The sequence below is a fragment of the Desulfonema magnum genome (assembly GCF_017377395.1).
In the GTDB taxonomy this organism is placed as follows: domain Bacteria; phylum Desulfobacterota; class Desulfobacteria; order Desulfobacterales; family 4be13; genus Desulfonema_C; species Desulfonema_C magnum.
Window position 1 is genome coordinate 57,672 of the sequence record NZ_CP061800.1, and the last position, 230,686, is coordinate 288,357.

The 230,686-nt window shown below is 44.4% G+C and carries 179 protein-coding genes and 1 tRNA gene (2 of these 180 only partly in view); 85 read left to right on the top strand and 95 right to left on the bottom strand.

Translation table 11 applies throughout. From position 1 onward, the window contains the following. Positions 1-873 carry the 3' portion of a radical SAM protein gene (locus dnm_RS00240; protein ID WP_207680713.1) on the top strand. Its footprint begins 834 nt before the window's first position, so only the last 873 of its 1,707 coding nucleotides appear in the window; the start codon falls outside the window, past its left edge; it ends in the stop codon at positions 871-873. A gap of 352 nt (positions 874-1,225) precedes the next feature. Here the strand turns inward: dnm_RS00240 and dnm_RS00245 are convergent, their stop codons facing one another. The 17 genes from dnm_RS00245 to dnm_RS00325 all read right to left on the bottom strand — a co-directional run bounded on the left by dnm_RS00245 (position 1,226) and on the right by dnm_RS00325 (position 19,981). Further along, on the bottom strand, positions 1,226-2,227 hold the full coding sequence (locus dnm_RS00245) for an adenylate/guanylate cyclase domain-containing protein (RefSeq protein ID WP_207680714.1): 1,002 nt from the start codon (positions 2,225-2,227) through the stop codon (positions 1,226-1,228). 376 nt (positions 2,228-2,603) lie between these two features. Further along, entirely contained in the window at positions 2,604-2,888 is a 285-nt protein-coding gene (gene atpE, locus dnm_RS00250; RefSeq protein ID WP_207680715.1) for an ATP synthase F0 subunit C, read from the bottom strand. A gap of 119 nt (positions 2,889-3,007) precedes the next feature. Next, positions 3,008-3,697 (bottom strand): F0F1 ATP synthase subunit A, encoded by a 690-nt coding sequence (atpB, locus tag dnm_RS00255; protein WP_207680716.1) that lies wholly within the window; start codon positions 3,695-3,697, stop codon positions 3,008-3,010. Beyond that, positions 3,698-4,087: an ATP synthase subunit I gene (locus dnm_RS00260; protein WP_207680717.1), complete on the bottom strand. Its 390-nt coding sequence runs from the start codon at positions 4,085-4,087 to the stop codon at positions 3,698-3,700. Between the two features lie 17 nt (positions 4,088-4,104). Beyond that, complete coding sequence (locus tag dnm_RS00265) at positions 4,105-4,323, bottom strand: AtpZ/AtpI family protein (protein ID WP_207680718.1); 219 nt, start codon at positions 4,321-4,323, stop codon at positions 4,105-4,107. Between the two features lie 491 nt (positions 4,324-4,814). After that, positions 4,815-5,321, bottom strand: coding sequence for a hypothetical protein (locus dnm_RS00270; RefSeq protein WP_207680719.1), 507 nt, complete (start codon positions 5,319-5,321; stop codon positions 4,815-4,817). After that, complete coding sequence (locus dnm_RS00275; protein WP_207680720.1) at positions 5,321-6,580, bottom strand: AAA family ATPase; 1,260 nt, start codon at positions 6,578-6,580, stop codon at positions 5,321-5,323. The genes dnm_RS00270 and dnm_RS00275 overlap by 1 nt, the downstream gene beginning before the upstream one ends. Positions 6,581-6,890: 310 nt before the next feature. Next, positions 6,891-7,628: a substrate-binding periplasmic protein gene (locus dnm_RS00280; RefSeq protein ID WP_207680721.1), complete on the bottom strand. Its 738-nt coding sequence runs from the start codon at positions 7,626-7,628 to the stop codon at positions 6,891-6,893. Then, positions 7,625-9,043 (bottom strand): methyl-accepting chemotaxis protein, encoded by a 1,419-nt coding sequence (locus dnm_RS00285; protein WP_207680722.1) that lies wholly within the window; start codon positions 9,041-9,043, stop codon positions 7,625-7,627. Before dnm_RS00285 ends, dnm_RS00280 begins: the two co-directional genes overlap by 4 nt. Positions 9,044-9,921: 878 nt before the next feature. Then, positions 9,922-10,305, bottom strand: a complete 384-nt coding sequence (locus tag dnm_RS00290) for a hypothetical protein (RefSeq protein ID WP_207680723.1) — start codon at positions 10,303-10,305, stop codon at positions 9,922-9,924. Positions 10,306-10,310: 5 nt separating this feature from the next. Then, on the bottom strand, positions 10,311-10,583 hold the full coding sequence (locus tag dnm_RS00295; RefSeq protein ID WP_207680724.1) for a DUF4160 domain-containing protein: 273 nt from the start codon (positions 10,581-10,583) through the stop codon (positions 10,311-10,313). Between the two features lie 266 nt (positions 10,584-10,849). Then, the gene (asnS, locus tag dnm_RS00300) at positions 10,850-12,232 is read right to left on the bottom strand and encodes an asparagine--tRNA ligase (protein ID WP_207680725.1); all 1,383 of its coding nucleotides are present in this window, start codon (positions 12,230-12,232) and stop codon (positions 10,850-10,852) included. 273 nt (positions 12,233-12,505) lie between these two features. Then, a complete protein-coding gene (locus tag dnm_RS00305) occupies positions 12,506-12,925 on the bottom strand; it encodes a DUF1178 family protein (protein WP_207680726.1) in 420 nt (139 codons plus the stop codon). Next, positions 12,922-13,821 (bottom strand): LEA/WHy family protein, encoded by a 900-nt coding sequence (locus dnm_RS00310; protein ID WP_207680727.1) that lies wholly within the window; start codon positions 13,819-13,821, stop codon positions 12,922-12,924. Before dnm_RS00310 ends, dnm_RS00305 begins: the two co-directional genes overlap by 4 nt. A gap of 596 nt (positions 13,822-14,417) precedes the next feature. Beyond that, on the bottom strand, positions 14,418-15,419 hold the full coding sequence (locus dnm_RS00315) for a sensor histidine kinase (protein WP_207680728.1): 1,002 nt from the start codon (positions 15,417-15,419) through the stop codon (positions 14,418-14,420). Positions 15,420-15,833: 414 nt separating this feature from the next. Then, positions 15,834-17,717 carry an EAL domain-containing protein gene (locus tag dnm_RS00320; protein ID WP_207680729.1) on the bottom strand — a complete coding sequence of 628 codons (1,884 nt, stop codon included), beginning with the start codon at positions 17,715-17,717 and terminating at the stop codon, positions 15,834-15,836. Between the two features lie 719 nt (positions 17,718-18,436). Continuing rightward, positions 18,437-19,981: a hybrid sensor histidine kinase/response regulator gene (locus tag dnm_RS00325; protein ID WP_207680730.1), complete on the bottom strand. Its 1,545-nt coding sequence runs from the start codon at positions 19,979-19,981 to the stop codon at positions 18,437-18,439. Positions 19,982-20,426: 445 nt separating this feature from the next. Here dnm_RS00325 and dnm_RS00330 point away from each other — a divergent pair, with 445 nt between their 5' ends. The 15 genes from dnm_RS00330 to dnm_RS31495 all read left to right on the top strand — a co-directional run bounded on the left by dnm_RS00330 (position 20,427) and on the right by dnm_RS31495 (position 43,028). Next, entirely contained in the window at positions 20,427-22,700 is a 2,274-nt protein-coding gene (locus dnm_RS00330) for a PAS domain S-box protein (protein WP_207680731.1), read from the top strand. A gap of 526 nt (positions 22,701-23,226) precedes the next feature. Beyond that, the gene (locus dnm_RS00335; protein ID WP_207680732.1) at positions 23,227-24,945 is read left to right on the top strand and encodes a sigma-54 interaction domain-containing protein; all 1,719 of its coding nucleotides are present in this window, start codon (positions 23,227-23,229) and stop codon (positions 24,943-24,945) included. 622 nt (positions 24,946-25,567) lie between these two features. Beyond that, positions 25,568-26,725: an ATP-binding response regulator gene (locus tag dnm_RS00340; protein WP_207680733.1), complete on the top strand. Its 1,158-nt coding sequence runs from the start codon at positions 25,568-25,570 to the stop codon at positions 26,723-26,725. A gap of 298 nt (positions 26,726-27,023) precedes the next feature. Continuing rightward, the gene (locus dnm_RS00345) at positions 27,024-30,800 is read left to right on the top strand and encodes a fibronectin type III domain-containing protein (RefSeq protein ID WP_207680734.1); all 3,777 of its coding nucleotides are present in this window, start codon (positions 27,024-27,026) and stop codon (positions 30,798-30,800) included. Between the two features lie 65 nt (positions 30,801-30,865). After that, positions 30,866-31,432 carry a hypothetical protein gene (locus dnm_RS00350; RefSeq protein ID WP_207680735.1) on the top strand — a complete coding sequence of 189 codons (567 nt, stop codon included), beginning with the start codon at positions 30,866-30,868 and terminating at the stop codon, positions 31,430-31,432. 9 nt (positions 31,433-31,441) lie between these two features. Then, positions 31,442-31,948, top strand: a complete 507-nt coding sequence (locus dnm_RS00355; RefSeq protein ID WP_207680736.1) for a hypothetical protein — start codon at positions 31,442-31,444, stop codon at positions 31,946-31,948. Positions 31,949-32,013: 65 nt separating this feature from the next. Continuing rightward, positions 32,014-32,580: a hypothetical protein gene (locus tag dnm_RS00360; protein WP_207680737.1), complete on the top strand. Its 567-nt coding sequence runs from the start codon at positions 32,014-32,016 to the stop codon at positions 32,578-32,580. A 9-nt stretch (positions 32,581-32,589) separates the two neighbouring features. Next, positions 32,590-33,156, top strand: a complete 567-nt coding sequence (locus dnm_RS00365) for a hypothetical protein (RefSeq protein ID WP_207680738.1) — start codon at positions 32,590-32,592, stop codon at positions 33,154-33,156. A gap of 77 nt (positions 33,157-33,233) precedes the next feature. Beyond that, positions 33,234-34,274, top strand: coding sequence for a hypothetical protein (locus dnm_RS00370; protein WP_207680739.1), 1,041 nt, complete (start codon positions 33,234-33,236; stop codon positions 34,272-34,274). A gap of 16 nt (positions 34,275-34,290) precedes the next feature. Then, on the top strand, positions 34,291-34,608 hold the full coding sequence (locus tag dnm_RS00375; RefSeq protein ID WP_207680740.1) for a hypothetical protein: 318 nt from the start codon (positions 34,291-34,293) through the stop codon (positions 34,606-34,608). A gap of 248 nt (positions 34,609-34,856) precedes the next feature. Continuing rightward, entirely contained in the window at positions 34,857-35,288 is a 432-nt protein-coding gene (locus tag dnm_RS00380) for a hypothetical protein (protein WP_207680741.1), read from the top strand. A gap of 197 nt (positions 35,289-35,485) precedes the next feature. Continuing rightward, positions 35,486-36,961, top strand: a complete 1,476-nt coding sequence (locus dnm_RS00385; RefSeq protein ID WP_207679109.1) for an IS4 family transposase — start codon at positions 35,486-35,488, stop codon at positions 36,959-36,961. Between the two features lie 24 nt (positions 36,962-36,985). Beyond that, positions 36,986-41,086 (top strand): hypothetical protein, encoded by a 4,101-nt coding sequence (locus dnm_RS00390; protein WP_207680742.1) that lies wholly within the window; start codon positions 36,986-36,988, stop codon positions 41,084-41,086. Between the two features lie 107 nt (positions 41,087-41,193). After that, a complete protein-coding gene (locus tag dnm_RS00395) occupies positions 41,194-42,741 on the top strand; it encodes an ISKra4 family transposase (RefSeq protein ID WP_207679586.1) in 1,548 nt (515 codons plus the stop codon). Positions 42,742-42,791: 50 nt separating this feature from the next. Further along, on the top strand, positions 42,792-43,028 hold the full coding sequence (locus dnm_RS31495; RefSeq protein WP_353740355.1) for an FG-GAP repeat protein: 237 nt from the start codon (positions 42,792-42,794) through the stop codon (positions 43,026-43,028). Here dnm_RS31495 and dnm_RS00405 read toward each other — a convergent pair whose 3' ends face one another. Then, positions 43,029-44,504: an IS4 family transposase gene (locus dnm_RS00405; RefSeq protein ID WP_207679109.1), complete on the bottom strand. Its 1,476-nt coding sequence runs from the start codon at positions 44,502-44,504 to the stop codon at positions 43,029-43,031. Positions 44,505-44,665: 161 nt separating this feature from the next. Between dnm_RS00405 and dnm_RS00410 the strand changes: the two genes are divergently transcribed. Beyond that, entirely contained in the window at positions 44,666-47,794 is a 3,129-nt protein-coding gene (locus tag dnm_RS00410; RefSeq protein WP_276571920.1) for a CAP domain-containing protein, read from the top strand. A 22-nt stretch (positions 47,795-47,816) separates the two neighbouring features. Here dnm_RS00410 and dnm_RS00415 read toward each other — a convergent pair whose 3' ends face one another. Next, positions 47,817-48,770, bottom strand: a complete 954-nt coding sequence (locus tag dnm_RS00415) for a transposase (protein WP_207680744.1) — start codon at positions 48,768-48,770, stop codon at positions 47,817-47,819. A gap of 199 nt (positions 48,771-48,969) precedes the next feature. On the opposite strand from dnm_RS00415, the gene dnm_RS00420 reads away from it, so the two are divergent. The 16 genes from dnm_RS00420 (at position 48,970) to dnm_RS00495 (ending at position 63,169) form a co-directional block, all read left to right on the top strand. Continuing rightward, positions 48,970-49,509, top strand: a complete 540-nt coding sequence (locus dnm_RS00420; protein WP_207680745.1) for a hypothetical protein — start codon at positions 48,970-48,972, stop codon at positions 49,507-49,509. A 197-nt stretch (positions 49,510-49,706) separates the two neighbouring features. Next, the gene (locus dnm_RS00425; RefSeq protein ID WP_207679109.1) at positions 49,707-51,182 is read left to right on the top strand and encodes an IS4 family transposase; all 1,476 of its coding nucleotides are present in this window, start codon (positions 49,707-49,709) and stop codon (positions 51,180-51,182) included. A gap of 102 nt (positions 51,183-51,284) precedes the next feature. Further along, the gene (locus tag dnm_RS00430) at positions 51,285-52,403 is read left to right on the top strand and encodes an RHS repeat domain-containing protein (RefSeq protein ID WP_246556154.1); all 1,119 of its coding nucleotides are present in this window, start codon (positions 51,285-51,287) and stop codon (positions 52,401-52,403) included. Between the two features lie 80 nt (positions 52,404-52,483). Beyond that, positions 52,484-52,981, top strand: coding sequence for a hypothetical protein (locus dnm_RS00435; RefSeq protein WP_207680747.1), 498 nt, complete (start codon positions 52,484-52,486; stop codon positions 52,979-52,981). Positions 52,982-53,099: 118 nt separating this feature from the next. Beyond that, a complete protein-coding gene (locus tag dnm_RS00440; RefSeq protein ID WP_207680748.1) occupies positions 53,100-54,287 on the top strand; it encodes an RHS repeat domain-containing protein in 1,188 nt (395 codons plus the stop codon). Positions 54,288-54,367: 80 nt separating this feature from the next. Then, positions 54,368-54,817, top strand: coding sequence for a hypothetical protein (locus dnm_RS00445; protein ID WP_207680749.1), 450 nt, complete (start codon positions 54,368-54,370; stop codon positions 54,815-54,817). Between the two features lie 11 nt (positions 54,818-54,828). Then, on the top strand, positions 54,829-55,467 hold the full coding sequence (locus dnm_RS00450) for an RHS repeat domain-containing protein (RefSeq protein WP_207680750.1): 639 nt from the start codon (positions 54,829-54,831) through the stop codon (positions 55,465-55,467). Positions 55,468-55,585: 118 nt separating this feature from the next. Next, a complete protein-coding gene (locus tag dnm_RS00455) occupies positions 55,586-56,119 on the top strand; it encodes a tetratricopeptide repeat protein (RefSeq protein ID WP_207680751.1) in 534 nt (177 codons plus the stop codon). Positions 56,120-56,212: 93 nt separating this feature from the next. Next, positions 56,213-57,013 (top strand): RHS repeat domain-containing protein, encoded by an 801-nt coding sequence (locus dnm_RS00460; protein WP_207680752.1) that lies wholly within the window; start codon positions 56,213-56,215, stop codon positions 57,011-57,013. A gap of 155 nt (positions 57,014-57,168) precedes the next feature. Beyond that, positions 57,169-57,969, top strand: coding sequence for a DUF2310 family Zn-ribbon-containing protein (locus dnm_RS00465; RefSeq protein ID WP_207680753.1), 801 nt, complete (start codon positions 57,169-57,171; stop codon positions 57,967-57,969). A gap of 23 nt (positions 57,970-57,992) precedes the next feature. After that, positions 57,993-59,363, top strand: a complete 1,371-nt coding sequence (locus dnm_RS00470; RefSeq protein WP_207683552.1) for an RHS repeat-associated core domain-containing protein — start codon at positions 57,993-57,995, stop codon at positions 59,361-59,363. Between the two features lie 13 nt (positions 59,364-59,376). Continuing rightward, positions 59,377-59,805: a hypothetical protein gene (locus dnm_RS00475; RefSeq protein ID WP_207680754.1), complete on the top strand. Its 429-nt coding sequence runs from the start codon at positions 59,377-59,379 to the stop codon at positions 59,803-59,805. Between the two features lie 182 nt (positions 59,806-59,987). Continuing rightward, positions 59,988-60,236 (top strand): RHS repeat-associated core domain-containing protein, encoded by a 249-nt coding sequence (locus tag dnm_RS00480; RefSeq protein ID WP_207680755.1) that lies wholly within the window; start codon positions 59,988-59,990, stop codon positions 60,234-60,236. Further along, complete coding sequence (locus dnm_RS00485; RefSeq protein ID WP_207680756.1) at positions 60,209-60,409, top strand: hypothetical protein; 201 nt, start codon at positions 60,209-60,211, stop codon at positions 60,407-60,409. Before dnm_RS00480 ends, dnm_RS00485 begins: the two co-directional genes overlap by 28 nt. Positions 60,410-60,424: 15 nt before the next feature. Further along, on the top strand, positions 60,425-60,907 hold the full coding sequence (locus dnm_RS00490) for a hypothetical protein (RefSeq protein WP_207680757.1): 483 nt from the start codon (positions 60,425-60,427) through the stop codon (positions 60,905-60,907). 495 nt (positions 60,908-61,402) lie between these two features. Then, positions 61,403-63,169 (top strand): RHS repeat protein, encoded by a 1,767-nt coding sequence (locus tag dnm_RS00495; protein ID WP_207680758.1) that lies wholly within the window; start codon positions 61,403-61,405, stop codon positions 63,167-63,169. A gap of 373 nt (positions 63,170-63,542) precedes the next feature. Here the strand turns inward: dnm_RS00495 and dnm_RS00500 are convergent, their stop codons facing one another. Beyond that, complete coding sequence (locus dnm_RS00500; protein ID WP_207680759.1) at positions 63,543-63,938, bottom strand: winged helix-turn-helix domain-containing protein; 396 nt, start codon at positions 63,936-63,938, stop codon at positions 63,543-63,545. A 456-nt stretch (positions 63,939-64,394) separates the two neighbouring features. Between dnm_RS00500 and fdhF the strand changes: the two genes are divergently transcribed. Next, positions 64,395-67,157: a formate dehydrogenase subunit alpha gene (gene fdhF, locus dnm_RS00505; protein ID WP_207680760.1), complete on the top strand. Its 2,763-nt coding sequence runs from the start codon at positions 64,395-64,397 to the stop codon at positions 67,155-67,157. A gap of 1,128 nt (positions 67,158-68,285) precedes the next feature. Further along, complete coding sequence (locus tag dnm_RS00510) at positions 68,286-68,645, top strand: carboxymuconolactone decarboxylase family protein (protein WP_207680763.1); 360 nt, start codon at positions 68,286-68,288, stop codon at positions 68,643-68,645. A 274-nt stretch (positions 68,646-68,919) separates the two neighbouring features. Here the strand turns inward: dnm_RS00510 and hemL are convergent, their stop codons facing one another. Next, positions 68,920-70,212 (bottom strand): glutamate-1-semialdehyde 2,1-aminomutase, encoded by a 1,293-nt coding sequence (gene hemL, locus dnm_RS00515; protein WP_207680765.1) that lies wholly within the window; start codon positions 70,210-70,212, stop codon positions 68,920-68,922. 344 nt (positions 70,213-70,556) lie between these two features. Here hemL and dnm_RS00520 point away from each other — a divergent pair, with 344 nt between their 5' ends. Beyond that, positions 70,557-71,312 carry an RNA 2'-phosphotransferase gene (locus dnm_RS00520; RefSeq protein ID WP_207680770.1) on the top strand — a complete coding sequence of 252 codons (756 nt, stop codon included), beginning with the start codon at positions 70,557-70,559 and terminating at the stop codon, positions 71,310-71,312. Positions 71,313-71,515: 203 nt separating this feature from the next. Continuing rightward, positions 71,516-71,592, top strand: a tRNA-Lys gene (locus tag dnm_RS00525). A 187-nt stretch (positions 71,593-71,779) separates the two neighbouring features. Here the strand turns inward: dnm_RS00525 and dnm_RS00530 are convergent. Beyond that, positions 71,780-72,145, bottom strand: coding sequence for a helix-turn-helix domain-containing protein (locus tag dnm_RS00530; RefSeq protein ID WP_246556156.1), 366 nt, complete (start codon positions 72,143-72,145; stop codon positions 71,780-71,782). Further along, on the bottom strand, positions 72,108-72,404 hold the full coding sequence (locus dnm_RS00535; RefSeq protein WP_207680772.1) for a type II toxin-antitoxin system RelE family toxin: 297 nt from the start codon (positions 72,402-72,404) through the stop codon (positions 72,108-72,110). The genes dnm_RS00530 and dnm_RS00535 overlap by 38 nt, the downstream gene beginning before the upstream one ends. 659 nt (positions 72,405-73,063) lie before the next feature. Here dnm_RS00535 and dnm_RS00540 point away from each other — a divergent pair. From dnm_RS00540 to dnm_RS00550, 3 genes are all read left to right on the top strand, one after another. Continuing rightward, entirely contained in the window at positions 73,064-73,315 is a 252-nt protein-coding gene (locus dnm_RS00540) for a type II toxin-antitoxin system HicA family toxin (RefSeq protein WP_207680774.1), read from the top strand. Beyond that, positions 73,302-73,649, top strand: a complete 348-nt coding sequence (locus dnm_RS00545) for a type II toxin-antitoxin system HicB family antitoxin (protein ID WP_207680776.1) — start codon at positions 73,302-73,304, stop codon at positions 73,647-73,649. The genes dnm_RS00540 and dnm_RS00545 overlap by 14 nt, the downstream gene beginning before the upstream one ends. 130 nt (positions 73,650-73,779) lie before the next feature. Next, positions 73,780-73,959 (top strand): hypothetical protein, encoded by a 180-nt coding sequence (locus tag dnm_RS00550; RefSeq protein WP_207680777.1) that lies wholly within the window; start codon positions 73,780-73,782, stop codon positions 73,957-73,959. An 85-nt stretch (positions 73,960-74,044) separates the two neighbouring features. On the opposite strand, the gene dnm_RS00555 is transcribed toward dnm_RS00550, so the two are convergent. Further along, positions 74,045-74,383 carry a hypothetical protein gene (locus dnm_RS00555; protein ID WP_207680778.1) on the bottom strand — a complete coding sequence of 113 codons (339 nt, stop codon included), beginning with the start codon at positions 74,381-74,383 and terminating at the stop codon, positions 74,045-74,047. 277 nt (positions 74,384-74,660) lie between these two features. Here dnm_RS00555 and dnm_RS00560 point away from each other — a divergent pair, with 277 nt between their 5' ends. Then, positions 74,661-74,876, top strand: a complete 216-nt coding sequence (locus tag dnm_RS00560; RefSeq protein WP_207680779.1) for a hypothetical protein — start codon at positions 74,661-74,663, stop codon at positions 74,874-74,876. 38 nt (positions 74,877-74,914) lie between these two features. Here the strand turns inward: dnm_RS00560 and dnm_RS00565 are convergent, their stop codons facing one another. Next, entirely contained in the window at positions 74,915-75,811 is an 897-nt protein-coding gene (locus tag dnm_RS00565) for an exopolyphosphatase (protein ID WP_207680780.1), read from the bottom strand. Positions 75,812-76,522: 711 nt separating this feature from the next. Here dnm_RS00565 and dnm_RS00570 point away from each other — a divergent pair. Continuing rightward, the gene (locus dnm_RS00570; protein WP_207677902.1) at positions 76,523-77,623 is read left to right on the top strand and encodes a transposase; all 1,101 of its coding nucleotides are present in this window, start codon (positions 76,523-76,525) and stop codon (positions 77,621-77,623) included. 434 nt (positions 77,624-78,057) lie between these two features. On the opposite strand, the gene dnm_RS00575 is transcribed toward dnm_RS00570, so the two are convergent. Genes dnm_RS00575 through dnm_RS00585 form a run of 3 tightly spaced genes read right to left on the bottom strand, consistent with a single transcriptional unit; the run spans position 78,058 to position 80,889 of the window. After that, positions 78,058-78,909 carry a hypothetical protein gene (locus dnm_RS00575; protein ID WP_207680781.1) on the bottom strand — a complete coding sequence of 284 codons (852 nt, stop codon included), beginning with the start codon at positions 78,907-78,909 and terminating at the stop codon, positions 78,058-78,060. Further along, entirely contained in the window at positions 78,812-79,084 is a 273-nt protein-coding gene (locus dnm_RS00580) for a hypothetical protein (protein WP_207680782.1), read from the bottom strand. The genes dnm_RS00575 and dnm_RS00580 overlap by 98 nt, the downstream gene beginning before the upstream one ends. Next, complete coding sequence (locus dnm_RS00585; protein WP_207680783.1) at positions 79,081-80,889, bottom strand: tetratricopeptide repeat protein; 1,809 nt, start codon at positions 80,887-80,889, stop codon at positions 79,081-79,083. The genes dnm_RS00580 and dnm_RS00585 overlap by 4 nt, the downstream gene beginning before the upstream one ends. 111 nt (positions 80,890-81,000) lie before the next feature. Here dnm_RS00585 and dnm_RS00590 point away from each other — a divergent pair. Beyond that, positions 81,001-82,106, top strand: a protein-coding gene (locus dnm_RS00590; protein ID WP_435051585.1) for an IS630 family transposase whose coding sequence is annotated in 2 segments (ribosomal slippage) — positions 81,001-81,412 and positions 81,412-82,106 — 1,107 coding nt in all. Because the reading frame shifts where the segments join, the coding sequence is not laid out codon by codon here. Between the two features lie 469 nt (positions 82,107-82,575). On the opposite strand, the gene dnm_RS00595 is transcribed toward dnm_RS00590, so the two are convergent. From dnm_RS00595 to dnm_RS00620, 6 genes are all read right to left on the bottom strand, one after another. Further along, positions 82,576-84,543, bottom strand: coding sequence for a hypothetical protein (locus dnm_RS00595; protein ID WP_207680785.1), 1,968 nt, complete (start codon positions 84,541-84,543; stop codon positions 82,576-82,578). Between the two features lie 361 nt (positions 84,544-84,904). Next, the gene (locus dnm_RS00600) at positions 84,905-85,462 is read right to left on the bottom strand and encodes a hypothetical protein (RefSeq protein WP_207680786.1); all 558 of its coding nucleotides are present in this window, start codon (positions 85,460-85,462) and stop codon (positions 84,905-84,907) included. A gap of 11 nt (positions 85,463-85,473) precedes the next feature. Beyond that, on the bottom strand, positions 85,474-86,601 hold the full coding sequence (locus dnm_RS00605; RefSeq protein ID WP_207680787.1) for an AAA family ATPase: 1,128 nt from the start codon (positions 86,599-86,601) through the stop codon (positions 85,474-85,476). Between the two features lie 126 nt (positions 86,602-86,727). Then, positions 86,728-87,039, bottom strand: coding sequence for a HigA family addiction module antitoxin (locus dnm_RS00610; protein ID WP_207680788.1), 312 nt, complete (start codon positions 87,037-87,039; stop codon positions 86,728-86,730). A 62-nt stretch (positions 87,040-87,101) separates the two neighbouring features. After that, positions 87,102-87,410: a HigA family addiction module antitoxin gene (locus dnm_RS00615; RefSeq protein WP_207680789.1), complete on the bottom strand. Its 309-nt coding sequence runs from the start codon at positions 87,408-87,410 to the stop codon at positions 87,102-87,104. A gap of 13 nt (positions 87,411-87,423) precedes the next feature. After that, a complete protein-coding gene (locus dnm_RS00620; RefSeq protein WP_337833595.1) occupies positions 87,424-87,828 on the bottom strand; it encodes a type II toxin-antitoxin system RelE/ParE family toxin in 405 nt (134 codons plus the stop codon). Positions 87,829-87,868: 40 nt separating this feature from the next. Between dnm_RS00620 and dnm_RS00625 the strand changes: the two genes are divergently transcribed. Further along, positions 87,869-88,974 (top strand): IS630 family transposase gene (locus dnm_RS00625; RefSeq protein ID WP_207680790.1). Its coding sequence is split into 2 segments (ribosomal slippage): positions 87,869-88,289 and positions 88,289-88,974, totalling 1,107 coding nucleotides; the frame shifts between segments, so codons are not numbered across the junction. A gap of 253 nt (positions 88,975-89,227) precedes the next feature. Here the strand turns inward: dnm_RS00625 and dnm_RS00630 are convergent. The 4 genes from dnm_RS00630 to dnm_RS00645 all read right to left on the bottom strand — a co-directional run bounded on the left by dnm_RS00630 (position 89,228) and on the right by dnm_RS00645 (position 94,339). Further along, positions 89,228-89,620 carry a toxin-antitoxin system HicB family antitoxin gene (locus tag dnm_RS00630; protein ID WP_207680791.1) on the bottom strand — a complete coding sequence of 131 codons (393 nt, stop codon included), beginning with the start codon at positions 89,618-89,620 and terminating at the stop codon, positions 89,228-89,230. 162 nt (positions 89,621-89,782) lie between these two features. Beyond that, positions 89,783-91,243, bottom strand: a complete 1,461-nt coding sequence (locus tag dnm_RS00635) for a hypothetical protein (RefSeq protein WP_207680792.1) — start codon at positions 91,241-91,243, stop codon at positions 89,783-89,785. Continuing rightward, positions 91,240-93,075: a tetratricopeptide repeat protein gene (locus dnm_RS00640; protein ID WP_207680793.1), complete on the bottom strand. Its 1,836-nt coding sequence runs from the start codon at positions 93,073-93,075 to the stop codon at positions 91,240-91,242. Before dnm_RS00640 ends, dnm_RS00635 begins: the two co-directional genes overlap by 4 nt. Positions 93,076-93,097: 22 nt before the next feature. After that, positions 93,098-94,339 (bottom strand): B12-binding domain-containing radical SAM protein, encoded by a 1,242-nt coding sequence (locus dnm_RS00645; protein WP_207680794.1) that lies wholly within the window; start codon positions 94,337-94,339, stop codon positions 93,098-93,100. Between the two features lie 384 nt (positions 94,340-94,723). Between dnm_RS00645 and dnm_RS00650 the strand changes: the two genes are divergently transcribed. From dnm_RS00650 to dnm_RS31505, 3 genes are read left to right on the top strand one after another with little or no spacing between them, the layout of a single operon-like run. Continuing rightward, a complete protein-coding gene (locus tag dnm_RS00650; protein ID WP_207680795.1) occupies positions 94,724-94,951 on the top strand; it encodes a TA system antitoxin ParD family protein in 228 nt (75 codons plus the stop codon). Then, on the top strand, positions 94,948-95,130 hold the full coding sequence (locus dnm_RS00655; protein ID WP_207680796.1) for a type II toxin-antitoxin system RelE/ParE family toxin: 183 nt from the start codon (positions 94,948-94,950) through the stop codon (positions 95,128-95,130). The genes dnm_RS00650 and dnm_RS00655 overlap by 4 nt, the downstream gene beginning before the upstream one ends. A 29-nt stretch (positions 95,131-95,159) precedes the next feature. Then, positions 95,160-95,252 (top strand): hypothetical protein, encoded by a 93-nt coding sequence (locus dnm_RS31505; RefSeq protein WP_207680797.1) that lies wholly within the window; start codon positions 95,160-95,162, stop codon positions 95,250-95,252. A gap of 13 nt (positions 95,253-95,265) precedes the next feature. Here the strand turns inward: dnm_RS31505 and dnm_RS00665 are convergent, their stop codons facing one another. Continuing rightward, positions 95,266-95,526 carry a hypothetical protein gene (locus dnm_RS00665; RefSeq protein ID WP_207680798.1) on the bottom strand — a complete coding sequence of 87 codons (261 nt, stop codon included), beginning with the start codon at positions 95,524-95,526 and terminating at the stop codon, positions 95,266-95,268. A 498-nt stretch (positions 95,527-96,024) separates the two neighbouring features. Between dnm_RS00665 and dnm_RS00670 the strand changes: the two genes are divergently transcribed. Continuing rightward, entirely contained in the window at positions 96,025-97,242 is a 1,218-nt protein-coding gene (locus dnm_RS00670; protein WP_207680799.1) for a multidrug effflux MFS transporter, read from the top strand. 136 nt (positions 97,243-97,378) lie between these two features. On the opposite strand, the gene dnm_RS00675 is transcribed toward dnm_RS00670, so the two are convergent. The 18 genes from dnm_RS00675 to dnm_RS00760 form a co-directional block, all read right to left on the bottom strand. Then, on the bottom strand, positions 97,379-98,707 hold the full coding sequence (locus dnm_RS00675; RefSeq protein ID WP_207677992.1) for a hypothetical protein: 1,329 nt from the start codon (positions 98,705-98,707) through the stop codon (positions 97,379-97,381). A 285-nt stretch (positions 98,708-98,992) separates the two neighbouring features. Next, on the bottom strand, positions 98,993-100,810 hold the full coding sequence (locus dnm_RS00680; RefSeq protein WP_207680800.1) for an ATP-binding protein: 1,818 nt from the start codon (positions 100,808-100,810) through the stop codon (positions 98,993-98,995). Positions 100,811-101,042: 232 nt separating this feature from the next. After that, positions 101,043-102,863, bottom strand: a complete 1,821-nt coding sequence (locus tag dnm_RS00685) for a PDDEXK family nuclease (protein ID WP_207680801.1) — start codon at positions 102,861-102,863, stop codon at positions 101,043-101,045. Positions 102,864-103,026: 163 nt separating this feature from the next. After that, on the bottom strand, positions 103,027-104,520 hold the full coding sequence (locus dnm_RS00690; protein WP_207680802.1) for a sigma-54 interaction domain-containing protein: 1,494 nt from the start codon (positions 104,518-104,520) through the stop codon (positions 103,027-103,029). Between the two features lie 273 nt (positions 104,521-104,793). Next, entirely contained in the window at positions 104,794-107,952 is a 3,159-nt protein-coding gene (locus dnm_RS00695; RefSeq protein ID WP_207680803.1) for a type I restriction endonuclease subunit R, read from the bottom strand. A 1,552-nt stretch (positions 107,953-109,504) separates the two neighbouring features. Then, positions 109,505-110,695, bottom strand: coding sequence for a restriction endonuclease subunit S (locus dnm_RS00700; RefSeq protein ID WP_207680804.1), 1,191 nt, complete (start codon positions 110,693-110,695; stop codon positions 109,505-109,507). A gap of 54 nt (positions 110,696-110,749) precedes the next feature. Next, positions 110,750-112,063, bottom strand: a complete 1,314-nt coding sequence (locus dnm_RS00705; RefSeq protein ID WP_207680805.1) for an ATP-binding protein — start codon at positions 112,061-112,063, stop codon at positions 110,750-110,752. A 122-nt stretch (positions 112,064-112,185) separates the two neighbouring features. Continuing rightward, positions 112,186-114,315: a type I restriction-modification system subunit M gene (locus dnm_RS00710; RefSeq protein ID WP_207680806.1), complete on the bottom strand. Its 2,130-nt coding sequence runs from the start codon at positions 114,313-114,315 to the stop codon at positions 112,186-112,188. A 67-nt stretch (positions 114,316-114,382) separates the two neighbouring features. After that, entirely contained in the window at positions 114,383-115,543 is a 1,161-nt protein-coding gene (locus dnm_RS00715; RefSeq protein WP_207680807.1) for an AAA family ATPase, read from the bottom strand. Positions 115,544-115,691: 148 nt separating this feature from the next. Beyond that, entirely contained in the window at positions 115,692-115,877 is a 186-nt protein-coding gene (locus dnm_RS00720; protein WP_207680808.1) for a hypothetical protein, read from the bottom strand. Between the two features lie 51 nt (positions 115,878-115,928). Beyond that, a complete protein-coding gene (gene lpxB, locus dnm_RS00725) occupies positions 115,929-117,116 on the bottom strand; it encodes a lipid-A-disaccharide synthase (protein ID WP_207680809.1) in 1,188 nt (395 codons plus the stop codon). Positions 117,117-117,427: 311 nt separating this feature from the next. Further along, positions 117,428-119,299, bottom strand: coding sequence for a UDP-2,3-diacylglucosamine diphosphatase LpxI domain-containing protein (lpxI, locus tag dnm_RS31090; RefSeq protein ID WP_276571837.1), 1,872 nt, complete (start codon positions 119,297-119,299; stop codon positions 117,428-117,430). A gap of 63 nt (positions 119,300-119,362) precedes the next feature. Next, the gene (locus tag dnm_RS00735; RefSeq protein ID WP_246555998.1) at positions 119,363-120,604 is read right to left on the bottom strand and encodes an ISAzo13 family transposase; all 1,242 of its coding nucleotides are present in this window, start codon (positions 120,602-120,604) and stop codon (positions 119,363-119,365) included. 513 nt (positions 120,605-121,117) lie between these two features. After that, positions 121,118-121,888 (bottom strand): acyl-ACP--UDP-N-acetylglucosamine O-acyltransferase, encoded by a 771-nt coding sequence (gene lpxA, locus dnm_RS00740; protein ID WP_207680810.1) that lies wholly within the window; start codon positions 121,886-121,888, stop codon positions 121,118-121,120. Continuing rightward, positions 121,885-122,331 carry a 3-hydroxyacyl-ACP dehydratase FabZ gene (fabZ, locus tag dnm_RS00745; RefSeq protein ID WP_207680811.1) on the bottom strand — a complete coding sequence of 149 codons (447 nt, stop codon included), beginning with the start codon at positions 122,329-122,331 and terminating at the stop codon, positions 121,885-121,887. Before fabZ ends, lpxA begins: the two co-directional genes overlap by 4 nt. 640 nt (positions 122,332-122,971) lie before the next feature. Next, positions 122,972-123,619, bottom strand: coding sequence for a TIGR04211 family SH3 domain-containing protein (locus dnm_RS00750; protein WP_207680812.1), 648 nt, complete (start codon positions 123,617-123,619; stop codon positions 122,972-122,974). A gap of 745 nt (positions 123,620-124,364) precedes the next feature. After that, positions 124,365-124,697: a hypothetical protein gene (locus dnm_RS00755; protein ID WP_207680813.1), complete on the bottom strand. Its 333-nt coding sequence runs from the start codon at positions 124,695-124,697 to the stop codon at positions 124,365-124,367. A gap of 26 nt (positions 124,698-124,723) precedes the next feature. Continuing rightward, the gene (locus dnm_RS00760; RefSeq protein WP_207680814.1) at positions 124,724-125,056 is read right to left on the bottom strand and encodes a hypothetical protein; all 333 of its coding nucleotides are present in this window, start codon (positions 125,054-125,056) and stop codon (positions 124,724-124,726) included. A 551-nt stretch (positions 125,057-125,607) separates the two neighbouring features. On the opposite strand from dnm_RS00760, the gene dnm_RS00765 reads away from it, so the two are divergent. Next, a complete protein-coding gene (locus tag dnm_RS00765) occupies positions 125,608-126,603 on the top strand; it encodes a sulfite exporter TauE/SafE family protein (protein WP_207680815.1) in 996 nt (331 codons plus the stop codon). Positions 126,604-127,118: 515 nt separating this feature from the next. Here dnm_RS00765 and dnm_RS00770 read toward each other — a convergent pair. Then, entirely contained in the window at positions 127,119-128,021 is a 903-nt protein-coding gene (locus dnm_RS00770; RefSeq protein WP_246556157.1) for an ABC transporter substrate-binding protein, read from the bottom strand. Between the two features lie 602 nt (positions 128,022-128,623). Between dnm_RS00770 and dnm_RS00775 the strand changes: the two genes are divergently transcribed. The 3 genes from dnm_RS00775 to dnm_RS00785 all read left to right on the top strand — a co-directional run bounded on the left by dnm_RS00775 (position 128,624) and on the right by dnm_RS00785 (position 132,851). After that, the gene (locus tag dnm_RS00775; RefSeq protein ID WP_207680816.1) at positions 128,624-130,300 is read left to right on the top strand and encodes a HEAT repeat domain-containing protein; all 1,677 of its coding nucleotides are present in this window, start codon (positions 128,624-128,626) and stop codon (positions 130,298-130,300) included. Positions 130,301-130,614: 314 nt separating this feature from the next. Continuing rightward, the gene (locus dnm_RS00780) at positions 130,615-131,298 is read left to right on the top strand and encodes a hypothetical protein (RefSeq protein WP_207680817.1); all 684 of its coding nucleotides are present in this window, start codon (positions 130,615-130,617) and stop codon (positions 131,296-131,298) included. 17 nt (positions 131,299-131,315) lie between these two features. Beyond that, positions 131,316-132,851 carry an Hsp70 family protein gene (locus dnm_RS00785; protein ID WP_207680818.1) on the top strand — a complete coding sequence of 512 codons (1,536 nt, stop codon included), beginning with the start codon at positions 131,316-131,318 and terminating at the stop codon, positions 132,849-132,851. Between the two features lie 527 nt (positions 132,852-133,378). Here the strand turns inward: dnm_RS00785 and dnm_RS00790 are convergent. The 8 genes from dnm_RS00790 to dnm_RS00825 all read right to left on the bottom strand — a co-directional run bounded on the left by dnm_RS00790 (position 133,379) and on the right by dnm_RS00825 (position 141,200). Next, positions 133,379-133,801, bottom strand: coding sequence for a hypothetical protein (locus dnm_RS00790; protein WP_207680819.1), 423 nt, complete (start codon positions 133,799-133,801; stop codon positions 133,379-133,381). A 219-nt stretch (positions 133,802-134,020) separates the two neighbouring features. After that, positions 134,021-134,476 (bottom strand): hypothetical protein, encoded by a 456-nt coding sequence (locus dnm_RS00795; protein ID WP_207680820.1) that lies wholly within the window; start codon positions 134,474-134,476, stop codon positions 134,021-134,023. A gap of 104 nt (positions 134,477-134,580) precedes the next feature. Next, on the bottom strand, positions 134,581-135,207 hold the full coding sequence (locus dnm_RS00800; RefSeq protein WP_207680821.1) for a hypothetical protein: 627 nt from the start codon (positions 135,205-135,207) through the stop codon (positions 134,581-134,583). Positions 135,208-135,362: 155 nt separating this feature from the next. Then, a complete protein-coding gene (locus tag dnm_RS00805; protein ID WP_207680822.1) occupies positions 135,363-137,186 on the bottom strand; it encodes a transthyretin-like family protein in 1,824 nt (607 codons plus the stop codon). 252 nt (positions 137,187-137,438) lie between these two features. Next, entirely contained in the window at positions 137,439-137,813 is a 375-nt protein-coding gene (locus dnm_RS00810; RefSeq protein WP_207680823.1) for a hypothetical protein, read from the bottom strand. Positions 137,814-137,837: 24 nt separating this feature from the next. Continuing rightward, positions 137,838-138,311: a protease inhibitor I42 family protein gene (locus tag dnm_RS00815; protein WP_207680824.1), complete on the bottom strand. Its 474-nt coding sequence runs from the start codon at positions 138,309-138,311 to the stop codon at positions 137,838-137,840. Positions 138,312-138,583: 272 nt separating this feature from the next. Beyond that, entirely contained in the window at positions 138,584-139,507 is a 924-nt protein-coding gene (locus tag dnm_RS00820) for a C1 family peptidase (RefSeq protein ID WP_207680825.1), read from the bottom strand. A 670-nt stretch (positions 139,508-140,177) separates the two neighbouring features. After that, entirely contained in the window at positions 140,178-141,200 is a 1,023-nt protein-coding gene (locus dnm_RS00825; RefSeq protein WP_207680826.1) for a sigma-54 interaction domain-containing protein, read from the bottom strand. Positions 141,201-142,015: 815 nt separating this feature from the next. On the opposite strand from dnm_RS00825, the gene dnm_RS00830 reads away from it, so the two are divergent. From dnm_RS00830 to dnm_RS00845, 4 genes are all read left to right on the top strand, one after another. Continuing rightward, on the top strand, positions 142,016-142,261 hold the full coding sequence (locus dnm_RS00830; protein ID WP_207680827.1) for a hypothetical protein: 246 nt from the start codon (positions 142,016-142,018) through the stop codon (positions 142,259-142,261). A gap of 171 nt (positions 142,262-142,432) precedes the next feature. Continuing rightward, positions 142,433-143,590 (top strand): MFS transporter, encoded by a 1,158-nt coding sequence (locus dnm_RS00835; protein WP_207680828.1) that lies wholly within the window; start codon positions 142,433-142,435, stop codon positions 143,588-143,590. A gap of 523 nt (positions 143,591-144,113) precedes the next feature. Continuing rightward, positions 144,114-144,584: a PTS sugar transporter subunit IIA gene (locus tag dnm_RS00840; RefSeq protein WP_207680829.1), complete on the top strand. Its 471-nt coding sequence runs from the start codon at positions 144,114-144,116 to the stop codon at positions 144,582-144,584. A gap of 10 nt (positions 144,585-144,594) precedes the next feature. After that, positions 144,595-145,014, top strand: a complete 420-nt coding sequence (locus tag dnm_RS00845; protein ID WP_207680830.1) for a hypothetical protein — start codon at positions 144,595-144,597, stop codon at positions 145,012-145,014. A gap of 89 nt (positions 145,015-145,103) precedes the next feature. On the opposite strand, the gene dnm_RS00850 is transcribed toward dnm_RS00845, so the two are convergent. The 4 genes from dnm_RS00850 to dnm_RS00865 form a co-directional block, all read right to left on the bottom strand. Next, positions 145,104-146,477: a cation:proton antiporter gene (locus dnm_RS00850; RefSeq protein ID WP_207680831.1), complete on the bottom strand. Its 1,374-nt coding sequence runs from the start codon at positions 146,475-146,477 to the stop codon at positions 145,104-145,106. A 313-nt stretch (positions 146,478-146,790) separates the two neighbouring features. Then, positions 146,791-148,020, bottom strand: coding sequence for a cation:proton antiporter (locus dnm_RS00855; RefSeq protein WP_207680832.1), 1,230 nt, complete (start codon positions 148,018-148,020; stop codon positions 146,791-146,793). A 153-nt stretch (positions 148,021-148,173) separates the two neighbouring features. Beyond that, on the bottom strand, positions 148,174-149,814 hold the full coding sequence (locus tag dnm_RS00860) for a sensor histidine kinase (protein ID WP_207680833.1): 1,641 nt from the start codon (positions 149,812-149,814) through the stop codon (positions 148,174-148,176). After that, the gene (locus dnm_RS00865; RefSeq protein ID WP_207680834.1) at positions 149,811-151,613 is read right to left on the bottom strand and encodes a response regulator; all 1,803 of its coding nucleotides are present in this window, start codon (positions 151,611-151,613) and stop codon (positions 149,811-149,813) included. Before dnm_RS00865 ends, dnm_RS00860 begins: the two co-directional genes overlap by 4 nt. A 1,434-nt stretch (positions 151,614-153,047) precedes the next feature. On the opposite strand from dnm_RS00865, the gene dnm_RS00870 reads away from it, so the two are divergent. The 3 genes from dnm_RS00870 to dnm_RS00880 all read left to right on the top strand — a co-directional run bounded on the left by dnm_RS00870 (position 153,048) and on the right by dnm_RS00880 (position 160,937). After that, on the top strand, positions 153,048-154,673 hold the full coding sequence (locus tag dnm_RS00870; RefSeq protein ID WP_207680835.1) for an ABC transporter substrate-binding protein: 1,626 nt from the start codon (positions 153,048-153,050) through the stop codon (positions 154,671-154,673). Between the two features lie 300 nt (positions 154,674-154,973). Further along, a complete protein-coding gene (locus tag dnm_RS00875; RefSeq protein ID WP_207680836.1) occupies positions 154,974-157,457 on the top strand; it encodes a HAMP domain-containing sensor histidine kinase in 2,484 nt (827 codons plus the stop codon). Between the two features lie 552 nt (positions 157,458-158,009). Then, positions 158,010-160,937, top strand: a complete 2,928-nt coding sequence (locus dnm_RS00880) for a response regulator (RefSeq protein WP_207680837.1) — start codon at positions 158,010-158,012, stop codon at positions 160,935-160,937. Between the two features lie 47 nt (positions 160,938-160,984). Here dnm_RS00880 and dnm_RS00885 read toward each other — a convergent pair whose 3' ends face one another. Next, positions 160,985-161,197, bottom strand: coding sequence for a hypothetical protein (locus dnm_RS00885; RefSeq protein ID WP_207680838.1), 213 nt, complete (start codon positions 161,195-161,197; stop codon positions 160,985-160,987). Between the two features lie 83 nt (positions 161,198-161,280). Here dnm_RS00885 and dnm_RS00890 point away from each other — a divergent pair, with 83 nt between their 5' ends. Both dnm_RS00890 and dnm_RS00895 read left to right on the top strand, forming a co-directional pair. Next, positions 161,281-162,639 (top strand): sigma-54-dependent transcriptional regulator, encoded by a 1,359-nt coding sequence (locus dnm_RS00890; RefSeq protein ID WP_207680839.1) that lies wholly within the window; start codon positions 161,281-161,283, stop codon positions 162,637-162,639. Between the two features lie 504 nt (positions 162,640-163,143). Continuing rightward, the gene (locus tag dnm_RS00895) at positions 163,144-163,386 is read left to right on the top strand and encodes a hypothetical protein (protein ID WP_207680840.1); all 243 of its coding nucleotides are present in this window, start codon (positions 163,144-163,146) and stop codon (positions 163,384-163,386) included. 510 nt (positions 163,387-163,896) lie between these two features. Here dnm_RS00895 and dnm_RS00900 read toward each other — a convergent pair. The 7 genes from dnm_RS00900 to dnm_RS00930 form a co-directional block, all read right to left on the bottom strand. Beyond that, a complete protein-coding gene (locus dnm_RS00900; protein ID WP_207680841.1) occupies positions 163,897-165,726 on the bottom strand; it encodes a S8 family serine peptidase in 1,830 nt (609 codons plus the stop codon). Between the two features lie 1,002 nt (positions 165,727-166,728). Continuing rightward, positions 166,729-168,363: an ABC transporter substrate-binding protein gene (locus dnm_RS00905; protein WP_207680842.1), complete on the bottom strand. Its 1,635-nt coding sequence runs from the start codon at positions 168,361-168,363 to the stop codon at positions 166,729-166,731. A 223-nt stretch (positions 168,364-168,586) separates the two neighbouring features. After that, positions 168,587-171,583 carry a response regulator gene (locus tag dnm_RS00910; protein WP_207680843.1) on the bottom strand — a complete coding sequence of 999 codons (2,997 nt, stop codon included), beginning with the start codon at positions 171,581-171,583 and terminating at the stop codon, positions 168,587-168,589. A gap of 1,228 nt (positions 171,584-172,811) precedes the next feature. After that, complete coding sequence (locus dnm_RS00915) at positions 172,812-174,260, bottom strand: S8 family peptidase (RefSeq protein ID WP_207680844.1); 1,449 nt, start codon at positions 174,258-174,260, stop codon at positions 172,812-172,814. Between the two features lie 154 nt (positions 174,261-174,414). Beyond that, entirely contained in the window at positions 174,415-175,818 is a 1,404-nt protein-coding gene (locus dnm_RS00920) for a S8 family peptidase (RefSeq protein WP_207680845.1), read from the bottom strand. A 1,229-nt stretch (positions 175,819-177,047) separates the two neighbouring features. Then, the gene (locus tag dnm_RS00925) at positions 177,048-178,508 is read right to left on the bottom strand and encodes a S8 family serine peptidase (RefSeq protein ID WP_207680846.1); all 1,461 of its coding nucleotides are present in this window, start codon (positions 178,506-178,508) and stop codon (positions 177,048-177,050) included. A gap of 1,499 nt (positions 178,509-180,007) precedes the next feature. Then, positions 180,008-182,344, bottom strand: a complete 2,337-nt coding sequence (locus dnm_RS00930) for a methyl-accepting chemotaxis protein (protein ID WP_207680847.1) — start codon at positions 182,342-182,344, stop codon at positions 180,008-180,010. 428 nt (positions 182,345-182,772) lie between these two features. On the opposite strand from dnm_RS00930, the gene dnm_RS00935 reads away from it, so the two are divergent. Together dnm_RS00935 and dnm_RS00940 are read left to right on the top strand one after the other, a co-directional pair. After that, a complete protein-coding gene (locus dnm_RS00935; protein ID WP_207680848.1) occupies positions 182,773-183,519 on the top strand; it encodes an enoyl-CoA hydratase/isomerase family protein in 747 nt (248 codons plus the stop codon). Between the two features lie 277 nt (positions 183,520-183,796). Further along, positions 183,797-184,720, top strand: coding sequence for an MBL fold metallo-hydrolase (locus dnm_RS00940; RefSeq protein ID WP_207680849.1), 924 nt, complete (start codon positions 183,797-183,799; stop codon positions 184,718-184,720). A gap of 130 nt (positions 184,721-184,850) precedes the next feature. On the opposite strand, the gene dnm_RS00945 is transcribed toward dnm_RS00940, so the two are convergent. The 5 genes from dnm_RS00945 to dnm_RS00965 form a co-directional block, all read right to left on the bottom strand. Next, positions 184,851-185,894 (bottom strand): DUF4407 domain-containing protein, encoded by a 1,044-nt coding sequence (locus dnm_RS00945; protein WP_207680850.1) that lies wholly within the window; start codon positions 185,892-185,894, stop codon positions 184,851-184,853. A 911-nt stretch (positions 185,895-186,805) separates the two neighbouring features. After that, a complete protein-coding gene (locus dnm_RS00950) occupies positions 186,806-188,236 on the bottom strand; it encodes a DUF4340 domain-containing protein (RefSeq protein WP_207680851.1) in 1,431 nt (476 codons plus the stop codon). A gap of 57 nt (positions 188,237-188,293) precedes the next feature. Continuing rightward, positions 188,294-190,189 carry a GldG family protein gene (locus dnm_RS00955; RefSeq protein WP_207680852.1) on the bottom strand — a complete coding sequence of 632 codons (1,896 nt, stop codon included), beginning with the start codon at positions 190,187-190,189 and terminating at the stop codon, positions 188,294-188,296. Positions 190,190-190,269: 80 nt separating this feature from the next. Beyond that, the gene (locus dnm_RS00960) at positions 190,270-191,022 is read right to left on the bottom strand and encodes an ABC transporter permease (RefSeq protein WP_207680853.1); all 753 of its coding nucleotides are present in this window, start codon (positions 191,020-191,022) and stop codon (positions 190,270-190,272) included. A gap of 160 nt (positions 191,023-191,182) precedes the next feature. Next, positions 191,183-192,139, bottom strand: a complete 957-nt coding sequence (locus dnm_RS00965) for an ABC transporter ATP-binding protein (RefSeq protein WP_207680854.1) — start codon at positions 192,137-192,139, stop codon at positions 191,183-191,185. A gap of 352 nt (positions 192,140-192,491) precedes the next feature. Between dnm_RS00965 and resB the strand changes: the two genes are divergently transcribed. The 19 genes from resB (at position 192,492) to dnm_RS01060 (ending at position 213,659) form a co-directional block, all read left to right on the top strand. Further along, positions 192,492-193,892 (top strand): cytochrome c biogenesis protein ResB, encoded by a 1,401-nt coding sequence (resB, locus tag dnm_RS00970; protein ID WP_207680855.1) that lies wholly within the window; start codon positions 192,492-192,494, stop codon positions 193,890-193,892. Positions 193,893-194,166: 274 nt separating this feature from the next. After that, positions 194,167-194,439 (top strand): DUF4258 domain-containing protein, encoded by a 273-nt coding sequence (locus dnm_RS00975; RefSeq protein WP_207680857.1) that lies wholly within the window; start codon positions 194,167-194,169, stop codon positions 194,437-194,439. A 32-nt stretch (positions 194,440-194,471) separates the two neighbouring features. After that, the gene (locus dnm_RS00980) at positions 194,472-194,687 is read left to right on the top strand and encodes a YgiT-type zinc finger protein (protein ID WP_207680858.1); all 216 of its coding nucleotides are present in this window, start codon (positions 194,472-194,474) and stop codon (positions 194,685-194,687) included. A 23-nt stretch (positions 194,688-194,710) separates the two neighbouring features. Continuing rightward, complete coding sequence (locus dnm_RS00985; RefSeq protein ID WP_207680859.1) at positions 194,711-194,998, top strand: hypothetical protein; 288 nt, start codon at positions 194,711-194,713, stop codon at positions 194,996-194,998. A gap of 236 nt (positions 194,999-195,234) precedes the next feature. Continuing rightward, positions 195,235-198,387, top strand: coding sequence for an Eco57I restriction-modification methylase domain-containing protein (locus dnm_RS00990; RefSeq protein ID WP_207680860.1), 3,153 nt, complete (start codon positions 195,235-195,237; stop codon positions 198,385-198,387). Between the two features lie 139 nt (positions 198,388-198,526). Further along, the gene (locus tag dnm_RS00995) at positions 198,527-198,802 is read left to right on the top strand and encodes a hypothetical protein (protein WP_207680861.1); all 276 of its coding nucleotides are present in this window, start codon (positions 198,527-198,529) and stop codon (positions 198,800-198,802) included. A 1,055-nt stretch (positions 198,803-199,857) separates the two neighbouring features. Next, positions 199,858-200,730 (top strand): AMIN domain-containing protein, encoded by an 873-nt coding sequence (locus tag dnm_RS01000; protein ID WP_207680862.1) that lies wholly within the window; start codon positions 199,858-199,860, stop codon positions 200,728-200,730. Positions 200,731-200,961: 231 nt separating this feature from the next. Then, a complete protein-coding gene (locus dnm_RS01005; RefSeq protein ID WP_207680863.1) occupies positions 200,962-201,819 on the top strand; it encodes an AMIN domain-containing protein in 858 nt (285 codons plus the stop codon). Positions 201,820-201,887: 68 nt separating this feature from the next. Continuing rightward, entirely contained in the window at positions 201,888-202,820 is a 933-nt protein-coding gene (locus tag dnm_RS01010) for an Lcl C-terminal domain-containing protein (RefSeq protein ID WP_207680864.1), read from the top strand. A 66-nt stretch (positions 202,821-202,886) separates the two neighbouring features. After that, the gene (locus dnm_RS01015) at positions 202,887-203,729 is read left to right on the top strand and encodes an Lcl C-terminal domain-containing protein (protein ID WP_207680865.1); all 843 of its coding nucleotides are present in this window, start codon (positions 202,887-202,889) and stop codon (positions 203,727-203,729) included. Positions 203,730-203,829: 100 nt separating this feature from the next. Beyond that, on the top strand, positions 203,830-204,666 hold the full coding sequence (gene ccsB / locus dnm_RS01020) for a c-type cytochrome biogenesis protein CcsB (protein WP_207680866.1): 837 nt from the start codon (positions 203,830-203,832) through the stop codon (positions 204,664-204,666). A 121-nt stretch (positions 204,667-204,787) separates the two neighbouring features. Further along, on the top strand, positions 204,788-205,453 hold the full coding sequence (gene qrcA / locus dnm_RS01025) for a menaquinone reductase multiheme cytochrome c subunit QrcA (RefSeq protein ID WP_207680867.1): 666 nt from the start codon (positions 204,788-204,790) through the stop codon (positions 205,451-205,453). 33 nt (positions 205,454-205,486) lie between these two features. Further along, the gene (gene qrcB, locus dnm_RS01030) at positions 205,487-207,724 is read left to right on the top strand and encodes a menaquinone reductase molybdopterin-binding-like subunit QrcB (RefSeq protein WP_207680868.1); all 2,238 of its coding nucleotides are present in this window, start codon (positions 205,487-205,489) and stop codon (positions 207,722-207,724) included. 83 nt (positions 207,725-207,807) lie between these two features. Beyond that, positions 207,808-208,599, top strand: coding sequence for a menaquinone reductase iron-sulfur cluster-binding subunit QrcC (qrcC, locus tag dnm_RS01035; RefSeq protein WP_207680869.1), 792 nt, complete (start codon positions 207,808-207,810; stop codon positions 208,597-208,599). A gap of 85 nt (positions 208,600-208,684) precedes the next feature. Next, positions 208,685-209,926, top strand: a complete 1,242-nt coding sequence (qrcD, locus tag dnm_RS01040) for a menaquinone reductase integral membrane subunit QrcD (protein ID WP_207680870.1) — start codon at positions 208,685-208,687, stop codon at positions 209,924-209,926. Between the two features lie 109 nt (positions 209,927-210,035). Further along, entirely contained in the window at positions 210,036-210,197 is a 162-nt protein-coding gene (locus tag dnm_RS01045; protein ID WP_207680871.1) for a hypothetical protein, read from the top strand. A 352-nt stretch (positions 210,198-210,549) separates the two neighbouring features. After that, complete coding sequence (locus dnm_RS01050) at positions 210,550-211,272, top strand: esterase/lipase family protein (RefSeq protein WP_207680872.1); 723 nt, start codon at positions 210,550-210,552, stop codon at positions 211,270-211,272. Next, complete coding sequence (locus dnm_RS01055) at positions 211,269-211,811, top strand: type IV pilus modification PilV family protein (protein WP_207680873.1); 543 nt, start codon at positions 211,269-211,271, stop codon at positions 211,809-211,811. The genes dnm_RS01050 and dnm_RS01055 overlap by 4 nt, the downstream gene beginning before the upstream one ends. A gap of 504 nt (positions 211,812-212,315) precedes the next feature. Further along, positions 212,316-213,659, top strand: a complete 1,344-nt coding sequence (locus tag dnm_RS01060; RefSeq protein WP_207680874.1) for a methyl-accepting chemotaxis protein — start codon at positions 212,316-212,318, stop codon at positions 213,657-213,659. A gap of 429 nt (positions 213,660-214,088) precedes the next feature. On the opposite strand, the gene dnm_RS01065 is transcribed toward dnm_RS01060, so the two are convergent. The 12 genes from dnm_RS01065 to dnm_RS01120 form a co-directional block, all read right to left on the bottom strand. Further along, complete coding sequence (locus dnm_RS01065; RefSeq protein WP_207680875.1) at positions 214,089-214,853, bottom strand: glycosyltransferase family 2 protein; 765 nt, start codon at positions 214,851-214,853, stop codon at positions 214,089-214,091. A 183-nt stretch (positions 214,854-215,036) separates the two neighbouring features. Further along, on the bottom strand, positions 215,037-216,302 hold the full coding sequence (locus dnm_RS01070; RefSeq protein WP_207680876.1) for an O-antigen ligase family protein: 1,266 nt from the start codon (positions 216,300-216,302) through the stop codon (positions 215,037-215,039). Continuing rightward, positions 216,262-216,846: a YrbL family protein gene (locus dnm_RS01075; RefSeq protein ID WP_207680877.1), complete on the bottom strand. Its 585-nt coding sequence runs from the start codon at positions 216,844-216,846 to the stop codon at positions 216,262-216,264. The genes dnm_RS01070 and dnm_RS01075 overlap by 41 nt, the downstream gene beginning before the upstream one ends. 447 nt (positions 216,847-217,293) lie before the next feature. Beyond that, a complete protein-coding gene (locus tag dnm_RS01080; RefSeq protein ID WP_207680878.1) occupies positions 217,294-218,454 on the bottom strand; it encodes a glycosyltransferase family 4 protein in 1,161 nt (386 codons plus the stop codon). Between the two features lie 3 nt (positions 218,455-218,457). After that, positions 218,458-219,249, bottom strand: a complete 792-nt coding sequence (locus dnm_RS01085; protein WP_207680879.1) for a glycosyltransferase family 2 protein — start codon at positions 219,247-219,249, stop codon at positions 218,458-218,460. Between the two features lie 117 nt (positions 219,250-219,366). Then, the gene (locus dnm_RS01090) at positions 219,367-220,254 is read right to left on the bottom strand and encodes a lysophospholipid acyltransferase family protein (RefSeq protein ID WP_207680880.1); all 888 of its coding nucleotides are present in this window, start codon (positions 220,252-220,254) and stop codon (positions 219,367-219,369) included. Positions 220,255-220,716: 462 nt separating this feature from the next. Continuing rightward, positions 220,717-221,796, bottom strand: a complete 1,080-nt coding sequence (gene lptG, locus dnm_RS01095) for an LPS export ABC transporter permease LptG (RefSeq protein WP_207680881.1) — start codon at positions 221,794-221,796, stop codon at positions 220,717-220,719. A gap of 151 nt (positions 221,797-221,947) precedes the next feature. Next, on the bottom strand, positions 221,948-223,672 hold the full coding sequence (locus tag dnm_RS01100) for an ABC transporter ATP-binding protein (RefSeq protein WP_337833596.1): 1,725 nt from the start codon (positions 223,670-223,672) through the stop codon (positions 221,948-221,950). 66 nt (positions 223,673-223,738) lie between these two features. Beyond that, the gene (locus dnm_RS01105) at positions 223,739-224,428 is read right to left on the bottom strand and encodes a lysophospholipid acyltransferase family protein (protein WP_207680882.1); all 690 of its coding nucleotides are present in this window, start codon (positions 224,426-224,428) and stop codon (positions 223,739-223,741) included. A 42-nt stretch (positions 224,429-224,470) separates the two neighbouring features. Continuing rightward, complete coding sequence (locus tag dnm_RS01110) at positions 224,471-225,331, bottom strand: ORF6N domain-containing protein (protein WP_207680883.1); 861 nt, start codon at positions 225,329-225,331, stop codon at positions 224,471-224,473. A 376-nt stretch (positions 225,332-225,707) separates the two neighbouring features. Further along, positions 225,708-226,403, bottom strand: a complete 696-nt coding sequence (locus dnm_RS01115) for an ORF6N domain-containing protein (protein ID WP_207680884.1) — start codon at positions 226,401-226,403, stop codon at positions 225,708-225,710. Positions 226,404-227,107: 704 nt separating this feature from the next. After that, positions 227,108-227,263, bottom strand: a complete 156-nt coding sequence (locus tag dnm_RS01120) for a hypothetical protein (protein ID WP_207680885.1) — start codon at positions 227,261-227,263, stop codon at positions 227,108-227,110. A gap of 368 nt (positions 227,264-227,631) precedes the next feature. Here dnm_RS01120 and dnm_RS01125 point away from each other — a divergent pair, with 368 nt between their 5' ends. The 3 genes from dnm_RS01125 to dnm_RS01135 all read left to right on the top strand — a co-directional run. Beyond that, positions 227,632-228,822 (top strand): phosphoglycerate kinase, encoded by a 1,191-nt coding sequence (locus tag dnm_RS01125; protein ID WP_207680886.1) that lies wholly within the window; start codon positions 227,632-227,634, stop codon positions 228,820-228,822. A gap of 481 nt (positions 228,823-229,303) precedes the next feature. Next, positions 229,304-230,368 (top strand): hypothetical protein, encoded by a 1,065-nt coding sequence (locus dnm_RS01130; RefSeq protein WP_207680887.1) that lies wholly within the window; start codon positions 229,304-229,306, stop codon positions 230,366-230,368. Positions 230,369-230,650: 282 nt separating this feature from the next. Then, positions 230,651-230,686, top strand: partial view of a hypothetical protein gene (locus tag dnm_RS01135; RefSeq protein WP_207680888.1) — the start only. The gene runs 354 nt beyond the window's last position; 36 of the gene's 390 nt are visible here — the first part of the coding sequence; its start codon is at positions 230,651-230,653; its stop codon lies beyond the right edge, outside the window.

The window sequence follows — 230,686 nt, forward strand, 5'->3', positions numbered from 1 at the left end:
GGCATGGCCATGACAGACAGAATCGGCCTTGTGGGGGCAGCGGTTTCGGATCTTCCCGGACTGGAGGAGCTTTGCAGTTTCCAGGAAAATGCCAGGATTTCTTTCAGTTCGTTAAGGGCCGATGCCCTGACGCCTCAACTCGTATCCGCGTTGAAAAAAAGCCGTGTGAAAACAGCAACCATTGCTCCGGATGCCGGTTCCGAACGTATGCGCCGCGTGATTAACAAGGGGATGACCGAAGAGGATATACTGAATGCAGCGGACCTCCTTGTATCAAACGGTATTCCGAATCTGAAGCTCTATTTTATGACAGGGCTTCCCACGGAAACCATGGAAGATGTTGAGGCCATTGTCAGTTTGTGCAAGCAGATCAAACAGCGGTTTTTAGCATCCAGCAGGATAAACAAGCGAATCGGGGAAATAACCGTAAGTCTGAATGCCTTTGTTCCAAAACCGTTCACTCCTTTTCAATGGGCACCAATGGATGATGTGCGTACACTGAAAAAAAAAATAAAATGGGTAAAGAACGGGCTGAAACGGGTGGCAAATGTTCGCTTTCATGGGGATATCCCTCGCCAGGCCAAAATTCAGGCGCTGCTTTCACGCGGGGACCGTAATGTGGCTGATATTCTGTCCCTGGCTCACAAAAATAAACACAACTGGCCCAAAACAATAAAGGAATCTCCTCTGAATCTGGAGGATTATATCTACCGAACACGAGCGCCGGATGAATATCTTCCGTGGGATATTATTCATCATGGTATTAACAAATCTTTTCTGAAACGGGAATATGACAAAGCCATGGGAGGGGAAACGTCTTCCCCGTGCAGGATGGAATCTTCTTGTCATGTATGCGGCGTTTGTAAGGAATAAAAAAAAATTGAGAATTGAGAATTTTTCGATTTTCAATTTCTAACCTCTGTAATAAGAAACGCTCATGAAAAAGCCGGGTTTTTCCCCCGGTCATGAAAATATGTGGTGAAAACCAATACCGTTCGGCACGATTTTTGCATACATTTGTAACTAACTGAATTCATATATCCGGAAAACTGAAATCCCGAAATGTCCGCCGGGCGTTTTTCGGAAACAATTTCTCCAAAATGCGGAAATGCCGGGCATTTCCGTCCGGCTATGCAAAAATCATGCCGAACGATATTGGGTGAAAACAGACAAAAAACCCGGGTTTTCCAAATATATTTTCATGGTAAAAAATTTGTTTTTGCTTTCAGGGTCTGATGGTAAAATGTATTGCATCCGGGGAATCATAACTGACCTTTTGAGCAAGTCCGATAACCCCGTTTCCATGCAATGATTTTTTGGTGTTTTTGACCATGCCTTGTTTGCCGTTGAGAAGCAGGCAGGTGCCGTTCATGCTCTGGTCAGTGAGTACGAATTTTCCTTTGCAATACTTGATGTACGCATGGGACCGGGAAACCCGATGGCTGTCCACAACCAGGTCATTATCCGGATCTCGGCCCATGGTCACACATTGCCGATTCTGATCAATATCAAATTTATGGTGCAGAAATCGGAGTTCCAGACGGGGAGACAGCGTTTTTGAATCCGAAGCCACGCAAGGGACTTCCGATTCACGGGCCGGAGCTGGTTTCCATATCATCTCATGTATGCTGATTTTTCCGTTTTTATCTTTGATTTTAATATGTTCAATACATCGGAACATGGTCTCATATTCCGGCCCCAGCGCCTCTGCTGTCTGTTTTGTGATGATAATCTGTCGTTCTTTCGCGAATTCCGTCATATGGGCGGCTATGGTGACAGCATCCCCAAAAATTTCGTTTCGTCCGCTGACAACTGAACCGGAGTGAATTCCTATGCGAATATTCGGCGGGACAAGGTCAGAATTATCCCCGGCATACATTTTTTCAACTTCCATATGCATTGTTTTTCCGGCTTTCACCGCATTCTCAGCGATTGGAAAAGTACATATGATCTCATCCCCTTTAATTTTAATAACCCTTCCCTTATGAGACTCAGTTATTTTTGAAAGAAGAGAAAGACAGGCGGATATGATTTTCTGAGCGTTTTTATTACCCAGGGTTTTGAAAAGTTGGTCGCTTTGAGGAATATTGGCAAAAAGAATTGCAAGGGAGGAAATTTTTTTTACTTTTTTATCTGTCTTTTTGTTTGCTTTATAATTTTCCCATGTTGAGGAAAAATTTTCCTGGCTTTTGGAAAAATAGCTTGTCATTCGCTTTAAATATGACATGGAATTTTTCCTTTCTGTTTTTAATTTGTTAATATTATATTATAAACAATTTTATAGCACAGATTTTTTACCGTAAAAATACATTTTGAAAAGCCGGGTTTTTTATCTGAAAATATTTTTATGACCGGGGGCGAAAAACCCGGCTTTTTCATGAGCGTTTATATGGGAAGATATGTCCTGACAATTTTCAATTCTCAATTCCTAAATATCCTATCCTGATTTTCTATACAACAAAAAAAACAGGGCTGCTCCTTTTTAAAAGGAACAGCCCTGTCTTATTTTATTATAGGCATCTGAGAAAAAAGGATTTTTGGGGAATATTCATTCCCCAAAATATTTTCTCTTATAGCCTGTTGTTTCCTTAATGAAACCTGAATTAATGAGCGCCCAACAGACCGGCAATAGCAGCAGCCTGGGGATGAGCGTAGATAAGAATCAGTGACACAACCAGTGCATAAATACACAGTGATTCGATCATAGCAAGACCGATCAGCATGGTAACTGTAACCTTACCTGAAGACTCAGGATTTCTTGCGATACCTTCAACAGCGGCTTTCAGACCAATACCCTGTCCGAGACCACAACCAAAAGCTGCGATAGCAATCCCAAAACCTGCGGCAGTCACACAAGCGATAAAAAATTGTAATGCTTGTCCTTCCATACTCTGTTTATCCTCCTTTTAAAATTTTACTCCTCAGCTTCTTCCATTCTCCCATTAAAAAATTACACTTAATATCTTTATTCTTCATTTGTCAAGTGACAAATGAAAAAAATGACAAATTAATGTGCGTGTTCCATCGCACCGGTAAAGTACATGACTGAAAGCATAAAGAATACAAACGCCTGTATTACGCAGACCAGAATACCCAGCGCCATGATCGGAAGGGGAACAAAAAAGGCCCCTGCCAGAAAGAAAAGAATTCCGAGAACCAGCTCATGACCCATCATATTTCCGAAAAGACGGAAGGAGAGAGACAGGACACGCGCAAAATGACCGATAATTTCAATGGGCAATATGATCGGAATCATCCACCATACAGGCCCCAGAAAATGTTTTATGTATTTTGCGCCATGATACTTGATACCGATAACATGAGTAAAAACAAAAACCGTCAGCGCGCAGGAAAGCGTTGTATTCAGGTTGGCGCTTGGCGGAAAAAAGCCCGGTATCAGTCCCAGCAGATTACAAGTAAGCACGTAAATAAATACCGTGGCAGCAACAGGCAGAAGCCACCGTCCTTCTTCTCCCGTAATCGTAACCATAAATTCTTCCAGACCGGATATGAGAATTTCCGACACGTTTTGTCCTTTTGTCGGAATCATACTCAGTGCCTTGGCCGGAATGTAAAAAAGAATGATGAGCAGAATAATAACCACCCATGAATAAAGCACATGAGGATTGGAATGGGCCCAATGTCCCAGACCAATGGCCTCAAACAATTTGACAAAAAAGAGATACGGATGTTCCACTTAAATTGCCTCCTTCAAAAAAAAATTTTTTAATTCAACCAGTGTTGCAAGAATAATGCTTACCACCACAACAGAAAGGCCGACAAACAGACCTATGGGATTGACATAATGCTGTGATATAAGCACAAATATAATAATACCGCTTATCACGAAGCGGATATAATACTTAACAATGACCACGTTATGTGATGAGAGACGGGAAGGTGTGAGGGCTTTTTTAAGTGTCCGGTGTAACAGATGAAAATTGATGGTGACAATAAGTCCGCCAAATATAATTCCCCTGGCAAAATCCGGCGGGGCCATGATCAGGCCCGCAATGCCTGCAACCACAAGAAGTATCCAGTTTGTAAGCGTGACAAATTTTAAGAGCCGCTGTTGAATATTATTCATCGTAACAATTTTCCCTGCTACAATTTTCTGCTTTTTTTTATTGCAAGTCCGATGTTTCTGAATCCCGCGGCAATTCCGAGTATAAGAAATATGAGCGTAAACCACGGCGTTGTAGAAAACTTTTTATCAAGCCAGACCCCGATTCCAAGCCCGATAACGATTGAAAGCGATACCTGAAAACCGATGCTGCTGTAATATGCAAGGTCCTTTAAATAATGTATTTTTTCTTTATTCATAGAAGGGAATATCCCTCCCCGAACTGGGCAGGGCTAAAGTCATATCCATTTAAAAACACTCTCTCTAACATAGGATGATGAACAAGTCAATGTAAAAGTGAACTAAAGTGCCTGAAGTGCTTAAAGTGAACTAAAGTGACTAAAGTTAAAAAACTTTCTTGTTTTGTTGCAGCCGAAAGCCATGATCGTTGCTAAGTACCGGACATAAATTTTCAGGTATAAATCCGGCATCAGACCTGCGAGGTTTCCGGCATGTGTGCGGGACAGCGCAGAAACCCGGCTTTTTTCCCGGACCAAGTGTCTCTCCTGCCGGAAAAAGCCGGGTTTCTCAACCGTCCGTCATATCCGTCCTGCGACAGCCCGAAAACTTTTCCTTCGGGGGACACAATATGTATTTATTCAGTTTCAGTTTCCTGCCGGGCTTTTCTTTGTCAGGAAATAGCTATTGTGTCCCCCGAATTCATTCCGAATTCTCCGTGTATAGCCCCGGATCAGCCCCTTCTTCTTGGTATAATAGTTTTTTCAGCAGGTTGATAGACTTTCAAACCTTGATCACCAGTAAGAATTTCGACATTAAACCCTATTTCAGAATAATATTCAGCAACTTCTTTTATTGTTGCATCACCGATACCCAAACCCTGACTCGCAAGGTTTGGCCATTTGTCTGCAAGTTCTTTCAAACGCTTTTCATTCCATAACTCACTTTGATGTTCAAACGCTGCCCAGGGTTCGGTTTCAGTCGCGGCTTTTAATATTAAATCTGAAAGTTTTTTTGCTATATCATATCTGTTTCCGTGAGCTTGAGCGATATGATTGCCTGTCTCAATAATTGTTGCCAAAGGAAGCACAAATGTACTCTTATTTTTTAATTCTTCTTCTACTTTCTCATTAATCCGAGTGAAGTCCCATCTGTCGTTACTACCTCCGCAAGTACTTTTTCCAGGAACTTTTAACCAACAGCACAACACAGACGTATCAAAAATAATAACCTTTCTCATTATATCAATCTTTCTTTTCTCCGGAGTGCGGATTCCAAACGACCTTCGCCAGATAATTTGCCAACAGGCCCTCTTGCAAGTAATTTAGGAAGTTCATCAATATCTTCCAAAAGAGTTAACTGACTATGCCCTGTTGTGTTATCCCGATGGCTTATAACGATAAAAGGAATCATTTCTGATCCGAGATTATCAAGTAAGGCAGGGTTATGAGTTGTTACTAAAATATCAATATTACGTTCCTGAGCAATTTTTTTAAGAACTTTGATCAATAGTTTGGAACGAGACGGATGGAGGCCATTATCAATTTCTTCAACAATTAACAAGCTGCCGGTTGGTCTTGTTAAAAGAGCAGTTAATACAGCAAGGAAACGTAAAGTACCATCAGACATACCTCTTGCATCAATCGTTGTGCTGTTAGTTAATTCTGTCCATTTTTCCTCACAATATAGCATTGCATCGGTTTTAAATTTACCAACATATTCTGAATACACAGCCATGACATCTTTTTCAGGAAGATGTTTTACATAATTTGTTAACGTATTTTCAATATTTGTTTTTGACTCAGCAGGCAGTGCCGCGATAACTCCGGCAATATTTGAAGCGTCATTCTTTAATTTATCAGATAAAGGTGAATAATCTCTCATGTGAGAGGGAACAGGATCAAGGATAAAAATTTCCTGAAGTTTCCTGCTTACAGTTTCGATACCCTGGGCAACTTCTTTCCTTAATGTACCAGTTTGTAATAGTAATTGGCTTAACACACTGTTATTCCTGGTGCATGGTCTTTGTGTACCTCGTTTTTCATTATATAAATATGCAGTTACAGAGGAGACATCGGATTCAATTTCGCCTGTCCAAAATAATCTGATTATATAAGGATTTTTTTTCGTTCTCGGTCTGAATATTTTTCTTTCTAATCTTTCCTTTTTAATCAGGCAATTCTGATTAACTACTTCCGCTTCAAGTGTATAAACAAATTCCGTGCGTTCTCCGCCTTCGACAGTAATTTGTAAAGAAAATACATTTTGTCCTTTTCTGCATACCCATTCGATACCGCCTCGCAATCCTGTAACATTAGTGCCGCCTTGTAATGCAGAAGACAGAGATATGCCAGAAGTAATTCTTTGAAGAAACAGAAAGGCATCTAATGCATTAGATTTACCACTGGCATTTGTACCTATCAAAACAGTTAAAGGATCAATATATAGGTTTGCAAGTTTAAAACTTTTCCAATCTTGTAATTGAATCTCTTTTATCATAATCTTATCTTTATGGCACTGGTTTCGTTTAATGGGAAATTTTGTAAAAACATAGGCTTATGTAATTACACAAAAAAAACGTCAACCCACTGATTTTTTAAACAAATCCGACTAATTTTCCTAAAAAAATCCCATTGAACGGAATCAGTGCCTCTTTGTTTCATTAAATATAAAACTCTGTTTATTTGAATTTACAGATTAAAATAGAGGGAACGACAAGTTCGCCGGCGCAGGCTTTTTTGCGTCCGGTGCAGATATGGGTCAGCCGGTGGCTTCTCAAATCTGATTTTCCGATTCAGACTGTCAGAATTCAGCGATAATTGCTGAATATCTGATCCACCGTACCGTCAGCTTTCATTTCCTCAAATATTTTATTCAGTTTTGCAACGGTTTCTGTAGAAACAGATTTGTTCAATGCCAGATACATAAAAGATTCTTTAATCATAAAAACCTGTTCCAATACAGATAACCCTTCTTTTTTTGCCAAATAAGGCCCTAGCAGATTTACGGTCGCCCAGAGATCAATTTTTTCTCCGTCCAGTTTTCTGGCGTTCAGGTGTTCAGATATGGCATATTCAATTTTAAAACCCTTTTTTTCCAGAAAAATCGCAAATGCATCGCCTTTGCATCCGCCGATTTTATATTTCCGCGCATCATCCAGCGTACTGATTTTAATATTACGGTTCTTTTTCCCCATCAAAATCCAGCTAGTTGAAACCAAAGGGCCGACCCAGTTAAACAACTGTTCCCGCTCAGGTGTCCGAAAGGTTGAAAACACACCGTGTCCCGATTTTTGCAGAGCCATGTTATATGAACGGTTCCAAGCATAGATCCGAATCGTATATTCGATTCCTGCCCGTTTGAAAAGTTCTCTGACAATCTCTGTTGAAATCCCCGTTATAGGATCGTCAGCATTGCCGATGCTTTCCCCACTGACACGCATATTAAATGGCGGATAATCCTCAGTCAGAAGATGCAGCGTTTCTGACCATCCGATGCTCCATGAACAAAAAAACAGCACAATTCCCATACCCAAAATTTTTTTCATACGTTTCTCCCCTTCACATTTCTGTCAAATATCAACCCATTATTTTGACACTCATTTTTCCGCGTCAGAGACTGCCTCGCGGTTCCTTTGATAACGATGCTCAGTTCATCAACAATTCTCTTCATTTGTTCAGCCTGAGCATTCATTTCCTGAGAAAAACCTGCGGATTCCTGAGCATTGGCGGCATTCCGCTGTGTTACGCCATCCATATCAGATGATGCCTGACTGATCTGATTTATTCCTGAAACCTGTTCGCGCGAAGCCAATTCAATCTCTTTTATCAGTGAATCAGCTCTTGATATTGCGGCAACAAGTTTTGAAAAGGCTTCATCTGTGATGATGACCATATCGGATGAATCTCTGATTTTATTGACAGTGTCTTCAATCAGACCTGCTGTGTTCTTTGCTGATGTTGCTGTACGCATTGAAAGGTTTCTGACCTCATCCGCAACCACTGCAAATCCGGAACCAGCTTCTCCGGCTCTGGCAGCCTCAACCGCCGCATTCAGTGCCAGCAGATTGGTCTGAAAGGCTATTCCGTCTATGGTTTCAATAATTTTTGATGTGCTTCTGCTGGATTCGGAAATCTCTTCCATTGCTTTCATAAGTCCGGTTATTACACTGTTCAGTTTTTCAGTCTCATGGCTGACTTCTTTCATAAGTAAATTGGCATCGTTGGAATTATCTGCGTTCTGCTTGATCATTGAAGACATTTCCTCAGCAGATGAAGATATTTCTTCTATGGATGAAGCCTGTTTCGAAGCGTCCTGAGCCAAAGTCTGACTCGCGGCTGAGATTTCTTCTGAGGATGAAACAAACAGTTCGGCATTTGTCCTAAGCGTCTCAATAATTCGCTGGATCGGTCTGATGGCAATGATTTCAAGACAGACCGTTATGCTGGCAGCTAACAGTATAACGATGCAGAAAACAGCGGCCGCCTCTTTGAAAATCAGATTTTCAATCTTTGCCCCGATCATGTCTCTTAAATCTGAAATTTCTTTTTGCATCTGTTCTCTGCTTTGCCGGATTTCTGCATTAAGCAGAGACTCTGTATAATAAATTTGTACTTTGCCTAATTTTTCTTTTCCGTAAAAAGCTTCTGCCTGAAAGGATAATTTTTCGTTGATGCCGATGTTTTCAGGAACGGTTTTACCGGCTTGGATTTCAGGATTTTTCCATGCGGCAGCCAAGGGCCTGTTTTCAATGTCCGTAACGCTTACAGCTATGATCTGGGGAATTTTCAGATACGATTTTATCGCATCTTCAAGCCCTTCCCAGTCATAATTATAGATGAACATCCCGCACAGATTGCCCATTATTTCGGTATTGACACTGAAGTCTGCCTGAAACGCTTTTTTCCGCTTTTCCATCTGTGTGTCAGTAAGCTTCTCTGCCAGCTGTTTCTGTTCTCTCAAAAGAAACTCCGCCATTCCAAATTGAAAATTCAGCAATAGCAGTACGGTAAGGACTAAAAGAACGAAAATGACAAGCCCGTTAATCACGGAAGTCTTTGCCGAAATCCCGAATCTTCCTGTTGCAAAATATCTGTTCTTCAATTTTATCCTTTCGTCATTTTCACCAGCTTATAAAACATATTTTGACATCCTTCATTTACCAGTTTACACTTTGCTACAGAACAATCTTGCAAATTATTTTACAATTCAGAAAAAGTGCAAACTGATCTTCGGCTTTTATAAAAAACAATTTTATATTATACCATAAAATAATAATAAAATCAAGGTTTTTTCTTAAAACTTTTCTTTCAGCCGGAACTGAACAGTCTTAAAATTTTTCGGCATGTGCAGTTAAGCATAACTATTTGAAATCAAATGTAGCTGTAGGGTGGGTGGAGCGAAGCGCAACCCACCGTTTACTGAATTTCGGTGAGTTCCGCTTCGCTACACCCTCGGATTGGGAAACAGAACCGACTTTTGCCGGATTTGCCAATCGGGCGGGAGCGATTTCGTAAGTGAGAGAATGTCGTTGAAAGGAGCCCGAACCGGGGGCACGGCTTAACAAAAGAAAGAAATTCTTATAGCGGATCATCTGCTGAAAGCCGCCGGTTTTCATTGTGACTGTCGGGTCATTGGCTATTTATACCCGATGATCAAATTTTTGACCCGGTTCGAACAAAAAGTTTGTCATTCCGTTCGACTGAACTCATGCCGAAGCCTGCGAAAGCAGGAATCCGTTTTGGGCCGATGCAGTGCTTCCGGGAACTGTGGATTCCTGCTTTCGCAGGAATGACAGAAAACAACTTGGTGATTGAGGGTATAAAACTTTTATTCAGGCTCTATGCGGCTTTTTTCTGACGATTTTTGGCGGTTTTAATTTTTTTTCCATATTTTTCACAAAAAAAACGGATACATTCAGGTGCGATGTCAATTGTTTTTTCGTCATACAATCCTGTTTCCGGATTTAGCCAGATAAGCGTATAGTCACCTTTTACCCATTTGAATCTTTTTTTATCTCTGAGTGGTAAAAAAGCATCTCCTGGATTTTCCTTCACAATCAGCGGATAAAAATCCAGCTCATAGATTGATACATCCAGATTTTCCTCAAACCATAATCTCAGGATATAATCTTTTACATGTTCGGCTTTGAGAAGCCCTCGCTCAAATTTGTCTTTCCAATTTGATTCATCTTTGGCATATTCAGACCATTCTTTCCATTTCATGATATTTATCCCACAATTGATATAAGCTTATTATTCATGGCATGTTCCCATTGCTCAAGCAGTTCCTGCTCATGGACATCAACCCATGCTTCCACCATTTTTTTCAATTTCGGAGGCAGGTCCTTACCAGGTTTTATCCATCTTTTTGCTCTGATTTCATAACGGTAGCTTTTTACATCATTTTGATATTTGACATGAACATGTGGCGGTGCATGATCATTGTAATTCATCAGAACGATCAGTGTCCCTTTCTTAAAGGGATGCGATACAGGTGGCATAATTTATTATTCTCTAAAAATAAAATATCCGGAACGTAGGGTGACCGCACAAGGTGGGTTGCGCTTCGCTTCACCCACCCTACGTTTTTCATGGTTCGTTGTGGCTGGCAAGTCATGCCCGTTTATATGAAAGTGTCAGATGTTAAGTGTTAAGTGTCAGGAAAAACAGCAAGATTTTCATCATTCGTTGTGGCAGGCAGCTCATGGCCGTTTATATGAAAGATATGTGTGATCTGTAATTTAAAATGATGCTGTCAAATTGGTTTTCAGAATTCAATACTGTTCGGCGTTCTCGGAAAGGGGATGACATCCCTGATATTGCGGATGCCTGTCACCAGCATGATGAGCCGCTCAAATCCGAGGCCGAAACCGCTGTGCGGGACAGTTCCGAATTTTCGGGTGTCAAGATACCACCAGTAATTTTCCTGGGACAGTCCCATTTCATTCATCCGTGATTTAAGCACGTCAAGGCGTTCCTCACGCTGGCTCCCGCCAATGATTTCTCCGACACCCGGGACAAGAACATCCATTGCCGCGACGGTTTCGCCATCATCATTCACTCTCATATAAAACGGTTTGATGTCTTTGGGATAATCATAGACAATGACAGGTTTTTTAAAATGTTTTTCAGTAAGGTGGCGTTCATGTTCAGATTGCAGATCTTTCCCAAAATCAACAGGATAGTCAAATTTTTTCCCGGACCTGTTCAAAATTTTCACAGCCGCTTTGTACGGCAGACGGACATATTCTGATGATGCGATATTTTCCAAGGTCCGCATCAGGGTTTTATCCACAAATTTTGCAAAAAGCTCCAGGTCTTCGGGACATTCTTCCATAACATAACTGCTCAGATATTTTATGAAAGCTTCGGCAATCTCCATGTTTTCGGTAAGATCACAGAAAGCCATTTCCGGTTCCACCATCCAGAATTCTGCCGCATGTCTCCGGGTATTGGAATTCTCCGCTCTGAATGTGGGGCCGAATGTGTAAACATCCCCCAGGGACAGGGCAAACATTTCTGCGGATAACTGTCCGGAAACTGTCAGATTTGTCTCTTTGCCAAAAAAATCCTGTGCATAGTCGGGTTTTCCATCTTTTTTCGAGGGACTGTCCGGAGCCAATGTCGTGACCCTGAACATCTCTCCCGCGCCCTCGCAGTCAGACCCGGTGATAATGGGAGAATGCAGATATCTGAACCCTCTGTCTCTGAAAAATTTGTGTACAGCATAGGATAGTTCCGAGCGGATACGGAATGCAGCCCCGTATTTGTTTGTTCTGGGCCTTAAATGTGCGATGGTTCTTAAAAACTCATCCGTATGACGTTTTTTCTGCAAAGGATAGGTGTCCGGAGCAATGCTGATGATCTCTGCTTTTTCCGCCTGAATCTCCCATTTCTGTCCTTTTCCCCGAGATTCTATGAGCGTACCAGTCACAGCAATGGCAGAACCTGTGGTAAGTTTTTTAATATCTTCATAATGTTCCAAAGTATCGTCAGCAACAACCTGTATGTTTTTGAGACATGATCCGTCATTGATTTCAATAAACGAAAAGGTTTTTGAATCGCGTCGGGTTCTGACCCATCCTTTGAAAAAAAACTTATCCCCGGGAACATCTGATTTTAAAATTTCGATTATTTTTGTACGTTTCATTAGAAAATCTCCATGATCGTAACTCTCAGGATATACATTTTCTGATACAGACCGCCCGCGCTTCCGAAGTTTTATAAATGCACTCGTAAGTTAAGGCAACAGTTGTCTCAGGAATGCGAAAATCATCTTTCGCGCTGATTCCGAAAAAAAAATTTTCAGACCCGGGCAGTTTATAATTATGCTTATAATAAGGAAAAAGCCGTCTCCGGAGCGCGAAAATCATTTTTCACACTGACTCCGAAATTCAGGCAGATAAATCGAAAAATGCAAAAATCATACATCCGCATCCGCAGGAGGAGGCACAGGAACTTTGAAAAATTTTATTCCCTCTTCTTCTAAGGTTTTTTCTTCCTCTTCAGTGCTGTTTCCCTTTATATTCCTGGGCTTGGAGACACCGTAATGGATTTTAAGGGCTTCCTTGGCAAAATCACAACCCACATCTTCGAAATTTTTATCCACAAAATCTGCTATTTTATTATTTATATCAGTAAGTTCAGCCTGCTGATCAGAAACCTCTCTTGCTGTCCGGGACGATTTTATCGCAAACGCGGAAGGGATTTTGAAAACAGAGGTATCATTACAAACCGGGCAGGCAATCAGAGATTTTTCCTTTTGCTCCTCGTATGCCTGACTGTCTTCAAACCAACCTTCAAACGTATGACCGTTGCTGCATTGCAAATCAAATGCTATCATTTCATTTCTGTTCCTTCCTTAATAAAAGACACATTGCCAGTATGGTGAAACGGAAAGTTTTTCTTACCCATTTTAGGGACATAAAATTTCATTTTTCCTGATAATTCATATTCGGACGAAGCTTTTGTCAATACATTATCCAAAGACCAGTCCAGCTCTGAAAAAGTGACATTCATCGGAATTTTCACCAAGGATGAGCTGTTTTCAGCAATGGGAGAGACGGTCTTAAAGGAGCCTTTGGCAAATCTTGTTTCAGACAGATTTATGCTGTAATTCAATCCCTTTAACTGAATTGGAAACGGATTGGGGTTCTCTATGCTAAAAACAATTATCACTGTGGATGTTCCGGTCAAGGAAAAATTTGAAGTATCAACATATTTTATTGATATTTTCGGCAGCCCGGGGATGTCAATAAATCCCTTTGTCTGATACGGAATCGCAAAAGGGCCCGCACCAATGAATCCGGATAAATCATAAGCAATTTTATCGGATTGAATAAACTCTGTGACCGATTCGAACAACCCCGGGTAATTGAAAGTGACAGACAACCCCACCTGCTCCGAACCAACCGCTTTTAAGGGAATCCCTTTGTCAGCGACCCCTTTTATAAATTTTTTGTCGTTAATTTTGAAACTGTAACCAATACTTCTGATTTTTATGCTCATGGGATTGGGGTTACTGACCTTGAAACTGAACACTGGTGTTGATTCAAACAATGACATATTTTCCAGCGTCATACCCTCAAATGTGACAACAGGTTTGTCAAGAAGCTCCTGGTCCACGAGTGTGGCACATCCCCATATCATCATTATTTTTACAATTAAAACAACTAAAACTGTCTTTTTATGTGCGTTTGTCCTTTGAAAAAAATTTCCTGCACTCATTGTTTTTTTCATTATATTTTTTTCATTATACTAGAAAATGATAAAAAGTTGTGATAATAGCAGTCCGTGGTGATTTCTTTTTTTATAACAAAAAAATTCTCAGTTGCATAGTGGGAGAATCCCATAAAATAGCATTTCTTTGACTTTTTTTCATCTCGTCTGTACAAAATATTTTAAACTCAACAGGTTATCATGAATATGACACAGATGACAGCATTTTTGATTAGCATAACTGTCAGATCATATCAATCTTATTTTAAACAACGCATCAGGTCTGAATTTACAACAGGAACGTATTACATCTGAAAATTAAAGAATAAACATGATGTATAATAAGGTAAAGATGATTTTCCTTATTGGGGGATTTGGAGCAATGCGGATTGGAGACGTCGGTGGTGTGATTTTGTTCTTCCCACACTTCGGCGTGAGTGGGAACGCATGATGGCCGGAGGGTCAGTCCCCCCGGCTGAAAGCAAAAGCATCCTAAAGAAAGCTGCGAAACAGTCTCAGATCGCAAATGTTCATAAAAAAATTTGGGTTATCAGTCCTTTAGCAGGCTTTCGTTTTCAGCTCCGACATTACGATGCCGAGGCTTGTTTCGAAGCCTTCTAAGCAGCAAGCGGGTATTTTTTAGCAACAGTCTCCTGTGCCGCGGTTGTAAAAATCGTAAAAAAGAATGTCGAACCCTTGCCAGCCGAACTCTCAAGCCATATTTTCCCGCCCATCAGCTTGACCAGATGTGAGCATATTGCCAACCCCAGACCTGTTCCGCCGTATTTTTTCATAGTTGAAACATCAATCTGGGAAAAGGACTGAAACAGACATTCTCTTTTGTCAGACGGTATGCCAATACCTGTATCTTTAACGGAAAATTGAAGTTCAACCATCCCGTTATTCTCGGAAATTTTTTTTACGCCAACGGAAACTTCCCCTTGTTCGGTAAATTTCAGCGCGTTTTCAACAAGATTGAACAAAATCTGATTCAGGCGTATGACATCACTGTTAATAAAACGCGGCACTGATGGTTCAATCAGAAAGGTCAGCTCAATATTTTTTTCCGAAGCTTTCAGGACTAACAAATCATAAACATTCCTGAGGCAGGTCATCAGTTCAAAACGATTTGCCTCCAACGCCATCTTTCCTGACTCTATTTTGGAAAAATCCAAAATATCATTAACAATCCTCAGTAAATTTTCACCGCCCTCCCGTATAATATCAGCGAACCTGTACTGCTGGGCTGTGAGTTCTGTTTTCATGAGAAAATTGGTCATGCTGATTATCGCGCTCATGGGATTTTTGATTTCATGGCTCATAAAAGCTAAAAATTCGGATTTGGCTTTTGCAACCGCTTCGGCCGCTTCTTTGGCTTCTTTTAATTTTTTATTCGTTGTTCTGAGCTGACTGAGCTGTTTTTTCATTTCCTGACGTTCATCAGAAAAATACCAGAACTGATTTGACGGATAACCAGGCAAACACGCGAAGGTCCGAGTTGCCTGGTCTAATTCATCCTCCCGAGAAAAAAATATTTCTTCCCCTGATGGATTATACCTGACTTCTAATGACTTGATTTTACATTCTGATTGTTCTCGGAGAGAATCCGATAGCTGCATTTTTTTCTCCTTTCTCTATATAATGTTTCTCACTCCGGAGTGCCAAACTTGCAGTTTGGCACTCCGGACAGTCTTTACAGCGATACCTTCTACAAATATGATTTATTTATTAGTACGTTTATCAGGTTAAGCCTTTATTAAGATTTTATTAAAATTTTATTAAAAATAAAAATAGCCCGGCAATGAACAGCCGGGCTATTTTCAAATCGTTCTCAGGCGATTTCCGGAAAAGAACATATCAGCAGACTTTTTCAGTTTGTAGTTCCGCCTTCAGGCGGTGTCACATCGCCTGAAGGCGGAACTACAAACCGCTATGCTCATTCCTGTAAATCGCCTTACGAAGATTTAACGCTTTGGTAATATGGTTATTTTTTAATGTCGGCTATCACATTATTCTGATTTCCATACTTTTTTTCACGCCTGAACCTCCCTGTGCCCCAATTCAGGGATTATTCGGGATGAACAATTGTCGGGAATATCCTGAGAATATACTACATCCATTTCATAGATATAATCCAAGTCGTTATTGGTGTCATCAAGCTTGGTGATGCTCATCTTATCCGGACTTTTTTTGGCCTTTTTTTTCTTTGCTGCCATAATATTGCTGATTTCTTCCGTGGAATAAACACGGGAACGCAGGGCCGGCAATTCGAGAACCACCGCGCTGATAGTCATCAGGGGAAAGGCCTTTTCCCTCCCGTCCCGGTCTTTGGAAAGAATATACCCTCTTTCAATGGCCCCGGTATCATAAAAACTCTCCACATCGTTCCGAAACTGTCTCACCATTATCGAGACATCTGAAATCGCTTTTTTCAAAGAGATTCCGTGGATACCCATAAAAAAATCATCTCCGCCGATGTGTCCGGCAAAACGGTTGGCGTACTCTGTCCGGGTTCTCAGCAGTTCTGAAAACAGCAGGATCACCCGGTCTCCCTGACGAAATCCGTAAGAATCATTATAAGGTTTGAAATTATCAAAATCAAAATACACAAAAATATATTGATTTTTTGTATCATGCAGGGCTTCGGAAACATATTCGTGAATGAGTGTATTTCCCGGAAGTCTGGTCAGGGGATTCTGATCTCTGGCAATAGCGATGTTTTTTTCATTAAGGACTTTTAAAAGAGAATGCGCACTCAGAAAGCCTTTATATTTCATGCTTTCCGTGATGAGGATGCCTTTGAGATTTTCAGTATGGGAATAGATTTCGAGAATTTTTTCCACAGGTGTGTGTATATCCGCGATGGGAAACTTGCTGATGAATTTATTCAGATTTTTTCCAAAAGCCGGATTCTGAAGCAATGCATTGCCGTGAGGAGAAAAGGTATAATTTTTGAAGCTCTTTTCACTGATAACGCCTAGCGGCTCATTGTTGCGATTTAGGACAGGAAAAAAACTGTTGTCCTGTTGCTGCCTGAACTTTTTAAACACTTCAAAGATATCATAGTTATAAAACACAGGTTCAATATACTCCATCTCCGTAGTGATAAGCTTCTTGTCTTCTGAATTTTTATTCCGCTGATCACATTCGCTTAACAATCTGATATGGTCATACTGACTTTTAAGCACATGAATATCCGATTCAGGCGGCTGAATAAAATAGCCCTGAATCAGATCGCAGCCAATGATCCGGCATCCGTAGTATTCCTGTTTTGTTTCAACGCCCTCGGCAATAACCATGCTTCCCATGAGATGAGCGATGTTTACCATGCTTGAAACAAAAAGCCTTTTATTTGAATCCTTTTCCATGTCCTGAATGAAAAACCGGTCAATTTTGATAAAATCAGGCTCTGTATAATAAAGCATCTGAAAACCTGAAAAACCGGTTCCGCAGTCATCCACTGCGATTTTAAACCCCTGGGACCGATAGACATTGAGGATACTCACCGCAGTCTGAGCATCTTTCAGTTTGTGTTTCTCAGAAATTTCAAAACAGACAGCATCCAGCGGAAGACGGTGGCGTTTCAAAATATTTATTGTGCTGCCCGATTGATAATCTTCGGAATTCAAAACGCGATTATCCAGATTAAAAAACAACTTTGTCTGACATTCACAGTCCATCTTCGAAAATTTTGTGATGGCTTTTTCTCGTAGGACCAGATCCACCTGATGCAGAACATTGTCTTGATATGCCTGGTCAAAAAAAGCAGATATGGACTTAAAACCGGCTGCCTCGTAATTTCGCATTAATGCCTCACATCCGTAACATACGCCGGTATGAATGTTCACAATGGGCTGAAATGCAAAATCAATGTGCGAAAGACTGGAAACCCAGTCATTGCTTTCAAGTGGTTTCATTGTTATTTTAGGTGTTAGGTGTTAGGTGTCAGGTGTTAAGAAAAGCAAAACAAATCGCTGATTTTTGACCATCTGACCCCCCTAACATATTACTCGAAATTCAAGTTTTTTTCTGTCATTCCTGCAAAAGCAGGAATCCACACTCCCCGGAATCGCCGCATCTGCCAAAAACGGATTACTGCTTTCGCAGAAATGACAGGCTTTTTGTTCGAATCGGGTCAGAAAACTTGATCATAGAGTATTAAAAATTTTTTTTAGCCACATTTCAATTTGAAAGATTTCTAAAAATAAAAGCCAATGCAATCGCCAGTAAGTATCTGGTCATAAATTTTCGAATATAAGACCTCCGAAGTTTTTAAAACTTCGGAGGTCTCTGATAGTGAAAACTTTTGATCAGGTACTTACAAAACAGTTCCTCATCTTCATCTTTCCCCTGATTTTTTGTTAAAATTAACATTGCATTTAATATGGTTACCAAATGTTAGCTCATTATTAGGACAAAATGAGTATTCTGTTAGTTTTTTGGCGGTGTCCCAAATCCGGATATAACGTCATATCATCCTTAAAAAATGTAGGGTGGGTGGAGCGAAGCGCAACCCACCGCACAAGGTGGGTTGCGCTTCGCTCCACCCACCCTACGTTCCGGGTATTTTATTTTTGGGGAAATCCCTTATGCGAATTGAAGTTGTTCACAGCATGAGCGCGGTTTATTATGAACATTACATCTTGAAACAAAGCATAAACGTCGTGCCTTCTCCCGGCAGACTTTCCACCTTAACCATTCCATTATGCTGTTCCATTATGCCATAAAGGGTGGAGAGACCCAGACCCACACCGTATCCTTCTTTTTTAGTGGTGAAGAACGGCTCAAAAATATGGGAAAGGTCTTCCGGGGAAATTCCTGTTCCGGTATCTTTCACAGCCACAGTTACAAATTTTTCTTCCGGATCATAATCACTGGTGAGAGTAAGGGAACCGCCCTTTGGCATGGCATCCATCGCATTAAAAATGAGATTGATGACACATTGTTGCAACTGGTTAAAATCCCCTTTTATCCGGGGAATATCCGGTGCGACACGGTGAACAAGGCGGATATTATTGAGTTCGAGTTTATGCTGGCTCATAAGGACACACCGGTGCAACAGCTCGTCCACCTGTATATCTCCGAAAGCAGGGGAAGACTTGCGGGAAAAGGTCAGCAGGCTGGAGACAATCTGAGAACACCGGCTGGTTTCGTTGACAACAAGGTCCAGATATTGCCTGAATTTTTTTTGGCGATCTTCTTTCAGAGGACCTCTCTCGAGGATGCGGGACATGAGACGGCCATAATTGAGAATTCCGGCAAGAGGATTGTTAATTTCATGCACCACGCTGGCGGCCAGCTTTCCCAGAGACATCATTTTATCCTGATGAAGGATACGGGCCTGATCCTGCACTTCCCGTTCAAGTTTCCGGATTTCCCGAAGGTCCCTGAAAAAACAGACCAGTCCGTCCTCTTTTCCCTGATTAAAAATCACGGAGGCTGACAACTGAACAGGAATACACTGATCATCTTTTCCCCGGAGTGTGGTTTCAAAAAGAAAAAGCCGGTTCTTTCCGCCATATTTTTCACTGGCCAGTTCTGTTTTTAGTCGTTTTTCCTCTCCGGGAGGAAAGAACTGTCCCAGGACCATCTGGTTCAGAACCTGTGTTTGGGAATACCCGAGCAGGGCTTCCATACTCCGGTTGAAAGTAATAATTTTTTCCTGCCCGTTGCATCCGATGATACCATCCATGGAGCTTTCAATGAGATTTTGCTGAAAAGCAAAAGTTTCCATAAGTTCCCGGGTTGTTTTGGACAATCCCTCTTCCAGAAACGTCGTGTAATCCTGAAGCTGTCTGCGAGTGGTATGGCGATGCTTTGCCCGATCCAAAGCAACATTCAGGGCATCTTCATGAATAGGCTTGGAAATAAAGTCTGAAGCGTCCAGCTGAAGTGCGCGAATGGTGACATCCATTTCGCCAAATGCGGTGGCAACAATCACTTCAATATCCGGATACTGGCGTTTTATCGCCTCAAGAACCTGAAGACCATCCATGCCCGGCATACGGATGTCCGTAATAACAATCTGAGGGGATATCTTCCCGCACAGACACAGACCTTCGATACCGTCCGATGCGGTCCACACATGATATCCCGCGTCCGCAAGGGTAATACGCATGGTCTTTCGAATCCCCTCCTCATCATCAATAAAAACGATTTTCCAACCATTAGGCTGTGCCATGAAAAATCTCCCATAATTGATAAGGGCATTTCTCGTTCCCACGCAAACCATGGGAATGCCTCCGGGACGCTTTGTTTCCCAAACAGCAGACAGAAATCAGGACGCAATGCATTCCCACGCAAACCACGGGAACAAAATCGCCTGATCAGGACACAAAACGTCCGCACTGCATTCCCACGCAAACCACGGGAACGAAATCGCTTAATAATTCTTCCTCTGCTGATTATCAATCACCGATTATCAATTGTCAAATAATCCTTCCTATTTTTATGAAAATTTGGTAATGTAATGTTTATAAATCAAAAAATTCTGAAAAATATATCCGTCAGCATCTGGTTCGGACTAAAAGCACGCCCGTTGCCAGTCTGACGGAAATATCTTCAATCTGCCAATATGACAAATCAAATCATTCATTTTCAACCTGATATGTAACAAGGGGGGAAATATGTTGAAAAATCTGCGTCATAGTCTCGTGTTAAGGCTTATTTTTGCAGTGGGAGTGACCCTGCTTATCAGTATATCCACATGGGCCTACTTCAGTATCAGGTATCAGCAGAAAAAATTCATGCAGAGCATTGTGGAAGGAACGGACAGACTGACCAACACCATTAAGCTCGGCACACATTATGCCATGATGATCAACTCCAGGGATGAAATCAACCAGATCATCCGAAATATTGGCAGGCAGAAGGAAATTGAAAATATAAGAATTTATAACAAAGACGGACAGATAAAATTTTCAAACCGGGATTCGGACATTGAGCAGATAACCAATATTAAGGCAGAAGCCTGTTATATCTGTCACCGTTCGGAACCTGCTTTGTATGAATTAGAGCTGGCGCAAAGGACCCGCATATTCACTTCTCCCCGGGGATATCGGCTGTTGGGAGTTATCAGTCCCATTAATAACGAGCCAGGATGTTCGTCTGAGTGTCACTTCCATCCTAAAGACAAAAAAATCCTGGGAGCGCTTGATGTTGTTGTTTCACTGAAAGGAACAGATGCCGATATTCTGCGTTATGAAGAGGGGATCATCTCGCTGACGGTTTTTGTATTTCTTGTGACATCAGTCATTATTTTTATCATCGTGTTAAAATTCGTAAAGCAGCCCATCAAAAAGCTGATAGACGGAACCCATCTGATCGCGAAGGGAGCGTATTACAACAAGGTGGATGTTCACACAGAGGACGAAATCGGAGAACTGGCAATGGCCATCAATTCCATGGGCAAAGAAATTGGTGACAAACAGGCCAAACTGAACAGGCAGCGGGACGAATATCAGCAACTGTTTGAGAATGTCCCCTGTATCATAACGGTTCAGGACAGAAACTACAGACTTCTGGGATATAACCGGGAATTTTCAAATAAATTTAATCCCAAAAAAGGAGATATGTGCTTTCACGCATACAAGGGGCGTGATAAAAAATGTGAGAATTGTCCGGTTGAAAAAACATTTGAAGATGGTGAGTCCCATTACAGCGAAGAGGCGGGGGTGAACAAAGACGGAACACTGACGCATTGGATTGTCAGAACAGCACCCTTGAGAAACAATGAGGGCGAGATCGTCGCGGCCATGGAGATGTGTCTTGACATTACGCCCAGAAAGCAACTGGAAGAACAACTGGAAAAATCGGAAAAAAAATATCATGCCTTCTTCAGTAACATACCCAACCCTGTCTTTGTGCTGGACGCTGAGAACCTTCAAATCCTGGACTGTAACGAAAGCATCAGAGCGGTTTACGGATATGAAAAGAATGAGATCGTAAACACACATTTTACGGATTTGTTCATGGAGGACAAAAAGCATTACGCCCGCGAAATACTGACCAAAACCGTGATTGACCAGGTAAAGCATATGAACAAGGCTGGTAACATACTGTTTGTCAATATTCGTATCTCGCCTGCCGAATATGGAGAACAGAAGGTCTTTCTCGTTACTACCAGTGATATCACCAAACGCCTTGAAACCGAGCAGCAACTCATTCAGACCAGCAAAATGGCCACGCTGGGAGAAATGGCCACCGGTGTCGCGCACGAGCTGAATCAGCCGCTTTCGGTGATAAAGACCGCCAGCAGTTTTTTTATGAAAAAAATCAGGAAAAAAGAGACAATCAGGGAAGACATTCTTCTGACCATGTCTCAGGAAATAGACAGCCATGTGGACCGGGCCACAAAAATTATAAATCATATGCGGGAGTTTGGCAGAAAATCAGATATGTGTCTGGCGGAAGTTCAGGTGAACGGCGTCTTACAAAAGGCATTTGAAATCTTCAGCCAGCAATTGAAACTCAGAGGGATAGAGGTGGTCTGGGACCTTGAAGAAAATCTGCCCCGGATCATGGGAGACCCTGGCCGTCTGGAGCAGGTTTTTATCAATCTTATTATTAATGCAAGAGATGCTATTGAGGCGCGCTGGGAATTTAACCGCCAGGAGATGGCTGATCCGCAGGAAGAGGAAAGAAAAATTTTCCTCAGAACAAAGACTGAGGGAGATAAAGTTGTTATTGAAGTGGAAGATACCGGAAATGGGATTTCGCCCGAAATCAGAACCAAAATATTTGAGCCATTTTTTACAACCAAAGAAGTGGGAAAAGGCACGGGCCTCGGTCTTTCCATCAGTTACGGTATTATTAAGGACTGCGGCGGAACCATACGCACGCGTCGCAATAAAGGCAAAGGAGCCTTCTTTGTCATACAATTTTCCATTAGTGAAAAATAATCAGCTACGAGTTGTCAGCCGGCAGTCATCAGCTATAGATTTTAAGAAAATAAGTACCTGAGCACTCGATGTTCAAGTTTTTTTCTGTCATTCCTGCGAAAGCAGGAATCCGCTGCTTCCGGAAGCGTGGCCTCTGCCCAGAATGGATTCCTGCTTTCGCAGGAATGACAGGCTTTTTAGTCGAATCGGGTCAAAAAACTTGAACATCGAGTGAGCAAAAATTTTTCATACATCTTTTTTTCCGCGAAAGGGGAAGAAACCCGCACTTTTTCTTCATGGGCAGCGGGTCATTCCGGGAAAAAAACCGGGTTTCTTTTCCGCACAATTATCGAAAATTTATGGTTAGGTACTTATCAGTCACTCCGGAGTGCCAAACCGCAAATTTGACACTCCGGACGCCTCTGCCAAACTGCAAGTTTGGCACTCCGGATAACCTTTTTCTTAAAGCCCATACAAGCTGTCAGTAAAACAGCGAATGATTTTACCAACTGCCAACGGATAACCGTCAACTGTCAACTGATAATTTATGGATGATGTTTTTATAAAATACAGTCATATTGGTGAGATTTTTGATTATCTGTCACTGGGCGTTATCATTTTGTCTCCGGATCGCAAGATCACGTCCATGAACAGGACTGCCGAAGTGCTGACAGGGTATAAGGAATCAGAAGTTATCGGAATATATTGCTATAGGATATTTCTTGATTACCTGTGCGGCGGTTCCTGTAAATTTCTTGAAGCTGAAGAAACAGAGCGGAAAAATGTGGTTTCTGATATTTGGACCGCAGACCAGATCAATGAACATCTGACAATTACAAAAATAGAAGCTCCAATATACGGCGTAAATAAAGAACTTGTGGGCTGTATTGAAGTTTTCCAGGATTATTCGGCATTCAAAGACCTGATCAAACGGATACGGTATGATGATATCAGACTGAAAATCATACTGGATAATCTTGATATCGGAGTCCTTACGCTTGACCGCGGCAATCACATATCCTTTTTTAACACCACGGCTGAAAAAATTACCGGTTTCAGCCGGTCGGAAGTGCTTGGCAAACCTTGCCACACAGTTCTCGGAGAAGATTTTTGTAAAGATATTTTAGCCTTGCAACAATCAATGAACAAAGGAAATTTTCATTCAAGTATGGAAGGAAAAATTGTTGTGCGGGGGGGGCATGCCATTCCGGTTCGGGCAAACTATATCACGCTTAAAAACGAAGAAGGGGGCATTGTGGGCGGCCTGGCAACTATTTCCGATCTCTCCCTGAAATATCAGTTTGACCGGGCTTTTAAAGACCGATATACTTTTGGTGACATGGTGGGAAAAGCGCCTGTCATGCAAAGAATTTTCGAGATCATCCCGATTGTCGCTCCTACGGAATCAACCATACTGATAGAAGGGCCGACCGGAACAGGCAAAGACCTTCTCACCAAGGTTATTCATAACAGCAGCACGCGGCATAAGAAGCCTCTGGTAAAAGTGAATTGCGCGGCCTTGCCGGACAATCTTCTTGAATCGGAAATGTTCGGATATGTCAAAGGTGCGTTCACAGGCGCGAACAGGGACAAGCCGGGGCGATTCCAGGACGCGGACGGCGGAACAATCTTTCTTGATGAGATCGGTGATCTTCCTTTGTCATTGCAGGCAAAACTTCTTCGGGTCCTGGAAGACAGAGAGTTTTACCCCCTGGGAAGCAGAAAAACCACAAAAGTGGATGTCCGCATCATTTCAGCCACCAACCAGCGTCTTGAAAAACTGGTTCAGGAAAGGCGTTTTCGGGAGGACTTGTTTTATCGTCTCAACGTCATGCGTCTGGAACTTCCGGCTTTGAAAGAACGCAGAAGTGATATTCCGTTTCTGATTTCCCATATCCTTAACCGGCTTTGTGCGGCCAGAGACACACAGATAGATAAGATATCCGAAGCGGCCATGGAAGTGCTTTTGAATTACGATTATCCGGGAAACATCAGAGAATTGGAAAATATTCTTGAACATGCCCTGATCATCTGTCAGGGTTCCGTGATTGAACGAAAACATTTTCCCGTATCCCTTTTAAAAGCTGTTGACACCATTACTGAAGAAAGAAAGCCACTGGCTGAGAAACTCGGACACGAGGAAAAAGAGAAAATTCTTTCTATGTTGAAAAAATATGAATGGAAAAGAAGTCTGACCGCCCGGGCATTAAACATTAATCGCAGCACCTTATGGCGTAAGATGAAGAAATATGATATATTGTGCTAAGTGTTAGGTGTTAGGTGTTAGGTGGGGTGATGAAAATGTTTCCAAGACTCTGAAAAAGCTGATCCCGTTTTTGTTTCCCATATTTTTTAACTACCTGATTTTTAAGTCATAAAAAAATTCGGAATAAAAATGGGATCGCAATTATCCGCCCGCTTTGTGACATTTTCATCACCCCAGGTGTTAGGTGTCGGGTGTTAAGTGTTAGGTGTTAGGTGTCGGGTGTTAGGTGTTAGGTGTTAGGTGTTAGGAAAAATGACCGTCACTCTGCGGTCATAGCAAAACATGAAAGTTTGAGAACATCTGACACCTGACACTTAACATTTAACACCCGGGGTGATGAATCTGTTACCGATGCTCTTAAAAAGCTGATCCCGTTTTTGTTTCCACTATTTTATAAGTTGCTAATTTTTAAATCAAAAAATAGGCTGAACAAAAACGGGATCACAATTGGAAACTCTGTTTGCGACATTTTCATCAGCCCACCTATCACCTAATACCCGACACCTAACACCTAACACCTAACACCTAACACCTAACACCTAACACCTAACACCTGACACCCAAACATCTAACACCTAACACCTGACACTTTCAACTGAGGCATACTGAAATGACGAATGAAATGATAAATAACAAAATATTGCTGGTAGATGATGAAGAAGGCATCCGAAAGGTTCTGAGCATCGTTATTGCTGATATCGGATATGAGGTTCATACCGCGGAGAATGCTAAGGAAGCACTGGAGATTTTCAGAAAAGAATCCCCCTCCATTGTTCTTACAGATATAAAAATGCCGGGAATGGACGGCATAACGCTCTTGCGAAAGATAAAAAACGAAAATCCTGAGACAGAGGTCATCATGATCACGGGTCACGGAGATATGGAACTTGCTGTGAAAAGTCTCAAATATGAAGCCACGGATTTCATCACCAAGCCTATTGACGACACAATCCTCGAAGTTTCTTTGAAAAGAAGCTGCGAAAGAATTTTAACTCGCCAGAAATTAAAAGAATATACTGAAAGTCTCGAAGCCCTTGTACGAGAAAAAGCAGCGATCCAGGATCGTCTTTCCTCATTGGGACTGATGGTAAGTTCCATATCCCACGGGATAAAAGGCCTGCTGACCGGTCTGGACGGAGGCATATATCTGCTTGATTCAGGTCTCATAAAAAAAAAGGATGACCAGATTAACGAAGGGTTGGGAATTATAAAAGTTATGACAGAGCGTATCAAAAAAATGATTCTTGATATCCTCTTTTATGCAAAAGAAAGAAAATCTGAATGGGAGGAAACCGATGTGACTGACTTTGCCAACGAGGTCGCGGACGTTGTCGAAAAAAAGATGCAGGACCATCATATCGAATTTCTCCGTGACTTTGATTCTGAATCAGGTGTGTTTGAGGCTGATGTTTCTGCTCTCCGTTCAGCTCTGATCAATATTCTTGAGAATGCAACAGACGCGTGTGCCGAAGATAAATCAGAATCCTCGAAAAAAATTATTTTTTCAGCCAAAAAGGAAGGTAATTCTATTCGGTTCGGTATTCAGGATGACGGAATCGGTATGGATGAGGAAAAAAGAGAAAAAATATTTACGCTCTTCTTTTCATCAAAAAAAGAAAAAGGAACCGGACTCGGACTTTTCATAGCAAACAAAATCATCACGCGGCACGGGGGCACAATAAAGGTGGACTCCGCCCCGGGACAGGGAACCTTTTTTCACATAAAACTGCCGAAAAAAATTCCGCAGCAGCTAAAAATCCCTAGTTCGATGAAAAGTTAATTTCAGTCATTTGTGATTTGTGATTTGTCATCTGTCCGGAAGGTCATCGCTGTTTAAGCAAAAATATCACTCAGGCTTCCCAAGGCGGGCGAAACAAAGCCTGCCCCCCCCTGGAAAACTGATTTTATATCTGAAGAAATGAATCCCCGGTCCGTGAATTTCCTATCTCCTGAGGCCCCCGGTCTGACCATTTCTTCAGGTCTTAAGTACCTAACCATAAATTTTTTTCGACTTCAGCTCCGAGGGGACCGTCACCTTTGTTCCGAAAATCAGCTTTGACGATCCGGACCGCCGGGTGATGGGAGAAACCGGCACATGGCACGACATGAGCGGACTGACCCTCGGACCGGGGGAGACATCCGTCAGTGTTTTTGATTTGGACGCCTCCTCTCAGGGAACTTACGGACTTGTGAATGTGAACGTGAATTATCCCAATCATGAGGTCCTGATCTGCGACAAAATTGAACTGACATCCGGGGAGGCCGACACGGAGCCTCCCTCTGTCCCGGAAGGCCCGGGCGCTGAGATCATGCCCGGCCCGCAGGTCCGCCTGACCTGGAATCCCTCATCGGACAATGTCGCCACTGCCGGGTACCGGATTTACAGCGGGGACGGCACGGAGATCGGAACGGCTCCGGATGCCGTGTATGTGATTTATGATGTGACTCCGGGAACTTATGCTTACACGGTCACGGCTTATGACGTCCCGGGAAACGAGTCCGCGCATTCGGATCCGCTGACTGTGACTGTCGGATCCGGTTACGTTCTCCTGCTGGCGAATTTCGGGGGAGATGAGTCCGGGAACCGCTTCGGCATTGCCGGATGGGACACCGTCATAAAGGACTGTTACACGGATTACCGTGATATCGGTCCCGGGGGAACCACGGTCACCGTGGGAACAAACGGGTCCTATGACCATCAGGGCGTGACAGGGCCTGCGAGAGCGTTCGCACCGGGTGACAGGATCGCCGTGACCTGGCACAATAATTCGGATGAGACCGTCACCTTTGTTCCGAAAATCAGCTTCGACGATCCGGACCGCCGGATTTCAGGAGTGACCGGCACATGGCACGACATGAGCGGGCTCACGGCCGGACCCGGGGAGACAGGTGTCAGTGTCTCTGATTTTGACACTTCCTCTCAGGGAACTTACGGACTCGTGAACGTGAACGTGAATTATCCCAATCATGAGATGCTGATCTGTGACAAAATTGAACTGATGATCCCCGGACAGGGCACGGACACGGAGCCTCCGACTGTTCCGCAGAATCTCACTGCCGTGGAAATTCCGGTGGTTCTGGGATATCAGACAGGTCTTTCCTGGGATCCGTCCTCGGACAACACGGGCGCTGACCATTATGAGATTTTTCGTGACGGCGTGAACATTGCGGACAATGTCACGGAAACGGCCTATGACGACAGCGACGGGCTGACTTCGCAGACAACTTACACCTACACGGTGAGCGCCTGCGATGCCGCGGGAAACTGCTCGGGTCAGAGTGATCCCGCCCTCGTGACAACGGGCGGCAACACGGCCCCGTCCCTCACGCTCACCGAGCCGGACGGCACGGACGACACCGCGGGCGATACCTATGTTATAACCTGGAATGACGACGACCCCGATGACAACGCCCAGATTTCCCTGTATTATGACACGGACAGTGCCGGGGCCGACGGGACTCTTATTGTGAGCGGTCTCGGCGAGGACGCTGACGGCACAGGGGACGAATATGAATGGGACACGTCGGCCCTGTCCCCCGGGGATTATTATGTTTACGGCGTGATCAGCGACGGCGTGAACGATCCTGCCACGGTTTACGGCACAGGGCCGGTGACAATAACGGAAACTGTCCCGCCGCCGGAGATCGTCAACTTCACGGCGGACCCGGAAACAATAACTGCCGGTGAGAGCAGCACTCTGACATGGGAAGTCATCAATGCCGGCACTGTGAGCATTGATCAGGGGCTCGGCAGTGTCTTGTTGAATGGCTCTCGCTCCATATCGCCCCAGGAAACCACGATCTACACACTTACAGCCGGGGGGCCGGAAGGTGTAACCTTGAAACAAAGCATATCTGTTTTTGTTACAACGAATTATCCCTCCGCAGATACAGAAGTTAAGATCAGGCCTGATGCGATTTTTATTGACGAACCTGAATATGTTATGATCAAAGTGAGTATTCCTTATGATGCCGGCGGGGATATCCCCTCAGTATGTCTCAAACGTGTTGACGCCGAGGGAAACCTGCTTGCTTGCGAAGGCAGCCTTACAGATGACGGAAATGCGGATAACGGTGATGAAGTCGCAGGAGACGGTGTGTTTACAATCAGAAAACTTTTCTCCTCATCTGTCGGAGAAACAATACATTTACGAATTCTCATGACACAGGATTCGCAGACTGCCGCATCGGATATCTTTTCCCTGGATGTGTTTGCCCATCTCACCGATGCGGAATTCGATGCCATTCTGGCTTTGCAGGCTGATGCTGTGCGGAACTACAAAGAACTGACCGATTCTCTCGGAAAAGAGGCGGCCAGAGATACGGTTTTTGCACAGATCGAAAGCGACCCGATTGTCTTGCAGGCGGGAATGTCGGAAGGCGGCAACGGAATTTGGATGCTCTATAGGTGCGGTGTCCTCGGTGCCCTCAGATTAAATGTTTCAGATATACTTGAGGAAGAAGGTTCCTTATCTGCACCGGCTTCAAAAAAATCTGTGCGGCATCGGATGAGCAGAAAAGCCTTACGAGGTCAGACAGATGCCGAAGAGATCGGAAATAAAAAAGCTGTTGTTCTCGGGGCATTTAATTGGCAGCTTAACCAAAACCCCCTCACTTTGGGAGATCAGAGCCCTGAAATAAAGCAGTTTCTTGAAGACTCAGGCTGTCCCGGTTTTGAAACTCCGATAGACTATTTGTTGGATGGCGAAGTGACTGTGGATGTGATGAAGACACTGCATCACTATGGTGTTATAAGCATTAACACCCATGGCAATACTTATTATAAGGGACTATGGTCATTGTGGAGAGAGAAATGGGGATGGAACTCCGAGGAGAGTCAGGTGGTACTTTTCACCGGACAAGAGCCTACCAGTATCAACTTCTCGGCGTATGAAAGGGATTTGAAAAAAGGGAGAGTGGCGATTGGCAGAATCGACGAAACAGACAAGCCATACTATGCCATATTGCCTTCATTCATCCGATACTATGCAGAAGAGGGATATCCTGACAGCCTTGTTTTTGCAGGAGCATGCAGGTCACTGTACAATACCTCCATGGCCGATGCTTTTTTTGATAAGGGAGCAAAAGTTTACCTCGGCTATTATGAATACACAAATGCAGCTATAGCCAAAAAGTGCGGGATGACTTTTTTTGAAAAATTTATAGCAGATCCTGAAATAAAATATGCGGATCAGGCATTAATTTATGTTCAGGGTGCAGTGTCCTCTGTTATCCAAATCCGGCAACGAGCGAGGCTTGCACTCCCGAGCAGCGAATTGGAAAACGGAGGATTTGAGACGGGAGATTTGTGCGCATGGGAAGGCTCCGGTGACAGCCGGGTGTTAAGCCAGTTTGATTATATTGCTCCTGTGAGCGGCGATTTTTTCGGACTTGTTTCCACAGGACTCGGCTTCAGCACAACATCCGGCTCGGTTGCACAAAAATTCTGCCTGCCGCTGAATGCCCGGAATCTGGAATTCTATTGGAACTTCAGTTCCGAGGAATTTCTCGAATGGTGCGGTGATATCTATCAGGATTACTTCCGAGTTCATATCATTACAGATTCGGGGATATATCCTGTCTTTCAAAAAAATATTGACGACTTATGCGGCAGCGTGAGACCTGCGTTGTTGAAATTCGATAAGAGTTCGGATTCCTGCATATCTTCCGCGGGAAATGACTGCATTGTATGGACAACCGACTGGAAATTCGAATCTGCCGATCTGTCCGAAATCGTTGCCGGGGCAGATCAGGACATACCGGTGACAATACAATTTTCAGCAGGAGATGTCGGAGACAGCATCTTTGACTCGGCCATATTGCTGGATGATATCAGGATCACCACCGGTGACTGACTTTATTATCTTCGGAGGGAAAAATATCTGTTTCTCCCTCCGAATTTGGCACTAACGGGGAAATTATGAAAAAAAACTGTATCCGCAGGGTGTTATACCTCATATTTATTCTCATAATATTGACAAACCCGGGCTGCGGACTGCGAAGAATAGAGAAGCCCGAATCTGACAAAGTCCGCATTATTCTTTACCGAAAATGGTGGCCAAAGGTCATTGACAGTCATATCCCTTTTTTTTCGGAACTTTTCAAAGAATCCGAGATTCTCTTTAAAAGTGCTGATACCACTTATAAGCTTGTAATGACAGAGGAACGAATCACCGAAGTAAAAGGGCAAACTGTTCTGGCACTGATTTACCCGGAAGTTGATATCTCACCGAGATGGTCATTTGACACATATTTTACTCATCTGTACATACCTCTTGACACGAAATGGTATGACGGAACTGTCTTTTTTCGCGGAAGATATGACCATCCCCGCGGCAGCATAGTGCCTGATTACTCCCTGATATCAAGAGGACTGGGTGTTGTTATTAACACCCGGGGAACAGGCAGGATAAAAGAGATTCTTCGCAAGATGGGAATAGAGACGGAATATCCGGAGCCGGAGCCTTCCGAACGGGGAGGAAAGTAGGAGGAGATCATGCGCAGGGCAAATATATGTCTGATCCTGGGCATACTTGTGCCGGGGATATTAATGAACACTGCCTGCGGACTGCGAAGCATAGAGAAGCCCGAATTCTGCCTGCCGCTGAATGCCCGGAATCTGGAATTCTATTGGAACTTCAGTTCCGAGGAATTTCTCGAATGGTGCGGTGATATCTATCAGGATTACTTCCGAGTTCATATCATTACAGATTCGGGGATATATCCTGTCTTTCAAAAAGATATTGACGATTTATGCGGCAGTGTCAGACCTGCGCTGTTGAAATTCGATAAGAGTTCGGATTCCTGCATATCTTCCGCGGGAAATGACTGCATTGTATGGACAACCGACTGGAAATTCGAATCTGCCGATCTGTCCGAAATCGTTGCCGGGGCAGATCAGGACATACCGGTGACAATACAATTTTCAGCAGGAGATGTCGGAGACAGCATCTTTGACTCGGCCATATTGCTGGATGATATCAGGATCACCACCGGTGACTGACTTTATTATCTTCGGAGGGAAAAATATCTGTTTCTCCCTCCGAATTTGGCACTAACGGGGAAATTATGAAAAAAAACTGTATCCGCAGGGTGTTATACCTCATATTTATTCTCATAATATTGACAAACCCGGGCTGCGGACTGCGAAGAATAGAGAAGCCCGAATCTGACAAAGTCCGGATCATTCTTTACCGAAAATGGTGGCCAAAGACCATTGACAGTCGGAGTCCCTTTTTTTCCGAACTCTTACAGGAATCCGGAACTCTCTTTAAAACAGCGGATACTACATATTTGCTGGTAATGACTGAGGAACGAATCACCGAAGTAAAAGGGAAAACTGTTCTGGCAGTGATTTATCCGGAAGTTGACATCTCACCCGGATGGTCATTTGACACATATTTTACTCATCTGTACATACCTCTTGACACGAAATGGAAAGACGGAACTGTCTTTTTTCGCGGAAGATATGACTATCCCCCGGGCAGCATAACACCTGATTATCCCCTGATATCAAGGGGAATGGGTGTTGTTGTTAACTATCAGGGAACAGGCAGGATAAAAGGGATCCTTCGCAAGATGGGAATAAAAATGAAATATCCGGAGCCGGTGCCTTCCGAAAGAGGAGGAAAGTAGGAGGAGATTATGCACAGGGCAAATATATGTCTGATCCTGGTTATACTTGTGTCGGAAATATTAATGACCCCCGGTTGCTGCGGACTGCGAAGAACAGAGAAGCCCGAATCTGACAAGGTCAGGATCATTCTTTACCGGAAATGGTGGCCAAAGGTCATTGACAGTCAGATCCCTTTTTTTTCGGAACTTTTCAAAGAATCCGAGATTCTCTTTAAAAGTGCTGATACCACTTATAAGCTTATAATGACAGAGGAACGAATCACCGAAGTAAAAGGGCAAACTGTTCTGGCACTGATTTACCCGGAAGTTGATATCTCACCGAGATGGTCATTTGACACATATTTTACCCATCTGTACATACCTCTTGACACGAAATGGTATGACGGAACTGTTTTTTTTCGCGGAAGATATGACCATCCCCGTGGCAGCATAGTGCCTGATTACTCCCTGATATCAAGGGGACTGGGTGTTGTTATTAACACCCGGGGAACAGGCAGGATAAGAGATATTCTTCGCAAGATGGGAATAAAGATGAAATATCCGGAGCCGGAGCCTTCCAAACGGGGAGGAAAGTAATGACCCGGGTTTCTCAGAAATTTTTTCCGAACGCCCGGAAAATTATATAATTTAAATTTTTTAAGAAGGAGGTGCTTATGCAAAACCACAGGAACGGCATTATTTTTGTCAGAGCAGTAATTATCTTTATCTGCGTCATAAGCGGTTTCACAGCAAAGGCGGCGTGCGCCAGGGAAGTGGACCCGTCATCGGAAGATCGTCACTCAATAGCAATCAGCGCCCCTGCCACAGGAGTCTATGCGGTTATGCGGGATCCTTTATCCGTGGAGAATCCCTGCGAAGAGGGATTTGATCAGCTTGCATTCTGCGCTTCGTCTGTCGGCGAAGACATGGGAGGCGGAAAGCTGAGGCTTGTGATAAGGTACAGGATATCTCAGGGGAATCCTTTTGAGTCTCCTGTTCCCCCCACCTCCGATGAGTGTTACCATATCGTGGAAGAGATGGGAGAGAACTTTTTTATCCCCTCGGACTCACCTGCAACATTTGCAGCCGCTTTAAGCAAACCTGTCCCCCTTTGGGCCACGGACGTCTGCTTTTACCTGGTTTACAAAGGAAAGATCGGCTCCGAGGAGGATGCCGCGGCTGCGGGATTTAAGGACATATCGGAACCGACCCCTTTGTGGGTGTTCAACGCCATGGATAAGATATGCCTTTTCAGCCAGATTTACAAAGCAGGTTCGCCCGATGCCCTCAGTGCGGTTGACAATTCGGCAAACGGCGGCGACGAAAACGGAGAGGACAATGAATACGGTACTGATCCGATAGACATCTCAGAACTGACCTACTCATTTTCTCCGGCCGGTACCCCCCTTTTCACCTTGGCCGCGGGAGACCATTTCACGCCCTTTGCCCTTCTGACTGATTACGAGTTTGATGTCGGCTATGCCTATATGACCTCATCGGGATCCGAGTCCGGTGAAAGCAGACGGTCCGGCATAAAAAACCAATATGAGGCTTCGTCATCCCTTAATATGGACAGCCAGGGACAGGTGAGGAAGTTTCCAACTTTCGTAAAGTTCAGAGATGTTTTTATGTACGGAGGTTCCACGTTAATCCATATAATAAGGCCGTATCCCGAAGGCGGATCATCCTGTCCGCTTCCGGCTTATGATTACTGATGACAGGGAGGTGAACATGTACAGAATTCTTATTACGTTTTTTCTCACACTGGCCATATCCGGCTTCGCATACTGCCAGTCTTTCACAGTGAGAGAAGTGAGCGGAGACACGGAGGAGGCCGTGCTGTATGACGGCCATACCGGTGAGGAACTGACCGTGAGGGTCGGCCATGAGACCGAAGGATGGGTGATCACGGAGATAACTCCCGATCATGTGACAATAACGAAACCCGGAGAAGAGGGCGGTCCGACATTGGTGACTGAAATCCCTGTTAAGAGCGGGATGGCCACAGTGGAAACGATACCGGCACCCGGCGGAATGAATGCCGAATAACTCTCAGACTCCGAAAAAGTGCGGGGAAGTGACACCGCCCCGCTGAACGAAAACATTCACCGCACCGGCAGGCAGCGGCGGGACGAAATAAAAAGAGGAGGCATCCCGGGAACTTCCTCCCTGTTTGCGGGACGGGGTTTGCAACCCCGTCCGAAACATTCATCTGCGGAGATCCGTAAAACATTCCGGACGAGGTTGCAAACCCCGTCCCGCATTATCAAACCACATTAAAAAAGGAGATAAGAATCATGCAGAAGCGGAGAGGCAGGGTATTTTCCCTGAGGGGAACAATTTTTTTCACTGTGATTGCGGTGCTGTGTCTTTTCACAGCATATGCGGGAGCCGATCAGATTCTTCTGGCGGATTTCGGCGGGAACGGATCTGAAAACACTTTCGGCCTTGCCGGATGGGACACCGTCATAAAGGACTGTTACACGGATTACCGTGATATCGGTCCCGGGGGAACCACGGTCACCGCGGGATCGAACGGGTCCTATGACCATCAGGGCGTGACAGGGCCTGTGAGAGCGTTCGCACCGGGTGAGAGAATCGCCGTGACATGGCACAACAGCTCCGAGGGGACCGTCACCTTTGTTCCGAAAATCAGCTTTGACGATCCGGACCGCCGGATTTCAGGAGTGACCGGCACATGGCACGACATGAGCGGGCTGACCCCATAGGTGTAAAGTTAAGGAACTGCTGAATTGTAAAAATATCCTTTTATAACATATGGTTGTTGTTTAAATAAAATGCAAGAAATGCCGTGTCGCAAATTACTTTTTCATTGCATCTCTCAGCACATGCTGATATTCCGGACTGTGTGAAAAAAACAAAATATCCGACAATCTCATAAGATCATATTTGGGAGGACTGTGCAATGATAAATAAACAGATTAAAATTGATGTCAGAACAGTTAAAAAGTTTTTCAAAAAAGGAAAGATCAGAAAAATAGCTGAAAAAACCGGTTTCATAAAGAGAAAACGGAAATTGGACGCATTCGAATTTTTCATATCGCTGACTTTCGGTTCGCTGACAACGACCACAATAACTCTGGGTGCCATAGCGGAAAATCTGTCCGAATGTATTTCAAGGGCGGGAATAAATGACCGTTTTAATCAGTATGCCATTGATTTTCTGACAGAAGTTTTTTCATTTTTTTTCAGAACGGCGACTGAAAACGGACATAATATCAATATTGACGTATTAAATCAGTTCGGCAGAGTGAATATTATTGACAGTTCGTCATGGGAGCTGCCCCCGGGCCTGAAATCCGCATTTCCGGGATATAACATTGCGGGTTGCAAAGTTCAGTTAATGTATGATTACAAAACCGGAGTGATTCAGCTGTTTGATATAAAAAAACAAACGTGTAACGATCAGAGTTATTCGAAGACACTGGGCGATCAGATCAGCGCGGATGATCTGCTTATTTTCGATCTGGGATATTCAATTGCGGACATGCTGAAAATAACTGATGACAAAGAAGCCTTTTTCATATCCCGTTTTAATTATTCCGGAATCGGTCTGTATATAAAGAAAGGGGAAGAATATGAGAGAATCGGAATCTCGGAGATATTGAAAAAGCTGAACGGCAATGAGACAATATTTGAATTCGAATGTTATACGGGAAACAAAGAGAAAAAGATAAAGATACGCTTTTTCGCAGTCAGAGTTCCGGAAGAAGTTGCAAACAAAAAACGGAGAAAAATGTGTCAGAATGCCAAAAAGAAAGGAAGAACCCCCAAGAAAGAATCACTGCGACTGTGTGAGTGGAACTTTATGATGACAAATATTCCTGCTGAGAAAACGGAGGATGTGAGAACCATCCTTGCATTTTATCCGATCAGATGGTCTGTGGAATTATTTTTCAAACAGTTTAAATCGGTATTGAACATTCATAAAACAGAAGTAAGAAACAATGAGGACAGGCTCAGGTGCGAAGTATTGGGAAAAGCGATAGTTGTGATGTTCATATCCTACTGTTATTCGAATGCCAGATCAGAGGCATGGCGGATACTCGGCGAAGAGGTAAGTATTGACAAGACAGTGAAATATTTCAGAAGAAACATAGCCGGTCTGACAGTGCTGCTTTCGGATTCTGCTGACAAAGCGGCAAAACATGTCAGGAAAATGATAGCAAAAATAACTGACACATGCCGGAAAGAGAGGCAGAAAAGCAGAAAAAACTCCCTTGATGTACTTATCGACGGAGCAGTTCTTGAAAACTATAAATATGTAAAGGTAAACCTCTCGGAACTCGGGCAGCCGGGTAAAGGCATGCCTCTGTCTTTCCGTCTTTTCAATCTGATAAATGTGAATTTATTTTTTGAAATCATACCGTTAGCAGGTTAGTTAAGTATCCTTAACTTTACACCTATGGGGCTGACCCTCGGACCGGGGGAGACATCCGTCAGTGTCTTTGATTCGGACGCCTCCTCTCAGGGAACTTACGGACTTGTGAATGTGAACGTGAATTATTCCAATCATGAGGTCCTGATCTGCGACAGAATTGAACTGACATCCGGGGAGGCCGACACGGAGCCTCCCTCTGTCCCGGAAGGCCTGGCCGCTGAGATCATGCCCGGCCCGCAGGTCCGTCTGACCTGGAATCCCTCGTCGGACAACGTCGCCACGGCCGGGTACCGGATTTACAGCGGGGACGGCACGGAGATCGGAACGGCTCCGGATGCCGTGTATGTGATTTATGATGTGACTCCGGGAACTTATGTTTACACGGTCACGGCTTATGACGTCCCGGGAAACGAATCCGCGCATTCGGATCCGCTGACTGTGACTGTCGGATCCGGTTACGTTCTCCTGCTGGCGAATTTCGGGGGAGATGAGTCCGGGAACCGCTTCGGCATTGCCGGATGGGACACCGTCATAAAGGACTGTTACACGAATTACCGTGATATCGGTCCCGGGGGAACCACGGTCACCGTGGGAACAAACGGGTCCTATGACCATCAGGGCGTGACAGGGCCTGCGAGAGCGTTCGCACCGGGTGAGAGAATCGCCGTGACATGGCACAACAGCTCCGAGGGGACCGTCACCTTTGTTCCGAAAATCAGCTTTGACGATCCGGACCGCCGGGTGATGGGAGAAACCGGCACATGGCACGACATGAGCGGGCTGACCCTCGGACCGGGGGAGACATCCGTCAGTGTCTCTGATTTGGACGCCTCCTCTCAGGGAACTTACGGACTTGTGAATGTGAACGTGAATTATCCCAATCATGAGATGCTGATCTGTGACAAAATTGAACTGATGATCCCCGGACAGGGCACGGACACGGAGCCTCCGACTGTTCCGCAGAATCTCACTGCCGTGGAAATTCCGGTGGTTTTCGGATATCAGACAAGTCTCTCCTGGGACCCGTCCTCGGACAACATGGCTGTTGACCATTATGAGATTTTTCGTGACAGCGTGAACATTGCGGACAATGTCACGGAGACGGCTTATGATGACAGCGACGGTATCGTTCCGCAGACAGCTTACACCTATACGGTGAGCGCCTGCGATGCCGCGGGAAACTGCTCGGCACAGAGCGATCCCGCCGTGGTGACAACAGGCGGAAACACCGCTCCGTCTCTCACGCTCACCGAGCCGGACGGCACGGATGACACGGCAGGTGATACCTATATTATAAGGTGGACAGATGACGATCCTGATGACGACGCTCAGATTTCCCTGTATTATGACACGGACAGCTCCGGAGCCGACGGAACGCTCATTGCGGGCGGTCTGGGCGAGGACGCGGACGGCACAGGGGACGAATATGAATGGGACACCTCGGGCCTGTCCCCCGGGGATTATTATGTGTACGGCGTGATCAGCGACAGCGTGAATGCTCCTGTCACGGTTTACAGCGGCGGTACGGTGACAATAACGGAATCTGTCCCCCCGCCGGAGATCGTCACGTTCGCAGCGAGCCCGGAAACGATAACGGCCGGTGAGACCAGCGTCCTGACATGGGAGGTTGCCAATGCCGACACTGTGACCATTGATCAGGGGATCGGCAGCGCGGGCGTGAGCGGTTCGGTGACGTTGCAGCCTTCTGAGACAACGACCTATACGCTCACGGCTTCCGGCCCCGGAGGCACATCAACCCGAAGCATCATAATAACAGTAAGTTATCCTCTTCCTACTGTTACAACAGGTGCCGATCCTGTGACGATTCAGTCCGGCGAGTCGTCAGTACTGACATGGACTTCGACCGATGCGGAATCCTGTTCAATCACCCCTGATATCGGCAATGTTGATTTAAACGGTTCTGTCACAATATCGCCAACAGAAACAACAACATACACTGTCACTGCCACCGGCCCCGGCGGCACGGCTGCTGCCGATGCCGATGTCGAGGTGATTTTTCCTCTGTCCGTCACGGTTATTGAACCGGACGGTGCTAACGATATCGCTCACAGAAACTTTAGGATACAATGGACCGATGTCAGTCCGGATAGCGGGACTGTGTCAGTTTCTCTCTTCTATGATACGGATAACAGCGGTGAAGACGGAATATTGATTGTAAGAGGTCTGAGCATGGCTTCGACGGATTCCTATGGCGAATATGTCTGGAATACGGCAGAGATACCCGAAGGAGCATATTATGTGTATGCTGTGATTAACGACGGAGTGAGTGAGGCGACACACTACAGCGAGGGTATGCTGACAGTTGATCATACGACTTTTTCTAATGAAATCAAGCTCACAGCCAGTGATGCGGCAGAATCTGATTTTTTTGGAGGTTCCGTAGCCATCAGCGGAGACTATGCTGTTGTCGGAAGTCTGAATGACAGTTGCGATACATATATATTCAGGCGTGAAGGCACGGAATGGGTTGAACAGACCAAACTGGGCAAATCCGGAAATTCTGTAGCCATCAGCGGTGACTATGCTATCGTGGGGGACTCTGATTATCATTCCGGAGCATATTATTCAGGCGCTGCATATATATTCAGGCGTGAAGGCACAGAATGGGTTGAGCAGGCCAGACTTGTGGGCAATGACATCGAAATGTATGACTATTTCGGAACCTCCGTAGCCATCAGTGGTGACTACGCCATTGTAGGCGCTCCTGAAGGTTCCGGTAGTCTCACGACTGACGAAGGAGCAGCCTACATATTCAGGCGTGACGGTGACACATGGACCGAGGAAGCCAAGCTGTCCACCTATGAACAGACAGGTGAAAAATATTTCGGACGGTCTGTGGCTATCAGCGGAGACTATGCTGTTGTAAGTTCCCACCTTGATTTTCGTTGGGGTTGCCAGGGCGGTCCTCATGTTTACTCAGGCAAAGTATATATTTACAAGCGTGAGGGGACGGAATGGAGACGGAAGAATAGTCTCAGAACTTACTCGGGTTATAACCATCAAATCACAGATAACTTTGGCTGTTCCCTGGCTATAAGCGGTGACTGCCTTGTCGCAGGGGCAGGGGCAAGGGTTTCCGGCCGTTTCAGATATAAATACGACAATCCAGGTGCGGCTCACGTTTACAGGCATGACGGCTCGGACTGGATTAAGGAAGCCGTACTCACCGCCACTGATCCGAAAGGACGCGACCTTTTTGGAGACTCCGTCTCCCTGAACGGTGACCATATTGTTGTGGGATCGCCCGGCGGGGATGGCAATTCAGAGGAAGTCTGGATTTTTAAACACAACGGATCAGAGTGGTCTCCATATGCCAGATGCAAAGCCAGTGACGCTGAAAAATATGATGATTTCGGAATATCTGTGTCCGTCAGCGGCGGCTACTTCATTGTGGGAGCTTCCCGTGATGATGACTACGGAGGCAGCTCCGGTTCGGCTTATATCTATTCGATTGAGAATATTCTCGCCGCACCGGCGATCAATGTGCTCGAACCGGACGGAGATAATTTTGCAGACACACAGTTTCTAATAAAATGGACAGATATTAATCCTGATGATGATGCGGAAATTTCTCTGTACTATGATACAGACAACAGCGGTGCTGACGGAACCCTGATCGTCAGCGGGCTGAATGAGACCCCTGACGGTTCCGGGGACACATATCTGTGGAATACGGCAGAAATGCCGGAAGGAATGTATTATATCTATGCTGTGATTAATGACGGGATATATGATCCGGTCGTGAGTTACAGCGAGGGCATGGTGACAGTCAGCCATACATTTTCTTCCGAACTCAGACTTATCACGGGCGATCCCTCGGAAACGGATGATCTGGGATTTTCCGTAAGTATGGACGGCGACTGTGCCATTGTGGGAGTACCCTATGATGACAGCGGAGATGACATAGGCTCGGCCTGGATTTTCAGACGGGACGGTTTTGTCTGGACCAGGGAAGCCAGACTCACACCCGGCGACGGCGCCAAACATGACCTTTTCGGAACTTCCGTATCTGTAAGCGGCGATTATGCTGCCATAGGCTCACCTGATAATCATAAGGGTGCGGCTCTTTTAGGTCGAGTGGAAAATTCAATCATATATAAATGATACAAATTTTTATCCTTGATTTTTTATGTATTATTTGCTATGTATGAAAAGTGGACAGTCATATGAGGGAAATGCTGATAAATGGCAAACAGGAAAGAAAATCATAATTGTCGTCCTTGTCAACAACAGAAGTTGCCTTCGCCGCCTCGACAGAGAAATATCTGGAACTCATCGGCCATCTGGAGTTGCCTGAAAGTCATTCTATGACTCACAGTGATTTGGAAAATCTTTTGTCCGGCGAAGGCCGCGAACTGATGCGAAGACTCATGGAAGATCATCTGAGAATCCGGGCTTGCGGAGATGACGTATGGAAATCCGTGACCGGTTCCGATGGCATTGAACGAACTCATAAGATATTGCGGGAAAGGACAGTGATGACAGTGTTCGGGAAGGTGAGAATAAAACGCACAGGTTATTCGCGTCCCGGGAAGAGCAGTCTGTTTCCCCTGGATGCTGTCCTGAATCTTCCCGAAGGCATCCATTCTTACGGAATCAGAAAGGCACTTGCCCTGGAAGTCTCGAAAAGTTCTTTTTCGGAAGCGACAGATTCGATCAGACGGCAGACCGGAGTGAGAATGCATAAAAGACAGGCGGAACACCTGTCCCGGAAGGCGGTGCGGTGTTTTGACGAGTATTATGAGCAGACTTGCAGCCTCCTGCCCGGGGAGGCGGAAAAACTGCCTTTGCTGATTCTGACAACGGATGGCAAGGGAATAGTTGTCAGGAAGGAGGATCTGAGGGAGGAGACAAGGAAAAAGGCTGAAAATGCCCGAAGAAAGCTGAATAAGAGAATCTCCAAGGGAGAAAAGAAAAATCGTAAGCGCATGGCAACTGTCGCGTCAGTTTATCATATGGAGAGATTTGTACGCTCCCCCGAATCTGTGGCAGGAGAATTCGCACCGGAATCGGAATCGGAAAAAAAAGGAAGGCCCCGCCCCGTGGCAAAGAGGGTGTGGGCAAGTCTGGAGAAAAGTCGGGAGGATGTCATTCGTGAGATTTTCGAGGAGGCTCTGAGAAGAGACCCGTCAAACAGCAAAAAGTGGGTGTGTCTGGTTGATGGGGATCCTCATCAGTTGAAAAGTGTCAACAGGCAGATCGAAAAATTTTCGGTGAGCGCCGTGGTGATACTGGACATCATTCACGTCATCGAGTATTTGTGGAAAGCTGCGAGGGTTTTTCATGATGAGGCAAGCAGGACATCCGAAAAATGGGTCTCAGAACGTCTTCTGGGAATATTGCGGGGCAGAGCCAGTCTTGTTGCCGGGGGGATGAGAAGGTCCGCCACCCTTCTGAAGATAAGACGGAGTTCGAGAAAACCTGTCGATGTGTGCGCCGACTATCTTCTCAAAAATTCGCCGTATCTGCGTTACAATGAGTATCTCGGAGAGGGATTGCCGATTGCCACAGGTGTGATCGAAGGCGCCTGCCGGCATCTGATCAGGGACAGGATGGATATCACCGGAGCCCGGTGGAGTCTGGAAGGTGCGGAGGCGGTGCTGAAGCTTCGATCACTGAGATCAAGCGGTGATTTTGATGATTATTGGAAATTTTATGAGCTTCAGGAATTTGACAGAAACCATTATTCAAAGTATTCCGACCCGGCCATTCTGGACGAATTGTCATCAAAGGAATTTGTGGAAGGGAAGTCGACCTAAAAGAGCCGCACCCTAATCATAATAACGGCCATAGTACAGGTTCTGTCTATATCTTCAGGCGTGAGGGCACGGAGTGGACAGAGGAAGCCAAGCTTATCCCCGGCGATGTCGAAGTATCAAGCAGTTTCGGAAAGTCTGTATTTATCCATGATGGGTATGTGGTTGTAGGAGATTCGGGAAATTATTATCTCGGATATCAGACGGGCGCGGCATATGTGTTCAGACATGAGGGCACGGAATGGACCCGGCAGGCAAAACTCCATAGGTGTAAAGTTAAGGATACTTAACTAACCTGCTAACGGTATGATTTCAAAAAATAAATTCACATTTATCAGATTGAAAAGACGGAAAGACAGAGGCATGCCTTTACCCGGCTGCCCGAGTTCCGAGAGGTTTACCTTTACATATTTATAGTTTTCAAGAACTGCTCCGTCGATAAGTACATCAAGGGAGTTTTTTCTGCTTTTCTGCCTCTCTTTCCGGCATGTGTCAGTTATTTTTGCTATCATTTTCCTGACATGTTTTGCCGCTTTGTCAGCAGAATCCGAAAGCAGCACTGTCAGACCGGCTATGTTTCTTCTGAAATATTTCACTGTCTTGTCAATACTTACCTCTTCGCCGAGTATCCGCCATGCCTCTGATCTGGCATTCGAATAACAGTAGGATATGAACATCACAACTATCGCTTTTCCCAATACTTCGCACCTGAGCCTGTCCTCATTGTTTCTTACTTCTGTTTTATGAATGTTCAATACCGATTTAAACTGTTTGAAAAATAATTCCACAGACCATCTGATCGGATAAAATGCAAGGATGGTTCTCACATCCTCCGTTTTCTCAGCAGGAATATTTGTCATCATAAAGTTCCACTCACACAGTCGCAGTGATTCTTTCTTGGGGGTTCTTCCTTTCTTTTTGGCATTCTGACACATTTTTCTCCGTTTTTTGTTTGCAACTTCTTCCGGAACTCTGACTGCGAAAAAGCGTATCTTTATCTTTTTCTCTTTGTTTCCCGTATAACATTCGAATTCAAATATTGTCTCATTGCCGTTCAGCTTTTTCAATATCTCCGAGATTCCGATTCTCTCATATTCTTCCCCTTTCTTTATATACAGACCGATTCCGGAATAATTAAAACGGGATATGAAAAAGGCTTCTTTGTCATCAGTTATTTTCAGCATGTCCGCAATTGAATATCCCAGATCGAAAATAAGCAGATCATCCGCGCTGATCTGATCGCCCAGTGTCTTCGAATAACTCTGATCGTTACACGTTTGTTTTTTTATATCAAACAGCTGAATCACTCCGGTTTTGTAATCATACATTAACTGAACTTTGCAACCCGCAATGTTATATCCCGGAAATGCGGATTTCAGGCCCGGGGGCAGCTCCCATGACGAACTGTCAATAATATTCACTCTGCCGAACTGATTTAATACGTCAATATTGATATTATGTCCGTTTTCAGTCGCCGTTCTGAAAAAAAATGAAAAAACTTCTGTCAGAAAATCAATGGCATACTGATTAAAACGGTCATTTATTCCCGCCCTTGAAATACATTCGGACAGATTTTCCGCTATGGCACCCAGAGTTATTGTGGTCGTTGTCAGCGAACCGAAAGTCAGCGATATGAAAAATTCGAATGCGTCCAATTTCCGTTTTCTCTTTATGAAACCGGTTTTTTCAGCTATTTTTCTGATCTTTCCTTTTTTGAAAAACTTTTTAACTGTTCTGACATCAATTTTAATCTGTTTATTTATCATTGCACAGTCCTCCCAAATATGATCTTATGAGATTGTCGGATATTTTGTTTTTTTCACACAGTCCGGAATATCAGCATGTGCTGAGAGATGCAATGAAAAAGTAATTTGCGACACGGCATTTCTTGCATTTTATTTAAACAACAACCATATGTTATAAAAGGATATTTTTACAATTCAGCAGTTCCTTAACTTTACACCTATGGGCAAAACTCACTCCCGATGATCCGGAAAGTGGCAGGCGCTTCGGAATATCCGTATCCATGAACGGTGATTATGTCATTGTGGGCGATGATGACGGTGATGCCCCGGGGAGGATAACCGATTCAGGCTGTGCCTATATTTTCAGACATGAAGGTACGGAATGGCTCCAGCAGGCAAAACTTACCGCCAGTGATGCGGCAGCAAATGAGTCTTTCGGGATGTCCGTCTCCCTCAGCGATGAATACGCCATTGTGGGTTCCTCTTATGACGACGACGGAGGAACCTCTTCAGGCGCTGCATATATCTTCAGGCGTGAGGGCACGGAATGGAGTCAGCAGGTAAAACTCACTGCCGATGATCCGGAAGCATATGACTGTTTCGGAAGCTCCGTATTTCTTGATGGTGACTACGCTGTTGCAGGTGTTCCTTATGACGATGATGCCGGATCAGGTTCAGGTGCCGTATATATTTTTAAGCGTGAGGGCACGGAATGGAACCCGCAGACCAAGCTCACTGCCAGTGATGCGGAAGCATCTGCCTATTTCGGGAAATCTGTGGCCATAAGTGGCGGTTATGCTATTGTGGGCGCGTTTTATAAAGATTATAACAGCCATTCAGGTTCAGCCTATATTTATCCGCTTGCCACTGCAAGCATAACTGCCCAACCTGAAGTTATTCCTCCTGGCGGAACTTCGGTGCTGACATGGGACACAACCCATGCGGATTCCTGTGTGATCGAACCGGATATCGGCAATGCTGATCCGAACGGCTCTGTCGAAATTTCGATGACTGAAACGACGACTTATACCATCACGGCAACAGGCACCGCAGGCACCGGCACGGACAGCGTGACAGTTGCTGTCGCGTCAGCGCCCACAGTGAGCATCAGTGCGGAGCCTGAAATTATTCAGGAAGGTGATTCTGCGGTTCTGACATGGAGTTCCACCCATGCGGATTTGTGTGTGATCGAGCCGGATATAGGCAATGCTGTTCCGAACGGCTCTGCTGAGATTTCGCCGACTGAGACGACGACTTACACCATCACCGCCACAGGTCTCGCCGGTACTGTCAATAAACAGATTACAGTTATTGTGACAGCTCCGATGCCTGTGGTAACCATCAGCGCAGATCCGATAAATATTCAGCCCGGACAGACGAGCACGCTGTCATGGCATTCCCAAAACGCTGATACCTGTGTGATCACTCCGGATGTCGGTGATGCTGACCTGAACGGTTCTGTCACGGTATCACCGGGTGAGACCACGACTTATACAATTTCGGCCACAGGTCTGGGACTCACGGCCACAGCCCGGGTCAGAGTTTATGTCGGAGACGGAAACGAATACGCATATGGCGATCCCTCTCCCGCGGAACAGGCCCACTTGGAAGCTCTCAATCGTGCGCGTCTCGACCCGCACGCGGAAGCGGAGCGTCTGGGCATAGAGCTTTTCGAGGGAGTTCCGGAAGGAGAGATTACAGAAGAACCTTCACAGCCGCTGGCATTTAATGCCCGGCTGTACGAAGCTGCCTGTCTTCACTCACAGGATATGATTGACCGGCAATATTATGCGCATAACACACCTGAAGGGCAGACACCTTCTGACCGCATAGAAGCGGCCGGTTATCTTTACAGCACTAATGGTGAAAATATCGGATACCGAGCCTCTTCCGAGCCTTTGGATGAGACAGATGCGGTATTAAGGAAACATGACAGTCTTTTCATTGACGCAGGTGTCGAGGGCCGGGGGCATCGCGTAAATATCCTCAATAATGATTTTAAGGAAGTCGGTCTCTGTGCTGCTCATGGTTCTTACGGGGAATATCCTTATTGCCATATGTTTACCTGTGACTTCGGTGCGTCAGCGGAGAATTATGATTCCTTTCTCACGGGCGTTGTCTATGATGATCAGAACAATGACGGCGTCTATACCGCAGGCGAGGGAACAGAAAACATTGAAATTGTGATCGCCGAATCCGGGGCAGTGACCCGCACAGCTTCGGCAGGCGGATACGGAATTCCCCTGTCTCCGGGCGATTACACGGTAAAAGCCGTTCTGCCGGACGGACGTGAGGCCATACGCGAGATCAGCATTGCAAACCGGAATGTGAAACTTGATTTTCTGCTTGGTGATTTCGGGCTTCAGCCGTGTGCTGTGACGATTGCTGCTGATTTTCAGATTATCAGCAGCGGAGATTCCGCCACCCTGACATGGCAGTCCGAACATGCGTATTCTGTTTTCATAGACAATGGTGTCGGTTATGTGCCAATGAGCGGCTCTGTCACAGTATCACCTGCGGAGACCACGATCTATACCGTCATGGTCACAGGTGCCGCAGGCACTGCCACTTCTTATGTGACCATCTGTGTGGATGAACTTCCCCCGCCGCCTTCCGTGGAAGTCAGTCTCACACCGGAACTGCTCGGACAGGGCGGAACAGCCACTCTCTCCTGGACTTCGACCGATGCCGAGTTTGCCTATATTGACAACGGTGTGGGCGAGGTTCCGGCAGACGGCTCACTCGAACTTCAGCCGGATCACACAACAATTTATACGGTCACCGTTGTCGGTCCCGGGGGTCCTGCGAGTGCCGAGGCCGTGCTTATGGTGGCCGGCAGTCCCGAACCTCAGCCCGAAGGCTCCTTCGGCAGCCAATATGAGGACCTGGTTCCCACAAACGCCACGGTCGGGAGCTACGATGCAAAACGTTTTTCCATAATCACCGGGCTGGTTCATAATGCGGACGGCCTCCCCCTGGCGGATGTCTCTGTTATGATACTGGGCCATCCCGAATACGGAACAGCGTTTACCGGTGCGGACGGGCGGTTTTCCATTCCCGCTGAGGGCGGATCGGTGATGACCCTTGTTTACCGGAAACAGGGGCTGCTCACGTCCCAGCGTCAGGCCGAGGTGCCGTGGAACGACATTGCTGTTGCGGAGGCAATTCAGATGATTCCCGAGGATCCGGAATCCTCGGCAGTGATATTTGACGGAAACCCGGACACGGTGGCAACGCTCCGAAGCTCGCCTGTGAGCGACGCGTTCGGAACCCGTTCCTGCACCATGGTCTTCCGGGGAGACAACCCATAGGTGTAAAGTTAAGGATACTTAACTAACCTGCTAACGGTATGATTTCAAAAAATAAATTCACATTTATCAGATTGAAAAGACGGAAAGACAGAGGCATGCCTTTACCCGGCTGCCCGAGTTCCGAGAGGTTTACCTTTACATATTTATAGTTTTCAAGAACTGCTCCGTCGATAAGTGCGTCAAGGGAGTTTTTTCTGCTTTTCTGCCTCTCTTTCCGGCATGTGTCAGTTATTTTTGCTATCATTTTCCTGACATGTTTTGCCGCTTTGTCAGCAGAATCCGAAAGCAGCACTGTCAGACCGGCTATGTTTCTTCTGAAATATTTCACTGTCTTGTCAATACTTACCTCTTCGCCGAGTATCCGCCATGCCTCTGATCTGGCATTCGAATAACAGTAGGATATGAACATCACAACTATCGCTTTTCCCAATACTTCGCACCTGAGCCTGTCCTCATTGTTTCTTACTTCTGTTTTATGAATGTTCAATACCGATTTAAACTGTTTGAAAAATAATTCCACAGACCATCTGATCGGATAAAATGCAAGGATGGTTCTCACATCCTCCGTTTTCTCAGCAGGAATATTTGTCATCATAAAGTTCCACTCACACAGTCGCAGTGATTCTTTCTTGGGGGTTCTTCCTTTCTTTTTGGCATTCTGACACATTTTTCTCCGTTTTTTGTTTGCAACTTCTTCCGGAACTCTGACTGCGAAAAAGCGTATCTTTATCTTTTTCTCTTTGTTTCCCGTATAACATTCGAATTCAAATATTGTCTCATTGCCGTTCAGCTTTTTCAATATCTCCGAGATTCCGATTCTCTCATATTCTTCCCCTTTCTTTATATACAGACCGATTCCGGAATAATTAAAACGGGATATGAAAAAGGCTTCTTTGTCATCAGTTATTTTCAGCATGTCCGCAATTGAATATCCCAGATCGAAAATAAGCAGATCATCCGCGCTGATCTGATCCATAGGTGTAAAGTTAAGGAACTGCTGAATTGTAAAAATATCCTTTTATAACATATGGTTGTTGTTTAAATAAAATGCAAGAAATGCCGTGTCGCAAATTACTTTTTCATTGCATCTCTCAGCACATGCTGATATTCCGGACTGTGTGAAAAAAACAAAATATCCGACAATCTCATAAGATCATATTTGGGAGGACTGTGCAATGATAAATAAACAGATTAAAATTGATGTCAGAACAGTTAAAAAGTTTTTCAAAAAAGGAAAGATCAGAAAAATAGCTGAAAAAACCGGTTTCATAAAGAGAAAACGGAAATTGGACGCATTCGAATTTTTCATATCGCTGACTTTCGGTTCGCTGACAACGACCACAATAACTCTGGGTGCCATAGCGGAAAATCTGTCCGAATGTATTTCAAGGGCGGGAATAAATGACCGTTTTAATCAGTATGCCATTGATTTTCTGACAGAAGTTTTTTCATTTTTTTTCAGAACGGCGACTGAAAACGGACATAATATCAATATTGACGTATTAAATCAGTTCGGCAGAGTGAATATTATTGACAGTTCGTCATGGGAGCTGCCCCCGGGCCTGAAATCCGCATTTCCGGGATATAACATTGCGGGTTGCAAAGTTCAGTTAATGTATGATTACAAAACCGGAGTGATTCAGCTGTTTGATATAAAAAAACAAACGTGTAACGATCAGAGTTATTCGAAGACACTGGGCGATCAGATCACATAGGTGTAAAGTTAAGGAACTGCTGAATTGTAAAAATATCCTTTTATAACATATGGTTGTTGTTTAAATAAAATGCAAGAAATGCCGTGTCGCAAATTACTTTTTCATTGCATCTCTCAGCACATGCTGATATTCCGGACTGTGTGAAAAAAACAAAATATCCGACAATCTCATAAGATCATATTTGGGAGGACTGTGCAATGATAAATAAACAGATTAAAATTGATGTCAGAACAGTTAAAAAGTTTTTCAAAAAAGGAAAGATCAGAAAAATAGCTGAAAAAACCGGTTTCATAAAGAGAAAACGGAAATTGGACGCATTCGAATTTTTCATATCGCTGACTTTCGGTTCGCTGACAACGACCACAATAACTCTGGGTGCCATAGCGGAAAATCTGTCCGAATGTATTTCAAGGGCGGGAATAAATGACCGTTTTAATCAGTATGCCATTGATTTTCTGACAGAAGTTTTTTCATTTTTTTTCAGAACGGCGACTGAAAACGGACATAATATCAATATTGACGTATTAAATCAGTTCGGCAGAGTGAATATTATTGACAGTTCGTCATGGGAGCTGCCCCCGGGCCTGAAATCCGCATTTCCGGGATATAACATTGCGGGTTGCAAAGTTCAGTTAATGTATGATTACAAAACCGGAGTGATTCAGCTGTTTGATATAAAAAAACAAACGTGTAACGATCAGAGTTATTCGAAGACACTGGGCGATCAGATCAGCGCGGATGATCTGCTTATTTTCGATCTGGGATATTCAATTGCGGACATGCTGAAAATAACTGATGACAAAGAAGCCTTTTTCATATCCCGTTTTAATTATTCCGGAATCGGTCTGTATATAAAGAAAGGGGAAGAATATGAGAGAATCGGAATCTCGGAGATATTGAAAAAGCTGAACGGCAATGAGACAATATTTGAATTCGAATGTTATACGGGAAACAAAGAGAAAAAGATAAAGATACGCTTTTTCGCAGTCAGAGTTCCGGAAGAAGTTGCAAACAAAAAACGGAGAAAAATGTGTCAGAATGCCAAAAAGAAAGGAAGAACCCCCAAGAAAGAATCACTGCGACTGTGTGAGTGGAACTTTATGATGACAAATATTCCTGCTGAGAAAACGGAGGATGTGAGAACCATCCTTGCATTTTATCCGATCAGATGGTCTGTGGAATTATTTTTCAAACAGTTTAAATCGGTATTGAACATTCATAAAACAGAAGTAAGAAACAATGAGGACAGGCTCAGGTGCGAAGTATTGGGAAAAGCGATAGTTGTGATGTTCATATCCTACTGTTATTCGAATGCCAGATCAGAGGCATGGCGGATACTCGGCGAAGAGGTAAGTATTGACAAGACAGTGAAATATTTCAGAAGAAACATAGCCGGTCTGACAGTGCTGCTTTCGGATTCTGCTGACAAAGCGGCAAAACATGTCAGGAAAATGATAGCAAAAATAACTGACACATGCCGGAAAGAGAGGCAGAAAAGCAGAAAAAACTCCCTTGATGTACTTATCGACGGAGCAGTTCTTGAAAACTATAAATATGTAAAGGTAAACCTCTCGGAACTCGGGCAGCCGGGTAAAGGCATGCCTCTGTCTTTCCGTCTTTTCAATCTGATAAATGTGAATTTATTTTTTGAAATCATACCGTTAGCAGGTTAGTTAAGTATCCTTAACTTTACACCTATGACCCTCACCCGCCGTTTGGTCATAATAGGGTCAACTCTTTGTCTGACTAATTCGGGGAGACACAATACTTTTTATGTGCATAAAGGGATCGCATCTCGGACTCTGAGTTATGAGGACGAGGATCGAATTCTCACAGCCGGAGGCACGGAGTATGACTTCGATGCGGACGGTTTCCTTGAAACAAAGACCGTGAACCCCGGCGGGGCGGATGAGGAGGTCACGAGTTACAGTTATTCCTCACGGGGTGAGATGTTGCGGGCCGATCTGCCTGACGGAAGGTTTATTGAATATGTGCATGATCCCCTCGGCAGGCGCATTGCGAAGAAGGTGAACGGCATTCCCACGGAGAAGTATCTCTGGCAGGGGCTGACACGCCTGCTGGCTGTGTATGACGGCAATGACAACCTGCTCATGCGCTTCGAGTATGCGGATGGCAGAATGCCTGTCGCCATGACAGCAGGCGGTGCGACTTATTACCTTGCATACGATCAGGTCGGCACGCTGAAAGCCGTCTCAGATTCGTCAGGAAATGTGCTGCTGAAAAGAGAATACGACTCCTTCGGCAACATTCTCCATGAGGAAGGCACACCGCCCTTTGAAATCCCCTTCGGTTTTGCAGGCGGCCTGCATGACAAAGACACCGGCCTCGTCAGATTCGGCCACCGTGATTACGACCCGGAAATCGGAAGATGGACAGCCAAAGACCCGATAGGATTCGGAGGCGGAGACACCGATCTTTACGGGTATTGCCTGAGTGATTCGGTTAACCTGATTGATCCCGAAGGCATGTCACACTGGCTTATAAGACTGACGGAAAAATCATATAAAATAGTCAGAGAAATATCCAAGAAAAAAGCTGTGAAAGCGAGAAGGGACGGTCAGAATGTTCTGAGTAAAAACAAACAGTCAGCTCATGAAATCGAAGTCGCTGCCAGGAATGGGAATACCAAAGACATACTAAGACACAAGGGGCATGAACTGAGGGATGCGGACAGAAATATTCTGCGCGGAAATGACGGCAGTCCTTTAAAAGGAAGACCTCATTATCAGACGGACGGTATAAACGGACATAGCTTTTGGACGGGGATTATCGGAATCATAGGTTCACTGCTGGATCCTTTTGATGCCATTGCTGGCGAGCTGGCCAGGGATGAAGACTATCTCAATCCGCACTATGAAAACAATTGCAGATAAATGATTAAAAGAGGCAGGAGATTCCGGAGTGTTGACAAACCGGGACTTCCTGCCCTTCCATGTTTCAGGATATATGGAAAATGATATGTAATTCAAAGATCAACACGCCCGAAGTTAATAATTGGAGACAGTCAGGGCAGATATTTTTATGGCGATATAAAGAAAATCTGAGGAATTATCCGGGATGGAATCTGACGGCTGACAATAACGGAGGAAGATCATTATCAGATTTGTTGGACAGAATGGAAAAATCTATTTATCCGTGTCTGAGGACCATAAAAATCAGCAAACCGGATGACAAAATTCTCAAAATTCCTAATAACAAGGGTGGCAGAGCCGGATGGTATTCTCCTAATACTTTCAAATTAAGATATGTCAATGACAACGCGAAGAATTATTGGGATTTTGAAGAGAATGGGAAAAATTTATTACTCTCAGTAAATAAAAAAGAATTGTCAGAGCTGAAAAAAGGAATTCTCGGTATATTGAAAGGGTGCGGAGATTATTCCATAGGGCCTGATACGAAAGAAAGAAATAACAAAAACATACGACTATGGCTTTGGTGGTATGTCCGTTAATTATTCAGGGTGGAAAGAGGTAAGACTTTTTCCACTCCGACTTCAGTAATGTTTTTTCCCCCTTAAAAGAAATACTGATATGAGCCGAACGGAACTCGCACCTGTGAGATGAGAGGCGGTGCGGAAAAAAATCCCGGATTCTGATGATGAGGATCGGATTCTGACAGCCGGAGGCACGGAGTATGACTTCGATGCGGACGGTTTCCTCGAAAGGAAGACGGACGGCTCCGGGGTGACGGAGTATGCTTATTCCTCACGGGGCGAACTGCTGCGGGCCGATCTGCCTGACGGCAGGCGCATTGAATATATCCATGATCCCCTCGGCAGGCGCATTGCCAAAAGGGTGGACGGCACTGTCACCGAGAAATATCTCTGGCAGGGGCTGACACGGCTGCTGGCTGTGTATGACGGTAATAATAATCTGCTCATGCGCTTCGAGTATGCGGACAGCCGTATGCCCGTCGCCATGACAGCAGGCGGTGCGACTTATTACCTTGCATACGATCAGGTCGGCTCTCTGAAAGCTGTCTCCGATTCGTCGGGGAATGTGCTGCTGAAAAGAGAATACGACTCCTTCGGCAATATTCTCGATGAGGAAGGCACGCCGCCCTTTGGAATCCCCTTCGGTTTCGCAGGCGGTCTGTATGACAGAGACACCGGCCTCGTCAGATTCGGCTACCGTGATTACGACCCGGAAATCGGAAGATGGACAGCCAAAGACCCGATACTCTTCTCCGGCGGAAACACAGACCTCTACGGATATTGTATGAGCAATCCTGTGAATTTTATCGACCCGCCGGGGCTGGAGTCAGGCAGTCTTGTGGGGAACAGCTATGATTCTTATGCCAAACTTCACGGTTATAATATAAATCATCATCCGAAGGCAGAATTTGCTATTCCGCAGGGCACTCTCGGAATTGATCTTTCAGCGACCCTCGGAGGGGGCAAAGCCATGACGGCCGGATATACAGGTGTAATAGATTCAAATCTTAACATCGCACTGATTGAACATGCCGGGGGCGGCGGGCTGGGAGGAGCGGCAGCCGGAGTCGCTGCCCAGATCCAGGTGACAAATGCCCCTGACATATATGCCCTGACAGGTGAAAGCGTATCCACAGGCGGGTCATATGGGACAGGGGTGCAGGCAACCTCGGAATGGACAGTAATGCCGGGAGGCTACCATGGTGTGAACGCCGGTATCTCGGCAGGACCGGGAACATCCATAGAGTTGCATTCCGTTGCGGAACATTCCAGAATTATATGGGAAAGCAATCTTTTCGATATTGTCGGACAAGTTTGTCCCTGATATCAGAAAGCATACCTTGAAAATCCCGGTTTGGCATGTCATGACCGGGATTTTCAAATTTTTGAGGGATAAAATATCAGATGCGCACATACAAATCTAATTACAAATACAAGCTGACTGTTCTTATCGGGATAATGTCTTCCGTGTTCTGTGCGGGACTCGGGGGAATTTTTATTTTAAGCGGCTCTTCCGATTCCCGTCTGCTGATATTTCTGCCTGCTGTCGCAATATTTTACTTTATTATGTTCGCAGTTCCCAGAGAGATATCCATAGGAGAAAACGGGATCACCTTCAGAACTATGGCAGGAACCAGATATGCAGACTTTTCCCAGATCAGGGATATCAGATCATATTACAGCAGCAAGTCATTGCAGGGATACGGCGGAGACAGGGAAAAAGCTCACATGCTTTGCATAATTATTCTGAAAGAAAAGCCCCTCGCTCCGCTTTTCTTCGGTGACGGAATATGTGATTATAAAAAACTGCACTCAGATATTCTCCTTTCATTAAAAAACCAGATAAGGGGATAATCAAATTTGTATTGCTTATCAGAAAAAGGATGGTCGGCACACTGAAAGCTGTCTCGGACAGTTCCGGGAATGTGCTGCTGAAAAGAGAATACGACTCCTTCGGCAACATTCTCAGCGAGGTGAGTACGCTACCTTTTGAAATGCCGTTCGGCTTCGCAGGCGGTCTGCATGACAAAGATACCGGCCTCGTCAGATTCGGCCACCGTGATTACGATCCCGAAATCGGAAGATGGACTGCGAAAGACCCGATAGGATTTGCCGGCGGAGACACCGATCTTTACGGCTACTGCCTGAATGATCCGGTTAACAGCTTTGATCCTTGGGGATTGGCCGAAGATCAGCACGGAATGGGCCCTTTAAGTTCTAATGACGGACATGTTGAGGAAGCAGTTGACAAGGCCAGAAAAGAGGGTGTCGAAGCTGCTGAGGATTACTTGGACGATGTGATCAGGGATATGGAAGATGAGGCAGATAAGGCTTGTGGTAAAAAGAAAAAAAAGCTGCTGAAAAGACTGGAACATCTGAGAGGGGCTCTTAAAGTCCTCCCGAGATATTTCATTAAGTTCCCTATTATTATAATCATAGATCCGAATACCGGTATGCCGGTCGGCTGGTCGATTATCTTCGGAGGAAATCCTCCGGATGCCTGATGTTTTATTCTGTGCAGTTCGTGTAGTTCTGTAAGACTTTATCGGAAACAAGCCCTCAGAAGTAAGATCGGAGTCCGGAGCCTGTTTCCGATAAAGTCTCTCGTAAGGGAGGTTGTTTATGAAACTGTCTGATTATCCGTCTCTATCTGATTTATTCAGGAATAATGTATATAAAAAATATTTTGACGGGGGCGGAGATCCGAATAATGGTATTTTATTGGTGGATGCTTTTTTGGATAGCTGGCCATATTATCCGGAGGCTTTGGTATTCAAAGCGAGAATGCTTATTGTGAAAGGAGAAAATGAGAAAGCCTCGGAATTTCTGAAAGCAGCTCGGAAAATAGATGAATGGAGGATAAACTACCTATTTGACGAGGCTGAAATTTTATATAAAACGGGAAAAAAGCCAGATGCTGTCAGGTGCCTCCGGATTGCTACCGAGTCTTTATTAAAGGAGGGACAGAGAGGTGTTAAAAATTTTTTGTTAAGCTTAGATAATTGCGGAATCAGGTTAAGAGATATTGCCGAAAGAGCGATTCGAAAAGAAATGATTCGTTTTTTGTCGGATGAATCGGATTCGGTTGATTTGGATGAATTTTTATCTGTGTTGGAATCGGAATACAAAGATACAGATAAAAATGATACGGAGTAATATTTTTCCTGTTCTCAGACTCCTGTGTAGTATCGTAGGTTGGGTTGAGGAACGAAACCCAGCTTTCTAGCTGACGGCACGGTCATCGGATACATGCATGACCCGCTCGGCAGACGCATTCCGAAGAAGGTGAACGGCGCTCTCACTGAGAAGTATCTGTGGCAGGGGCTGACACGCCTGCTGGCGGTGTACAATGCCGACGACACGCTGAAAATGCGCTTCGAATATGCGGACGCACGGATGCCCGCCGCCATGACAAGCGGCGATGAGACGTATTATCTTGCGTATGATCAGGTCGGCACGCTGAAAGTTGTTGCTGACAGTTCCGGAACTGTGGTCAAAAAGATTGAATACGACACCTTCGGGAACATCATTTCAGACAGCGATCCGGCGTTTGCCGTGCCTTTCGGCTTCGCAGGCGGTCTGCATGACAAAGATACCGGCCTCGTAAGATTCGGCTACCGTGACTATGACCCGGAAACGGGAAAATGGACAGCGAAGGATCCGATATTCTTTGAGGGAGGAGATACCGATCTTTACGGATATTGCGTAAATGATCCGGTGAACTGGACGGATTCTGACGGCCTTTCCAAAACCAAGGGAATTAAACAGGGTAAAGATGAATATTATCAGAAATTCAAAGATACAAAAGGCGATCAGAACAAAATTCGTGAACTCGAAGAAGAAATTTGTAAAAAAAGGGAGGATGGCAAGATCAAAAATAAAAGATGGAACATACTAAAAGCACTGATAAAAATAGCTAAAGATGGGCGGCTGTTTAAAAATACCAATCTGTTACTGATGTTCGAATGGCAAATCAGATTATTGGAAAATCCCTGTCTGTTAAATAATCCGGATCTTCCGGTCGATGAATTCGGAGTTCCGAGTTCATAGGATCATAAGTCATCAGTTCCGCCTCGCAGCCGGATATTCCCGTTTCGGTATCGACTGTTCCGGAAAGATATGCTGAGGGCGGAACTGTAACTTCAGGGTGTTTCGCTTATATTTTTTATCAGAAATCATGTTAGTAAAAACAGGCGGACAGCATAATGAAAATAGCGGAAATAAGAATTCCCTTTGACAAAATGTACGATGAACAAAGGCAGTCTGAAACGGTTTCAGAATTTGTAAGAGGATTATCCGAACACGGATGTCTTGTAGGTGACTCCGTGCCGATTGCCCGAACCGAAGGTGATTTTCGTATTTACACGATTACGCCGGAGGCCGATGCTCTTTCTGCTGAAAATTTCGGTCAGCAGCTACAGTCCCTGCTATCTGCTTTCAAGGAGGCCGGTCTGGGGCCGCTGGATACGGTCGTCATCGGAGACGACCCCGGAACGATACAGTGCTGTAGTTGCGGCATACGGAGTTTCATAATTCTCTATACTTCATTCCTGGATGACGAACCGCCTTTAAGATGCGGGAATTGCTTCAAACCCGTACCTCTTTACAGGATTCCTGACAGTGACCCCGATCTCAGGGCGGAAATTTCAGACTGGGCTGATGATTACCGTTCGTGCGACCGTTTCTGGATATGCAGCGGTGTAGGCGAGAAATTCGGCTACGATCAGATTTCCAAATATGACAGCCCCCTTTCTCGTGAAGGCATGAAGCTTTCTGAAAGACTTACCAGTGTTTTCCGCCCCTCCTACTACTACCTTTATCGCTATAAAACACACAGTGAGAAGGCGGAGATGGCCCGGAAATGCCCGATTTGCGGCGGTGACTGGTATCTTGAAAGACGGCTGCATAATAAATTCGATTTCAAATGTGACAAATGTCGCCTGCTGTCAAATATCGCTTTTGATCTGAAGCCGGTCGCACGGAGCGAGAACGGGTATGACGACTGAACGGCTGACACTCCGAAAGTGGTCTGCTCACCGGTAAGGGGGATTTCAGCATTTACCGGAACGCCGGAAACGGCCTTCCCGAAGGCGTCTCCGGCGGTGCGCTGGACGTGACACGGACTTTCAGCGGCTACGGCGAGACGGATGCTGAAAGTTCGTCCGTGAACGGCACGGGGCTGTTCTCATGGTCGGCTGTGCGGGATGACAACGGCAGAATCACTCAGAAGACAGAGACATTCGGCGACGGCACGACGGCGACTTATGTGTATGATTACGACACAGTCGGGCGGCTGCTGACCGTCACGAAGGACGGAGCTGTTGCCGAAAGTTACCAGTACGACACCCGTCCTTACGGCATCCGCACATATCAGGAAGTGAACGATGTCACCAAATCGCTGAGTTACAACGACGAGGACAACCTCCTCACCGCAGGCGGCGTGTCTTATCAGCACGATGATGACGGCTTTCTCGTCAGCAGAACGCAGGAAACGGATGTCACGACGTATGATTATTCCCTCCGTGGCGAGCTTCTCAGTGTGACGCTTCCTGACAGCACGGTCATTGAATATGTGCATGGTCCGCTCGGCAGGCGCATTGCGAAGAAAGTGGGCGGCACTGTCACCGAGAAATATCTGTGGCAGGGGCTGACACGCCTGCTGGCTGTGTACAACACCGATGACACCCTGAAAATACGCTTTGAATATGCGGACGCCCGCATGCCCGTCGCCATGACAAAGGACGGCGTGACGTATTACCTCGCATATGATCAGGTCGGCTCGCTGAAAGCCGTCTCGGATTCGTCCGGGAATGTCATGCTGAAAAGAGAATGCGACTCCTTCGGCAATATACTCGATGAGGAAGGTACGCCGCCCTTTGAAATCCCCTTCGGTTTCGCCGGAGGTCTGCATGATTCTGATACAGGGCTTGTAAGATTCGGCCACAGAGACTACGACCCGGGCACAGGAAGATGGACAGCCAAAGACCCGATTCTCTTCGCAGGCGGGGATACCGATCTGTACGGCTATTGTCTGAATGATCCGGTGAATTGGAATGACCCGTCAGGACTTGAATTGTCATCCGGAGAGAATGCCGCTATTGCTATTGTCGGCGCAATCACTGCCACAGTGGCATCCGGTATCGGAACGCCGGCCGCGGGAGCTGTGGCAGGAGGGTTTGTCGGATTTTTCGGAACCTTAATTCTTGGCGGAGACATTCAAGATGCGATCAATAACCTTGCGGGAGGAGCTCTGACAGGTATGACAGGCGGTTTGTATGGCCAACTTATAGAAGTGGCGGGATGGGGCATGGGACGAAGGATATTATGGTCAGGCTGGGGATACGGGTTCGATCTGATTGTTTACGGATGTGATCCTGTCTGGCCGAAGCCCTGTCCGTAGGAGTGACAACACAATGAAAATAATGAAGATTCTGTTTGTTTTCATATTCTTCTGGGGGCTGGGAACAGCTGGCCTGTATGTTCTGATTCAGAGTCTTCTGTCCGGTGACGGAAGAGTTCTGGTGACCGAATTTCAGAATCCGCTGATAAAATATTCGCTGGTATTTACCGTTGTTGATTTTTCCATGCTGCTTTTTTCATTTCCTGTGTTAATATATAAAGGAATGATAGGTGACAATGCTGAAAAACATGTAAAAGCGGGAACAGATCTCGCCGTGTTATTATTGGCGGCACCCGGATTCATATTTGCTGTCATCGGAGGGTATTACGCGGGAGCAGACAGCAACCGTCTGTTTCTCCTGATCATATTTTATCTGTTTATGCTTATTTTGGATATTGTCACTTTTTTATCAGAACGCGGGAAGCGAAAATCAGGCAGGTAAAAGTACCGTCTCAGTAACAGGGCGCTGCCCTTATTCCTGACAGAGAAAAAGAGTTCCGGGGACCCCTGTTTAATTGCCGACAACGGAACCTCGGAACTCGGAAATTCGGACAGTAAAAGAAAGATAAGCAGGGTGTCCCTGTAAGCAAAGACCCGATTCTTTTCGCAGGCGGGGATACGGATTTGTACGGGTATTGTGTGAACGATCCGGTGAATTGGAATGATCCGTCCGGGCTTGAACTGTCGGCTGGTGAGTTGTGCATAGTCACCTGGTCCGGTTTCGCCGGTGCCACGGTGGGGGCAGCTGTCGGCGCAATGTTTGCCGGCGTGGGGGCTCCGGCAGGAGGAGCGGCAGGAGGATCTGTTACGTCATTTGCAGTGACGCTGATACTCGGCGGTGACAAATGGGATGCACAGCCAACAATGCAGTAATAGGTGGCCTGACAGGTGCCGCGGGCGGTCTGTGGGGTGAGATTGCGGCAACCGTGGGATGGGGTATGGCAATGCGGATAAAGTGGGCGGTCCTGGGATTTATGATCGATTTATCAGGAATGGGAGCGGATCCCCCGCTGTCCCGTCCCGACGAGCCCGAACCCTGTCCGTAATGAGGAGACACATAAATGGGAAAAATGGTGTTTGGTTTCATATTCTTCTGGGGGCTGGCGGGATGTGCTCTTTTTCTGGCAGTTCATACCGCCCTGAAGCCTGAGACGGGACTGATGACGGCATTCGAAAACCCGCTGATAAGGTATTCCCCGGAGCTTTCCATGATCGGCTGGGCCATTATAGGATTCTCTCTTCCTGTGATACACGGTCTCATTCCGATATATATGGAAAAGCGCGGCAGGAAGGTCGGGCCGTATGAGAGGGCCGGACTGCAGGTTGTCCTGATATTGCTGTCAGCGCCGGCTTTTGTGTTCTCATGTGTCGCAGGATACTGCATCCGGCCGGGCAGCAGGCATGTGTTTCTTCTGGGCTGCGTTTATCTGATCATGCTGTCTTCGGACATTGTCAGATTCCTGTCGGAACGGGAAAAGGCGAGATCGGAACGTGGAGGGGCGGGAGCGGACAGAGGCCCGGATTTGAAAAGGAGGCGTGACTGACATTCTGACAGAAAGAGGCGGCTGATTTTCTCAGCCGCCTTCTTTTTTTCGAAAAGAAAGTAAAGATAAGTAACATGTCCCCGGAATCCGGGGAGACGGCGTTCCCGTTGCCATTGTCTCACCGGACGGTCTGAGAACCCTGCTGACTGTGGATGCCGACAACCAGCTTACTGAGATCAGGTATCCCGGAAGCACGAAGTCTTTTGTTGTGTTTGACTATGATGAAAACAACGACGGCCTGCTCACGAAAAAGACGGAGCCGGAGGGGAACACGGCTTTCTCATAAAAATAAGTAAAAAATTTAAAGAGGTTATACAGGCAGGATATCCGAACAGGCATCTGAATTTGTAATATCCTGATAATCCGTAAAAATAATTATTCATAAAATGAACCTGATTTTTCAGACATCGGTTATCCGGCAGGCTTCTGTGATTTTTCAGGCGGAATCCGGAATTAGTAATTTTTTAACTTCCTGAAATTATATCTTATATTTTTATGATAAAGCCGTGGGAGGGGAACGGGTTTGTCCATGTGTTCGATGGGAACGGACGGGTTGAGCATACGGAGGATGAGGAAGGCGGACGCTGGGAATTTTCCAGGGTCACGGATGCGGCCGGCAATATCACTTATGAGACAAAGGCCCTTGCGGAAGGTGATGATGTTTATAATATCACGTCCTACGGGGACCGTACCGATTCCACAGGTAAGCACACCTCTGAGATCACAGGGCCGGCAGGCGGCATGACACAGTTCACACGCTCATCTGACAGTCTGGGGGTTGTGAAGGAACTGCCCTGCGGCACGGAACTCGGATTTGAATACGACGCCGATCCCCGGTGGCAGACCAAATATGTGAAAAAAATGACGGAGACGGCGCCTTCGGGATTGACAAAAACCACGGAAAGGAGTAAAAGTTACGAAGACACCGACTCGGACGGTATGCCGGATATCATCACCGAGACGGTCACGGTGAACGGGACAAAGACCACAACCCTGGTGCAGGATATCGCTCTGGCGAAAAAGACCGTCACGTCTCCGGAGGACAGGAGCGTGATCACCGAATACGACCGCGACACCCTGCTGACGACAAAGGTGAGCGTGACGGGTCTTAATGACACGACTTACGGGTACGACGCAAAGGGCCGTCCGGAGACGATTACGACCGGCACGAGACAGACCGTTCTGGCGTATGACGCCCGGGGAAATGTCGCCTCCGTCACAGATGCGGAAGGCAGCATTTTCACATATGATTATGACGATGCGGGACGGCTGACGGCGATTCACCGGCCCGATATCACGGACGTGGGAAATGAGACGGTCATCGCTTTCGGCTATGATGAAAACGGAAACATGACCGTGCTGACGAATCCCTCGGACACGGATCACGGGTTCGGTTTCAACAAGGTGAATCTCGGCAGTTCATACACAACACCTCTGAGCGGGGACTACACTTATGTGTATAACAAGGCACGGCGGCTCATACAGAAAAACTTTCCGTCGCCAGATGCATGGATCAGTTACAATTACGACCCGGCGAAGCTGGAAAGCATCGAAACCTCCGAAGGCGATGTCACTGATTTCACCTATTATTCCTGCGGATCAAAAGTGGACACGGTCAGCAGGGGCAATGAGGAAATCAAATATGTGTATGACGGAAGCCTCGTCAAATCGGAGATACTGAGCGGGACGCTGGGTCAGACGCTTTCGTATGATTACAACAACGACTTTGCCGTCCAAAGACTCACATATGCCGGTGCGGACTGCGATTATGTCTATGATGACGACGGTCTCCTCACCGGTGCGGGGGATTTCAGCATCACCCGGAATGCCGGGAACGGCCTTCCCGAAGATGTCTCCGGCGGTGTACTGAGTCTCACACGGACTTTCAGCGGTTACGGAGAGACGGACGCTGAAAGTTTCTCAGCGGACGGCACGGGGCTTTTCTCATGGTCGGTCATCAGGGATAAGAACGGCAGAATCACTGAGAAAACAGAGACGTTCCCTGACAGCACGACGGCAACTTATGACTATGATTACGATGCTGTCGGCCGTCTGCTGAGTGTCACGAAGGACGATGCCGTTGTCGAAAGTTACCAGTACGACACCCGTCCTTACGGCATCCGCACATATCAGGAAGTGAACGATGTCACCAGACCGCTGGCTTACAACGACGAGGACAACCTCCTCACCGCCGGAGATGTGACGTATCAGCATGATGCGGACGGCTTCCTTGTCAGCAGAACGCAGGAGACGGATCAGTGACAGATCCGGTTAATGGCCCGTCGTATAACTTTTCAGCTCCTCGAACTGATCCGGTCGGACATTTTTTTAATGATATGGTCACATATTATATTTGGGGAAATCCCCCTGATGATCCGTCTAATTTTATTGAAAGAATAACCGGAACGTATGATGGCCCGTGTCCATATGGAAATTAAAAGAATGTGACCCAACTAGTGCAAAAGGTTAAATTTTCGGATGCCCGCTCATTGGTTATTGTAGTCATTCTATCCACAGTTTGTGGAAGCGTGGCATCGGTCAAAAACGGATTCCTGCTTTTGCGGGAATGGCAGGCTTTTTGTTTGAATCAAGTCAGAAAACTTGATCATTTACGACTTATATGAACGAAATAACATTATTTTTTTTTCTGACTCAGGGTCTGAGGGTTCCTGAGACCCCGGGCAAAATTCTTTTCAAAAAGTTCGTCAGAATGGGTATTCACACGTTTATGAAGCTGTGAAAACTGATCCATCAGCATCTGTGCAAAAGGCGTGAGTCGTGACCCCCCGCCTGATGACCCTCCGATATTTCGGATCAGCAAAGGCTCTCCGAGCCGTTCCTCTGTGGCCCGGACCTTTCCCCATACAGCACGGTAGCTCATCTTCAGTTCCTTGGCTGCGGCCTGTATTGAGCCTGATTGTCGGATGGTCTCCAGAATTTTGAAGCGTCCCAGTCCGAACACCACATTTCCCTCGTCATCCTCGATCCATACTTTTGAACGAATATGGAATTTTTCTGAGTTATTATACATAATATATTTTTATTTATACTCGATAATCAGGTTTTTTTCTGTCATTCCGTTCGACCGAACTCGCTCGAACGGAATGACAAACGTTGTGTTCAAATCAGATCAAAAAATTTGACCATCGAGCCAGATGAAATTCTTATTTTAGCCATTATAAATCAGTATATTAGTTGAGAATCACAGAAATATGACAAAGTTAATATCATATTTCTGAGAATAAATACAAGAATGTTTCGTTATGTCAATATTGACATAACGATAAAAGCATGATACAAGCCAACCTCGTTATTATCCGACAAACTGAAGTCCGTTCGGCAAACAGCAAAGAAACCCTGAAGTTCGTAGTTCCGTGTTTAGGCCATTTTGCATCATATCCTGATTCCGTCTGGCCGCCTAAACGCGGAAGTACGAACTTATAAAATCAAATTTGACAAATTATTATAATATTCGGAGGTCTGAATCATGTCTGACAATATGTTTGTTCTCAATGGCCGGGAAGTGAGTTTTGACCCGGGCCAGACCATTCTGGAAGCCGCAGAAGCCTGTGGCGTGCAGATTCCCACGCTTTGCCATCTCAAGGGAACCACTCCCACCGGTGAATGCCGGATCTGCGTAGTGGAGGTTCAAGGGGCAGATATGCTTGTTACGTCCTGTAGCACGCCTGTTGAAGCCGGAATGCAGGTGAAAACCGAATCCCCGCGGGTGGTCACGGAACGAAAAAAAATTCTGGAACAGCTTCTCACATCCGGGAACCACAACTGTGCAATTTCCGGCTCAGATAACGGCAACTGGACTGAATTCCAGCTTCAGGTTCAGAAAAACGATGCTTCATCGGAACTGTGCCCGGTCTGGGGAGACTGCAAACTTCAGGAACTGGCCTATCAGTACCAGGTGAAGATCACACCATCTTCCCCGCAAAGAGACTACTACCCTTCGGAAATGGCCAATCCCATGATTATCCGGGATTTCTCACGCTGCATTCTCTGCGGACGATGCATAAAAGCCTGCAACGAAGTCCAGGTCAACCGTGCGATATCCATGGGATATGAGGGCGACAAGGCCAAGGTGGTCACCCCGGGAGATCATCCGCTGTCCGAGTCTGACTGCGTGTTCTGCGGAGAATGTGTCCAGGCATGCCCGGTGGGCGCACTGGTGGAGAAAAAAGCCCGTCATATCTGGCGTCCCTGGGAAACAGAGAAAATCCGAACCACCTGCCCGTACTGCGGCGTGGGATGTCAGCAACTGCTTCATGTGAAAGATGGAAAAATCGTAAAAGTGACCGGTGTGGAAGATGCCGAACCCAACCAGGGACGGCTATGCGTCAAAGGGCGCTTCGGATATGACTTCATTTATTCAAAAGACCGGCTGAAAACGCCGCTGATCAGGGAAAATAACGAATTCCGAGAAGCGTCCTGGGACGAAGCCCTTGACCTGGTGGCCCGGAAATTCAAAGAAATCATCCGAGAGAACGGCCCGGACGCGATCGCAGGTGTGAGCTGCGCCCGCAGTATTAACGAAGATTCGTATCAGATGCAAAAACTTTTCCGCGCGGTGATCGGGACCAACAATATTGATCACTGCGCGCGTACATGACATGCTCCCACAGTCGCCGGTCTGGCGGCAGCATTCGGTTCCGGAGCAATGACCAATTCTTTTAACGAATTCGCCAGGGCAAAAATGTTTCTGGTGATCGGTTCCAACATGACAGAGGCACATCCGGTGGCAGCCACGTTTGTGAAAAACGCGGTACTCAGGGGCGCACAGCTTATCGTGGCAGATCCGAGAAAACACCCCCTAGCGGATCATGCATCCCTTCATGTGCCCATCCGTGTAGGCAGCGATATTGCTTTTATCAACGCGCTGATGCACGTTCTGATCAAAGAAGATTTGTATGACAAAGCGTTCGTAAATTCCTGTACCGTTGATTTTGACAAACTAAAAGAAAAAGTGATGGAATATCCGCCCGAACGGGCAGCCGATATCTGCGGTGTCAGCCCGGACATGATCCGGGATGCGGCAAGACGTCTGGCATCGGTCAAACCGGTCATGCTGTGCTATACACTGGGCATCACCGAGCATACCTGCGGCAGAAACAACGTGCTTTCAACGGCCAACCTGCAAATGCTTCTGGGCAACATGGGTGTCGAGTGCGGCGGCGTGAATCCGTTGCGAGGCCAGAACAATGTGCAAGGTGCCTGTGACATGGGCGCACTGCCGAATGTGTTTCCGGGTTATCAGCCTGTGACCAGCGCGGATGCCCGGGCCAAATTCGAGGATGCCTGGGGGGTGGAAAATCTGCCTGACAAAAACGGTCTGATGATTCCTCAGATGATGGAAGGACTTGTGGATGGAAAAGTCAGGGCTTTCTATATTTTCGGGGAGAATCTGGCCAATACGGAACCCGATATCCGCAAGGTCGAGCATGAGCTGGCTTCCGCGGAATTCCTGGTGTGCCAGGATATTTTTCCGAACGAGACCACGCGCTTTGCGCACGTGGTTTTTCCTGCCGCGGCCTGGAGTGAAAATGACGGCACGTTTACCAACAGCGAGCGCCGGGTGAGCAGGGTCCGCACTGCGAGCAAAGCCCCGGGACAGGCTATGCCCAACTGGTGGATATTCAAACAGATTGCCAAACGTATGGGGCAGGACTGGGCTTCGGACAGCGCCCGGGAACTCTGGGATAATGAGATTTCCGTGCTTGCGCCCCAGCTGTGCGGCATCAAATACCGCCGTCTGGAAGGAGACGGGCTTCAGTGGCCCTGCCCGGATGAGGACCACCCGGGAACCTGCTTTCTGCACAAGGAAGGCCAGTTCACCTGCGGCCTGGGGGTGTTCACGCCTGTGGAATGGACACCGCCTGCGGAGGTTCCGGATGAGGAATATCCTTTTGTGCTGAGTACCGGGCGCCGTCTCGCACATTATCATACCCGGACACAGACCGGACGCTGCGAGGGGCTGAACGATATTCTGGGTGAAGAAACCGCGGATATTTCTCCCTTTGACGCGGCAGATATGAAAATCGGACACGGAGACATGATCCGGGTCAGTTCCCGGCGGGGCGAGGTGCAGGTCAAAGCAAATGTCACGGATCAGGTTCCCAAAGGCATGGTCTGGATGGCGTTTCATTTCCGGGATGCGTGTGCGAACTGGCTGACCAATCCCGCGTTTGATCCGGTGACGCTGACAGCAGAATACAAGGCATGTGCCGTGCGGATCGAAAAATAGTTTTATCTTGCCCGAGGCGTGTTCCGACTCCGGATATAAAGCATATAACCCGTTGAATTATATTTCATATATGGCTATATCTCCAGATTTCGTACACCGCCAAAAAATCTGCTGATTATATAGGGGAGGGCTGACCAAGCCCCGTAGGGGCGGCATATTTGTAGCAGCAGGTTTGCTGCCGGACGGGGTTTGCAACCCCGTCCGAAACGTTTGCAGGCGGCGATCCGAAAATATTCCGGACGGGGTTGCAAACCCCGTCCGGCAAAATCAGAGTTAATAAAAACAGTAGGTTGTAATCTTAGCCTGATGCATATGCTGACCAAGCCCCGTAGGGGCGGCATATTTGTAGCAGCAGGTTTGCTGCCGGACGGGGTTTGCAACCCCGTCCGAAACGTTTGCAGGCGGCGATCCGAAAATATTCCGGACGGGGTTGCAAACCCCGTCCGGCAAAATCAGAGTTAATAAAAACAGTAGGTTGTAATCTTAGCCTGATGCATATGCTGACCAAGCCCCGTAGGGGCGGCATATTTGTAGCAGCAGGTTTGCTGCCGGACGGGGTTTGCAACCCCGTCCGAAACGTTTGCAGGCGGCGATCCGAAAATATTCCGGACGGGGTTGCAAACCCCGTCCGGCAAAATATTCACACCAGCAGCGGACCCAAAATCTTTTCCGGAGTGCAAAAACAGAGCGAAGCGGTTTTTTGCATCTTTTTTTATTCACAGCAGCAGCGGACCCAAAATCTTTTCCGGAGTGCAAAAATTAAGCGAAGCGGTTTTTTGCATCTTTTTTTATTCACACCAGCAGCTGACCCAAAATCTTTTCCGGAGTGCAAAAATAGAGCGAAGCGGTTTTTTGCATCTTTTTTTATTCACAGCAGCAGCGGACCCAAAATCTTTTCCGGAGTGCAAAAATTAAGCGAAGCGGTTTTTTGCATCTTTTTTTATTCACACCAGCAGCTGACCCAAAATCTTTTCCGGAGTGCAAAAATAGAGCGAAGCGGTTTTTTGCATCTTTTTTATTGACAAATACTCTTCCACGTTATTGAGTTATTCATTGTACGAAGATATTTTGGTCAGGGCTTCACAGAAAATTAAAATATAAAGTAACTTTTAAGAGGAGACGAAAGCAATGAGTGAATCTGTACTTCAATATGAAGAAAAAATGTGGGAGATGTTTGATCTGACAAAGGAACACATGCCCGATCTTACGGAAGCATATTATGGTGCTGTTAAAAATGCTGTATATTGTGACGGTGCTTTGGATCTGAAAACCAAGAGACTGATGTCATTAGCGATTGGCATCCAGGCCGGATGCAAAGACTGTATGATTTCTCAGACCTCAAAACTATTAGACTTAGGCGCAACACCTGCTGAAATTTTCGAGGTTTGCGCGGTTGCGGTCAGCATGGGCGGCACACTCGCCTGGAGCAAGGCTTTGGTGGTTGCTGATTATCTTCAGGAACGAGGATTAATAAAAACACAACCCTGACCAATCCCATGCACACGGATAAGCATTCGCTGCGCTCCGTTTCTGCGGATGATGGCCATCGTTCTGGCTTGTCATATCATTCAAATCCGGCAGCCCCTCCTCCGGAAATAAATTGGCGTCAAAATTTCTCCCGGACACGGCATTTTCTTCAGGACCAAATAAAACTATCTGTAAACTTGAAACCTGAAACTGAAAAGTGTTCCAAGTTTCGAATTTCGAATTTCAAGTTTCAAGTTTCAAGTTTCAAGTTTCGAATTTCAAGTTTCAAGTTTCATTATCTCGCCAACATCGCAAACACTTCTTCAGCAGCCTTTATTGTCGTGTCTATATGCTCATCAGTATGTGCAGCGGAGACAAACCCCGCTTCAAACTGGGATGGGGCAAGGTAAATTCCTTTTTGGAGCATGCCTTTGTAATACGCTGAAAACAGATCCAGGTCAGAAGTCTTTGCATCAGCAAAATTTTTCACGTCTTTGTCTGTGAAAAAAAGCCCCATCATGGAGCCTACACGATTAAAAGACGCTTTTATTTCGGCTTTTTCAGCAGCCTTTTTCAGACCTTCGGAAAGCCGGGCGGATTTCTCTTCCAGGCTCTCATAAAAACCAGGTTTTTTGAGCTGCTCAAGGGTTGTAATTCCTGCTGACATGGCCAGAGGATTACCGGAAAGCGTTCCCGCCTGATACACAGGTCCCTGTGGTGCAATATACTCCATAAATTCACGTTTCCCACCATACGCGCCCACAGGCAATCCCCCGCCGATGATTTTTCCAAGGCAGGTGATATCCGGTGAAATGCCATACAGTTCCTGCGCGCCGCCATAAGCCACCCTGAAGCCGCACATCACCTCATCAAAAATCAGCAGGCTCCCGCTTTTTTCCGTGACTTCCCTCAATATTTCCAAAAATCCGTGCGCGGGCGGAACCAATCCCATGTTTCCGGCCACAGGCTCCACAATAATACACGCAATTTTATCCCCCTGTTTTTCCATCACTTCTCTGACACAATCCGCGTCATTATAAGGAAGTGACAGCGTATGCTCCACAAAGGATTTTGGCACGCCCGGACTTCCGGGAATCCCCAGTGTGGCAACGCCTGAGCCTGCCTCTACCAGAAGGGTATCTGCATGACCATGATAGCAGCCGTCAAATTTGATAATGGTATCCCGTCCGGTGAAACCCCTGGCAAGACGTATGGCGCTCATGGTGGCTTCAGTCCCTGAATTTACCATACGCACCATTTCTATGGAGGGAACCGCTTCTGTTACTGCCTGGGCAAGTCGGATTTCAGCAGAAGTCGGCGCACCGAAGCTGGCTCCCTGTGCCAGCGCGAAGGAAAGCGCTTCCGTTACCTTGGGATGTCTGTGACCCAGAATCATGGGACCCCATGATCCCACATAATCAATAAAACTGTTGCCATCCGCGTCAAAAATCATGCACCCGTCAGCATTGTTAATAAAAAGGGGATGATCACTCCCCACTGATTTGCATGCCCGTACAGGACTGTTCACTCCGCCAGGAATAATATTCATTGCCTGCTCAAAAAACTTGCGGGAATTTTCATACTTCATTTCCAAAGTATCCTTTCATCATGATAAAATAATATATTGACAGTTTTTAAAAAGGGGTGTTAGGTTTTAAGTGTTAGGTGTTAAGGTGTTAAGTGTTAGGTGTTAAGTGTTAGGTGTTAAAGTGTTAAGTGGCTGCCGTACCCTGTAGCCGCCGTGCCCTGAGCCTGTCGAAGGGCAGACCGGGGCAGGTCGGAAAACGGATAAGGAAAATTAACTGATTTAGACGGCCTACCTAACACCTAACACCTAACACCTAACACCTTAACACCTAACACCTTAACACCTTAACACCTAACACCTTAACACCTAACACTTTTTATCCAGTCAGGCAAGGTTTTACAACAATGGGACAACAACGATCACCCCAACGATTATCCAAATTTTTATCATATATATTAGAACGCAGGCCCGATGAGTTTGGTCTGATTTTGGATCCGGACGGATATGTTAAGATCAAGGATTTAATAAAAGCTGTGTGTGAAGAGGACGGGCTGAGATATGTTCGCAGGGCGGCTATAGATGAAATCCTTGTCACGCTGCCAAATCCGCCCATTGAGATTAAGGGGAATTATATTCGTGCAAAAAACCGGGAAGGTCTGCCAAAAGAGACCTTTGCGAAAAATCCCCCCAAGCTCCTTTATACATGTGTACGCAAAAAAGCCCATGGCTTTGTTTTGGAAAAAGGCATATTTCCACAGGCATATCCGAAAGTTATTCTGTCATCAGATCGTGATCTGGCTGAAAGAATGGGAAAGCGTTCGGACCAGTCCCCGATTCTGCTGACAATTCAGGTTCAGAAAGCCATGAATGAAAGGGTTGTGTTTTACCAGGCTGGTGAATCGCTTTACCTTGCAGATGCCATTCCGGCAGGCTGCTTTACAGCCCCTCCTCTGCCAAAACAGAAAGCTGAAATCAAAAAACAGAAAGTCCCGGAAGAGCCGAAAACTCAGAAGTTCCCCGGGAGTTTTTTTATTGACTTTACTGAAGAAAGCGAACATAAAAAACAGGTTGCCCGTAAAAGAAAGAAAAAACAGGTTACAAAAGAAAAAGATAAGCGGCGAATGAGAAAGCAAAAACAAAAAATGTGGGACAATTCGTAATTTTTTCTGTGACTGATTAAAGAAACCCGGGTTTTCCCGAAATGGGAAAGCGCCTTGTCCGGGGAAAAAGCCGGGTTTCTTCCCGCACTGCGTAACCTTTTGTCCTGTAGATAGAATTTTTTTTAATTTTTTAATTGACAAGCTGTTTTTAGCCTGCTATAAGGCACATTTGTTTGTGTGACTCACATAGCGCATCCGTCAAAGGGCCGTTAGCTCAACTAGGCAGAGCACCTGACTCTTAATCAGTAGGTTGAAGGTTCGATTCCTTCACGGCCCACCAAAAAATAACAAGGGATTATGATATTTTTATCATAATCCCTTTTTTTGTCCCCTAAATTTTACAAAAAAGTTGCACCAGGGGAAAATTTTCACATTAGGTAGTGTTCCGGTTCCGGATATAAACCATATAACGCTTTGAATCAGTCTGATAACTACGAGATTATATCCAATTTGGAACATTGCCCAAATTACAAAAAGACCTTGTAGCTGATATTCAGAGCTTTCCCCAGTTTTTTGGCTATGGCTTTTCCGATGGGTCTTTTACCGTTTTCCATCTGGGAGATATGGCCCTGGGGAATTCCGGTAAGCTTTGAAAGTTCCTTCTGGGTTAAATCTTCCTTATACCTTGCCCCGACCAGGGCAAGGCCCGGAAGTTCATTTTCTTCATAATCTTCAAGAAATGCCTCCCTGAAGGGAACCGAATCAGACATATCGGTAAACCCCATACGTTTCAGATAACGGACAACTTTGTCCCGATTTTCAGACGGTCCGACAAATCTCAGTTCCACAGGATTGTCAGTACGGAGCTTTTTCGTGGGTTCCGACGTATTCAACAGATATTATCCTTATTTTTTCGTCTCTCACTTCCCACACACATACATAGACAGGTTTCCCTTTTTTCAGGTGGCAGTGATGACGATTCTTCCCCAGTTTGCCGTAATTCGGCCAGTTTCCGCTGACCGGCCCCCTTATAGCCTTAATTTCTTCGGAAAGAGCCAGAAGCGCACCTTGGACTTGTCTTGGCAGCTTTTTACGATTTTTCTTAGCATTATTAGATAGTTCTACTTTCCATTTTTTGTTTTTTGCTCCCATAGTTTATCTTCCTTTTGAAGCGGATGAAATGGGAACAATCAACGAGGCTTGCCCCTAGCTCTCCCAGATTATCCGTTTTATTCAATTTATATTGTCTATCAAAATTAAATAAATTATCCGGGAGGGTAGTATTTAAGCCTTGTTTAAATAAGGACATGAAGAACTCCTCCTTCTTATACTTTGTCTCGTTTCAGCGTTATGAAACGGATCATTAACATTTTATAACAAATTTAATGTGCTAAGTTATTTTTTTAAATCTACCTCCTTTGTGTACTTTTTCAAAGAAAAAATATTCCATAAATGGAATATTGTCAATAAAAATCTTGGGACATTCTGCTTTTCTTTTCCAAGATTCTCTGCGCTCGATTCTGACGGGCAGGGTGAAAAAATGGCTTGAAATCGGAACGCCGGAGGGGTAAATTGGATATAATTACAGTCTTCAGAAAGCAGTTTTCCATAAAAAAATTGGTAGTCCTGCACAAGCAGTGATGAATGAGATTCAGTGTCCTGATAATCGGGGGACTGAACGGGATTTATCACTACCTTTGCAGGACTACCAGAAAAAGATTGTCCGAAGTGTAAAGCGATATTAAAACATGCAGCATAGGCGGCAGGTAAAAGATGAAGCTCAGTGACTATAAAAACGGTGATAACAAATTATGACCAAGTCGGAAAAGCTGTTGTCAAAAGCCCGGAACAATCCTTCTGGTCTGTCTTTCAGTGAGTTTGAAAGGCTGCTTTCTCACAACGGATGGACGTTTGACCATCAGAAAGGAAGCCACCGGATATGGCGCTCACCCGGAGGGACACGCCTTCCTGTTCAGTGCAGTTCCGGCGGAAAGGCAAAAGGCTATCAGGTGAGACAGTTTCTGAAACAACATGGGAAGGAGAGGAAAAATGGACAAATTTGACGGGTTCAGCATCAGAGTTTATAAAGACGAAGACGGTGACTGGCTGGCGCATTTTATTGAACTGCCGAACATTTCGGCTTTTTCAGACACGCCCGAAGGTGCGCTGAAGGAGCTTGAGACCGCATGGGAGGGTGTCAGAGAAAGCTGCCGGAAACATAATGAACCGCTTCCCCGGCTGCCTGACATTGAAGGATATGACGGGCATTTTGACATGAAAATTGATCGGAATCTGCATCGTGCGCTTGACATGGAAGCTGTCAGAGAGGGTATCAGCCTGAATGATTTTCTGACCCGGAAGATTGCGGAAATTGCATTCGGACAGAGCTGCATTTAAACCTTTGCAAGAAGTTCGCTTAACAATTTTCAAGTCCGGTCAGCATGGGGGGACTTGCTCTCTTAAAAGATGGTAAGTGAGTCCTGAAAGTATGAAAACGACTTGCTGAGGAAGAAAAAAGGAGGAAACCATGAGTTCAGAACACAAAAAAGAACACATAACTGCTGTTGAGTGTACAGCCTGCGGCTGGGTTGGAATCAGCACCCAGCTTGATTTTATAAACGAAAACAACTGTCCTTGTGCTGATCCTCGGTGCCCGTATTGCGGGGCCAGAACAGAGGAAATTCCGATAGGAGATGAAATTAGATGAAAAATAAAAAGGGACAAAAAGTGCCGTGTATGATTTCAAACAGATGGATTTAATTTCCCGATGAATCCGAAAAAGGCGAAAACAATTACGCCATCCCCCTAACCCCGCATCCAGGCATGAAACTTTTCCACCCATTGCAGGATATTCTCCGGAGCATGGGCTTTTTTCCATTCCCCTGCGGCATACTTGTTCGCCTCTGCCAATGTCGGATAGATGTGAAAGGAATGCTGCCTTCTTTTGCATCGGATTCATTCAGCCCCCCCCTGGCAACTTCGGGGTCCGTATAGGTGGCCCAGGGAATGAGTCTGTAATCCGCCTGAAATGATTTAAAACTCCCGAACAGGCATTGCATTAACCGACGCGTAGCGGCCGCGTGTGTAAACTGATACTGTCCCACATCGCCTGCACAGAAAATGGAACGCATTCTCAGAGGCTTCGCCTCGTATGTCATCGTCCGGCCGATGATTCATATGAGATGCCACGCAAGGCAGAGCCTTGGGGTATGCGTTCCCAGGCGGAGCCTGGGAACGAGCGAAACTCCCGAACAGGGCATTGCATTAACCGACGCGTAGCGGCCGCGTGTGTAAACTGATACTGTCCCACATCGCCTGCACAGAAAATGGAACGCATTCTCAGAGGCTTCGCCTCGTATGTCATCGTCCGGCCGATGATTCATATGAGATGCCACGCAAGGCAGAGCCTTGGGGTATGCGTTCCCAGGCGGAGCCTGGGAACGAGCGATTTTGGGGTATGCGTTCCCAGGCGGAGCCTGGGAACGAGCGATTTTGGGGTATGCGTTCCCAGGCGGAGCCTGGGAACGAGCGATTTTGGGGTATGCGTTCCTAGGCGGAGCCTGGGAACGAGCGATTTTGGGATATGCGTTCCCAGGCGGAGCCTGGGAACGAGTGCTTTTATGATATGTGCACGCGAGCTGCTTCTTGTCAGCCCTTAATATTTATTCTTCATTTGCTTTATTTTCCAACAAAATATCAAGAAGTTCCCTGATATTTTTATCTGTTTTACTTTTATGGAAATTACATGCACCAGCCCCGCGATGTCCGCCGCCTTCAAAATTTGAAAGCATAAGCCCCACATTTACCTTGCAATTCGGGTTAAAAATGCTGTGGCCGACACCAATGATGACTTTTTCACGATCTTCATTATCATAACGGATTTTCATGTTGACGATGGTCTCCGGAAACAAGGAATAGACCAGGAAACGATTTCCCACAGGCGCTTCATCCAAAGATCGGAAATCTGTCACTGAGACGTGCTTTTCTACATGGGTATGTTCTTTTAAAAGCGTTTCATATGCCTTGTTCTGTTCAATGACCTTTTTGCATCGCTTTTTTACCTCCGGGTCATGAAATACCTCGGGGATATCAAATTTTCTCAGCAAATCAATGAGCTTATTCCAATACGCCTCATCAGATTTATCGCGATTTGAAATGGTCATGGAAATCAGGAGAGAAGGATAACTTTCAGGATGAAGCACTTCATCCAAAGACAGGTCCGCGGAATCAATTTTATCTGTTTCTCTGACCAGTTCGCTGTAATCCCGTGTGAATCTGTCTTTGTAATATTTAAAAATAACCCCTGCGGCCGAAGGCGCAATCTCAAAAGCCCCTTCAAAAGGGGTGTCAATTCGGTTTGTATAATGATGATCAAACCACATGCTACAATTTTTGTCATATGGCAAGTTGGCGAGGATATCCCCCTCCTCAACATCTGCCAGACCTTTCTGTATTTCACTTGGCTCCACCCATTTCACAGGTTTATTGATATCCAATGCCTCATAAAGCAGCACCGCACATACAATACTGTCAAAATCGGCTCGTGTGACAATTCTCATAAATTAATCCTCCAAATTTTATAGAAACGACTATGAAAAAATTATTTCAGACTATAAAAGACTGAATTTTTAACAATACTTGTGACAATATCTGAGCAATGATAGCAGTTGTCAGGCACTAACATTGAAATAATTTTTACCGTGAAAGTACATTTTGAAAACCCGGGTTTTTTATCTGAAAATATTTTTATGACCGGGGGCGAAAAACCCGGCTTTTTCCTGAGTGTTTATTTGTCAGAAATTCATTGAAATATTGTGCGCTATGACTCGGTGTAAAAACACCTGATTCTGACGGGCTTTGTTCAAGCTTATCTTATTAATTTCTAATTATTTAATATAGATGTCATTATCAGATATGACTTTTAAAATCAATGATAAAAAAGGGATAGGCATTGTGAATGAGCTTTGAAGCCCCTTTGAACCAGGGATTCACACAGATATTATAAAGTTCGCGGATTAAAAAAATCTGTGTAATCCTTTTCACTACCGTACACTTTTTTTAACTATTTTTAATTATTATATAAAGACGACCATAGTTGGTTTGAAATTTAAATAACTGTTTGTTTTTTAAATTTTTTTAAGATTCACCATCGGCTGTTTTTTCTGAGTAAATATTACTCATCTGAGATTATGACACAAAAAAATCTTAACAGAAAAATATAATAATGGTATGACAGCTTTCAGAAAATAACAGATAACAGGGAGGCTGTCATGAGCGACAATGTGAACAGATATCGTGAGATCAGAAAGGCTTTGGACAATATGTATCCGAAACAGCCGAAGGGAAACGAGGCCCGGCGCCTGAACACGCTGGCCGCGATAATCAGCGGCATCACGGGGAGCGGGAGCTGCCAGCTTCCGAAAATTGCAGGCAAAGTTCCGGATGAGAACGCCGCGCCGGCGAGTGTGGAAAAGCGTATAAAACGTTGGATTTCCAATGACAGCATTGAATCTGAAACATTTTTTCTGCCGTTCGCACAGGCGCTGCTGATCAGTCTGGGACTTTCCGAAATTGTGCTGGCAATGGACGGAAGCACGGTCGGCCGGGGATGCGTAACCCTGATGATCAGTGTGATTTATAAAAAACGTGCCCTGCCCCTTGCTTACACGGTGGTCAGAGGTAAGAAAGGTCATTTCCCGGAAGAAAGCCATGTCGGACTGGTCGGGGAGGTTGCCAACGTGATACCGGAATCCGCGCAGAAGGTTATTTTTCTTGGTGACGGAGAGTTCGACGGTGTCGGTTTGCAAAAAAATCTGGCCGAACGGGGATGGCTGTATGTGTGCCGAACGGCATATAATACCAAAATTTTTTGGGACGGAGAGGAGCATCGTCTTAATGTTCTCGGTGTGTTCACGGTTCCGGACAGCTATCGGTACATACGCAATGTTTTGTTCACAAATAAAAAATACGGACCGGTGACGGTTGTCGTCTGGTGGGCGAAAGGAAATAAGGAACCGATATATCTGGTTACGAATATGAGATCGCCCTGGGAAGCCTGCCAATATTATTCCAAACGGTTTCGTATCGAAACATTTTTTTCCGACCAGAAAAGCCGGGGGTTTAATATTCATAAAAGTCATATTTCCGACCCTGACCGGTTGCGCCGCCTTATGATCGGAGCGTGTCTTGCCTACATCTGGATTGTGTTCCTGGGAACACTGGCAACGGAACAGGGCTGGGACAGAATTATTCACCGTGCCGACCGATGTGATCTGAGTCTCTTTCAATTAGGTCTGAGCCTGTTGGAATATTTTTTAAATTACGACATACCTGTTCCGGTTGCCTTTCAAATGTTCAATCCGACTCTCTAGTCATCAATCATAAACGGAACCTGTGTCACATACAATTTATAAAATAAAATCAGATTATTATAAAAAGTGTACGGTAGTGAAGTAATCCTTTACTGTGAAAACACATAGGAGGAAAACGAGTGATGTAGTTGAAAAAAAACTTTTTTACAGATATTTGAGAAACCCGGCTTTTTCCTTCACCGCGGGCGGATCATTCCGGTAAAAAAGCCGGGTTTCTTCCCCGGACACAGGGGGAAAGCGTTAATGTTTTATTTACGATAATCTGTGGTTCAAAAATAAAGGAGAGGACAGGGTAAAATGAAATAACAGGGGACAGGTATAGAAAAGCTCCGGAATCAATTCCGGGACTGAAAGCGCAAGCAGCCTAAAGGCAGCTATCACAGTGGGCTTTAGCGTACTTTGACTTTCACCGGGGAGATTAATCCCCGGCTTTTCTATTCAGTTTTTGAGTTTTGGCTGCAAATTTTACCGAACCATGAAATAATGTCTTTCAGGCTGTAAACAAGCGCTTTGACAGTATCGGTTGTCGGTTCATACACCGAACTTTCTCGCTTATTATCATGGTTTCCAAAATCGCTGGCAATGGTTTTGATGCTGAAAAAAAAATTTCGGATAACGCTGTTGATATGTCTGTTGTTTGATAACCAGTTTGCTGTCTGGCTTCCCATAATGATTTTGCCGTAATCATTGCTGCAATTTTCCTTCATATCGGGAATCCGTTCCGAACATTCCCTCAGTATCTGCTCATAAATGATTCTCATCTCTTTGAGATTATCGCCGATTCTTCGCTTGTCATCTTCTTCTTGAAGTATTTTCAGAAAATTATCCGATGATCTGTTGCCAATATTTTTTTGCAGAATGTTCAAATAATACTCATTTTCTTTTTGCAGATTCAAAATCGGAACATTTTCAATGATTTTCTGTAACTCAGACTCATTGCCCTTTTCAAAAAAGTTTTTTTCGCTGAATTTGCCAAAATCAATGAGCATGCTTATATCGTCATAGCCACGAACCGGGTCGGAGCGGATGGAATTACCGGTCAGAAGGTAAAATCTGTTCATCACATTAGATTCATACACCAGCTTGTGAAGCAGATAATCGCCTTCACGTTCAAAAAAACTTTCATACAGGGAGTCATTGTACGCGGGATCAATTTCTGCGATTTCTTCAAAATCGTATTCATCATATTCAGCCAGATTTCTGTCGATGATCAGCAGCGCATACCTTTCCTGATGAGAGACCACTTTGCGTAATGCGGGCCGGGAAACGATATTCAACTTCCACAATATTTGTTTCCTCCACAATGCCCTTTATCTCATCAGGTTCGGCCCCGTAACCGCTTTCATCTTCTTCCAGTTCTTTCAGTCGTCTGATTTTTTTCTTTCCCAGGTATTTTTCAAATAATCGGATAATCCCGGGGATATTCCTGGACAACTCATCTTCCACGTATAAGATTTTCACTGATTTTTCCTTTCTTTCCAGAAATTGGGGAATCTGATTTCAACAGACCAGAGATTTCCGTCCTTATTTACAACGGGCGAATCCGCATTCAGGAGCTTGGCAAAATTTTCAATAATCACATGGCCGATGCCTGTTGTTTTGGCTTTGACATTCGGTCTGAACGGATTTTCTACGCTGACGGAAATCTGATTGGTGTGGCTGGTAAACCGGATGTGCAAAAACCGCTTTTCCTTTTCCACAAACGCCACATATTTGACAGCGTTCAGAATGATCTCCTGAAACAGAATCAGGAATTTCACAGCCGAACCTCTGTCATTCCCCATGACATATGTTTCCGCATCTCCGAAGGTGATGTCGGTCTCGAAGAAGTATTTTTTCAGGAATACATACATATCTGAATCATCTGCCTGTGAGACATTGGCCCATTCTGATTTTGCGGAGAGAAAGATATCTTTTGTGGGGAAATATTGTTTCTGAAACTTCCCGAAATATTTGCCGTCAAACATATTTCCGGCAGAGTATCTCAGGGACTCAATAATAACAGATTGGAAACTGAGGCTGTCTTTTCCGGTGCTGTGTTCCGCATCATAATAAAAATCGTCAATTGAACCCCTGAAGGATAAATTCATGGCATTGACGATCTCCCGAATCAGATTTGCGCCTTTTAATGCGTTTTGAATGACCTGTGGTTTGACAACTGCCTCCTGCTTTAAATTTTCAAGCGGATCAATCACGGTTTTGACCAGGTTTTTTATGGAATGGGAGAGGTCGGCGATGACTTTGTTTCGTTCCTGAATTTTTGCCCGGGCTATTTTTCGTTCATGTTCAATTTCCACTTGAATTCTCTCCTGTTCTTTTTTTTTCTGAAGCAATTTGTTGAGATCAAAGTATAATGAAATTTGGGAATCAAATGCTATTGGGGAACAAATCAATGCAACTATAAATGTTATAAAAAGAATTAGTCCCATCAAAGGTCCGAAGATATAGTAAGACAAAAGACAAAAAGAGACAAAAATAATGGAAATAACTGGCTTAAAAAATTTACCCCTTTCTTGAAATCTAAAATACTTGTACTCTAAAATAGCCAGTTTTGCATTCATAAAAAAATATTCTTTTCCATCTCTTTTTGAAACTTCTGACACATTTCCATTAAAATCAGGATAATATTGGAATATCTCAGAAATAAGACCTTGAATATTTGGGGGAGTATCCGATTCAAAATTAAAGCGATCTAAAAATCTGGCTAAATCAAAAATTTCTCGCTTATGACTTAAATCAAACAAAAGTTCCATGACCTTTAACATAAAGAGAATACTGGAATCCGTGACTGTTTCTTTTAATATGCTTCTATATTTTTGAAGTTTTTTCAAAAATTTTTTTCCTATAAAAGCATCGCATATTCCATAGGGCAGATTTTTTTTCAAGCTATTTTCAAAAGATGATAAATCTCTCAATGAGTTCTCCTCATCTCCCATTTTATAATAACAATATCCCCGAAGCAGATAAGATAAGGGAATTTCAAGTTTGAAATAAGAGACAGGCTTTAACTTGATAATTTGACTGAAATCATCAAATGCCTTGTCATGGTTCTTCATTTTTAAATGCGTAACACCTCGTTCAAAATAGTCCGTTATCTTGGGATAAATTTCAATTGCCTTGTCATAGTCATTCAGGGCCATATCAAATTCGTCATTTTCAAACTGAAGATTCGCACGTTTCCGGTAATGTTTCGCATTTTCCGGTTCTGATTCAATTTTTTCTGTGAGTTTATTTATCTTCTCAATGAATTTTTTGTCATGACTCATTGTGATTCCTTTCACTCAATGCTGCTTTCGCTACTGCCTGACCGCAATGAATTTGACAGGTGGCTTTTCATATGATAATCTCCTTTTAAAAATTCAAAAAAGGAGGAAACCATGGGTAAAAAATATATAATAAATCTGAGCGATGAGGAAAGAGGAGAACTGTCCGAACTGACGAACAAAGGCAAAACCGGAGCCCGAAAACTTAAAAGGGCGCAGATATTGCTTCTGGCCGACGAGGGAAAGACGGACAGGGAAATAGCGGAGAATATCCATGTCGGAGTCTCGACGGCGGAACGCACGCGGAGACGTTTCGTGGAAGGCGGCTCTGAAAATGCCCTGAACGAACGTCGGAGGCCGGGGAAAAAGCCCCTGCTTAACGGCAGGCAGGAGGCGATTCTGATTGCCGAGGCGTGTTCCGATCCGCCGGAAGGGCGAAGCAAATGGACGATGCAGCTTCTGGCGGACCGGATCGTCGAACTCGGCGTCGTCGGATCGATTTCGGACGACACAGTTCTCCGAACATTAAAAAAAACGACATAAAACCCTGGCAGAAGAAGCAGTGGTGCATTCCGGAGGTGGGACCGGAATATGTCTGCCGTATGGAAGATGTTCTCGATCTTTATGAGGAACCTTATGATGCGGCATACCCCTGCGTATGTTTTGACGAGAAGCTTTGTCAGCTGATCGGAGAAACAAGAATTCCTCTGCCCCGTGAGGCAGGAAAACCTCTGCGCTATGATTACGAGTACGAGCGGAACGGGACGGCGAACCTTTTTATAATTCTCGAACCGGCAGCCGGACAGCGGCGTGTCATAGTCACACAGCGGCGGACAAAGATGGATTTCGCCGATATGATGAAACTCATAACAGACGAACTTTATCCGGATGCGGTAAAAATCCGAATAGTTATGGACAACCTCAATACTCATACTCCCTCCTCCCTTTATGAGCGGTTCGAACCCGGAGAAGCCCGGAGAATTCTCCGCCGGCTGGAATTTCATTATACCCCGAAGCATGCCAGCTGGCTGAATATGGCGGAGATAGAAATTTCAGTATTGTCAGGCCAATGTATTGACAGGCGCATCGGCGATACGGAAACCCTGAAAAGAGAAATCTCCGCCTGGGAAAAAAAGCGGAATGAGAAATCCGCGAAAGTCATATGGCGTTTCACGAACACAGATGCCCGAGTCAAACTGAAGCGACTTTACCCATCATAATTAATGCGGTCAGGCACTACAAGGATTTCCTATAAGAAGAGGATTAAATCCCCTTCTTATAATCCTTTTCCTGATTATAACGGATTTGGGAGAGGCCGGTCAGCATGACTGGTTCCGACACTTTTTTTATGGTCTCAGGCAATATGACAGCGGATGAGAGGATGAAACGGATAACAGAATATCCGTTTCATCCTCTCATCCTCACAGTCCCCTGAGCTTGTCGAAGGGGAGGCTATAACAGAATATCCGTTTCATCCTCTCATCCGCTGTCATATTTCATGTCTCCCCAGAATCCGTTATATATCAGTCCTTTTACCATGAAAATATAACTGAGAAGCCGGTTTTTTTAAGCAGATATTTTTTCATCTCCGGGGGTGAAAAACCGGCTTCTTTTCATGAAAATTTCTTATAGAAAATCCTTGTAGCGAAAACAAGAATATCCCTCGGATTTCACTTCCCAAGTTTTATTTCAGAAACTAACCTCTGTGTTTTGCCCTGCCCGAACCTCTGCGGACAGGTTCTCGTCACCGAAAATGACCTTATAGGCTCCCGGAAATAATTCAATATTTTTTTCTCCGGAAGTATGATACAGTTTATTCTCATCAGAGTCATAAACATCATAATAGCTGGTTCCTGTTCTTAAAACGGTCAGTGTGCCTGATGCCAGCACAGCATTTTTACCCGCCTGAACCATTGCGGCCTTCTCAGTATCATTCAACCTTAAAGTATAAGTTCCTGGAAACATTTCAACTTCCTTGTTAGTTGAAGCATAGCCCAGCTTATTCCATGCAGAGTCATACACATAAAATGTGGCATTCCCGGTTTTTGAGATGCTTGACACGCTCAAAGTTCCGGCCTCCAAAACCGTCTTTTCCCCGGCATAAACCCTTGCATTCTGGCGGACAGTACGCAGCGATACAATATAATTCCCGGGAAACACATAAAACCGGCTATTAACAGAGGCATGCCCCAGTTCATCTTCATCTGAATTATAAACATAAAAACTGGTATTGGCTGACGTGCTTGATACACTTAGAGTCCCCGCAAGCAGGACTGTTTCTTCTCCTGCCTGAACGCTTGCATTTTGTGCCGTATCATTCAATAATACTCTGTAAGAACCTGGGAATAATTCAATTTCTCCGTTGAGACTGGAGGAATCGAGTTTATTCCCATCTGAGTCATAAACATAGTATGACGGGCCAAAATAGGATGGTGCTTCTCCAGGACTTAATACCGTTAATCTCCCTGCTGCCAGCGTTCTTTTCTCCCCGGCCTGAACGGTTGCTGTCTGTTTCGTCTTATTTACACGCACGACATAAGTGCCGGGAAACACCTCAACCTCTCCGTTGGTTTTAGTATAATCCAACTGCTTTCCCTCGGTGTTATAGACATAAAAATCGTCAGTGCCTGTCCCGGATACGCTTATGCTCCCTGCTGTGAGAACTGTCTTCTCACCACTCTCAACAGCTATCTGCTGAGAAGTTTCATTTACTGCCACTGTATAATCACCTGAAAAAACCTCAACCTCTTTGTTCGTGTCCGCATAATCCAACTTGTTTCCCGCGGTGTCATAGACATAAAAATCATCTTTTCCGTTCCCGGATACACTTACAAGTCCCGCCGTCAAAACCGTCTTTTCTCCTGGCTCCACCTCTGCCGTCTCCCTGGTGTTGTTTACTGATGCAATATAACTCCCTGGAAGCAATTCTATATCCTGATTGGTCTTCGCATAAGCCAGAGAATCTCCGCTCAAATCGTCATCGTAAATGTAAAACGTATCCTGTCCTGTACCGGATACGCTGATAAGCCCGGCCACTGCCACTGCTTTTATTCCGGTTTCAACAGTGATGTTCTGTCTGGATTTATTTAAGGACAATGTATAAGTGTCAGGGAACAATTCGATTTCTTCATTGACCTTTGCATAAGCCAAAGAATCTCCGGTTCCGGTTTCGTCATACACATAAAATTTATCATCTCCGGTCCCGGCAACACTCACAATTCCGGCCTCCAGAATCTCTTTTTTTCCTGCCTGGACAACTGCGGTCTGCACGGATTTGTTTAAGAATACGGTGTATTCACCCGGAGGAAGCGGAACATCTTCATTCGTTTTGGCCGATCCCAGAGGCTCTCCGGTTCCGGTTGAATCATAGACCTCATAACTATCCTTGCCTGTCCCGGATACGGTGATGACGCCCATATCTGCATCAGGATGAGATATGTCTTCCTGAATTCCGGCAACCACCCGTAACGCACGAACCGCTTCCTCCAGACCGATCTTGCCGTCTTCTTTGATATCCCATTTCCGCCTTTCCATAGCCGCTGCATCATCCAATTGTTCCTGAGTAAAACATTGGGCATATACGATGCCGCTGAATGCGAAGAGCAGTGTAAAAATCGTAAACCAATAAAAAGTTCGTCTAAATTTTGCCAGTTTCATCTTATTTCCTTTGATTTTAAAGTATTAGGGACTCAGAAAAAACACATTATCCCAACCGGTTCCGTAAAGGAATGGGAAGGAGTGCGGAAATGGAGCCGCTAGGCGGAATTTTCGCAGCCCGCTGCAAAAAGCGAAAATTCCGCCTAGCGGCTCCATTTCCGCACTCCTTTGAGAATTCTCATGAAAAATGCGTTTTTTCCGAGAAAAGCCTTGTAATCAATTCCGAGGCTGAAAGCGAAAGCGTTCGACCGAAGTCACGCCGAAGCCAGCCTGAAGGCAGCTACAGTGTGCTTTAGCGTACTTTTGCTATCAGCCAGGGGATTAATCCTTCGGGTTTCAGCTTTTGCTTTGATTTTGAAGTTCAGCAGACCTCAATCATCGGATTTGGCAATCTCGGATCAATCATTGCCTTTTTACCTCTGAATTCAAAAGGTTTCATGGAAAGAAACGTCTCATATTTTGTCCCGAGTATCTTTTTTCTGTATTCATCCTGAGTCATGGCCGGAAATTTTTTCTTCATGCGACAGGCATCAGAGACAAAATAAAGCTTGAATGTGTTAAGGCAATAATCGGGATTTGAAAACACATGTCCGAATTTGTTTTTCAGAAAGTCTTCAATAACCGTGGCAAATTTCTTTCTGATATTTTTCACCTCAAATCCGTCCGGAGACCGGATATCTTTCATCTCAATGAGATAGAAATCATAACACGGATTCATCTCACATTCGACAACAATCAGGCAATCCAAAGACGGCGGTGGATTGTGCATCCTTGAAGAACTGTAGTAGGCATCTGTCTTCAGAATCAAGAATTTGTCTTCCGCCATAAGTTCATCAAACTCTATGCAGACATTGTTTTCAGAACATTCTCCTCTGCATAAAGCGAAAAGTTCCGTGTCCTGCAATATAGCGTCAAGCATCTCTCAATCCTTTATTCAGCTCTTTCGCCGGTATCCAGTTTTTCCACCAGTTCAAGCTTCTCGTTAAAGAGTTTTTCCGCCACATCAAGAAAATTTTCATCATCAGCCCCGAGTTCGTCAGTGGAAACATAAGTTCCGACACTTCCCTCGTCCGTGTGCTTAAAAACGACCGTGCCTGTGGTTTCAGGGTCAATTTTTTTGTCCAGTATCAGATTATTCATTTTGTTGAACATATAACTGCTGTGAGAAGTCATCACAATTCTGACATTTGCTCTGACCAGTTCCGCAAATATTTCCATCAGCCGTACCTGGGTTTCGGGATGCAGATGCGCTTCAGGCTCCTCAATAAAGATAATGGATGTCCCGTCCGCAGACGCGACAATATATTTCAGATAGGAAACCACCGGGGAGAGTTCCGACACCATTGATGATGTCAGAGACATGTCCAGGCTCAGATCCGTGTGACAAGGCGTGTAAACCATCTGCTTTGTCTCTTCATTGAAGTGAACCTCACCTTTTAATATATTTTTCTCCATTTCTCTCACGAGCCGCAATATCTCATTGTCATCCTCCGTCTCCCGTTTCCTGATGGCGGAGAGACCGAGGAAATAGTCACTGACCGGTTCAGGAATGCTTGGTATGTCAACCTTTTTTTTCAGAAATCCCCTGCTTCTTGAGAGTTCTGCAAAAATCTGGGAGAACGCACTTAACGCCTGATACAGACCTGAACGTGAGGCTGGAAGGTAATGAATATGGCTGATATCGGGGCTTCCTGTCAGCTTATTTCCTGCTGTGGCGACATTATGAAACAAAAGCTTCTTTCCGTCAGATTCAATGGTGAGTTCAAGGGCATCTGTGCATAAGACAAGTTTCATGCCTTTTTGGGAAAACCTGTTTGTCAGGTTTCCAATGTCTTCATAGGTTGCATAAAAAGATTCTCGGAAGCTCTCTCCGAATTCCGTGAGATTGGCATCGAGCTTCTCATATCCGAATTTCATCAAATTTTTCAATATCAGATACGTCACAGAGGTCGAGTACGATTTTCCGATGTTGTTCTTCCCGAAAATCACCGTGAATTTCTTGCTCAGATCAAGGTCGAATGATTTTATCGGGCCGAAATTTCTTATCCTGATTTGCATTGTCTGATCTCCAAAAAGCCTCTTCGTTTAAATCTTGCTTGCCTCATCTGATTTTAAAGTAATTGATTAATAAATGTTCCGTCGGTCTCGGATTGAAACGTGAACAATCTCTCTGGAAGTCTGCTGTCAGACCGCAATTATTTCCCTGAACGCCTCAATTTCCTCAGCTTTTTGTTCAGCGTTCCATATATCTGATTTTGCCTGCATGTACAACCAGCTTTCAGGCGTTGTTCCTGTTGCTTTTGCGATTCTGACTGCCATTTCAGGAGTCAGAGACGTCTTGCAGTTCAGCAGAGCGGACAATGTTTTCCGACTTACTTTCAGGTGTCCGGCAGCCTCAGTTATCGTCAGTCCCAGAGGGATTATGATATCTTCCCCTTTCTTATAAAAAATCCTTGTAGCGAAGCATCTCACACCCGCTTCGTTTTGCCCGGTCATCCTTCAAGTCCGCTACGGTAATGTGTTTCAGAATGCGGATTGTGAAACCTTTCACGGCGACGCTACCCGGCAGCGACGGCCCGGGGTTTCACTTCCTGTTCCAGACGGTTTCCCAGATATTCCGATGTCACATCCAGATCATAATCCGCCTGCAGGCCCGTCCAAAAACGGGGAGATGTTCCGAAGTAGCGGGCCAGCCGAAGGGCCATGTCCGCATTCATTCCCTCTTTTTCCGCTATGATTTTGTCAAGCTGAGTGATGTTTACGCCGATATCAGATGCCAGTTGTTCCGGGGTCAGCCCCATGGGTTTTAAAAATTCCTCAGCCAGAATTTCGCCGGGATGAACCGGATTCAGTTTGTCCTGTGTCATAATTCGGATTCTCCTAATGGTAATCTGTGATTTCCGCCTCATAAGCATCACCGTTCCGCCATTCAAAGCAGATACGCCACTGATCGTTAATTCGGATGCTGTGCTGCCCCGCCCGATCCTTTGTCAGCTTTTCCAGCCGGTTCGCAGGCGGAACACGCAAGTCCTGCAAATTCTGGGCGTTGTTCAGCATACGGAGCTTACGCAAAGCCGTCTGCTGAATTTCAGGGGGCAGTCTGCGTGAACGTCTGAGGCAAAATATTTTTTCGGTTTCTTTGTCTTTAAAAGATTTGATCATAATCTGCGCCCGTCTGTCGCCAAGCCGTGAAACATCCGAACTCGGCTCTGTTTTTTCATTCCTTTTCTTATCCGCTTTCCCTGTAGTGCCTGACCGCAATGAATTTGACAGGTGGCTTTTCATATGATAATCTCCTTTTAAAAATTCAAAAAAGGAGGAAACCATGGGTAAAAAATATATAATAAATCTGAGCGATGAGGAAAGAGGAGAACTGTCCGAACTGACGAACAAAGGCAAAACCGGAGCCCGAAAACTTAAAAGGGCGCAGATATTGCTTCTGGCCGACGAGGGAAAGACGGACAGGGAAATAGCGGAGAATATCCATGTCGGAGTCTCGACGGCGGAACGCACGCGGAGACGTTTCGTGGAAGGCGGCTCTGAAAATGCCCTGAACGAACGTCGGAGGCCGGGGAAAAAGCCCCTGCTTAACGGCAGGCAGGAGGCGATTCTGATTGCCGAGGCGTGTTCCGATCCGCCGGAAGGGCGAAGCAAATGGACGATGCAGCTTCTGGCGGATCGGATCGTCGAACTCGGCGTCGTCGGATCGATTTCGGACGACACAGTTCTCCGAACATTAAAAAAAACGACATAAAACCCTGGCAGAAGAAGCAGTGGTGCATTCCGGAGGTGGGACCGGAATATGTCTGCCGTATGGAAGATGTTCTCGATCTTTATGAGGAACCTTATGATGCGGCATACCCCTGCGTATGTTTTGACGAGAAGCTTTGTCAGCTGATCGGAGAAACAAGAATTCCTCTGCCCCGTGAGGCAGGAAAACCTCTGCGCTATGATTACGAGTACGAGCGGAACGGGACGGCGAACCTTTTTATAATTCTCGAACCGGCAGCCGGACAGCGGCGTGTCATAGTCACACAGCGGCGGACAAAGATGGATTTCGCCGATATGATGAAACTCATAACAGACGAACTTTATCCGGATGCGATAAAAATCCGAATAGTTATGGACAACCTCAATACTCATGCTCCCTCCTCCCTTTATGAGCGGTTCGAACCCGGAGAAGCCCGGAGAATTCTCCGCCGGCTGGAATTTCATTATACCCCGAAGCATGCCAGCTGGCTGAATATGGCGGAGATAGAAATTTCAGTATTGTCAGGCCAATGTATTGACAGGCGCATCGGCGATACGGAAACTCTGAAAAGAGAAATCTCCGCCTGGGAAAAAAAGCGGAATGAGAAATCCGCGAAAGTCATATGGCGTTTCACGAACACAGATGCCCGAGTCAAACTGAAGCGACTTTACCCATCATAATTAATGCGGTCAGGCAGTAGTTTTTGGGGAGCGTCCGTCTGAACGCCACATCATTCGCCACAAGGATTGCAATCCCTTTCTTATAAATCCCCCTTCTTATAGGAAATCCTTGTAGAAAAACCTCGGAATCAATTCCGAGGCTGAAAGCGAAAGCGGCCTGAAGGCGGCTATGACAGCACACTCTTTGCTTATCAGCCGGGGGATTGATCCCTCAGCTTTGTCAGCCAGAAAAAATGTATCCAAAAGAAGCAGATCAGGAAGCCTGACCGCATCTTTGTCCAAGCACAGAAGATACTGATTGCAAAATAAATTCATCCGGACTTATGCCGTTTTTCTTAGATTGCAGGATAATTTGTCTGTGCAATATTTCGGGGAAGCGGATGACAAGCCGTTCGCCGTATTTTTCCTCTTTTTCCGGGTTTGGCTCCGGAATGTCAGTTCCTCTTTCCAGATAATAGCTGAACTGTTCGGCCTTTATTCTCTCCAAATCCGCAATGGCCTCCGCAGGGGTCTCTCCGTCACCGACAATGGCGAATCTGCCGATCTCCGGAAGGCTTGCTTCATAGCCCCCTCCGTCTTCCGGCGGAATTGGTACGATTTCGATTTTATAAGGTAGATGAAGGTAATAATTAAGGTCTTTTTTCATTTGTGATGAGTCCCATTTCAAAGCCTCGGAATCAATTCCGAGGCTGAAAGCGAAAGCGTTTGACTGAGCTCACGCCGAAGTCAGCCTGAAGGCAGCTACAGTGCGCTTTAGCGTACTTTCGCTTTCAGCCGGGAGATTGATCCCTCGGCGTTTGCTCGGCGTTTATTCCCGGCTTTTATCCCTCAGCCCCGCCTTTTGTCCACAAAGTTCCCCAAACTTCAAGATAACGCATTTCATTGCATAAATCATGGAATACAGAACATCCGGTTGTTTAATCACTGCACCATGCGCCGCCTCGCTGCCAATGGCATGAATGCTCAGAGCCAGATGGTAATGCACATCGTCAAAGTATATTTCTCTCTTTCGGATGGCTTGGGACAGCACCCGGTCAACAAGAAAGCGGTTCAGCTTTTTATATTCACTGTCGCTCACGTAGTAGAACTTTTTGTTCAGAATCCAGTGTATTTTTCCGTACTCGTCTTTCTTATCTCTTTCGGGGATTAAGTTTCGAAAAAAGAAATCTTTCCGGTTAATGATCGCATTAATATCTTTCAGGACAAAAACCTTTAATCCTTCAATATCCTGATCATTGCTCCAGTTTGAAACCCTTTTTCGCGAGCGATAATGCAAAAACTCATAAATCCGTTTAGAGATATCGTCAGAACAATCCTTCAGAACATCAAACAGCTTGTCCCAATCCCTGATATCCTCCGGCCTGATGTGAAACGAATCAGGATTGTCATTCAACCATCTCAGCGAACCTCTGACGTTAATTTTGCCGCCTTGCAGATATCTGTTTCTCATACCTTGAAACGAACTGACATCATTGGCAAGTTTTTCCAGCATCTTCTCCTGGATTTTTCTGAGATTATGGAGATTCACCTCAATCTGAGTTTCATCATCCTGAGTCTGAAGCACGTTTGCAAAACGCTCTTTTTCGGTTTTGCCGAGATACTTTTCCAGAATATCAAGATAAGGGTCTTTTTCAATAAATGCTTTGACGTTGACCAGTCCTTCATCAATTTTGTTCCAGAAGTTATTCTCCACTTCCCTGACATAATTGCCGATTTGAGGATTCCATTTTAGAGCCTCGTATTTTGCCAGAAGGTCTCCGGGACGCTTGGAATGAGCTGAAAGAAAGCATACTTTGGTTTTTATGTCAGAAAGATTCCAGATTCCTTTCCGGTTTTCATAATGCAGACATATCACATAAAACAGAAGCAGCCCGCCATATTCCTGATTGCCCAGTATTTCACTGAATATTGTCTCAATCTCAGAGTGTTGCTCATCAAACGGATGAAAGGCGTTTGCAAACAAATTTTTGGCTTCCTCAACTGCTTGTTTTTCTTCATTTGTATTCCCCGGTTCGGTGGAAAATTTAACATCTAAGACAATGACATCAAAATCCTCTTCAAATATCCGCTTGCAAGCCCCTGAAAATCCCTCTTCGATGAAGATGTTTTTCTTTTCCAAAAAGTCTTTGATTTCAAATTCAAAGTCTTTTCCCTCTCTCTCCATATCAGAGAGATTCTTTAAATCTGACTCGGACAGATTTCTTTCAAAAAGCTCCCAGTTTCGGACTGAATCAGCGTTATCTTCAACCCATAAAATCTTCTTCTTCACATTCCCTCCTTTGTAACCGTTTCCTGATGTTCCGGTCTTTTGATAAAAAGCCTTGCGGCAAATTCAAGATGTTCCGGTCTTTTGATAAAAAGCCTTGCGGCAAATTCAAGATGTTCCGAATCTTCCATATTCTTCTCGGTTTGCTCGAATTTGCCCACGACCTTTGAAAATTCCTGGATCATAGCCAGTCCCTTCAGGGTGCTTTCTTTGAAATTCGTTCTGGATTTCTGGCAGACATTCTCCAAGGTCAGAACAACATAATCCTCCGCATTTTCAGTTTTAATGGTGAACTTTCTGGTGTCCGTATCCTCGATTGTTCCGTAACGAATCATGTTTTTTGTCAGTTCCAAAAGGATGATAAACAGCACAGAAAAGGTATAGGAATTCTTTTTCACATAAAGATTCCCGAGTGCTTCAATTTCAATGGCAAAGAAGCGGCGAATCGCCTCAAACTGTTCGCTCTGAAAGGCATTAACAAATCCGGCGATCTGATCGTGGGACAATTCGGAAATTGAGAAATGGGGAGATTTCCGCATTTCCTTGAGCATCGCCAGCTTCTCCTTCACATCCTTCTTATCATATCTGTTAATGGAGAAGAATATGTTTCTTATGGTTGCCCAGGCTTCTTCGCCTTCGCCGACCACAAGATAGTAAAGATTGACATTCAGGCAGAACCAGAGGAGATCATGCAGGCTGATTCCGTCTTTGATCTTTTCATAAAATAGCTCATCCTGCGCCCTTGAAAGAACAATATTCTCGTTGCTGAAAGCCAGTTTGACAGCGTTCATGGTTGAAAGAACCAGATCATTGAGAAGCTCCAGACGGCTGACATCGTTCACGGAGCTTGTGCCGTTTTTGATTCTTCTGGTGATGCTTTTGTTTGCCAGCATGATGTTGCTGATGGTGTGGCTGACGGCCTGAAAGATATCAGTTTTTAACTGGACTTCTTTCTTACGAATTGTAGAATTTATATTAGATAATAATTTATAAATAAATCGAATAAAATTATTCTGTTCAGAAGATAATTGAAATTCTTTTTCAAAAATACGAAAGGATTCTTCAAAGTCTCCTTTCATATAATGAACAAATCTTCGAATGGAATAAGGCACCAAATTTTCAGGGTTAAGTTCAATAGATTTTTCAAAATCCTTAAAAGCTTCGTCCTCCTTTTTTATGAAATATAAGGAAATGCCTCGAAGAAGATAGTTATTCGGATTTTCAGGCTCAAGTTCGATGGTTTTATCAAAGTCATTTACAGCCTCGTTCAGCTTCTCATTATGAAGATAAAAAATTCCTCGCATGAAAAAATTCTTCGGATTTTCAGGCTCAAGTTCGATGTTTTTGTTTAAGTCATTTACAGCTTGGTCTTTCTTCAGAAGAGAATGATAAAATCCTCGAATGGCAGTATAATTCTGATCTTCAGGGAAAAACTCTGTGAATCTGTCAAAGTCGTTTACAGCTTCGTTCTTTTTTTCTTTGAGAAGATGAAAAAATGCTCGGAAGAGATAATTCTTCGGATTTTCATCAAGTTCGATGGCTTTATTAAAGTCATTTATAGCTTCCTCTTTCTTCAGCAGGTGATAGAAAATCCCTCGTATGAAATAGTTGTTTCGATCTTCAGGAGCAAACTCAATAAACTTATCAAAATCATTTACAGCTTCATCTTTTTTTTCCATCAAAAAATGGAGGATTCCTTTAAAAAGATAAATGGTTGGATTCTCAGGATGAAGCTCTGTTTGCTTATTCAAATAATTTGAGAGCAATGAAACGATTAGATTTTCAAAAACATGTTCATGCATATTTATCTTACTAAATTCAAATATTTTTTCCATTATATCCTCCTAATACAATAATTTATATCCTTGCACTCGGATTCAGTCTTTCCGCCAAATCCTTCATGCGATACCATTCATCTTCGCCAAAAGAGTTGCTGCCCACAACAACCGGAATGCCAAATTTTCCAAGCCGCCTTTCCTTAAAGTTCCACTTCCGCCTTTCAGCATACAACTCAGTCCCTTTCAGCAGCATCAGAGGAAAGGCGACCACGTTATCACAGCCATTCCTCCTCACAAAATCAACACTGCGTCTGAACGAATCAAACGTCTGATTTGGCAGCCCGTAAATCAGGCTGATTTCATACGAAATATCCCTGTCATTCAGTCTCCTCATCAGCGATTTTATTTTCCTGACGTTGTTCAGCCTGTTCACCGCCTTATATTCATCTTCGACAACGGTCTGAACGCCAAATTCCAAATGAACATTTAACGCTCCGCAGAGATTTAAAAATGCCTCTCCGTCCCTGCCTCTTATATTTTCAAACCTTGTCTGCAAGGATATTTCCGAACTCAGATTAATCCGCCTCATTTCCCTGAGAATATCCAGATAATTCTGCCCCATATTAAACACCGGGTCAATAACATTTATCTTCCGAACCGATTTTGCTTTAAAAATGGACAACTCCTCAAAAACTTTGTCTCCGGTGCAATTAAAAACCCTATTGCTTTCCAAATCCCTGTGGGCGCAGAAGCTGCAACGATAAGGACATCCTCTTTTGGTTTCCAGCCTTACCATTTTCTGATTGTCCGCAACTTCAATTTCCCTTGTTGTGTAAACAGACGGAACAGATTTGAAATCAAAGCCATTTTTCAAAAAAAGAGGGAAATCTGCCATTTCCGAACAGAGAATTGCATTCAATAAAGACTGTTCCGCATAGCCGATTATGAATATCTGGCAATCCGGATAATTTTCAACAAGATGGTTCGGACATGAAATCTGAGGCCCTCCCAATATTATCTTTTTCCTGAAACCGGCCTCCCGAAGCTTTGCAATCAAGGGGTTTGTCAGATGTTCCGACCATACATGACAGGATATGGCAATGGCATCAAATTCCTCAAAGTTGAAAACAGATAAAAATGACCCGATTTCACTTAATCTGTCACCAAATTTCAAAACATTGATCGGCAAATGATGAACGAAAAATTCAGCCCCGTATCTCTCATCATTTCTAAGAAACGCCAAAAGAGAAGCGGCAGATAACGACTTGTCCGATTCTCCCTCTCTGATTAAATCAAACGAGATGATCAGTATATTTTTCAAATTAGAATTCTCCTGATTAAAAAATTTGAAAATAGCCACTGCCCTTTACAATGACAAAACTTAAAGCAAGGAGTGTGCCAAATATTTTAAAATCAGAGAATTTTAATTTGTATCAATAAGTTATTATAAAAAATGTGTTTTCAAAATTACAAATTATGGTAAAAATTTTTACTTTAAACATAAATATTTTTACCCTTAAACGCCCTCAATCTGTTTTTTGTCATATCAGGTTGTCAAACACCTTCAATCTGTCTTTGTTTAACCACCATTGCCATTTTTACCCTCCCTTTCAGAATAGGCGATGTTTTTTGATGAAAAATATTGTAATTTCCAAATTTCTGTATTATGTTACAGCTAAAATTAATCAACATAAGGAGTCTTATCATGGCTACAGGTATAAATATATCGGATGAGTTGGTAATGCAAGCCAGAATCAGAGGGGAACTTTTTAAACGCACCGCTGACGAACAGATAGAATACTGGGCCAAAATCGGTCAGCTTGCGGAAGAAAATCCCGACCTTCCCCTGCCGTTTATTCAGGATATTCTGACAGGCAGAGAAGAAATAAGAGGCGGATTGGGAACTCCTTATGTTTTCGGCGAGGGCAAATGAGCAACATACAAAAAATTATACAGTCTCCGCTGTTCGCCAGACAGAAAAAACGTCTGCAAAAGAAACAAATCAGGGATATGGACGGTGCCGTCCGCAGAATCGCTGAAGAACCCGAAGTCGGTGTCATGAAAGCCGGAGACCTGAGCGGTATTCGTGTGTTCAAATTCAAAAATCTCTGAATACACAATTGCTTTTGGCTTACGAGGTTATGGAAGAGACTCTTTACCTTTACTCAGTCGGAACCCATGAAAATTTTTACCAAAAGCTGAAAAAATATATTTATCAAAAGAAACTTTTGTAATTACAATGAATTATCAAATATATTCGAGCTTCATAATTCCTTTTTTGGTCTCTTGCCAGTCCAAAATGCCTTCAAACAAAGCCTTCCATTCAAAAAAATCCTGCTCATCCCCCATCTTTCCTTGTTGAAACCGCTCATAAAATTCGGCTGAACTCAGCCTGTATTTTTCCTCAAACACTCTGAGTTTGTTCTCCAACTGGCGGATTGCCAGCTCACATATTTTGCTTTCCCTTCCGATCATAGGTAAAAGCTGTTTTTTAACAGGCGTATTCATTTCCTCTTTTTTCGCATGACATGATTACTTTACTGATTCTAACGAATTTTGTTGATCCGTTATCCGAAAGTACAGGGAAAAAAGATAAGAAAGGGAAGACGGGCCTTCCCTTCCCTTTCTTATCTTTTTTCCCTGTACTTTTTGCTGAAATATCGGCCGCACGAATCATCACCATCCCGGCCTGCCTGTCAACAAAATCCGTCAGAATCAGTTATTTTACAGCCAGATTTTTCAGCTTAGTTCCTTGTTCCTGATTTCGCAGAAATGGCAGAAAAAGTTTTCCACCCCACGTTTTTAAACACCTTCAGTCTGTCTTTGCTCAATCCCCTCTTCCATTTTTGCTTCTGCTTCACGCCAAGGAATTTTTTCTGATAAAAAAGATTGCAACTTTCATATCTTTGCATTATTTTACAGCTAAAATTAACCAAAAATAAGGAGATTTCGGCGAGGACAAATGACCCGCATACAAAAAAATTATTCACTCATTGGAAAGTTAATATGAAAATTGTGACCACGATTTACAAAAACAGACTGTTGTTTCTGCTCGCGCTGCTGACGGCCTTTCCTCCCATCTCCACCGATATGTACCTGCCTGCCATACCGCTGCTTCAGAAGATGTGGAACCAGCCTCTGACCATCGTCAACCTGACACTGGTAGGGTTCTTTGTCAGCTACTGCATATTTCTCCTGGTTTACGGGCCGCTGTCAGATCGCTTTGGCCGACGGCCGCCCCTGCTTGTCGGCATCGGCATTTTTACATTGGCAAGCCTGCTGTGTGCGTTTTCGGATAACGTGATCAGCCTGATTGTCTTTCGGATACTCCAAGCCGCGGGGGCAGCTTCCGCATCGGCGCTGGCCCTGGCCATCACCAAGGATGTTTACCAGGCAGGGGAACGTGAAAAAATTCTGGCCTATGTCGGCGTGATCATGGCCCTGGCCCCCATGCTGGCTCCTGTAGTTGGCGGATGGGTGATGATCTGGTTTTCCTGGCGATGGATATTTGTGATCCAGGGGATGATCGGCGCTGTTGCCTGGATCGGTGTGTTCCGCCTGCCGGAAACGCTGAAAAGCCCCTCGGACACAGGTGTTCTCAGAAGCGCGGGAATTTACCTGAAACTGCTGTGCCACCGGCGGTATATGGGTTTTGCGCTGATGATGTCCATCATCATTCTGCCGCATTTCGCCTTCATTGCCGGATCCGCAGATATCTACATTACCCGGCTCGGACTGTCTGAGCAGGTCTTTGGCTATTTTTTTGCCTTAAATGCTCTGGCCATAATGGCAGGCTCCTTTGCCTGTACACGTCTGACACGCCGGCTGGGATCAAAAGGGCTGATGACCCTCGGTTTTTCGGGAATCCTCATTGGCGGTCTGGTGATTTTTATTCGGTGTATTCCGGATCCCTGGGGGCTGGCCCTGCCCATGACCCTTGTCTCCTTCTCATTCGGCCTCAGCCGTCCCCCCAGCAACAACCTGGTTCTGGAGCAGGTTGACCAGTATGCCGGAGCTGCGTCCTCGCTTCTGATTTTTATCTATTTTATGCTGGGAGCCGCTGCCATGTGGCTGATCTCCCTGAACTGGGCCGACAAAATCCGCACCATCGGCCTGCTGGGAATCGTTAGCGGCGGCCTTATGCTGGCCATTTGGCTCATTCTTCTTCAAACATCCGCTGGAAAACGCGTGGCGCTTTACCCGGCCGGGGAAAAGAGAGCATGACATCGCACGGGATGAGACTGCTCACCTGAACGGAGAGCGATACAGACGAGGATACGGTTCAGGAGAGGTCGGACTTATTTTTGACAGCGCATATCATTCGCGAACAGCGTTGCTAAAATAATTGACCTTTCTGAAATCACGCTAAAGCCTTATCCAACGTGTGATTATTGGGAATAATACTCTGAAAATGCTCTTTGAAAATTTTTCGGACGTCAACGAACTTCGGGCAGAGTCTGACTAACTTGTTAATGGTCACATTTCGGAAGCGTCGGAGCTTCCTCAGATTCTGCTTCATCATATTGACGACGAGGTATGCGATGACTTTGACGCCGACGCAGGCATGAGCCCCCTTCCGATCTCGGAGATGCATTGCTCCCAGTTCGAGAGTGTCTTTGAGGAGCTTCCAGAATTCTTCGATGCGATGATGGAAGGCGAAGGCATGCAGTGCCTCGCTGCTACGCAGAGGTCGTCCTGCTATAATAAGGTAGCTGACCGCCCGTTTCCCCTTCGGAATATAGAAGACGAGAATAACCTCGCCGAAGGTTTCGCTTACTGCTTCGGTTCGATACACCGGCTGTCCGTCTGTTCCCCATCCGGGAGTAAGACGATCTTTGAAATTTTTCCGCCACTGGCCGGCCTTCCGGATTTCTCCGTCAATTTCAAAGACGTAGTTGTCCTTGCCGCGGAAAATTCCGGTAAGAGTCAGTAAGAGTGCGGGATCGGACGATTCGGCATCTTCGTTCGCAAGGCCGGTGTCTGTAGCTGACGCATCCGATTCGGACGAGGCTTCTTCCGAACATTCACCGCGGCAGAATGCCGCGATATCCTGAGAAAAATATGCCGCATCACCTGTAGTTCCGAGGCGGCTGATGTCAATGCCCGCGGCTTCGAATTTTGCTTCGGCGGCTTTCAGCATCTCCTCATATATCTCAGGCTTGGTTTTAAGCCCCCTGCCCTGTTTGGAGACTATCCGCACGTCGAGAGGGAGAATAATGTCGCCGATTACCAGAATCAGAGCGATCACGTTCTGCCCGTTCGCCACGCGTTTAAGCTGGCCGCTCCACCATTTCCATACATAGCCGAGTTCCGTGGCAATACGGGCAATCACGGAGTCATCGACTGCCATAATCAGTCCGTCCCGGCTTTTTGTGGCATCGCTCATGGTGAGCCTCTCCCGCAGGAGAGGAACAGCGATGCTGTAAAGGTGATTCTGCAGGAACTTACGCCAGCAGTAAACACTGACGTTTTTAACACGGTCATAGGTGGCGGTTTTCGGGAGTCCGAGCACCTGCATAACCTGGTAAACATTGTCCGCTCCGAGAAATACCGCCATGCTGATGAGAAGAAGGGTTTCCATATCCTCATCAGGCATCCGGCGGAAATACGGGCGGAGTATTTTTCCGAACTCCTCGGCGGCACGAAGCATTTCTTCGGTAAAATGTTCCTCAGCGGTTTTCGTTGTCATAATAAGAACCTCCTTATAATATCGGCACCCGGAATCAGGGCGGTCAGAGGCTCGGACATATATTTCCGAACCGTATATTTGTACAGTATATCACGAAGTCCGTCGTATGCCAAGAAAAATTTTAAATCCGAGTGTCTGACTACAGATTCGCATTCTTAAAATATAAGCTGGTTTCAAACGCATTTTCATGAGATTAATTTATGTAAACTCAATATAAACAGCATGTTAATTTCAATACTGGAAAGGTCAAAAATAAAATTTTAGCACTCCGGAGCGGATTCTCATCTATTGCTCCTTAAACACCGGGATATTGTAATTACCTCCGTAAGCCCTGAAAATGCTGTTGATTCCTTCATGATCAGAAGCGAGGAAATCCGCTCTCTCCCTGACATATTCAAGGACTTCCTGCGTAAACCCTCCCGTGGAGACCAGCCACATCTGTATCTCAGGAACGGAGAGTCCGGCATCTTCTGCCTCCTGCCTCAGTGCCTCGGCAGCCTGCTCCAGTTTTTTCACCTGACGGATTCCCATTTTCGTTTTGGTATATTTGCACTCGCAGATCCAGAGCCGCGCTCCCGTCCTCTCCCTGGCGTAAACATCAATCTGGTAAGCCCTGGTTCTGCTTCCCTTCGCATACCTCGTGTCAACGACCTGAAACAGCGGTGCCTCCGTTTCTCCGGTCTTCCCGAAAAATTTCCCGTCCAAAGTCTCATTATTGAATTTCATCATGGTCACCTGCACCACAAGCTCCAGGAAACGGCCTTTCAGGTTGTTGAAAAGATTTTGCTGGCTCAGATCAATCTCCTCGACATCCTCCAGGTCGTTCTCATACACGAACTTGATGTAGCGCATCAGACAGATATCATTGAATGCGTAATATCTGGCCCTGGTTCGCCAGACCAGATCCGCCAGATAAAGCCTTTCGATCTTCTCCTCCACCGTCTTTTTCGGGACATTCAGTTTCTCGGCCAGTTCCCTGATTCCCACCGGCTGATTGTTGTAGCGGGTGAAATAATAGATGATTTTTTTGCCGAGCACCTCGTCACTGTCCGTGTTGATATGCATCCGGTTGTCCTGAAAATGCGTCTGCCAGAAACCGAAAATCTTTCCCTGCTCGGTCTCATAACGGATCAGCCTGTCAATGGAATCTGTGTCATCAAATTTTTTGTCTTCGGACTTTGACATTGCCAGACAGTACAGATAATACGGATGACCTCCGACCTGTGCGCTGGCGTAAAGCGCGTTTTCCGGTCTGGCTGTCACATCCGGCAGATAAATATCAAGAAGCTGATGCAGCAAGGCCGCTCCGTCCGGAACCGACAGCGGCCTCAGATATCTGAAGTCGAAACGTCCGCCCAGCGGCCCCCCCATCACAGTCCTGAATATCAGCGTGACCGCGGAGCCGGACACCAGCATGGGAGCCTTGCGGCTCTGGGACTGGCGGTCGTATGTGGCTGTAAGATTGGTCGCGCCCTGATCTGTCAGCATTCCCCTTGCCCCCAGCTCGGTGAAATGCTCCTCCGAGGTATCATAAACAGAGAACTTCATTTCCTGAAACTCGTCAATGATGACCGCCACCCGGGTTCCGGAAAAGGAGGCCAGCATTTCAGGAACAGTTATGAAAGCATCCCAGTGGTTTCTGGCATCTTCATGACCCTCTTCCTCATAGCGTCTGAGAAAATCCAGGATCATTTTTTGGGCAAGTCCCACCGCGTCATGGTCCGAGTGATATTCCGCCAGTTCTTTCAGTTTGACAGACCTGTTCTGAAACAGAATCGGGTCCTGATGACAGTATGCGACATACTGCCGGAAAAATATCGTAGCGTATTCCAGCAGAAATTTCCGCAGCGTCGTCTTCTCCCGCGTCATCCTGAAATAAAACGGCGCGACCCGGTACTCGGGCTTGAAAAAGACCGTGTTCACCAGCCTGTCCAAAAGCACGGTTTTTCCCATGCGCCGCGGCGAGATGATCGCGGTGCTCGGGGAGGCCATTCGCTGAATGTTTTTCACCCATGCGTCCAGCTCCCGGAGAATTTCCACCCGGTCCGTGAACTCCTCATACGCCAGCATCTCCTCCACGGGCAGTATTTTTTCATCATACATGATCATTCTCTCTTTTTTAATATGTTATGTTTTCGCTGAGGGCAATTGATCAGCGTGTCTGCCCGCATAAAAAGGAGTGCCAAAATTTTATTTTGGCAAAATTGCTAAAATAAAATTTTAGCACTCCGGAGCGGGTTCTCATCTACTGTTCCTTAAACACCGGGATATTGTAATTGCCTCCGTAGGCTCGGTTGCTAAAATAAAATTTTAGCACTCCGGAGCGGGTTCTCATCTACTGCTCCTTAAACACCGGGATATTGTAATTGCCTCCGTAGGCTCGGAAAATGCCGTTGATGCCCTCGTAATCGGAGAAGAAAATATCCTCCCTCTCCCTGACATATTCCGCAACCTCTCCAGTAAACCCGCCGGTGGAGACCAGCCACATCTGTATGTCGGGAACCGTGCGCCCCAATTCCTCCGCCTCCTGTCTCAGTGCAACGGCCGCATCCTCCAGCTTTCCCACCTGCTTAATTCCCATTTTAGTTTTTGTATATTTACACTCGCAGAGCCATATCCGTTCCCCTTTCCGCCTTTCCCTGGCATAAACGTCAATCTGGTATGACCTGCTGCCAGAGCTTTTCACATATTTCGTATCCGCGAACTGAAACAGCGGCGTCTCCATTTCTCCGGTCTTCCCGAAAAATTTCCCGTCCAAAGTCTCATTATTGAATTTCATCATGGTCACCTGCACCACAAGCTCCAGGAAGCGGCCTTTCAGATTATTGAAAAGATTTTGCTGGCTCAGATCAATCTCCTCGACATCCTCCAGGTCGTTCTCATACACGAACTTGATGTAGCGCATCAGACAGATATCATTGAATGCGTAATATCTGGCCCTGGTTCGCCAGACCAGATCCGCCAGATAAAGCCTTTCGATCTTCTCCTCCACCGTCTTTTTCGGGACATTCAGTTTCTCGGCCAGTTCCCTGATTCCCACCGGCTGATTGTTGTAGCGGGTGAAATAATAGATGATTTTTTTGCCGAGCACCTCGTCACTGTCCGTGTTGATATGCATCCGGTTGTCCTGAAAATGCGTCTGCCAGAAACCGAAAATCTTTCCCTGCTCGGTCTCATAACGGATCAGCCTGTCAATGGAATCTGTGTCATCAAATTTTTTGTCTTCGGACTTTGACATTGCCAGACAGTACAGATAATACGGATGAGCTCCGACCTGTGCGCTGGCGTAAAGCGCGTTTTCCGGGCTGGCTGTCACATCCGGCAGATAAATATCAAGAAGCTGATGCAGCAAGGCCGCTCCGTCCGGAACCGACAGCGGCCTCAGATATCTGAAGTCGAAACGTCCGCCCAGCGGCCCCCCCATCACAGTCCTGAATATCAGCGTGACCGCGGAGCCGGACACCAGCATGGGAGCCTTGCGGCTCTGGGACTGGCGGTCGTATGTGGCTGTAAGATTGGTCGCGCCCTGATCTGTCAGCATTCCCCTTGCCCCCAGCTCGGTGAAATGCTCCTCCGAGGTATCATAAACAGAGAACTTCATTTCCTGAAACTCGTCAATGATGACCGCCACCCTGGTTCCGGAAAAAGAGGCCAGCCTTTCGGGAATACGGATGAAGGCATCCCATTGATTTCTGGCATCTTCATGAGTGTTCTTCTCATAACGTCTGAGAAAGTCCCGGATCATCTTTTGAGCAAGCCTGACCGCATCGTGTTCAGAGTCTTGTTCCAGAAGTTCTCCCAGTTCGAGAGACTCATCTTGAAACAAGACGGGATCCTGATTGCAATACGCAATGTACTGACGGAAGAAAGTCGTGGCATATTCCAGCAAAAATTTCCGCAGCGTCGTCTTCTCCCGCGTCATCCTGAAATAAAACGGCGCGACCCGGTACTCGGGCTTGAAAAAGACCGTGTTCACCAGCCTGTCCAAAAGCACGGTTTTTCCCATGCGCCGGGGCGAAATGATCGCGGTGCTCGGGGAGGCCATGCGCTGAATATTTTTCACCCATGCATCCAGTTCCCGAAGGATTTCCACCCGGTCCGTGAACTCCTCATACGCCAGCATCTCCTCCACGGGCAGTATTTTTTCATCATACATGGTTATTCTCTCCTTTCTTATACTATAGCTTTTGAGAAAATATTTATCTTTACGAAGAGGTGCGAAAAATCGCTTCGCTCTATTTCCGCACTCCGGATGCACGGATGCGAAAAACCGCTTCGCTCTATTTTCGCACTCCGGATGTGCTTTTTCTTAAATTCTGTTACTCCATATAGCGTGTAAGATAAATATCTTTACTTCTCAGTTTTTTCAACCTCGCCCTGAATGTATGCGGCTTCAGCCCCAGCAATTTCGCTGCCTGCTCCGCATTTCCGCCCGTCTTTTTTAATGCAGCCTCATAGTACTTCGGGAGAATCTCATGATTCAGATCAACGCCCTCATCAGGAATCATAATGCCGTCTGATACCTGTTCAATCTCAATGAGATTCATATTTTCCGCCATGATCTTATTCCCTGGAAACACATAGGCTGTTTCAAGTGTGCTTTTCATTTGCCGGATATTTCCGGGCCAGCGATATTTCAAAATCAATGCTGTTGCTGATTTTCCCAGCGATTTCTTTTTGCCATATTTCCGATTCAGCTGCTCCAGGATATGTCGGGCAATCAGGAGCCTGTCGTTTCCTCGGTCCCGCAGTCTGGGCAGCTTTATCTCCGCATGAATCAGACGGTAAAATAAATCTTCCCGAAACTCCCCATGTCTCACCTTTTCCCGGATATCCTTATTGGTGGCGGAAATGATTCTGACATTTACTTTTTCCTCATTGACGCCACCCACTGGCACAAAAATCCCGTCCTCCAGCACCCGCAGGAGTTTCACCTGCATGGTCTGCGGCAAATCCGCAATTTCATCAAGAAAAACGGTTCCGCCATCTGCCAGCCTGAATTTTCCGGGTTTGTCTGAAACTGCGCCGGTAAATGCGCCTTTCTTATGCCCGAAAAATTCGCTTTCAAACAGCTCATGAGGAATGGCCCCGCAATTGACTTTTATCAGCCGCTTCTCTTTTCTCGGGCTGTTGTAATGAATCGCTTCAGCCACAAGTTCTTTCCCTGTTCCGCTCTGGCCCCGGATGAAAATGGGAATATCTGTGTCCGCAAAAATTCTGATCTGTTCTTTGACGTTCAGAATATCAGGACATTCTCCGATGATGTTGTCATGGGTCAGTTGCAACTGATTTCTCAAAGCCTCGTTTTCCCTGGCCAGCTTTGTCATTTCCACTTTCATCTCATTCACGTTCTGAATTTTGGGAAAATCATCGAGTTCAAACGTGACTTGAGAAATTTGGGATTCTCTGGAGACCTGAATCAGCTCCGCGTCAATGACACCGCCCTGGCAAAGGAAAATCCAGCACGCATGCATGGCAGGGGTTCCTGATGTCAGCGAAACCGTATGCGAAACAGTATGTTTCGCACGCCTTTCTTTTTTGAGAATTTCTTTTACGGCTTTGTACATGGCCGGATAAATGGTGTTGTAATCTGTGGGATTCTCTGCCAGAGCCTGCTTGCAGACCACTTTTAACTTGGGAAAATGGATTTCGCAGTATTGTGAAATATCAGCAGCGGGCTTTAAATATCTCTCGTGATTGTAAAGCAGATAAATCTTATGAAATTCTCTCTGATGAAGAATGGAAAGAATAGCCCCGGGCTTTTCATTTGGATAGCGATCATTATCGCCGATAAAGGTGAGGAGGATTTTCATAGGGAGTCAGTTGTCAGTTATGAATAGAGTTGTTCCTAAATAAATATGTGTTCAGTAAAAAAAACAGACCATTAACATATAACGCCATATGCGGCTCGTTCCGACCGGGAAGAACACGGACAGGACAAAGCCACAAAGACACGAAGGCGCAAAGAGACACAGAGAAGCTTCGTGAGCCTTCGCGCCTTTGTGCCTTTGTGGCATTATAAGCCGCACATCGCGTCATATGACAATGAGTTAAAAAGTTTACTTATTTGGGAACAACTCTAATTATCAGCAGGCTCTTGCATAAACATTGTTGTCATATCTCGGATACTGCTGATAAATATGATTAAATACAAATTCGGTTTTCTCATCCACCTCGGCATCTGAATAGGATTCAACTGGCAGGCTCACAAATAAGTAATCGTATATGTAGGATTTCACTCCGCCTGCGGTGGCTGTCTTTTCTCTCCAGTTATCCACCCCGAGCTGGTCTTTTTTCAGGGTGTCCAGGAGGACAACAGCCGTTTTTTTGATCTTGTTCCGATCACGGGTTGAAAGTTCCGGTTTTTCTAACAAGTCAAAGATGGCGAGTTGTTCCTCATTCAGTTCCTCTTTGGCAGCCCGGGCCGCTTCTTCGGAGAGATTTTTAACAAAGTCCATCAGTTTCTCAAAGGTCTCTTCAATGGTCGCCCGATCTTTTTCACAGTTATATTCCTGGATAATATCCTGATAGTGTTTGTAATAATCTATCCGCAGGGGATTCTGTGCGATCATTTTTCTTAATTTGGCTTCTATCCGGTCCTTCAGGGAATGAACCGCTGTATTTTTCCGCTCGGATTTTGAGAATTCCTGTTTCAGTTGTTCAAAGTCTATGCCGCTGATGTCATAAATTTTTCCAAAATCTTCGGTCGGTTCGCTGACCTGAGTTTCTGACTCCACAGCGTTGTCTATGATTTCATGCAGGGATTTCATTACATCTGAGATATCCGCATTTTCTTTGTTTTCTTGCAGTGTTTTGTAAATGATGCGGATGGCATCATGGCGGGGTCTGAAGTCATTGATCACAGGATCAGGCAGAACTGCTTTGAATTTTTGAAAGACTTCTCTGGCGAGGATTTCAAATTGTTTTTTGGTTTCATCTGTGGTGTAAACTGCGTTCACAGCGTCTTTGATCGCCCTGATTTTATCAAAGCCTTCTGAGGTCAGCAAATTCTCCAAATCAAAGCCCGATGTTTTAAGAAAAGATTCGGTTTCCGAGATGGCTTCTTCAAGTTCCTGTATGAGTTCTTGTTTGGGTCTGACAGGCGGATCAGATTCCTCGTTGCCGCGGGTTCCGGCATACGCGGCCAATGCTTTTCGCAGATGCTTTAACACGCCGATATAATCCACAATCAGCCCGTTGTTTTTGCCTTCATATACCCGGTTCGCTCTGGCAATGGCCTGCATTAAGGTGTGCCCTTTCAGGGGCTTGTCAAGATACAGAGTGGAAAGGCTTTCCACATCAAAACCGGTGAGCCACATGGCGCAGACTATGGCGAGGCGGAAGGGATGCGAGTTATCTTTGAATTCTTTGTCAAGGTCTCTTTCCTTCATTTTTTTACGATGGGGAATAATGTCCAGTTCCCAGTTTTGGAATTTTCTGACTTCGTTCTGCTCTTCGCTGATCACCACAGCATATTCTGTTTCTTTCATCCGTTCCAACTGCTTCTTCAGTTCTGATTTTTCCTGATCATCTGTCGTGTTCTGAATTTCTTTTTCAAGCTTTGGGATGCGAGCCTTCCAGTATTTGTCAATCAGGTTGTGCATTCGGACGGCGGTGAGTTTGTCAATGCAGACGACCATGGCTTTTCCGGTGTCCTGGCGTGCGGTGTAGTGTTCCACAAGGTCTTTGGCAATTTTGTCCAGGCGTTTTTCCGCGGTGATGATATGATATTCGCGGGAAAGATCTCTTTCCAGTCTGGCTTCCTCGTCCGGGTTCAGATCGTACTCCTCAAGTTTTGCAGCAATTTTTTCATTGATGCTCCTGTCCGTGATGTTCAGTTTTTCGCCGCGGTTCTCATAAAAGAGCGGAACAGTTGCCCCGTCCTCTGTTGCCCGTTTGAAATTGTATGTGGAAACGTAATTCCCAAATACTTTTCTTGTGATTTCATCTTCTTCAAACAGAGGCGTTCCGGTAAACCCGATGAATGAGGCATTGGGCAGGGCGTTTCTCATGTTCAGGGCCAGTCTGCCGTATTGGGAGCGATGGGCTTCGTCAGATATGACGATGATATCGTGTCGTTCCGAATATGGGGTTTCAGTTTCCTGGTTGAATTTGTGAATCAGTGTGAAGATGTAGCGGTGGTCTTGTGTGAGAAGTTCTTCAAGATGTTCGCCGCTGGATGCGCGGACATGCTTGCCGGTAACAGCGCCAGTGCCTGCAAAGGTTTCATATATCTGGGTGTCAAGTTCCCGCCGGTCTGTCACGATGACAAAGGTATAATTCCCTTTGAATTTCCGATGGATTTTCTGGCAGAAAAAGACCATTGAATATGATTTTCCGCTTCCCTGGGTATGCCAGAAAACCCCCAGTTGTCCGTGCTTTGCTTTTCTGTTTTCCAGGGATTCCACGGCCCGGGTCACGCCTAAAAACTGATGGTTGCGGGCAATGATTTTTATGGTTTTTCCGGAGCTTTCATCAAACAGGATGAAGTTTTCAAAGATGTCAATGAGGTTCTCTTTGGCGCATACGCCTTTGAGAAGGGTTTCAAATTCAACCACGCCTTTATCTTCTTCTCCAAGCCGTTTCCATTGGCTGAAATGTTCGTATTTGCCGGATATGGAGCCGATTTTGCCTTCATCACCGTTGCTCAGGATGATGAGCGCGTTGTGATGAAAGATGTGGGGAATGGTGTCTTTGTAATCACTGAGGTTGTTGATGTACGCGGCGTTGATGTCTTTGTGAATGTTCTTGAGTTCTATGAACAGGAGGGGAATGCCGTTGACAAAGCCGATGATGTCCGGTCTTCTGCGGTACGGATTTCCTTGAATCCATAATTCTCGGACGGCTAAGAAATGATTGTTAGCGGGCGTGCTGAAGTCAAAGAGTTTCAGTTTCAGGGTCTCGGTTTCGCCTTTGTCATTTCTGAGTGAGACTGGTACGCCGTTTTTAAGGTATTCGTATTTTTCTTTGTTGGTCTGGATGAGAGATTTGGAGATGCTTGCGGAGACGATGGTTTCAATGGCTTCGGTGTATGCGGCTTGGGGCAGACCGGGGTTTAATGTTTCCAATGCGCTGCGGAGGTGGCGGGTGAGGATGACTGCTTTTTCGTGTTCCCGGCCAAAGGTGCCGTCTTTGCCGAGAACTTCGGTGTTATAGGCATATTCGGTTTCCCATCCCAATGTTTCCCGGAAATAGTTGATGGTGGTTTCCTGGATGAGTTTGTCTTCGGTGTAGTCGTTGCTCATAATTTGTTAATATCCGCATTATTCGTCCCGTAGGGACGCATGAAAATAGCCCGGCAATTCATTGCCGGGGACGCATAAAAAAAGCGTTTTCACTCCCGTAGGGACGCATGAAAATAGCCCGGCAATTCATTGCCGGGGGCGTATGAAAAAAAGCGTTTTCACTCCCGTAGGGACGCATGAAAATAGCCCGGCAATTCATTGCCGGGGGCGTATGAAAAAAAGCGTTTTCACTCCCGTAGGGACGCATGAAAATAGCCCGGCAATTCATTGCCGGGGACGCATAAAAAAAGCGTTTTCACTCCCGTAGGGACGGGTGAAAATAGCCCGGCAATTCATTGCCGGGGACGCATAAAAAAAGCGTTTTCACTCCCGTAGGGACGCATGAAAATAGCCCGGCAATTCATTGCCGGGGGCGTATAAAAAAAGCGTTTTCAGTCCCGTAGGGACGCATGAAAATAGCCCGGCAATTCATTGCCGGGGGCGTATGAAAAAAAGCGTTTTCAGTCCCGTAGGGACGCATGAAAATAGCCCGGCAATTCATTGCCGGGGGCGTATGAAAAAAAGCGTTTTCACTCCCGTAGGGACGCATGAAAATAGCCCGGCAATTCATTGCCGGGGGCGTATGAAAAAAAGCGTTTTCACTCCCGTAGGGACGCATGAAAATAGCCCGGCAATTCATTGCCGGGGACGCATAAAAAAAACGTTTTCAGTCCCGTAGGGACGCATGAAAATAGCCCGGCAATTCATTGCCGGGGACGCATAAAAAAAGCGTTTTCACTCCCGTAGGGACGCATGAAAATAGCCCGGCAATTCATTGCCGGGGGCGTATAAAAAAAGCGTTTTCAGTCCCGTAGGGACGCATGAAAATAGCCCGGCAATTCATTGCCGGGGGCGTATGAAAAAAAGCGTTTTCACTCCCGTAGGGACGCATGAAAATAGCCCGGCAATTCATTGCCGGGGACGTATGAAAAAAAAACGTTTTCAGTCCCGTAGGGACGCATGAAAATAGCCCGGCAATTCATTGCCGGGGGCGTATGAAAAAAAGCGTTTTCACTCCCGTAGGGACGCATGAAAATAGCCCGGCAATTTATTGCCGGGGACGCATAAAAAAAGCGTTTTCAGTCCCGTAGGGACGCATGAAAATAGCCCGGCAATTCATTGCCGGGGACGCATAAAAAAAGCGTTTTCACTCCCGTAGGGACGCATGAAAATAGCCCGGCAATTTATTGCCGGGGGCGTATGAAAAAAAGCGTTTTCAGTCCCGTAGGGACGGGTGAAAATAGCCCGGCAATTTATTGCCGGGGGCGTATGAAAAAAAGCGTTTTCAGTCCCGTAGGGACGGGTGAAAATAGCCCGGCAATTCATTGCCGGGGACGTATGAAAAAAAGCGTTTTCAGTCCCGTAGGGACGGAAGAAAATAGCCCGGCAATTCATTGCCGGAGTGTCTTATAATTTTTCGGTCGTCCCTACGGGACTTGATAATCAACCAATATTCCTCCCCCGGCAATAAAATTGCCGGGCTATTTTCACCCGTCCCTACGGGACTAAATCATCAGACCTGAATGCTCCCGTTCATCAGGCGAGGGAGTAAGATGTCACGGGCTTCTCTGAGTTTTTCATTAACCAATTGTAAGCTAAGTATTTGCTCAAATATTGGCAAACATAGTTTATGGAATGATTCTAAAATATTTTGAGATGGTTTTATAATTGGTATTTGTTCAAATTTTCCTTTATTTACATTAACCATCGTAGCACCATTACTACCGATTGCTTCCATATATTCTTTCAAGTCTTTAAAGGCGAAATAGCAGTAATACAAGTAATAATTCTCAAAAGGAATAATGCTATTTATTTGCTGGTTTGTCTGCGATGTTCGAGACGTAAGAGACACGACTCCTGCTGTACCTATGCAAGAAACTACGATGCTATCCTTCGGAATAAATTTTTTCTTTTGGATAGCTGCTCCTTCTTTTGTCAAGCATTGATCGGTTTTTATGACAAAAGTATTGCCATGCATATCGGGAGTTTTAATAAAAGGTATATCATCTCCGTAATATTCAGACCTTTTTGTAGATGGAGTTTTTCCTGTCAGAACCTTACCAAAATCTTTGGCTACATTATTCGCCCACCCTTCAGGCACACCATCCACAATCTGAGTACGCTCATGACCCGGAAACCGAAGCCGGACAAACCATTCTTTGTATATGAGCCGGGCCGCTTCTTCCAGCAGCTTTATCCTTCGCAGGTTGTTTTCTATCAAATCATCATACGCAGATAAGATGGAGGCGATTTTTTGCTGGGTTTCAAGCGGAGGAACATTTACTTCAATATTCTCAACTACCGTTTTGTCTGCACGTTGACGACCTGAGGTTCCAACCATGCTTTTTACTGCAGGTTGCCGAATAATATCAGATATGGATAAATAATAAATAAAATCTTTATCAGAAAGGCCATCAATATTTCTGAACACAAAAAATTCGGTTGATCCGAAACCTTCTTTCAACTCTTTAATCTGGGCTATTTTTCCATTTTCCAAACAAGGGGTAATTCTGGCAAAAATAATATCTCCATCCTCGAATTTCGCGCCGCTTCCCTTATATACTTTCTTTAATGGCGGATGGACAAACTTATTACTTCCATCAACAATTTGCATTGGAATAAATGAATAAAAATTTTTTTTCTTCAAATTTACCTGCGGAGGAAATTCAACTATTTCTTTAAATTTTTTTTTCTGCCAGATCATATTCCCAACTCTCCAAAATTAGATTTAATAATTTCAGCCAACGCACCCGCTTCGTCATTTATCCGAATATCTCCTCTTCCCCCGAATTTCAAGCCATTGCCGGATTTGGAAACCGGCCCCTCGAAAAAAAGACCCGAGCGATTTTTTACCAACCCGTGCTGATTCTGCCCCGGGATATGACATCCTCCTATGAAGTCTGCTTTCAGAAGGCCGAAAAACAACAGAAACCTCTCCGGTTCCGCATCTGATCTCCGGCTCCGGCAGCCCCGCAGCGAGAGTCACTTCCCGCATCCTGAGCGTTCCCCTTCCCCATGTCTCAATAATTCCCCTCAGATAAAAAGCCCTGGCGATAAGCGGGTTCCACGGAAGAGAGCGATGGGGTCGGAAAAGTTCTTCAGGAGTCAGCCCGAACGGCAGTATCCCATCGCTGGATATCTCCAGCCGGTCGTCATAAATGGCAATGCTCACGCAACCGCCCGCTATGCTGTAATCCCGGTGACAAATCGCATTAGCCAAAGCCTCACGAAGCGCCTCCGTGGGATACAATGGCTCATCCTCACGCTCGAAACTGCCAGGAGGAAAGTGTGCTGCGACAGGCAGATGATCAATATAGAACTGCTGTGCCCATTTGAAAATAGCAAAAGCATTTCCATATTTCTGACGGATATCGTCAAATTCGGTTTTGCCAGGACCGCGAAGGCGTGCCATCTTTAAGAGACACTGGGGATATCCGGGCAGCAGAGACTCGGAACGGGCAAACAGAACCATGGCTGCGTTCAGGAGTTCTCCCTTAATAGTCAGTCCGAGTCCTCTGAGCATATCTTCCGGTTCCTGGGTAGCGGAAGCATCCAGCCGATTTCTCCGAATCGCCTCCTTAACAGTGCGAATAATCTCCGCTTCATCAAGATCATCAATTGAAAATCCTGCGGCAATCTGATTCTCCCATCGGTGGGAACCGTGCATCCGTTCCAGGAGAAGCCGTTCATATCGCTGCTGGGGCATAATTTCGGTTGCGGGCCCCTGACGGATGTAAGGTCTTCCGTCATAAGTATATGGGCCTCCTCCTCCGGATACCCTTAACGCAATAACAGCGTTGCCATCTTCCAGAGTGATCGTTTCCATATCCGGAAATGCGGGAGGTTCGATACGACGGAGTTCTCTGGCAATATCCTCCAATGTTTTTGAAGAAACTTTTTGTCCGCGAATTCGGCCGGTATCTCCCACGCCGAACAGGACAAATCCCCCGAGACCGTTCAGCATCGCGCATACGGTTTTTGTCGCTTGGGAACGCTGACCTGTCGAGCGTTTGAACTCAAGGTTTTCAGATTCGCCCGAACTGACAAGCTTTTTTAGTTCATCTGATTTCATACAAAACTCCCTTCCAATCTTTGAATCCATAATCAGTATGCACCCGGGATTCCCGGTGGATTGGGAAATCCCTCGGAAAAGCCTGGGATTTGTCAATCCCAGGCGAGCTTTGTCGGAGGATTTTACCCCATCAGCGCTTCAAAATCAGACCGAATCATCTCCGCCAATACGACCGCCTCCTCATTCAGCCCCTCAATCTCAACATGAATCTCCCGCAGACGCTCCTCAAAATCAAAATCCTCCTCCTCCTGCACAGCCACGCCCACATACCGCCCCGGAGTCAGGCTCCAGTCATTCTCCTCTATCTCGCTTCTGTCAACCTGCTTACACAGCCCCTCCACATCAGCAAACCGGGCATCTGGAAACCGGCTTTGCAGCCTTATGACCTGTTTATAGAAATAAAGCGTCCCCTTTAAAGATTCAATGGCTTTTTTACGCAGGCGATCCAGGTCTTTCAGCAACTGCGTCATTTCTTTGTTATTCCAGTCCGCATCTTTGCGGGAACCCATTTCTTTTTCCGCATATTCCGCAACCCGGGTGTTGAGCTTATAAACATGATCAGTATTCTTCCCCAAAGCCCTGATCTTATCTGAAACTGGCTGAAAACGCTTATAAATTTTATGCTGCTGATCATTGACAGATTTAATCTTCCCTGAAAAATCAGGCTGGTTTTTGGAAAACCACTCATTGTATCGGGTAATGGCCTGAATCAGCGTTTTTCCCTCTTTTTGGTAAGATTTATAATCACTCCTGAGCGCACCCAGTTTTTCATGGTAAGCATCGCATAATTTTTTGTTGAAAATCGCTCCCAGACCATCCCCGCATTTCAGATCATAATAAGCCGCCAGTTTTTCCCCTATTGCATCCGCACAGGTTTCAAACGCCTGAATTTTTCCCTTTATTTCCGAAGCGTTTGCATTATACGCGTCCAGATATTCCTGAATCAGTTTCAGATATTTATCGCTCTCGCCCCGGTAAAGCCAGACAACAGAAGTGATGTTTTTCAGTTGCTCCGGGGTAAAATCGTTGATTTTACGGGTCACTTTCCGGTAAATATTGCGGGCATCAATCATCAGCACCTTGTCCTGCAAATCTTCTGATTTTCCCTTGTCAAAAAACCAGAGCGTACAAGGCAACGAGCGAGTATAAAAGAAATTGGTTCCAATGGAAATAATGACATCCGCATGGCCCGTATTCACCAGTTTTTCCCGGATGAGCTTATCTGAATGCCCCGCGTCCGAAGCAGAACTCGCCATGACAAAACCGGCCCGTCCCTTTTCATTCAGATATGAATAAAAATATTGTATCCACAGATAATTGGCATTGCTGAGGGCCTTGGTCTTTTTATTCATCCCCGGCAAACCAAAAGGCAGACGCGGATCATTTTTTACTTTTTTGGCATCCACGCCATCCACATTAAACGGCGGATTCGCCATGACAAAATCGCATTTTCCCGTAAGCTCATAATGATCACCATAAAAAGTATTTTCCTGGGAAATATTAATCTCCAGCCCATGCACCGCAAGGTTCATCATGGCCAGACGGGTATTGGTTTCAGCTTTTTCCTGTCCAAAGAAGGTCACTTTTTTTTGGGTATTCTCACCTTTGCTTTCAATGAAATAACCAGTCTGGACAAACATACCGCCGCTGCCGCAGGCCGGATCAAACACAATCCCGTGATCCGGCTCAATGACATTTACAATAGTCTGCACCAGAGAAATCGGCGTGAAAAACTCTCCGCCCTCCTGTGCGCCGGTCATGGCGAATTTATTCAGAAAATACTCATAAATTCTTCCGAAAACATCTCCGGCCGCTGTCTGCAATGCCTCACGGTTAAATATGCGTAAAAGTTCCTGAAGCAGATCATCTTCAAAAATAGTGTAATTTTTCGGCAGCGCGCCCTTTAAGTTTTCATATTCCTCCTCAATAATTTTCATGGCATCATTGATGGCCTTTCCCGGGGTTTCATCTTCCGGGAGTTCGGCCAGAAAATCGAAACGGGCGTTCTCCGGCAGGAAAATAGCGTTCTCTTTCTCAAAATCCGCTTTGATAATTCGACGTTTCCGTCCTCCTCGGGACGGCAGATTTGCTTCGATCTTCTCTTTCACCGTCTTAAACCGGTTAAACGCATGTCTCAGAAAAATCAGCCCCAGCACGGGCATGCTGTATTCCGAAGCCGTCAGCTTTGAATTTGCCCTCAGCTGATCCGCAGCTTCCCATAAATCATTTTCAAGTTTTGTTATGTCTTGCATGGTTATCATCAGGCTTTCGTAAAACGTATTAAATGTTTCTTTCCCGTGACAATGAGTTGAACGCTGCTCATTCCGCCTCCCTCATTTTCGGATATTCTTCCTGTCTCCCAAATTCACTTCCATATAAATCACCCAGCGAGAAATATTTAAGCCATTCAGGATCCCTAACTTTATCAAGACGCACAAGCTGTTCCTTCTCGTTTTGCTCCATCACATAAACCCGATGGGCTTCTTCTTTAAACTCATTAAGTACAAACGGTGAATGAGTGGCAAGCAGAAGCGTAAGATTTTGTTCCTCAGCGCGTTCCTGGAACGCATGAATAAGCGTTTTTATAGCGTAAGGATGGAGACTGTTCTCTGGTTCGTCAATTCCAATGATACCGCCGTCAGGGGCAGAACAAACTGCCATCAGGTGTAGCATAGCCGCGAGAAAACCATTTGAAGCAAAATATATCGGTACGGGAATATTGGAATGAGGCGGATAGATTCGTATCGTTACAGTTTGTCCGGCACTCTCAAAATCAAGGTCATCAAAAAATAATGGAAACGCCTCCCGGAGACCATTTATTACAAATTCATAACGCTCGCGCAAAGGTCTGGAGGTGTGCCAGTTCCTTAAAACGGAAAAGGCATTCTGACCACGACTTTGAAGCTCCAAATCAGAACCGGCTTGTGATCCTGATTTACGGAGTTGCCATAAATGATAATCATGATAGTTTCGATATCTCCTCAATATTTGAACAAAATTCTCATACTCAGTGCCAAGTGAGGCAGTATCATAAAGGCGGGTCAGAATCAAAGGGCGTTTAATGGGAGATACTGCTCTGCTCTCATCATTTCTTGCTTGAGCAAGGATAGCGTCTGCTATTATATCCTCTTGTGGACGAGGCAAGAAATCTTTTCCTTGTTTCACTGTTTCAGAAATCGGATAAACTGCCCCGCCTGAGTTTACCGTCGGATTCAGTTCCCATCGCAAATCAGAGAGCTCGAGGATGAATGTTGCCGACGTATTCTCAGATAATTCAAAGTTGGTAAATCCCCAGGGACCGCCAGCCATATTTATTGCCATGTCAAAACCTCGCTCAAACGCGTTTCGCAAAAGCTCGATAACTGACAGCAACGTACTTTTCCCGGAACCATTAGGCCCCACAAGCAGGCAGACTCCGTCAGGGTTAAAATCAACTGACCGGATTCCCCTGTAATTCATAATTTTTAAATGAAATCCCATAATTCATACCTCTCACCTTTTTTATGATGAATTGTTTATGATTTCAATATATCTCTGGCAAAATACGGTGGGTGAAGTGCGACGTAAGTGGCAGATTACGCTGCGCTTCATCCATCCTGGGAAATTACGAAACTGAAAACCTCCATGATTATGGGTCAAGATACACCATCAGACGTGCCCTTCTCCTGCGTATGACCCCGGAATTCAGGCATCCGGATTCCTCATTCGCGCTTTCGCCCTCTTGTCCGGACAGGGGCGGAGATGTGGTCATTCTCGTAAGACCGCCGGCTTTCAAATATGTTTTTGCTTTTAAGCGGTTGATAAAGTGTTTCATTTTATTCCCCCCGACTCAGGCTTCCCAAGTCTTGAAAACGTTGAAAAGTCTCTATGGTGAAAGCATTTTTTCCGCAATATCCGCAACACGCTCCGAAGCTCCCGGGCCGCCCAGCAGATTTCTTATGCCAAGAAGTTCATGCCTCATTTTCCGAAGCTTTTCAGGATGATTCAGCATTCCTGACACGGCATCCGCAATATTTTCAGGAGAAGCGTTGCCCTGAATCAGTTCCGGAACAATTTCTTTCCCTGCAATGAGATTGACAAGGCTGATATGCTTCACCCGTATCAATGCCCGGCCGATGAGATAACTCAGCGGAGAAACCTTATAAACAACCACCATGGGAACGCCGGACATGGCAGCCTCCAGAGCGACCGTTCCGGATGCTGCCACAACAAGATCACATTTTTCAAAGACGTCATCCACACCCCGGAGGAGGGAGAAGTGAGGCGAGGGGCGAGGGGCCAGAGGCGATGGGCAGGGGATCATATCTTCCACGGCTTCTCTGTTCACTGAGGGCGCAAGTGAGATGATAAATTTTATGTTTTTGCGCTTTTTTAGCAAAATAGCCGCTGTCTCAAGCATCACGGGAAGAAGTCTTGAAATTTCCCCGTCACGGGAGCCAGGCAAAAAACCAAGGGTGAAACTTGAAACTTGAAACTTGAAACTTGAAACTTGATGCGGGTCCCGAGTTTCAAGTTTCAAGTTTCCAGTTTCATTTAAGGGGTGGCCCACATAGGTTACAGGAATTTTATGTTTTCTGTAAAACGCTGCTTCAAAGGGCAGGATCACGGCCATATGATCCACGAGTCTGCCAATCTTTTTCACACGGCCGGACCGCCACGCCCAAATCTGAGGACTGATATAATACAACACAGGAATATCAAGTCGCTTTGCTGTTGCCGCGACATGAAGATTGAAATCAGGAAAATCAATCAGGATAAGCAGATCCGGGCGCAGTGTTTTCAGAAGATTTTTAGCAACAGACACGCCTTTAAGAATGTTTGACATCTTGGAAAATACCTCGGTGATGCCCACTACCGACAACTCTGACGCATCCGTCAAAATTCTTACGCCCGCATCTCTGAGCGCCTGCCCCCCGATACCGCAGAAAAAAAGAGACCTGTCTCTCCTGCACATGGCTTTTACGAGCTTTGCCCCGTGAAGATCACCTGATGCCTCACCTGCTATAATCATAACGCATTTACGATTTGCGATTTGTGATTTGTCATTTGTCATTTGTCATTTGTCATTTGCGATTTGCGATTTGCGATTTGCGATTTGTCATTTGTGATTTATCATTTGTGATTTGCGATTTGCGATTTGTCATTTGTCATTTGTCATTTGTCATTTGTGATTTGCGATTTGTCATTTGTCATTTGTCATTTGTGATTTGCGATTTGCGATTTGTCATTTGTCATTTGTCATTTGTCATTTGCGATTTGTCATTTGTCATTTGTCATTTGCGATTTGCGATTTGTCATTTGCGATTTGTGATTTGCAATTTGTCATTTGTGATTTGCAATTTGTGATTTGTCATTTGTCATTTGTCATTTGCGACTTGTCATCTGGCTGTATTTGCTTTTGATCTGATCCATAATGCTCAGGGCAATTTTTAAAGCATTACGCCCCATCTGACCTGTGACTTCCGATGTCTCACGTTTGCTGACTGCGTTTACAAACGACTTCAGCTCCTCTTCCAGCGCGTCGCCTTCTGTGAAACACATCTGATTAATATCCATGCCGGGTATCAGATCCAGTTTTGAATTTCCAATTTCCAATTTCAAATCCTTCTCATTCTGCCGGACAACGGTGATTTCACGACTTGCAAAATCCACAGATACATAAGCATCTTTTTGAAACAGCCTGATTTTTCTTTCATTTTTCATTGAAATTCTGCTTGCTGTGACATTGGCGACACATCCGTTTTCAAATTCAAGGCGTGCGTTTGCAATATCCACATGCTCGGAAATGACGGGCGCACCTGAGGCATGGATGGTTTTCACCTCTGATCCGACAAAGTTCAAAATAATGTCAATATCATGAATCATCAGATCAAGGACCACGCTGACATCTGTGCCACGATCCTTATAAATGCTCAGGCGGTGAGATTCGATGAATATGGGCTTTTTTACAATATTCCGCAAGGCCACAACTGCCGGATTGAATCGTTCAAGATGCCCCACCTGTATGATAAGGCCCCTTGATTCTGCAATCTGAATCAGTTCATCAGCCTCATCAAGGGTTGCTGTCATTGGCTTTTCAATCATCACATCCACATCATTTTCCAAAAAATATTTGGTAATGGCAAAATGCCCGGGCGTGGGAACAACAATACTGACAGCATCAGCTTTTCCAACCAGGTCCTGATAACGCTGATACGCCTTTGTCCCCAGTTTCCCGGCAATATCCTCAGCCTGAGATTCGTCTGTGTCAGCCACCCCCACGAGTTCAACATTCTCCATTCGGGCATATTTTTCAGCATGGAATTTGCCAAGATACCCCACACCGATAACGCCGACACGAAGGCGGGGAAGTTTGAAGTTTGAAGTTTGAAGTTTGAAGTTTGAAGTATCTGGTCCCGAATTTCCAGTTTCAAGTTTCAAGTCTCCAGTTTCAAGTTTCCCCCCCCGGGCCACAATGGAAATCCCGAATTTGTTTGCAAGGGAGATCATGTCTTCCCGGTTAAAAACAACTGTCTTTCCTGCTTCAATGGCAAGGACTTTCGCGCCTGCCTCATGCATGGTTCGGATGGTCTCCAAACCTATGGCGGGAATATCAAACCGCACATCCTGATTGGGCTTGCAGGCTTTGACCACCACAGCGCCCTTAGCCAGTTTTCCGCCCCTGGTTATGGTGGCGTCTGTTCCGTCAATGGCTTCCACAGCAAGAACGGATCCGCCGCCCACCACCACGCATTGACCGATATCCAGCTGTCCGATTTCCTTGACGATTTTCCAGCCCATCTCAATGTCTGATCTTTCGGACCGGCCGGGTTTCCGTCTTGTCCAGCATCCCTCGGGAGCCAAAAGTTCAGGAAGCAGGAATGTTGATTCCCGTACCTTAATGCCCTCTTTTTCAAGGAGTCTGGCAAAGGCTCTTAATATTCCGTCGTCATGGGTGTGTATCATACCGGCGATGAGGGAGATGGCTTTTATATCCGGTTTCACATCTGAAAACATCCGTGTCTTTTTGATGGAACCCATCATTACTGCCTGGGTGACATTGTGCTTTCTGAAAAATTTTATGATGCGTCCCACCTGTCCCAGATGTATCCATTCAATGGCGGCAGCATGATTCTGAAGAGAGGTGTCCGCTTCATTCTGATATGCGGCAGCATAAACAGCAAAACCTTTTGCTTTTGCTTTTTTTGAAAAAATTAAGGGGAACTGACCGCCCCCCGCAATGAGTCCGATTTTCATATTTTTAGTGTTAGGTATTAGGTGTTAGGTTTTAAGGAATCGGTATTAAATAACTTTCCCATTTTAATTTATTGGAATTGCACGATAATTCCATTTGGGTAAAATTTTGTCGAATACAATTCGCATTTCTGATTTAAAAGTTTCAGCAACTTTTCGACCGGTTTCATAGACTTTATCAATAACATGGACAAAGACTTTTAAACCTTTTTTGGTATGTGTTTTGGCTATCAGATCAGTCACCACCTCCAAACTTGAAAAGATTACTCCCTGACACGCACGAGTAATATGAGGAAACAGGCGATGTTCGATCGGATTAAATTTGGAACAATAGGGCGGGTAATGAGCGATTCGGATTTCAATCCCGATTTCATCCGCCAGAATTTGTAAATCTTGTTTGAAAAGGTAATGTCGGGAACTGTTGCTGCCGCCACCATCGCACAATATCAAAACTGACGTGGCATTTGGATATATTCGGCAACCGTAACCATACCACCAATGACGGAAACTGTCACAGGCAAATTCACTGGTATCATGACTTGTTCCCACCTGAACATACCCGATATTGAGTCGCAGGTCATAAAAACAATGCGGAATTATGACACCTTCGGCAAAACTTGTAAAATCATGATCGAAAACTTGCAATTCCTCCAGCGTATATAGTCGGCCTTTCCTGTAAAAATTTCCAAGATATTCTTTTTTCTTGGTATCCATGCTGATAACGGGATTACCGGCCTTCCGGTATTCTGATCTGAGTTTCAAAATATTGTCAAACTGAGCGTCGCGATCTGGTACGTTTTTTTTCATAGGTTTGCGTTTCTGAGCTTTACGCAACCGATAGTCATGCTTTTTGAGCAATTGACGGACAATGTTACGACTCACTTTTACTCCGTATTTTTTTTCCAGAGCCTCCGCGATTTCCCACTCCCTCAGATTTGTCCATCGTACCTTTTCATCCATCGGATCTCCTGCTGTATGCTCACGCACCACATTCAAAAACTGCTCGTCTATTTCAGGGTGCTCAGTCAGATACTGTTTGCGTCCGCCACCTTTTTTACGTATTTCAGAAGATTCAGCAGGAGATTTTCCAATTTGTTTTGCTACGATGTGTCCGGGCAGGCCGCTTACTTCGATCGCTCCTTTGCGCACAGTCCGCCTGCTGCAACCCAAGACTTTGGCAATATAATTTTGTCCGCCATGTCCCAATTTCAAAGCTTCAATACCGGCATATCGCCGGCGGTCTTTTTCATTCAGACTCTCATAGTATCGCCGCATGATTTCTTCTACTTCTAAGGAATAGGGTTGCATAATAATCTCCTTTTGATAAAGTGATTTTGAAATACACTTTACAGGATTACGCAATTTTTTAACATATAAAAATCAAAATGGGCATATTATTTCATGCTCATTCCTAAGTGTTAGGTGTTAGGTGTTAGGTTTTAAGTGTTAGGTGTTAGGTGTTAGGTTTTAAGTGTTAGGTGTTAGGTTTTAGGTTTTAGGTTTTAAGTGTTAGGTGTTAGGTGTTAGGTGTTAGGTGTTAGGTGTTAGGTGTCAGGGCCGATGTTCAAGATTTTTTGTTCTTTGCACAGGCAAATCATAAAAGTTGCCTTCGCTACAGGAATTTTGTATAAGAAGAGGATGATAAGAAGAGGGATTAAATCCTTTTCTTATACAAAATCCTTGTAGCGACATGTCAGAGACAAAAAATAATATTGGCCAGGCCGGGAAATCTCCGTGTGAAAATTGTCAGCAAATTCACTCACCCGGGAAAAACTTGATCATCAGATACAAGGCATCTGAAAAACACCAGATGTCAGATGCTTATCTCGTAATGCCTCTCTCGGAAGACTTGATAAAGTTGACAAAATTAACGACTTCGGGAACCTGCTCCACTTCTGCGCTGACTCTTTCAATGGCTTCATTCAGGGTGATTCCGATGCGAAAAATGATTCTGTAAACTTTTTTCAATGCAGATAAGGTTTCCTGAGACATTCCATGACGTTTCAGCCCCACGGTGTTTAAGCCGTGGAGTTTTGCCCTGTCTCCCGCGGCAATGACATATGGCGGAATATCTTTTACCACCGCGGATTTTCCACCCACAAAGGCATAATCCCCGATTCTCACAAACTGATGAATCGCCACAAGCCCTCCGACCGTGGCATAATCCCCGATGATGATATGCCCGCCAAGTGTGGCATTGTTCGACATGGTGACGTTTCTGCCAACTTTGCAGTCATGGGCAATGTGGGTATAGGCCATGAGAAAATTTTCTTCCCCGATTTCGGTCACGCCGCCGCCAAAACTGGTTCCCCTGTGAATGGTGACAAATTCCCGTATGACCGAGCCTCGTCCGATTTTAACACGCGTATCTTCACCGCCGAATTTCAAGGACTGCGGCACAGCGCCGATGGCCGCAAATTGAAAAATATGACAATCCGGGCCGATACTGACATGAGGTTCAATCACAGCATGGGAGCCGATAATGGTTCCGGAGCCAATGGAAACATTTTCCCGGATAATCGCATAGGGGCCCACCTCAACATTGCTGCCAAGTTCGGCTTTGGGGTCTATGATTGCGGTGGGATGTATCATTTCTTTTCTCCGATAGTTGCCATAAATTCAGCTTCAGCCACACGATCCCCGTCAACCGTTGCCACACCGGACATTTTGATCGCTTTTGCCCGGGCTTTCAGAAGCTGCACCTCAAAGATGAGCTGATCTCCGGGCACAACCGGTTTTCTGAATTTGGCCTTATCTATTCCCATAAAATAAAACAGAGCGCCCTTGCTTTCCGGGGACACGGATTCAAGCGCAAGCACTGCCCCTGTCTGGGCCATGGCTTCCACAATAAGCACACCGGGCATAATCGGTGCCCCTGGAAAATGACCCTGAAAAAACGGCTCATTGATGGTGACATTTTTCAGCGCGACAATTTTCTCTTTTGGTACAAGTTCAAGTACCCGATCCACCAGAATAAAAGGATATCGGTGCGGCAGGAAACTCATGATTTCCTGAATATCATATTTTTTTTCCATTTTTTTAAGACCTTTGTTACATATAAAAAATAATAAAATTTTACTCGTTCCCGTACTCCGCCTGAGACCCCGTCTCCAGATACGCTCCCTTACATGGCAAGGCTGTTGACTTAGGCAATTCCGAACGGATCCGGAGTGCAAAAATTATATTTTTGCGCCTGCGAAAAAGCATTTTTCGCACTCCGGAGAAAATACTGGAAAACCCGCTTACTCTTAAGTCAACAGCATTGCCCTTACATGGCATCCCGCAGGGGTGGGTAACGATGAAATACGAGACAGAGCCTCTGAGAACGGATTCTCAGACAGATTCCGTTTTTATTGGTTATTCCATTGCTTTTTTAGAAATTGTTCTAAGAAATCTTTATAAGTACCTGAGCAAAAATTTTTTATGTACTTTTTTTTCTGCGAGCGGCGGAGAAACGCGGCTTTTTCCTTTGTCGGAAAGGCATCATTCCGGAAAAAAAAGCCGGGTTTCTTCCCCGGGCAGATATTAAAAACTTATGGTTAGGTACTTATGTCCGGGTGTTCCGAAATTCTTCCAATACGTTTTCATATTTGTGAAGATATTTATCCGCGCACTGTTTGGAACATGCTGAAAACAAACCAATTGGCGGGTCAGGGAGCGATAGAAAAAACCCGCCTAAATCAAAGATGAACGCCGGGACTGGCCTCTTCCCACAGCACCGAGCACAATACCCAGCAGAAGCACCCCTGCTCCGCTCAGGACCCACCAGAGCCTCTGGTCTTTCCTGATTTCTTTTAATTCTGCTTCTGTTTTTGCATTTTTTTTCCTCTGCTCGGCAAGCTGAAACGCTGCTTTTTTATAGGCTGTCTCAACTTCTAAAAAATCAGAACATCCGATTTTAAGTTTTTCATAAGACTTGCTCAGTTCATCAAATGCTTTTTCATCATCACTAAATCCTGATGTGAGTCTTTCGATTTCCTCTTTTAACCTGCTGTTTTCTTCTTCCAGAGAAGTCACATGAAGTGAAAGCGAATCACACCTTTTTATCAGTGCTTCTGATGCAAATACAGGCGGTCTTTGGGATGTAAGATAACGGCTGAGGACCCAGCCTTTTTTTCCATCCTCAAGTCGGATATTTGTCCATCCCTGCCCCTTTTCCAGTATTTCAACAGGTTGTCCGGTCGAAAGCATGGAAAGTATTTTGCGGTTATTTCCCGGGCCCAGCCTCATTGTTATTTTGATTTCGCTGACATACATGGTTTCAGCCTCAGCCACCGTGGAAAATAAAAGCAGACAAATTCCGATAAAAACACATTTTTTCATAAACAGCCTCTTCATCATGGTTTTGGCTAATAATGAGAACAATCTTTTAAGCTATTATAAAAAACTAAAAAACTTGGTTTTTCATAACGGGGGGATAATCTTTTTTATATCTATACCTGATATTGATCAGATTGTAAAGAATTTAATCCTTACAACGGCATTCATCAAAGGATCATTTTCATATTGAAAAGCCTGAATTATTCCGGTTAATTTGTCATTGTCGGATTCTGCCCCCATTGTCCGGAGTACAGACCCTTAAACCCTGAATGGCAATTTTTTTCCAAGAGGAGTTTCGCCGCGGCTCGACAGATTCTGCCCCTTGTCCGGCTTACAAAAAAAGCAGAAATATGACATTCCTGTCCCTGTCATAAATTAGAAGATAAAAAATAATTTTTTAATTATAACGGATTTAGTAAAAAATATAATATACTGAAATAATTTATTTAAAATATGATTTTTTTTCTTCGAATGTCATTCCGGGGAAAACTGACGTGATGCGGGGCTTATAATGCCACAAAGGCACAAAGACACAAAGTCTCACTCGATAATCAAATTTTTTTCTGTCATTCCTGCGAAAGCAGGAATGACAGGCTATTCGGCCGGATCGTATCAAAAAAACTTGATTATCGAGTCTCACGAAGGATATTCGCGTCTCTTTGTGTCTTCTGGTGTTGCTTTTCGGTTAAAGTCAGATTCATTGCGGTCATGCGGTTGTTTCGTAACAGATCAGATGTTTGTGTGCTTTTCAAAAAAACAGTCCCAATATTCCATGCAGGGTTGCGACACCAAACGCTGAATAGGCAAAGGTTTTGTGCAAGCGCAGCAAAACCGGGGCCTGCCCTTTGATCTTAATCCACCGGGTGATGATTGCTGATACCATTAGGAGCCATATAACAGGGCCGGAGATACTCAGCCACCGATATTTGGGCAATCCGAGAAATCCATGACTCACATGCCCGGTATGCTCCACTTCTTCCATATCTTCTATCGCCACTTCCTCGGCCTCTGTTGATGCGTTCTCCGCGTAAACAAGACAGACTGAGAAAATAAGCGTCAGGATAATTATCACTATTTTCATAACAAATCTCCTCTGAAACTTGAAATTCAAAGATTCAGCGGATTTTCAAGCAGCCATATGAGATCGTTCCGAGTTTCAAGTTTCAAGCTATTATAAACATGTCGCCCCCACGGGGCTTTGCCAGCCCTGTAAGGGCAGGCATACTTGCAACTTTTTTGTCTCCTGTCGCGGGGAGCTTCGTGACGCGAAGCGTCTGTCCTGCATTCCCACGCAAAGCGTGGGAACGAGACCAAAGCGTGGGAACGAGACCAACGAGACCAAGCGTGGGAACGAGACCAAAGCCGGGTTTCTTCGCTCTCCCGCACACAGTCCGGAAACTTTTCGATCTGCTGACACTCATTACCTTCAGAATCAAACATACTATTTTTTTCCTCCTTGTTGTTAAGAGTAAATAAAAATTCCGATACACCTCATCTGTCAGATAAATAGAATAAAAATAAAGGGTTTGTCAATAAAATAACAAGAATTACCAGGGTTTCTGAAATCTAATCCCCTTAAAGTCTCAGGTTGACACCTGTCTGTTTGTTTGTTAATAAACGCTCATGAAAAAGTCGGGTTTTTCGCCCCCGGTCATAAAAATATTTTCAGATAAAAAACCCCGGCTTTTCAAAATATATTTTCACGGTAAACTATAAATATTAAGAGGCTTATTTGTATTCCGGGCATATTGTCTTATGGTTTCAAATGCCGTGTTCGGAAACAGGCGCAATTAAAACAGGTCTCATGGGGTCCGGGACCGGGGAAAACCGGAAAACAAAGCAGACTCCGGACCTTTTGCCTGGAAAAGATGAACAACTCGGGCGAACTTCTTAAAAAAACAGGTAAAAATAATCAGCGATGAGGACGGGGGGACCATATTTTAAGATCGTGACGCGGGAGCCTGAAAACGAAAAAAGGTAGTTTTCACAAGATGACAAACAAAAAACGCTTTCCTTATATAATCCTGGCAATAGCTGCCGGATTATGGATCATACTTTTTCCTTATTTTTATAAAGATTTTTTTAATGAGTTTTTTTATATGCCTTTTTTAGGCATTATTGCGGCAACCGTCGCCAACACAACACCTGCGGCGGCCGGAATTGTTTATTTTCCCATACTCACCCGGCTGCATGTGTTACCGGCCACAGCGGTTCAGTTTAACATGATGATTCAGGCTTATGGCATGGGGCTTGGTACATTCAAATGGTTTCTTGTTAATAAAAAGCTGTTTATATGTGAAGTAATTCCAATATGTCTGGTCGGCGGAATTATCGGAGTGGTTGTCAGTATCATTTTCTTTCCGATAGGTAATCCGGAATTACTGACCCTGGTATTCAACTTTATTGCTTTCATGCTGACCCAGATTATTTTCTTTTCAATTCTGTGGAAGCACAAATATCCCCGATTACATATTGATCTTAATACTATCAACATACTGATCTTAATCAGCTTTTCATTTTTAGGGGGGCTTATCTCTGGTTGGATCGGATTCGGCATTGACACCATTTTTTACTTTGTTCTTACGGTAATTTTCAAAATAAATCCCGCAGCCGCCATTGTTACCAGTATTTCGCTCATGGCAGCAGTGTCCGTAGCTGGCACTCTGATAAACGCTTTTTTTTATGAGGTTCCTCTTTCTTTATGGTATTCAGCGATTCCGGGAGTGACCATTGCCGGATTATTCCTGGCCGCTTATCTGGCTGTAAAATTAGGAGCAAAGAATGTTCTGATACTATTTACTTTCCTTCTGAGCATTGATTTTTTTGTGACGTTGTGGACCCAGCACAGCATTCCCATAAATCAGACGCTGAGGCTATTGATAACTTACGTGCTGATTGTTTACCTGATTTTTATTCATATAAAAATATTCAAAAAAAGTTATAAAGACATTGATACTTCTCTGGGAGAGTTCAGACCCCGTGAATAATCCTGATGAGGTGACTGACAACCCAACTTACACAAATGATAAGTCATTGCCGTTTATATGAAAAAGGTGTTAGGTGTTAGGTGTCAGGTGTCAGGAAAAATTACAAATTTTTCATGCTTCGTCGTGACTGGCATCTCATGCCCGTTTATATGAATGTAGGGTGGGTGAAGCGAAGCGTAACCCACCGTCTGCGCTCATGCCCGTTTATGAATGTAGGGTGGGTGAAGCGAAGCGTAACCCACCGTCTGCGCTCATGCCCGTTTATATGAAAGTGTCAGGTGTTAGGTGTTAAGTGTTAGGTGTTAAGTGTTAGGAAAAACTGCAAAACTTTCATCGCTCGTTGTGACCGGCAGATCATGGCCGTTTATATGAATGTAGGGTGGGTGAAGCGAAGCGGAACCCACCGTCTGCGCTCATGCCCGTTTATGAATGTAGGGTGGGTGAAGCGAAGCGGAACCCACCGTCTGCGCTTGGTGAGTTACGCTTCGCTTCACTCACTCTACGTTTCTACATTTTTATTTTACAGGAACAGCATCCGGATAAAAAAGCTGATTTCCCATGAGTTTGTAATCAGCGATGAGCGATTGTCCTTTCTCGGAAATCAGCCATTGTGCAAACTGCTCCGCGAGATCATATTTTACATGGTCAAATTTTTTGGGATTAATGGGAATGACCCCGTAAGGATTGAAAAGCTGCGAATCTCCTTCGCAAAGAATTTCCAGTTCCAGAGCAGTTTTTCGCCCCAGTTTGTATTTAATATAAGTGCCTCTGTCTGACAAGGTGTAAGCTTGTTTCTCATCAGCAAACGTCAGTGTTTTTCCCATGCCCTGACCGATGGACATATACCACTTTCCCGGGCCTTTGGGGTGCATAAAGCTGACATCCTGATTTTTTCCCTTCTTAACAATGGTCTTTGTGACTTTCTCCATTTCAAGGCCCGTGACGTTCCACAAATTCTGTTCCTTGGTATGCGTCCCACTGTCATCGCCTCTGGAGACAAACACTGCTCCGGAACCAGCGATTTTTTTCAATGCCTGGGCAGCGTCTTTCATGCCTTTTATCCCTGCGGGATCATTTGCAGGCCCCAGAATAACAAAATCATTGTGCATCACCGCATAACGCTTTGTGCCATATCCGTCTGCCACAAATTTTTCCTCTCTGGCTTTGGCATGGACGAAAATAACATCAACATTGCCGTCTATCCCGTCACGGATAGCCGCGCCGGTCCCCTTGGCAATCACCTTGACTTCAATGCCCGTGTCTTTTTTCAGCTCAGGCAAAAGAATATCCAAAAGCCCTGACGACTGGGTGCTGGTGGTCGTGGACATCTTAATTACCTTGTCGCCGGCAAAACCTCCGGGGATGAAAGCCGATGCCATAAAACTCAGAACGATTAACGCAAAAAACAATTTTTTCACATCTTCCTCCTTTTTCGTCTGTTCTCGTTTGTTTTCGTTAAAAAAATAGAAAATCCCATTTTACATGGCGTGAAATAACAAGAAATCCTATATATGTCAAATGAATAATAAACCTTGTCTTCTAAATTGCTGGTGAGGAATCTCATTGTAAAATTTCTTGATAAAACGCTTGAATTTTTTTAGGATAAAACTTAATTATTTTTTTGTTACAGAGAACCCTAGGAAATCCGGACGCTGAAAAATATTTTTTGAACTCCGGATGATAAGTACCTGTGCAAAAGTTTTTTATATATCTTTTTTCTGCGAACTGCGGAGAAACCCGGCTTTTTCCTTCACGGGCGGCGGGTCATTCCGGGAAAAAAGCCGGGTTTCTTCCCGGGCAAATATAAAAAACTTTCTGATTATAACGGATTTCGGGGAGGGCGGGAAATGGTGTCGAATAAAAGAATGGGACGGATGTCCGTCCGTCAGCATATGACACAGGTCTCCCCTAAATCTGTTATAATCAGACAGTTTTTTTTCAGCTTGATGATTGCGAATCTGTAAAAATGGAGTCACACAGATACATAAAATCGGCCCTATGGCTTTCCGCAGGATATTTCATGACAACCTGCCTGGTGGGAAACTATATATTGCTGCTGTGGGTTACGATCATGTTCATTATCTTTAATTTTTATGTATCGTTAACATTCTTATTCGAAAAGGGAAGAATTACTTCTGATGTCATCCTGCTTAATTTGGCCCAGCTGGCTCTCTTTTATCGCCTGCATATTCAGATTTATGCAATTCTTGGCCCTGCCAATTATTCATATGCTTCGCTGCCCCGGTGGTATGACTGGGCCGAACTGATTATAATTCATGCGCTGAGAGCAGTGGATCTGCTGGATATGATCGAAGCTTACGGAATCAGATTGCAGAATGTCAGAAATCAGAGTGTTGTCTCAGGTCTTGCCCTCTTCAGCATGCATATGATGGTGGATATTTTCATATTGGGAGCTATTTTCAACGCTGTCAGCCGCCGCTCACGGGAATCCGTCACGATAATGCAGTTTATGGAAGAAATGGAAAATACGCTGATGTCCCCGAAAAGTTTTCTCTTCCTGGGACTCATGGTGATGTTATATCTGATAGGATATACAGCAGAACATTTGTTTAAATTTAATGATTATCCAATATATTCGTTAAGATCAGACACATCCTGCCCGAATATCCGAATCCTTAATAATTTCTATTTATGGCCTTTAGACAATATCCTGCGAACCTTGGATTTTGGCGATGCGTTTCAAATTTTTGGATGGCGTCTTCACACGGTTGAGAGAACAATGAATTCAGCAACTCTGGCAGTTTGTTTCCGTTTCATGGTGGCAACATATACTATCGGAGTGGTAAACCATCTCTATTTGAGACTTTTAGGCGGACAGGGCAAGACCGTTGAGGACCTGACTGCCATCTGCATCTCATCTAAGTATTCACAGGGAGAACGTCTTATCGCTCTGGAAGCATTGAAAAAGTTCGGTGCCTATGCGGATTCGGTTGCTCCTCACCTTATCGAATCACTGGCATATGTTGAAAAACAATATAACAGTACAGTCATTTTACTGAAAATCGCAGCGCCGGCCATTCCCCATCTTGTAAAAGCTTTGGCAGACAGCAACCCCGTTATCCGAGATGCGGTGATTGAAATCTTGGAAGAAACAGATTCCGAATGGCCCCGGAGCGAAGAGGCTTCCGGAGCCATTCCCCATCTTGTGAAACAACTGGCAAATGTCGAAGCAGATGTGCGCTGCGCGGCCCTCAATGTTTTGGAAAAAATTGATACCTTATGGTTTCAGCGTAAAGAAACTCGCCGCAAAATTCCTTATTTTATAAAATTGCTGGCTCACAGAAACGCAAGCATCCGTATCGGATCTGCCTACGCTTTGATATTTGTGGGACCCGCGGCAAAAAAAGCGATTTTTCGTCTCGTGAAGATGCTGGCGGACAGCAATATGTTTGCCCGCGGCGCGGCAGCGGCTGCTTTGGAAAATATTGATCCGCAGTGGCAGCAAAGCGAATTCGCACATAATGCGATCCCATATCTCGTGAAAATGCTGGGGGATGACGAGGCAAATGTCCGAGACGCGGCCACCGAGGTTTTGGAAAAAATTGATCTCTCGTGGCCCGGGACAAAAGGCGCACACAGTGCCGTGCCTTATCTCGTAAAAGTGCTGGCAGATACCGAGAATGAGGGCGTCAGAAATTCCGTGAGAAAAGCATTACATAAAATTGATCCCTTTTAAATAACAAAACTCGTTCCCAGGCTCTGCCTGGGAATGCGTACCCGAGGCTCTGCCTCGTGTATCATCGTGCGGCTGATGACTTTCATGAGATGAAAATGCTTACCAGATGCTCGCCCGGGATTGATAAATCCCAGGCATTTCAGACGGGTTTATCAAGCCGCCGGCAGCGTTTTAAAATATTTCCCATCTGCTACCCGACCGCACTGATTCCGACGGGTAACAGACCTGCGAGGTTTTCAAAACTTCACAGGTATTTGCCGCTCCGACCCGTCATAATCATTGCGGTCAGGCATTACTGATACCGGATATACTGGATGAGGCAGAGCCTCGGAATATCCGTTCCCAGGCAGAGCCTGGGAACGAGTAAAGGAGGATACCGGATATACTGGATGAGGAGGCAGAGCCTCGGAATATCCGTTCCCAGGCAGAGCCTGGGAACGAGTAAAGGAGGATACCGGACATACTGGATGAGGAGGCAGAGCCTCGGAATATCCGTTCCCAGGCAGAGCCTGGGAACGAGTAAAGGAGGATACCGGATATACTGGATGAGGAGGCAGAGCCTCGGAATATCCGTTCCCAGGCAGAGCCTGGGAACGAGTAAAGGAGGATACCGGACATACTGGATGAGGAGGCAGAGCCTCGGAATATCCGTTCCCAGGCAGAGCCTGGGAACGAGTAAAGGAGGATACCGGATATACTGGATGAGGAGGCAGAGCCTCGGAATATCCGTTCCCAGGCAGAGCCTGGGAACGAGTAAAGGAGGATACCGGACATACTGGATGAGGAGGCAGAGCCTCGGAATATCCGTTCCCAGGCAGAGCCTGGGAACGAGTAAAGGAGGATACCGGATATACTGGATGAGGAGGCAGAGCCTCGGAATATCCGTTCCCAGGCAGAGCCTGGGAACGAGTAAAGGAGGATACCGGACATACTGGATGAGGAGGCAGAGCCTCGGAATATCCGTTCCCAGGCAGAGCCTGGGAACGAGTAATTTATAACCTGAAGGAGGATAGTTATGTCATACGCAGTCGGTATAGACCTTGGAACGTCAAATTCAATTGTATCTGTTTATCGGAGAGGGGTGGCGCAGACCCTTTCAACAGAAGGACATTCGGTCATGCCTTCTGTGGTTTCATTTCGTGAGAACGGAAGCGTTCTGGTGGGTCGTTCAGCAAAAGCAAGAATGCTCATTGATCCTGAGAACACCGTATTTTCCACCAAGCGGTTTATGGGGGACCGAGGCAAGTTTTATAAAATAGGAGGAAAAAAGCTTTCCCCAGTCAATGTTGCTGCGATTATTCTGAGGCGGCTGGTTGAAAATGCAAAGAACACGCTCAATGAAGATGTCCGGGATGTGGTGATCACGGTTCCCGCGTATTTCACAGAAGCCCAGAAAAAAGACACCAAAAAAGCAGGTGAGGAAGCCGGTCTGAATGTTCTCAGGCTGATTCCGGAACCCACTGCCGCGGCCATTGCTTACGGGTTGGACAAGGAAAAAGATCAGACCCTCATGGTATATGATCTTGGCGGAGGCACATTTGATATTTCGATCCTCGAAGTGCGGGGCAATACCTTCAATGTAAAAGCCGTGGGAGGTGACAGCCGCCTCGGAGGAGATGATTTTGATCAGGCCATGATCACCTGGGTTGCAGAACAGTTCAGGAAACAGACCGGGATTGATATTATCAAGAATGACACTCCGGAGGGAAGAGCCGCAAGGCAACGCTTAAAAGAAGCTGCGGAGACCGCCAAAATTGATCTCTCAGAAAGCAAAAACGCATTTATCAATCTTCCGGACTGTCTGGGGCATCCCCTGAGTATTGAAATTTCGCTTTCTGAATACAACAGGCTAATCCAACCTTTTCTTGAACGGACAATGGACTGCATCAGAGCGGTTCTCCGGGATGCAAAACTGACTCCGAGAGATATTGACCGGGTCATTCTGGTGGGCGGTTCAAGCAAAAACACGCGGGTTCGTGAGATGATCACCGAGCATATCAAGGAGCCTTATATCGCGGACAGGGTGGATGAGGTGGTGGCACACGGCGCGGCCATTGTCGCGGCCAATCTCTTTTTACCCGAAGAAATCATGGTTCCCATTGAAATATCAGATGTGACAGCCCACTCTCTGGGCGTGGATATGAGGAATGTTGACAATAAATTAATTTTTAAAAAAATTATTTCTCGACAGACCCGTTTTCCCTGCCGCCGGGGCATTATCGGGTTTACAATGGAACCTTTTCAGGAAGCTGTGAGAATGCGCGTTTTTCGGGGAGAAGATTCAGACCCGGATAAAAACACTTACCTCGGAGAACTCAGCCTTCCCATATCACCTCCGCAGCGGGAAGAGCTGCCCATTGGCGCAATTTTTGAATTGGATGCGGACGGTATTATTCACTTCACGGCTGTGCAGCTTCCGTGTTCCGAAGAATATGATCCGATTCTCGACTTTGCCCGGACAAATGACGGTGCGCTGAGTCTGTCCCATGCGGATGATCTGGTAAGACTGGGAAAGGCAAAGACAAAAACGGTTCAGATCAGGGCAACTTAACACCCGATGATCAAGTTTTTTTCTGTCATTCCTGCGAAAGCAGGAATTCACATATCCCGGAAACGCGGCATCGGCCCCAAAAAGGATTCCTGTCTTCTCAGGAATGACAGACTTTTTGTTCGAACCAAGTCAAAAAATTTGATCATCGAGTAACAGCGTTGTATTCTTTCTGCCGGACCGGGCCTGTTTTCAAAGACCGTATTTTGATTTATGGTAATAATCCGAGACTAAACCGCCGCCAAAATCAAAGTGAGGAAACAGAGGTGGTTTTAGCGACAGGCATGAGCTTTTTTTAGGCCAATTCTTTTTTTAGGCGATTTTCAGTTCGCAGTTCCCGGTGTCAGACCGCCTAAGGGCGGAACTAAGTATCAGACCATAAGTTTTTTGATATTTGCCCGGAAAAAAAACCCGGGTTTTTCCCCGGGATGACTCTCTCTCCTTCGCAGGAAAAAACCGGGTTTCTCCGCCGTTCGCAGGAAAAGATATATAAAAACTTTTGCTCAGGTACTGACAAAGAGCAAATTCCCTTATGTGTGTTCCTCGAACCTTGCTCCGGCTCCGGTAAATACAACTTGGCCACCTGCCTCAAATTCTATTCTTATGCTCATTACCAATGGCTGGGTACATCGGCGGTCAGGAAGGTTAAAGCTCTCATTTAAGACCCGTTCACTAAGATTTGGCTGACTTCTGAAAATGATTGTGCCATCGTGATGCCATCCCCCGTGCCTGATATGCACATCTGTAATCGTGGCTTTCCCATTGATATGCCCTCGGAGCCAGGCATGGTAGTGATCAACATTGTCATCGTCCAGCTTTGTAGCCGAAGGAATTGCAAAGTGAAACCAATTCCATGTGCCCCTGTTCTGTCTTATCTGTGCGCCCCATCCGGCACGTCTCATGTAAAGACCGTTATCATGTCCCGTATATTCTTTTGTATATTCGGCTATCACATCAGCACCATGGGTCCAAAACGTAAAATTATCAGACAGTTCATTCTCCTTTCTGTTTTAACAGAACTATCTCATCAGAATCACCGCTCTGTCACTCTGAACGCGGCCTGACAGCAGCCATCAGCCGCCGCTTTGGGTGACATGAAACCTCCGAGGTTTTCAAAACCTCGGAGGTTTTTCACAGGCTGACCTGTCAGATTCATTGCGGTGAGTTAGTACTTAATTGGGATGAATTTCCTTGTTCAACTTGCCCTCAGCCGCACCTGCTCCTGTGTGATCACGGAGGATGTGGTCAAAGCTGGCATCCCACGAGTTGATCCGAGCGGTTACGATATCCTTTGTACCATTCGTGACCCTCTTGCATTTTCCTCGGAAAAAGAGTGTGGTGTGGACTTGGTGAGCGTCGAGATTGAAAGGTCTGCTGACTGCGGATCTGCCAAACGGGCCGATGAGAAGAAATGCGACATCCGCAAACGAGGTTCCACTCACTCGCACCGTGACGTTCTTCATGTCAAGGTGACTCTGGTTGGTGACCCTGACCCTGAACATGAACGTCTCTGTTTCGTTCAGGACTGTGCCCCCTCCCCCTGTAATCTCAAAGTTCACGATCTCTGTTTTACAGTTGTCGGTTTCATAGTTGTCAACGGCAATTCTCAGATCTTCAATAATACTCATGATATTTTCCTTTTTTATGTTCAGAGTGTTTGGCTGGTAATTTTGTCTTCCTATAGGCTCGGAAACACCGGGAATGTCACCTGCACTCTGCAATAATATGGTTTTTAATCCTGCTTACCTGGCATCGCTTTTACGATCTCCATTATCGTGCCTATTGCTTTTTGCAGTTCCGTATCCTTCCTGTCCCTTACTTCCTCAAGTCTCTGGCCCAGTTCGACAATCAATTCTTTCTTTGGTTTTTCCGCAACCTTCATCATCACTTCTGCAACCAATCCCAATTCCTGTTTTGGCAGACGCATTTCAACGGCACGTACCAGGAGCGGATGTAAAACCTCGTTCGTGCAGGTTTCAACAGAATTCAGAAGCAAATTCACACAGGCATGATCTCCGCAACCCACGATCACCATCACCTTGTTTGTTTCTTCGTTACGGCCATGACATACCCGCGTCCATACCACATAACATCCTGGCGGGACTTCAACTTCGATATGATTTATGTGTTCTCCTCTTGGCGGTTTTATTCTTATCCGTGTCTCTCCCTGATAATTCGGGAGTACCTCCACTTTCTCGTGGTCTGCGTATTTTGCTCTTAACTTTTCAATAACCGTGGTATCCATATCCACAAGATAATCCCCGCCGCATGTCTTAATCACCAGATCTGTCATCCAGCAATCCGTGACAAGACCGCAATCCGAGTATCTGATCCAAATATTGAGATTCGCATAACTCATTTTCTGTCACCTCCGTTTAACCGTGTTACCATACCCATTGGCATATCATTATAACTTGTTATTTTAAAAAAGATTTTAAACACTTCCTACCTGTCCGCAATCATAGACGTCACCTCCTTTGTTGCTGATTCTGCGGATCATATTTTTTGCTCTCCTCATGCTTTGCAGAAAGCAATCTGGTCGTACCGGTCGTCAGGAATATCATCACCAGTGGTGAGCAGCACCTGAACTCTCAGCGTCACAATGTAGGCGCAGGGGGCCAGATCGGCCACGACAAACCCGTTGGGAGTGGCGGTTCCGTACTGTTCCCCAGGCACAGCACCAGGCAGGTTAAAACTGTAAGGCCCCCCGGGACCGGACATCGTTATGACGACATTCCCCATGGTGGGGTGAGCTGCTGTAAATTTCACATCAAGGTCGTTCTCAATTTCCGCGCATCCGCCTCCGACAACCAATTGCCCAATATCAACCATGACCACAGCCAGCTGATCCGAGCGATGCTGTGCCATCCACGCGGGATGACGCAGGATGTTATCATAAAGTGTATTATTGACCGCAAGATGCTGACAAACCCCTGCCACCTGTTCGGATCCGGGATCGCCAACCTTGCGTACCCGCATCCGCAAGGCAAAATAGCGGTTTTGCACAAGTGCCTGACCCGTGGAAGTTGAGCTGTTGCCTGTTACAAGTCCGGTCAGATCAACGTCAGCCCAGGTCCCGAGTGATTCAGTGTCTAACGTGATCTGATTGCCATTGGGTTGGAAAAAACCGCCGGGTCCGAAAGCATTGCTCTCCTGCGGAACCCTGATCCATCCGGCAACAACATTGGCCTCGAGTTCGCCAGGGTTTCCATTTACGGTATAAGGTTTTGATTTGATGGGGTTGGGATCACCAGGATATGCAGGCGCATACTTTAAAAGATGTCCGATCACGGTGCGGGGAATCTGTGAAAGGCTGACAGGTGTCCAGGAAGTGATCGCCGTACCATCAGACTGCATCTCACGCACATCAAAACAGTACTCCATTTGCCCGCCGGCGAACTTCTTGGGCAAGGTCCCGTTGAGACGGATGGTGTTGTAAAATGCGCGGCCATCCCCCAAAGTAAGCCCGCTGCTTCCGGGGCTGCTGTCAATGTGCGTCTGGTGATTGTAGGCTCCGATATGGGTAAAAACCGGTGGCGGATAAACGTCCTCATGAGGCATATCGCCGTCCAGGCAAAGGGTTACGCAAAAACAATGCCCCACGTTCTCACGTCCGGGCTCGCGTCCCTTGGAGGGCGGTTCGATGAGCAGCGGCGCGCCGGTGTGGGGATGGCGGACATGAAAATAAACATCAGGGCCGCCCACCAGTTCGATGTCAATCCAAGTGCCAGGTCTGAATACTGCCTCTGTATATTCAATCAGGAACCGGCCGTCACTGTCGGTGAGGGACTTGCCTAGGGGATCGTCCTGAAGCCAGTCCCGATCAAACGCGGAAACTTCAACACCGCCCACAGGCTGGTGACTTTCACAGTGAATCACTCTGCCACAGATGACCCAACGCCCGAGCAAGGCGAGAACAAGGCAGCAGATCCGCTGCGGCAGACAATAATCCCATACTGCCACAAACTTGTCCTCATATTTACGCCATGTGGGGGCGAGTGTTGTCAGATGTAAATGGCGCGACTTTCCTTTGTCATCTCCTTCGCCTGAACTGGTGAGCTGAATATCCACGTCAAAAGCTTTTCCGTCGTATTTGTCATCTAATTGTAAATCAACCTTCCCCTCTTCGTCTGTCACCCCTTCTGCCAAAAGTAACGGGGCCTTATGCTTCACTTGCGCATCATTTAACTGGGAGAATGTGGTCTTGGGATTGGCAGCAGCAAGGTTTGCGGTTTCCTCGTCGGACCGGCTGTACAGGCGTACTGTGATCTCGGAAAGCGGCTCAAAACATTCATTACAAAAATGACCACATAGCTGAATTTTAAACAGGTAGTTCATATTAAGATTTCTCCTTTTGTGTTCTTTAAGCTTCAGAGGGCTACGGTTACTTTGGTTAAGGTTATCCGTGATCTGTCATACAACCCTGTGATTCTCCCTTGTGGGCAATAAAAAGATATTGCTCCCCCTGCATGCCTTGCCAAAAGCGGGCTTCCCGAACCCCGGGCTGAATCTGACCCCGCAAAGTTTGTTCACGTCAGTTAGTTATCAAAGCGGGGTCAGTTTAATCCGTATTTCTCAGACCTGGTTCTGCTATCTGGGCTTATAAGCCACGTCAATATTCGTAATAGCCAGGTCATCAATATTCAAACCGGATACGCTTTTCCTATCCCCCCAGATATCACAGGTTAATACAGCGATTGTATTTCCGGTCTTTCTCAAAGCGCCGTAAATTCTGTTGTCAATTTCAAAAAAGTGAGATTTTTTTCCAGATGTTAAGTACCCGATAAAATTGTCATTCAGTGAAACTCGGTTTTTATGGTAATCAACACCGGTTGCCCGGATGATAATTATGCCCGGGTAATTATTATCCACGTCTCTGTCGAGGTTAAATTTAAAATGATGGCTCTCATTGGCATCATTCAGTTGCTGTACGCCATCAAAAGCTTGTTCTGTTCTGTAAAGCATGATTAAACCTTTCTCTTTTTACGATTATTCTTGTACTTCAATAGTCACTTCAAAACGCTCAGTCTCGCTCTTTTTCGCGTCCCATTCCTGCCGGAGTTTCAGCTCAAGTTTTGCAGTTCCGGGTGATTGTGCTTTGAAAGTAAATGTTCGTATGCCGCCTCCGCCAATCGCTGTGGATAGATTCATAAAAAAATCTGAGTCTGCGAATTTAATAATCTGATCATCAGACGTATTGATTTCCCAACAATAACCCGTGCTGGGATTTTCGGGAACACGGATCAGAATTAAATTTCCCTGATTGGCCTTAAAAATTTTCCCATGGTCACTTTGAGTGATCGCTATTTTTTCAGGCATGTTGATTTTTCCTTTATCTTCCTCACCGATTGCATAAGCGCTGATAAATATGGCGATTGTATAAAAGATCACCAGTATAACCGTAGCGTTTGCTAAAAAAAGTTTCAGAAATAAGATTAAAATGTTATATTGTTTTTTTCGCATGGATATGAATGCCTGGATGAAGATGCGGCAGTGTTCCTGTTCCGGACATGTCCCATATTTAAGTACCTAACCATAAATTTTTAATATCTGCCTGAGGAAGAAACCCGGCTTTTTTTTCCGGAATGATGCTTCCCGGATAAAGGAAAAAGCCGGGTTTCTCCGCCGCTCTCGGAAAAAAAGTATATAAAAAAACTTTTGCTCAGGTACTTACCAAACTGCTTCAGTCGGTTAATAAGGCTTAATCCGGAACCGGAACACCGCTGTCTGATTTTCTACAGACCAAACTGCCTTGTATTTACCCATTCCATACGAAGGAGAGACCAGAAATCCAGAGCCAGTCTTTTAAGGACATACTCATATGGCAGCCATCCGTATCCTTTATCGCCCCAGCCAGTTCCCCAGGAGTTGCGAATCAGAAACGCGCCTTTTGTTTCTTTGTTGCACTTGGTATTTTTGATTTTCATATCATCATCATAGCCCACTGCGACGATGGCGTGTCCCCATATTGCATGCTCACCCGGACAGGGATAGGGAATGCCCCCGGGCACGTTTGTATAATTGAATGATCGAAATCCGTAAAACCCGAGCATGGAGGGAATACCATAGGCAAGGAATCTTTTAACATTACCGAGTACCCTGTCCGCAGGAACCCCCTGAGGATCATGTCTGAAATAGCTGAGTGCTTCAAAATTCTCCGCTATGGCATAGACAAAATTTGAAGGTTCATCATCAAAGGTCCGTTCTCCCGCAGGACCTGGGTTTTTCTTGGTGGTATAAGGCCAGTATTTTTCAGGAGGAACGCCGCAAATCGCCAGGGCACCCATTGTGGTTCTCATCCAGGCACCGGTATCTCCCACGACACCCATCAGGTTTCGGGTGGTTTTGTAAACAAAAAGCCGGGAGCCATCAATGTGCCTTCCAAAAGCCCGGTTTTCATAATATTCTGCAATTCCCACGCCCGCATGTGCGGTACAGGAGCCTAAATTTCCCTGGTTCTCAATCGGTGAACACCAGCGTCGCAGATCTGTCTTTGTCGGTAATGAAGCGGCCGGTGACACACCCAGCGTTTTTACCATAGGCGCAATCTCGGGGTGATCCTCAGTGCGGTCTCTGAAGTCCGGTAAGGGTGCCATCCATCCCGTTCCTACGATTTCATTTGTTTCAGGAAGATTTACTTTTTCATAAGCTGTTAGCATTTTTCTTTCCTTTTTAATGTTTTTCATGATGAACAACTCTCTGAATTCGTTCTGTGGAAAGATAAAAGCAAGATCAGTGCCAACACGGATCAAATGAGCAATTTTATTTTATAACTTTTTGATAATTAAAGATTTATTTTAAATGCCGGACATTGAATTTTCTCAGCTTTCCGAGGGAGAAATGTTACAGGTTCTGTGACACATATTTTTTTTGCTGTGCCGAAAAAGCAGGAGGAAAAGATTTTAATATATTGAAAACATATATCTTAATTTGATATGAGTTAAAGAAGAAGAAAGGGGTGAAGTGTAACATTTCCATGTTACAAAATTATGTGACAGTGTGACAGTCAGATATGAAGCGTGTCCGAGCGCACGGGAGATGGCCTTTGCCTGACTGCAAAAAACCGCTTCGCTTCATTTTTGCACTCCGGATTTATTAAAGGCTTTCGGGCTGCTGACAGTGTGACACTCAGATAAGTACCCGATCGAAAATTTTTTATACATTTTTTTCTGTGAGCAGCGGAGAAACCCGGCTTTTTCCTTCAGGGCCGGCGAATTATTCCGGAAAAAAAAGCCGGGTTTCTTCCCCGGGCAAATATCGAAAACTTATGGTGAGGTACTTATGAAGTATCTCCAGAGGCAGGGGCATGAATCAGGGAGTAACAAAAAATCATCTTTCAGGATTCCTTTTCTCAATAATATTATATTTCGCCATCTTTCGGTAAAGCGTCATCCGGGACCATCTGAGCTTCATGGCAGCTCTGGTCTTATTCCATCGGGTCTCCATCAGAGCGGATACAACACGAGTTCTCTCTTCATTGGGAAGCGTTGCTGTGCTTGTCAGCTCTTCTCTGACCGGTTCGGGCAGTTCCATAAAAACAGCCTCACGGGAAGGAAGATTGATAAAGGATTTTTCCACAAGATTTTTCAGCTCACGCACATTTCCTGGCCAGTGATAGCGAAGCATCAGCGTCATGGCCTCTTCTGTAAAATTTTCCACTTTCCGCCTGAACTTGAGATTGAACTTGTGAATAAAATAACGAGCCAGAATCGGAATATCCTCTCTCCGGTCCCGCAGCGGCGGCATACGAATCCGGGCCACATCGAGCCTGTAGTAAAGGTCTTCTCTGAACTTCCCCTCCTCCATCAGATGTTTGGGTTCCTTATTGGTAGCGGTGATCAGCCTGGCATTCACAGAAAATATTCCCTTTCCTCCCAGACGACAGACCTCTCTGTTTTCGATAACCCGCAGAATTTTTGTCTGAGCATGAAGGCTCATATCTCCGATTTCATCTAAAAATATACTGCCTTCTCCTGCCATCTCAAATTTTCCCTGCTGATCTGCCACAGCCCCGGTAAAGGCCCCTTTGTTATACCCGAAGAGTTCGCTCTCCACCAGACTGTCAGGAAGAGCAGAACAGTTGACACACACAAAAGGTTTTCTCTTTCTCGGACTTTCCCGATGGATCATTTCCGCTGCAACTTCCTTGCCTGTGCCGCTCTCTCCGGTAATAAGAACAGTGGCATCTGTTTCCGCGATTTTCAAAATATCTTTCAGGAGCTTCTGTATTAAAAAGCTGTCACCGATCATGGACGGAACCGCGCCCGACTGACAAAAGATGTTATCCCCATTTTTCGCATCCTGATATAAAGCCTTATCCTTGTCCGCAGTTGTTACGACGCAGTTTTTCATGGATTTCCTCCCTGATGAAATACAACGCCGGGCAAGCAGAATCCCTTTTATTTCCGATAGATATTATTGAATCCGATTTCATTTTGGCGTTGATTATTGATAAATCTTCTCCAAGTTATGATCATCTGATCAAAAATATTATAATATTTATAACAAGGATTCGTCAATGGGGTAAAAGGTGTATTCAAAGGGGGCAGATTCCCCTTATTACTCGATGATCATGTTTTTTGACCTGGCTCAGAGCGTGTTTGAAAAGTAATTCCGAACGCGGCTTTGCGGCTGTTTCTTGCCACGAAGACACGAAGACACGAAGGCTCACGAAGTTTCTTTGTGTCTCTTTGCGGCTGTTTCTTGCCACGAAGACACGAAGACACGAAGGCTCACGAAGTTTCTTTGTGTCTCTTTGCGGCTGTTTCTTGCCACGAAGACACGAAGACACGAAGGCTCACGAAGTTTCTTTGTGTCTCTTTGCGGCTGTTTCTTGCCACGAAGACACGAAGACACGAAGGCTCACGAAGTTTCTTTGTGTCTCTTTGTGGCTCTGAGAGCGTGTTTGAAAAATGACGGACAGACCGGTTTTTTAACCGCGAAGCACACGAAAAAGAATACGAAACAATACAAAAACAGACGGAAAATTTCCCCGGTTCCGGTATTTTTCCGTGTGGTTCGCGCTTAAAAAAAAACGCCAGGCCCGTTTTCGGGGATATTTGTCATTTTTCAAACATGCTCTCAGACAAAAAACCTGTCATTCCGTTCGACTGATACTTTGGCGTGAACTCAGTCGAACGCTCACGCCGAAGCCCGCAAAAGCAGGAATGACAAAAAAGGGTGTGTCCCACCTTTTACACATCCGAAAAAATCAGCCGCAAAGACACAAAGACACAAAGGAACCACAAAGACACTTCGTCAGACTTCGTGTCTTCGTGGCAAAAAAAATGGCCGGTTCCGCTTTTCACACATCCGAAAAAATCAGCCGCAAAGACACAGAGAAACTTCGTGAAACTTTGTGCCTTCGTGTCTTCGTGGCAAAAAAACGGGCGTGTCCCGCCTTTTACACATAAAACCTGTCCTTGTGTAAAAGGCGGGACACACCCACAAAAAAACTTGAACATCGAGTATAATCAGATTGTTTTACTTTTCTTTTGAAATATGGAAATAAATGATTGTCTGTTTTTAAATTTTGCGCTATAGTCCACTCTTTTGCTATTTCAGACGTAACAAAGGTGGAAGGAATGATTGAAAAAAAAAGTTATCCCATGTACCGTTATCTCGCGGTGCTGACCATCAGCACAACTGTGGGGCTTCAGGCTTGGCGAACGTTGTTTGACAATTTTGCAGTGAATGTCGTGGGCTTGGAAGGCAGCCATATTGGTGTGTTGCAATCGGTAAGGGAAATCCCCGGATTCCTGGCGCTTCTGGCCGTGTTTGTGATGCTGATCATCAGAGAACATCGCTTATCCGCATTATCTGCTCTCATATTAGGCATCGGTGTTGGCACCACAGGATTGTTTCCTTCCTATTCGGGACTGCTTTGCACCACCCTGCTGATGAGCTTCGGGTTTCATTATTTTGAGACCACAAACCAGTCCCTGACCCTTCAATATTTTGATAAGACCACCTCCCCCTGGGTATTTGGAAAATTACGCAGTCTGGCAGCCGCGTCGAATATCGGTGTGGGTATCCTGATCTGGCTCATAGCGTCCCTGTTAAGCTATACCCACATGTATCTGCTCATCGGAAGTCTCATCATCGCCGCAGCCATATGGGCTTTTCTTCAGGACCCTGTGGATCGGAACATTGCGCCCCAGCGAAAAAAAATGATTCTCCGCAAACAATACTCGCTTTACTATTTTCTCACATTTATGGCCGGCGCACGACGACAAATTTTTACTGCTTTTGCGGTGTTCCTTCTTGTGAAAAAATTTCATTTTACGGTTCAGGAGATTACGCTTCTCTTTGTGACGAACAATCTGATCAACTATTTTCTGAGTCCCTTTATTGGAAAATGTATTATCCGGTTCGGTGAGAGAAAGGTTCTGTCTTTGGAATATTTCAGCCTGATATTCATTTTTCTGGCTTATGCCTCGGCCGACTCAAAACTGGTGGTGGGACTTCTTTATATTCTGGATCACATTTTTTTTAATTTTGCCATTGCGATCCGAACCTATTTTCAAAAGATAGGCGATCCCAAAGACATCGCTCCCACTATGGCTGTGGGGTTTACTATCAACCACATTGCTGCTGTAATTTTTCCCGCCATCGGGGGACTGTTGTGGATGATAGATTATCGAATCCCGTTTATATGCGGGGCAGCTATGAGTATGATCTCTCTGATAGCGGTTCAGCAAATCAGAGTGACGGTGATGGAAAAAACGCTTGTTTTCAAATAGGTGTTGGGTGTTAGGTGTTAGGAAAGATTGCAAAACTTTCATGTTTCGTTGTGAGCGGTAGATTATGATTGTTTATACTCGATGATCAGGTTTTCTGACCTGGTTCGGACAAAAAGCCTGTCATTCCTGTGAAACCAGGGATCTGTTTCATAGAGATTTTACGAACCCGGAGGCAGTGGATTCCTGCTTTCGCAGGCTTCGGCGTGAACTCAGACTTCGGCGAGCTCAGACTTCGGCGAGCTCAGTCGAGTCGTCGAACGGAGTGACAGAAAAAAAATGATCGCCGAGTTATAGGAAATTTCAACAAAAGCAAAATATTGCATCCTGTTGGAATTGGCAAAAATTTTAGGGAACTCGAAATAAATAACACACCCGATACAAAAACGTAGGGTGGGTGGAGCGAAGCGGAATCCACCCTACATCTCCGGGTATTTTATTTTTGGAGAACTCCCTTATTAATCGAACGGAGGTCGGCAATTCCTCCCCTGAGCTGAAGACTCAGCGGTTTTCTTGCCGCAATTTTATGAAAATATGGAAATATCTCAGGCCCGAAAACCTTTTTTTGGATGTTTCGCTTCCGGATAAGGATACGACACTTCGCTTTGTTGCGGACGCGTGTGTTCAAAATGGTGTTGTGACAGACGGGAATATGCTCTGTGAAGGGATGAAGGAGCGGGAAAAAACCATGAGTACGGGGATTGGCAGCGGGATTGCGCTTCCGCACACAACCAGTCATGAGACAGAGGACGCGGCCGTTCTTCTGATCCGTCCGGCTGTGCCTGTTGATTTTGAGAGCCTGGATAATCTGCCTGCGGATATTATTTTGGCACTGATTATCCCGGAAAATCAGACGGCCCTGCATCTTCAGATACTCGCAGGGGTCTCCAGGCTCTGCAAAAATCCGAGTATTCTGAAAGCAATGAGAGAGGCCAATAACTCAGAAGAACTATGGAAAAAAATCAGAAATCTGGAAGAAAAAATGGCCTTTCATTAGCAGGTGAGACATGTACCTTTTAATTGCTGTTATCAATAATGAGGATCTTTTTGACGATCTCATCACAGGCTGGCTGGATATTGGCATCACAGGTTCAACAGTGATAGAAACCACTGATTCTCTGCAACTGATCAGTCAGCATATTCCGATCTTTGCAGGGTTTCGAACGCTCAACGGCGGCGGAATGCTTCATAACAAGACATTGTTCACCGCTATTGAGGACCGGGAAATTCTTGATCAGGCCATTGCTTATCTTGAAACACTTTGCCTGGAAACAGGAAAACCTCATCAGGGTGTTTACTTTGTCACGGGTCTTACAACGTTCGGACGCCTGGGGCGGGAGATAGACTCAGAGGAGCGTCAGCGAGACATGGAAAAAAAAATCGGAAAGCCTTTGAAGGAGAAAGCAGAAGAGGTTTCAGAGAGCTAAAAATAATTCCGCTGTATTTCAGTCCGAATTCATCTGTTAAAATGTCTCAGGTCTGTCGCGTTGCAGACTCAGTCATCAGACTGTCATTCTTAGCGTTTCCCTGCTTCGCCCACTCTTTCCAAAGCCATTTTAAATGTAATGGGTCCCGCGATCTGATTCACGGAGATCACCGCGAGGACCACGGTGGTAAGATGGGACCCGATTTCAGGGAACTGTCGTTGCGCCAACTGAGCCAGGCCAATGGCGACCCCGGCCTGTGTGAGATATGCCATCCATGCGTTTCGATTGTGACAGGGCGGGTCTCTGTTTATGATTCCGGCAAGCCATGTGGCCCCAAAAATTCCTAAGATACGAACCAGCACCATGCTCATTGCCAGGGGCCAGCACATGCGAAGCGCTTCAAGGTTCAGGGACGCTCCGGCCAGAGAAAAGAACAGAACATAAATGGGCAATGCCACACGATCCAGGCTTTCCATGAAATCAAATCCCCCTTTGCTGAAATTCTGAACAGTAAATCCCGCGCTCATACAGATCAGCAGCGGTTCCAAATGCAGATGAATCTCAAAATGAGTATTCATGAAATGGGTCAGCCACAGGGATGTTTTGGTAACACCAAAAGCCACAAAAAGAAGAAACAGGGGAAGATCATACCCGGCCCGGTCTATATAAAGTGAAATGCCTTTGCCGATCACCGCACCGATAATAAGAGAGATGGTCAGTTCGGCAAACAAAGCCATAAAGACCTCCTGACTGATGATGCCGCCCGGGGTCAGAATAATCTTTGTTATGGCAAGGGCCAATGTAAAGAAGATAATAATAAGCACATCTATGACAATGGTAACCCCGATAACAGTTTCCGTAAACAGACCCGAAGCACGGGACTCACTGATAATGGCGATGGCCGAAGAAGGGGACCTGGCCACGGCCACAGCTCCCAAAAGCACAGCAAGCGCGATGATCTGGTCTGAAGACAGTGTCCGCATCAGGTTAAATTGTTTTCCCATGAAAGTCACAAAAACAAACACCAGTCCGAAAACAATCAGAATGTTCAGAAGGATATTCAGCCCAATGGCCAGTCCGCGTTTTTTGAGAGATTGCAGATGCAGTTCCCCCCCTGCCGTAAGCGCAATAAAGCTTAACGCCAGATCATCTATGAGCCTGAGCTGTCCAGCCATATCAAATGTCAGAAAACCCGTGACATAAGGGCCGGCGACAATTCCCGTAAAAATGTAAGCGCTGATCAGGGGGATTCGCACCATTCTGAGAATCTGAGCCACCATATAAGCGGCCAACAACACAAACCCCAGGGAAAAATTAATCAGCCCCGCACCCTGCCAGCTGGATCCGATATCAATGCTTTTTACCCATAAGGCAAATACCGTCATGAGAGAAAGCCCCAGGACATAGCTTATCAGGTTTTTTCCGGTCTGATCTTTCCTGATTTGATAAAAAAAGTCATCCATTATCTGTCCTTAGTTAAGGGAGTTAGATGTTCGGTGTTCGGCTCACTGCAAGGATTTTACTGATTCTAACGGATTTTATATAAGAAAGGATCGGTGGTGTTCCGGAACTGGATTTTATCCGAAAAAATCAGCCGCAAAGACACAGAGGAACCGCAAAGAGACTTCGTGAGACTTTGTGTCTTCGTGCCTTCGTGGCAAAAAAACCGGATGGGTCCCGCGTTTTACACATAAAACCTGTCCCTGTGTAAAAGGTGGGACCCATCCTTTTCTTATATAAAATCCTTGTAGCAAAGTCAGCTTTTATGACTTCTCCCTATGTTTTAAATAATCGTCCAAGAAAATAAGAACTTACAAAATTATTACAAATGACTGCCACAAGTATCACACTGATGGCATGGCAATTGATATCACACAAAAATCCTTGCTGAAAATCCAACAGAATGGCAAGTGAAAGCCCTCCCATTTCAAGCAGTCCGAAACCGAGATGACGCGGATGATCCTTCAGATCATGACTCAGGCGGGTGACGACAAAGCCTCCGAAAAATTTTCCAAGCAATCGGCACAGGCAATACCCTGCTGCCGGAAACAGAATCTGATCCAAATGCTTCAATCGCCACCCTGCTCCCAGAAAGACCAGAAGCAGCAGGTAAACAGGTTTTTCAACACTGATTAAGATATCAAAAATGCGATCTTTTTCTTTGTTAAAATTGACAAGACAGACCCCGACAAAAAAATTGGTCAGCAACGGGGAAAAATGCAGAACTGAGGCGGTTCCGCTTGTGAACACTGCCATGCCGACGACCACCAGAATCAGCTCGCTTTCCTTGCGGCGGCGGGTGAAAAAGAGCGTATATAAAAGAACAAATCCGGGGATGATTCCCAGGCTGACTGAGCCACTCCATTTCAGCTGCGCGATCCATGAACACGTTGTAACAAACTGAGGACGAAACAAAAACGCCAGTCCGAAAATCAGCAGTGCGCTCAGACCGTCAATACTTGAAATATACGTCAGAAGCTTTATGGTGTCGCGGTGTCTGACAAGAGAATCCGAGGGCAGCAGTGCCAGGCCGGTCTGGGCTGTGCAGGCGGCCGCGGCAGCCAATGTAATTGCGATGATAATTTTCATGGAATCAGCAAGACCGACAAAAAAATAAAGTGTCCCATAAATAATCAAAAATGCAAATAAGAAGGTTATGAGTCCTTCCAAAATCGCTGCGCCGAGGAATTCAAGAGGAAAACGCCGGAGCTTGGCGATTTCAAATTGGAAACCAAAAAGCAACCCGATCCATCCCAGCAAAAGACCGGTCAGGGGTTCCAATCCTTTCAACGTCTCTGCGTCTAAAAGATTCAGGAACTGGGGACCGAGCAGGAGCCCGAGAAAAAGAAATTCGGTTCCGGTCAGATAAAACTGGCGGGCAAAAACCGGCAGCCTGAAACCTCGGAAGGTCAGATGATAGCCGCTGAACGCAAGAAAAATAATGAGAAGCAGTCCGAAAAAAATTTTCATGGACGCTGTATAACGCATTTCAAAGAGAAAATCCAATCAATTTTGCTTTTCAGAGGGGATTATAAAAAATGGGGGATTTAGTATGCGGCTAAACAAATTCCGGAGTGCCAAACTTTCAGTTTGGCAATATTTCTGATATCCGGAAACCAGCGAGGCTTTGCCAAACTGAAAGTTTGGCACTCCGGACAATCAGCTTCTGATGGGAATTACAAAGCGAAAAACACTTCCCTTGCCCTCACCCTCGCTCTCCGCCCATATCCTGCCGCCGTGGAGTTCGACAAATTTTTTTGCCAGAGACAGCCCCAGACCTGTTCCCTCGGAGTCAGAGATTGCCACGCCCATGACCTGCTCAAAAGGTCTGAATATCCGTTCCAGGTTCTCCTTTGCCAGCCCGATGCCCGTATCAGCAATGCTTACTTCAACTTGGGAGTCTGTGCTGTTATCGTTTTCGGGGGTTTTCTGATTTTCAGCTAAATAACAAATGCGTGCGCTTAAACTGACCTTTCCGCCGTCCGGTGTGAACTTCATGGAGTTGGAAAGCAAATTATACATGATCTGCTTCAGCTTACGCTCGTCCGCTTTTATGACTTCCGGAAGCTCTTCTGTTTCCGTTGTAAGTTGTATGCCATGCTTTATCGCCTTTTCCTTAACCATGACCACACTCTTTTCCAAAAGTTTTTTAATATTGGTATCTCCGAGTTCCAGCCGGGGCTTGCCGGATTCTGCCTTGGCAATGTCCAGAATATCATTAATCAGAGAAAGAAGATGTTTGCTGCTCCCGAGTACCTCATTGAGATAATCCTCCTGGGTCTGATTCAGCTCTCCGAACTTCTTATAAGCCACCAACTCGGTAAACCCCATGATATGATTGAGAGGGGTTCTGATTTCATGGCTCATGTTGGCTAAAAAATCACTCTTGGCCCGGTTTGCGGTTTCGGCAGCCTCTTTGGCTTCTTGCAAAGAGGTTGTTGTTTTATTCAAGTTGGCTGCCATATCATTCATTCTCTCAGCTAACATACCAATTTCATTTGAAGATTTATAATCAATTCTTATATCCAGGTCTCCGCTTCCGATCTTTGCCGCCTTATTTGTCAGTTCTGCCAATGGCCTTGATATGGCCGCGGAGATAAAGAATCCCAATATGGCAGCACTAAGAAAAACAACTATACCTGAAATGAAAATCGTTCTGTCGGCATTTATGACACAGCGTTCAATTTTTTTAATTTCATCTGCCAGTTCCGCTTTGGAATCTGCTCTGTAACTTCTGATTGTGGGAAGCAGCACCGTGTTAAAATGCGGTTCCAGTTTTTGTTCCCAAAAATCATCCGCACCGTCAAGGTTTATACTGACAAGGGCCATAAATTGAAAAACCATCTGTTTATACAGCCCAAAATCTTTCCTTATTTTTTTTATCCAGTCTTCCAATTTTTTTGTTTCATTTTTTTTCTTTTCATCATCTTCCGCGCTCGCAGCCATTTGAATCGCTGCTTCAGTTGCTTTGCTGCCCAGAGCGAGATAATTTTCAAACGCATCTAAATTTTTTCTGATATGTTCCTCTGCTTTCTGAATCGAAGATTCCGCGTCTTTTTTTTTCAAAGGTCTGTGGATTCCTCTGAATTTTTCTTCGATTAATTCCTGACAGCCTGTCTGAGACGATTGTAAGGCAATGAGCATCTCAGAGGTGTATTCGACTTCGTTTACAGAGCTTTGATACATTTGCATCACTTCATAATGAATGACCCTGTTTTTCCTGTAAGCAACAATACTGACAATTTGTACGGACAGCGCAATTCCCAGAAATCCGATAAGCAGCTTGTATTTTATTTTCATTTTTTATCCTCCGCTAATGATAAATGTTCGGTGGTGCAAACACAATTTTTCCCTTCATCTTTAGCCCGGTAAAGCTGCTGATCTGCTTTTTTGATGAGTTCTTCAACACTGGCGGCATCTGTGGGGCTGAAAGCAACCCCCATGCTTACAGTGACTTTATCCGGAGGGAAAGGGGCTTCACGAGGAAAGGCATGGGCAGCAATGGCCTTTCGGACTCGTTCAGCCACAGCTAAGGCATCCTTCATATCAATATGGGGCAGCACAATGGCAAACTCCTCCCCCCCATAACGGGCTGCCAAATCAATTTCCCGTATATTGTCCCTGACGATTCTGCTCGTCTGTTGCAGGACCCTGTCCCCGGCCAGATGTCCCCGGGTATCATTATATTTTTTGAAATTATCCACGTCAATCATAATCAGAGCCAGCGGATGATTCTGGCGGTGGGACCTTTTTATTTCACGCTCCAGGAAATGTTTGAAATAAGTATGATTATACAGCATTGTCAGCCTGTCTGTGATGGCCGCGTTCAGGGCGGTTTCAAACCGGTCGTTCAACTGATCCAGATAGGCTTTTTTTCTGATCAGGGCATTGGTCCTGGCCCGGATTTCTTCCCGATCCACAGGTTTGAGCAAAAAATCATCCGTGCCCAGTTCGATACTCCGGAGTTTGCTTTCATGATCATCCGATCCTGTAATCACAACCACCTGTGTGTTCTTGTTGTGTTCCGTTTTTCTGAGATTATCGAGAAACTCAAATCCGTCCATATCCGGTAAGTTCAAATCCAGCAGCACAATATCAGCCTGCTCTTTCTGAACAAATGCCACAGCATCTTTCCCATTTCCGAAGGTCCTGATCTGGTAAGGCAGCCCATCCAGACAGGCCAGGATCAGTTTTGCATCCAAGGCGCTGTCTTCAATCAGAACAATCATGGGAAAATCATCAAGCTTCTCTTCTGATTCATCATACCTGTCCGGTGTCATAAAAGCCTGTTGTGACTGGGTTCTTGTGATTAATTGCTCATGGTAGGTTTTAAGACGGAGCAGAGACTGAACCCTTGCCTGGAGTTCTGCTGTGTCTATGGGTTTGGAAAGAAACTCATCAGCTCCGACATTCAGACCTCTGATCTTGTCATCTGTCCCGTCCAGGGCGGTAATCAGTATGATGGGAATATCTCTGGTATCAGGGTTGTTTTTTAATCTTCCGGTCACTTCATATCCGTCCATTCCGGGCATCATAATGTCCAGCAAAATCAGATCCGGAAATTCTTTATAGGTTTTTTCCAGACCATCCTCTCCGTTATATGCGGTTATGATTTCGTATTTATCCGGCAATTTTCCCATGAGCAGCTTAACATTGCGCGGATCATCATCTATGATTAAGATTCTGCTTTTATGACTCTTTCTGAACCGCCTTTTTGTCGGGTCTTTTTTCTTTACAAAACCGGTCACAGTATCAAGAAAAGACATGATACTGATCGGCTTTGTCAGATAACCGTCACATCCGTGAGTCAGAGCTTTTTCTTTATCATTGTTCATGGCATAAGCGGTTACGGCCACAATGGGTATCTCCTTCAGCACCGGATCATTTTTGATACGCTGGGCAGCCTCCAGTCCGTCTGCACCAGGAAGCTTAATATCCATGAGAATCAGAGCAGGCTTTTCTTTTTGAATCAGAGAAATACCATTTTCCGCATCCGCGGCTTCCAAAACATGATATTCTTCAAGTTCAAGGAGGGTTCGCAGGAGTTTCCTGCATTTTTTGTTGTCTTCGATTATCAGAACGGTGTTATTTTTCATCATACGCCTCTTTTGAGTCAAAGTGCGTGTCAGCCATCGTTAAAAAATTAGACTTTATCGGAAATAAAAAACATCGGTCAAAACCGAACATCCGGAGTGCCAAACTTGCAGTTTGGCAATATTCCGGGATTCCCGGGGGACAGGTGTTTTGCCAAACTGCAAGTTTGGCACTCCGGATTGGCTGGCCGCTTATTTCCGATAATGTCTATTAATAACAATCAGACTGTAAGAGTGAAAGTAATATGAGTCTATATTTTTATATCTTTCTCCTGATTTTGTAAAGCGTCTTATCAGATTTTTAATCAATTAATTTTTACAGATATCAGCGAGTCACAATTCCCTCTGATTCTTAATACACCGTCCGTTCGCAGACTGTACGAAAAATCAGATTCTGTAATATTAATATATTAAAGCCCAAAAAATCTTACGACATGATTTCATTACAACATCTTAATTTTATAATGAGGCGGACATATTCTCCCAATTTAAATACATCATCAGCGGACCGGAAACATCTTGTAAAAGCCCTGAAAGGACACGTTTATAAAATCTGAAGCAAGTCCCCGGCGATGATACAAAAAAACATCTGATCCCTGAAACGCGTGTTAAAATGCATCCCAATATATCAGTTCCAGGTAAGCATTTGGGAAACACTTTCCATATGCTGCTTATGTGCCAGCCGCTGCTGTAATTTAGCAACAACATTTTATTTATAAAAGCGAGTCTTCTGAATATCATCTGTTAAGTTATTTTATTTTTTTTACAATCAAAATACAAAAAAACACTCTGTTCCGAAATTGAAACTTTTTCTGGCTAATTTGACGAATATTTTTTATAAGTTGTTTGATATGATGCAATTCACTTTGTTTGACGTTATGAATAGCAGATGAACATGTATTGACAGTTATGCAACTTTAAGTCATAATTAAAATAAAAATTTTTTTCAGAGTTCCTCATAGTGCTTTGCCAGGTTTGTTTTTAAGGGTTGGCGTATATAAAAAACAACTCACAATTTCAATTTTGACAAGGCAATAGCAATGATTCGGACAGTTTTTTGAAAATCAGGACAGGATAAAAATATAAGTTTCTGAAAACAAAAGATTTAAACTGACAGATCAAAAATTGTCAATTTCTATAAAATCACTAAATTATAGGAACTGTCCTGACAATTAGTCATCATCTGAATTTTTTGGGGGATCAGAAACTTCTGACATCCTGAATTTTCGCCCCTTCCGGAGCAAGTTCTGTTCCTGTATGAAAAATAATAAAAAACTGTTACAACGACTAAGAGTTTCCAAATAAAAAGGGGATTTTTCATAGAAGGCGATTGGAAATCCCTTTTCTATCAGAAATCCTTGTCAATTGCTTCTTTTCAACAAATCGTATTATGTTATAATATATTTTTTTATTTTTTCAATTAATAAAGAAAGGAGTAAGATGATGCGAAAAAATCGGCGATTCTGCTATCGGAGCGTTTCAACAATCGTTTTTCTTTTGGGATTACTATTCTGGTTTTTTAATGTTCAGACAGTATCAGCATCCCAAGAAAAATACGGCGGGGAATATCGCATTCCTCTGTCCGGCGATCCCCTTACACTTGATCCCGCATTTTATACTGACATTTATTCATTTAATGTGGCCGAGAATCTCTTTGACGGACTTGTGCAATTTTCCAAAGACCTCAGAGTCGTTCCCGCTATTGCCAAAAGATGGAAGATTTCCAGAGACCATCGCACTTACACCTTCCTGCTCCGAAAAGGAGTAAAATTTCATAACGGGCGGGAAGTCACTGCGGATGATTTTATTTTTTCATTCACCCGCATCCTGGATCCGAAAACGAAATCTCCTGTTATCTCTTTGTTTCTCGATATCAGGGGAGCAAAAATGTTTTATGAGGGCAAAGCCAAAACTGTTGCAGGACTCTCCGCTACGGATCCTTATACATTAAATATAGAATTGGAAAGGCCCTTTGCCCCCTTTCTGTCCATCCTTGCAATGATTAACGCAAAAGTCGTTCCAAAAGAGGCCATGGGGCCTGATTTTGCCACGCATCCGGTGGGAACAGGACCGTTCCGTTTTCATTCATGGGAACCGGCTAAGAACATTATTCTTGAAAACAACCCGGCATATTTTGGCGGCAAACCGTTTTTGAATCGCCTGTATTTCCGCATCTATCCCAATGTTGAATGGGAAAAAATTTTCAGTGACTTTGAAAAAGGACTTCTGGATCAGTCTCTTATTCCGAGCCATAAATATGAGCTGATTTCCAATCCTGATTATAAAAATCGTTATACCGTCATCAGCAAACCAGGACTTAATCTGGTTTATATTGCGATGAATTCAGCCCTGAAACCTTTCGGGGACAGACGAGTTCGTCAGGCCGTGAGCTACGCAGCAGATACGGCAACCATTGTCAGTGAGATCACAAAACGGGGAAGTGTGCCTGCCAAAGGCGTTCTGCCCCCCGGCATAGCAGGCTTTAACCCCCGTTTCAAAGGCTATTCTTATGACCCCCGAAAGGCACGTGAACTTCTTGCCGAAGCTGGCTATCCCGGAGGAAAAGGCATCCCTCCCCTTGAAATATGGACAGTATCCAAGTCCGAAAGCGTAAAAAATGAGATACTGGCTTACCAGAAATATCTGGCTGACATTGGCATTCAGCTCATACCGAAAGTCGCGACAAACTGGAAGGAGTTTATCGGACTTGTCAATGAAAAGAAAGTGCCCATATTTTATATGGCCTGGTATGCGGATTACCCTGATGCGGACAATTTTCTCCATGTTCTTTTTCATTCTGAAAGCAAAACCAACCGCATGGGATATTCTGACCCGGAAACAGATAAATTGTTGGAACAGGCACGGAAAGAAATGGACTACATGACCCGGGTAAAACTGTATCAGGAAATTGAAAAACGGGTCATGCAGGATGCGCCGATTATCTGCCAGCATATCAACAGCTTTAATTACCTTTTCCAACCCTGGGTAAACGGCATTCATATGAATCATCTGGGTGCTATTTATTTACCCTTTCAAAAAATATGGATAGACTCTGAAAAAAGGTAGGTGTTAGGTGTCAGGTGTTAGGTGTTAAGTGTCAGGTGTCAGGTGTCAGGTGTCAGGTGTCAGGTGTCAGGTGTCAGGTGTCAGGTGTTAGGTGTCAGGTGTTAGGTGTCAGGTGTTAGGTGTCAGGTGTCAGGTGTTAGGTGTTAAGTGTCAGGTGTTAGGTGTTAGGTGTCAGGTGTCAGGTGTTAGGTGTTAGGTGTCAGGTGTCAGGTAGGTGTAAAATGACTGAAGCTTGAACATCGTGTTATGACAGACTGCTGTTTTCCGGCCCTCGAGGGCAAAGAGAAACAAAGGAAAAAGATGACGCAGAAACATTCTGAGAAAGAAATCAAATTCCGGCTGCGTACCAAATTTATGATCGGTATCATCATTCTTGAGTGTATCCTGATGACAGCGATTATTCTTGTGGTTGAGAATCAGATGCGAAACTCCATTCTGGACGAATTTTCAAAAGGAGGACTTTCCATCACCAGAAATCTGGCAGCAATGAACACCAACTACGTTGCCACGTATAATTATTTGAAAATTGAACAGAATGTCGCACAGGTCAAAGCGGACAGCGGCCTGCTCTATGCAGCGGTGATCTTCTACGACGGTGAGGTGGCAAACTATACCGGGCCTAAGAAAATCAGAGATAAAATACTCACCGGCCCTTTTCATGAGCAGACACTCAAAATTGACAAGCCGCTGGTCCAGCACGGAGACTTGGAAGATACAACGTTTTGTGACATTGCCGTGCCTATCCTGCTTGAAAATGAAAACTGGGGCACCGTGCGATGCGGCTTTTCCCTTGAGGGCATAAAAGCAGCGATCCTCAGAACGCGTATTCTTTTACTGAGTCTGGGACTGATCGCACTTTTCTCAGGCTGTATTGCCTCACTTCTGCTGGCACGCCGCATCACCCATCCCATCGGATCCCTTGTCAGCAGTGTGGAAGCCATATCCGGGGGGGATTATGATCACCCGATTCATATCACAACCTCTGATGAAATCGCTTATCTGGGGCATCGTTTTGCAGCGATGCAGGAAACCATAAAAGCGCATATAGAACTGCTGACCAGCACCAATGAAAGACTGAAAAAAGCCAAGGAAGCGGCCGAAGCCGCGAATGTTGCCAAAACCCAGTTTCTCACCAATATCAGCCACGAAATCCGCACCCCCATGAATGCCGTACTCGGAATGACCGAACTGCTCCTTGAAACGGATCTGTCGAAAAATCAGCGCAAGCTTTCAGAAACTGTGTATCGCTCAGGACAGGGGCTGCTGGGTGTCATCAACAGCATCCTCGATTTTTCCAAGATGGAGTCCGGCCGGCTGGAACTGGTGCAGGTCGGTTTTAATCTGCCTGGGCTGATTGAAGATACAGTGGAATTTATCGCCGAACGCGCCCATAACAAAGGCATCAGCATTACCTGTCTCACCTATCATGATATTCCAGCGTTCGTGAACGGAGACCCTGAAAGACTGCGCCAGATACTTATGAACATCATCGGCAATGCTGTCAAATTCACAGAAGCCGGCGAAGTGAATATAAAAGTCCGGCTCATGCAGCAGGATGTTGACAGTGCCCTCATACAGTTCGAAGTGTCAGATACCGGTATCGGGGTGGAACCCAATGTCAGGGACGCTATTTTCGATGTCTTTTCCCAGGCTGACGGCTCACTTACCCGCCGTTATGAAGGGCTCGGGCTCGGGCTGGCTATCACCAAACAACTGACAGATATGATGAGCGGTGAAATCCGTTTTGACAGCACTCCCGGGGAAGGGTCCACCTTCTGGCTCACAGTCCGTTTTGAAAAGCAGAACACTGCAATTCCGGATGAGGATAAGGAAGAAGAATCTCTTGAAAACCTCAGAATCCTTGTTCTTGACGGAAATGATACCAGCCGATCTGTAATATCTTATCATCTGGTCGAATGGGGGGTCCGGGTCACGGAAGCGGAAGACACGGACCAGGTCTTTGAGATGCTTGAACAGGAAGCGTCTCAGAAAGATCCTTTCCAGGCCGTGCTTCTGGATGTGACAGTACCTGACACAAATATCTGGGAAGTGGCTCAGAAAATAAAAGCTCATCCCTCATTGCCAGATGTCGAACCCATTCTGCTTATCCCCGTAGGCTTTTATAATAATGACAAAGAGACCCGGGGGCGTGAATTCCCAAACTATCTGAGCAAACCTGTGAGTCAGTCAAAGCTTTACAGCTATCTTATCGCTCTTATGAAGGGTTCCCTCCGGCCAACAGATGCCAAAAAGGAAAAGGAACATCCGAAAATATCCGCTCAGTTCGAATGCCACGCCCTTCTTGTGGAGGATAATGCGGTAAATCTGGCCCTGGCGCGGAAAAAATTGGAATTCTTCGGATGCACGGTGGATGAGGCGCGGAACGGAAGGGAAGCCATTGAAGCCTTTACTAAAAATACTTACGATATTATTGCCATGGATTGTCAGATGCCTGTAATGGACGGATACGAGGCCACACGAATTATCAGAAAAAAAGAGAAAGTCATGGGAATTTCCCCCACCCCTGTTTTTGCCTTAACTGCCCATGCCATGGAAGGAGACCGTGAACGTTGTATCGCCGCAGGCATGGATGATTATCTGAGCAAGCCCTTTACCATGGAAGAGCTGTATAATGTACTCAAGGAATGGATGCAGCGGAAAGATTTATCAGGGAATCAGGGAAATAAAGACGAATCAGCGCCCCCGGACAAACAGGCTGAGAATATTATCACAGATGCTTTGCCTGCGTCTGACACCTCATTTTCAGAAACTATTGACAGATAACCTTCTGAAAAAAATGTGCCTGACAAAGCCCCGGATACGGACAGTGCTGCTGATAGGCAATTCCGAACGGACCCGGAGTGCAAAAGTTTTATTTTTGCAATTGCGAAAAAGCATTTTTCGCACTCCGGATAGAACTCCGGAAAACCTGTTCAGCCCTCAGTCACCAGTATCGGAGAGGGGCAATGCTATTGACTCAGGCTAAGAATTTTTATGATTCCGGAACGCCCGAAAATAAAGGTTCTGCTTTTTGGCTGTCACCCGGATCGGTTCCGATGAAATCAGAAGGTTATATCCTTAGCCCGATGCGTATGGGGGAGTCCCACCAAATTTTAAGCCTGCGGAAACGCGGCACCGGCTGAAAATTTTTCGACCGGTGCGGTTAAACATAACTATTTGAAATTAAAAATAGCTGTAGGGTGGGCGGCGCGAAGCGGACCCCACCCTGCAAAAATTGTAACCGCACAGGTCGAAATTTTTCAGCAAAACTGCCTCGGTGAAGCAGGAAGAAAAGGACAGATTATTTTAAATTTTTCAGGACAGAAGGTGAGAAGAATGAATGAGAAGATACCTTTTCGAGTTGCTGTAATTGAAGATAATCAAAATGACATGCTCCTGTTTCAAAAAGCATTTGAAAAAGAGCGGGATCAGTGGGAATTTATCTGCTTTTGCCAGTCTGAGGACGCACTGGGAACATTTGTCACAGATTACCAAACCTTTGATCTGGTTGTCGCAGATTACAAATTACCTGGTATGAACGGTCTGGAATTATTTAAAGAACTGAATGACCGAGACATTTTTTTACCTTTTATTCTTTTAACCGGAACCGGTACGGAAAACCTTGCTGTTGAAGCGATTAAGGCAGGAACAAATGACTATGTGATAAAAGATTCTCAGAACAATTATCTGAATGTGTTGCCCATAACACTCAGAAAAGTGATCCGGGACTATAAGGACCGTCTGGCTTATGAGCGGACCCGGCGGGAGAGGGACACCATCAGCATTATCTCCGAATTATTTCTATCTTCCGGCTCCCTGGATGATATTTGTCAGCAGGTGCCGAAAATTCTTGCAGACCGATTTGGCTTTCCCTTTGCCAGAATTACCTTTTGGGATCAGGCATCAGATAAAATCATTCTGGCGGGGGCAACAGGTGTTCCTGATAAAAATGCTCTCCCGATACAGCTTCCGGCGGACAGAACTGTGGCGGGCAAAGTGATCGCTTCCGGAAAACCCCTTGCGGAACTCAGTATCAGCCAGCGGTCCGAGCCCCAATTTGACACCTATAAAAAACTCGGAGCAGAGACCGTTGTGTGTGTGCCCATGACAGGTAAAAGAAAGGTGGTTGGCGCGCTGAGTCTGGCGGATTTTAGCGAACGTCGGGACGCGGTTTCTCTCACAGACACTCTCCGGGTGATTGCAAACCATTTTGCACAGGAAATTGAGCGTGAGGAAGCGCGGCAGGAATTGGAAAAAGCCAAACAGGCTGCGGAAGCCGCTTCAAAGGCCAAGTCCGAATTTCTGGCAATGATGAGTCATGAAATCCGAACCCCCATGAACGGAGTTCTTGGTATGACCCGGCTTCTTCTGGACACGGAGCTGCCCCCCCGTCAGCGTGAATTTGTGGAGACCATACAGGCATCGGGTGAAAGCCTGTTAACCATTATTAATGATATTCTGGATTTTTCCAAAATCGAATCAGGAAAAATGGGCTTGGAAAAACACCCTTTTGAACTTCGGCTCTGCATTGAAGAAAGTCTTGAACTGATGGCTTCAAAGGCATCGGAAAAAAAGATTGAACTGATCTCCCGAATCGAACCGGATGTTCCCAGTTTCATCAGTGCGGATATTAACCGTCTTCGTCAGGTGTTACTGAATCTTGTCGGGAACGCGCTCAAATTTACAGAAGAGGGGGAGATTTTTATCTGGGTGAGGACTTCCGAAACCGGGAAGGCAGGGACCCGGGACCCGGGAAAAATATCTTCCGCCCCGCCCGAACTTTTATTTTCTGTCAGAGATACGGGAATCGGAATTCCTGAAGATAAAAAACGATTTCTGTTTCAGCCCTTTTCCCAGATTAATGCCTCCGCGACACGAAAACACGGAGGAACAGGTCTGGGGCTGGTCATCTGCTCACAACTGGTGAAATTAATGGGGGGAAAATTATGGGCTGAGAATTCTGTCGGAAAAGGTTCGACATTCTCGTTTACCATTCAGATAAGCCCGGTATCAGGCATGCCCCGGACATATCCGGCAGCTGCCTCCCCGGAACTCATAAAAAAACATGTGCTGATTGCAGATGACAATATAACCAGCTTGCAGACATTAAAGTTGCAATGCGAACAATGGGGGATGATCCCTTATACAGCGTCATCAGGCAGGGCCGCATTAAACCGGATTCAGCAATGTCAGACCTTTGACATTGCCATTCTGGATATATGGATGCCGGAGATGAGCGGCCTTGTCTTAGCTGAAAAAATACGGCAATATCAGGAGTACCGCGATTTGCCGATCATCCTGCTGAATGCCATAGGTGACTCCCGGATTTCCCTGCAAAATCAGAATATGACACATCTCAAAGTGTTGAGAAAGCCTGTCAGACTTTCCCAGCTTTTCAATGCCCTGACAAATCACTTCGGAGATCAGACCGCTTCGGAATGCCGGGAGAAACCAGCCAAAGCACCTGAGGTTAAAACACAAATCAATTCTCAGCCGGGAATCCGTCATCCGCTCCGCATTCTGGTGGCCGAAGACAATCAGATCAATCAGAAGCTTACTAAATATATTCTTAAAACAGCGGGTTATCAGGCGGATGTCGTCAATAACGGAACAGAAGCGCTGGAAAAATTTGAGCAGCAGTCTTATGATGTGGTGCTGATGGATATCCAAATGCCGGAAATGGACGGAACAGAAGTCACCCGTCACATAAGGGATAACTGGCCAAAAGAAAAGCAGCCCTGGATCATTGCCATGACAGCGGATGTGCTGTCAGGGGGCAAAGAAAAATATCTGAACCAGGGAATGGATGATTTCATCAGCAAACCCATGCAGCCGGAGAAACTCATCAGCGCACTGAAAAACTTACGGTCCCCTGATATTCAGAAACCTTCCGATGATGCTCCCCCTGTTTCCGACGTTCAATCCCCGTCATGTATTAATTTGAAAAAACTATTTTCATTGGTACATGGAAAAGAAGATTTAATGAAAGATTTTGTGAATACGTTTTTAAAGGATACCCCGGCCAGGGTCAGAAAAATAGATCAGGCTATTCTTGCAAAAGACTTGGAAGTGTTGGAATCACAGGCGCACAGTCTCAAATCAGAGAGCGCTATTTTCGGGGCAACTGCCCTGTCCGAGTCTTGCCGAATATTGGAACATGCGGCCCGGGACCGTATCCGGGAAGGACTGTCAGAAACATTCGTAAAGCTGAAAAAAGAATATGAACAGGTCAGATCAGCTTTAGAAGCAAAATTAACTGCTTAGAGCCTGTTTGAAAAGTAGGGAATATGAGCAGTTATAAGAGACAATGATCATATCTCCGTGTCACGGTCACATTTTTTCAGGACATGTCTTTTAAAAAAGGTGTCAGGAACAGTGTCAGTCCGCTTTCCGGCTTCCCGGGCCGCGTTCGGAACTGCTTTTGGGACAGGCTCCCGTGTCTTCGCTGCAAAAAAAACAGCCACAAAGGCACCGGGACACGAAGTGACTTCGTGAACCTTCGTGCCTTTGCGTCTTCGTGGCAAAAAACAGCCACTTATGATTACTCATATTCTTTACTTTTCAAACATGCTCTTAAATCTCCTTAAAGAAGGAGGAACATTATTTCATGTCTTCCAAAACAAAATTGCTTTTTGTTGATGATCACGAAATGACACGGAGGCTTTTTTTGGAGGCCGTTTCAAATGATTCGCTGATCATCGAAACTGCATGTGAGGGGCAGGATGCGCTGACAAAGCTCCGAACATTTCCCGCGGATATTGTGTTTACCGATATTAAAATGCCAGTGATGGACGGCCTCATATTGTTAGAAAAAATCAGAATACACTACCCGAACATTTTTATCGTGGTGGTCACGAGTTCCGACAGAATAGAAGATGCAGTACAGGCCATGAAAGCGGGTGCTTATGATTATATTCATAAGCCGTTTGATCCTGATGTGATTATGACGGTGATCGAAAGCATCACCGGCCATAAAAAGATATTGGAAGAAAACCTTTTTAACGGGATAGACCGCCGAAAAGACTACCGGTTTGAAAATATTGTGGGCTGTGATCCCATAATGCTTCAGATATTTGATAAAATTAATGATGTCGCCATAACCAACGCAACGGTCCTGCTCACTGGAGAAACCGGGACCGGCAAGGACCTGGTGGCCGCGGCAATCCATTATAAAAGTCACAGAAAAGAAGGTCCTTTCATCAGGGTGAACTGCGCTGCTCTTACAGAAACACTGAGCAACAGTGAATTGTTCGGTCATGAAAAAGGGGCTTTTACCGGGGCAATTTCTCAGAAAAAAGGGTATTTTGAGATTGCCGACGGGGGAACGATTTTTCTGGATGAGATCGGTGATCTCCCTATTCCCACGCAAGTCTCTCTTTTGCACAGCATTGAATCAAGAACTTTTCAGCGCGTGGGCGGAACCAAGATGTTTAAAGCCAATACCCGGATTATCTGCGCGACAAACAAATCACTTCCCACAATGGTGAAGGAGAACCTTTTCCGTGAGGACCTGTTTTACCGCATCAATGTTGTTTGTATTGATATTCCCGCGCTTTGTAAAAGAAAATCAGATATTCCTGTGCTTGCGAATTATTTTTTGAAAAAATTTTGCACTGAGACAAAAAAAAACATCCCCCGTATTTCTGATGCGGCAATGAAAATACTGACCCAATATAACTGGCCGGGCAATGTCAGAGAATTATCAAATATTATCGAAAACGCTGTTATTTTTTGCAAGGGAAAAGAAATTGTTCCTGCCAACCTGTTAAAGATAGGAGAAAAACCTCATAAAAAAGCGTTTACGCTCAACCTTTCCTCCTGGTCACTCCCCCGTGCGGAAGAAATGATCATACGCAAAGCCCTGGCGGAAACAAACGGAAACCTGAAGCAGGCGGCCAGTGAACTGAATATTGCCCGCGGAACCCTTTACAGCAAAATGAAAAGATATGGGATACAAAAACCTTAGCCAATCGCCCGAGTCTTTGCTTCCTGCCTGATATTGATCACTTTTGAATCTTCTTTTTTTTACCGTGAAAATACATTTTGAAAAGCCGGGTTTTTTATCTGAAAACATTTTCATAACCGGGGGCAAAAAACCCGGCTTTTTTATGAGCGTTTATTTAAAAAATCAAAGAATTATTCAGAAAAATATATGGTAAAACCTCATCTGATATGTCGTATTTTGAACACATTCTATTTTGTCACAGATAAAAATGCCTTGTTTTTTCAGACTCACACATCCAAAAATTTTGTTGATTCTTTGAAAACACAAGAATGGCATTTTGATGCTCAGGATGATAATTTTTTAAAATCAGTAAATTGAAAATTTTTTTAAAGCCTGCTGGAACTGAAAATATCCAAAAAAATAAACATATTTTACTTTTTTTCTGTTAATGGCATAATTTTTGCTACTATTTATGAATACTCAGCAGATGAAAAATTCACACAAACACTCGTTCCCACGCAAAGCATGGGAACGAGTGCTTATCTCGTTCCCACGCTTCGCGTGGGAATGCCCTGCCGGACGCTTCGCGTCCTGTGCCGACGGGAGCTTCGTGACGCTAAACGTCTGATCTGCGTTCCCACGCAAAGCATGGGAACGAGATTAACGAGATTAACGAGATTAACGAGATTAACGAGATCAACGAGATCAACGAGATCAACCGCACAGGTTGCAAAATTGTTCCTTAGCAAACTGCGAACAGACAAATGAAGTATACCGGAATAATAAAAAATTTGTCCTCAGTGACAAATGGGTGACGAAAAATTCAGAAAAGAGGGTTAAAATGAAGAAGCAAACAAAAATAATCTTTGAAACCGCCATAATATTCTGATTTATAACAGCTTTCTGTGTTCATGCAGATGAAATAGCAAAGACATCTTCTTTTTTTCACTCAAATTTCTCATCAGATAACGTGACTGAGCATCTCGCAAACCAGAACGCATCAGCCGTAAACACATATCCCAAAGATCACCGTTCTTATGATGAAAAAAAATCAACTTATTCACTCACGCGCGGGGGGTCCTGTCCCACCGTTATTGTCAGAAACGTTTCTTTAGGGACAGCGATTGGTACCATGATTTTAGCTTTAGATAAGGACAGGGTTTCTGACAGATAAAAAAATGCGTTCCCAAGCCGGAACTCGGGAACGCGGGCTGTTTATAACAAGTTTCAGATTATCATGCCGAAAAATACAGCATTCTCTGCGTGAGCTGTCTTAAATTACTGCCAGAGTATCTCACCGCTGGTTTCCATTTTTTCTATAAGATTCTGTCTGTAAATTTCTTTCATCTCATTTCGACTGAGGGTATCCGGGTCCTGATTCAGAAGCCAGGCCAGCGTTTCATTGATCGCTCCTGTCAGATTAAGCTCCCCCGCAGGTTCCTGCGCGTCATAATTCGCATTTCTGATAAGGATATCTTTTATTGCGTCATTATCCAACATGGGGGCAATACCTTTGATCATTGCAGCGACCGCTGTAACATAAGGCGCTGCCATGCTGGTCCCACTACATAATCCAAAGCCTTTTTTCTTGTTTCCGTTTGTTATATCCGCAGAGGGAATCTTTACCCCCGGTGCCATGATATCCATTTCCTCGCCGGAGTTGGAAAAAGAGGCCAGTTCTCCGAATTTGCCACTGGCTCCGACAGCAATGACTTCGGAATATCTCGCGGGATACATAACAGAATATCTGGGAAGTGATTCTCCGGACCCGCTTCCCGCTGAACCGCCGTCTGCTGACCCGCCGTCTGCTGATCCGCCGTCTGCTGACCCGCCGTCTGCTGACCCGCCGTCTGCTGACCCGCCGTCTGCTGAACCCCCATCTGCTGAACCCCCATCTGCTGACCCGCCGTCTGCTGAACCCCCATCTGCTGACCCGCCGTCTGCTGAACCCCCATCTGCTGACCCGCCGTCTGCTGAACCCCCATCTGCTGATCCGCCGTCTGCTGATCCGCCGTCTGCTGAACCCCCATCTGCTGATCCGCCGTCCGCAAGCCCCTGAAGACCATCTTCATCATCCCAATTGGAATGGTTTCCCACGCTTGCCACTATTGTAAGATTGGCTTTATAAGCCTCCTGAAAAGCCCGGCGAAGCGCAGGCGTGTCCTGACGGTAGCCAACACTCATATTGATGATATCTATATCGTTATCAATGGCCCATTGAAGCCCCATGATGATATTGGAAACATCACCTGTGGCATATTTGTCAAGAATTTTAACAGGATAAATTTCAACATAGTCCTTAGCCTCTCTCCCCCATTTATATTCAGGATCCAGAAATGTCGTAATAATACCTGTCACATGAGTACCATGACCATTATCATCTATGGTCGGCCCCATCAGCGGCGTTTCTTCTCCGAATCTTCCAGCCAATCTGTCAATAATATCAATACCTTCATTGAGAGAGTCTTTTATTTTTACATGCTCATTAAAAATTCCGGTATCAAAAATAGCAATCCGAACTTTGTTTTCTTTTAATCTCTCAAAAACAAAACTGATTTCATCTGTTATCAAATTGGGATCAATCGGGCCTATGAGAGAATCATCATCATAGGGCTGATCAAGAAGTCTGAGAAGACTCCATGGCCCACGCATTCTCTTGGGGGAGGGAATCTTTTCTATAAAGCTCTTCCCATTATTACTTAACCCTTCGATTTCAAATATTTTCCCATCGCCCTCGACAGATTCGACAAGAGGATGATCCGCCACATCACCCAGGATAACCGCGTCGTCCGGAACCCTCATGACCAAAGCATTGATAAAAGGGAGCTTCATAACGGTTTTGATATCAAAATCCTTTTTCCATATTTTGCCAACATCTCTGATCTCAGTCCATGTTGCATGTTCCTGAAACAGGACGATTTCTTTAACAAATTCTCCCTCCCATTTAAAAGGTTTCTTGGCCTGGGCCGGATAAATAATCAGCCCGCTGCTCACCATAACCAAAAAAAACGCCAGCAATGTGTTTTTAAGAAACCTCATCTGATTTTCCCGTCCCGGGTTTTTAAAAACACTTTTCACCCTCATTAAAAAATATTTTAAACTTCCCATAACAACCTCCTTGCTTAAATAATTAAAAAAAATTTGTGTGGTAAAATTGCGTTGGCTATCAGGTGTCAGGTAACGATGTTCGGAGCTTTCGACATTGTTCTTTTCCTAACCCACTACTTTTTATCCTGAAACGACAATCATTTATAATAAAAGTGAATTTTTTATGTGAGGACAATCTGAAATTACCTTTTGCATCGTAACTTCTTGCAGTGTCCGACCAAATAAATTTTGAGGTCTGACATCCGCCTCACCCGTCAGAACTTATTTGGTCGGACAGGAATTTTCTTCTTGTTATTATGGAAAGCAAAAATTATGCCATTTGTACCTGATAAGAATCAGTAATATTCGGCGCAAAGCCTTTTCGCAATGTAACTATTTTATATTTATAACAATTATGTTGTTAATAAGAATCTGAAACGGAGATGTTCCCGCATCCGCTCACCGTGAGTTTTTTGGCTGTCTCACCGTTTTTTTTGTCCCGCATCATAAAATCAGCAGATGAAAAATATGCTTTAAACAGAACATTTCCTCGTTCCTACGCTTCGCATGGGAATACCTTTTGGACGCTTTAATTCCCTGATAGCAAACGAAATCCGGACACAAAGCCTCAGAACCATGCAAAACGCGGGAACGAAACAGACTGAGATTTTTTCATCTGCTGAAACTGGCAATTTAAAACCATTTTTTCTGATTATGAAAAAATAATTTATGTTCAAAATACAACATAGGCATAACCCATAATCACGTTTTTTGAATATAATTTATTGATATAAAAAATAAAAACAGAGTGTCCAAAAAACATCATAACTTAAATTATTAGTTAATATTATAAAAACTTTCTGAGAACAGCCCGGCAATTTATTACGGGACCCATTCCCATTTTCCCAGTCAACCCTGTAAGGGAACCCGAAAGAAATAACATACCCGATACAAAAACGTAGGGTGGGTTGCGCTTCGCTCCACCCACCCTACGTCCGAGTATTTTATTTTTGGGAAAATCCTTTATCTGCGTCTTATTGAAACTTTCCGGAACGGAATATAAGGGGCCCCCAGATAACCAATCTCCATCCCCTTTACCCAAGGCTGCAAAAGATTATTAAAGGTGTTGATATGAAGACACAGGACAGGAGCCTCATTCATGACAGTTCGCTCTGTTTTCCGATACATAGTGACCCGTTTTAAATAATCTGTCTCACGGCGGGCCTGTTCCAACATTTTATCAACTTCAGCATTTTTGTACCCCATGCGATTGGTCGAACTCCGGGAATGAAAGAGTACATAAAGAAAATTGTCCGCATCAGGGTAATCCGCATACCATGCCGCATAAAACATGGGGGCTTTTTTATCGTTAATGACACCAATAAATTCTTTCCAATTTTTTGCAAACCTGGGAATGATCTGAATACCGATCTCAGCCAGATATTTTTGGCAGGCTTCAAGCTGTTTTCTGACATTCTCGCTTTTGGAAACAGTCCAGATATCCGCCGGAGGAAAATTTTCTCCTTTGGGATAACCTGCCTCTGCCAGCAGCTTACGGGCCTTTTCCACATCATAGGCATATCCTTTGAAATTCGGATCAAACCCGGCAATCCCCGGCGGCAGAACACCTTTGGCCGGAACACTTCCCCGCTTGGTAATTTCCCTGACAATGGTTTCTGTATCCACTGCATATGAAACAGCCTGACGAACCCGGTGATCATCAAAAGGCGGTATGCTCTGGTTCATACCGATATAAACAAGATTCAGACCGGGAGTGCTGCTAAACTGGTAATTTTTTGTATAACGGGAGGTTGCGATGATTTCGTCATATTTGTCGCTGGGGATGAATGCCTGATCCAGAAGTCCTTTCTCAAAATCATTGAAAATGACTTCCCACTGATCATTGGAGTAAATGCGAAAATTCAGGGTTTCAATAATCGGAGGGCCTGCAAAATACGCTTTGTTTGCAGAAAGAACAATGCGATTACCGGGTTCCCGTGTATGCAGACGAAAAGGGCCTGTGCCCACAGGCGTTTTCCCGAAATCCGGTCCCACGGCCTCCTTGGGAACGACAGCGGCATTCACTGTGGCCAGGATAGAAATAAAAGGTGCGAAAGGTTCCCTAAGTTCGATCTTAAAGGTATAAGGATCAGGAGCGCTCAGGCCATTGACGGTTTGGCTTTTTCCTTCATGAAATTCGGACGCTCCCAGTATATGGGAAAAAAATGATGCCACAGGAGACTGCGTTTCAGGATCAAGGAGACGTTGAAGTGAATAAACAAAATCAGCAGCTATGACTTCTCTTCCGTTGTGAAATTTAACCCCTTTGCGAAGAAAAAAAGTATAAGTACGATGATCTCTGGAAATCATCCATCGTCTTGCAATTGCGGGAACAATATTGAGGTCTTTGTCAAATTCCACCAGTCCGTCAAAAATATTTAAAGCGACATTTACAGCATAAACACTTGTAATATAAGCAGGATCAAGTTTACCGGGTTCGCTGGCAAGGGGGACCCGGTACTCTGCCCCGGGTTTTGCCTGATCATTTTTTGACGAATCTGCCGCGAGGACCGACCCCGCCCACAGCAGAAACAACAGTACCGACACGATGGCTGCTGACATGAGTCGAAATTTTGGTGTTGAATTTTTTTTCATCATTCCTTCCTTTCTGTATTGCTTCTGAGGGTAAAAAACATAATTTTACACGCAGTGCTGCCCCGGGCGGATAAAAATCTCACAGACAGCATTGCCCCAATTGCAACCCTGTTTTTATTCCGCATGTTTTTATGGTTTAAAAATCATGGGGTTATAAAATACAGAGACAAACAGGATCAGTTTTTTTAACGCATTGATACCATGTTCATCCCCCGGTGCCACCCCGTCAGGAATTTTCAGACTCAGCGATTAATGCTTTCCGCACCCTTTCATACTCTGCCTCAATCTTCGGCAGCAGTTCTCCGGCTGCCTCAGTCATGTTTGCCCTCCCCATGTCCTCCATCTCCTTGCACAAAGAAGCCAGACCTGTTGCGCCCATATTTCCGCTGGCTGACTTGAAACTGTGTGCGATTTCTCTTATGGCGTCAGAATCATTCTGCGAGACAGCCTCTCTTATGGCCTGTAAGAGCTTTGCTGAGTCTCGCAAATAGGTTCCGATAATCTGCCTCATAAAATTCGGACTGCCCTGTTTTTCTATAAAACGTATCTCATCCAGTATGTCAGAATCAACAGGACACGAAAGCCGCGGTGATTCTTCGACAGATACCTGATTCGGAGACAGAGGCTGCTGCTCCCGGACAGATTCAGTTTCAGACAGCCAGCGTTTCAGAACCTCTCCTATCTGGTTCCGGGTAAACGGCTTGCTCAGATAATCATCCATCCCCGCGTCCAGACATCGCTGACGAAAACTGTCTATGGCGTGAGCAGTCAGCGCAATAATCGGAATATGCAGCGACCTCATGGCGTCGGATATTTCAGTTTCTGACATTATGCGCTTTTCCTTTTCCCTGATAATGCGGGTCGCCTCATAGCCATCCATTTCAGGCATCCGACAGTCCATAAAAATCAGATCATATTTCCCGCTGACAAACGCGTGAACAGCTTCTTTCCCATTGTTTGCCACATCCACATCACACCCGAAAGTTTCCAAAAAAGCTTTCGAAACCTCCTGATTTACAAGATTGTCTTCAGCCAGAAGGACAGAAATATGAAATTTTTCCATTTGTTCCTCTTCAGCATCCTCGGGCCTTCCAGGACTGTCTGTCAAAGTGTTAAGACAGGAATAAAGCGGGGACTGACATATTGGAATATCCAAACAAGCTGACACACCGGCCTGCCGTATTTCCTCAAGATCGCCATAAGACTTGCCGGATATTAACAGAATCACCCGGGTTTTTGCGATCACGGGGTCGGATTTGACCGTGCGGACCAGCGTCAGACCATCCATGCCAGGCAAAGATCTCTTCAGAATCACCACATCATAAGGTTTGCCTTCAGCCACGGCATGACGCAACATTTCAATAGCCGCGTCTCCTTTTTCAGTCTGAACAGTTTTTCCCTTCCATGATGTCAGATAATGACACAGAATATTTCTTCTGGTGTCGCTGCCATCAATAATAAGTATGCTCAGACCATTCAGATTGAAACGGGGAAATGTTTCGATCTTATCCGTAATGGTCTGTTTTTTCAGGTATGCGGTAAACCAGAACGTGGAACCTTTTCCAAGTTCACTTCTGACACCGAGCTGTCCTCCCATTTTCTCAACCAGTTGTTTACAGATTGTCAGTCCGAGACCAGTACCGCCGTATTTCCGGGTGGTGGAGGTGTCTGCCTGGGAAAAGGGTTCAAAAATACTTTTTTGGCTCTCACGTGTCAGTCCGATACCTGTGTCGCTGACTTCAAACTTTAGTAATACTCTGTCCCCCGCGTCCTTGTTTTTGAGAACAGAGACCTGTATCTCCCCTTCTTTGGTAAACTTTATGGCATTTCCCATCAGATTGGTCAGAATCTGACGTAACCGGACACTGTCTCCGCACACGTCAGCCGGGACATTACTATGTATGAGACAGGCCATTTCCAGGTCTTTGCTATGGGCACGTTCAGCAAGAAGCCGGGTAACATCTTCAACAGTCTGACAAAGATTGAAGCCGGCAACCTCCAATTCAAGTTTGCCCGCCTCAATTTTAGACAGATCAAGGATATCATTGATGATTTCCAGTAAAATCTGACCAGATTTGCTTATCATCTCGACTTGCTGTCTCTGCAGATCATTGAGTTCTGTTCGTAATAACAGTTCAGCCATTCCCAGTACGCCGTTCATGGGGGTGCGGATCTCGTGGCTCATACTGGCCAGAAATTTGGACTTGGCCTGATTCGCTCTTTCCGCAATTTCCATGGCTTTTTTCGATGCCTTTTCTGCCCGCTCACGTTCTCTGACTTCTATCTTCAACTGTTCATTGATGATTCGGAGTTTTCCAGTGCGTTTTTCCACCAGTTCCTCAAGGTAACCGCGGTACGCTTCCAATTTTTCTTCTGCGCGCTTTCGTTCGACAATTTCGTGCTGAAGCTTTTCATTAGAGGATTTCAGTTCAAGAATATGCTCTTTCAGCATCTCTTGCATGGAAAGAAAACGCGTTCCAAGATAACCGATTTCATCACGGGTGCTGATATGTATGGGATTTTCATATTCCCTGTTGGAAATGGCCTCCACACTTCTGACAAGTGTGTTCACAGGCCGGGTGATACGGCTGGTCAGAAATAACGAGCCAATGCAGCCTAAGAGCAACGCAGCGCCTCCCAGGATAAACAGCCTGACCCGTGTTTCCAGAATGGCTGCGTTCATATCCGCGATGGACAGACCAATACATACGTTGCCCCATCTTTCCTCATGAATCAGGATAGGCAGCGTGATGTCACAAATTTCATCGTCAGAAAGCCTTCGATATCGGACACTTTCGTTATCATTTCTAAGGGCCCATTTTATCATCATATCGCTGAAAACTTCCTCTTTCATAGGCCGGGGCCCGCTGTAGGCAGCCACATCTCCGTTGAAAAGCAGGATCGCCACATAAATAAGGCCGCTCTGATGGGCTATTTTTTCAACAGATTGCCTTATTTTTACATAATCATAGCTGACCACGTAGTTGGTGTTTATTGCTGAGAGGTTTCTGGCAATAAAAAATCCGCGCTTGAGAAATTCATCCATTACAGATTCCCGCATCTGATTTTCAACAAGAAAGATAATCGCAGACATAAGCACGCACTCAAGGATGATAATTCCAATCATGAACTTGGTACGGAGCCGAATCTTGATGTCTTTCTGGGAATCCCGAATTTTCATCTTTAATTTAAAGCGCCTTGGTGAGATCGGAAATAATTTCATTAAAGCTTCCGGAAGGAGCAGTGTTTTGACGGATTTCGATTGACTCCCCGGAGATGGAAAAATATGCCACAGAGACAAAATGCAGGCCTGCTCTTTCCGGGCATATTTTTATAATGCTGTAAATATACAAAAAAATCAGCTGCTTCTGAACGTAAATAGGCTTTCATCAGCTTGAAAATTTTCATTTCTCAGCGGACGAATTCTTGCGCAGGAAAAAATTAAAACTGGACGAGTATATTACCTGACTGTTATCAATTCTCGTAAATTTTTGAAGAATCATATTGTAACCTTCTTCAAACACAGATTTTCAAAATTTCGGAATATATTAATATCCATTTTAATTTCAAAAGGTTATAATAAAAATTTAATTATAAGTCATATTGTTAAAAGGATAATTGAAGGAAGGAAAGAAGTCAAGATGCTTTGATGCTTTCACTGAATATCAGCCAGATGAAAATTTCCTCAGCGTCTTTTTGAAAAGAAAGAAATATGAGCAGTTATAAAAGACTATGATCATATCTCCGTGTCACAGTCACATTTTCTCAGGACATGTCTTTTAAAACAGGTGCCAGGAACGGCGTCAATCCCCTTTCCGGCTTCCCCAACAATACTGTTGATTTAACGGTATTTTCTCCGGAGTGCGAAAAATGCTTTTTCGCAAGCGCAAAAATATAATTTTTGCACTCCGGATCCGTTCGGAATTGCTTTTCGGACAGGCTCCCGATGTCTTCGCTGCAAAAAAACAGCCACAAAGGCACCGGGACACAAAGTGACTTCGTGAGCCTTCGTGTCTTCGTGTCTTCGTGGCAAAAAACAGCCACTTATGATTACTCTATTCTTTACTTTTCAAACAAGCTCTCAGAAGGGGCCAGCAGATGTGAATGACCGAAAAAACAGAGTGTGGTGCAATGAATAATTATTGTACTGCCAATCCATCAGGAGCAAGGGATGAGGTGGCCAGTCAGCACAAAAAAAGGTCAATAATTTTCAGATAAAAATTTTTGAGTCTGATCAATATAGCCTGCTGTGTCTGATATGTCACTACAAGGATTTGGTATAGGAAGGGGGGGATAAACGCTTCATTTTCTATGAAATAATGTCCAGACCCTGCCGGACGGGATGTTTTGCCGGACAGAATTTTTTTGCCGGACAGGGTTTGCAGCCCCGTCCGGCAAAAAAATCCGAACTCCGATTTTCTGTTTTGGGGTGTCCGTATAACAAATTATATTTATTGACGACGTTGCACTTCCTCAAGTGCCCCCACCAGATTGAGTTTGCCGTCAGTTGTGCTATTGACAAGAATTTCCCTGATTTCATAGGGTGATATCATATTATTTCGATCCAGGGAGAGCATCAGGGCAATGGATCCGCTCACATGGGGCGTTGCCATGCTGGTTCCGTTACAGGTACCGTACTTGGTGATTTCCATGACGTTTGAAGAAACAATGCCTTCGCCCGGAGCAGTCAGTTCAACTTCCGGCCCGGTGTTTGAAAAACCAGCCACGTCTCCGAAAGAGGTATGCGCACCAACCGCAATCACTTCAGGATATGCAGCAGGATACATCACCGGATATGGATTTTCAACGACACCATCGCCTGAAGCCCCGCCATCACCTGCGCCACCATCACCTGCGCCACCGTCCCCTGCGCCGCCGTCCCCTGCGCCACCGTCCCCTGCGCCGCCATCCCCTGCGCCGCCGTCTCCGGAGGTCTGTCCATCTTCTATCCAGTTGGAATGATTGCCTGACGCACCCACCATGATGATACCAGCCTCATATGCCTTTTGGATTGCCAGATGAACTGTGGGATTATCTTCACGGAAGGCGAGGCTCATATTGATGATATCCATCTCGTTGTTAATGGCCCACTGAATCGCCATGATAAGGCTTGAAACCTCACCCATGGCATTTTCATCAAGAACTTTTACCGCATACAGCTTGCTTGTCCTTGCCAGTCCCGTGCGTCTGGCCACAATGGTTGCCGCGACATGGGTTCCGTGGCCGTTATCATCCATAGCCATTCCCGGTATCATATTTACACAATCAAATCCGCCCTCAACATAATTATCAAGTCTGGGGTGGGTGTAATCTACCCCGGTGTCAAAAATTGCAATTTTGATGTGTTTCAGATAGCTTCGTTCCATGGCATCTCTGACGATCTGGGGAACAGCATTCGGGTCATACAGACTCATCGTAAAACCAGGATCATAAGGCTGTTCATAAAGTTGCAGAATTCCCCAGGGCCGCTCTCCGTTAAAAATGGCATTGTCCAGAATAGGGCTGATAAACCTTATCGGCTCCGAAGCCCCGCCGTCTCCGGCTCCACCGTCTCCGGCCCCACCGTCTCCGGCCCCACCGTCTCCTGAAGCCACAACCGCCTGAAGTTCCACCTGCTGATCTTCTTCAACACGCAGCACCCGGTCATCATCAGCCAGTTCGGCAGATGTAATTGTATCGGGAACACTTAAAACAGCCCCGTCAACAAAAGGAACTCGTCTGAGGGTGACAACTCCGGCTGCTTCCCAACCTTCAAGGTAATCAATTCTCTGAGGCGGTTGGGTATTTTCCTGAAAAATGACGATTTTTTTCACCATCCCGGCCGCAGTGACCTGGCTAAACATCATGGAAACAATTACAGCCATTGTAAATAACAGGGTTCGACTCAAGACTTTCTTCATGCTGCACCTCCTAAAATTTAAAAGTTCCTAACCGCAAAACTTAAGAAAAAAATTATCCGGAGTGCCAAACTTGCAGTTTGGCAATATTTCAGCCACCTGTAAAGTGGGGGAATCTGCCAAACTGTAAGTTTGGCACTCCGGATTTTACATCCACTCAAAGATTCTTATTCATGTAATTCACTTCGTCAAGCGCTCCCACAAGATTGAGTTTCCCTTCATATGCTGTGGCTTTCAATACACTTCTTACTTCTTCAGGGTAAAGATCACGTTTGGTGTGCAATGCCAGCATAAGGGCTGCTGTTCCGCTTACATGGGGAGTTGCCATGCTGGTTCCGCTGCATACACCGTACTGGCTTATTACTGTCAGATTCGCCGAAAGCACATTGACACCCGGACCAGTAATGTCTGTTTCAGGACCAGTGTTTGAAAAAATTGCCTGGTTTCCAAATGAATCATGAGCACCCACTGCGATAACCTCAGGATATGCAGCCGGATACATAACAGGATAGGGATTTTCACTTGCGTCGCTGGTTCCTGCACCGCCGTCTCCTGCGCCACCGTCTCCTGCACCGCCGTCGCCAGCGCCGCCATCACCAGCGCCGCCGTCTCCTGAACTTCCGTCATCAAGTTCCCAGTTTGAATGATTCCCTGTGGCAGCTATCATTATGATACCAGCATCATAAGCTTTCCTGATGGCCGTATGAACTGCCAAATTATTTTCTCGGAAAGCAATACTCATATTGATCACATTAATATTCCTTTCCATAGCCCACTGAATTGCACTGATAAGGGTTGAAACATCGCCAGTGGCATTTTTATCGAGAATTTTGGCAGAATACAACTGAACCCCTCTTGCCACACCAAGCTTATAGCCAACAAGCGTCGCTGCCACATGTGTGCCATGACCATTGTCATCGTCAGGGATCCCGATTGTCCCATTCACAAAATCCACGCTCTCTTTGACAAGATTTCCCAGTTTCGGATGATTAAAATCAACCCCAGTATCAAAAATCGCAATTCTGATCTCTGTTATTTTGCCATAAGTTCTTGCCTCTGCTACCAGTTCGGGAGTGTCACTCGATTTGAGCTGAGTTGTCAGTGAAAGCGGGTCATAAGGTTCTTCGTAAAGATGGACAATTCCCCAGGGGATCTGATTTCCGAGCAATGGATTCCCTTCTACCGGGGTAATAAATTGTATCGGTTCTGAGGTGTCTGTTGCCCCGCCGTCACCCGCCCCGCCATCTCCTGAAGCCACAACTGCCTGAAGATCCACCTGTTGGTCATCTTCAACACACATCACCCGATAATCATCAGCCAGTTCCGCAGATGTGATTGTATCCGGAACACTTAAAACGGCCCCGTTAATAAAAGGAACTTCTTTAAGAGTGATAACACCGACCCCTTCCCATGCGCTGAGGTAGTCGCTCACCTCGGCCGCTGAGGTATTTTCCTCAAAAAGAACGATTTTTTTCACCATCCCGGCCGCACTGACCGGGGCAAATACCATAAGAACAATTACCATTCTGATTAACAAGACTCTGATAAACATTTTTTTCATGCTGTACCTCCTTATAGTTTTTAATAAAAATATTTACTGATTATAACGGATTTTGGGGAGGCTCCGGCCGTGAATATGACAGCGGATAAAAAGGATGAAACGGATATGACTTTTCAGATCGGCTTCCCGCGGCACCGGATTACGGGCTGCCTGCCGGGATAAGGGATAGGGCTTTCCGGATCGGAAACACCCTTCGGGGAACCGCTGTCATATCGGCCGGTACTATCCGTTTCATCCCCTGAATCCGTTGTCATATTGCCGGCCTCCCCTAAATCCGTTATAATCAGAATATTTATTATTCCGGAGTGCCAAACTTACAGTTTGGCAATATATCCTATGCCTAATACCCTGAAACAGAGCGATCTGCTAAATTCTTTTTTATAAAACCTCTTTTTTTTAAAAGTTTATCTGCTCTGTATCATTGCAAATACGATGCCATAAGCAATATCGGAGAAATAAAGAATAATGATATCAAAAGATTAAATTCAAACCGTCTTTTCATTATAACTTATTGAATTTAAAGAATATTATAATATTAATTATATATTTTTGCCAAACAGAAGCCTTTTTAAAGCCATTATTAAGCATTCCGCGTCGCATATAATATAAGGAATTTTCTTTTTAATATATTATTTTCAAGAATTTAGATTTTGTTTAAGACATAACAGTTTGAAATAGGACGGCTAGGAAAAACACAGAAAGCTTTTTTTACGGAAAAAAAAGCTGTGTTTAAAATACAACAGTCACGAATATTATTTTTTGTTACGGAGTGAATCAGAGAGGTGATGTTTCAGAGGGAATATTGTGGAATTAAAAAGCATGAAAAAAATGTTCAAAATACAACATCTGAACTGTTGTTCAGATGTTGTATAAACAATAACTTATTGATATCAAATTATAAATACATTAAAATCCGACATGCTGAATACACAAAACCAAAATTTTATGAGAAATATTTCATAAACGTAGGGTGGGTGGAGCGAAGCGGAACCCACCCTACATTTTTTGTATCGGCTATAGTTCCCTAAGAGTTTTCCCCTTCTGAGACTTGTAAGAACGGCATATCCGGCTATAAATATGCAGTCTCTATCGGGGAGTTTTCAAACACGCTCTTTAAAAAAGACGAAGTATCAGAACAAAAGTATTTTGATCCGGAGTGCAAAAATAAAATTTTTGCACTCCGGATCAAAAAAATACTTGGAAACATTTAAAATTTTACAAACATCTTACTATTTAATAAGAGATACCGGAGCTAAAGATGCCTCGATCTTTTCTGTTGATGATTCAACAGGGACCAACTGATTCAGGCTGTCCGTGGCTTCAAGCGCGTTTACCAGATTAAGCTTGCCATCAACCGCTGTGTCAGTCAGGATTGCCCTGATTTTTTCAGGTGAATCTCTCAGGTATCCCTCCTGATCCAAAGCAAGCATCAGGGCTATGGTACCGACCACATGCGGGGTTGCCATGCTGGTTCCGCTTTTTACATCATAGCATTTTACCGAATAGGTTCCTAAGCTTAACACACTTGCAGATACAACATTGACACCCGGAGCAGTTACATCCACCTCAGGGCCGGTATTTGCAAAAGATGCAGTTACCCCATATGCATCATGAGCGCTGACGCCGATAACTTGGGGATATGCCGCCGGATACATCACCGGATACGGGTTTACAGTCCCGCCATCATCTGAAGCGCCGCCGTCTCCCGCACCGCCGTCTCCTGCACCGCCGTCTCCTGCGCCGCCGTCTCCTGCGCCTTCATCATCTTCTATCCAGTTGGAATGGTTGCCAACAGCCGCCACCAAAATAAGACCCATCTCACTGGCTTTTTGAATCGCCAGACGAACCACGGGTTTGTCATCCCGGTAAGCAATACTCATGTTCACCATATCAATGTCATTATCAATGGCCCATTGCAATGCCATGATCAGTGTTGAAACCTCCCCGCAGGCATTTTCATCAAGCACTTTGACCGCATACAGATTCACCCCGTTTGCCAGCCCTGTGGTACTGCCGGCAATGGTTGCTGTGACGTGAGTTCCATGACCGTTATCATCCATGGGAATTCCAGGTGTCATATTCACCAGATCAACCCCCCCCATGACATAGCCCTCAATTTGCTCATGCGTGTAATCAACACCCGTATCAAAAATTGCAATGCTGAGTTGCTCCAATTTGCTATTTTCCATCGCCCTTCTTATGATGGCAGGAATTTTCTTCCGATCTTTGAGAGTGCTGATATATGCCAGAGGCTCATAAGGTAATTCATACAGATTCATAATTCCCCAGGGACGCAGCTTGTCATCATCGAAAAAAAACAACTTCGAAATGATCGAATTAGTTAACACCTCATAATACACCTCTTCCGGCTCACCGTCATTATTTAATATTCCAATCGGTTCAACCTCTGTTTGCTGGTCCCCTTCAACATTGAACACGAGGTCATCATTCGCCAAAGATTCAGGAGTGGTTGTGTCCGGCATGCTCAGAACCACACCATTAATAAACGGAACATAGCCAACGACTTCAGCTTCATTCTGAGAAGCCGCATACGCCTCAATCTCATTTTGCGATACATTATCCTGAAAAATAATGATTCTTCTTACCATTTCATCAGCATTTGCCCATGAACCCATCACAAATACTGATATGACACTCAATAATAAAATCCGCATATACCGTTTCTTCATAGCCATACCTCCTTCTTATAATATTTTTTATGCATGTATTATATATGCAATATCTAAGTTATAATGCAACATCTGTGCCACAAACACTTTTATTGTTAAACATTAAAGGATTTCGATCTTATGTTTTTTCTAAAAAGGTTTGATATTATAATATTTTTTATATATAAAAAATTTATAAAGCTTTCTTGCAATGACAAGGATATCCGACAAGTATGGATACAAAAATCAAATTATTATCTGCTATTATTATCATTTGGATCATCAAATTTTACATAACCACAAAACCATCAGATAAGAGAAAAATAAAAAGTCAAATTCCTGTCTGACATTCCCATTTCTTTATTTTTTACCGGATATTTTTTGTCAAAAGATGATACAGGACAGGCTTTTCCATATGAAAAGTGTTCAAAATACAACAATGATAGGCGGCATATCTGAAATTCGTCTTATGGCTGTAAGATAAAAGGCGGAATAACAAATAATGTTCAAAATACGACAGGAAGGAAGTAAAAACAAGCGGACCAGAGATATTGAATTTTTTCAAAAACGGATACTGTTCAAAATACAACATACAGATTGCCATGACGAGAAAAACAACAAGATGATTTCCTTCGTTCTTTTCTGTACAAGGATTTTCAGTAGATCGAAAAGTTTCCGGACTGTGTGCGGCATGGCAGAGAAACCCGGCTTTTTTTTCCCCGGACAGAAGACTCCCCCCGCCGGAAAAAGCCGGGTTTCTCCCCATATGCATCAGGCTAAGAATGCGGGACGGCTGCCGGACGGGGTTTGCAACCCCGTCCTGCAAAATCAGAGTTAATAAAAACAGTAGGTTGTAATCTTAGCCTGATGCATATGGGGTTTCTCCCCCGTTCGCCGTGTCTGTCCCGCGACAGCCCGAAAACTTTTCGATCTACTGATTTTGTATAAAAAGAATGATATAAGAAGGGATTTGACTGATCCCTTTACCATGAAAATACATTCGTAAAACCCGAGTTTTCTGTCTGTTCTCACCACATATTTTCATGACCGGGGGTGAAAAACCCCATATGCATCAGGCTAAGACTGCCGGACGGGGTTTGCAACCCCGTCCGAAACGTTTGTTTTCGGGGGTCGGAAAATATTTCGGACGGGGTTGCAAACCCCGTCCGGCAGATCGGCAGAGGAAAACCCGGGTTTTCTGTCTGTTCTCACCACATATTTTCATGACCGGGGGTGAAAAACCCGGCTTTTTTATGAGCGTTTCTTATATGAAATCCCTGTAGCAAAGACGGATTTTATTATTTCCTATCAATATTGTTCGGCATGATTTTTGCGTAGCCGGACGGGAATTACCGGCATTTCAGTATGTTGGAAAAACTGTTTCCGAAAAGCGCCCGGCAGACATTTCGGGATTTCAGTTTTCCGAATTTATGAATTCAGTCAGTTATAAGCTGTAAGCAAAAATCGTGCCGAACAGTATTGATTTTCTATATATACAATAAAAAGTATTAGTTGGCTGATTACAGCTTAAATTTTTTTAAAATTTTCAAAAAGGCTGCTGTCACTTCTGCCAGTTTCTCTAAAAATTCATCGGACATCGCTGCATCCTTACTCGTGTCTTTTGATAATTTATTGATACCCTTAATGATTTTTGAAACCTCTTCCACGCCTTGCAGCGTGTTATCAGAAGATTTGGCAATATCTTTCATGCCTGTTGCCAGTTCATGAACATGCATCGCCACTTCTGACGCCTTTTTTGAAACCTCATCTGTTGAACTGGCAATATTTTTTACCAATTTTGCGGATTCATCTGCATTGCCGGCGACATCTCTGACCATTGCGGCATTTCTTGCGACTGTCTTTGATACTTCACCCGCGCTTACACTCTGTTCTTGCACGGAAAATGCAATGGTTTCATTAATACTGGCAACTTCACCGACGAAACTTCCGATTTGCTCCACGGCCTCGACCATTTCTTTTGTGCTTTGCTGAACCTCACTGATCTGCCCTGAAATCTCATCTGTCGCATCAGCAGACTGCCTGGCCAGGTCCCTTACCTCATCAGCAACCACACCAAAACCTTTTCCAGCTTCCCCGGCACTCGCGGCCTCAATAGCTGCATTGATTGCCAGCATCTTTGTCTGATAGGCAATATCCCTTATTAACCCCACAGCCTTGCCAATCTGTTCAGACGCACGGACCATTGCTTCAATCTTTACATTTATTTTTTCCGCATTTTTTTTTGCATCTTGTGAGATATCATTTGCCTTGGCTGTATGCTCTGCCACCTCATTTAATGAAAGCGTCATACTTGTGACAGCTGAGGCCACATTGCCGATTCCGGCAGATACATTTTCACCTGAATCTGCCATTTCTCTCACATTCTGAGCGGTTTTATGGGTAAACTGATTTATTTCTGTAAGCGTGGAAGACATCTCTTTGGTCATCATGGAAATATTCGACACAGAAGCGCTTGCTTTTTCCAAGACCTCAGCGATGACGCTCATGCTGATCTTCATATCTTCTGCGGCCAAAGACGCGTGATCGCATTTTTCAGGCATTTCATCAATCTTCTCAGATATATGATCGGAAATATCTGAAAGCTGGGAAGACAATTCTTTCATAACCTCGGCATGATCGGCCACATCCTTTACCATCGTCTGAATCTTCTCAGCAAAAAGATTGAACCCTTCCGCCAACCTGCCTGCTTCGCCTGTTTTTGCTGTATCAAGCTGTTTGCTCAGATTTCCCTCTTCCCGGACAGCGTCCCTCAATGCTTCTGAAACATCACTGACAGGGCCGATCATATTGCCAATAATAAATCGGAGAATAAGGATGGCAGTAACAACACTCAACATACCTGCACCGCTCAACTTGAGCATTAACGGGGTTGTCATGGCTTTCGTCTCTTTTTCAGTCAGGATCATGTTCACGGACCATGGTAACGGCAGGTTCAGCGGTATGAAAGTATTGAAATTACCTTCCAGATACCTTATCATTTCTTTTCCTGACTGAATATGGTTTTCCTCTCCTTCTCCAATATCAAAATGTTTATGCAGCTCTGTTATATCCTTTCCTTTCAGATATGGCCTTTTTGACACAGCAACGAGTAAGCCTTTATTCGATATCACGGCCATTGTCCCGCTATTCACGCTGTCCGACATCTTTTGAATAAAAGTTAAGCGCAAATCCATGCCCACGACACCGCAGAATTTTCCTTCCGCCATAACAGGCACGGTAACAGAGGTGATCAATGCCTTCCTGCCCCGGTCTGACCGAACAAAAGGCTCACTCACATAAGCTTTCCCGGTTTGCTTAGGCTGCTCATAATAATTGTCACGCTTCCGGCCATCAGTATGAGGGAAGACCGACTGAAAAAGAATTTCATTATTTGGGTTTTTATACCCGTATGAAACCCGGGGGCCGGCTTCATCATGCCCCTCTTTCCCAGGAAATCCGATGGATATTTCATCAGATACGTCAGCTTCCCAGACAGTATAAACAGCATCAGCGATGGGATTATTTTTCAAAATTTTTTTTAAGGCACCTGACTCATCAAAGCCCGTGTTCACAGCATTCTTATTATTCCTGATTACGGAAAACGTATAAGCAAGGGATCGGAGTGTTCCGAATGCCTCATCAAACACGGTCTTAATATCCGCAGCTTTCCCCCGCGCCAGGATCACCGCGTGTTCATGAGTCGTTTTCACAATATTATTATGCGATAATATTGCAAAACAAATAGTTATCACGCCCACAGTGAACAGTAACAATACGCCGATCCAAAGCGTGGCTCTGTTTTGTATATTCCATTTTACCTGCGTTTGAATTTTAAAAAACTCTCTTGAAAATTTCACAATGCTAATCACCTCAGACCATTTTGATTGTTTAACCTGTCTGATATAAATACATTATTTCTCTTTATAGATTATTGCAGGTGTGCAGGCAAGCATATTCTTTTTTTTATAGAATTTCAAATGCAAGAAACATACCGAATATAATTTTTCAATTCTCTATTCTCAATTATTTTACTTGCAAACAAGTTAATTGTCTGCAAAGAGATTATCAGCAGATCGAAAAGTTTTCAGGCTCTCACAGCGCGGACACGACAGACGGGGAATAAACCCGTCTTTTTCCGGCGGGGGAAGCGCTCCGTTCAGGAAAAAAAAATGCGTAGGGTGGGTGGAGCGAAGCGCAACCCACCGCACTTTCATGCTGCGTTGTGACCGGCAGGACATGGGAGTTTATATTAACCAACAAATAATCTTTTATAATTGAGGTTGCTATGTCAAAAATACAAATTGAAAATCAGGGAAAGGTAGCTGTTCTGACTTTAAACAACGGAATTACCAACGCGATAAATCCTGAACTGGTAAAAGATTTATCTGAGGCATTTAATAACATCAGAAATCAGGCCAAAGCTATGGTTCTTTGCGGAGGAACAAAATTCTTTTCAATCGGTCTTGACCTTCCGACACTGATGAAATTGGACAGATCGGAAATGACTGATTTCTGGCATAAATTTAACCATCTCCTTTTTGATTTATATACAATTCCGTTACCGACCGTATGCGCTGTATCCGGGCATGCCGTTGCCGGAGGCAATGTTCTTGCCCTGGTCTGTGATTACCGGTTTGGAAACGCTGACACCAAAAAAATCGGTTTAAATGAAATAAGACTGGGGCTTCCGGTTCCCTATCTCGCTGATATGATGCTGAGGCAGCTCGTGAGTGAACGGGCAGCAACCCAAATGATTTACAGCGGTGAATTTATGTCGTTTTCAGATGCAAAAAAAATCGGACTCATTGATGAGACATATACAACTGAAACATTAAAGCAGCATTCAGTTGAAAAAGCTGCCGAGCTGTCTGCCCTGCAAAATCAGGCATTTTCAGCAGTCAAAGCGAATCGCATTGAAGAAATTAAGACCAGGTACGAAAAAAACTGGAAATCCAAAAACGAGCTTTTTCTCGACAGCTGGTTCAGCGAACCGACCCAGAAAATGCTGAAAGACGCGGCTCAGAAATTCTGAAAAAACGACTCTGACCATGCGCGGTTTTTCGGCCCCAAAAGATTCCTCCCTCCTGAGCGGGTAAGCATTGCGATCTGAGGAACAGTCATAAGCGATTTTGCCTGCAACAAAACATGAAAGTCGGCCCCCGGGCCCTGGCCTCTGGCCCCCTTTAAACAGACATACATAAGCTTCAGTCACAACGAGTGACGAAAGTCAGGGCAAATCACAAATCACAAATTGCAAATCCCAAATTGCAAATCACAAATCACAAATCACTTTTAAAATGGAGCAACAGATGAAACGCACCGCAATTACAAACACCGTCACCTATATCGAGCCTGACTCGATGAGCAATTTCAAATCCTGTGCCGGGGTTGTGGTCTCCGGTTCGGCCAGGATATTTTTAGATGTGAATATGAGCAAGGCAGATACCCTGACCTTGCTCCGTTCAGAGCCACCTGACATGGCATTCATCTCTCACTATCATTTAGATCATGTGATTTGGGGAAAGCTGGTGCTTGAACATACAGATGCAGAACTGTTCATTCCCGAGGGGGAAGAAGCCTATCTGGGAAGTCTTGACGAACTCGTACAAAAAACAGCCGGGTCTTACGGACTGATCCCGGAATGGACAGATTTCATTGCCAATGTGATTGGTTTTCAGGGGCTTTCCGGATTCAGCACTTATATGCCGGAAGACCGTGTTTCAGCAGGTCATGACACCATACAGTGCATCCCGAGTCCGGGGCATTCACCGTCCCATACGTCATTTTATTTTCCCGAAGAAAAAATTCTGTTCACAGGCGATATGGGGATAGACCGCTTCGGCCCCTGGTATGGCTGGGCAGACTGTGATCTCAGGGAACTGGTTGCGTCTGCGCTGAGGCTCAGGGCATTGGATGTGAGTGTGCTGCTTACCAGTCACGGCGGAATTCTGACTTCTGATATAGAAAAAGCGTGGGATAACGGTCTCAGAAAAATTATTGAACGGGAACAGCATATCGAAGATCGTCTGCATAAGGGAAAAACCAGGGCTGAAATCATTGAACAAGGCATTTTCTTCAGGAACAAATCAGAAGTCATGGAACCCATGCGATCTTTTTTGTATATGTGGGACAGCTATATGCTGGATCAGCATATGACTGTTCTGAAAGAAGGCGGTCTCAGGCAGTTCTTTCCTGAGTTTAAAACTGTCATATACACTGAAAAAAGAAAATGACAGAACAGAAGCCATTCTGAATTTTCAGCAGTGTAATTTTTTTCTCGATAATCAAGTTTTCTGATCCGATCCGGCCGGACAGCCTGTCATTCCTGCGAAAGCAGGAATGACAGAACTTGATTATTGAGTTTTATCTATAGTGCTTATTCATGTTTTCAAGAACTTCTTCTTTTTCCAGAATTGCCGCCCTTGCTTCCAGTTCGTCATAAATACCTTTTGGTGAAAATATTTTTACAAACACAGGGGCAACTTCTATAAAAAGAAACAGAAAAAAGATGAAAAAGTCTGCCCACCACGCGGTCTTGTTATTCTTTTTTAACTCCTCCAAAGCGCTGAGTCTTGATAAAAGCCCTTCAGTTTTCTGTACTTTCCGGGCTTTGTATTTCACTTTTAATTCAGAATCTTTCTTTATTTTCAGCGACTCTTCCTGACGCTTTAACGGAGATAACTGAGTGTTTAATGTTTTCAAGTCTGATTTGCTGTCAGACAGATAATTTTCTATTTGCCTGGCAATCGGGCCGTATCCTCGTTTCCCGGTAGCGCCCTGTATTTCACGAATAAGCTCTTTATTCAGACTATCTATTATATTCATTTTATTCTGTATTTCATCTTCTATGCCGCGAATCTTACTTTGAACAGGTTCCAAATAACGAGCAGTTAATATTTTGTCCTGCTTTGCTATGGCAGCATTCTGCTTTGCAATGGCTTCAGCATAGTTTTCTTCTAACTGGTGATTTATCTCTTTTTCAAATATTTTTAGCTGAAGCGGTTTTGAAATGATGAAAGCAATGGACACGGCCAGCAGAACGCGGGGAACAGTTGTCCATAATTGTTTCCAAAACATACCGATTCTGTTAATATTTGTAACAATATATCTGTCGAGATTAAAAATTAATAAACCCCATAAGATACCAAACAAAACAGAATAATCGGCCCTGTCAAAGACAAAAAACAAAGCATATCCGCCTGTCAGAGACGCCAATATTGCTGTAAACACCACAGCCGCCCCTATTCCCTGATAAGTGGCCTTTTCAGTGGGGCATTCTTCTAAAATATCAGTCAGAGTGCCGCTGCACCACCAAAGAAATCTGGTAATTATGCCGACCCTGCTTGTGTCATTTCCGTAAAATTTGTTTCGTGCTGCCAGCGCCTTATTTTTTGCCATAACTGACATTGTATTTAATTCATAGAGAGAGGGTTCTGTAAGTCTGTTCTGGTGCATACTTTGAAAGAATGGCTTCCGAATTGCCTCTGTCAAACGGATAAAGGAATGAATCATGGTCCATAACCAGATTTGAATGTTTTGCTGAGAACCACAGAAATTGCTCACCAAGGGTTATAAATTCTTACCGAACAAACCTCTGTGTGGCTACTTATAAAAGGAGTTTTCTATACAAATATTGATTACTTATTTCATATAAAAAAAGAAGTCAATGGGGTGGAAGGAGTATTCATATGGGGGAAAAAGGTAATTCAAAATGGGGGAATATACTCCCCGTTGCTACGTGGAACTTGATAACTCACTGATTATGAATCAGATTTCTTTTGCCGGACGGGGTTTGCAACCCCGTCCGGAATATTTTCCGGATCGCCGCCCGCAAACGTTTCGGACGGGGTTGCAAACCCCGTCCGGCAGCCGTCCCTCATTCTTAGCCTGATGCATATGGAATATACTCCCCGTTGCTATGTGGAACTTGGTAACTCACTGATTATGAATCATATTTTGGATTGATACCAAATATGAGGAATATTAAGAATATGTTCGATCTGCTGATATTGAAAAGGGGTTCTGAGAACAGCCCGGCAATTCATTGCCAGGCTGTTCTTTAAAAAACGCTACATGCAACTTTTAACTTCCAGGTTCAATAAGTTGCGGCGGTCACGCTTGCCGCTGCCCTGAGTTAAAAAATAGGAGCTAATAAATTTCAACAGGTAAAAAATAGCCGCACTTCACGTTAAAAGGATAAAAAAAATCAAAGATAAGGGAACTCGAAATAAATAATATACCCGGTTCAGGAGAATGTAGGGTGGGTGCAGCGAAGACGGTGGGGTTCGCTTCGCTGCACCCACCCTACATTTCTTCTGTTATTCTGAAGGCTGAATTCCAATTTTCGGTTTCTGATTTTCGACTTTAGGTTTCTGGTTTTCAGCTTCAGCTTTCTGAGTTTCAGCTTGTGATTCTGTTTCCGATTCTGTTTCTGATTTTACAGCTTCGGCTTCAGCTTTCGGCGTTTCAGTTTTTGCTTCTGATTTTTCAGTTTTTGCTTCTGACGTTACTTTTGGTTCCGGAGATTCAAGTTCAGCTTTCGGTATGACTTGCAGTTCTGGTTTTCCAGCTTCGACTTCCAGCTTTTTGACCTGATCGCTGCTCTCTTCTTTCTTTACTTCCTGCTCTTCAAAAAATTCTTCCGGATCAGCAACAAAATTATCATGTCTCCATTTGGAGACAATGTATATCCACGGGCTGATTCTTTTATTCAGCTTTTCCGCCTCTGCTGAGAGTTCCACCTCATTTTTTTCTGTTTCTTCCGGCTTTGATGTTTCTTCATCAGCAACAGCTTTTTCTTCTTCCCCTTGTTTTTTCTCTTCTTCTTTCTTTTCCTTAGCTACATAGGCCGCACTCATTTTTAAGTAAAATTTATCATTGTCATTATTTAATGCAGTACCCGGATATACTTTATAAACCGTTCCGTCAAACATATGATATTCAAAACATAATGCGTTGTCCAGACCTGTCTCACCTGCTTCTTTTGCAGGATCAGCAACATCTTCTATACGAAAAGAGCCTATTGCTCCGAATAAGCTGTTGGCCTTGGATTTTTTGAGTTTTTTACCTTCAGGCAAATTCGCAAATTCAGGGTCCTTGCCTTTTTCCGGCCGTTTTAGCGTATATATGACCTTTTCAGATTTCGGATCAGTGCAGACAACCTTTTCCACATCATTTGACTTGGCTTCTGTCAGTTCCTTGTCAAGCCATTCATCAGGTTTTTTATCCAAAAAGCTGAAAATCTGATCCACCATATAAACGTCATCAGCATTTGCATGCATGACATAATGACCGCCACCCTCTCTCGGATTCCCCAGTATGATATCCGCGAGGATTTTCTTTTTCTTATCCTCCAGTGTCAACCGGGTTCCCCTCTGATCTTCCGGCATATCTTCCTTTTCCGGCCCATACAGAGCGAGACGTGAACGCTTCTCATCATCAGCCTTAAAACTTCTTCCAAGCTTAGAGTCTTTCAGTTTCTTGACAATATCTGTTATTTTTGAAAAGTCCGCAGGATAATTAAACCTGTTTTCAACCACCCAGACAGGCTCCCCTTTTTTCAGAGCAACCGAATCCTCATGACTTTTAATTGTAATTGCCGCGACATCATTCACAGGAAAATCCGGAAAAAGTTTTTCTCCCATTTTTACCTGTTTATTTTCAGTTTCCTTCTGATACATGGTGAAATATGCGACACCGCCAAGGGCACAGCAAACCACCAAAAGAATGACAAATGTTTTTAATTTCATAAAAACCCCTTATGTAAATGAGAACTGAGAAGTGAAAAACTTCTCAATTCTCAATTTTTAATTCTCAATTCTCAAGCTTTTCTTTCGCCGATAAAGCGCATAAGAGATGCCTCCGAGAGACACAAACAGGGGCATCAGAGCAATATTAACAACCTTTACTTTCGTGCCAAGCGCCTCAATATCTGCTCTTAAATTTCTGCGGACTTCTTTCAGTTCTTTATTGATTCTCCGCTTTTCTTCCTGAAACTTCTGGATTTCCGCTTCCTGTTCCTCACTCATGATAAATTTCTGAGACTTATCTTTTTTCTGTTCAAATTCTCTTAATTTCCGATTGGTCTCATCTACTTTTCTGACCAGTTCCTGTTCTCTTGACAGCCATCGGGCCTGGGCTTTTCTCTCAAGCTCCTGAACCCTGATAAATGGTCTTTCAAATGTTCCTCTGGATCTGATGCCGACAAGTTCCTCGCTGCCTGTAAGCATTTCAGTGGTGTTCAGAAGAAAATTAAGATTATCATTAAAGACTCTGGAGATATTGAATCCCAGGAAATTCTGCCTGCTCATATAATAACTGTCGGAAAGCATGTCCGCGTCAGCAACAATGATGATGACAGCATTTTTTTCTCCTTCAGTCAGATGAGCCGTGTCCTCTTTCTCATCAGAGGAATCTTTTGCATCCTCTTTTTCAGCTTCTGGTTTGCCATCAGGAAAAGCGGTCTTAAACTTTCCTCTCAGCCTTACAGCGAGATCATATGCTTCAACCGTGGCTTTGAAATCCCGTCGCAGATGGCCTGCTCCGAAACGGACTCTGAAGCTTTCTGTAAGCGAAGAATTCTTGCTTGATTTCAATAAAGACGTATATTCAAAAGCATTGTCATCCGCTTTTTTAATGACACCGGCCATGGGCAGAAGCATACTTTCAAGTTTGGCAGTTGTGATTTCCTCTTTGTTAAAAGATTCACCTTGTGCCGAAATCCATAACGGGTTGTCTTCTACCTGGTTATTCTGAGTTCTCAGTTTGGTGGAATAGTCAAAATCAACTAAGATTTTGCCGCGCTCCATGGAAACCCCCCACGCACTGAAAAGCTTGTCCAGAGAAGACCCCTTAGGTTGTTGCTGCGGACCAGTGGCATCAGATATGGAAAGCGGATCAGCAAAAACAACAACATTTCCCCCTTTTAAAACATACTGATCCACGGCGTACTCAAGGCTTTCGCCGGCATCCCTGGGATGAAGCAGAATCAGAAGATCAATGTCATCTGAAATCTCATCAGAACTCATGCTTATTTCTTCAACATCATACGTTTTTTTCAGCTCTGTCACAAACATCCAAGGTTCTTGGCCCTGCCCCTGATTTTGCATATTAAACGCCATCTGAGGCTGACCAAAAACAGGAATCGGGCTGATAATACCGACTTTGTGTTTTTTAGGAGACTGCACTCTGGAAATCAGCCGGGTGATATCATATTCAAGATGCTCTTCCCGGGTCGGATCAAGCGTTTTTATGGTTTCTTCCTGGTCAGCGGCCATTACCACAAGCCCGAAATATATTTTTTCGCCTGTGGGAAGACTGATACCGCCGATGCCGTATTTGACTGCCCAGTCCTCCTCTTCCGAATCCGGTTTGGGATTGTAAATTTCAACAGCAACCTTGCCGTTGCTGTAATGTTCATATTCAGAAAGAAAATCAAGAATTCTTCCGGCATATGTTTTTATATGCACAGGGGTGTTTACATTGTCCTTGCTGTAAAATACTTTTATGGTGACATCTTCCTTCAGCTCGGACAAAATTTTTCTGGTCCCCTCGGAAAGAGAATACAATTTATCCTCTGTGGTATCCCAGCGCAAATTCGCATGTGCAAAGATAATATTGACAAAAATGAGTATGACCAGAATCAGAACCAGCCCGCCTGCTGAAAAAAGTGATTTTTCAAGTCCTCTTTTCTTATCAGACATATATGTTACCTCCTGGAATCAGTTGGCAGGTTTCAGCGGATAAGGCCGCACTGAAAACGGCAACTGACAAGCGATAGCTTTTATAACGCTCTTCGATTTTGTATGATAATGCCGTTTACAACCAGCATGAAAGCAATAACTGAAAAATAGTATAACAAGTCTCGAAGATCGAGCACGCCTCTTTCTATGGAAATAAGGTGGGACAGAAACCCCATCTCGGAAATCAGATTCAGAAGCCAAATCGGCGCCCATCCGGACAGCACATTGGTAACTGGCGGATAACCGGCCAGGATGAAAAACAGGCAGATGACAACCGAAACGATAAAGCTGATCACCTGGCTCCGTGTGAGGGATGAGGTCATAATTCCCACACTCAGAAATGCCCCGGCAGATAAAAAGCTTCCTATGTATGCACATAATATGGGGCCGATATCCGGTTCACCAAGATATGAAACTGTTATCACCATGGGAAATGTGAAAAACAGGGCAATGCCGATAAATATCCACGCGGCCAGAAATTTGCCCACGATCACCTCTGTGACAGTGACAGGAAAAGTCAGAATCAGTTCCATGGTTCCCATCCGTCTTTCCTCTGCCCAGAGCTTCATGGCGACAGCAGGGACAAGAAACAGAAATATCCAGGGATGCCATTCAAAAAAAGTCCTGAGATCTGCCTGGCCCATCTCAAAAAAACGACTGATATAAAATGTGAAAAAGCCCAGCAAAAGCAAAAATATTACAATAAAGACATACGCGACCGGGGAGTCAAAATAACCGGAAAGCTCCCTTTTGAATATCGCCATAATATTGTTTGCAGTTTCTTTTGTTTTCATGTCTGTGTTCCGTTGTTGAAAAGGTGTTAGGTATTAAGTGTTAAGTGTTAGGAACAAATAACAAAATTTTATGAAAGTATTAAGTGTTATGTTAAAAAAACTGTAAGACTTTCATTGTTCGTTGTCACTGGCAGGTCATAACCGTTATTTGGTTATCTGACTACTTGGCTGATAACGGATGGCCGGTTCCGGTGATGGTCCGGAAAACTTCGTCCAGCCGTCCTTGTTCCACGGATATGGATTTCACTTCATAATTATTTGCAAACATGGCAGATATGACTTTGTCTGCAACCGGTTCGTCATTGTTTTCAGGAAAAATCCGAGCCTTAAAATCATTTCCGTTCTTCTCAAGAATTTTAACGGAACTCACCCAGTCCTGCTCCTGAATACAGGATACAAATCCTTCGGGATCATGATTGTGAAGACTGAGCGTGACTGCTCCGTGAACAGCGGATTTTTTTCTGAGATTGGACGGAGTGTCGTCAATGACAAGCTGACCGTTTGCAATGATGATGGCCCGGGTGCAGACCGCATCCATTTCTTCCAGAATATGAGTTGAAAGGATAATGGCCTTTTCCATGCTCATTCTCTGTATCATAAGCCTGACTTCATGCTTTTGGTTGGGATCAAGTCCGTCCGTGGGTTCGTCAAGAATCAGGTATTCCGGATCATGAATAATGCTCTGGGCAAAACAGACCCGTTGTTTGAATCCCTTTGAAAGTGTGTTGACTGTCTGAAATTTCACCTCTGACAGAAAACATTTTTCAATGGTCTCTTCCACCCTCTTTTTCCGGTTTGTTCCGGAAAAGCCTCTGATCTGGGCGCAGAAATCAAGATAGCCCCAGACTGTCATATCCGGATATACGGGCGCATTTTCAGGCAGATATCCGATTTTTTTTCTGGCTGAGATTGAATCTTCAAGAATATCTGAGCCGCCGATGACAGCAGTTCCGGCCGACGGTGCGAAAAAACCGGTAATCATCCGCATGGTGGTTGATTTGCCTGCGCCATTGGGTCCTAAAAAGCCCAGTATTTCCCCTTTGTTCACCTTAAAGGAGATATCATCTACCACTTTTTTGACACCAAAATATTTCGTAAGGTTTTTTACTTCAATCATACATAGAAAAAAGCCTTTGGAAATTCCCGACTTTCACTGGCAAGCCGGAAAAGGCTTACCCTCCTTCCTTTTTTATTAGAAGATTTAGGGGGATTGGCAATTACCTCCCGACTCTCCTGAGCCATTCAATATACACCTGTAAAGTTTCCCTCACCAAAGTTATCCGCAGGTTTTATGGGCGGACGCTCTGAAACCTCCGCGACTGAGACGCATAATCCATAAACCCGAGCAGATAAAAACCACATAAAATAATTGTTACGTTTTTATTATTGTCAAGAGCATTTTTTTATTTTATTTATCAAAATATTCTGATACACAAAAAGGCTTAAAATTTATCAGGAAAGGAAAAAGGATGGAAAGAGAAGATATATCTTCTAATTATTTTGAAAAATTATGGAAATTTTTTACATCGGTCAGGCTTACGGTAGTTCTTTTGTTGTCACTCGCAGCCACATCTGTTATTGGAACAGTTATCCCCCAGAATGAAAGCAACAGCGCATATTTTCAGGAATATGGGGAAGTTCTTTACCGAATTTTTTACGGATTTGGCTTTTTTGATATGTACCATTCGTGGTGGTTTCAGGCGATGCTTATTATATTAACCGTGAATATTGTTGTGTGTTCACTGGATCGGCTTTCCGCAACATGGAAGATCATTTTTAGCAATCCCCCGAAATTTAATGTTTCAAGATTCAGAAAGCTTTCCAACAAAGAAGAATTTACTGCTGATTATTCCCCCGAACAGTTGAAGGATAGTTATAAACCCGTTATTTCCAAAGCCTTCGGATATAGCAGGGTTGAAGAGACAGATGAGGGGGTCTGCATTTTTGCTGAAAAAGGACGCTGGACACGACTGGGGGTTTATATTGTCCATATCAGTGTGATTTTGCTTTTGGTGGGCGGTCTGTTCGGTTCAATTTTCGGGTTTGAGGGATTTGTCAATATCCCGGAGGGCAGTGCCACGGATCATATACGTTTAAGAAAAACCAGCCAGATAAAGGCGTTGGATTTTACAATCCAATGTGATAAATTTAATGTGAGCTTTTATGATTCGGGTGCGCCGCGGGAATATCGCTCCGGTCTGACGATTCTTGAAGGGGACAAGCCTGTTCTGACACGGGATATTATTGTAAATGATCCCCTGCGATACAAAGGAATAAATATATTCCAATCCAGTTACGGAACAATGCCGGAGAATGCTGACAGCATGAAAGGCAGGGCGATCACGCTGAGTTTTACAAGCAATGCAACCGGGATGGTTTATATCAAAAAGGCAGTTTTCGGTAAAAAGACTGATCTGCCTGAGAATATGGGAAAATTTATTATAAAAGACTTTGATAACGATTATAATTTCAGAGGCCATAAGATCGGAAAGGTCTTTATCGGAACTGTGCTGCCGACCGAAGGGGAACCGCTGGATATTGTTATTCCGCCATTTTCAAATTTTGACAGAATGAGGGGCGGAGATTTTGCTGTTTCTGTCACAGCGTATGAACAGCATTATTATACCGGACTTCAGATAACAAAAGACCCGGGCGTCCTGATTGTTTATTCGGGATTTATTATGATGATCATTGGTTTTTTAATCACTTTTTTCATGTCTCATCGGCGTGTCTGTGTTGAGATGACAGCAGCCGGGGAAAAAACCACGGTTATGGTGGCAGGCATGGCCACCAAAAACAAGATGGGTATGGAAATCAGGACAAAAAAATTATCACAACGTCTTGCCGGAATACACCCTTCACCCTATTGATTTATCTTTTTTTTTGTGACAAAGGGCAGATACGAGGTGAGTCTGTGTGTTTAAAACAAATAGGAGTTGAAGTGTTATAGGGAAAAATGATGCGCTTAGGTAAGCAGAGCTATATATGTTGCTGTGATGATACAATTAAGAATAAATTCGGCAGGCAGCAGTCCCTGAGATCACAAGAGTTCCGGATTTCGTTCCTTTGCCTAACTTGTATCTCTGTGTGATCTGTATGCTTTGCATATAATGGTTCCCGGGAGACAGAGGAAATGCTCGGAATATGAAACAGAAAATAATTTCGTCGGCAAATAAAAAAATACTTTTCCTGCCTCATGCAATTAAGCAGATGTCTCGTCCGGACAGAATGATTACCGCTGATGAGATAAGAGAGGCAGTGTTGTCTGGTGAAATAATTGAGGAATACATGGAAGATCAGAGAGGCGAGAGTTGTCTGATTCTTCATACAAAACAAAATCGTATCATACATGTTGTCTGTACGCCAAAAAGCGAATATCTGGCTATAATCACAGCATACTTGCCGGCACCGGATTAATGGTCGTCAGACTTTAAAATGAGGAGGTAGATATGGAATGTTTTCATTGCAGAGGCAAGATGATCAGAGGAAATGCCCCGTTCAGCGCAGACCGGAACGGATACCATATTTTATGGGAATCAGTACCCGCATGGGTATGCACACAATGCGGAGAGGCTCTTTTTGAGGAAAATGAGGTGAATCATATTCAGAAAGCACTGCGGCAAATTGATCAGGAAACAATAGCGATGATGTCAGATGTCGCCTGACAAGGCGGTGTATTCGGACACAAATGAGGGAGCTTGGCATTTATAAAATTGCACCGATTACAAGCCCTGATGACTTCATCAAAAATACTTTTTCAGCAAGATTAAAGGTTGTCTGGAATTTTTACCTTGAAGAACTTAATTCAAATCAGATCAGGTTAAGCACTGAAACAAGGGTATTATGTATGAGTCCGTTTACCAAACTTACTTTTGGTTTGTACTGGATGATTATCAAGCCTTTCAGTGGTGTAACACATAAAAAAATGCTTCAGATTATAAAACAGGATTCAGAAACCCATGCAGAGATTGGATAACAAATTGACAAACCGAAACTTACCCTCCTGAGTCTCATGGCCATAATGTTAGCCGCTTATCGGTTTGTCAGATAGGTTTGCGGCAACAAACAGTTTTTCAACACCTGGCTAACCCGGCAATAAACTCAGGCGCAAAAGGGTTCCGGTCGCCAGCGATCCCTCCGCCCTTCCGCACCAGTCAATTTTTGTATTAACCATTTTATTTTATAAAAAATATAAGAAAACATAAACAGAATATGCCAAAGCTCACAAGATATATTTTTAACAGAAAAAAACTCGGTTCAGTCCTGAACAATATGTCTCTCGAATCTCTGGCAGACCATACAACTCCTTCTGATATAAGACAAAGAGCAGATAAGTGGCGCAGCCTGACTGAGCAGAAAATAGTGGAGGGGAAAAATGAGATTTCCCTTCAGGATTCTTTTTTAAGCGATATCTTCGGAAAAATACTTGATTACAAATCCATACATGAATGCCCTGAAGAATGGCATCTGTACCGAGAAAAGAAAACAATGACCGATGCGACAAGAAGTGACGGTGCCCTGGGTTTCTTTTCCTCGGCAAATGAGGATGTCAGAGTTGTCATCGAATTAAAAGATGCAAAAACAAGTCTTGACGCGAGACAGAAAAGAAAAGGCGCAAATTATACGCCAGTCGAGCAGGCGTTTTTATATGCAAGCAAATTCGGTAAAAAATGCAGATGGGTGATCGTCAGCAATTACAAGGAAATCAGGCTGTACAACCGCAACGCCTCCATGAACGAATATGAATCCTTTGTAATTGAGAAACTGAACCATGACGCGGAGTTGAAAAGGTTTCTTTATCTGCTCTCAAGAAAAAATCTTATTGAGAAAGAAAAACAGAGCATCATTGACAATCTTTATAATTCCAATGAGGCTGAACAGGAGAAAATATCAAAGGAATTTTATAACAAATATAAAGCATTAAGACTTCACCTTTTTGAACATCTGAAAGAAAAAAACAGCGACACTGACGAACTGATCCTGCTGGAGAAGGCTCAGAAAATATTGGATCGGTTTATCTTCATCTGCTACTGCGAGGACTTCGGACTGTTGCCGGAACGGATTTTCAGAAAAATGATGGAAGCTGTGAAAAATCCGCTGATATTTGCAAATGTGACCCAGTGGGATCAGCTGAAAAACCTTTTCAGTGCCATTGATCAGGGAAGCCCGCGGCATCATATAAACAAGTTCAATGGCGGACTTTTTGAATTTGATGAGATTCTTGACGGAAAGCTGATGCTCGGTGATGAGATTTTTGATGCGCTTGCGGAGATAACAGACTATGATTTTGACTCGGACCTGAATGTCAACATACTCGGTCATATCTTTGAGCAGAGCATTACCGACATCGAGGAAATAAAAGCCTCTTTGGCGGGTGAGTCATTTGACAGGAAAAAGGGCAAAAGGAAAAAACACGGCATTTATTATACGCCTGAATATATTACCCGCTATATTGTGGCGCAGGCTGTGGGCGGGTGGCTTGAGGAGAGAAAAAAAGAACTTGGTTTTGAAAAACTTGCAGAACTTACTGAAAAAGATTTTGCATCTGTAAAATATTACAAGAAAACCGGCGGCATCAGATCATCAAACAAAAACATAAAGGCGCATCTCGAATTCTGGCAGGCATACAAGGAGAAACTGTCCGATATCAAAGTGCTTGATCCTGCCTGCGGCAGCGGGGCTTTTTTAAATCAGGCATTTGATTTTTTGTACAAAGAGGGACAGCATGTTAATGAGGAGATCGCAAAGCTGCAAAAGGGACAGACCGAGGTTTTCAGGCTTGATGAGCATATTTTGAAAAACAATCTTTTTGGGGTTGACCTGAATCCCGAATCTGTTGAAATTACAAAATTAAGTTTATGGCTGAAAACAGCCGACAGAAATTCGGAGCTGACCGCACTTGATGATAACATAAAATGCGGGAATTCGCTGATTGATGATCCCCAAGTCGCGGGAGAGCGGGCATTTAAGTGGGAACATGAGTTTTCGGAGGTTATGGAAAGCGGAGGCTTTGATGTGGTGATTGGGAATCCGCCGTATGGGGCTTCTTTCATTATAAAAGAAAAAGAATTCATCACCAAAAATTATAAAAGCTGTCAATATAAATTCGAAAGCTATATATTTTTTTATGAAAAAGGAATTTCCTTAATAAAAGAAAAAGGTTATCTTTCTTTTATTACACCTGAACTTTTTTTAAGATTGGAAAAATCTGAAAACATAAGACAATTTCTATATTTACAAGCTCAAATTATTGAACTAAAATTTGTTGGCGAAAATGTATTTCAGGATGTGAAAATTAATTCAGTCATTGCCACTATAACCAAAGCAAAAAATACGTCTTATAAAACAATAAAAATAATAAACCAAGACAAGCCAGTTTGGTATTACAGCTATGAAAGATGGAAAAAAACACCGTACTTAAAAATAAACTATGAAATTTCTCCTCAAATAGAAAAGATTATCTATAAAATTGAGAGTGCTTCATCTTTTTTAGAAAATTATGGTGAAGTCATACAGGGAATAACGCCATATGATAGTTATAAAGGTCATTCAAAGGAACTAATTAAGCAAAGAGCGTTTCATTTTAAAGAAAAAATAGATGAGAGTTGTGGAAAATGGTTAGATGGCAAACATATCAGCAGATATAGTTTAATTGAAGGAGAAGAATGGTTACGTTATGGTAGCTGGTTGGCGGCACCACGAGAAAGACACTTTTTTGAAAACCCGAGGTTATTGTTCAGAGAAATTCCGGGACAAAATAAACGAATACAGGCAACTTATACGGAAGATGTTTATTATCACGGACATAGCATCGCCCCTTTCATTTTAAAAGAAAAATTAAAAGAAAAATTGTTTGTAATTTTATGTATCGTAAATAGCAGATTGTTAAGTTGGTATATAAAGTATAAATCTTCAAACTTTTCAAAAGATACTTTCCCAAAAATTAATCCAAGAGATATAAAACAGTTACCTGTGAGAATTGTTTTAAAAAAATCCCAACAGCCCTTCATTGAAAAAGCCGATTTAATGCTCTCCAAAAACAGAGAACTTCAGGAATTTAAAACTGATTTTTTAAACTTTCTTAAAAGCGAGCTGACACCTCAGAAAATCAGCAAAAAATTAGAAAACTGGCCTGAATCGGACTGGGATCAGTTCAAAAAGGAACTGGCAAAAGGCAAAGTCAGAATGAAAGAGTTAAGTTTGAAAGAACGTAAGGAATGGCAGGCGTATTTTGCAGAACAAAAGGAAAAAGCCGCTGAAATCATATCCGTCATAGACAAAACCGACAGAGAAATTGATCAGATGGTTTATGCGCTTTACAGACTCACGGAACAAGAGATAACCATCGTGGAAAACGCAATATAATCGCTAAAACCCGATCATCAAGTTTTTTTCTGTCTTCGCTTGTCCCTCTTGGACAAAAAAACATATCAAATGAGATGTTGTTCTGCGGGAAAGAAATCCTGAATTCAGAAGCAACAGATAACAAAAAAGGAAAATCAGAATGAGGATAAAATTCGAAACAGAGGAAATAATCCGGGTTTACAGATTGCTTGAGGCACTGAATGATTTTTTTCACCAGCCTCTGAATTTCGAAGACAAAGACGCTGTCATGCGCTTTGCACAGAAAAATTATCCTGAAATCAGGGAATTGTATTATGACACGATATGGGAACGGCTGCCGGAGGATATTCGGGATAAAATCACAAATGCCGAAGATGAGAGGGACAGCCCTGAGAACCCGGCTCTTATAAAAGAGAACCGGCCATGCCACAGATAGCACTGGCAATACCGGACATCTCCGGACGCTCTGCCGGCCGCATGATCATTCGATCATCAAGTTCTTTTCTGTCATTCCGTTCGACTGAGCTCACGCCAAAACCTTCACCTGAGACTTAGGCGTGAAGCTCAGTCGAACGCTCACGCCGAAGTCTCAGTCGAACGGAATGACGGACTGTTTGTTCAAATCGGGTCAAAAAAACTTGATCATCGAGTATAAAGGGAATAAAAGTAATTTACTGCCTGAAAGGGGAACGCTTTAATGAAAGAATAATCAGAACAAGGTTATCTGTCACACGACAAAATGGTTATCTTATTTAAATAACAACAACAAGAAAATTAACAAATTATTCCATCTGACCACAAGGGCCGGCATCCGACGTAATCTGAATTTACTGCACTTTTGTGGCAAATGAATTCTGCGTTATTTTCCTCGTAAAATGAGATATTGCTTATGCTAATTTCAGGTCTTAAAGTATTGACTGCTGCATACATTGTAGTAAAAATTTTTGAAAAAAATAATAGGAACCTAGCGAATCCGGAGTGCAAAAATTTTATTTTTGCAATTGCGAAAAAGCATTTTTCGCACTTCGGATAAAATACCGGAAAACCCGCTTACGCTTAAGTCAGCAGTATTGGAGCTTGTCGAAAGGGGGGAGAGAAACATCATCATGAAAAAAAACAGCAAAAAGTGATATTTTTAGACGGCCCGGGACAAAATAATGCGACATCTGCTATTGTTCACAGCTTTATTTTGTCAGTGAAGCGAGAGATTATATTTTTTTTAAGGGGGATAAAATAAAAAGAAAGTTTAATACCGATTCACTGTTGCAATTATACAATAAATGTTCCTTATCGAATGAAGTTATGGGACATAATCAATGTATAATTTCATTAGAGAAATGGTATAATGTTTTGTCCGTTGAAGATGCGGGTGAGCAGGGCGGGTCAGAACCCAGCGACTCAGTATAACGTTGTGATTCTGACCAGTACGGATGTCCGGAGGGATATGTTGCATCCCGTAACCTGAACTTTATTACGCAGGGAGAAATTATAATGAAATGTCCAAATTGCGGAAGTGACAAAGTGACCTATTCACACACGCGAGGCGTGGAAAAATTTACCCAATATTTATGGCCCAAAGCACCTTACCGTTGTAAGGAATGCTGGACTCGCTTTTGGAAATTCAAAAGCGCTTCGAAAATCATTGTCGGATTAAGTGTGGTGGTTATCCCCCTGCTTTGTTTGGCAGCAGCAATGTGGTTTTTCTTTCTCCGAGGGGAGCAGAAAACTCCGCCACCTCGTTTTTCTGAAGAAAAGGAAATTTTCAAAGAAGAAAAACAAGCGACTGAGCCAACTGTCACCGAGGAAGTAAATGCTCTTCTGGCGAAACAAACAGAACAAAGCAGAACCGCGGGTACAAATGAGATGCTGTCTGAACAGAATGAAGTTCAAAAAGGACAGGAACAACCTGTAATATCAGACAAAAACCATGAAAAAAATGGGACCGCCGCGAACCCGGAATCATCAGATAAGACAGTCCCGACTGAAACTCAGAAAACACTCAGTAAAAAAGCAGAATCAGTAAAAAAAGCCAGGGTATCAAAAAGCCGTAACACACTCAGAAGCCTCGGACCGAAAGCCTCAGAAGGTGAATTCGGTCTGGTGTTTTCCACTGCTGATCCTATTCGGAACTACAAGCACTTTCCCTTGGATGAGACCCCCCCGAAAGTGGTGATAGATTTGCTGGGAAAATGGAACTATTCAGGGAGAAAAACATTAAGGGTACAAAGCGATATGGTCAGCCGAGTCAGGATCGGAGAACATGACGACAAACTCAGGGTGGTTCTGGATCTGAAAGGCAACAAAACATTCACTCCCAAGTTTGAAGAATCACCCCAAGGACTTGTTATGACGATTAAAAAATGATATTATCAGTAGATCGAAAAGAATTTCCAACATACTGTTTTTAAGGCAACTCCGAGGAGTGCAAAAATGAAGCGAACGCGGAATTTTTGCAAAAATTCCGCGTTCGCTTCATTTTTGCACTCCTTTTGTCCTGGAAACTTTTCGATCTACTGATTATAGCTTTTAACAAAAAAATTATCCGGAGTGCCAAATATTTTCTTAAAAACTTTTACAGTATATGAAGCTAATATTTTGATTTACCTGACGTTTTTTACAATAATATGTTGTTTCTTTCTTTATACAGGGAGCCTGCCCGGGGCTGTTCTGTCCGGTGCGGAAATACCAAGAAAACGGGAAGCCCGTGTTGAAATCGTGAAAGATATTGACATGGAGAACCTGAAAGAAGTATCAAGGGTAATTATTTTAGCTGATCAGCCTGTGCAGAACTATCAGGCATCATTTCTGAACAGGCCCCTGAGATTTGTGGTTGATCTGACGGGAAATTGGAAAAATTCGGGAGATGCTGTCCTGAACATGAAAGATGACATGATCAGAAGCATCCGGGTCGGAGAGCATCCTGACAAGCTCAGGGTTGTCATGGATCTGAAAAATAACGGCCCCTTTTCTCCCATCATTGAAGAATACCCCAGAGGATTCAGCATAATCATGGAAAAACAGCCCGCATGCCTGCGTGATTCGGCCAAGGAAGAAGAAAACAGCACTGAAAAAACAGGTCGTCAAAGAGGGGCTGATGATGATCGGAAACACAAAAGAATACTGAAGGCTGTTTTACCCCGGTCCCCGGAGAACGGAGAATTCAGCCTGCTTATTTCAGCAGATGGACCTGTTCAGGATTACACTTCTTTTTTTCTCACGGACGAAACCCCGCCAAAATTCGTGGCTGATCTGGCGGGAAAATGGAAAAATCCGGGAAAATCCGTGTTTAAGGTGGAAAGTGATATAACAGAGGCTGTCCGGGTGGGAGAACACCCTGATTTTCTCAGAGTGGTTATGGATTTAAGGCTTAACGAGCCGCTGTCCCCTTTTTTCAGGGAATTACCCGAAGGTCTTATGATAACCGTAAAACGAAAGGTGGTGGTAACAGACTGAAAACATAATTTTTTTGTTTAATCGTATGGATTCTGATTTTAACAATGAAAAATAACGGAGGTATAAAAGTGGAAACTAAAAAAACAATGGCAGCATTCTTTGTAATGCTGATGCTGGCAATTCCGGGTTTTGCCCTGGCAGGAGCGGTTCCTGACACCGGGCAGACGACTTGTTATGATGATCAGGGGAATACCATTACCTGTCCCACGGAATGTGATGACGTGAATGGCTGTCTCCGCACATTTATCCGTCCTGACACTGGCAAGACGATCAGTTCTTTTTATGATAGTGACGGCGTTCAATTCAGTTACTACGGATTCCGCAGCTGCTATAATGACGATGGCACTGAAAAGACATGCCCTGAGTTCGAATGCCGTAACAAGAGCGGAGATGTCATCCCCTGTCCTACGGGCAAATGTTATGACAAAGCCTCAGGCGGCGTTGAATTCGCAGTTTGTCCACCCAGTGCTGAGAGTACAGGAACCGATGACTTTTACGGTCAAGACGGCAATTACGAGGTCAACCCTCCCTCCTATACAAAATTAGGTGACGGAGGCGTGGCGACAGATACGGATTGGATAATGGTCAAAGATGAATCCAGCGGATTAATCTGGCTGATGAAAGAAGCCGGATCTGCGAGTTCCTCACAGCCCAACAGAGCAGCGAACACATATACTTTCTCCGATGCCACGGGAGAATTTATTAGTCTGGTAAATACACTTGGGTTCGGAGGTTATAGTGACTGGCGGCTTCCGACCGTCAAGGAACTGGCTTTTATTGTCCACTCTGACAAATCCGGACCTGCCATAGATATTGAGAGCAAATCAGGTTATTTTCTTAATATGCAAGCAGGAGATTATTGGTCTGCCACCTCATGCACTGGTACTGAAGACGGAACGGATCTCAGCACCCAGGCTTTCTATGTCAATTTTGATGACGGAAGCGTGGGACGTGCGGAACAGACTGAGAGCAAGTATGTCATTGCTGTACGGAATCCGTAGCAGCCGTGTTTTGATACATTTCGGTTTTTAATATTTAAACCCGAATTACTTAAAAGGGAGACTGTCATGGTAAAGAAACTGATATTCTTTTGTTTCATAATATTCATCAGCCCGGGACTGGTTATGGGCGAACTGATTGATAACGGAGACGGCACGATTACAGACACGGACACAGGGCTGATGTGGTCTCAGACAACACATTCGGCTCAACACGATTGGGAAGGTGCCATACTTTCCTGTGAGGCCATTGCTTCTTCGACCGGGTTTGATGACTGGCGATTGCCGAGCAAAAATGAACTTCTCTCCATCGTGGATTACACCAAATACAACCCTGCGGCAAGTGATAAATTCGCAACCAATGCAGGCTATTACTGGACATCTACAAGTTATGTCAAAGTATCTGATCCACCTGAAGCCAAAGCGTGGTGCATCAATTTTAAAAATGGCATGGTCGAAGGGAAAGCCAAGACCGAAGAAGAATATTATGTCCGAGCGGTCCGCGGGGGTCAGAATCAGCTGACAGGCATGGTGATTTCAGAACCTGCCCAGACATCGGACTGGATGATAGGACGTCTGATGCCGATTATATGGGAAGGGGCTGGTAAGGCAAATGTTAATATAATCCTGTCTGATGACGGCGGCAGCAGTTTTGACAAGGTCATTGTCGAAAACACACCGGATGACGGAAGCTATGTCTGGCGGAAAATCGGGACAGCGGACAACGGAGAGGCAATGAATCTTGGTGAGTCTGATAATTATGTATTAAAAGTCGAACTTACAGACGGATCCGCAGGGAACATCCAGGGCATGTTTTCAATAAAGGAAGAAACCGGAGGCTTTGGCAGTAAGACGGAGCTGTCGGATATTATCCGCGGGCTTCAAATTTTAGCCGGTATTCTTGTTGAGTAATTTATACCGTTAAAATTGAAGATTGAAGCGATCTTGCTCTGAACGCTTCAATCTTCAATTTTTTTTTAAAACTTTTTAATTTTCAATTCAGAAATAGTTTATGAACAGCTCAGTTTTGTTGTCCATTGTGACATTTGTTTATTGTCTGGCAGCGGTATTGTATATCATTGCCTGGGTCTTTAAAAAAAAACTCCCGGGAAAAGTGGCAACAGGGGTGACGATGATCGCTGTTGCCGGGAACCTGGCAGGATTTATTTGGCGATGGTCGGAATCACACAAAATGGGATTCGGTTATGTCCCACTTTCAAATCTGTATGAGTCCCTGGTCTTTTTTTCCCTGACCATCGCAGTCGTTTACCTTGTGGTGGAACACACATATAAAAATCGGGTCATCGGGGCATTTGCCACACCGCTCGCATTTCTGGCAATGGCATATGCATCTTTGTCCCCGAACATGAACAACCAAATCAGGCCGCTGATCCCCGCATTGAAAAGCGACTGGCTCACTGCCCATGTCATCACCTGTTTCCTGGGATACTCAGGCTTTGCCATTGCCTTTGGTATCAGCCTGATGTATCTTTTCAAGCAAAGAGACACACAAGGCAAAAGCCGGCTGCTCCTTCATTTCCCCGAGGCGAATCTCCTGGATGAATTAACCCACCAAATGATCATGTTCGGTTTTCTCTTCCTGTCTGTGGGAATTATCACAGGAGCCGTCTGGGCAAACTCTGCCTGGGGAACCTACTGGTCCTGGGACCCCAAAGAAACATGGTCCCTGATTACCTGGTTCATCTATGCGACATTTTTACATGCCCGGCTCATGCGGGGCTGGCATGGCAATCGTCTTGCATATCTTTCTGTTATCGGGTTCGCAGCTGTTCTTTTTACATATTTCGGGGTAAATCTGCTGCCGGGTCTGCATAGCTATGGCAAATGATTTTAACTTGACAAAAATAATATTTGTATGTACACACTCCTAAATTATTTTTTTGTCAAGGGTCGGATTTTATTAAGTTTTCTTTTTATAATCTATTGAAATTATTAGAGATGGAGTTTGAATGAGTACATCAGATGATCTCAAAACAAAAAAGGATTCTGTGGAAGCGGGCGATGGTTCAGGAGGCTTCATTATCCTGTTCTTTATTATCGGGCTTGTGGCAAGTCTGATTTCGGGATGGCTGCTCTTTCCCAAGCTTCTCTATTCCGAGAAAAAACAGCCCATAGATTTTAATCACGCGCTTCACATGGAGCTGGTTGACGAGGGATGTGAAAGCTGTCATTTCTTTCGTGAAGACGGAACCTACGCCGGCGTTCCCAAACTTGCGCAGTGCATTGACTGCCATGAGGAAGTTCAGGGGGAAAGTCCTGATGAGGCGACATTTGTAGAAGAATATGTGACAAAAGGGAGAGAAGTCCCGTGGCTGATCTATTCACAGCAGCCAGACTGCGTATTCTTTTCTCATGTGGCGCATGTCAAAGGTGCGGGAATGGATTGTGCGACATGTCACGGACCGATTGGTGAATCCACAAGTCTGAAGGTTTATGAAGAGAACAGGATCACCGGTTACAGTCGGGATATATGGGGAAAAAATATTTCAGGTATTAAAAAACATACCTGGGATCGCATGAAAATGGACGACTGTGCCGAATGTCATGTGAAAAATGGTGTGAATCAGTCAAGTGTCCAGACAGGCAAAGGTGCCTGTTTCGTTTGTCACAAATAAATGAAGGGTGATTTTCTTTAAAAGGGATAAATTATGAAAATAGACAGAAGAAGTTTTTTGTCATTTGTGATTGGCGGCGCGGCGGGTACGGCCCTTACCCCATTGCCGTGGAAGCTTACGGATGACCTTTCTATATGGACACAGATGTGGCCGTGGACGCCTGTACCGCAAGATGGTGAAGTTAGCTATGTAAATTCTGTCTGCACGCTCTGCCCCGCGGGCTGCGGCATTTCTGTCCGTAAGGTTGATGACCGGGCGGTTAAAATAGAAGGAATGGCAGGCTATCCCGGAAGCAATGGAAACGCATGTATTCTGGGAATGGCAGGACTTCAGTTGCTTTACAGTCCCACACGCGTCAAAACACCGCTGAAACGGGTGGGAAACAGAGGCGAGGGAAAATGGAAGGCCATTTCCTGGGATGACGCGATTTCAGAAGTGGCGGGAAAACTTGGTGAATTAAGAAAAGACCAGTCTTCCGCAGTGGCCGGTATTGTCGGTTCAGATCGCGGAACAGTGCCTCAGTTGCTTAAACGACTCCTGACCGCTTATGGCTCGCCCAATTTTATGTGTTCACCATCCATGGATGATTCTTATGCGCTCACACTGAAGCTTATGCACGGTGTTTCCGCTTCAGCCGGTTTTGATATTGAAAACGCCAACTTTGTGTTAAGCTTCGGAAGCGGCATCATAGAAGGCTGGGGATCATCTGTGCGCATGTTCAAAGCCAACAGCGCGCTGAAAGATAAAAAAGGGAAAATGGTTCAGATTGAGCCGCGCCTGTCAAACACAGCCGCAAAAGCGGATCAGTGGGTCCCTGTCAGACCCGGCACGGAAACAGTTTTCGCGTTGGGGCTGGCCTATGTAATTATTCAGGAATCTCTCTATAACAAAGATTTTGTTGAAAATTATACGGCTGAATTTGACGCGTTCAGACAAATGCTTGATGCCTACAGCCCGGATAAGGTTGCTGAAATAACAGGCATTGACGCTGAAGCCATCACAACGCTGGCAAAAGCGTTTGCCGGGGCTTCCAATCCGCTGGCGGTTTGCGGCAGAGGACAGGGAACAACACCGGGCAGCCTTCATGAATTCATGGCTGTGCATGCCTTAAACGCGCTGGTGGGCAACATCAATAAAAAGGGCGGCGTATGGGCAGTTCCTGCCCCGGATTATATCCAGTGGCCGGATCCGGAACTGGATGACATTGCTCAGAAGGGAATTCAGACAGCACGGGCTGACGGTGCGGGAAGTGAAAAATATCCACACACCGCCTCTCTGCTAAACCGGCTTCCGGAGGTTATCAATTCAGCAGCGCAAAGCCCTGTTCAGGCCCTGCTTGTTTCAGGAGCGAATCCGCTTTACGCATTGCCTGACAGCAAAGCTGTGAAAAAGGCATTTGACAAAATACCTTTTATCGTGAGTTTTTCCTCTCAGATGGATGAGACTGCTCAATACGCTGATATTATCCTCCCGAACCATGCCTATCTTGAACGCTATCAGGATGTTCCCACCCCGACAGGTCTTCAGACACCCCTTACCGGGCTGTCAAAACCTGTGCTGGATCCCCTGTTTGACACAAAACACACAGGAGACGCGATCATTATGATCGCAAAAGCATTGGAAGGCAACATCGCGGCAGCTTTCCCGTGGGACAATTATGAAGTCTGTCTGAGTGAGACTTTGGGAGATAAATGGGATGCCCTGGTTGAAAACGGATTTGTGGCTCAGGATTTTCAGGAGCCAGGATGGGAAGGCGCGTTTACGACCCCCTCGGGAAAATTTGAGTTCGTTTCCAAGGCTTGCGCGGCAGAATCAGATAAGCCCGTTTTCAGTTCAGTGACACCTGAAGGAGATGAAAAAACATATCCCCTTATACTTATACCTTATGATTCCATGAGACTGTCAAACGGTTTTATCGGCAACCCCCCGTTCCTCACCAAAACGGTTGAGGATACGGTTCTTAAAGGCAATGATATTGTTGTTGAAATTAATCCTGCGACCGCCAAAGACCGTTTATTTTCGCTGAATGACGGTGCCCCTGCGATGCTGAGTACGCCCAGAGGAGAGGTAAGAGTCAGGGTGCATCTGTCTGATGGCATTATGCCGGGATTTATGGCAATGGCCAGAGGATTGGGACATACCGCGTATGATGATTATCTGGCAGGAAAAGGCGCTAATTTCAATGAGCTTATCGGCCCGGCGGAAGACCCTGTTTCCGGTTTGGACTCAGCCTGGGGAATCAGGGCAAAGCTGACCAATGTTCCAATATGACAATTATTGAAAATTGAAGATTGAAGATTGAAAACCTCAATATTCAATACTCAGTACTCAATATTCAATCCAAAGAGGTTTTGATGAAGAAAGAACATAGTAAAGCCAAAAAATATGGAATGGTCATAGACCTGGATAAATGTACCGGGTGCGGGGCCTGCATGGTGGCTTGTATGGCAGAAAACAATGTTCCCTTTAAGAAAGATGAATCAAACAAGCTGGACAGCATCACATGGCTGCGGGTTTTCAAACTGACAAACGGCAAATCTTTCCCGGACGCGGACACATGTTATCTGCCCAGGCCCTGTATGCACTGTGAGGGGGAACATGGCCATGCGCCGTGTGTGTCGGTTTGTCCGGCAACTGCCACGGACTATAGCCATGAAACAGGAATTGTCAGCCAGATTTACACCCGCTGTTTCGGATGCCGGTATTGTATGGCCGCGTGTCCGTATCATGCCCGGTATTTTAACTGGTGGGATCCGGTCTGGCCCGAAGGTATGGAAAAACTCCTGAATCCGAACGTGTCTGTCCGCATGAGAGGTGTGGTGGAAAAATGCAGTTTCTGCTTTCACAGGTACCAGGCCGCAAAGGAAAAGGCCTATTATGAAGGTCGGCAGGAGCTTGAAGAAGACGAATATCAGACAGCCTGTACACAGGCATGCCCCGCGGGTGCCATTACTTTTGGCGATCTGAACAACCCGAAGCATGCGGTATATGAACTGAAGAAAGACAAAAACGCATTTCGCCTGCTTGAAAGACTGGGAACCAATCCCAAAGTCTATTACATTTCAACTCGGAAATGGGTAAGACAGGCCGGAGATAATTACCTTGAAGGCTATGAAACAGAAGGTAAGGTAAAAAAACATCGTTAAGCCGATTGAAGCGTGAAGACTGAAGATTTCCGCATACAATCTTCAATCGAAAATCTTCAATCCTAAAATAAGGAGTACATGAATTATGGATTCTGCATTAATTCCCAAGGGAGTCAGACGCTGCTCCATAGGGCAATTTGCCCTGTTTGTCGGTGTGGTCGGTGTTGTCCTGCTGTGGGGCGTTTTTGCCATGCTGCTTTGCTGGATAAAGGGCCTTAATCAGACCAACATGAATGACTACTACGGGTTTGCATTATGGATATGGGCGGACCTTGCGGTGATTGCGCTGGGCGGGGGTGCGTTCTTTACCGGCTTTCTAAGATATATCATTGGGAAGGATGAGTTGAAAAACATCATCAACTATGCGGTGCTGATCGGCTTTATCTGCTACAGTTCGGCATTGCTGATTCTTGCCATTGATATCGGACAGCCGTTAAGGGGATGGTTTATTTTCTGGCATGCAAATGTTCATTCCATGCTTACTGAGGTGGCATTCTGTCTTTCCTGTTACTTTGGTGTGCTGACCATTGAGTATCTGCCCCTTATTCTTGAAAACCGCCAGTTGGATAAGGTTCCGTTTTTTCATAACCTGAGTCACAACCTGCATGAAGTCATGGCTGTTTTTGCAGCGACCGGCGCATTTCTGTCCTTTTTCCATCAGGGATCTCTGGGTGGTGTCGCAGGTGTCCTTTTCGGGCGTCCGTTTGCCTACAGGGAAGGGATTTTTATATGGCCCTGGACATTCTTTCTTTTCACATGGTCAGCAGCGGCCTGTGGCCCGTGCTTTACGATCATGATCACCCGACTGACTGAAAAAATTACCAGAAAAACACTGGTTAAACAGAATGTGGTTGAGCTTCTCGCGAAGATTTCAGGGTGGATGCTCTTAACCTACACGATTGCCAAAATTATTGATACATGGTACTGGGCCGCAGTGTCAGCCCCTGCCGGCGGTTTCTGGCTCATGGATTTTTATTCCAACAATCCGTTGTACGGGCCGTGGATACTGATTACCGAAGTTCTGATTTGCGGTGCGCTTCCTGCGTGTATTCTTATCACCAAGAGCGGACGTAAAAATCCTTTTACGCTTATGATAGCTGCTGTTCTGGCGGTCATAGGGGTTTCCCTGAATCGCTGGGTAATGGTTCTGCAAGTCATGGCTGTGCCGGTAATGTCATTTGATAAATGGGTGATGTATTCCCCCAGTTGGCAGGAGGTTGCCACAACCATTCTTCCGGTTGCCTATGGCGTTATCCTGATCGCCATTTCACACCGTTATCTGCCGATATTTCCGCAGGAACGGGAGTTAAATCCAATTGAGAATTGAGAATTGAGAATTGAGAATTGAAAATTGAGAATTGAGAATTGAAAAAAAATTGATGGGTTGCTTCATCTTAGTTGTTCAATTCTCAATGTTCAATTCCAAGGAGGATACTATGTTTCCGTTTATATTTGAGTGGATGTGGGATATGTCACATGTCGTTTTCATGGGCGGTCTTTGGTACGCACTGACGATCATAGGACTCGGGATGACATACTGCATTCTGAAAGCTGCTGTTGATACTGCTCAGGGTAAAGGCAGCCATCACCACGAATAGCATCAGGGAATTAAAAAAGAATTAAAATAAAAAACGCTTGCTCCGTTATACGGGGGAAGCGTTTTTTTTTTCAGAAAAAATCCCGTCAATTTTCCGAATTTCCTGGAGACGGCATATTTGTAGTACACCACTTTTTAAGTCCGTACCCCCTTTCTGCTCCCGCCGGATTGGTAAATCCGGCGGCTCGGATTTGTCAGTCCGAGCCGAGCAAGGGGGGGACGGACTTAAAAAGTGGTGTACTCATGAAAAAGCCGGGTTTTTCGCCCTCGCTCATAAAAATATTTTCAGATAAAAAACCCGGCTTTTCAACATTTATTGCTGAAATCGTTCGGATCACAAAGCACATGATTTTATGATAAAACATAATAAAATAATTTGCTATTTTCTCTTATCATTTTGTATGAACATATCTTTGGCAGATGACATCAGAAACAGAGATTATGTTGTATTGCTTCACGGACTGGGAAGAACATCCAACTCATTTGATAAAATGAAAAATTATTTGGAAAGTAAGGGATATGATGTTCTGAACATTGATTATCCGTCGAGAAAATATAATATCCAGACATTAAGTGATAACTATGTAAAACAGGCCATTGAAAATCATTGTTCGGATAAAAAAAGGAAAATACATTTTGTGACCCATTCCATGGGCGGGATTATTCTGAGATATTATCTGAAAAAACATAAACCTGAAAATATCGGAAGAGCCGTCATGTTATCCCCGCCAAACCAGGGAAGTGAAGTTGTTGATGCTTTAAAAAACAGTTCTGCTGTAAAAAAAATATTCGGTCCCGCTTTTTTACAACTCAGCACAGATTCATCCAGTTTTGTAAATCAGCTGGGCAGGGCCAATTTTGAAGTGGGCATTATAACAGGAAACAAATCCGTCAATTGGATCAATTCATTGATAATACCCGGAGAAGACGATGGAAAAGTATCTGTTAATCGGTCTCAGTTAGAAAATATGAAAGATTTTCTTGTCGTGAAAAGGACGCATCCCTTTATAATGAAAGCCAATGAAGTCATGAAAGCCGCAGCTTGTTTTTTAGAAACAGGGAAGTTTGATAAATGAAAACAGAGGGTGGGAAAATGGGCCGTAAGGGAATAGTATCTTCAAATTTCAAGTTTCAAGTTTCAAATTTCAAGTTTCAAGTTTCAAGTTTCAAGTTTCAAGTTTCAAGTTTCAAGTTTCAAGTTTCCAAAGGCTTTACGCTCATTGAAACCCTTGTTGCAATGATGATTCTGTCCATTTCCCTGGTGATAATTCTTCAATTATTTTCCGGGGGGTTAAGGTCGGGCAAGCTGTCGGAAAATTATACCCGTGCCATATTTCATGCAAGAGAAAAGATGGAAGAAACATTGCTTGCCAAAGCATTGGAAGATGAGGTGACTGAGGGAAATTTTGAGGATGGGTTCAAATGGAAATCAGAAATCGTTTATCTTGCGCCTGAAGAGAAGGACGGGGAGAAAAAAAAAGAACCTGTGGATATGTTTAATATAACCATAGAAATAAGCTGGAATGAGGGAAGGAATAAAAAGCATTTTCAAATAAGTACCTTAAAAATTGCAAAAAAGTTAACATCTGAAGATGACAGGAATATTTCCCTGTAAACTCGATGATCAGGTTTTCTGACCTGGTTCGGACAAAAACCCGGGTCAGACCAGAAAGCTTGATTATCGGGTGTAAAGAAACACGGTCGTGTTCCAAAACCGGAGCTAAAATTTACAACCCTTTGAATCAATTTGGCAAATATCGGATCAGGTACAGTTTTAGAACACCACTTTTTTTAAAACTCGATGATCAAGTTTTTTTCTGTCATTCCTGCAAAAGCCGGAACCCACTGCTCCCGGAATCGCGGCAGCTGCCAAAAACAGATTCCTGCTTTCGCAGGAATGACAAATTGTCCGGCCGGACCGGATCAAAAAATTTGATCATCGAATAAAGGAACTCGAAATAAATAACATACCCAATACAAAAACGTAGGGTGGGCGGAGCGAAGCGCAACCCACCCTACACCGGGTATTTTATTTTTGGGGAAATCCCTAAAAGGAACTGAAAATAGCATGAAGGGATCTGCGCCCAATTTAACTATGAAAGGTTAATCATAAAAAAATATGGACAAAAAATTATTCCCCAAACATTGGCTGACCCATATTCAGGGAAAACTGATTCTGATACTGATTTTGACAGTTACGGTCATATTCTCATTTTTTGCTGTTTTCTACTATTTCAAAACCAAATCCGACATGAACACGGAATTGTATAAGCTGGCAGATTTTTTTGCTAAAAATTTATCAGAAAGTATAAAAGAGCCTTTATGGAATGAGGATGACGTAACTGTTGAGAAAATTATAAATTCCGCAATGCTTGAAAAACAGATTGTTTCGATTCTTATAATGTATGAAAATGACATCTCTTATGGTAAAATAAGAGATGACAGTTGGAATATTATCAAAGCTCATAAAAAAATTTCCAAAAATTATTATATGCGAAGTGAAAATATTTCAAAGGGCGATAACAAAATAGGTAGCGTCGAAGTTTATCTGACTTCCGAATTTATTCAGAAAAAACTTAATGATTCAATAATCAGTATGTTTGTATCATTTTTAATTTTAATCAGTTCATTATGTCTGATCTTTTTTTTCAGCATCAGGAAATGGGTGGTTTTTCCTGTGAGCTATGTTATCAGAGGCGTGGAGAAGGGGACAGAACAAATATTTTTTTCTTCCGGCCAGGTCGCATCCGCCAGCCAGTCTCTGGCTGAGGGAACTTCCGAGCAGGCCGCTTCAAGTCAGGAAATATCTTCATCTCTGGAAGAAGTGTCTTCCATGATAAGACAAAATGCGGACAGCGCAGGTCAGGCAAACAACTTTATAACAGATGCCGGACAGATTATTCAAAACGCCAGCAATTCAGTGAACAAACTGACAAATTCGATGGAAGAAATCATCAGCACGAGCAGGGAAACATCAGGGCTGATAAAAGTGATTGATGAAATTGCTTTCCAGACAAATCTTCTGGCACTGAATGCTTCTATTGAAGCAGCCAGAGCAGGGGAAGCCGGCGGCGGATTTGCAATCGTCGCGGATGAGGTAAAAAATCTGGCAATGAGATCTGCTCAGGCAGCCGGCGATACATCCGACCTGATTGAAGAATCATTGAAAAAGATACAAATTGGCGGACAAACAGCGTCAGAAACTCATAAAATTTTTGGTGAAGTTGTCGGCTATGCTGAACGTGTAAGAAAACTGATAACTGAAATCGCCAAAACATCTGATGAACAGGCGATCAGAATTGAGCAGTTGAATGATGCAGTTACAGAAACAGACAAGGTAACTCAGAACAATGCAGCGAACGCGGAGGAGACAGCTTCTGCTTCCGAAGAAATGAAGATGCAGGTGAACAAAATAAGAATGCTTGTCAATAAACTGACAATTCTGATAGGTAAAAAAGCATAAATTGATAATTGATAATTGATAATTGATAATTGATAATTGATAATTGATAATTGATGATTGATAATTGATAATTGATAATTGATAATTGATGATTGATAATTGATAATTGATAATTATTTTTTCCGGTATTTCTATCCGGACACTTAAATTCGTCCGAAACGGATGTGTCTGTTACCACAGAGAAATATTTCAGATAAGTACCTAACCATAACTTTCCGATATTCGAACAGAAAAGAAACCCGGCTTTTTTTCCGGACAGAAGACTCCCCTCGCCGCAAAAAGCCGGGTTTCTCCCCCCCTTCGCCGTGTCTGTCCCGCTACAGCCCGAAAACTTTTCGATCTACTGAGTATAAAAATGTCCGCCTCTGCCCGAGTCCCATAGGGACGACATATTTACAGGATATGCCGTCCCTACGGGACTTTTCAGTTTCAAGTTTCGAGTTTCAAGTTTCGAATTTCAAGTTCTCGGAGTTTAGCATATTTCATAAAAGAGCCCTGGGCATTCATCATGGAAATCATGAAACCGTCAAAGCCTTCTGATATTCCCAATTCAAGGAAGTACGAGCGAACAAACATCCAGAGGCCGTGTGAAAAAGGGGTCCACCATCCTGCACGTCTGCCATCCTGAAGCATTTCCTCGGCCGCCAGCGTGGAATAAATCTGCATCTTATGGATCAGATCCGCATAATTTCGAAAACTGTAATGTTCAAGAACTATATCCAGTTCTTTGACATCTCCGTCAGCAATCCAGCTTTCATGCACGAGATGGTCATTAAATCTGCCCTGACGACGGTCAACCAGCCTCAGTACCCGATTCGGCCACCATCCGCAGCAACGTATCCAGCGATCATGGAAAAAGCTTTTTCTGAGAAAGCTGTAAGCCACATAAGATGGCTCTCCGAGTATTTTTTTAATCTCGTCTGCGGTTTCTTTGGGAACCCGTTCATCAGCATCCAAGATTAAAACCCAGTCATTCTGGCAATGGTCAACTGCATATTGCTTCTGACGGGCATAGCCCAGCCACGGTTGAAAAAGAACATTGCATCCGAAGGACCCGGCAATATCAACAGTATCATCCTGGCTGCCAGAATCAACAACCAGTACTTCATCAGCAAAAAAGAGGCTTTCAAGGCAACGGGGAAGCCGATCTTCTTCATCCTGTGCAACAATGGCAACTGAGAGTTTCGTATTCATTATGATTGTTCCGGTCTTAATATGTACAGCTTATAATGCCACGAAGGCACCAAGACACGAAGTTCCACGAAGGTTCTTTGTGTCCCTTTGTGTCTTTGTGGCTTTGATCCGCCATGCTTCCAAAAGTACAAGGAAAAAGGATAAGAACGGGAAGGCAAATTTTCCCTTTCTTATCCTTTGATTTTAAATCATTTTTGACATCCAAGATTTACTGAACTTTGGAAACCCCTGCTGAAGCCCCGCTGAAACCGCCAGAAGGAACGCCATCCTCGCATCCAGAATCTGGGCATTAAACAATCCGCTCACAAGGATGACATAAGCGGCTGACAGCACAAAATTTCCCGGCAACGTATGACGCTGTTCCCGGGCATTTTTTATTATTTCCAGGAAAAGCCAGAAAAAGGCAAAAATTCCGATAATCCCGTAGCTTACTGCCATATACAGCAAATCATTATGCGGATGGGCCATCAGCGGATATTCAGGTTTTCCTCTGTCCCTGAGAACGGTCTGATAACCGCCGGTTCCCACGCCCACAAAAGGATGGTCCAAAAAGATGTGAACCGCACCGTGCCACATATAAAATCTGTCCTGATGCTCGGTGTATTCTCTGCCCCAGGCTGAATCCGAATCCGCATTCAAATGATAATTCAGTTGGTCCACCGAAAGCGCCACACGGTTTCTGACAATGGGAGAAAGAAACATCATTCCCACGAGCAAGACACAGATCATTAAAATTTTTAATAAGTTAAACTGATTAAAAATATTACGGACCATCAGCGGAGACAGTAGCAAAAATGTCAGATATCCGGTTCTGCCGTTCAGAATAACCAGATGAAAAAAATAAAATGCCATGAGTAAGGCAAGGTAAAACCGGGTCTTTTTTTTCTCTGAGTTCCTGAAGCAGAAAGAAACAGTGAGAATTCCCAGCACCAGGTATGCGGACAATGTGCTGTATCCCCGGCCCAGCCCGCTATACCATCCCTGTCCTTTGGGAAGAAGAACGCCCATAAGCTGAAGTCCTCCCACAAAGGCGTTCACCGCCAGTCCCGCAAGAAAACCATGGATAAATCTGTGAGGCAAATAGATTTCAAAAGGAATTGAGGCAATGACCAGACAATACACCCAATAATGAGTTTTTGCAGCGTAGCCAATCCCCATACCTGCCGGGTCAGGTGTGTATAAAAACCCGATCCAAGGCAATATCATGAGAAACAGAATCGGCCAACACCAGGTATTTTTACAAATATGTTTTAACTGAACAGCCTTGCCTGAAAAAATCCAAATCAGTGCTGCCAGTGATCCGAATATAATTGGCGGTGTCGTACCCAGCGGCATTCCGAAAAAAGCTGCGACAAAAGTATAAAAAAGAAGTTTGTCAGTTGTAATATTCTTGCTGTCGCGCCAGTCACTATCCTTTGCTCTCGGAGGAATTTTTGATTTGCTGATCATTTGAATATATTTTTTTCTCGAAACGGGACCATCTTCTTAACACTTTATTTTTGAAAAAATAATTAAAATAATCAAATGCGTTTATAAAAACAACATCCCCCAGAGCATCTATTAAAACTAATTCGGATTCAGATTTATTAATCCTGCGTAAAAGCAAATTATCCGGAGATATATCATAATTGAACATCACTCTCTCATTTATAAAATAGTTCTTTAATGTTTCAAGTTCCTTACGATAAAAATCAAGCCCGTTTTTTTTTATGTAAAAAGAAAAATTTTCAGAAATTTCTCCGTTAAAATCCCGAATCAGTTCAACAACAAATCCGTCTCCCTTATTTGTGGATACTTCTCCATAAAATTTTGGGATATGATTCCAATTCATTTTTTTTCTTTTTCGCAATTGTTTGTAATATGAAATCTCACGTTTTGTTTGTATTTCAGGGGCCAATGAACTAATTTTAATGATCTTGCCGGAGTCGTCAGGGTGAATATAACACTCTCGCTCGATACCTTTGCCAATTGGCGGAGTTTTAATAATAATCATAAGTTTTGACATCTGATATCACGAACACCTGAACATGGTTTTTTATGAATAAATATTATCTCGACAGGCATAAGTTTTTATAACATATTGAAATCACCGACACCCAAAAGACGAACATGGAATGTTCGGAGACAATGACTTCGGACGGCGACTGACAACTGACGGCTGACAACTGACGAGATATTATGTGATTAGGCCAAAGCCTGACGAACTATGTCAGGAGGTCTGCTAAAACATTTCCAGTGTCAGTTTATATTTTTCAAACTTTCGAATATGCTCCTTCTTATTTTTAAGGAAAGGTAATGTTAATGACAATGTGAAAACTCTCCAATAAGCCTGAATTCGCTTGAGTCTCCTTATCGTCCTGACGGTTTTGCCACAATAATGCTTATTGTAAAAATTAAGCTCTCCTTTGAATTTCCACTGAAATAAAAATAAAAATATACTTCATCTTACCAGTTGTACTTCCATAAAATCCTGGATTGCTTTTTTTAAAATAAATTCATTATCCAGATGTTTAACGGAGTTCCGAATCTGTTTTGCTGTCATTTTAGGATTTTCAATCAGATATAACAGTTTTTTAAAGGATTTTTTGATATTTTCATCGTTCACAGGGTCTTGCAATATAACACCATTCTGATTGACTGATAAGCAGTCAACATATCCTGTTTTATTACTGACAAGCACAGGAAGCCCCATTGCCTGAGCTTCGGCTGCTGCAAGCCCGAAAGGTTCATAGTGGGAGGGCAGGATCAATGCTTTGCAAAGAGAGGCATATTTCCATCCGTTTTCCTGCGCCCCCAAAAAATGAATTCTTTCTGACAGACCCAAATCTAAAGCTAATTTTGCATAATTTTGCTGAGATCCTTTGCCAACAACTATTAAATCATATGAATCCGGCAAAGAATGAAGACCCCTGATCCCTGTATCAAGCCCTTTTCTTGAGAATCCGCTTCCAAGGAAAAGCAGATAATTCTTTTCCAGGGATATATTATGTTTTACAGAAAGCTCCTGAGCTGTTTCATATCTTTTTTCAAAAATTTCACCTATTTTTTTCCAGTCTATACCTCCCGGAATAATCTGTATTTTATCTTTGTCAACAGCATAATCTTTACATATATCATCTTTCACGAGATTTGATATACACCAGATTTTTTTTAACCTTGGATTGCTAAAGCCCTGTTTTTCCAGATACAGAACATATGAATGAAAGAAGCTTGTTTTTCGGAAAATACGTTCAATTGCATTGCTGTTTTCGTTTTTAGTTTTTAAAAAACTTTTGTGTGTGCCGCCAGCACGAAGATGGGTAAATTGGGACATCTTATCCAATGAAAGAATAATATCAAAATGATTGGCTGAAAGATATTTATTTACCGCACGGTTAAATAACAAAGCCTGAATGAAACGGTTGCCTCTGCTGATTCCAAGAGATATTATTTTAAGGTTTTTGTGGCTTATGGGCCAATTCTGTCCTGGATATGTCAACAATGTCAATTTTACCCCTGCTGAGAGCAATCCCTCCATACAGTTGAGAGTCACTTTTTCTATGCCGCCATGAGTGGAATAATTACTGCGTATGATAGCAACAGTTTGTTTTTTTAAAATCATGTGTCACCTTATCTGTAGCAATCCGTTAAGACATTTATGCTGATCTGAATCAATAGCCTTTTTTAACAACTGATCATTTTTGTCAAGCCTTTTTCTATTATTTTCTTCATGCCAGAGGTGGAAACAAACAGCCATGAAAGGATGTTCTTTTCTTTTCAGTCCATACTTATAGAATCGGACAGCGAGTTCCGAATCCTCCCGTCCCCAGCCCACAAAAGCCTGATTATATCCGTTAATGGCAAATATGTCTTCTCTGAAAAAGCCCATATTGCAGCCCCGAATTCCGTTTAAGCGGGTTAAAGAATAAGGCGGCAAAAAAGGAAGTCTTACCAGATGATGGCTGTTTGAAATATTTCCTGAAACAAAATGCTTCAGCAGCCTCATTTTGGAGTCTGTATCTTTATAAGAAAAAATATGGGTAAGTTTTCTGCTTACCAGTATCCGTTTCCCTTGAAAAAAGAAACCTTTTTCAGCCAGACAAAGATGATCCTCAATAAAATGCTTTTCCGGGATACAATCTCCGTCAAGCATGATGATATATTCTCCGGATGATTTTCTGATGGCTTTATTTCTGATTTCTGACGATCTGAATCCCAGGTCTTCCTGCCATACATGATAAATTGGCAGCAAAGCATCATCCATAAACCTGCGAACAACTTCAAGGGTTTCTGGCCCGGAACCGTCATCAGCAATAATAACTTCATAAGCTGGCCGGGTCTGATGGCATAATCCTTCCAGTACTTTTCTGAGCATATCCGGACGATTGTAAGTTGTTATAATAACGGATAGTTTCATTGTAAAACATGCCTTTTTCTTTTTTTAACGCCGGGTTTTTATTTGAAAATATTTTCATAACCAGCGGTGAAAAACCCGGGTTTTTTATGAGCGTTTATTTAAAAGGTCCGCCATAGCTCATTGTCTGGGCCACAATGAATACGGCCGGATTTTCCACCGGCGATGAACCCAGAACCACTGCTCAGGATATTCACGCACAACAGACTCAATGACTTTGTTATATTTTTCAGTGTTGATTTCCACATCTTTGGTTTTGTCTCCGGTTTTTGTCAGCGGAATTTCAGGCAAAAATTTCCCTGTAAAACCGAATTCCTCACGAATCAGAAACACAGGAACCACAGGGGCTTCTGTTTTCATCGCCAGCAAAGCCATTCCTTTGTTTGTGCAGGTCCGATGTCCGAAAAAATCCACAAAAACCCCCTCATACCAATCCACACTCTGATCCATGAGCATGGCAACCATTTCGCCCCTGTTCAGGCATCTGAGAATTTTACGGAGGGCTTTTCTCCTGTGAATCAGTTTTGCGCCAAAACGGCTTCTGGAATTTACAATAAACTGATCCAGAGGCTTGAAGTCAAGAGGTCTGTAAACAATACTGATGGGATATCCCAACATGGCCGCGATAACAGCCAAAAGCTCCCAGTTTCCAAAGTGGGCGGTAAGTATTAAAACCCCCCTGCCTTTCTCATATGCGTCTCGGACATGAGAAAGTCCTTCGATCTTAAAATATTTGAAAAATCTTTCTTGTTTCAGCCTCACTGACCATGCAGCTTCAAAAAGAATCTTTCCCAAATTTTCAAAAACTTTTAAAGAAAGTTCTCTGGTCTGAGACGGATTTTTACCAAAAACATAGGCCAAATTTTGCATGGCTATTTTTCTGTGTTTTGCATCAGCAATAAAAAAGAGTCGTCCCAACAAACACCCCATCCGGTCTCCCCATTGCTTTGGAATAAGACCCAAAAGGTTAATACATAAGACAATAATTTTAAATACTATTTTTTCCAAGTTTTTTGCCTACCTAAAAAATTTTATACATTTTTAAATCATTATTTGTTTCTGTCGGACAGATTTATGATATAATTATTTGTTATCATATACATTATTCCGTAAAATATCGAATACTCACCCTTCCCAAAAAGGACTGTTCTCCGTCATCAAAGCAGCATGACGGGAGTGTCCCACCTTTTACACACCGAAAAAAATTAGCCACAAAGCCACAGAGAGACTTCGTGAAAATTTGTGTCTTCGTGCCTTCGTGGCAAAAAAAATGGCCGGTTCCGCTTTTCACACATCCGAAAAAACCAGCCACAAAGACGAGACTTCGTGAAACTTCGTGTCTTCGTGCCTTTGTGGCAAAAAAAACGGATGTGTCCCGCCTTTCACACATAAACCTGTCCTTGTGTAAAAGGTGGGACATACCTAGCATGACGCCACTTTGTTGCTATTGGATAACAACTTAACAACCTTTCACTGCTCATTATTCAGCAAGTTAAAAACGCCAAAGCATAAAAAGACAAAGTCCGCGGTCCATGCGGCAATTCCGGGAGGAAGCATTTCTCCGTATCCGAGAGAGAGACAAAAACTGTAAAACACCCAGTAAAGAAACGCAGTCCCGATGCCGTATGCAATACCGACTGGCAGGCCGTCCTTTGTCTTTCCGCTGATCGCAATGCCTGTTCCTATGATACATAAAATAATACAGACAAAAGGAAATGCGATTTTAGCGTAAAGATCAGTCCTGTAGATTGTAGCGTCATATCCCTCGGCTTCAACTTTTTTTACATAATCGAGGAGTTCTTTAAAGTTCATCTCTTCTGATTTTTTTACGACGGTTTCCAAATTCTCCGGTAACAAACTGAGCTGCTCGGCCCGTTCCTCATGAAATGTTATCTTATATTCTCCGGTTTCCTTATCGAGAATTTGCTCCATAAATTCATATAAAAACCACTTATCCCGACTGAACACCCCTTTTTTGGCGTCAATCCTTCTCTTCAATCTGAAATCCTTATCAAAATAATTAAGCGTGAGGCCAAAAACAGCTCGTTCCTTTTTATTATAATATCTTATATGTATGATAATGTGGTTATCCTTGAGCCAAATATTCTTCTCTCTTGATATGACAGCGGCCTTATGTCTCACATCTTTTAACCATATTTTATTTGCCTTTCCGACGGTTATCGGAACAATGACTTCGGAAAAAAGAAAAAGAACAAGACTGAAAAACAATCCCATGCCGAGAACCGGCTTTAAAAGCTGCCAAATGCTTACACCGCTGCTTTTTAACGCATTGATTTCATTATGTCTGTTCATCAGGCCAAAAACAATAAGAACAGCCAGCAGCACACACAGCGGAAGTATCTGCGCAACGATAAAAGGAATCTTGAATATAAAAAAAACAATCGCCTTTGAAAAAGGAACCCCTGCCTCTATAAAATTATCTATTTTTTCAAAAAAATCAACAGCAACATAAATACCGACAACCATCGCCAGCACAATACCGACATATTTGAAAATCTCCCGGATCAGATATTTTGAAATTATTAGCATGAATTTTTAGTTCTCAGGCGATTTCCAAGAATAAACCCGTTTGCAATTCCGCGTTCAGGCGGTATGAAACCGCCACCGCCTGAACGCGGAACTGCAAACTGAAAACCAGCCAGTATGTTCTTTTTCGGAAATCGCCCCAGTTTCCGGCTATTCACTGCATTCTGTATAATTTTGAATACTCTCCTTTTAAAGCAAGAAGCGCTTCGTGGTTTCCCTGCTCCACGATCTGACCATCTACGATCACGATGATTCTGCGGGCATAGCTGATGGTTGAAAGTCTGTGGGCAATAACAAAGGTGGTGCGCCCTTTCATCAGATTTTCAAGCGCCTTCTGAACGAGCATTTCAGATTCCGTGTCCAATGCAGATGTGGCCTCATCAAGAATCAGTATGGGAGCATCTTTTAATAACGCACGTGCGATACAGATTCGCTGTTTTTCTCCGCCTGAAAGACGTCCGCCTAATTCTCCGATCATTGTGTCAAACTTGTCTGGAAAACTTTGGATAAAATCATAAGCATAAGCAGCTTTTGCAGCCTTCTCAATTTCTTTGTCCGTTGCGTTCTGCTTACCATAAGCAATATTGTTCCGAACCGTGTCATTAAAAAGTATGGTGTCCTGTGTGACAATGGCGATCTGCTCCCGAAGAGAAGACACGGAAGCGTTCCGTATATCTGTTCCGTCAATCAGAATCTCACCTTCGCTGACATCGTAAAATCTCGGTATCAGATTCACCAGCGATGTTTTCCCGCCGCCGCTCATTCCCACCAGTGCCAAAATTTCTCCGGGTTCAACATGAAGATGAATATTCCTTAACGCTGTTGTTTCTCCATATCTTAAAGAGACATCCTTGAATGTCACGCTATGGGGTCCGAGTTCAAACCGGACAGGGTTCTGCGGCTCTTTGATATCAGATTCCCGCTCGATAATATCAAAAACCCTCTCAGCAGCGGCAAGCCCCTGCTGAATTGCATTATTGAGTTTGCTGAGTTTCTTCACCGGATCATACAGCATAATCACAGCAGTTGTAAAAGAGAAAAACGTTCCGGCCGTGGAAGTGCCGTCAATGACTCTGGAACCGCCGTACCATATGACAAAAGCAATGCCAAGCCCGCCTAGAAATTCCATGACAGGCGAGGACAGGGATTTTGCAATGACAGCTTTCATCTCCAATTTGAAAAGATGCTCTGTTTTTTCAAAAAAACGGTTTTTCTCATAGCCCTCCATTCCGAATGCCTTGACAATTTTATTCCCCACAAAGGTCTCATGCAGAAAAGAACTCATATCAGCCATAGATTCCTGACATCCTGTACTCACTCGCCGGACCCGTCTTCCGAATTCAACAATGGGAAAAAAGGCTATGGGCAGGACAACCAATGCGAATAATGCCATTTTCCAGTCTCTGTAAAAAATCACAAAGGTTAAGCCCACGATGGTGAAAACATCTCTCAGGGATCCGGTGACCGCCGTGGAAACCATGGTTTTGATGATATTGACATCATTGGTTATCCGTGACATCAGCCCCCCTGTTTTTTCGTCCTGAAAAAAAGAAAGCGGAAGGTCCTGGATGCGGTCATAAAGTGCGTTTCTCAGCTGCCTGATGATGCTTTCGCCCACATAATTCATAAGATATTCCTGGCCGTAATACCCGAAACCTCGTAAGAAGTATATCAGGATAACAGCGAGCGGAATGAGTCTCAGCATCGCCATATCTTTTTTGAAAAAAATATCATCCAGCATGGGTTTTACCAGAAAGGCAGTTGCCGACGTGCAAGCCGCAATCACCAGCATACATCCCATTGCGAGGAAAAGCCTCAGCCAATTGTTTTGTATAAGCGATATCAGTCGCTTGTGACGTTCCCTTATCTCAATTATCACTTCTCATTTCCCAATTATCAATTATCAATCATCAATTATCAATTATCAATTATCAATTATCAATCATCAATTATCAATTCCAATCTTATGACCGAATTTGCGATCAGCGTCAAACGTAATTTTGCAAAGTTCTTGTTCAAGGCGAATCCGGCACATTTCTTCTTTGTTTTTATCCGCGTCCTTTGGAACATATATCGGATCACCATAAACAAAGCGGCATTTTGTAAAAGGATAGGGAAGGATAAACCGGTCCCAGCTTGCAAAAATTTTCATTTTTTCTGCGCTATAAGCAATGGGGAGGATCGGAACGCCTGTTTTTTTTGCCAGCATAATCACCCCGGGCTGGGCTTTGAATCTTGGTCCCCGGGGGCCGTCCGGCACAACCACACCAGGTCTTTGTTTTTCTTTCAGCCGTCGGATCAGTGTGGTGAGTGCCCGGAGTCCTCCTCTTGAACTCGATCCCCGGATTGTCTCATGTCCCTGTTTTTGGAGTATCCTTGCAATAATCTCGCCGTCTTCTGACTGGCTTACAAGAATGACCGTATTCCACCCTTTGTGAATGTAGCTCAGAAGCAAAATCCTCGAATGCCAGAATGCGAATATGAACTTTCCGGAGTCGAGAACAGGTTTCACTTTTTCAACGCCAACAATTTCTATTTTTGTTGTGCTGAAAAGAAGGTCAATAAAAAGCTTGCCGAGAATGCCGACAAGGTTCCATTTGATTTCATAGAGCATATTTTTTTTCTGTGTTTTCATGACAATAAATTCATCAGTCTTTAGGATTTGAGATAAAAATATCTAATCTTCCGGGATAAGTGATGGCGGAACAAGTTGCAGTTTATATCGTTTCAAATTCCGAAAAGGTTTCCCTGTTGTTATGATATAATCTCCGAACTGACGGCTGCATATCGCTGTCAGTTTTCTGCCAAGTCTGATTCTCCGAGTTCGCTCCGTGCCTCCGCCAAGTTCCAAGGGAATTTCATATTTTTTTATCATCGGGTATAAATGGGACACACCGACATTATCATCACCGTATTCATTCCACCAAGTAATGATGAAATCATTCAGAATCTCATCTTCTTCATTGGTTGCAGAGCGGGATTTCATGGGTCTGGCTTTTGAAGGTGCTGCCCCTTTTGCAATCAGGCTGTCGTGAACTGCCAGCAGCTTTTGGCGAAGATCGTTTCTTTCCTCCCGGACATATTCCAGTTCATTGCAGACAATATCAAGAAGACGCATTGCATCTTTTAAAAGGGATTGCGAATTTTGCTCATCAGCCGGAGTTGTGTGCAATGTTTCTTTTGCAACAAAATAGCTTTTTACAAGATCACGCTGAACTTGCCAAGCCCGGTCATCACCAAATGGTTTCACAATCATCAGATAACCGGATTCGGTAAGAAAAACTATAGAATTTCGCTGGTTGCTTGAGCCGTATGTCTCACATACGGCTGGAATTTCGGACCACTCACCATAAGGAACTTCAAAAAAATCCTCTTCTTCAATCAGTTTGTCCTTATTGCGGTTGAATGATTGTCTTGCCGTACTTATCGGCCGCTCATGCAATTCATCTACCATCCTGAAAGTAATAACAGGCTGTCCTTTATACTCAATCCGTTCCACATCTTTGCCCATGATATTAACAATTCTTTTATTATCCATTCGTTATCTCCTTTGATGAATATCAAACTCGTGTTCAACAATGGCCGTTATATAAACCATAACCTTATTATACAATCATTAACCCATTGGATATTAAAGTTAATATCAATGTCTATTTCATAGCAAAGTTGAACTTGTCACGCCTGATCATCATCAACTTGCCTGATTCTGCTCATGAAAAACCCGGGTTTTTCGCCCCCCGGTCATAAAAATACTTTCAGATAAAAAACCCGGGTTTTCTAAATCTATTTTCACGGTAACAACCCACAGAATTTACGGGATTCTTTAGCCGTATGTTTAAAATACACCGCGGAATTTCGGATATCTCAGTAAAGGAAATTTAAAAAAGATATCCGGCGCAAAAATTTCGCTGTGATCATTTTTGCACTCTGGGAAAAACTTTCGATCTGTCAGAAATGGCCAACAAAATTCTGTTCAAAGCTCTGCCAATCGGTTCACGCTTCCTGACCCGAATTACTGTGTAACCAAGAGACATTAAAATTTTATCACGCTGTTTGTCAGAATTTTTAGTCTTCAGATAGCGATGATACTCTTCATCATATTCAACAATAATATCATATTCAGATAAAAGAAAGTCCGCACGATATTTATTGATCCGTACCTGAGTTTTTACTGTTGCAAGCCCTTTTAGTGTTTCGGTAAGAGTTTTGCCGAATTCGATTTCAGCTGCATTACTTAACAGAAAGTTAAGAGAATTATCTTCAAAATATTTATTGCATATTTCTGAAATTTTTTCAGTACTTGATCTGTAAGAAGTTACAACCAAAAGATATCCCGCTTGAGTTAGGAAAATCATATGGTTACGTTGACAAACAATACTGCCGTAAGCTTCATATATGGTAGGTATCTGAGACCATTCTTTATAAGCAACCTCAAAAAAATTCTCCTTTTTAACAAATTTATTCTTATGATAATTAAATGCCCGTCTGGCTGTACCCTCAGGCCGTTCATGCAATTCATCCATCATCCTGAAAGTGATAACAGGCTGACCTTTATACTCAATCCGTTCTATGTCCCTGCCCATGATATTAACAATTCTTTTATTATCCATGTGTTATCTCCTTTGATGAATATCAAACCCGTGTTCAACAATGGCCATTATATAAACCATAACCTTATTATACAATCATTAACCCATTGGATATTAAAGTTAATATCAATGTTTATTTCATAGTCCTGTTGAAAAATAAGAACAGTTATTGAACTTATCACACCTGATCATCACCAAATGGTCTGACAATCATCAAGATGATGTTCTTCATCATATTCAACAACGATATTTGTTTATTGAAAAATACCTAAAAAATCATAGAATTCCGGGTAATATCCAAGTTTCGGGCATGAAGCCTGTAACATCCTGAATTTATAAAATTTAAACAGCTTTACCTCCCGAATTAAGACACTACCTAATATCATAAGTCACCTCAAAACACAATCGCATTGCGAAACAAAAATGGTAACAATTTTCTGTGTTCAGAATAAAAAATTCTCAGATAACTTTTAATACCAAATAGTTAAGCGATTTTATCCGAAACAGTCACATTTAATAATATCAATAGGTTATCAATTTTCGGGCATCCTTTCATTTGTCACTTCGCACTTTTCAGCTTTTATGAAGGATGCTTCAGAATGTCCGTTTTTTTCGTTTAACACGGCACAGGAAAAAATCGTGCCAGGAAAAATTTGAATTGGATCATAATAATACAATGAGTCTTATTTTTTAAATGCCGGTTATCTGATCTGTATTCTCTAATTTCACAGCCAAAAGCCAAAATCAGTAATTCTTTTTAAACGTTTTGAAATTATATTTTTATAAAAATAATGTCTCACAAACAGAATATCATCTGCGTACTCTGTTATTATTTCCAATTCCTTTTCTAACTTTACATCTTTGTCAACTTGTTGTAACATCCCTTTTGCTTCCTGTTTTTTTATGGCTCATAACCCTGCAACGACACTCAGAAACTAAGTACTTGAAAATTTCGATAACGCATTAAAACTGTTAGGGAGTTCCAAATAAATAACATACCCGATTCAAAAAAACGTAGGGTGGGTGGAGCGAAGCGTAACCCACCCTACGTTCCTAAGTTTCATTTGTACGCGTCAGTTGCAGGATCAGGATTCTTTGAATTTGTCCATAGTATAAAAATTGCTTTATTCGGCTGACTATTTCGATAACAACCTGGAATCCATGATAAGCCAGGAAATAAAAACCAATAGTTCTCATCCTCAACAGGGCAGAGACTGGAAATTTTTTAACATTATTAAAGGAGAGAAGTATGAAAAGAATTCAGGACGTGGCGATTTCAGGAAAGCGGGTTTTTTTCAGAGTTGATTTTAATGTTCCTTTTGATGAGTACCAGAATATCGCGGATGATACCCGGATACGGGCTGTCTTGCCCACCTTGAAATATGCGCTGGACCATAACGCAAAACTGATTATCGCTTCCCATATGGGAAGACCCAAGGGAGCAGTTGTTCCGGAATTCCGTCTTTCTCCTGTAGCCAAACGACTGGGCAGACTTCTTGAAAAAGAAGTGAAAATGGCAACAGACTGTGTCGGGCCCCAGGTAAAAGAACTTATATCAGGGATGAAACCCGGAGATATTGTTCTGCTTGAGAATCTGCGCTTCCATCCTGAAGAGCAGAAAAATAACGATGTCTTTGCAAAAGAACTTGCGGCTCTCTGTGATATATATGTAAACGATGCTTTTGCCGTATCCCACCGTGTGAACGCGTCTGTGGGGGCAATTACAAAATACGTTCCTTTGTCAGTGGGAGGCTTTTTACTGCAAAAGGAACTGGACTATTTTGAAAAAGCAATGGCAGACCCTCAGCGTCCCTTAGTTGCCATTGTCGGCGGCGCAAAGGTTTCCAGCAAGCTGGGTGCGCTGGAAAATATGCTCAAGCACGTTGACAAGTTCATTATTGGCGGTGCCATGGCAAATACATTTTTGAAAAGTATGGGATACACACTCGGGAAATCAAAGATCGAAGACGATCTTGTGGAAGTGGCTGCCTCTGTGATGAAAAAAGCGGCTGACAGAGGGATAAAGCTGTATCTTCCCATAGATGCGGTCGCTGCAAGTCGTTTTGATCCGAAAGCTGAGGTAAAAAAAGTCCCCATACAGGAAATTCCTCCGGATTGGATGGTCATGGATATCGGTCCTGCCACGTCCCTGCTTTATGCAGAGGCCCTGTATGACGCTAAAACCATCATCTGGAACGGGCCCCTGGGCGTATTTGAAATGGATGCCTTCAGCGGGGGAACCATTGCCATGGTGCGCAATGTGGCGGATTCTTATGCGCTTACCATTGTCGGCGGCGGTGATACGGATGTTGCCGTACACAAGGCAGGTGAAAGCGACAGAATCACATATATATCAACAGGCGGAGGGGCTTTTCTCGCGCTGTTGGAAGGTAAGTCACTGCCAGGGGTTGCCGCGTTGGACGAGACTGACAGAAAATAGCTGTTTTATCAGCACATACAGAAATAATCTGTGCAAAAAGCATCCGATCTGCATATTAAATACTGTTTTCACCCTATTGATTTATCCTTTTATTTCATGTAATCAGAATTTGCACAGAAAATAAGTGTGAATTCATGCTTTAAATGAGAAGTCAGGGGGTTTTTCCGGATAATGCCTGTTCAGTGAAAACAGCACTGGTTCAGTTCAATGGGATTTTTTAGAAAAATCAGCCCATATTCCGTTTGAAAACCGACGGTTATCAGCCTTTTTTGTGTGTTTTGATAACCACCTGATTTTAATATGATTCCCATTCAACTGAACCAGTGCCGTGAAAACGCCCTGGCCTCTTATAACGGTTTAAGTAAACGGACAACAATTTTCGGTAGTTGAAAATTTCTGTAGTCAGATCCGGCCCATGCCAGAAAACAGATAGCCGAGTACTTAACTTTCACAAATAAATCAGAAAAGGTGGAATAGGAAATTGACATCATACTGGAATATAAGAGAAGTACTCAGTCAGAAAGACCGATTAAAACGTTCTTATTATGAGCTTCTGAGGGATGAACTGGATGAATTTATGATTCAGTACGGACTGATAGATTCTTATAATAACTTTTGCAACAAGGAAATCTCTTACCCCTTTGTGGAAAAGCGTGAGTTAAAACCCCGTGCGCTCCTTCCTGATGTGGAATATGAATGCCAGAATGCTTTTTTGGTGATTTTCATTGAGGATACCATTCCTGACACGCATAAAAAATATATACGGTTTTTTGATGTGAACAAAACCACCAAAACAAATCTTCTTCGTTCCAAAACACTTCCGCTTTCAGATGAATTTGAGAGATACCAGAAATATCTGGAATCAGCCCATTTTTTTAATTTTTTAAAGACTCTGCTTCCGGTTGATTATGCTCTTCTCATTCAAAGAGATCCTGCCACCCAGACAAGAGACCGCTACTGTCTTTCCCATTTCCATGTGCGAATAGACTGGCCCATTGCAGATGCGGCCGAAGACCTGGCCAGAAATCTTCGTTACATATCAAAAGATCTTTATGAAAAAGGGGACAAATATGCAGAAGATGTTCAGAAAAAATTTTTTGAATATTACGGACTCCCTTTTATGATCGGGGGAAGGCGGACAGCCGCCACAGTGGCGGCGCAGTATCTGAAACGTATTCCGTGCATCACAACGGTATACGCGGGAAGCAGTGAATCCAGAGCGTTGATACGGCTCTCTGAAAGAGGGGTTTCAAAACTGGTGCTTATGAAATTCACTCCCGAGGAAGTTTTTCAGATATCAGAAGCAAACCATATCGGCGTGCGTGCTTTCAAAAAAAACTATGTGGCAGCCCATGAGGAGAATGATTATATCTGTATTTTTCAGGTAACGTATTTCTATACAGACCAGGCCAGGCCGCCTGATGACAGCAAGCTGCGGGAAATTAAGCCGGACCTTTACTGGCTGACTGTTGACGGGCAATATATTGTTCCCCTGCCAGGTGTGTGGGAATATCCTCCGCTTCCGTTAAATGTAATTTATTCCTGAGATATTATTTTCGTGTCATTTGTTAATCCCGTCTGTGAAAATCCTGCCTTTATTCTGTGATCAAATTTGACCCTTTTTTACATACAGTTTGACAAACTGAACCTGCTATTTTATAAAATAATTTTTTTGCCTTTGTTCCTTATTCCTCATTCCCACGCAACCCCTTGGAATGAGATCAACGAGATCAGGTGTAGGTAGAATACCAAACAGGGAAATTCAGGATAAAATTATCAGATTTTACAGCTTATCTCATTAATATACTTAATATTTCAGGAGGAAATTATGCAACAAAAGCACAGTTCAATAAGCGTCAGCATT

Coding starts and splice junctions, on each gene's coding strand:
- dnm_RS00265 (WP_207680718.1), bottom strand. CDS start 4,323: ATGAATAAAGAAAAAATACATTATTTAAAGGACCTTGCATATTACAGC.
- dnm_RS00825 (WP_207680826.1), bottom strand. CDS start 141,200: ATGAAAAACTGCGTCGTAACAACTGCGGACAAGGATAAGGCTTTATAT.
- dnm_RS00350 (WP_207680735.1), top strand. CDS start 30,866: ATGAAAAAAAACTGTATCCGCAGGGTGTTATACCTCATATTTATTCTC.
- dnm_RS00605 (WP_207680787.1), bottom strand. CDS start 86,601: ATGCAAATCAGGATAAGAAATTTCGGCCCGATAAAATCATTCGACCTT.
- dnm_RS00785 (WP_207680818.1), top strand. CDS start 131,316: ATGTCATACGCAGTCGGTATAGACCTTGGAACGTCAAATTCAATTGTA.
- dnm_RS00820 (WP_207680825.1), bottom strand. CDS start 139,507: ATGCTAACAGCTTATGAAAAAGTAAATCTTCCTGAAACAAATGAAATC.
- dnm_RS00630 (WP_207680791.1), bottom strand. CDS start 89,620: ATGAAAAAAGACCTTAATTATTACCTTCATCTACCTTATAAAATCGAA.
- dnm_RS00380 (WP_207680741.1), top strand. CDS start 34,857: ATGCAGAAGCGGAGAGGCAGGGTATTTTCCCTGAGGGGAACAATTTTT.
- lpxB (WP_207680809.1), bottom strand. CDS start 117,116: ATGACAAATGACAAATCACAAATCGCAAATCGTAAATGCGTTATGATT.
- dnm_RS00950 (WP_207680851.1), bottom strand. CDS start 188,236: ATGAAATTAAAAACATTTGTCATTCTTTTGGTGGTTTGCTGTGCCCTT.
- dnm_RS00910 (WP_207680843.1), bottom strand. CDS start 171,583: ATGAAATTATTTCCGATCTCACCAAGGCGCTTTAAATTAAAGATGAAA.
- dnm_RS00565 (WP_207680780.1), bottom strand. CDS start 75,811: ATGAGAATTGTCACACGAGCCGATTTTGACAGTATTGTATGTGCGGTG.
- dnm_RS00360 (WP_207680737.1), top strand. CDS start 32,014: ATGAAAAAAAACTGTATCCGCAGGGTGTTATACCTCATATTTATTCTC.
- dnm_RS00325 (WP_207680730.1), bottom strand. CDS start 19,981: ATGGCACAGCCTAATGGTTGGAAAATCGTTTTTATTGATGATGAGGAG.
- dnm_RS00585 (WP_207680783.1), bottom strand. CDS start 80,889: ATGAGTCATGACAAAAAATTCATTGAGAAGATAAATAAACTCACAGAA.
- dnm_RS00920 (WP_207680845.1), bottom strand. CDS start 175,818: ATGAAAAAAATGTTTATCAGAGTCTTGTTAATCAGAATGGTAATTGTT.
- dnm_RS00940 (WP_207680849.1), top strand. CDS start 183,797: ATGAAACGCACCGCAATTACAAACACCGTCACCTATATCGAGCCTGAC.
- dnm_RS01115 (WP_207680884.1), bottom strand. CDS start 226,403: ATGGATAATAAAAGAATTGTTAATATCATGGGCAGGGACATAGAACGG.
- dnm_RS00780 (WP_207680817.1), top strand. CDS start 130,615: ATGAGGCAGAGCCTCGGAATATCCGTTCCCAGGCAGAGCCTGGGAACG.
- dnm_RS00955 (WP_207680852.1), bottom strand. CDS start 190,189: ATGTCTGATAAGAAAAGAGGACTTGAAAAATCACTTTTTTCAGCAGGC.
- dnm_RS00310 (WP_207680727.1), bottom strand. CDS start 13,821: ATGAAAAAAACAATGAGTGCAGGAAATTTTTTTCAAAGGACAAACGCA.
- dnm_RS01015 (WP_207680865.1), top strand. CDS start 202,887: ATGGTAAAGAAACTGATATTCTTTTGTTTCATAATATTCATCAGCCCG.
- dnm_RS31505 (WP_207680797.1), top strand. CDS start 95,160: ATGGAAGAGACTCTTTACCTTTACTCAGTCGGAACCCATGAAAATTTT.
- dnm_RS00840 (WP_207680829.1), top strand. CDS start 144,114: ATGAAAATATGGAAATATCTCAGGCCCGAAAACCTTTTTTTGGATGTT.
- qrcC (WP_207680869.1), top strand. CDS start 207,808: ATGAAGAAAGAACATAGTAAAGCCAAAAAATATGGAATGGTCATAGAC.
- dnm_RS00610 (WP_207680788.1), bottom strand. CDS start 87,039: ATGACCGGGCAAAACGAAGCGGGTGTGAGATGCTTCGCTACAAGGATT.
- dnm_RS00295 (WP_207680724.1), bottom strand. CDS start 10,583: ATGCCACCTGTATCGCATCCCTTTAAGAAAGGGACACTGATCGTTCTG.
- dnm_RS00875 (WP_207680836.1), top strand. CDS start 154,974: ATGACGCAGAAACATTCTGAGAAAGAAATCAAATTCCGGCTGCGTACC.
- ccsB (WP_207680866.1), top strand. CDS start 203,830: ATGAACAGCTCAGTTTTGTTGTCCATTGTGACATTTGTTTATTGTCTG.
- dnm_RS00260 (WP_207680717.1), bottom strand. CDS start 4,087: ATGAATAATATTCAACAGCGGCTCTTAAAATTTGTCACGCTTACAAAC.
- dnm_RS00545 (WP_207680776.1), top strand. CDS start 73,302: ATGGACAAATTTGACGGGTTCAGCATCAGAGTTTATAAAGACGAAGAC.
- dnm_RS00750 (WP_207680812.1), bottom strand. CDS start 123,619: ATGAAAAAATGTGTTTTTATCGGAATTTGTCTGCTTTTATTTTCCACG.
- dnm_RS00670 (WP_207680799.1), top strand. CDS start 96,025: ATGAAAATTGTGACCACGATTTACAAAAACAGACTGTTGTTTCTGCTC.
- dnm_RS00425 (WP_207679109.1), top strand. CDS start 49,707: ATGATAAATAAACAGATTAAAATTGATGTCAGAACAGTTAAAAAGTTT.
- dnm_RS00650 (WP_207680795.1), top strand. CDS start 94,724: ATGGCTACAGGTATAAATATATCGGATGAGTTGGTAATGCAAGCCAGA.
- dnm_RS00905 (WP_207680842.1), bottom strand. CDS start 168,363: ATGATGAAAAAAAATTCAACACCAAAATTTCGACTCATGTCAGCAGCC.
- lpxA (WP_207680810.1), bottom strand. CDS start 121,888: ATGATACATCCCACCGCAATCATAGACCCCAAAGCCGAACTTGGCAGC.
- fabZ (WP_207680811.1), bottom strand. CDS start 122,331: ATGGAAAAAAAATATGATATTCAGGAAATCATGAGTTTCCTGCCGCAC.
- dnm_RS00365 (WP_207680738.1), top strand. CDS start 32,590: ATGCACAGGGCAAATATATGTCTGATCCTGGTTATACTTGTGTCGGAA.
- dnm_RS00510 (WP_207680763.1), top strand. CDS start 68,286: ATGAGTGAATCTGTACTTCAATATGAAGAAAAAATGTGGGAGATGTTT.
- dnm_RS00805 (WP_207680822.1), bottom strand. CDS start 137,186: ATGAACTACCTGTTTAAAATTCAGCTATGTGGTCATTTTTGTAATGAA.
- dnm_RS00370 (WP_207680739.1), top strand. CDS start 33,234: ATGCAAAACCACAGGAACGGCATTATTTTTGTCAGAGCAGTAATTATC.
- dnm_RS00980 (WP_207680858.1), top strand. CDS start 194,472: ATGGAATGTTTTCATTGCAGAGGCAAGATGATCAGAGGAAATGCCCCG.
- dnm_RS00705 (WP_207680805.1), bottom strand. CDS start 112,063: ATGAAATCAGATGAACTAAAAAAGCTTGTCAGTTCGGGCGAATCTGAA.
- dnm_RS00500 (WP_207680759.1), bottom strand. CDS start 63,938: ATGTATAATAACTCAGAAAAATTCCATATTCGTTCAAAAGTATGGATC.
- dnm_RS00925 (WP_207680846.1), bottom strand. CDS start 178,508: ATGAAGAAACGGTATATGCGGATTTTATTATTGAGTGTCATATCAGTA.
- dnm_RS00330 (WP_207680731.1), top strand. CDS start 20,427: ATGTTGAAAAATCTGCGTCATAGTCTCGTGTTAAGGCTTATTTTTGCA.
- dnm_RS00335 (WP_207680732.1), top strand. CDS start 23,227: ATGGATGATGTTTTTATAAAATACAGTCATATTGGTGAGATTTTTGAT.
- dnm_RS00485 (WP_207680756.1), top strand. CDS start 60,209: ATGGGATGCACAGCCAACAATGCAGTAATAGGTGGCCTGACAGGTGCC.
- dnm_RS00445 (WP_207680749.1), top strand. CDS start 54,368: ATGCGCACATACAAATCTAATTACAAATACAAGCTGACTGTTCTTATC.
- dnm_RS00460 (WP_207680752.1), top strand. CDS start 56,213: ATGCATGACCCGCTCGGCAGACGCATTCCGAAGAAGGTGAACGGCGCT.
- dnm_RS00965 (WP_207680854.1), bottom strand. CDS start 192,139: ATGATTGAAGTAAAAAACCTTACGAAATATTTTGGTGTCAAAAAAGTG.
- dnm_RS00800 (WP_207680821.1), bottom strand. CDS start 135,207: ATGAGTTATGCGAATCTCAATATTTGGATCAGATACTCGGATTGCGGT.
- dnm_RS01110 (WP_207680883.1), bottom strand. CDS start 225,331: ATGGATAATAAAAGAATTGTTAATATCATGGGCAAAGATGTGGAACGG.
- dnm_RS01050 (WP_207680872.1), top strand. CDS start 210,550: ATGATAAAACATAATAAAATAATTTGCTATTTTCTCTTATCATTTTGT.
- atpE (WP_207680715.1), bottom strand. CDS start 2,888: ATGGAAGGACAAGCATTACAATTTTTTATCGCTTGTGTGACTGCCGCA.
- dnm_RS00355 (WP_207680736.1), top strand. CDS start 31,442: ATGCGCAGGGCAAATATATGTCTGATCCTGGGCATACTTGTGCCGGGG.
- dnm_RS00710 (WP_207680806.1), bottom strand. CDS start 114,315: ATGCAAGACATAACAAAACTTGAAAATGATTTATGGGAAGCTGCGGAT.
- dnm_RS00945 (WP_207680850.1), bottom strand. CDS start 185,894: ATGTCAGTTATGGCAAAAAATAAGGCGCTGGCAGCACGAAACAAATTT.
- dnm_RS00305 (WP_207680726.1), bottom strand. CDS start 12,925: ATGATAGCATTTGATTTGCAATGCAGCAACGGTCATACGTTTGAAGGT.
- dnm_RS00465 (WP_207680753.1), top strand. CDS start 57,169: ATGAAAATAGCGGAAATAAGAATTCCCTTTGACAAAATGTACGATGAA.
- dnm_RS00495 (WP_207680758.1), top strand. CDS start 61,403: ATGATAAAGCCGTGGGAGGGGAACGGGTTTGTCCATGTGTTCGATGGG.
- dnm_RS00775 (WP_207680816.1), top strand. CDS start 128,624: ATGACAACCTGCCTGGTGGGAAACTATATATTGCTGCTGTGGGTTACG.
- qrcB (WP_207680868.1), top strand. CDS start 205,487: ATGAAAATAGACAGAAGAAGTTTTTTGTCATTTGTGATTGGCGGCGCG.
- dnm_RS00895 (WP_207680840.1), top strand. CDS start 163,144: ATGGGAACGAGTGCTTATCTCGTTCCCACGCTTCGCGTGGGAATGCCC.
- dnm_RS00760 (WP_207680814.1), bottom strand. CDS start 125,056: ATGTTTGATTCTGAAGGTAATGAGTGTCAGCAGATCGAAAAGTTTCCG.
- dnm_RS00935 (WP_207680848.1), top strand. CDS start 182,773: ATGTCAAAAATACAAATTGAAAATCAGGGAAAGGTAGCTGTTCTGACT.
- dnm_RS00290 (WP_207680723.1), bottom strand. CDS start 10,305: ATGAAATGGAAAGAATGGTCTGAATATGCCAAAGATGAATCAAATTGG.
- dnm_RS00345 (WP_207680734.1), top strand. CDS start 27,024: ATGGGAGAAACCGGCACATGGCACGACATGAGCGGACTGACCCTCGGA.
- dnm_RS00720 (WP_207680808.1), bottom strand. CDS start 115,877: ATGAAACACTTTATCAACCGCTTAAAAGCAAAAACATATTTGAAAGCC.
- dnm_RS01065 (WP_207680875.1), bottom strand. CDS start 214,853: ATGAATACGAAACTCTCAGTTGCCATTGTTGCACAGGATGAAGAAGAT.
- dnm_RS00755 (WP_207680813.1), bottom strand. CDS start 124,697: ATGAAAATAGTGATAATTATCCTGACGCTTATTTTCTCAGTCTGTCTT.
- dnm_RS00675 (WP_207677992.1), bottom strand. CDS start 98,707: ATGACAACGAAAACCGCTGAGGAACATTTTACCGAAGAAATGCTTCGT.
- dnm_RS00280 (WP_207680721.1), bottom strand. CDS start 7,628: ATGAAAAAAATTTTGGGTATGGGAATTGTGCTGTTTTTTTGTTCATGG.
- qrcD (WP_207680870.1), top strand. CDS start 208,685: ATGGATTCTGCATTAATTCCCAAGGGAGTCAGACGCTGCTCCATAGGG.
- dnm_RS00415 (WP_207680744.1), bottom strand. CDS start 48,770: ATGGATCAGATCAGCGCGGATGATCTGCTTATTTTCGATCTGGGATAT.
- dnm_RS00315 (WP_207680728.1), bottom strand. CDS start 15,419: ATGCAGCTATCGGATTCTCTCCGAGAACAATCAGAATGTAAAATCAAG.
- dnm_RS00810 (WP_207680823.1), bottom strand. CDS start 137,813: ATGCTTTACAGAACAGAACAAGCTTTTGATGGCGTACAGCAACTGAAT.
- dnm_RS00535 (WP_207680772.1), bottom strand. CDS start 72,404: ATGGGAGCAAAAAACAAAAAATGGAAAGTAGAACTATCTAATAATGCT.
- dnm_RS00375 (WP_207680740.1), top strand. CDS start 34,291: ATGTACAGAATTCTTATTACGTTTTTTCTCACACTGGCCATATCCGGC.
- dnm_RS01075 (WP_207680877.1), bottom strand. CDS start 216,846: ATGATTATTATTAAAACTCCGCCAATTGGCAAAGGTATCGAGCGAGAG.
- dnm_RS00615 (WP_207680789.1), bottom strand. CDS start 87,410: ATGACACAGGACAAACTGAATCCGGTTCATCCCGGCGAAATTCTGGCT.
- dnm_RS00900 (WP_207680841.1), bottom strand. CDS start 165,726: ATGGGAAGTTTAAAATATTTTTTAATGAGGGTGAAAAGTGTTTTTAAA.
- dnm_RS00550 (WP_207680777.1), top strand. CDS start 73,780: ATGAGTTCAGAACACAAAAAAGAACACATAACTGCTGTTGAGTGTACA.
- dnm_RS00385 (WP_207679109.1), top strand. CDS start 35,486: ATGATAAATAAACAGATTAAAATTGATGTCAGAACAGTTAAAAAGTTT.
- dnm_RS00995 (WP_207680861.1), top strand. CDS start 198,527: ATGAGGATAAAATTCGAAACAGAGGAAATAATCCGGGTTTACAGATTG.
- dnm_RS00405 (WP_207679109.1), bottom strand. CDS start 44,504: ATGATAAATAAACAGATTAAAATTGATGTCAGAACAGTTAAAAAGTTT.
- dnm_RS00990 (WP_207680860.1), top strand. CDS start 195,235: ATGCCAAAGCTCACAAGATATATTTTTAACAGAAAAAAACTCGGTTCA.
- dnm_RS00985 (WP_207680859.1), top strand. CDS start 194,711: ATGAGGGAGCTTGGCATTTATAAAATTGCACCGATTACAAGCCCTGAT.
- dnm_RS00815 (WP_207680824.1), bottom strand. CDS start 138,311: ATGCGAAAAAAACAATATAACATTTTAATCTTATTTCTGAAACTTTTT.
- dnm_RS00865 (WP_207680834.1), bottom strand. CDS start 151,613: ATGATGAAAAATAACACCGTTCTGATAATCGAAGACAACAAAAAATGC.
- dnm_RS00715 (WP_207680807.1), bottom strand. CDS start 115,543: ATGGGATTTCATTTAAAAATTATGAATTACAGGGGAATCCGGTCAGTT.
- dnm_RS00880 (WP_207680837.1), top strand. CDS start 158,010: ATGAATGAGAAGATACCTTTTCGAGTTGCTGTAATTGAAGATAATCAA.
- dnm_RS00690 (WP_207680802.1), bottom strand. CDS start 104,520: ATGAAAATCCTCCTCACCTTTATCGGCGATAATGATCGCTATCCAAAT.
- resB (WP_207680855.1), top strand. CDS start 192,492: ATGGAAAGAGAAGATATATCTTCTAATTATTTTGAAAAATTATGGAAA.
- dnm_RS00595 (WP_207680785.1), bottom strand. CDS start 84,543: ATGAAACTGGCAAAATTTAGACGAACTTTTTATTGGTTTACGATTTTT.
- dnm_RS00555 (WP_207680778.1), bottom strand. CDS start 74,383: ATGCGTTCCATTTTCTGTGCAGGCGATGTGGGACAGTATCAGTTTACA.
- dnm_RS00640 (WP_207680793.1), bottom strand. CDS start 93,075: ATGGAAAAAATATTTGAATTTAGTAAGATAAATATGCATGAACATGTT.
- dnm_RS00520 (WP_207680770.1), top strand. CDS start 70,557: ATGGGACAACAACGATCACCCCAACGATTATCCAAATTTTTATCATAT.
- dnm_RS00870 (WP_207680835.1), top strand. CDS start 153,048: ATGATGCGAAAAAATCGGCGATTCTGCTATCGGAGCGTTTCAACAATC.
- dnm_RS00860 (WP_207680833.1), bottom strand. CDS start 149,814: ATGAAAATAAAATACAAGCTGCTTATCGGATTTCTGGGAATTGCGCTG.
- dnm_RS00390 (WP_207680742.1), top strand. CDS start 36,986: ATGGGGCTGACCCTCGGACCGGGGGAGACATCCGTCAGTGTCTTTGAT.
- dnm_RS01045 (WP_207680871.1), top strand. CDS start 210,036: ATGTTTCCGTTTATATTTGAGTGGATGTGGGATATGTCACATGTCGTT.
- dnm_RS01060 (WP_207680874.1), top strand. CDS start 212,316: ATGGACAAAAAATTATTCCCCAAACATTGGCTGACCCATATTCAGGGA.
- dnm_RS00960 (WP_207680853.1), bottom strand. CDS start 191,022: ATGAAAACAAAAGAAACTGCAAACAATATTATGGCGATATTCAAAAGG.
- dnm_RS00475 (WP_207680754.1), top strand. CDS start 59,377: ATGAAAATAATGAAGATTCTGTTTGTTTTCATATTCTTCTGGGGGCTG.
- dnm_RS00455 (WP_207680751.1), top strand. CDS start 55,586: ATGAAACTGTCTGATTATCCGTCTCTATCTGATTTATTCAGGAATAAT.
- dnm_RS00695 (WP_207680803.1), bottom strand. CDS start 107,952: ATGAGCAACGACTACACCGAAGACAAACTCATCCAGGAAACCACCATC.
- dnm_RS00320 (WP_207680729.1), bottom strand. CDS start 17,717: ATGAAACCACTTGAAAGCAATGACTGGGTTTCCAGTCTTTCGCACATT.
- qrcA (WP_207680867.1), top strand. CDS start 204,788: ATGAGTACATCAGATGATCTCAAAACAAAAAAGGATTCTGTGGAAGCG.
- dnm_RS00685 (WP_207680801.1), bottom strand. CDS start 102,863: ATGTATGATGAAAAAATACTGCCCGTGGAGGAGATGCTGGCGTATGAG.
- dnm_RS00835 (WP_207680828.1), top strand. CDS start 142,433: ATGATTGAAAAAAAAAGTTATCCCATGTACCGTTATCTCGCGGTGCTG.
- dnm_RS00420 (WP_207680745.1), top strand. CDS start 48,970: ATGATAAATAAACAGATTAAAATTGATGTCAGAACAGTTAAAAAGTTT.
- dnm_RS00270 (WP_207680719.1), bottom strand. CDS start 5,321: ATGAGAAAGGTTATTATTTTTGATACGTCTGTGTTGTGCTGTTGGTTA.
- dnm_RS01055 (WP_207680873.1), top strand. CDS start 211,269: ATGAAAACAGAGGGTGGGAAAATGGGCCGTAAGGGAATAGTATCTTCA.
- dnm_RS00490 (WP_207680757.1), top strand. CDS start 60,425: ATGGGAAAAATGGTGTTTGGTTTCATATTCTTCTGGGGGCTGGCGGGA.
- dnm_RS01125 (WP_207680886.1), top strand. CDS start 227,632: ATGAAAAGAATTCAGGACGTGGCGATTTCAGGAAAGCGGGTTTTTTTC.
- dnm_RS00845 (WP_207680830.1), top strand. CDS start 144,595: ATGTACCTTTTAATTGCTGTTATCAATAATGAGGATCTTTTTGACGAT.
- dnm_RS00890 (WP_207680839.1), top strand. CDS start 161,281: ATGTCTTCCAAAACAAAATTGCTTTTTGTTGATGATCACGAAATGACA.
- dnm_RS00915 (WP_207680844.1), bottom strand. CDS start 174,260: ATGAAGAAAGTCTTGAGTCGAACCCTGTTATTTACAATGGCTGTAATT.
- dnm_RS01080 (WP_207680878.1), bottom strand. CDS start 218,454: ATGATTTTAAAAAAACAAACTGTTGCTATCATACGCAGTAATTATTCC.
- dnm_RS00830 (WP_207680827.1), top strand. CDS start 142,016: ATGACAAAAAAGGGTGTGTCCCACCTTTTACACATCCGAAAAAATCAG.
- dnm_RS00570 (WP_207677902.1), top strand. CDS start 76,523: ATGAGCGACAATGTGAACAGATATCGTGAGATCAGAAAGGCTTTGGAC.
- dnm_RS00245 (WP_207680714.1), bottom strand. CDS start 2,227: ATGTCATATTTAAAGCGAATGACAAGCTATTTTTCCAAAAGCCAGGAA.
- dnm_RS00275 (WP_207680720.1), bottom strand. CDS start 6,580: ATGATAAAAGAGATTCAATTACAAGATTGGAAAAGTTTTAAACTTGCA.
- dnm_RS00665 (WP_207680798.1), bottom strand. CDS start 95,526: ATGAATACGCCTGTTAAAAAACAGCTTTTACCTATGATCGGAAGGGAA.
- dnm_RS01000 (WP_207680862.1), top strand. CDS start 199,858: ATGAAATGTCCAAATTGCGGAAGTGACAAAGTGACCTATTCACACACG.
- asnS (WP_207680725.1), bottom strand. CDS start 12,232: ATGAAACGTACAAAAATAATCGAAATTTTAAAATCAGATGTTCCCGGG.
- dnm_RS00795 (WP_207680820.1), bottom strand. CDS start 134,476: ATGAGTATTATTGAAGATCTGAGAATTGCCGTTGACAACTATGAAACC.
- dnm_RS00700 (WP_207680804.1), bottom strand. CDS start 110,695: ATGATCTGGCAGAAAAAAAAATTTAAAGAAATAGTTGAATTTCCTCCG.
- dnm_RS00540 (WP_207680774.1), top strand. CDS start 73,064: ATGACCAAGTCGGAAAAGCTGTTGTCAAAAGCCCGGAACAATCCTTCT.
- dnm_RS00765 (WP_207680815.1), top strand. CDS start 125,608: ATGACAAACAAAAAACGCTTTCCTTATATAATCCTGGCAATAGCTGCC.
- lpxI (WP_276571837.1), bottom strand. CDS start 119,299: ATGAAAATCGGACTCATTGCGGGGGGCGGTCAGTTCCCCTTAATTTTT.
- lptG (WP_207680881.1), bottom strand. CDS start 221,796: ATGCTAATAATTTCAAAATATCTGATCCGGGAGATTTTCAAATATGTC.
- hemL (WP_207680765.1), bottom strand. CDS start 70,212: ATGAAGTATGAAAATTCCCGCAAGTTTTTTGAGCAGGCAATGAATATT.
- dnm_RS01085 (WP_207680879.1), bottom strand. CDS start 219,249: ATGAAACTATCCGTTATTATAACAACTTACAATCGTCCGGATATGCTC.
- dnm_RS00975 (WP_207680857.1), top strand. CDS start 194,167: ATGAAACAGAAAATAATTTCGTCGGCAAATAAAAAAATACTTTTCCTG.
- dnm_RS00655 (WP_207680796.1), top strand. CDS start 94,948: ATGAGCAACATACAAAAAATTATACAGTCTCCGCTGTTCGCCAGACAG.
- dnm_RS00680 (WP_207680800.1), bottom strand. CDS start 100,810: ATGTATGATGAAAAAATACTGCCCGTGGAGGAGATGCTGGCGTATGAG.
- dnm_RS00340 (WP_207680733.1), top strand. CDS start 25,568: ATGATAAATAACAAAATATTGCTGGTAGATGATGAAGAAGGCATCCGA.
- dnm_RS00850 (WP_207680831.1), bottom strand. CDS start 146,477: ATGGATGACTTTTTTTATCAAATCAGGAAAGATCAGACCGGAAAAAAC.
- dnm_RS00600 (WP_207680786.1), bottom strand. CDS start 85,462: ATGCTTGACGCTATATTGCAGGACACGGAACTTTTCGCTTTATGCAGA.
- dnm_RS01105 (WP_207680882.1), bottom strand. CDS start 224,428: ATGAAAACACAGAAAAAAAATATGCTCTATGAAATCAAATGGAACCTT.
- dnm_RS01120 (WP_207680885.1), bottom strand. CDS start 227,263: ATGTTACAACAAGTTGACAAAGATGTAAAGTTAGAAAAGGAATTGGAA.
- dnm_RS00620 (WP_337833595.1), bottom strand. CDS start 87,828: ATGAAAAGCCACCTGTCAAATTCATTGCGGTCAGGCACTACAGGGAAA.
- dnm_RS00735 (WP_246555998.1), bottom strand. CDS start 120,604: ATGCAACCCTATTCCTTAGAAGTAGAAGAAATCATGCGGCGATACTAT.
- dnm_RS00435 (WP_207680747.1), top strand. CDS start 52,484: ATGATATGTAATTCAAAGATCAACACGCCCGAAGTTAATAATTGGAGA.
- dnm_RS01070 (WP_207680876.1), bottom strand. CDS start 216,302: ATGATCAGCAAATCAAAAATTCCTCCGAGAGCAAAGGATAGTGACTGG.